The 226656-nt window shown below is 68.1% G+C and carries 212 protein-coding genes, 2 tRNA genes and 1 pseudogene (1 of these 215 only partly in view); 120 read left to right on the forward strand and 95 right to left on the reverse strand.

Translation table 11 applies throughout. The annotated features are described in order from the left end of the window. On the forward strand, nt 1-97 hold the 3' portion of the coding sequence (locus BLS34_RS13820; RefSeq protein ID WP_093151134.1) for a LysR family transcriptional regulator. It extends 830 nt beyond the left edge of the window; 97 of the gene's 927 nt are visible here — the last part of the coding sequence; the start codon falls outside the window, past its left edge; it ends in the stop codon at nt 95-97. A gap of 123 nt (nt 98-220) precedes the next feature. Here BLS34_RS13820 and trxA read toward each other — a convergent pair whose 3' ends face one another. Genes trxA through BLS34_RS13855 form a run of 7 tightly spaced genes read right to left on the reverse strand, consistent with a single transcriptional unit; the run spans nt 221 to nt 11401 of the window. Next, a complete protein-coding gene (gene trxA, locus BLS34_RS13825; RefSeq protein WP_028793525.1) occupies nt 221-541 on the reverse strand; it encodes a thioredoxin in 321 nt (106 codons plus the stop codon). Between the two features lie 55 nt (nt 542-596). Further along, nucleotides 597-4076, reverse strand: coding sequence for a double-strand break repair helicase AddA (gene addA / locus BLS34_RS13830; RefSeq protein WP_093151135.1), 3480 nt, complete (start codon nt 4074-4076; stop codon nt 597-599). After that, nucleotides 4073-7084, reverse strand: a complete 3012-nt coding sequence (gene addB, locus BLS34_RS13835) for a double-strand break repair protein AddB (protein WP_093151138.1) — start codon at nt 7082-7084, stop codon at nt 4073-4075. The genes addA and addB overlap by 4 nt, the downstream gene beginning before the upstream one ends. Before the next feature lie 32 nt (nt 7085-7116). Beyond that, nucleotides 7117-7881: a nucleotidyltransferase family protein gene (locus tag BLS34_RS13840; protein ID WP_028793527.1), complete on the reverse strand. Its 765-nt coding sequence runs from the start codon at nt 7879-7881 to the stop codon at nt 7117-7119. A 37-nt stretch (nt 7882-7918) separates the two neighbouring features. Next, nucleotides 7919-8968, reverse strand: a complete 1050-nt coding sequence (locus BLS34_RS13845) for an aminoglycoside phosphotransferase family protein (RefSeq protein WP_215906111.1) — start codon at nt 8966-8968, stop codon at nt 7919-7921. After that, nucleotides 8961-9452 carry a tRNA (adenosine(37)-N6)-threonylcarbamoyltransferase complex ATPase subunit type 1 TsaE gene (gene tsaE / locus BLS34_RS13850; protein ID WP_245701976.1) on the reverse strand — a complete coding sequence of 164 codons (492 nt, stop codon included), beginning with the start codon at nt 9450-9452 and terminating at the stop codon, nt 8961-8963. The genes BLS34_RS13845 and tsaE overlap by 8 nt, the downstream gene beginning before the upstream one ends. Further along, the gene (locus tag BLS34_RS13855; RefSeq protein ID WP_093151140.1) at nt 9449-11401 is read right to left on the reverse strand and encodes a sensor histidine kinase; all 1953 of its coding nucleotides are present in this window, start codon (nt 11399-11401) and stop codon (nt 9449-9451) included. Before BLS34_RS13855 ends, tsaE begins: the two co-directional genes overlap by 4 nt. A 247-nt stretch (nt 11402-11648) precedes the next feature. Between BLS34_RS13855 and BLS34_RS13860 the strand changes: the two genes are divergently transcribed. The 3 genes from BLS34_RS13860 to BLS34_RS13870 all read left to right on the forward strand — a co-directional run bounded on the left by BLS34_RS13860 (nt 11649) and on the right by BLS34_RS13870 (nt 17270). After that, nucleotides 11649-16268 carry a PAS-domain containing protein gene (locus tag BLS34_RS13860; RefSeq protein WP_093151143.1) on the forward strand — a complete coding sequence of 1540 codons (4620 nt, stop codon included), beginning with the start codon at nt 11649-11651 and terminating at the stop codon, nt 16266-16268. Between the two features lie 109 nt (nt 16269-16377). Continuing rightward, on the forward strand, nt 16378-16782 hold the full coding sequence (locus tag BLS34_RS13865) for a DUF6152 family protein (protein ID WP_215906112.1): 405 nt from the start codon (nt 16378-16380) through the stop codon (nt 16780-16782). Nucleotides 16783-16799: 17 nt separating this feature from the next. Next, entirely contained in the window at nt 16800-17270 is a 471-nt protein-coding gene (locus BLS34_RS13870; protein ID WP_093151146.1) for a hypothetical protein, read from the forward strand. 22 nt (nt 17271-17292) lie between these two features. Here the strand turns inward: BLS34_RS13870 and BLS34_RS13875 are convergent, their stop codons facing one another. Further along, complete coding sequence (locus tag BLS34_RS13875; RefSeq protein ID WP_093151148.1) at nt 17293-18033, reverse strand: spermine/spermidine synthase domain-containing protein; 741 nt, start codon at nt 18031-18033, stop codon at nt 17293-17295. Nucleotides 18034-18137: 104 nt separating this feature from the next. Here BLS34_RS13875 and BLS34_RS13880 point away from each other — a divergent pair, with 104 nt between their 5' ends. The 4 genes from BLS34_RS13880 to BLS34_RS13895 all read left to right on the forward strand — a co-directional run bounded on the left by BLS34_RS13880 (nt 18138) and on the right by BLS34_RS13895 (nt 22424). Then, on the forward strand, nt 18138-18713 hold the full coding sequence (locus BLS34_RS13880; RefSeq protein ID WP_051244151.1) for a histidine phosphatase family protein: 576 nt from the start codon (nt 18138-18140) through the stop codon (nt 18711-18713). Between the two features lie 123 nt (nt 18714-18836). Next, nucleotides 18837-19697, forward strand: coding sequence for a shikimate dehydrogenase (locus tag BLS34_RS13885; protein ID WP_093151151.1), 861 nt, complete (start codon nt 18837-18839; stop codon nt 19695-19697). A gap of 11 nt (nt 19698-19708) precedes the next feature. Continuing rightward, nucleotides 19709-21601 (forward strand): bifunctional sugar phosphate isomerase/epimerase/4-hydroxyphenylpyruvate dioxygenase family protein, encoded by a 1893-nt coding sequence (locus BLS34_RS13890; protein WP_093151154.1) that lies wholly within the window; start codon nt 19709-19711, stop codon nt 21599-21601. Between the two features lie 103 nt (nt 21602-21704). Next, nucleotides 21705-22424 (forward strand): GNAT family N-acetyltransferase, encoded by a 720-nt coding sequence (locus BLS34_RS13895; RefSeq protein ID WP_093151155.1) that lies wholly within the window; start codon nt 21705-21707, stop codon nt 22422-22424. Nucleotides 22425-22616: 192 nt separating this feature from the next. On the opposite strand, the gene BLS34_RS13900 is transcribed toward BLS34_RS13895, so the two are convergent. Beyond that, the gene (locus tag BLS34_RS13900; protein WP_028793537.1) at nt 22617-23183 is read right to left on the reverse strand and encodes a DUF1013 domain-containing protein; all 567 of its coding nucleotides are present in this window, start codon (nt 23181-23183) and stop codon (nt 22617-22619) included. Between the two features lie 141 nt (nt 23184-23324). Here BLS34_RS13900 and BLS34_RS13905 point away from each other — a divergent pair, with 141 nt between their 5' ends. From BLS34_RS13905 to BLS34_RS13920, 4 genes are all read left to right on the forward strand, one after another. After that, complete coding sequence (locus tag BLS34_RS13905; protein ID WP_038013746.1) at nt 23325-23510, forward strand: DUF1192 domain-containing protein; 186 nt, start codon at nt 23325-23327, stop codon at nt 23508-23510. Between the two features lie 302 nt (nt 23511-23812). Continuing rightward, a complete protein-coding gene (locus BLS34_RS13910) occupies nt 23813-25156 on the forward strand; it encodes an O-acetylhomoserine aminocarboxypropyltransferase (RefSeq protein ID WP_051244155.1) in 1344 nt (447 codons plus the stop codon). Beyond that, nucleotides 25153-25956 (forward strand): alpha/beta fold hydrolase, encoded by an 804-nt coding sequence (locus BLS34_RS13915; protein ID WP_093151156.1) that lies wholly within the window; start codon nt 25153-25155, stop codon nt 25954-25956. Before BLS34_RS13910 ends, BLS34_RS13915 begins: the two co-directional genes overlap by 4 nt. Continuing rightward, nucleotides 25953-26390, forward strand: a complete 438-nt coding sequence (locus tag BLS34_RS13920) for an acyl-CoA thioesterase (protein WP_093151159.1) — start codon at nt 25953-25955, stop codon at nt 26388-26390. Before BLS34_RS13915 ends, BLS34_RS13920 begins: the two co-directional genes overlap by 4 nt. Here BLS34_RS13920 and BLS34_RS13925 read toward each other — a convergent pair. The 7 genes from BLS34_RS13925 to BLS34_RS13955 form a co-directional block, all read right to left on the reverse strand. After that, nucleotides 26377-26808, reverse strand: coding sequence for a GFA family protein (locus tag BLS34_RS13925; RefSeq protein WP_093151161.1), 432 nt, complete (start codon nt 26806-26808; stop codon nt 26377-26379). The genes BLS34_RS13920 and BLS34_RS13925 overlap by 14 nt on opposite strands. 13 nt (nt 26809-26821) lie before the next feature. Then, nucleotides 26822-28813, reverse strand: coding sequence for a CocE/NonD family hydrolase (locus BLS34_RS13930; protein WP_093151164.1), 1992 nt, complete (start codon nt 28811-28813; stop codon nt 26822-26824). Nucleotides 28814-28855: 42 nt separating this feature from the next. Continuing rightward, the gene (gene argE / locus BLS34_RS13935) at nt 28856-30034 is read right to left on the reverse strand and encodes an acetylornithine deacetylase (protein ID WP_093151166.1); all 1179 of its coding nucleotides are present in this window, start codon (nt 30032-30034) and stop codon (nt 28856-28858) included. Between the two features lie 77 nt (nt 30035-30111). Continuing rightward, complete coding sequence (locus tag BLS34_RS13940; RefSeq protein WP_038013754.1) at nt 30112-31053, reverse strand: metal ABC transporter permease; 942 nt, start codon at nt 31051-31053, stop codon at nt 30112-30114. Beyond that, nucleotides 31053-32267 carry a metal ABC transporter permease gene (locus BLS34_RS13945; protein WP_028793545.1) on the reverse strand — a complete coding sequence of 405 codons (1215 nt, stop codon included), beginning with the start codon at nt 32265-32267 and terminating at the stop codon, nt 31053-31055. Before BLS34_RS13945 ends, BLS34_RS13940 begins: the two co-directional genes overlap by 1 nt. A gap of 196 nt (nt 32268-32463) precedes the next feature. Beyond that, a complete protein-coding gene (locus BLS34_RS13950) occupies nt 32464-33279 on the reverse strand; it encodes a metal ABC transporter ATP-binding protein (protein ID WP_093151169.1) in 816 nt (271 codons plus the stop codon). Nucleotides 33280-33295: 16 nt separating this feature from the next. Continuing rightward, nucleotides 33296-34258 carry a metal ABC transporter solute-binding protein, Zn/Mn family gene (locus BLS34_RS13955; protein ID WP_245701977.1) on the reverse strand — a complete coding sequence of 321 codons (963 nt, stop codon included), beginning with the start codon at nt 34256-34258 and terminating at the stop codon, nt 33296-33298. Between the two features lie 163 nt (nt 34259-34421). Here BLS34_RS13955 and mntR point away from each other — a divergent pair, with 163 nt between their 5' ends. Further along, nucleotides 34422-34859, forward strand: coding sequence for a manganese-binding transcriptional regulator MntR (gene mntR, locus BLS34_RS13960; protein WP_028793548.1), 438 nt, complete (start codon nt 34422-34424; stop codon nt 34857-34859). Nucleotides 34860-34928: 69 nt separating this feature from the next. After that, nucleotides 34929-36737: an ABC transporter transmembrane domain-containing protein gene (locus BLS34_RS13965; protein ID WP_093151173.1), complete on the forward strand. Its 1809-nt coding sequence runs from the start codon at nt 34929-34931 to the stop codon at nt 36735-36737. Nucleotides 36738-36820: 83 nt separating this feature from the next. On the opposite strand, the gene BLS34_RS13970 is transcribed toward BLS34_RS13965, so the two are convergent. The 5 genes from BLS34_RS13970 to BLS34_RS13990 form a co-directional block, all read right to left on the reverse strand. Continuing rightward, nucleotides 36821-38272 (reverse strand): TrkH family potassium uptake protein, encoded by a 1452-nt coding sequence (locus BLS34_RS13970; RefSeq protein WP_245701978.1) that lies wholly within the window; start codon nt 38270-38272, stop codon nt 36821-36823. Nucleotides 38273-38495: 223 nt separating this feature from the next. Then, nucleotides 38496-39128, reverse strand: a complete 633-nt coding sequence (folE, locus tag BLS34_RS13975) for a GTP cyclohydrolase I FolE (protein WP_038013759.1) — start codon at nt 39126-39128, stop codon at nt 38496-38498. A gap of 199 nt (nt 39129-39327) precedes the next feature. Continuing rightward, nucleotides 39328-39720, reverse strand: a complete 393-nt coding sequence (gene apaG, locus BLS34_RS13980) for a Co2+/Mg2+ efflux protein ApaG (protein WP_028793551.1) — start codon at nt 39718-39720, stop codon at nt 39328-39330. Nucleotides 39721-39805: 85 nt separating this feature from the next. Beyond that, nucleotides 39806-40438, reverse strand: coding sequence for an ATP-binding cassette domain-containing protein (locus tag BLS34_RS13985; RefSeq protein WP_215906113.1), 633 nt, complete (start codon nt 40436-40438; stop codon nt 39806-39808). Nucleotides 40439-40457: 19 nt separating this feature from the next. Next, nucleotides 40458-41678, reverse strand: coding sequence for a calcium-binding protein (locus tag BLS34_RS13990; RefSeq protein ID WP_093151176.1), 1221 nt, complete (start codon nt 41676-41678; stop codon nt 40458-40460). A gap of 148 nt (nt 41679-41826) precedes the next feature. Here BLS34_RS13990 and BLS34_RS13995 point away from each other — a divergent pair. The 7 genes from BLS34_RS13995 to BLS34_RS14025 all read left to right on the forward strand — a co-directional run bounded on the left by BLS34_RS13995 (nt 41827) and on the right by BLS34_RS14025 (nt 47809). Continuing rightward, a tRNA-Gly gene (locus tag BLS34_RS13995) sits at nt 41827-41901 on the forward strand. A gap of 168 nt (nt 41902-42069) precedes the next feature. Then, a complete protein-coding gene (locus BLS34_RS14000; protein WP_093151179.1) occupies nt 42070-43287 on the forward strand; it encodes an ABC transporter substrate-binding protein in 1218 nt (405 codons plus the stop codon). A 144-nt stretch (nt 43288-43431) separates the two neighbouring features. Continuing rightward, on the forward strand, nt 43432-45153 hold the full coding sequence (locus tag BLS34_RS14005; RefSeq protein WP_245701979.1) for an ABC transporter permease: 1722 nt from the start codon (nt 43432-43434) through the stop codon (nt 45151-45153). 213 nt (nt 45154-45366) lie between these two features. Then, nucleotides 45367-45936 (forward strand): DJ-1/PfpI family protein, encoded by a 570-nt coding sequence (locus BLS34_RS14010; protein ID WP_028793555.1) that lies wholly within the window; start codon nt 45367-45369, stop codon nt 45934-45936. Between the two features lie 127 nt (nt 45937-46063). Next, nucleotides 46064-46327, forward strand: coding sequence for a DUF1289 domain-containing protein (locus BLS34_RS14015; RefSeq protein ID WP_051244173.1), 264 nt, complete (start codon nt 46064-46066; stop codon nt 46325-46327). Between the two features lie 11 nt (nt 46328-46338). After that, complete coding sequence (bmt, locus tag BLS34_RS14020) at nt 46339-47385, forward strand: betaine--homocysteine S-methyltransferase (protein WP_093151183.1); 1047 nt, start codon at nt 46339-46341, stop codon at nt 47383-47385. A gap of 25 nt (nt 47386-47410) precedes the next feature. Then, complete coding sequence (locus BLS34_RS14025; protein WP_175474229.1) at nt 47411-47809, forward strand: RidA family protein; 399 nt, start codon at nt 47411-47413, stop codon at nt 47807-47809. Nucleotides 47810-47813: 4 nt separating this feature from the next. On the opposite strand, the gene BLS34_RS14030 is transcribed toward BLS34_RS14025, so the two are convergent. The 4 genes from BLS34_RS14030 to BLS34_RS14045 form a co-directional block, all read right to left on the reverse strand. Further along, nucleotides 47814-48398 (reverse strand): hypothetical protein, encoded by a 585-nt coding sequence (locus tag BLS34_RS14030; protein ID WP_093151185.1) that lies wholly within the window; start codon nt 48396-48398, stop codon nt 47814-47816. 143 nt (nt 48399-48541) lie between these two features. Continuing rightward, complete coding sequence (locus tag BLS34_RS14035) at nt 48542-49117, reverse strand: hypothetical protein (protein WP_093151186.1); 576 nt, start codon at nt 49115-49117, stop codon at nt 48542-48544. A 41-nt stretch (nt 49118-49158) separates the two neighbouring features. Beyond that, on the reverse strand, nt 49159-49836 hold the full coding sequence (locus BLS34_RS14040; protein ID WP_093151187.1) for a DUF2927 domain-containing protein: 678 nt from the start codon (nt 49834-49836) through the stop codon (nt 49159-49161). Then, nucleotides 49833-50474: a LysE family translocator gene (locus BLS34_RS14045; RefSeq protein WP_028793562.1), complete on the reverse strand. Its 642-nt coding sequence runs from the start codon at nt 50472-50474 to the stop codon at nt 49833-49835. The genes BLS34_RS14040 and BLS34_RS14045 overlap by 4 nt, the downstream gene beginning before the upstream one ends. Before the next feature lie 456 nt (nt 50475-50930). On the opposite strand from BLS34_RS14045, the gene speD reads away from it, so the two are divergent. Further along, nucleotides 50931-51437: an adenosylmethionine decarboxylase gene (speD, locus tag BLS34_RS14050; RefSeq protein WP_093151188.1), complete on the forward strand. Its 507-nt coding sequence runs from the start codon at nt 50931-50933 to the stop codon at nt 51435-51437. Beyond that, nucleotides 51434-52282 carry a polyamine aminopropyltransferase gene (gene speE / locus BLS34_RS14055; RefSeq protein WP_093151190.1) on the forward strand — a complete coding sequence of 283 codons (849 nt, stop codon included), beginning with the start codon at nt 51434-51436 and terminating at the stop codon, nt 52280-52282. The genes speD and speE overlap by 4 nt, the downstream gene beginning before the upstream one ends. Before the next feature lie 75 nt (nt 52283-52357). Here the strand turns inward: speE and BLS34_RS14060 are convergent, their stop codons facing one another. Then, nucleotides 52358-53464 carry a succinylglutamate desuccinylase/aspartoacylase family protein gene (locus BLS34_RS14060; RefSeq protein ID WP_175474230.1) on the reverse strand — a complete coding sequence of 369 codons (1107 nt, stop codon included), beginning with the start codon at nt 53462-53464 and terminating at the stop codon, nt 52358-52360. A gap of 174 nt (nt 53465-53638) precedes the next feature. Between BLS34_RS14060 and BLS34_RS14065 the strand changes: the two genes are divergently transcribed. Then, complete coding sequence (locus BLS34_RS14065) at nt 53639-55540, forward strand: glycosyltransferase (protein WP_175474231.1); 1902 nt, start codon at nt 53639-53641, stop codon at nt 55538-55540. A gap of 32 nt (nt 55541-55572) precedes the next feature. Then, nucleotides 55573-55965 (forward strand): VOC family protein, encoded by a 393-nt coding sequence (locus BLS34_RS14070; RefSeq protein WP_211228875.1) that lies wholly within the window; start codon nt 55573-55575, stop codon nt 55963-55965. Nucleotides 55966-55972: 7 nt separating this feature from the next. Here the strand turns inward: BLS34_RS14070 and BLS34_RS14075 are convergent, their stop codons facing one another. After that, nucleotides 55973-56896, reverse strand: coding sequence for a glycosyltransferase family 2 protein (locus BLS34_RS14075; RefSeq protein ID WP_245565571.1), 924 nt, complete (start codon nt 56894-56896; stop codon nt 55973-55975). Nucleotides 56897-57238: 342 nt separating this feature from the next. On the opposite strand from BLS34_RS14075, the gene rfbC reads away from it, so the two are divergent. The 8 genes from rfbC to BLS34_RS14115 all read left to right on the forward strand — a co-directional run bounded on the left by rfbC (nt 57239) and on the right by BLS34_RS14115 (nt 65463). Beyond that, a complete protein-coding gene (rfbC, locus tag BLS34_RS14080; protein ID WP_093151197.1) occupies nt 57239-57796 on the forward strand; it encodes a dTDP-4-dehydrorhamnose 3,5-epimerase in 558 nt (185 codons plus the stop codon). A 21-nt stretch (nt 57797-57817) separates the two neighbouring features. Further along, a complete protein-coding gene (rfbB, locus tag BLS34_RS14085; RefSeq protein WP_028793568.1) occupies nt 57818-58900 on the forward strand; it encodes a dTDP-glucose 4,6-dehydratase in 1083 nt (360 codons plus the stop codon). A 2-nt stretch (nt 58901-58902) separates the two neighbouring features. After that, nucleotides 58903-59808, forward strand: coding sequence for a dTDP-4-dehydrorhamnose reductase (gene rfbD / locus BLS34_RS14090; protein ID WP_038013768.1), 906 nt, complete (start codon nt 58903-58905; stop codon nt 59806-59808). Continuing rightward, on the forward strand, nt 59805-60686 hold the full coding sequence (rfbA, locus tag BLS34_RS14095; RefSeq protein ID WP_028793569.1) for a glucose-1-phosphate thymidylyltransferase RfbA: 882 nt from the start codon (nt 59805-59807) through the stop codon (nt 60684-60686). The genes rfbD and rfbA overlap by 4 nt, the downstream gene beginning before the upstream one ends. 30 nt (nt 60687-60716) lie before the next feature. Continuing rightward, nucleotides 60717-61994, forward strand: coding sequence for a M23 family metallopeptidase (locus tag BLS34_RS14100; protein WP_093151200.1), 1278 nt, complete (start codon nt 60717-60719; stop codon nt 61992-61994). A 332-nt stretch (nt 61995-62326) separates the two neighbouring features. After that, nucleotides 62327-63520, forward strand: a complete 1194-nt coding sequence (locus BLS34_RS14105; protein WP_342740030.1) for a circularly permuted type 2 ATP-grasp protein — start codon at nt 62327-62329, stop codon at nt 63518-63520. Between the two features lie 4 nt (nt 63521-63524). After that, complete coding sequence (locus tag BLS34_RS14110) at nt 63525-64478, forward strand: alpha-E domain-containing protein (protein WP_028793571.1); 954 nt, start codon at nt 63525-63527, stop codon at nt 64476-64478. Nucleotides 64479-64542: 64 nt separating this feature from the next. Next, nucleotides 64543-65463, forward strand: a complete 921-nt coding sequence (locus BLS34_RS14115; protein ID WP_028793572.1) for a transglutaminase family protein — start codon at nt 64543-64545, stop codon at nt 65461-65463. Between the two features lie 48 nt (nt 65464-65511). Here the strand turns inward: BLS34_RS14115 and BLS34_RS14120 are convergent, their stop codons facing one another. Next, nucleotides 65512-65703, reverse strand: coding sequence for a hypothetical protein (locus tag BLS34_RS14120; RefSeq protein ID WP_028793573.1), 192 nt, complete (start codon nt 65701-65703; stop codon nt 65512-65514). 127 nt (nt 65704-65830) lie between these two features. Here BLS34_RS14120 and BLS34_RS14125 point away from each other — a divergent pair, with 127 nt between their 5' ends. The 6 genes from BLS34_RS14125 to BLS34_RS14150 all read left to right on the forward strand — a co-directional run bounded on the left by BLS34_RS14125 (nt 65831) and on the right by BLS34_RS14150 (nt 72870). Then, on the forward strand, nt 65831-66715 hold the full coding sequence (locus tag BLS34_RS14125; protein WP_093151205.1) for a LysR family transcriptional regulator: 885 nt from the start codon (nt 65831-65833) through the stop codon (nt 66713-66715). A gap of 74 nt (nt 66716-66789) precedes the next feature. Beyond that, a complete protein-coding gene (locus BLS34_RS14130; RefSeq protein WP_093151207.1) occupies nt 66790-67971 on the forward strand; it encodes a YbfB/YjiJ family MFS transporter in 1182 nt (393 codons plus the stop codon). Between the two features lie 36 nt (nt 67972-68007). Beyond that, nucleotides 68008-69039, forward strand: a complete 1032-nt coding sequence (locus tag BLS34_RS14135) for a glycosyltransferase (protein ID WP_093151209.1) — start codon at nt 68008-68010, stop codon at nt 69037-69039. 78 nt (nt 69040-69117) lie between these two features. Then, nucleotides 69118-69885: a glycosyltransferase family 2 protein gene (locus BLS34_RS14140; RefSeq protein WP_093151211.1), complete on the forward strand. Its 768-nt coding sequence runs from the start codon at nt 69118-69120 to the stop codon at nt 69883-69885. Then, nucleotides 69885-71561, forward strand: coding sequence for an ArnT family glycosyltransferase (locus BLS34_RS14145; protein ID WP_169400829.1), 1677 nt, complete (start codon nt 69885-69887; stop codon nt 71559-71561). Before BLS34_RS14140 ends, BLS34_RS14145 begins: the two co-directional genes overlap by 1 nt. An 85-nt stretch (nt 71562-71646) precedes the next feature. Further along, nucleotides 71647-72870 carry a CoA transferase gene (locus BLS34_RS14150; RefSeq protein ID WP_093151214.1) on the forward strand — a complete coding sequence of 408 codons (1224 nt, stop codon included), beginning with the start codon at nt 71647-71649 and terminating at the stop codon, nt 72868-72870. Nucleotides 72871-72937: 67 nt separating this feature from the next. Here BLS34_RS14150 and BLS34_RS14155 read toward each other — a convergent pair whose 3' ends face one another. Continuing rightward, the gene (locus BLS34_RS14155; RefSeq protein WP_093151216.1) at nt 72938-74002 is read right to left on the reverse strand and encodes a DmpA family aminopeptidase; all 1065 of its coding nucleotides are present in this window, start codon (nt 74000-74002) and stop codon (nt 72938-72940) included. Nucleotides 74003-74123: 121 nt separating this feature from the next. On the opposite strand from BLS34_RS14155, the gene BLS34_RS14160 reads away from it, so the two are divergent. Further along, a complete protein-coding gene (locus BLS34_RS14160) occupies nt 74124-75191 on the forward strand; it encodes a zinc-binding metallopeptidase family protein (protein WP_093151219.1) in 1068 nt (355 codons plus the stop codon). Between the two features lie 35 nt (nt 75192-75226). On the opposite strand, the gene BLS34_RS14165 is transcribed toward BLS34_RS14160, so the two are convergent. Further along, a complete protein-coding gene (locus BLS34_RS14165) occupies nt 75227-75421 on the reverse strand; it encodes a hypothetical protein (protein WP_028793582.1) in 195 nt (64 codons plus the stop codon). A gap of 406 nt (nt 75422-75827) precedes the next feature. On the opposite strand from BLS34_RS14165, the gene BLS34_RS14170 reads away from it, so the two are divergent. From BLS34_RS14170 to BLS34_RS14185, 4 genes are all read left to right on the forward strand, one after another. Next, complete coding sequence (locus BLS34_RS14170) at nt 75828-77390, forward strand: acetolactate synthase large subunit (protein ID WP_245701980.1); 1563 nt, start codon at nt 75828-75830, stop codon at nt 77388-77390. A 249-nt stretch (nt 77391-77639) separates the two neighbouring features. Beyond that, entirely contained in the window at nt 77640-78776 is a 1137-nt protein-coding gene (locus BLS34_RS14175) for a hypothetical protein (RefSeq protein ID WP_028793584.1), read from the forward strand. Between the two features lie 125 nt (nt 78777-78901). Continuing rightward, complete coding sequence (locus tag BLS34_RS14180) at nt 78902-80272, forward strand: pyridoxal-phosphate dependent enzyme (protein ID WP_093151222.1); 1371 nt, start codon at nt 78902-78904, stop codon at nt 80270-80272. A gap of 15 nt (nt 80273-80287) precedes the next feature. After that, the gene (locus BLS34_RS14185; protein ID WP_093151224.1) at nt 80288-81466 is read left to right on the forward strand and encodes a cystathionine gamma-synthase; all 1179 of its coding nucleotides are present in this window, start codon (nt 80288-80290) and stop codon (nt 81464-81466) included. A 303-nt stretch (nt 81467-81769) separates the two neighbouring features. Here BLS34_RS14185 and BLS34_RS14190 read toward each other — a convergent pair whose 3' ends face one another. Continuing rightward, nucleotides 81770-84430 carry a methyl-accepting chemotaxis protein gene (locus tag BLS34_RS14190; protein WP_093151226.1) on the reverse strand — a complete coding sequence of 887 codons (2661 nt, stop codon included), beginning with the start codon at nt 84428-84430 and terminating at the stop codon, nt 81770-81772. A gap of 90 nt (nt 84431-84520) precedes the next feature. On the opposite strand from BLS34_RS14190, the gene BLS34_RS14195 reads away from it, so the two are divergent. Next, nucleotides 84521-85090 (forward strand): tetratricopeptide repeat protein, encoded by a 570-nt coding sequence (locus BLS34_RS14195; RefSeq protein WP_093151229.1) that lies wholly within the window; start codon nt 84521-84523, stop codon nt 85088-85090. A gap of 13 nt (nt 85091-85103) precedes the next feature. Here the strand turns inward: BLS34_RS14195 and BLS34_RS14200 are convergent, their stop codons facing one another. Then, nucleotides 85104-86222 carry a M48 family metallopeptidase gene (locus tag BLS34_RS14200; RefSeq protein ID WP_139189329.1) on the reverse strand — a complete coding sequence of 373 codons (1119 nt, stop codon included), beginning with the start codon at nt 86220-86222 and terminating at the stop codon, nt 85104-85106. Then, nucleotides 86203-87315 carry a DUF898 family protein gene (locus BLS34_RS14205; RefSeq protein ID WP_028793589.1) on the reverse strand — a complete coding sequence of 371 codons (1113 nt, stop codon included), beginning with the start codon at nt 87313-87315 and terminating at the stop codon, nt 86203-86205. The genes BLS34_RS14200 and BLS34_RS14205 overlap by 20 nt, the downstream gene beginning before the upstream one ends. 163 nt (nt 87316-87478) lie before the next feature. Here BLS34_RS14205 and BLS34_RS14210 point away from each other — a divergent pair, with 163 nt between their 5' ends. Both BLS34_RS14210 and BLS34_RS14215 read left to right on the forward strand, forming a co-directional pair. Further along, on the forward strand, nt 87479-88816 hold the full coding sequence (locus BLS34_RS14210; protein ID WP_093151237.1) for a dihydroorotase: 1338 nt from the start codon (nt 87479-87481) through the stop codon (nt 88814-88816). A gap of 2 nt (nt 88817-88818) precedes the next feature. Beyond that, on the forward strand, nt 88819-89298 hold the full coding sequence (locus BLS34_RS14215; RefSeq protein ID WP_038013780.1) for a GFA family protein: 480 nt from the start codon (nt 88819-88821) through the stop codon (nt 89296-89298). A gap of 7 nt (nt 89299-89305) precedes the next feature. Here BLS34_RS14215 and ccoS read toward each other — a convergent pair whose 3' ends face one another. The 8 genes from ccoS to ccoN are packed head-to-tail and all read right to left on the reverse strand — an operon-like array spanning nt 89306 to nt 97057. Further along, entirely contained in the window at nt 89306-89479 is a 174-nt protein-coding gene (ccoS, locus tag BLS34_RS14220) for a cbb3-type cytochrome oxidase assembly protein CcoS (protein ID WP_093151238.1), read from the reverse strand. Next, a complete protein-coding gene (locus BLS34_RS14225) occupies nt 89476-91767 on the reverse strand; it encodes a heavy metal translocating P-type ATPase (protein WP_093151241.1) in 2292 nt (763 codons plus the stop codon). The genes ccoS and BLS34_RS14225 overlap by 4 nt, the downstream gene beginning before the upstream one ends. Nucleotide 91768: 1 nt before the next feature. Beyond that, nucleotides 91769-92266 carry a FixH family protein gene (locus BLS34_RS14230; RefSeq protein ID WP_051244194.1) on the reverse strand — a complete coding sequence of 166 codons (498 nt, stop codon included), beginning with the start codon at nt 92264-92266 and terminating at the stop codon, nt 91769-91771. After that, on the reverse strand, nt 92263-93837 hold the full coding sequence (gene ccoG, locus BLS34_RS14235; protein WP_028793594.1) for a cytochrome c oxidase accessory protein CcoG: 1575 nt from the start codon (nt 93835-93837) through the stop codon (nt 92263-92265). The genes BLS34_RS14230 and ccoG overlap by 4 nt, the downstream gene beginning before the upstream one ends. 32 nt (nt 93838-93869) lie before the next feature. Beyond that, nucleotides 93870-94739 carry a cytochrome-c oxidase, cbb3-type subunit III gene (ccoP, locus tag BLS34_RS14240; RefSeq protein ID WP_093151243.1) on the reverse strand — a complete coding sequence of 290 codons (870 nt, stop codon included), beginning with the start codon at nt 94737-94739 and terminating at the stop codon, nt 93870-93872. 3 nt (nt 94740-94742) lie between these two features. Beyond that, nucleotides 94743-94892 (reverse strand): CcoQ/FixQ family Cbb3-type cytochrome c oxidase assembly chaperone, encoded by a 150-nt coding sequence (locus tag BLS34_RS14245; RefSeq protein ID WP_028793596.1) that lies wholly within the window; start codon nt 94890-94892, stop codon nt 94743-94745. A gap of 11 nt (nt 94893-94903) precedes the next feature. Beyond that, the gene (gene ccoO / locus BLS34_RS14250) at nt 94904-95635 is read right to left on the reverse strand and encodes a cytochrome-c oxidase, cbb3-type subunit II (RefSeq protein WP_093151245.1); all 732 of its coding nucleotides are present in this window, start codon (nt 95633-95635) and stop codon (nt 94904-94906) included. Nucleotides 95636-95647: 12 nt separating this feature from the next. Next, nucleotides 95648-97057: a cytochrome-c oxidase, cbb3-type subunit I gene (ccoN, locus tag BLS34_RS14255; RefSeq protein ID WP_245565621.1), complete on the reverse strand. Its 1410-nt coding sequence runs from the start codon at nt 97055-97057 to the stop codon at nt 95648-95650. A gap of 339 nt (nt 97058-97396) precedes the next feature. Here ccoN and BLS34_RS14260 point away from each other — a divergent pair, with 339 nt between their 5' ends. Next, entirely contained in the window at nt 97397-97936 is a 540-nt protein-coding gene (locus tag BLS34_RS14260) for a hemerythrin domain-containing protein (protein WP_051244196.1), read from the forward strand. Here BLS34_RS14260 and BLS34_RS14265 read toward each other — a convergent pair. Together BLS34_RS14265 and BLS34_RS25480 are read right to left on the reverse strand one after the other, a co-directional pair. Then, complete coding sequence (locus BLS34_RS14265; RefSeq protein WP_245565573.1) at nt 97928-98650, reverse strand: Crp/Fnr family transcriptional regulator; 723 nt, start codon at nt 98648-98650, stop codon at nt 97928-97930. The two genes, BLS34_RS14260 and BLS34_RS14265, sit on opposite strands and share 9 nt — an antisense overlap. Before the next feature lie 103 nt (nt 98651-98753). After that, a complete protein-coding gene (locus tag BLS34_RS25480; RefSeq protein ID WP_139189331.1) occupies nt 98754-98945 on the reverse strand; it encodes a hypothetical protein in 192 nt (63 codons plus the stop codon). Nucleotides 98946-99006: 61 nt separating this feature from the next. Here BLS34_RS25480 and BLS34_RS14270 point away from each other — a divergent pair, with 61 nt between their 5' ends. After that, complete coding sequence (locus tag BLS34_RS14270; RefSeq protein WP_093151250.1) at nt 99007-100431, forward strand: amidase; 1425 nt, start codon at nt 99007-99009, stop codon at nt 100429-100431. Nucleotides 100432-100549: 118 nt separating this feature from the next. Here BLS34_RS14270 and BLS34_RS14275 read toward each other — a convergent pair whose 3' ends face one another. From BLS34_RS14275 to BLS34_RS14290, 4 genes and pseudogenes are all read right to left on the reverse strand, one after another. Then, nucleotides 100550-101944, reverse strand: coding sequence for an NAD(P)(+) transhydrogenase (Re/Si-specific) subunit beta (locus BLS34_RS14275; protein WP_093151253.1), 1395 nt, complete (start codon nt 101942-101944; stop codon nt 100550-100552). A 16-nt stretch (nt 101945-101960) separates the two neighbouring features. Next, complete coding sequence (locus tag BLS34_RS14280; RefSeq protein ID WP_028793604.1) at nt 101961-102404, reverse strand: NAD(P) transhydrogenase subunit alpha part 2; 444 nt, start codon at nt 102402-102404, stop codon at nt 101961-101963. A 135-nt stretch (nt 102405-102539) separates the two neighbouring features. Further along, nucleotides 102540-103766, reverse strand: a pseudogene (locus BLS34_RS14285) (Re/Si-specific NAD(P)(+) transhydrogenase subunit alpha); the annotation flags it as partial. A 198-nt stretch (nt 103767-103964) separates the two neighbouring features. After that, a complete protein-coding gene (locus BLS34_RS14290; RefSeq protein WP_028793605.1) occupies nt 103965-104618 on the reverse strand; it encodes a hypothetical protein in 654 nt (217 codons plus the stop codon). A 93-nt stretch (nt 104619-104711) separates the two neighbouring features. Here BLS34_RS14290 and BLS34_RS14295 point away from each other — a divergent pair, with 93 nt between their 5' ends. Further along, nucleotides 104712-105902 carry a class I SAM-dependent rRNA methyltransferase gene (locus tag BLS34_RS14295; RefSeq protein WP_093151260.1) on the forward strand — a complete coding sequence of 397 codons (1191 nt, stop codon included), beginning with the start codon at nt 104712-104714 and terminating at the stop codon, nt 105900-105902. A gap of 74 nt (nt 105903-105976) precedes the next feature. Beyond that, nucleotides 105977-106633, forward strand: coding sequence for a glutathione S-transferase family protein (locus tag BLS34_RS14300; protein ID WP_093151263.1), 657 nt, complete (start codon nt 105977-105979; stop codon nt 106631-106633). Nucleotides 106634-106681: 48 nt separating this feature from the next. On the opposite strand, the gene BLS34_RS14305 is transcribed toward BLS34_RS14300, so the two are convergent. Further along, on the reverse strand, nt 106682-107386 hold the full coding sequence (locus tag BLS34_RS14305) for a PAS domain-containing protein (RefSeq protein ID WP_093151264.1): 705 nt from the start codon (nt 107384-107386) through the stop codon (nt 106682-106684). Nucleotides 107387-107442: 56 nt separating this feature from the next. Next, nucleotides 107443-108126: a PAS domain-containing protein gene (locus BLS34_RS14310; RefSeq protein ID WP_028793608.1), complete on the reverse strand. Its 684-nt coding sequence runs from the start codon at nt 108124-108126 to the stop codon at nt 107443-107445. Nucleotides 108127-108364: 238 nt separating this feature from the next. Here BLS34_RS14310 and BLS34_RS14315 point away from each other — a divergent pair, with 238 nt between their 5' ends. After that, nucleotides 108365-109183 (forward strand): DUF1206 domain-containing protein, encoded by an 819-nt coding sequence (locus BLS34_RS14315; RefSeq protein ID WP_038013787.1) that lies wholly within the window; start codon nt 108365-108367, stop codon nt 109181-109183. Between the two features lie 110 nt (nt 109184-109293). Here BLS34_RS14315 and BLS34_RS14320 read toward each other — a convergent pair. Next, nucleotides 109294-109370, reverse strand: a tRNA-Arg gene (locus tag BLS34_RS14320). 243 nt (nt 109371-109613) lie between these two features. Between BLS34_RS14320 and BLS34_RS14325 the strand changes: the two genes are divergently transcribed. Beyond that, entirely contained in the window at nt 109614-110045 is a 432-nt protein-coding gene (locus tag BLS34_RS14325; RefSeq protein ID WP_028793609.1) for a CBS domain-containing protein, read from the forward strand. Between the two features lie 78 nt (nt 110046-110123). On the opposite strand, the gene BLS34_RS14330 is transcribed toward BLS34_RS14325, so the two are convergent. The 4 genes from BLS34_RS14330 to BLS34_RS14345 form a co-directional block, all read right to left on the reverse strand. Next, entirely contained in the window at nt 110124-111338 is a 1215-nt protein-coding gene (locus BLS34_RS14330; protein WP_093151267.1) for a MalY/PatB family protein, read from the reverse strand. Between the two features lie 90 nt (nt 111339-111428). After that, entirely contained in the window at nt 111429-112085 is a 657-nt protein-coding gene (locus BLS34_RS14335; RefSeq protein WP_093151271.1) for a glutathione S-transferase family protein, read from the reverse strand. A 63-nt stretch (nt 112086-112148) separates the two neighbouring features. Then, complete coding sequence (locus tag BLS34_RS14340) at nt 112149-112838, reverse strand: HNH endonuclease family protein (RefSeq protein ID WP_215906114.1); 690 nt, start codon at nt 112836-112838, stop codon at nt 112149-112151. 2 nt (nt 112839-112840) lie between these two features. Next, nucleotides 112841-113788 (reverse strand): AEC family transporter, encoded by a 948-nt coding sequence (locus tag BLS34_RS14345; protein WP_175474233.1) that lies wholly within the window; start codon nt 113786-113788, stop codon nt 112841-112843. A gap of 70 nt (nt 113789-113858) precedes the next feature. Between BLS34_RS14345 and BLS34_RS14350 the strand changes: the two genes are divergently transcribed. From BLS34_RS14350 to BLS34_RS14385, 8 genes are all read left to right on the forward strand, one after another. Continuing rightward, complete coding sequence (locus BLS34_RS14350; protein ID WP_093151276.1) at nt 113859-114686, forward strand: DUF547 domain-containing protein; 828 nt, start codon at nt 113859-113861, stop codon at nt 114684-114686. A 125-nt stretch (nt 114687-114811) separates the two neighbouring features. Next, nucleotides 114812-115828 (forward strand): flagellar motor switch protein FliG, encoded by a 1017-nt coding sequence (gene fliG / locus BLS34_RS14355; protein ID WP_084618733.1) that lies wholly within the window; start codon nt 114812-114814, stop codon nt 115826-115828. A gap of 71 nt (nt 115829-115899) precedes the next feature. After that, nucleotides 115900-116253, forward strand: coding sequence for a TraR/DksA family transcriptional regulator (locus BLS34_RS14360; protein WP_028793615.1), 354 nt, complete (start codon nt 115900-115902; stop codon nt 116251-116253). Nucleotides 116254-116336: 83 nt separating this feature from the next. Next, nucleotides 116337-117380, forward strand: a complete 1044-nt coding sequence (locus BLS34_RS14365) for an aromatic ring-hydroxylating oxygenase subunit alpha (RefSeq protein ID WP_093151279.1) — start codon at nt 116337-116339, stop codon at nt 117378-117380. Between the two features lie 7 nt (nt 117381-117387). Then, nucleotides 117388-118674, forward strand: a complete 1287-nt coding sequence (locus BLS34_RS14370) for an adenylate/guanylate cyclase domain-containing protein (RefSeq protein WP_175474234.1) — start codon at nt 117388-117390, stop codon at nt 118672-118674. Further along, complete coding sequence (locus BLS34_RS14375) at nt 118668-119900, forward strand: MFS transporter (protein WP_038013793.1); 1233 nt, start codon at nt 118668-118670, stop codon at nt 119898-119900. Before BLS34_RS14370 ends, BLS34_RS14375 begins: the two co-directional genes overlap by 7 nt. A gap of 75 nt (nt 119901-119975) precedes the next feature. Next, the gene (locus BLS34_RS14380; RefSeq protein ID WP_028793617.1) at nt 119976-120269 is read left to right on the forward strand and encodes a DUF1330 domain-containing protein; all 294 of its coding nucleotides are present in this window, start codon (nt 119976-119978) and stop codon (nt 120267-120269) included. A gap of 27 nt (nt 120270-120296) precedes the next feature. Next, nucleotides 120297-121151, forward strand: coding sequence for a sulfotransferase family protein (locus BLS34_RS14385; RefSeq protein ID WP_093151282.1), 855 nt, complete (start codon nt 120297-120299; stop codon nt 121149-121151). Here BLS34_RS14385 and BLS34_RS14390 read toward each other — a convergent pair. The 3 genes from BLS34_RS14390 to BLS34_RS14400 form a co-directional block, all read right to left on the reverse strand. Then, nucleotides 121096-123354 (reverse strand): sensor histidine kinase, encoded by a 2259-nt coding sequence (locus tag BLS34_RS14390; protein ID WP_175474235.1) that lies wholly within the window; start codon nt 123352-123354, stop codon nt 121096-121098. The two genes, BLS34_RS14385 and BLS34_RS14390, sit on opposite strands and share 56 nt — an antisense overlap. A gap of 238 nt (nt 123355-123592) precedes the next feature. After that, nucleotides 123593-124582, reverse strand: a complete 990-nt coding sequence (locus BLS34_RS14395) for an MBL fold metallo-hydrolase (protein WP_093151285.1) — start codon at nt 124580-124582, stop codon at nt 123593-123595. A gap of 160 nt (nt 124583-124742) precedes the next feature. Next, on the reverse strand, nt 124743-125201 hold the full coding sequence (locus tag BLS34_RS14400) for a DUF302 domain-containing protein (RefSeq protein WP_093151287.1): 459 nt from the start codon (nt 125199-125201) through the stop codon (nt 124743-124745). Between the two features lie 173 nt (nt 125202-125374). Between BLS34_RS14400 and BLS34_RS14405 the strand changes: the two genes are divergently transcribed. Next, nucleotides 125375-126217, forward strand: coding sequence for a sulfite exporter TauE/SafE family protein (locus BLS34_RS14405; protein ID WP_038013798.1), 843 nt, complete (start codon nt 125375-125377; stop codon nt 126215-126217). Between the two features lie 62 nt (nt 126218-126279). Further along, a complete protein-coding gene (gene ltnD / locus BLS34_RS14410) occupies nt 126280-127209 on the forward strand; it encodes an L-threonate dehydrogenase (protein WP_093151289.1) in 930 nt (309 codons plus the stop codon). A 224-nt stretch (nt 127210-127433) separates the two neighbouring features. Here the strand turns inward: ltnD and BLS34_RS25485 are convergent, their stop codons facing one another. After that, nucleotides 127434-127640, reverse strand: coding sequence for a hypothetical protein (locus BLS34_RS25485; protein ID WP_139189333.1), 207 nt, complete (start codon nt 127638-127640; stop codon nt 127434-127436). Nucleotides 127641-127777: 137 nt separating this feature from the next. Between BLS34_RS25485 and BLS34_RS14415 the strand changes: the two genes are divergently transcribed. The 5 genes from BLS34_RS14415 to BLS34_RS14435 all read left to right on the forward strand — a co-directional run bounded on the left by BLS34_RS14415 (nt 127778) and on the right by BLS34_RS14435 (nt 134405). Beyond that, nucleotides 127778-128680: a GNAT family N-acetyltransferase gene (locus BLS34_RS14415; RefSeq protein WP_139189335.1), complete on the forward strand. Its 903-nt coding sequence runs from the start codon at nt 127778-127780 to the stop codon at nt 128678-128680. 150 nt (nt 128681-128830) lie between these two features. Then, nucleotides 128831-130939, forward strand: coding sequence for a catalase (locus BLS34_RS14420; protein WP_093151293.1), 2109 nt, complete (start codon nt 128831-128833; stop codon nt 130937-130939). Nucleotides 130940-131108: 169 nt separating this feature from the next. Continuing rightward, nucleotides 131109-131744, forward strand: a complete 636-nt coding sequence (locus tag BLS34_RS14425; RefSeq protein WP_028793624.1) for a TetR/AcrR family transcriptional regulator — start codon at nt 131109-131111, stop codon at nt 131742-131744. After that, nucleotides 131741-132724 (forward strand): VOC family protein, encoded by a 984-nt coding sequence (locus BLS34_RS26215; RefSeq protein WP_215906115.1) that lies wholly within the window; start codon nt 131741-131743, stop codon nt 132722-132724. The genes BLS34_RS14425 and BLS34_RS26215 overlap by 4 nt, the downstream gene beginning before the upstream one ends. Before the next feature lie 334 nt (nt 132725-133058). Continuing rightward, nucleotides 133059-134405 carry a globin-coupled sensor protein gene (locus BLS34_RS14435; protein ID WP_084618739.1) on the forward strand — a complete coding sequence of 449 codons (1347 nt, stop codon included), beginning with the start codon at nt 133059-133061 and terminating at the stop codon, nt 134403-134405. A 26-nt stretch (nt 134406-134431) separates the two neighbouring features. Here BLS34_RS14435 and BLS34_RS14440 read toward each other — a convergent pair whose 3' ends face one another. Next, nucleotides 134432-135205, reverse strand: coding sequence for an aldolase (locus tag BLS34_RS14440; RefSeq protein ID WP_245701982.1), 774 nt, complete (start codon nt 135203-135205; stop codon nt 134432-134434). Between the two features lie 12 nt (nt 135206-135217). Beyond that, complete coding sequence (locus BLS34_RS14445) at nt 135218-136039, reverse strand: phytanoyl-CoA dioxygenase family protein (protein WP_093151295.1); 822 nt, start codon at nt 136037-136039, stop codon at nt 135218-135220. Between the two features lie 180 nt (nt 136040-136219). On the opposite strand from BLS34_RS14445, the gene lepA reads away from it, so the two are divergent. Next, nucleotides 136220-138022, forward strand: a complete 1803-nt coding sequence (gene lepA / locus BLS34_RS14450) for a translation elongation factor 4 (protein ID WP_028793626.1) — start codon at nt 136220-136222, stop codon at nt 138020-138022. A gap of 156 nt (nt 138023-138178) precedes the next feature. On the opposite strand, the gene BLS34_RS14455 is transcribed toward lepA, so the two are convergent. Continuing rightward, entirely contained in the window at nt 138179-139813 is a 1635-nt protein-coding gene (locus BLS34_RS14455; RefSeq protein WP_093151298.1) for an ABC transporter permease, read from the reverse strand. 169 nt (nt 139814-139982) lie between these two features. On the opposite strand from BLS34_RS14455, the gene BLS34_RS14460 reads away from it, so the two are divergent. Continuing rightward, nucleotides 139983-141296 carry an NAD(P)/FAD-dependent oxidoreductase gene (locus BLS34_RS14460; RefSeq protein WP_245701983.1) on the forward strand — a complete coding sequence of 438 codons (1314 nt, stop codon included), beginning with the start codon at nt 139983-139985 and terminating at the stop codon, nt 141294-141296. A gap of 162 nt (nt 141297-141458) precedes the next feature. Here BLS34_RS14460 and BLS34_RS14465 read toward each other — a convergent pair whose 3' ends face one another. Next, entirely contained in the window at nt 141459-142109 is a 651-nt protein-coding gene (locus BLS34_RS14465; protein WP_028793629.1) for a hypothetical protein, read from the reverse strand. Nucleotides 142110-142232: 123 nt separating this feature from the next. Between BLS34_RS14465 and BLS34_RS14470 the strand changes: the two genes are divergently transcribed. Continuing rightward, nucleotides 142233-143804, forward strand: coding sequence for a gamma-glutamyltransferase (locus tag BLS34_RS14470; protein ID WP_175474237.1), 1572 nt, complete (start codon nt 142233-142235; stop codon nt 143802-143804). Nucleotides 143805-143841: 37 nt separating this feature from the next. Here the strand turns inward: BLS34_RS14470 and BLS34_RS14475 are convergent, their stop codons facing one another. Together BLS34_RS14475 and amrB are read right to left on the reverse strand one after the other, a co-directional pair. After that, nucleotides 143842-144423 (reverse strand): hypothetical protein, encoded by a 582-nt coding sequence (locus BLS34_RS14475; protein WP_139189337.1) that lies wholly within the window; start codon nt 144421-144423, stop codon nt 143842-143844. A gap of 17 nt (nt 144424-144440) precedes the next feature. After that, nucleotides 144441-145853 carry an AmmeMemoRadiSam system protein B gene (gene amrB / locus BLS34_RS14480; RefSeq protein ID WP_175474238.1) on the reverse strand — a complete coding sequence of 471 codons (1413 nt, stop codon included), beginning with the start codon at nt 145851-145853 and terminating at the stop codon, nt 144441-144443. A gap of 103 nt (nt 145854-145956) precedes the next feature. On the opposite strand from amrB, the gene amrS reads away from it, so the two are divergent. The 6 genes from amrS to BLS34_RS14510 all read left to right on the forward strand — a co-directional run bounded on the left by amrS (nt 145957) and on the right by BLS34_RS14510 (nt 151071). Beyond that, the gene (amrS, locus tag BLS34_RS14485; RefSeq protein WP_093151309.1) at nt 145957-147081 is read left to right on the forward strand and encodes an AmmeMemoRadiSam system radical SAM enzyme; all 1125 of its coding nucleotides are present in this window, start codon (nt 145957-145959) and stop codon (nt 147079-147081) included. A gap of 133 nt (nt 147082-147214) precedes the next feature. Then, nucleotides 147215-147931, forward strand: coding sequence for a corrinoid protein (locus BLS34_RS14490; protein WP_028793633.1), 717 nt, complete (start codon nt 147215-147217; stop codon nt 147929-147931). A 32-nt stretch (nt 147932-147963) separates the two neighbouring features. Beyond that, complete coding sequence (locus tag BLS34_RS14495) at nt 147964-148653, forward strand: DUF1638 domain-containing protein (protein ID WP_093151311.1); 690 nt, start codon at nt 147964-147966, stop codon at nt 148651-148653. A 7-nt stretch (nt 148654-148660) separates the two neighbouring features. After that, the gene (locus BLS34_RS14500) at nt 148661-148978 is read left to right on the forward strand and encodes a virulence factor (protein ID WP_093151313.1); all 318 of its coding nucleotides are present in this window, start codon (nt 148661-148663) and stop codon (nt 148976-148978) included. A 63-nt stretch (nt 148979-149041) separates the two neighbouring features. Then, nucleotides 149042-149767: a ribonuclease activity regulator RraA gene (locus BLS34_RS14505; protein ID WP_093151314.1), complete on the forward strand. Its 726-nt coding sequence runs from the start codon at nt 149042-149044 to the stop codon at nt 149765-149767. Beyond that, nucleotides 149767-151071 carry a glycerate kinase type-2 family protein gene (locus BLS34_RS14510; RefSeq protein WP_093151317.1) on the forward strand — a complete coding sequence of 435 codons (1305 nt, stop codon included), beginning with the start codon at nt 149767-149769 and terminating at the stop codon, nt 151069-151071. The genes BLS34_RS14505 and BLS34_RS14510 overlap by 1 nt, the downstream gene beginning before the upstream one ends. 4 nt (nt 151072-151075) lie before the next feature. Here the strand turns inward: BLS34_RS14510 and BLS34_RS14515 are convergent, their stop codons facing one another. The 3 genes from BLS34_RS14515 to BLS34_RS14525 all read right to left on the reverse strand — a co-directional run bounded on the left by BLS34_RS14515 (nt 151076) and on the right by BLS34_RS14525 (nt 153991). Further along, complete coding sequence (locus tag BLS34_RS14515) at nt 151076-151666, reverse strand: PAS domain-containing protein (protein WP_093151319.1); 591 nt, start codon at nt 151664-151666, stop codon at nt 151076-151078. A gap of 36 nt (nt 151667-151702) precedes the next feature. Beyond that, a complete protein-coding gene (locus tag BLS34_RS14520; RefSeq protein ID WP_028793638.1) occupies nt 151703-152890 on the reverse strand; it encodes a thiolase family protein in 1188 nt (395 codons plus the stop codon). A gap of 108 nt (nt 152891-152998) precedes the next feature. Further along, entirely contained in the window at nt 152999-153991 is a 993-nt protein-coding gene (locus tag BLS34_RS14525; RefSeq protein WP_093151322.1) for a DMT family transporter, read from the reverse strand. A gap of 143 nt (nt 153992-154134) precedes the next feature. Here BLS34_RS14525 and pyk point away from each other — a divergent pair, with 143 nt between their 5' ends. Then, on the forward strand, nt 154135-155550 hold the full coding sequence (gene pyk, locus BLS34_RS14530) for a pyruvate kinase (RefSeq protein WP_093151324.1): 1416 nt from the start codon (nt 154135-154137) through the stop codon (nt 155548-155550). A gap of 294 nt (nt 155551-155844) precedes the next feature. Here pyk and BLS34_RS14535 read toward each other — a convergent pair whose 3' ends face one another. After that, the gene (locus BLS34_RS14535) at nt 155845-156873 is read right to left on the reverse strand and encodes a class I SAM-dependent methyltransferase (protein ID WP_215906116.1); all 1029 of its coding nucleotides are present in this window, start codon (nt 156871-156873) and stop codon (nt 155845-155847) included. A gap of 285 nt (nt 156874-157158) precedes the next feature. Here BLS34_RS14535 and BLS34_RS14540 point away from each other — a divergent pair, with 285 nt between their 5' ends. Beyond that, nucleotides 157159-157902: a dienelactone hydrolase family protein gene (locus tag BLS34_RS14540; RefSeq protein WP_093151327.1), complete on the forward strand. Its 744-nt coding sequence runs from the start codon at nt 157159-157161 to the stop codon at nt 157900-157902. Nucleotides 157903-158066: 164 nt separating this feature from the next. Here BLS34_RS14540 and BLS34_RS14545 read toward each other — a convergent pair whose 3' ends face one another. Beyond that, complete coding sequence (locus BLS34_RS14545) at nt 158067-158399, reverse strand: hypothetical protein (RefSeq protein ID WP_051244219.1); 333 nt, start codon at nt 158397-158399, stop codon at nt 158067-158069. A 158-nt stretch (nt 158400-158557) separates the two neighbouring features. Here BLS34_RS14545 and BLS34_RS14550 point away from each other — a divergent pair, with 158 nt between their 5' ends. From BLS34_RS14550 to BLS34_RS14565, 4 genes are all read left to right on the forward strand, one after another. Continuing rightward, nucleotides 158558-158851, forward strand: coding sequence for a DUF1330 domain-containing protein (locus BLS34_RS14550; RefSeq protein ID WP_093151329.1), 294 nt, complete (start codon nt 158558-158560; stop codon nt 158849-158851). A 15-nt stretch (nt 158852-158866) separates the two neighbouring features. Beyond that, nucleotides 158867-160051, forward strand: a complete 1185-nt coding sequence (locus tag BLS34_RS14555) for a pyridoxal-phosphate-dependent aminotransferase family protein (protein ID WP_093151330.1) — start codon at nt 158867-158869, stop codon at nt 160049-160051. A gap of 292 nt (nt 160052-160343) precedes the next feature. Beyond that, nucleotides 160344-161456: a serine hydrolase domain-containing protein gene (locus BLS34_RS14560; protein WP_093151333.1), complete on the forward strand. Its 1113-nt coding sequence runs from the start codon at nt 160344-160346 to the stop codon at nt 161454-161456. 4 nt (nt 161457-161460) lie between these two features. Continuing rightward, nucleotides 161461-161928: a methyltransferase family protein gene (locus BLS34_RS14565; RefSeq protein ID WP_028793646.1), complete on the forward strand. Its 468-nt coding sequence runs from the start codon at nt 161461-161463 to the stop codon at nt 161926-161928. A 23-nt stretch (nt 161929-161951) separates the two neighbouring features. Here BLS34_RS14565 and BLS34_RS14570 read toward each other — a convergent pair whose 3' ends face one another. Continuing rightward, entirely contained in the window at nt 161952-163325 is a 1374-nt protein-coding gene (locus tag BLS34_RS14570; protein WP_028793647.1) for a glutamine synthetase family protein, read from the reverse strand. 89 nt (nt 163326-163414) lie between these two features. Between BLS34_RS14570 and BLS34_RS14575 the strand changes: the two genes are divergently transcribed. Together BLS34_RS14575 and BLS34_RS14580 are read left to right on the forward strand one after the other, a co-directional pair. Further along, the gene (locus BLS34_RS14575; protein WP_093151337.1) at nt 163415-164062 is read left to right on the forward strand and encodes an RraA family protein; all 648 of its coding nucleotides are present in this window, start codon (nt 163415-163417) and stop codon (nt 164060-164062) included. 99 nt (nt 164063-164161) lie between these two features. Continuing rightward, on the forward strand, nt 164162-164662 hold the full coding sequence (locus BLS34_RS14580) for a hypothetical protein (protein ID WP_093151339.1): 501 nt from the start codon (nt 164162-164164) through the stop codon (nt 164660-164662). A gap of 174 nt (nt 164663-164836) precedes the next feature. Here BLS34_RS14580 and blaOXA read toward each other — a convergent pair whose 3' ends face one another. Next, complete coding sequence (blaOXA, locus tag BLS34_RS14585; protein ID WP_093151342.1) at nt 164837-165664, reverse strand: class D beta-lactamase; 828 nt, start codon at nt 165662-165664, stop codon at nt 164837-164839. Nucleotides 165665-165871: 207 nt separating this feature from the next. Here blaOXA and BLS34_RS14590 point away from each other — a divergent pair, with 207 nt between their 5' ends. The 5 genes from BLS34_RS14590 (at nt 165872) to BLS34_RS14615 (ending at nt 170254) form a co-directional block, all read left to right on the forward strand. Further along, complete coding sequence (locus BLS34_RS14590) at nt 165872-166660, forward strand: short-chain dehydrogenase/reductase (protein ID WP_028793651.1); 789 nt, start codon at nt 165872-165874, stop codon at nt 166658-166660. A gap of 38 nt (nt 166661-166698) precedes the next feature. After that, entirely contained in the window at nt 166699-167931 is a 1233-nt protein-coding gene (locus BLS34_RS14595; RefSeq protein ID WP_028793652.1) for an aminotransferase-like domain-containing protein, read from the forward strand. A 56-nt stretch (nt 167932-167987) separates the two neighbouring features. Continuing rightward, nucleotides 167988-168908, forward strand: a complete 921-nt coding sequence (locus tag BLS34_RS14600; protein ID WP_028793653.1) for a homoserine O-succinyltransferase — start codon at nt 167988-167990, stop codon at nt 168906-168908. A gap of 51 nt (nt 168909-168959) precedes the next feature. Then, nucleotides 168960-169340 carry a nuclear transport factor 2 family protein gene (locus tag BLS34_RS14605; protein WP_093151344.1) on the forward strand — a complete coding sequence of 127 codons (381 nt, stop codon included), beginning with the start codon at nt 168960-168962 and terminating at the stop codon, nt 169338-169340. Nucleotides 169341-169717: 377 nt separating this feature from the next. Further along, a complete protein-coding gene (locus tag BLS34_RS14615; RefSeq protein WP_093151347.1) occupies nt 169718-170254 on the forward strand; it encodes a helix-turn-helix transcriptional regulator in 537 nt (178 codons plus the stop codon). A 5-nt stretch (nt 170255-170259) separates the two neighbouring features. Here BLS34_RS14615 and BLS34_RS14620 read toward each other — a convergent pair whose 3' ends face one another. From BLS34_RS14620 to BLS34_RS14640, 5 genes are all read right to left on the reverse strand, one after another. Continuing rightward, complete coding sequence (locus BLS34_RS14620; protein ID WP_215906117.1) at nt 170260-170907, reverse strand: TetR/AcrR family transcriptional regulator; 648 nt, start codon at nt 170905-170907, stop codon at nt 170260-170262. Nucleotides 170908-170917: 10 nt separating this feature from the next. Further along, complete coding sequence (locus tag BLS34_RS14625; RefSeq protein ID WP_093151354.1) at nt 170918-172222, reverse strand: NAD(P)/FAD-dependent oxidoreductase; 1305 nt, start codon at nt 172220-172222, stop codon at nt 170918-170920. A gap of 160 nt (nt 172223-172382) precedes the next feature. Further along, the gene (locus BLS34_RS14630) at nt 172383-174803 is read right to left on the reverse strand and encodes a GcvT family protein (protein ID WP_093151358.1); all 2421 of its coding nucleotides are present in this window, start codon (nt 174801-174803) and stop codon (nt 172383-172385) included. Between the two features lie 62 nt (nt 174804-174865). Further along, a complete protein-coding gene (gene glk, locus BLS34_RS14635; RefSeq protein ID WP_093151361.1) occupies nt 174866-175837 on the reverse strand; it encodes a glucokinase in 972 nt (323 codons plus the stop codon). Then, nucleotides 175834-176886 (reverse strand): alpha/beta hydrolase family protein, encoded by a 1053-nt coding sequence (locus BLS34_RS14640; protein ID WP_093151364.1) that lies wholly within the window; start codon nt 176884-176886, stop codon nt 175834-175836. Before BLS34_RS14640 ends, glk begins: the two co-directional genes overlap by 4 nt. A 360-nt stretch (nt 176887-177246) precedes the next feature. Between BLS34_RS14640 and BLS34_RS14645 the strand changes: the two genes are divergently transcribed. Together BLS34_RS14645 and BLS34_RS14650 are read left to right on the forward strand one after the other, a co-directional pair. Beyond that, nucleotides 177247-178788, forward strand: a complete 1542-nt coding sequence (locus BLS34_RS14645) for a DEAD/DEAH box helicase (RefSeq protein ID WP_093151365.1) — start codon at nt 177247-177249, stop codon at nt 178786-178788. 49 nt (nt 178789-178837) lie between these two features. Beyond that, nucleotides 178838-179047: a cold-shock protein gene (locus BLS34_RS14650; RefSeq protein ID WP_028793660.1), complete on the forward strand. Its 210-nt coding sequence runs from the start codon at nt 178838-178840 to the stop codon at nt 179045-179047. 98 nt (nt 179048-179145) lie between these two features. On the opposite strand, the gene pcaG is transcribed toward BLS34_RS14650, so the two are convergent. The 6 genes from pcaG to BLS34_RS14680 form a co-directional block, all read right to left on the reverse strand. Next, nucleotides 179146-179727 (reverse strand): protocatechuate 3,4-dioxygenase subunit alpha, encoded by a 582-nt coding sequence (gene pcaG, locus BLS34_RS14655; RefSeq protein ID WP_093151368.1) that lies wholly within the window; start codon nt 179725-179727, stop codon nt 179146-179148. Then, nucleotides 179724-180437, reverse strand: coding sequence for a protocatechuate 3,4-dioxygenase subunit beta (gene pcaH / locus BLS34_RS14660; RefSeq protein WP_028793662.1), 714 nt, complete (start codon nt 180435-180437; stop codon nt 179724-179726). Before pcaH ends, pcaG begins: the two co-directional genes overlap by 4 nt. Next, entirely contained in the window at nt 180430-181230 is an 801-nt protein-coding gene (gene pcaD, locus BLS34_RS14665) for a 3-oxoadipate enol-lactonase (RefSeq protein WP_093151370.1), read from the reverse strand. Before pcaD ends, pcaH begins: the two co-directional genes overlap by 8 nt. 180 nt (nt 181231-181410) lie before the next feature. Then, a complete protein-coding gene (locus BLS34_RS26500) occupies nt 181411-184083 on the reverse strand; it encodes a TRAP transporter large permease subunit (RefSeq protein WP_093151373.1) in 2673 nt (890 codons plus the stop codon). Between the two features lie 78 nt (nt 184084-184161). Next, nucleotides 184162-185190 carry a TRAP transporter small permease subunit gene (locus BLS34_RS14675; protein ID WP_215906118.1) on the reverse strand — a complete coding sequence of 343 codons (1029 nt, stop codon included), beginning with the start codon at nt 185188-185190 and terminating at the stop codon, nt 184162-184164. A 117-nt stretch (nt 185191-185307) separates the two neighbouring features. After that, complete coding sequence (locus BLS34_RS14680) at nt 185308-186405, reverse strand: TRAP transporter substrate-binding protein (RefSeq protein ID WP_028793666.1); 1098 nt, start codon at nt 186403-186405, stop codon at nt 185308-185310. An 884-nt stretch (nt 186406-187289) separates the two neighbouring features. Between BLS34_RS14680 and BLS34_RS14690 the strand changes: the two genes are divergently transcribed. The 4 genes from BLS34_RS14690 (at nt 187290) to BLS34_RS14705 (ending at nt 192463) form a co-directional block, all read left to right on the forward strand. Further along, a complete protein-coding gene (locus BLS34_RS14690) occupies nt 187290-188432 on the forward strand; it encodes a hypothetical protein (RefSeq protein ID WP_093151378.1) in 1143 nt (380 codons plus the stop codon). A gap of 119 nt (nt 188433-188551) precedes the next feature. Next, nucleotides 188552-190336 carry an aspartate--tRNA ligase gene (gene aspS / locus BLS34_RS14695; protein WP_175474239.1) on the forward strand — a complete coding sequence of 595 codons (1785 nt, stop codon included), beginning with the start codon at nt 188552-188554 and terminating at the stop codon, nt 190334-190336. Nucleotides 190337-190343: 7 nt separating this feature from the next. Then, nucleotides 190344-190766: a MarR family winged helix-turn-helix transcriptional regulator gene (locus tag BLS34_RS14700; RefSeq protein ID WP_093151380.1), complete on the forward strand. Its 423-nt coding sequence runs from the start codon at nt 190344-190346 to the stop codon at nt 190764-190766. Nucleotides 190767-190867: 101 nt separating this feature from the next. After that, complete coding sequence (locus BLS34_RS14705; protein ID WP_093151383.1) at nt 190868-192463, forward strand: lysine--tRNA ligase; 1596 nt, start codon at nt 190868-190870, stop codon at nt 192461-192463. Between the two features lie 171 nt (nt 192464-192634). On the opposite strand, the gene BLS34_RS14710 is transcribed toward BLS34_RS14705, so the two are convergent. From BLS34_RS14710 to BLS34_RS14720, 3 genes are read right to left on the reverse strand one after another with little or no spacing between them, the layout of a single operon-like run. Further along, entirely contained in the window at nt 192635-192955 is a 321-nt protein-coding gene (locus BLS34_RS14710; protein ID WP_028793671.1) for a hypothetical protein, read from the reverse strand. Then, nucleotides 192952-193632: a DUF1028 domain-containing protein gene (locus tag BLS34_RS14715; RefSeq protein WP_093151386.1), complete on the reverse strand. Its 681-nt coding sequence runs from the start codon at nt 193630-193632 to the stop codon at nt 192952-192954. Before BLS34_RS14715 ends, BLS34_RS14710 begins: the two co-directional genes overlap by 4 nt. A gap of 27 nt (nt 193633-193659) precedes the next feature. Then, entirely contained in the window at nt 193660-194517 is an 858-nt protein-coding gene (locus tag BLS34_RS14720) for a branched-chain amino acid aminotransferase (RefSeq protein WP_028793673.1), read from the reverse strand. Between the two features lie 140 nt (nt 194518-194657). Here BLS34_RS14720 and BLS34_RS14725 point away from each other — a divergent pair, with 140 nt between their 5' ends. The 3 genes from BLS34_RS14725 (at nt 194658) to BLS34_RS14735 (ending at nt 197859) form a co-directional block, all read left to right on the forward strand. Then, a complete protein-coding gene (locus BLS34_RS14725; RefSeq protein WP_093151389.1) occupies nt 194658-195731 on the forward strand; it encodes a quinone-dependent dihydroorotate dehydrogenase in 1074 nt (357 codons plus the stop codon). Between the two features lie 140 nt (nt 195732-195871). Then, nucleotides 195872-196957: an EAL domain-containing protein gene (locus BLS34_RS14730; protein ID WP_139189339.1), complete on the forward strand. Its 1086-nt coding sequence runs from the start codon at nt 195872-195874 to the stop codon at nt 196955-196957. 26 nt (nt 196958-196983) lie between these two features. Then, nucleotides 196984-197859, forward strand: a complete 876-nt coding sequence (locus BLS34_RS14735; protein WP_028793675.1) for a TIGR01459 family HAD-type hydrolase — start codon at nt 196984-196986, stop codon at nt 197857-197859. Between the two features lie 65 nt (nt 197860-197924). Here the strand turns inward: BLS34_RS14735 and BLS34_RS26675 are convergent, their stop codons facing one another. After that, nucleotides 197925-198380, reverse strand: a complete 456-nt coding sequence (locus tag BLS34_RS26675; RefSeq protein ID WP_084618743.1) for a ribbon-helix-helix domain-containing protein — start codon at nt 198378-198380, stop codon at nt 197925-197927. A 263-nt stretch (nt 198381-198643) separates the two neighbouring features. On the opposite strand from BLS34_RS26675, the gene BLS34_RS14745 reads away from it, so the two are divergent. From BLS34_RS14745 to upp, 3 genes are all read left to right on the forward strand, one after another. Further along, the gene (locus BLS34_RS14745; protein WP_038013820.1) at nt 198644-199156 is read left to right on the forward strand and encodes an Lrp/AsnC family transcriptional regulator; all 513 of its coding nucleotides are present in this window, start codon (nt 198644-198646) and stop codon (nt 199154-199156) included. 161 nt (nt 199157-199317) lie between these two features. Then, nucleotides 199318-199611 carry a 50S ribosomal protein L28 gene (rpmB, locus tag BLS34_RS14750; RefSeq protein WP_028793676.1) on the forward strand — a complete coding sequence of 98 codons (294 nt, stop codon included), beginning with the start codon at nt 199318-199320 and terminating at the stop codon, nt 199609-199611. 145 nt (nt 199612-199756) lie between these two features. Further along, nucleotides 199757-200410, forward strand: a complete 654-nt coding sequence (gene upp / locus BLS34_RS14755) for a uracil phosphoribosyltransferase (protein WP_028793677.1) — start codon at nt 199757-199759, stop codon at nt 200408-200410. 16 nt (nt 200411-200426) lie between these two features. Here the strand turns inward: upp and BLS34_RS14760 are convergent, their stop codons facing one another. The 3 genes from BLS34_RS14760 to BLS34_RS14770 form a co-directional block, all read right to left on the reverse strand. Further along, nucleotides 200427-201182, reverse strand: a complete 756-nt coding sequence (locus BLS34_RS14760; protein ID WP_028793678.1) for an SDR family NAD(P)-dependent oxidoreductase — start codon at nt 201180-201182, stop codon at nt 200427-200429. 17 nt (nt 201183-201199) lie between these two features. Further along, nucleotides 201200-201982: a DODA-type extradiol aromatic ring-opening family dioxygenase gene (locus tag BLS34_RS14765; RefSeq protein WP_028793679.1), complete on the reverse strand. Its 783-nt coding sequence runs from the start codon at nt 201980-201982 to the stop codon at nt 201200-201202. Nucleotides 201983-202059: 77 nt separating this feature from the next. Beyond that, nucleotides 202060-202491, reverse strand: coding sequence for a DoxX family protein (locus tag BLS34_RS14770; RefSeq protein ID WP_028793680.1), 432 nt, complete (start codon nt 202489-202491; stop codon nt 202060-202062). Between the two features lie 136 nt (nt 202492-202627). Between BLS34_RS14770 and BLS34_RS14775 the strand changes: the two genes are divergently transcribed. Then, complete coding sequence (locus BLS34_RS14775) at nt 202628-203551, forward strand: LysR family transcriptional regulator (RefSeq protein ID WP_093151391.1); 924 nt, start codon at nt 202628-202630, stop codon at nt 203549-203551. Nucleotides 203552-203589: 38 nt separating this feature from the next. Further along, nucleotides 203590-204378, forward strand: a complete 789-nt coding sequence (locus BLS34_RS14780) for a class II aldolase/adducin family protein (protein WP_093151394.1) — start codon at nt 203590-203592, stop codon at nt 204376-204378. Here BLS34_RS14780 and BLS34_RS14785 read toward each other — a convergent pair. Both BLS34_RS14785 and BLS34_RS14790 read right to left on the reverse strand, forming a co-directional pair. Continuing rightward, entirely contained in the window at nt 204375-204734 is a 360-nt protein-coding gene (locus tag BLS34_RS14785) for a TfoX/Sxy family protein (protein WP_093151397.1), read from the reverse strand. The genes BLS34_RS14780 and BLS34_RS14785 overlap by 4 nt on opposite strands. A gap of 3 nt (nt 204735-204737) precedes the next feature. Next, nucleotides 204738-205349, reverse strand: a complete 612-nt coding sequence (locus BLS34_RS14790) for a glutathione S-transferase family protein (protein ID WP_215906119.1) — start codon at nt 205347-205349, stop codon at nt 204738-204740. 92 nt (nt 205350-205441) lie between these two features. Here BLS34_RS14790 and BLS34_RS14795 point away from each other — a divergent pair, with 92 nt between their 5' ends. From BLS34_RS14795 to BLS34_RS14805, 3 genes are read left to right on the forward strand one after another with little or no spacing between them, the layout of a single operon-like run. Continuing rightward, a complete protein-coding gene (locus BLS34_RS14795) occupies nt 205442-205756 on the forward strand; it encodes an ArsR/SmtB family transcription factor (protein WP_093151399.1) in 315 nt (104 codons plus the stop codon). Next, nucleotides 205753-206241, forward strand: a complete 489-nt coding sequence (locus tag BLS34_RS14800; protein WP_175474241.1) for an SRPBCC family protein — start codon at nt 205753-205755, stop codon at nt 206239-206241. The genes BLS34_RS14795 and BLS34_RS14800 overlap by 4 nt, the downstream gene beginning before the upstream one ends. Then, complete coding sequence (locus BLS34_RS14805; protein WP_093151404.1) at nt 206238-206927, forward strand: DUF899 domain-containing protein; 690 nt, start codon at nt 206238-206240, stop codon at nt 206925-206927. Before BLS34_RS14800 ends, BLS34_RS14805 begins: the two co-directional genes overlap by 4 nt. 118 nt (nt 206928-207045) lie before the next feature. Here the strand turns inward: BLS34_RS14805 and BLS34_RS14810 are convergent, their stop codons facing one another. Further along, complete coding sequence (locus BLS34_RS14810; protein ID WP_038013828.1) at nt 207046-207654, reverse strand: YqgE/AlgH family protein; 609 nt, start codon at nt 207652-207654, stop codon at nt 207046-207048. A 116-nt stretch (nt 207655-207770) separates the two neighbouring features. On the opposite strand from BLS34_RS14810, the gene BLS34_RS14815 reads away from it, so the two are divergent. From BLS34_RS14815 to BLS34_RS14835, 5 genes are all read left to right on the forward strand, one after another. Next, nucleotides 207771-209912, forward strand: a complete 2142-nt coding sequence (locus tag BLS34_RS14815) for a protein-disulfide reductase DsbD family protein (RefSeq protein ID WP_093151407.1) — start codon at nt 207771-207773, stop codon at nt 209910-209912. 78 nt (nt 209913-209990) lie between these two features. Next, the gene (locus BLS34_RS14820; RefSeq protein WP_028793689.1) at nt 209991-210473 is read left to right on the forward strand and encodes a peroxiredoxin; all 483 of its coding nucleotides are present in this window, start codon (nt 209991-209993) and stop codon (nt 210471-210473) included. A gap of 264 nt (nt 210474-210737) precedes the next feature. Further along, the gene (locus tag BLS34_RS14825; RefSeq protein WP_093151409.1) at nt 210738-211895 is read left to right on the forward strand and encodes a M20 family metallopeptidase; all 1158 of its coding nucleotides are present in this window, start codon (nt 210738-210740) and stop codon (nt 211893-211895) included. Further along, on the forward strand, nt 211892-212335 hold the full coding sequence (gene hisI / locus BLS34_RS14830; protein ID WP_093151411.1) for a phosphoribosyl-AMP cyclohydrolase: 444 nt from the start codon (nt 211892-211894) through the stop codon (nt 212333-212335). The genes BLS34_RS14825 and hisI overlap by 4 nt, the downstream gene beginning before the upstream one ends. 2 nt (nt 212336-212337) lie before the next feature. Continuing rightward, nucleotides 212338-212889, forward strand: a complete 552-nt coding sequence (locus BLS34_RS14835) for a cytidine deaminase (protein WP_215906120.1) — start codon at nt 212338-212340, stop codon at nt 212887-212889. A 142-nt stretch (nt 212890-213031) separates the two neighbouring features. On the opposite strand, the gene BLS34_RS14840 is transcribed toward BLS34_RS14835, so the two are convergent. Continuing rightward, on the reverse strand, nt 213032-213487 hold the full coding sequence (locus BLS34_RS14840) for a GatB/YqeY domain-containing protein (RefSeq protein ID WP_028793693.1): 456 nt from the start codon (nt 213485-213487) through the stop codon (nt 213032-213034). A 378-nt stretch (nt 213488-213865) separates the two neighbouring features. Between BLS34_RS14840 and carA the strand changes: the two genes are divergently transcribed. The 3 genes from carA (at nt 213866) to greA (ending at nt 218871) form a co-directional block, all read left to right on the forward strand. After that, entirely contained in the window at nt 213866-215032 is a 1167-nt protein-coding gene (gene carA / locus BLS34_RS14845) for a glutamine-hydrolyzing carbamoyl-phosphate synthase small subunit (RefSeq protein ID WP_028793694.1), read from the forward strand. Beyond that, nucleotides 215032-218289 (forward strand): carbamoyl-phosphate synthase large subunit, encoded by a 3258-nt coding sequence (gene carB, locus BLS34_RS14850; RefSeq protein WP_028793695.1) that lies wholly within the window; start codon nt 215032-215034, stop codon nt 218287-218289. Before carA ends, carB begins: the two co-directional genes overlap by 1 nt. 108 nt (nt 218290-218397) lie before the next feature. After that, complete coding sequence (gene greA, locus BLS34_RS14855) at nt 218398-218871, forward strand: transcription elongation factor GreA (RefSeq protein WP_028793696.1); 474 nt, start codon at nt 218398-218400, stop codon at nt 218869-218871. 214 nt (nt 218872-219085) lie between these two features. Here greA and BLS34_RS14860 read toward each other — a convergent pair whose 3' ends face one another. Then, nucleotides 219086-219598 carry an Lrp/AsnC family transcriptional regulator gene (locus tag BLS34_RS14860; protein ID WP_028793697.1) on the reverse strand — a complete coding sequence of 171 codons (513 nt, stop codon included), beginning with the start codon at nt 219596-219598 and terminating at the stop codon, nt 219086-219088. Between the two features lie 129 nt (nt 219599-219727). Between BLS34_RS14860 and BLS34_RS14865 the strand changes: the two genes are divergently transcribed. The 5 genes from BLS34_RS14865 (at nt 219728) to BLS34_RS14885 (ending at nt 226086) form a co-directional block, all read left to right on the forward strand. Beyond that, nucleotides 219728-220726 carry a mitochondrial fission ELM1 family protein gene (locus BLS34_RS14865; protein ID WP_038013832.1) on the forward strand — a complete coding sequence of 333 codons (999 nt, stop codon included), beginning with the start codon at nt 219728-219730 and terminating at the stop codon, nt 220724-220726. A gap of 84 nt (nt 220727-220810) precedes the next feature. Further along, a complete protein-coding gene (locus tag BLS34_RS14870) occupies nt 220811-222736 on the forward strand; it encodes a hypothetical protein (protein ID WP_093151414.1) in 1926 nt (641 codons plus the stop codon). A 154-nt stretch (nt 222737-222890) separates the two neighbouring features. Then, the gene (gene trxB, locus BLS34_RS14875; RefSeq protein WP_093151418.1) at nt 222891-223862 is read left to right on the forward strand and encodes a thioredoxin-disulfide reductase; all 972 of its coding nucleotides are present in this window, start codon (nt 222891-222893) and stop codon (nt 223860-223862) included. Between the two features lie 73 nt (nt 223863-223935). Continuing rightward, nucleotides 223936-224826 (forward strand): LysR family transcriptional regulator, encoded by an 891-nt coding sequence (locus tag BLS34_RS14880; RefSeq protein ID WP_028793700.1) that lies wholly within the window; start codon nt 223936-223938, stop codon nt 224824-224826. A 411-nt stretch (nt 224827-225237) separates the two neighbouring features. Next, nucleotides 225238-226086 (forward strand): hypothetical protein, encoded by an 849-nt coding sequence (locus BLS34_RS14885; protein WP_093151421.1) that lies wholly within the window; start codon nt 225238-225240, stop codon nt 226084-226086. A gap of 268 nt (nt 226087-226354) precedes the next feature. Here the strand turns inward: BLS34_RS14885 and BLS34_RS14890 are convergent. Continuing rightward, nucleotides 226355-226656 (reverse strand): transposase (locus BLS34_RS14890; RefSeq protein ID WP_139189106.1); only part of this gene is annotated, 302 nt, incomplete at its 5' end.

Below are 226656 nucleotides of genomic sequence, written 5' to 3' on the forward strand. Positions count from 1 at the left end.
CGAGCCGTCACCGATCGTGACGGAGATCCTGGACCGCTTCGAGCGGTCGCTGGCTGCGTTCGAACGACGCCTCGACCTTCGTCTCGGGCTGGGTTGAGGGGGGATGGGTTTAGGGACGGACGGCGGGACGGCCAAACACGAACGGCCCCGCCGAAGCGGGGCCGTCCTGATAGGCAAACTGTGTCGCTCGTCGCTCGGATCAGGGCGCTCGGATCGAGGCTCAGATCGAGGATTCGATCCACTGCTTGAGCTGGGTCTCCGGCAGGGCGCCGATCTTCTGGGCGTGCACCTGGCCGTCCTTGAACACCATGAGGGTCGGAATGCCACGCACGCCATAGGCGGCCGGGGTCTTCGGATTGTCGTCAATGTTCAGTTTGACGACCTTCACCTGCTGGCCGAGCTCGTCGGAGATCTTCTCCAGGGACGGGCCGATCATCTTACAGGGGCCACACCACTCGGCCCAGAAGTCGACGACCACAGGGGTGTCGGATTTCAGGACGTCCTCGTCAAACGAGGCGTCGGAAACCGGGTTCGTCGTCATCGATTCATCCTTTCGCGGTTCCTCCGGCGGAGATTAGGAACGCCGCCGGTCATGGTCAAGGCAATGCGCCAAACCCTTGAAGCAACGGGTCCGGAATGGGCATCAGGGTCGGACCGTCGGTCCAAAGCAGCGCACATCGCACCGCCCGGCCGGGATATAGGGACGCCACCAGCGAGCGATATGTGGACATCTGGCGCATATATGTGTCGGCCACGGCATCAATTGAAGAGGGTGGCGGCCGATTGGTCTTGTAATCGACGATAAGCACCGCGTCCGGGCCGACGGCGAGCCGGTCGATTCGGCCGGAGACGATCTGCAGGCCCTCCGGCCCGGTGACCTGGCCGACGATCGGCACCTCGGCGCGGGAGCCGGGGGCGAAGACCGGCGCGAACTCGGGGTCGTCGAGCACCGCCAGCACCTCTGCCAGCCAGGACTCCACCTGGTCGGGACTCAGGGCGTGGACCGGGCGGGTCAGCAGGGCGCGGCCGGCTTCGTGGCGGCGGGTGGGCTCCATGTCGGGGAGAAGCTGGAGCAGACGGTGCAGCAGCACGCCGCGCTTGAACGGGTCGGTGCCGTCGCGCTGCAGCGGTGAGCGCACCGGCGGCTCGTCGGCGGCCGGGCGCGACGGGGCGAGCGGTCGCGGCGGGGTCGGTTCGCGCGGAGCGGCGGCGCCGGCCCAGCCGGGCAGCGACGCCGGAGCCGGGGCGGCCGTGCCGGCACGCGCGGCGGGGGCCGCCGCTTCCTGCGGCGTGGCCAGCACCAGCGTGCCGTCCTCGTCCTGCGCCGCGATGGCGGGCAGGCCGGCGCGGGCATGGCCGAACCAGCCCTTGTCCACGGGATCGCGCTTGCCCTTCCAGCCGCAGACGATCAGCCGGTCCTCGGCCCGGGTCATGGCGACGTAGAGCAGCCGGCGGTATTCCTGCTCCATCGCTTCGCGCGCCTTCGCCCGCGCACCGGCGGAGACGGCATCGGCGCTGGCGCTGGACGGCGCCCAGAGCGGCAGGTCGAGCCCGTCGCCATGCCAGACCACGGCATCGCGGAGCTGTGGCGGCCGCACCGTGTCGGGCAGGATGACGATCGGCGCCTGCAGGCCCTTGGCCCCGTGCACGGTCATCACCCGGACCTGGTCGACCTCGCCGCCCTCCAGCTCGCGCTTGACCTCCTGCTCGCCGGCGACGACCGCGTGCAGGAAGCTCTGCAGCGAGGGCGGGTTCTCGCGCTCGTCGTCCAGGGCCTGGGCCAGGAACTCGTCGATCGCGTCCTCGCAGTCGGGGCCGAGACGGGCGACCAGCCGCTCGCGGCCGCGCTCGGCCGACAGGATCTGCTGGTAGAACGCGTGCGGCGGCAGGTTCCGGGCCATCCCCGACCAGCGGGACAGCCGCCGGGCCGCCCGGGCGAAGACGTCCCGCTCCTCAGCCCGGCGCCACAGCTCGGCCCACAGGCGGCGCTCCTTGCGTCCCTGGGCGAGGTCGAGCAGGTCCTCCTCGCTCAGCCCCACCAGCGGGCTCTTCAGCACGGTGGCGAGCGTCAGGTCGTCGTCGGGCAGCAGCAGCGCCTCGCCCAGCGCGATCAGGTCGCGCACCGCCATCTGCTCGGTCAGCACCATGCGGTCGACGCCGGCCACCGGCACATCCGACGCCTTCAGCGCCCGCACCAGTTCCGCGACGAAGGCCCCGCGTCGGCGCACCAGCACCATGACGTCGCCGGGGCGGATCGGCCGGTTCTTGGCCTCCAGCGGCTCGCCCGCGGCAATCCAGCCGGCGATGCGGCCGGCGATGGTCTGGGCCAGCCGGGTGACCGGGGCGTCCATGGAGGCGCGGGTCAGCGGCGGCGACCAGGGATCGCCCGCCTCCTCGTCCTCCGGCTCGACCACCGGCCAGAGCTCCACGCGCCCGGCCTGACCGGTGCGGCTGGCCCGGTGGGCGATCTCCCGGGTGACGCCGGCGACGATCTCCGCCACGCCCTGGCGTGCGTCCTCGCGGGCGAAGACGGCGTCCACCGCGCTCAGCACGGCCGCGGTGGAGCGGAAGGAGACCTGCATCTGCACGTCGCGGAACGTCTGCTCGGCGGCGGTGACCCGTCCGGCGAAGTATTCGCGGGCTTCGGTGAACCCTGCGGGGTCGGCCCCCTGGAAGCTGTAGATCGACTGTTTGACGTCGCCCACGGCGAAGATGGTGCGCGGCCGGTCGGGCGCGCGTTCGGCCATCGCTCCAAGGCCAGCGAAGAACTCCTCGGCCAGGGCGCGCACGATCTCCCACTGCGCCGGGCTGGTGTCCTGGGCCTCGTCGATGAGAATGTGCTCCAGCCCCTCGTCCAGCTTGAACAGCACCCAGGCCGCCGTGCCGGGGGATGTCAGCAGGCGCCGGGCGCGCTCCACCAGATCCTCGAAATCGAGCAGGGCGCGGCGGGACTTGGCACGGCCATAGGCGTCGATGATGGCGGCGGACAGGCGGATCAGCGCGGCCGAGCGCAGGGCGGTATCCAGCGCTTTGCGCCGTTCCTCCACACCCAGGATGCGCTCCGCCTCCCGGGTCAGGTCATCGAGCAGGGTCGGCGCGCGTTCCTGCACGCCCTTGGTGGCGAGCCGGGCCTGGATCGCACCCTCCTGGGTCAGCAGGGCGCGCTTGTAGTCGTCCCAGGCATTGGCGCGGGCATCGGCATCCGGCAGGGCGAGCCAGGCGAACAGGGTGTCGGCGCGGTTGGTATCCGTCTTTCCCCCCGCCGCCAGGGCGCTCGCCGCCGCGTGCAGGACATCGCGGTCGAAGGCGGCGTCTTCGCTGGCCGCCCGACGCAGGATCCAGTCGGTGTCGGCCGGATCGGTGCCCAGGGTGGCATGCAGGCGGGCGGTGATGGCGCCGATCCCGGCGGCGGCCTCCAGCGACCGGGTCAACCGGGTGCGCTGGACCAGCATGGTCTTCAGCAGGTCGCGCACGGTCTGCTCGGCCGCCCGCTCGGTGACCACGGCGAGCGCGTCCGCCAGATCCCCGTCCGCCCCGCCGCGCGCCCGCTCCAGGACAGAGCGCTCGGCATCCTCCAGCAGGGTCGCCGCCGCCCGGTCGTCGGCCAGCCGGAAGTTCGGCGGCACGCCGGCCTCCAACGGGAAGCGGCCGAGCAGGGACTGGGCGAAGGCGTGGATGGTCTGGATCTTCAGCCCGCCCGGTGCGTCCAGCACCTCGGCGAACAGGCGGCGCGCCTTGGCCATGCGGTCCTGGCTCGCCACCCGGCCGTCCAGGGTCTCGAGTTCCTTCCCGAGGGCGTCGGCGTCGAGCACGGTCCATTTCGCCAGGGTGCGCGAAAGTCGGGTCGCCATCTCCGCCGCCGCCGCCTTGGTGAAGGTCAGGCACAGCAGGCGCTGCGGCTTCGTACCCGCCAGCAGCAGGTTCAGCAGCCGGTCGGTCAGCACCTTGGTCTTGCCCGACCCGGCGGAGGCCGCGACCCAGGCGGAGACGGACGGATCGGCTGCCTCGCGTTGGTTGCGGGTGGCTTCCTCGATGGCGTTTCCAGCGGGGGCGCTGAGAGGATCCAGAGTGCTCATCCCTCGCCCTCCTCGCCGGCCGACCAGTCGCCGGTGCGCGCCAGGTGGTCGTAGTCGTTGAAGCGCAGGCTGCGACGCGGGTCCGGGGCGGCGTGATAGGGGGTGCTCTCGTCGTCGAAGGCGGCGATCAGCGCCTCCAGCCCGGCACGGGCGGTCTCCACCAGCTCGGGCACGGTGGCATCCACCGCGTCGATCTTGCCCGGCGGGGTGCCGCCGCCGACCCGCCAGTATTCCAGAGAGGCCACGTCGGCCGCGGGCAGATCCTGCTCGGCAAAGCCGCCGGCCATCAGGATCATCGCCTCCAGGGGAAGCTGTGGTGCGCGGCCGGCCTTCAGATCGCTCAAGCTCGGGTTGGCGCCGGTCTTGTAGTCGATGAGGACGTAGGTGCCGTCGCCACGCCTGTCGATGCGGTCGGCGGTGCCGAACAGCGTGAACGGTCCGCCGGGTCCGGCCAGGGTGACGACGCCCTGGCGTTCGGTGGCGGAGTAGTCGAGCGATTTGCGCCGCTCGCGCTCGACCTCCACGAACCAGCGCGCCACCCGCTCGAAGCGCGGCCACCAGAAGGCCCAGACCCCCGGCCGGTCCATATGGGCGGCGAAACTGCGCTTGCCGTACTCGATCAGCATGTCGGCCGGGTTTGGCGGCAGGTCGCGCGGGTAGTCCCGGACGAAGGCGTCCAGCGCCTCGTGGATGGCGTTGCCGCGCTCGATGGCGCCGACCTCCATATCCAGCGGGTCGAGCTTGCGCAGGTCCAGGATGTAGCGGGCGTAGATCGAGTACGGATCGCGCAGCCAGGTGTCGATCCGGGTGACCGACAGCCTGCGCGGCCGCTGATCCAGGCGCGGACGCGGCTCCGGCGGCCGGCCGGGATCGGGGGCGGCGGGGGTGTCCAGCAAGGCATGCCAATGGCCGGGGGCCTTCCACGACGCCAGCTTCTCCTCGCTGTGCAGGGCGCGGGCGACGGTATCCAGCCGCAGCAGCCAGCGCGACGGGATGGTCGGGCTGCCGTCGACCCGTTGGGCGCGAGTGAGGAACACCTCGCTTCCGCCCATGGCCATGGCGACGTCATGGGCCGCCTTGCCAATGGCGAGGTCGATGGAGGGCAGGCCGAAATCCCGGCGCATCGGCCGGCTCATCCACGGGTCCGGCTTCGGCTCGGCCGGCCAGGTGCCTTCGTTCAGCCCGCCCAGGATCACCCGGTCGAAGGCCAGCAGCCGGGCCTCCAGCACGCCGAGGATGTGCAGACGCGGGTGGCTGCCGTAGCGCGGACGCACCACGCGGCCTTCCAGCAGGGCGTCGAACAGGCCAGGCCAGTCGCGGCCGCCGATCGGTTCCATGCCGGCGGCCCCGTCGGCGAACTCGTTGGACAGCCGGGCCAGGGCCTCGCCCGCCTCGCCGACCCACAGGCGCAGGCTGCCATGGGTGTCGTTGGAGGTGGCGAGCGTCTCGGCGGCGCGCAGATGGGCGTCCAGGATCTCCGGCACGGCGACGGTGGGCTGGGACAGGGCGGCTTCCAAGGGCGCCAGCGCATCGGTCAGCCGGTCGCAGAAGCCGAGAAGGGCGCCAAGCGGCTCGGGCTTGAGGCCGGAGGCTTCCGCCGCCCGGCGCAGCCCGGCGAGACCGGCGGCGGGGCGGGGGCCGCGCAGGATGTCCCGGTCCAGGCGCTCCACCAGCCGCTCGAACCGGTCCGGCGGCAGACCGGCGGCGCTCAGCGGATGCTTGAGCAGGGAGAGCAGGGCGACCGGCGCGCAGTCTACCGCGGCGCGGGCCAGCAGGCGCAGGAACACCGCCGGCGCGCTGTTGGACAGCGGGGCGCCGCCGGAATCGTTCACCTCCAGTCGGTCGCCGTCACCGTCCTGGATCCGCCAGCGGCGCAGCTCGACGGCGACCCGGCGGGCGAGCCGGCGGTCCGGGGTCACCAGGGCGGCGGTCTTGCCCGGCTGTTCCAGCACCTCGCGCATCAGCAGGGCGATGATCCCGGCTTCCTCGCGCGGTGAGGCGGCGTCGATCCGGGTGATGCCGTCGAAGGCGGCCGGCGTCGGCGCGTCGGCGGCGGTCGACAGGCCGCGCCAGGCCTCGGTCGTGGCCGCCGGGCGCAGGGTCTCGCGGATCAGCCGGTCGCGGCCGCCGGTCACCGACGGGGACCACTCGCGCACCTGATCCCGGTCGACGCCGAGGGTGCGCAGCAGGCTGTGCAACCCGTGCTGGGGATGGGTCGGGTCGTCGCCGATGGCGGCCCAGCTCGCCGCGTCGCCGTCCCGGTCCAGCCCCGGCAGCACGATGGCGCCGGCCGGCAGCGCCAGCACCGCGCGCATCAGTTCCGTCGTCGCCGGAATCGAGCCGGTGGAGCCGGCGACGATGACCGGCGTGCTCGGCGGATGGGCGCGCAGGGCGGCGGCCTCGGCCCGCATCAGGGCGTCGCGCCGGGCCATCGGGTCGATCGCCGCCAGTTCCTCCAGCCGGCCGGGCCAGATCTCGGTGACGATCTTCAGGAAGGCGATGGTCTTGTCCCAATGGGCGGCATAGGCGTCCGGCGCCAGATCCTTGAGCACGGCGAAATCCAGCCCGTGCATCTGCACCTCGTCGATCAGCCGGGCGAGGGCCGTCGCGAGGCGGTAGGCGTGTTCCGGGGTGTCCGGCGTCGCACTGTCGGGATCGGCACGCAGGAAGGCGGTGACCAGCCGCATCAGCTCCAGATGGCGCTGCAGGTCGGGGATCGCCGGCGGGATCTCCAGCGCGCCGGCGGCGCCGGCCTCCGAGCCCGCCTCCACGTCCAGCAGGTCCTCGTCCACGTCGGAGACGGTGGACAGCTTCGGCAGGAGCATCGGCCGTCCGTCGCCGAAGCGCAGGAAGGCGTCGGCGGCGGAGCGCACCGCGCGCCGGGTCGGCAGCAGCAGGCGCACGTCGGTCAGGGCGATCGGATCGCCTTCCACCCGCTCCCACACACCGGCGGCCAGCCGGTCGAGGAACGGCGTGCCGATGGGGATGGTGTAGACGCGGTCGGTCATCCGGCTCCGTCGTGGTTGGCCCTTGGCGGCGTCTAGAAGAAGGGCACGTCGGCGAGATGGCCGGCGGCGAAGCGCAGGTTGGCGCGCTCCAGGTCGGCCGGCGTCGAGATATGGTACCAGAGCCCGTCATGCAGCGCGCCGAAAAGCCGGCCCTGCTCTTCCGCCCTGTCGTACAGCACGCGCATGGAGAACGCTCCCACGGGCGCGTCGGCGAAGATGCGCGGATGGACGATGGACACGCCCATATAGGCGTAGGGAGCGACCCGCGCCTCGTCACGGCTGGAGATCCGGCCGATCTCGTCCATGGTGTAGTCGCCGTAGCCGTGCCAGCCGAGCACCCGGGCGAAGGGATAGAGCAGGAGCTGGATGTCCATCTTCTCCGAGTCCCAGGTATCGGCGAAGCGGTGCAGGGCGTTGCGCATGCCGTCGAGCCAGACGCTGTCGCCGTTGACCACGAAGAACGGTTCGTCGCCGAGATGGGGCAGGGCGTGTTTCACCCCGCCGCCGGTCTCCAGCACCGCGTCCTCGTGGATGACGGTGATCGACGGGTCGCGGCGGCGCTCGACATGGCGGGCGACGTGGTCCGACAGGTAGTGGGTGTTGACCACCACGCGCTGCACACCGGCGTTCTTCAGGTGCTCCAGCGTTCGGTCGAGGATCGCCACGCCGCCGACCGGGACCATGGGCTTGGGCATGTTGTCGGTGATCGGAGACAGACGGGTCCCGCGGCCGGCGCAGAGCACCATGGCGGTCTCGGGCAGCCAGTCGGGCCGGCGGCTCAGTCCGGGCAGCAGCATGCGTGTGTCCTCACCGGTCTTTCATCGTTTGATCAATTTATCGTTTGATTTCGGGGCTGATCGAGCTGGGCAGGCGCCTGTCCGGCTCGGGGATGCGGCGTACCGACGGCGGCATCTCCCGGTCCAGCCATGCCGCCACGCCGTCCAACCCGGCCCGGTCGACATCCGCCTCGATATGGGCCCAGCAGCGCGGGATATGGACCATGTAGCTGGTGCGGCCGAAGAAGCCCTGCTGGCGGCCGAACTGTCCCAGGATCTTGATCGCCCGCTGGGCGCCCAGTGCGTGATAGGCGCGCAGGAAAGCGTCCCAGTCCGCGACCTTCCGGCGCTCGCGATAACGCGCCAGCATCGCCGCCTCAAGCCCCGGCGCAAGGTCGCGGCGCGCGTCCTGAAGGAGCGAGACGAGGTCGTAGGCCGGGCTGCCGGACAGCGCGTCCTGGAAGTCGAGCAGGCCGCAGCGCGCCAGACCTTCCCGTCCTTCCAGGATCATCAGGTTGTCGACGTGGAAGTCGCGCAGCACCAGGGTGTCGGCGCCGTGGGTCATCACCGGCACGGCGTCGCGCCAGGCGCCGCGATAGGCCTCGGCCACGTCCTCGGACACGACGTCGCCCAGGGTCAGCGGGGCGTACCAGCGCAGCATCCGGTCGGCTTCCTCGACCAGCCGGCCGCCGTCATAGGGCGGGGCGGCGAAGCCGATCTGCGGCGCGCGCTCGTGCAGGTCCGCCAGCAGATCGACCGCGATGGCGTACAGCGCCTCCTCGCTCCAGTCCCGCTCGCCCGGATCGGCCAGGATGCGGGTGAAGGTGCGGTCGCCGAAATCCTCCAGCAGCAGCAGCCCGGCGGGCACGTCCTCGGCCAGGATCGCCGGGGCGGAATAGCCGAATCGGCGCAGCTGTCCGGCGATGTCCAGGAACGGCCGCACGTCCTCCAGGGCCGGCGGCGCGTCCATCAGCACGGCGCGGGCGCCGTCGCGCACCACGCGGTGATACACCCGGTAAGACGCGTCCTTGGCCAGCAGCGTGACCTCGGCCCCGTTCCAGCCTGCGTTTTCCAGGAATGTCTCGATCTCGGTCTTGCGGTCACTCACCCGGCAGGGTTCCCGTCTCGATGTCGCCAAGGCGGCCGGCCCAGCGCCCATGGGGCGTCAGATGCGCGATCCGCCGGTCGCTTCCATGGCATATTTCGAGCGCCAGTTCGAGCCGATCCGACGGGACGGCCGCGCCGAGCCGGTCCGGCCACTCGACCAGCACCACTGCCTCGGAAAACCCCTCCGCCAGTCCCAGCTCCTCGACCTCGCCCGGATCGCCGAGCCGGTACAGGTCGCAGTGCCAGACGGTGCCGCGCTCGCCCTCGTATGGCTGGACCAGGGTGAAGGTCGGGCTCGGCACCTCGGCCTGCGGGTCGTCGAGCCAGGCGCGCACGAAGGCGCGGGCGAGCGCGCTCTTGCCCGCCCCCAGCGGTCCGGTGAGCAGGATCGCCATGCCCGGCTCCGCCCGTCCGGCGAGCAGGGCGGCAAGGCGATGGGTGGCCTCCAGATCGTCCAGGGAGAGGGGCAGCGGCAGCGATGTCACTCGGTCTCGTCTCCGGCCTCGTCGGTCTCGCCTCTGCGGGGATGGCGCGGCACGGTGCAGATCACCTCCGTCCCTTCGCCCGGCGCGGAGGTCAGCGTGACGGCGCCGTCATGCAGCTCGATCAGCGACTTCACCAGGGCGAGGCCGAGCCCGGCCCCGCTGGAGCGGCCGCGGCGCTCGAACCGCTCGAACACCCGGGTCTGGTCGTCCAGGGCGATGCCCACGCCGGTATCCTTGACGATGAACGCCACCATCTCGCCGCGATCCTCCACCGACAGCATCACGTCGCCGCCCTCCGGGGTGAAGGCGATGGCGTTGGAGACCACGTTGTACAGCGCCTGGGTGAAGCGGCGCTCGTCGACCTCGATCGGCGCCAGGTCGGCGGGGCATTGCACCGATAGGCCGACGCCGCGCGCCCGCACCCGCTCGCGGGCCAGGTTCTCCACCGCGCTCGCCAGGTCGGCCGGCGCTATCGCCGTGCGCTCCAGCTCCAGATACCCGGCCTCGATGGAGGCGAGATCGAGGATGTCGTTGACCAGGCGGACCAGCCGGTTGGAGGAGCCGAGGATGGCGTTGGCATAGTCCTTCTGCCGCTCGTTCATCGGCCCGGCATATTCCTGCTCCAGCACCTCTGAGAAGCCGATGATGGCGTTCAGCGGCGTACGCAGCTCGTAGGAGACGTTGGCCAGGAACTCGCTCTTCAGCCGGTCGGCGGTCTCCAGTGCCTCGGTGCGTTCCTGCAGCGCGGTCTGCACCGCCAGAGTGTCGGTCACGTCGCGGAAGTTCAGCAGGGTGGCGCCGTCCGGCAGCGGCACGACCGCGAAGTCGAGGGCGAGGCCGTCGGTCAGGTGCACGGTGCCGCTGGTCGCCTCCCGTCCGGCCAGGTAGCTCATCCATTCCGCCTTGATGTCGGTCCAGGGCCGGTCGGTCGGGAATTTCGGGCGCATGGCCTGGAACACCACCTCCGCCGGCGGCTCCGGCTCGAGGAAGACCGGCTCCTCCTCCGTTCCCCGCAGCCCCCATTGGGTGCGGAAGGTCGGGTTCGACAGCTTCATGCGGCTGTCGACGCCGAACACCACGATGCCCTCGTAGAGATTGTCCAGGGTCTCCTGCTGCACGGCGGTTAGCGTGTTGTAAGAGCGCTCCAGGGTCAGCCGGTCGGTGACGTCCTCGAAGGTCATCAGCAGGCCGCCGAACGGATGCGGCGTGACCACCATGCGGATTGTGCTGTCGTCGGGCAGGAACAGCAGCTCCTCATGGGCGTCGATCAGGGTGGTGAACAGCCGGTTGAAGTCGTCGCGCCAGGCCCGGAAGTCGGACTGCTCCGGCAGCCGCCGGCTCTCCCGCGCCATGTCCAGCACCTCCGACAGGGTCGGGCCGACCTCCAGACGGGCCGGCTCGATCTCCCACATCAGGGCGAAGGCGGTATTGGCGAAAACCACGCGGCGGTCGGGGCCGAACACGGCGATGGCGCTGTTCAGCTTCTCCAGCACCTCCGCGTGGGCATCGACATGGCGCGCGAGGTCGGACTGGATCTGCTCCAGGCCGGTCACATCGCGGCCCATGCCGATCGTGCCGCCGCCGGCGCTGGCCGACAGCGCGGTCTCGAAGATCTCGAACAGCCGGCGGTCGCCGTCGATCACCAGGTTTCGGCTCTCGCTCTGGACGCGACCCGTCTCGCGGGCGCGGGTGGCCAGCCCGCTGCCGCGCTCCAGGTCGCTGGCCAGGGGCACGGCGGCAGCGTTGACGAAGCCGATCGCGCCGGTCGGGTCCCGTCGCCAGGCCGGGTTGGGAAGGGCCGCCAGGGTGGCGTCGGGCGCCAGCCGGCGAACCTGTTCAACCTCCGATTCGAGCTCGGATATCCGCAGGCGTCGCCGATGGGCCACCCAACCCAGGAGACCGGCAACCAGGCCCAGCAGCGCGATGGCGCCCCATGAAAGCGGGGTCATGGTCACGTACTCCCCTCCGGCGGCCGGGCGGATCCGGACCGCGCGCCGATGTACGGCGTTTTAATAGAATCCTTTTTCACATCCGAAGCCTAGCCGCCCGTGATCGGCAAGTCGACGCTCGCCGGAGCCGGTCCCACAATGTGCAACTGAGCGTAGCCGTGCTGCGGTGCCGTATGCTCTTCAATGGCGTATCTTTCGCCATGAGTTCAAAACGGGACGTGTGCCCGGAGCCCGATGGAGAATCGCGATGACGGTGGTCGAGGATGTCGATGCGGGGGGCGCCGACCGGGCGAACCCCGCCGATCCCCATGGCGCCATGGCCACCCGCGTTCTCGGTGAGCAGCTCCGGTTCTTCTTCGGTCAGACCCGCGACGCCGTGGCCGGCCATACGGTGGTCTCGATCGCCGCCTTTCTGCTGCTGCTGAACGAGCCGGTCGACCATGTTGTCCTGGCCTGCTGGCTCGTCGCCTCCCTGTCGGTCGCCGCGGTGCGGCTGACGATCTATCGCGGGTTCCCGCGCGACGCGCTGTCGGCGGATCAGGTGCGGCGGTGGCGTCGGCGGTTCGAGATCATTTCCGTTGCGTCCGGCGGGATGTTCGGGCTGCTGCCGGTCCTGTTCCTGGACCCGGGCGACGTAAGGGCGACCGCCTGGATCCTGCTGATCCTGTCGGGCATGGCGGGGGGCGCGCTGGGAACGCTGTCGGCCTATTCGAACGCCTTCCTTTACTACGTGCTGGCCATGACGGCGCCTCTGATCGTGCGGCTGCTGCAGTCCTGGCACATGACCGCCGGCATGGATGTGCTCGTCATCGCCGGCCTCTGCGTGGTCACGCCGATCTTCTTCCTGCGGTTTTCGCGGCGGTTCCAGCGGGCCCTGATCGATCAGATCACCGGCCGACTCGAAAATACCGACATGGCCGAACGCCTGACCCAGCAGGGCGCGGTGCTGAATTCGGTCATGCAGACCATTCCCAGCGCGATCGCCGTGATCGCGGCCGACGGCCGGGTCGTCTATCACAACGACCGGTTCCGCCGGATGTTCGACCTGCCGGACGCGCTGCTCGAAGGGAAGTTCGATCACCAAGGGTTCAACGATTTCCGCCATAGCCGGGGCGATTTCGACAATCTCGAGCCCGGCCCCATGCGGGAGCAGATCGAGAACTGGGAGCGGCTCGGCGAGCCCGGTCCGCCGTTCGGATACGAGCGCACCCTGTCGGACGGTCGGGTGCTGCGGGTCGACAACCGGCCGATGCCGGAAGGCGGCTGGGTGCGGTCCTGGACCGACGTCTCCGACGAGCGGGCCGCCCAGCGCGAGACCGAGCGCTGGACGACCCTACTGCAGCTCACCCTCGACAGCATCGACCAGGGACTGTCCTTCATCGACGCCAATGGCGACCAGGTACTCGCCAACCGGCGCTACTGCGAGCTGCTCGACCTGCCCGAGGAGTTCATCCGGCGCGTCGTGCCGCTGAGCGAGATGATCGAGCTGCTGGAGGCGCGGGGCGAGCTTGTCGGCCTGTCGCCCGAGCTCACCGCCCGGATCGACCGGTGGGAGAGCGGCGAGGATCCGTCGCCGCGCCTCGTCTACGAGCGCCGGCAGCCCAACGGCAACTGGCTGCTGATCGTGTCCAACCGTCTGCCCGACGGCGGCCATGTCCGCACCTTCACCGACATCACCAGCCGCAAGCTTGCGGAGATCTCGGCCGCCGAGCGCCGGGACCTGCTGGAGCATACGCTCGCCAGCATCGATCAGGGCGTCATCCTGCGCGATGCCGACGACAACATCCTGGTGTTCAACGACCGGCTGACGGAACTGCTGGGCGTGCCGCGCGCGTTCTACGAGCAGAACATCCCGTCGGTCGCCATGCTCGATCACCTGAACGCCGCGTCGGACGTCGAGATCGACCCCGAGTTGAACCGCCGGATCGACGACTGGGTCGAGCGGCGGCGGCGCGGGGAGGCGGTCGAGCGTCTGGAATACGACCGTCTCGGACCGAACGGCACCTGGATCCACGGGGTCTTCCAGTCGCTGCCGGACGGCCGTCAGATCCGCACCTTCAGCGACGTGACCGAGGCGCGGCGCTCGCAGCAGGCGCTGATCGAGAAGACGGAATTCCTGGAGGCCGTGCTGGCCGCCATGGAGCAGGGGGTGCTTGTCACCGACGCCCGGGGCCAGGTGACGCTCTGGAACGACCGGGCCTGCGAGATCCTGGATCTGCCCGCGGGCACGCTGGAGGCCGCGCCGACCACCGAGGAACTGCGCGCGGTGCGCCAGCGCCTTGGCGAATTCGACATGACCGACCCGAACGTCGCCGCCTTCGTGGAGAACTGGAACGCCTGGATCGCCGGTGACGCGGACGAGATCTTCATCCATGAGCGCGAGTTCCGGAACGGCAATTGGATGCTGGTCTATGGCCGCAAGCTGCGCGGCGGCGGGACGGTGCGCACCCTGACAGACATCACCGAGCGCAAGCGGGACGAGGCCGAGGCCGTCGCCGCGCGGGACGAGGCGGAGAGAACCCGCGAACGCCTGCGGGCCATCCTCCAGTCGATCCCGGTCGGCGTGCTGGTCTACGACCCCGGGATGCATGTCGAGTTCTGGAACGACGCGTATTGCAACTTCACCGGCGTTCCGCACGCGGCCCTGAGCCACCGGCCGCATTTCCTGGAGTATCTGCGCTACGTCTACGACGCCCATGACCGCCGCCGGCACATGAGCCTCGAGAAATTCGTCGACTATCGCCGGGCGGTCTACGAATCCGACGAGAAACACGTCACGGAGTTCCTGTTCGACAGCACCGGGCTGGATGTCCAGTACATCGTCGGGTCGCTGCCGGACGGCGGTCGGGTCAACGTGATCGTCGACATCTCCCAGCAGAAGCAGGCGGAACGCACCGCGCTCGAGGCGCGCGACGCGGCGGAGGATGCGACACGGGCGAAATCCGCCTTCCTGGCGGCGATGAGCCACGAGATCCGCACGCCGATGAACGGGGTGATCGGCATGGCCGAGGTGCTGGAACAGACCGCCCTGGACGACGAACAGCGCTCGATCATCGCGACCATCTGGGACTCCGGACAGGTGCTGCTCCGGCTGATCGACGACATCCTCGATTTCTCGAAGATCGAGGCCGGCCGCATGGAGCTGGAGTCGGAAATGGTCGACCTTCGGGCGATCTCGGAATCCGTGCTCGACACCCTGGCCCCGGCCGCCGATGCCAAAGATCTCGACCTCGTCCTGGAGATCGATACCTCGGCGCCGCCGGTCTTCGTTGGCGACCCCACGCGGGTGCGCCAGGTCCTGATGAATCTGGTCGGCAACGCGGTGAAGTTCACCGAGGCCGGGTCGGTGGCGATCTGCGCGTCGGCCCGGCCGGACGACGACCTCCCCTCCGGCCTGCGCCTGCGGATCGAGGTGAGCGATACCGGCGTCGGGATCGACCCGGACCGGGTGGAGCAGCTCTTCCAGCCGTTCCGTCAGGCGGAGATATCGACCACGCGGCGCTATGGCGGGACTGGGCTGGGGCTGTCCATATGCCGGCGGCTCGTCGGGATGATGCAGGGCAGGATCGGCGTGGACAGCACGCCCGGCGAGGGCTCGACCTTCTGGCTCGAGATCCCGGTGGAGCCGTCGATCCTGGCCGGCGGGTCGGAGGTCGACGCCATCGACCTGTCCGGCCTCCACGCCCTTCTGGTCGTCCGGCCGGGTCCGCTCGGCACGCAGGTCGCGGACCTGCTGACCGCCTGGGGCATGGCGGTGACGCAAACCAGCGACGATGCGGTGGCGGCCGACCGCCAGGACGTGACGATCGTCGACGGACGGCTGGGGACCGATCTGCTGCGCCGGCTGATCCCCACAGGCGCCTGGGGTGCCGAGACGGCAGGGTCGGAGGCGCGCGCGCTCTGGATCGCGAATGCCGGGGCACCGGATGCGGCGCCGCTTGCCGTTCCGCGGCCGGTGCGGCGTGACCCGCTGCTGCGGGCCGTCGCTGTCTGCCTCGGCCGCGCCAGCCCGGAGACCTCGGCGGCCGCGCCGGCCGCGCCGACCCCGCGGGAGCTGAGCGTGCCGAACGTCGAGGCGGCGGCGGCGGCCGGCCGGCTGATCCTGGTGGTGGAGGACAACGCCACCAACCGTCTGGTGGTGGAAAGCCAGCTCGCCATTCTGGGTCTCGCGGCGGAAACCGCGGTGGATGGCGCGGAGGCCCTGCGCAAATGGCACGAGAAGCCCTACGGCCTGGTGCTGACCGACTGCCACATGCCGAACATGGACGGCTATCAGCTCACCGCGGCGATCCGGGAGGCGGAGCGGTCGTCGGGTCGCCGCGTCCCGATCGTCGCCCTGACGGCGAACGCGCTGTTCGGCGAGGCCGAGCGCTGCCTGCGGGCCGGCATGGACGATTATCTGGCCAAGCCGGTCACCCTGGCCGTCATGGGCGAAACCCTCACGCGATGGCTCGACGGCACGGCGACCCCACGCGGTAGAACTCCCGCGCAGGGCGTCGCGGCCCCGGCCGAGCGGGCCGGGGAGGAGCCGATCGACTTCGCCCAGCTGCGCGAGATCCTCGGCAGCGCCGACCCGAGTTTCACCGCCTCCATGCTCGACCTGTTCGCCGAAAGCTTCAGGGAGTTGAACGCGGAGATGCGGTCGGCGATCGATGCCGGCGACCTTGCCCTGCTGCGGGGCACCAGCCATGCGGCCAAGGGGGCGGCGGCAAACGCCTGCGCGAACCGGCTCCGACGCGCCCTGGAGGCGCTGGAACGCGCGGCGGCGGCGCAGCAGGCCGACCGGATCGCTGCGCTGTTCGAGGAGGTCGAGGTCCGCAGTGCCGAGGTCTTCGACTATCTCGCCCACCTGAAGCGGCCGTACTGACCGGTTTGGCGTTTCTGCTCCGCCGGGCCCTGGTACCCCTGGGCATGACGGCGTCGGCCCCCATCTTGAGGGGAAGTATTGTTCCGTGCGCCGATCCGGGAGAGCCGAGATGATTCGACACCTGCGTGCCGCCACCCTGCCTTTCGCCACCCTGCCCCTCGCCGCCCTTGCCGCCCTGCTGCTGGCGCCGTTCCTGTTCTCTCAGGCCGTCGCCCATCACGGCTGGAGCTGGACCACCGGCGGCAACATCGAGCTGACCGGCATCATCCGCGAGTCCAAGCTCGGCAACCCCCACGGGGAGCTGAAGGTTGAGGCCGAGGGAGAGGTCTGGACCGTGGAGGTCGGCCAGCCCTGGCGCAACGAGCGGGCCGGCCTGAGCGACAGCGATTTCGCCGTCGGCAACGAGATCACCATCGTCGGCGAGCCCTCGGCCGATATGGCCCAGAAGCTGCTCAAGGCCGAGATGATCATTATCTCCGGCAAGGAGTACCCGCTCTATCCGAACCGTAGCTGACCGGGTCGGTCCCGTCGGTGGAAGGCCTGCTGACCGGGCTGGCGTCGAGCGACCTCGCGACCGCGCTGCGCTTCTCGCGATGGAGCTACGCGGCGGTGAATACCGGCCACGTCCTCGGCATCGCGCTGCTGGTCGGTGGGATCCTGCCGCTGGACCTGCGGATGCTCGGCCTGTGGCCACGGGTCGAGGCGGCCGCCCTGATCCGGGTTCTGATCCCGATGGCGACGGCGGGGCTGGTGCTGGCAGGTCTGTCGGGTGTGCTGCTCTTCGCCGTCCGGCCGCTCGACTACGCCGCCAATCCGGCCTTCCTCGCCAAGATCGGTCTGGTGTCGGTCGGCGCGGCCTCGGCGCTCTGCGCCCACTGGCTTTGGGGGCGTCGGCTTGAGCGGGCCTCGGCAAGCGCCAAGGCGCGGCTCGGCGCGGTGTCGATGCTGTGCTGGGTCGGAGCGCTGGTCGCCGGCCGGATGATCGCCTTCACCGGCGGGTGAGGCGGCAGCCAAGCCCCCCGGTTCAGCCGTCCGATTGGGCCACCGGTCCGGACGCGCGGGCGATGTAGACGGTCTGGGTGACCGTGTCGCCCAGATAGGGATTGTCGAAGATCACCGGCTCGGCCCGGGCCTCGGCGAAGACACCGGCGAGCCGGGCGGTGAAACCGGCGTCGGGCGGATCGTCGGACCACAGGCAGAACACCCCGCCCGGCTTCAGGTGCCGGCTCAGGGCGGCGAGGCCCTCGGCCGTGTAGAAACCGGCACTGCCCTGGTCGAGCAGGAAGTCCGGCGCGTGGTCGATATCGACCAGGATGGCGTCCATCTTGCGGCCCGGCTGCTCGGGGTCGAACCCTGCCTCCGAGGCGGCCAGCGCGAAGAAATCCCCCTGCCGCAGGCGGCAGCGGGCGTCGCCGGTCAGCACGGAGCCCAAGGGCAGCATCCCGTCGCGGTGCCAGTCGATCACCGCGTCCAGCATGTCGACCACGATCAGCGAGGCGACGTGGGCGTGCTCCAGCACCGTCGCCGCCGTGTAGCCGAGGCCGAGCCCGCCGACCACCACGTCCGGCGCCGCCGTGCGGCAATCGGCGAGGCCCAGCCGCGCCAGGGCGACCTCCGAGGCGGTGAAATGGCTCGACATCAGGAAGGCGTCGCCGAGCTTGATCTCCAGCACCTCCTGGCCGAGCCGCAGGTCGTGGCGGCGGCGCAGGCTCAGCGCGCCGATCGGCGTCACGCGGTAGTCCAGCTCTTCGAAGATCGGGTTCATACGGCTTCCTACCATGACGGCGCCGTCGGCGCGACGACTGGACCCGGCCGCGGCCGGCCCTAGGTTCGGTGACCGGGACCGGCGGCTATTCGAGAGAGGACATCATGACCCGCAGTGCGACCGCCCTGCTCACGATCTGTTTCCTGGCCGCGTTGGCGCTCCCCACCGTGGCGCGGGCCGGCGCCGAGGGCTGGGAGGCGATGCGCCGACCCGGGGCGATCGCCCTGATGCGCCACGCCTATGCGCCCGGAACCGGCGATCCGGACAACTTCACCCTTGGCGACTGCTCGACCCAGCGCACCCTGAACGACGAGGGTCGCGCCCAGGCCCGCCGGATCGGCGAGGCGTTCCGACGCAACGGGATCGAGGTGGACGCGGTGCTGACCAGCCAATGGTGCCGGTCGGCGGAGACGGCCGAGCTGCTCGGCCTGGGGACGCCGGAGCCGATGCCGTCGCTGAACTCGTTCTTCGATGCCCGGCAGCGCCGCGCGGAGCAGACCGAGGCGACCCTTGCCTTCCTGCGCAGCCGTCCGGAGGACCACCGCCTGGTCCTGGTCACCCATCAGGTGAACATCACCGCGCTCACCGGTCGCGGAACCGCGTCGGGCGAGTTCGTCGTCATCGACCTGACCCCAACTGGCGAGGTCGAGGTTCTCGGCGAGGTCCTGGTCGGCCGGTGAGCGTGGAACCGCGCCGCAGAGGTCCCGGCCTGCTGGGCGTGCGCGGCCGATACGGTCTTCTTGATGGGAGGCGTGCGATCCGACACTCTGCCCCGAACAAGAACGAGGATCGGGGAGAGGTCGATGACGGGGACGCTGGGGCGTGCGGTGCTGGTCGGATTGATCGGCCGGGGCACGGCGCTGTCGCGGACACCGAGGATGCACGAGGCCGAGGGCGCCCGCCAGGGACTGCGCTACGTCTATCACCGCATCGATCCGGCCGAGATGGCCGCGACCCCGACCTTTGAGGACATGCTGCGGGCGGCCGAGATCTGCGGCTATGCCGGGGTGAACGTCACCCATCCCTATAAGCAGGAGGCGGTGGCGTTCCTCGACGACATGACCGAGGAGGCCAGGGCGGTCGGCGCGGTGAACACCATCGTCCTGAAGGACGGACGGCGGATCGGCCACAACACCGACCTGTGGGGCTTCGCCGAGAGCTTCCGGCGGTCCATGGGCGGCGAGCGGAAGGATCGCGTGGTGCTGATCGGCGCCGGCGGCGCCGGCTCGGCGGTGGCCAACGCGTTGCTCGACTGCGGGGTCGGAACCCTGCTGGTCGCCGATACCAATCGGGGCGGGGCCGAAAAGCTGGTCGCCGCATTGGAAGGCCGCTTCGGCAGCGGCCGGGCTGCGGTGGCGCCAGGCGCGGAGGCCGTTGCCGGCGAGGTGGACGGCATCGTCAACGCCACGCCGGTCGGGATGGCCGACCACCCGGGCACCCCGCTGCCGGTCGCCCTGCTGGAGGCGCGGCATTGGGTGGTGGACATCATCTACTTCCCCATGGAGACCGAGTTCGTGCGCGCCGCCAAGGCGGCCGGCTGCCGGGTGGCCACCGGGGCCGGCATGGCGCTATTCCAGGCGGTGAAGGCGTTCGAGCTGTTCTGCGGCCTGCCGGCGGACCCGGACGCCATGCGCGTCACCTTCGACAGTTTCGGGCCGGGATAAGGAGAATTCGGGTGAAGACGTCTATCGCGACCGTCTCGATCAGCGGCGATTTCCAGGAGAAGCTGAGCTCCATCGCCGCCGCCGGCTATGACGGGCTGGAGATCTTCGAGAACGATTTCCTGGCCTATGACGGCGGCCCGAAGGAAGTCGGCCAGATGATCCGCGACGCCGGGCTGGAGATCACCCTGTTCCAGCCGTTCCGCGATTTCGAGGGCATGGCCGAACCGCACCGGGCGCGCGCCTTCGACCGGGCCGAACGGAAATTCGACGTGATGCAGGAGCTCGGCACCGACCTCATGCTGATCTGCTCCAACACCTCCCAGGCCGCACTCGGCGGCATCGACCGGGCGGCGGACGACCTGGCCGAGCTGGGCGAGCGGGCGGCCAAACGGGGCCTGCGCGTCGGATACGAGGCGCTGGCCTGGGGCCGGCACGTCAACGACCACCGCGATGCCTGGGAGATCGTGCGCCGGGTCGATCATCCGAGCGTCGGGCTGATCCTGGACAGCTTCCACACCCTGGCGCGCAAGACCGACGTGGACACCATCCGATCGATCCCGAAGGACAAGATCTTCATCGTCCAGCTCGCCGACGCACCGCTGATCGACATGGACCTGCTGTATTGGAGCCGGCATTTCCGCACCATGCCGGGGCAGGGCGACCTGGACGTGACCGGCTTCATGCGGGCGGTGGCCGCGACCGGCTATGACGGCGTGCTGTCGCTGGAGATCTTCAACGACCAGTTCCGCGGCGGCTCGCCCAAGTCGATCTCGATCGACGGCCGCCGCTCGCTGCTGAACCTGATGGACGCGGTCGCCCGCAGCGAGCCGGAAATCGCGCTCACGCCGCCGGCGATGCCCGCGCCGATCTCGGTGTCGGGGATCGAGTTCGTCGAGTTCACCGCCGACGAGCGCGAGGCGGGCGAGTTGACCGGCCTGTTCCGCAGCCTCGGCTTCTCCCGCGCCGGCCGCCATGTCGCCAAGGACGTGGAGGTCTGGCGCCAGGGCGGCATCAACCTGGTGATCAACACCGAGAAGGAGGGTTTCGCCCATTCCGCCTACCTGATGCATGGCACCTCGGTCTGCGATATCGGCCTGAAGGTGGAGGACGCCACGGCCACCGTGGCCCGCGCGCGCGCCCTGCTGGCCGACCTGTTCGAGCAGCCGACCGGGCCGGGTGAGCTGAAGATCCCGGCCATCCGCGGCGTCGGCGGCGGGGTGATGCATTTCATCGACGACAAGACCGAACTCTCCCGGGTCTGGGAGATCGAGTTCAAGCCGGTGGCCGACGACGCGGACGCCGCCGGGGCCGGCCTGACCCGCATCGACCATCTGGCCCAGACCATGAACTACGAGGAGATGCTGACCTGGACGCTGTTCTACACGGCGATCTTCGACACCGCGAAGATGCCCATGGTCGATGTGATCGACCCGGCCGGGGTGGTGCGCAGTCAGGCGATCGAGAGCCCGGACGCAGCATTGCGCCTCACCCTGAACGGGGCGGAGAACAAGCGGACCCTGGCCGGCCGTTTCGTGTCGGAGAGCTTCGGCTCCTCGGTGCAGCACATCGCTTTCCAGACCGAGGATCTCCTGGCCACCGCCGGGGCGCTGGTGGGCAACGGGTTCACCGCGCTGGAGATCCCGGCGAACTACTACGGCGACGTGGAGGCGCGGTTCGGGTTGGATCCGGCGTTTGTCGCCACCCTGCGCGCCCATAACATCCTCTACGACCGCGACGAGCACGGCGAATTCTTCCAGCTCTACAGCCGGCTCTATGGCGACGGCTTCTTCTTCGAGGTGGTCGAGCGCCGCGGCGGCTATCGCGGCTACGGCGCCGCCAATGCGCCGTTCCGGACCGCCGCCCAGCAGCGGCTCGTGCGCCCGAAGGGAATGCCCAGGGAATAGGAACGGCAGGCGGTTGGACCGTCGGGCGGTTCGGCGTTGGATCTACGCCGGCGTGGCGATCGGGCGCATGGAGAAGGTCCAAACCACCCGCCGGAGCGTCCCCATGACCACCCGCATCAACAACCTGGGTCAGCCGATCGGCTGGGCCGTTGCCGACTGGACGCCCTGTGAGCGCCCGCCGCGCACCCCCATGGAGGGCGGCACCGTACGGCTGGAACCGCTCGACCCGGCGAAGCATGGCGACGATCTGTGGGCGGCCTTCGCTGCCGACGAGAGCGGGCGGATGTGGACCTATCTGCCGGTCGGTCCCTACGCGGAGCGTGCCGCGTTCGATGCGGCGCTCGCCGCCAACGCCAAGAGCGCGGACCCGCTGTTCTTCACGGTGATCGATCTGGCATCCGGCAAGGCGGTGGGTTTCTGCACCTATCTGCGGATCGATCCGGGCAACGGGGTGATCGAGGTCGGCTTCATCACCTTCTCGCCGCTGATGCAGCGCAGCACGGGCTCCACCGAGGCGATGTATCTGATGATGGCCCGGGTGTTCGACGAGTTGGGATACCGGCGCTACGAGTGGAAATGCGACACCCTCAACGCGCCGTCGAAGGCGGCGGCGGCCCGGCTCGGCTTCACCTATGAGGGGCTGTTCCGCCAGGCGGTGATGTACAAGGGCCGCAACCGCGACACCGCCTGGTTCTCGATCCTCGACAGCGAATGGCCGGGCATCAGGGCAGGGTTCCAGGCCTGGCTGGAGCCGGCGAATTTCGATGGGGACGGCCGGCAGAAGCGCGCGCTGGCGTCGATGATCGCGGAGCGGCGGGGGTAATCAAAATAACCCCGTCATCCCGACGAATCCCCGGATCAAGTCCGGGATCTCCCGGGATGACGAACAATACCCTTTCATCATCGCGGACCCGATCCGGGCCTGAGCGCCGGCCAATCGGTCCTACCGACCAAAAAAATCCCGGGCAGCGCAAGCCGGCCCGGGATCCAAACCTCTTAACGGCGCGTGCCGCCGTTACGGCAGTTCGCTGATCGACTCGAGCTGCTGCTCCGGCGGGACCTTGGTGCCGCCGGCCTTCTCGATGGCGGCGTCGAGGTCGCGCTGGGTGCACAGGCCCAGGAACACCGGATGGCGCGCCTGGATGTTCTGCGAGTTCCAGTGGGTGCGCTCGCGGACCTTGTTGATCGTGTCCTTGGTGGTGCCGACCAGCTTGGCGATCTGCGAATCCTTCAGCTCCTCGTGGTGCTTCAGGAGCCAGGCGATGGCGTCCGGCTTGTCGCCGCGCTTGGCGACCGGCACGTATTTCGGGCCCTTGGTGCGCTCGACCGGCTTCGGCAACGTCGACTTGGCCATCATCAGACGGGTCTTCGGGTCCTTCTCACACCGTTCGATCTCGGTGCGCGTGAGCTGGCCGTTCAGCACCGGGTCGAATCCCTGGATCCCGGCGCTTACCTCGCCGTCGGCAATCGCCTGAACCTCCAGGGCGTGCAACTCGCAGAAGGCGGCGATCTGCTCGAAGGTCAGGGCGGTGTTGTCGATGAGCCAGACGGCGGTCGCCTTGGGCATCAGCGGCTGCGTCATGATAGTCTCTCCCTTGCCGTCGGGTTCTTCCCGCGTGAGCAGGCTGCATGGAATTGGTTGTTGCGGATTTGGGACGTTATATAGAGACCGCCGCGTGACAAGCAAACGCATTGTGACGCTGTTCGCTTAAAGGAGGTGGCAATGGTTGATCTGGAGGAGCTGGAGCCGGGTAAGCGTCCGAAGAAGCCTCGGGACCTGTCCACCTGGAATATTGAAGACTTGGAAGATTACATCCAGGCAATGCAGGCGGAGATTATTCGCGCTCAGGAAACGATCGACCGGAAAAAGGGTGTCGCCGACGCGGCCAACGCGCTGTTCAAATCGTGACCCGGATGTCGAATGCAGGACAACTTTGGGTGATGTGAGTTCCACCACATCATCGTGCTTGACGGACGGACCCCCCCTCGCTAGCGTCTGGGACGAACAAGTTGGGCAGGGAGCTCACAGCGTAGAAATCGGGCGGGGCCGCGCATGCGCGGCCCCGTAACCGTATCTGGATCCCGCGACACCCATTTCGGGACACTCGAGCAGGACGTCAACCGTCTCCTTCGGCTAGACTGCCTCGACACGGCAATCACCACTACCGACCATGTCGGATATGGAAAAATTCCAAATCGGGGACTAATGCGATGAGTTCCGACGGTAACGTTTTCGGATTCGACACGCTGAGCCTGCATGCCGGGCAGCAGCCGGACCCGACCACAGGCGCCCGCGCGGTGCCGATCTACCAGACAACCTCCTACGTCTTCAAAGACGTCGACCACGCCGCGTCGCTGTTCAACCTGGAGCGCGCCGGTCACATCTATTCGCGTATCTCCAACCCCACCGTGGCGGTGCTGGAGGAGCGGGTGGCGGCGCTGGAGGGCGGTGTCGGCGCGGTGGCGACGGCGAGCGGCCACGCGGCCCTGTTCCTGGCGATCAGCACCCTGATGGGCCAGGGCGGACATATCGTCTCCTCTTCCGCCCTGTACGGCGGCAGCCACAACCTGTTCAGCCACACCCTGCCGCGCTTCGGGATCGAGACCACCAAGGTCCATCCCCGCGACCTAGACGGCTTCCGCAAGGCGATCAGGCCGGAGACCCGGCTGATCTTCGGCGAGACCATCGGCAATCCGGGGCTGGAGGTGATGGACATCGCCGCGATGGCGCAGATCGCCCATGACGCGGGCGTGCCGCTGATGGTCGACAGCACCTTCGCCACGCCGCATCTGTGCCGGCCGATCGACCATGGCGCCGATCTGGTGATGCACTCGGCCACCAAATGGCTCGGCGGCCACGGCGTGGCCCTGGGTGGGGTGCTGGTCGACGGCGGCACCTTCGACTGGCAGGCGTCCGGCAAGTTCCCGACCCTGACCGAGCCCTATGCCGGCTATCACGGCCTGAACTTCGCCGAAGAATACGGGCCCCAGGCGCTGCTGATGCGCGCTCGGGCTGAGGGCCTGCGCGATTTCGGCGCCTGCCTGAGCCCGGCCAACGCCTTCCACATCCTGCAGGGCATCGAGACCCTGCCGCTGCGCATGGACCGGCACGTGGCCAATGCCCGTGCCGTCGTCGCCTTCCTGAAGGGGGCGGAGGAGGTCGAGTGGGTGGCCTATCCGGAGCTGGAGGATCATCCCGACCACGCGGTGGCGGCGAAACTGCTGCCCAAGGGGGCGGGCTCGATGATCGCCTTCGGCATCAAGGGCGGACGCGAGGCGGGACGGGTGTTCATCGAATCCCTGCGCCTGTGGTCGCATCTGGCCAATGTGGGCGACGCCAAGTCCCTGGTCCTGCATCCGGCCAGCACCACCCACCAGCAGCTCGACGCCGAGACCATGAAGGCCGCGGGCCTGAGCGAGGATCTGGTGCGTCTGTCGGTCGGCCTTGAGGATCCCAAGGACATCGTCGACGACCTGAAGCAGGCCCTGCGCGCGGCCGCCCGCGCCACCCAACCGAAAACCCCCGTCAAACTCGCTGGAGCCGCCGGCGCATGAAGCTGACTGTCGAGGGGATCGAGGCCTTCGCCGCCACCGGCGGACGCCCGTTCGATCCCGCACGCCCCGCCCTGGTCTTCGTCCATGGCGCCGGGATGGACCACACGGTCTGGACCCTGCAGACCCGCTACTTCGCCCATCACGGCTGGTCGGTGCTGGCCCTCGACCTGCCGGGCCATAGCGGCAGCGCCGGCCCGGCCCTGGAGGATGTGCCGGCGATGGCCGCCTGGGTGCGCAAGGCGGTATCGGCGGCGGGGGCGACGAAGTTCGCCGTCGCCGGTCATTCGCTGGGCGCGCTGATTGCGCTGGAGGCGGCATCCCGGGCGGGCGAGGACGCGCTGGCGCTGATGATGCTCGGGGCGGCGGCGGCGATGCCGGTGAACCCGGCCCTGCAGGGCGCCGCCGACAAGGGCGAGCACAGCGCCGTGGAGGCGATGATCGGCTGGGGTTTCGGTCGTCCGGCGCAGATCGGCGGCAACCGCGCGCCGGGCGCGTGGATGCCGGGGGCCGGGTTGCGGACGCTGGAGCGCGGCCTGAAGGGGCCGCTCGGCATCGACCTGAAGGCCTCCAACGGCTATGCGGGTGCCGTCGAGGCGGCCGGCAAGGTGGCCTGCCCGGTGCTGATCGTCGCCGGCGACGACGACCGCATGACCCCGCTGAAGGGGGCGAAGGCGCTGGCCGGTTCCTTTGCCGACGCCCGGCTCGCGGTGCTGCCGGCGACGGGTCATATGATGTCGATCGAGCGGCCGGACGAGACCCTCGACGCCCTGCGCGACTTTCTCAAAGGGATCGCGGCATGAGCGGCGAGCCGGAACTCAGCCGGGCCGACTACCGGCATTTCCTGGAGATCCCGACCCGCTGGATGGACAACGACGTCTACGGGCACGTGAACAATGTCGAGTACTACTCGTATTTCGACACGGTGGTGAACCAGTACCTGATCGAGAACGGCGGCCTCGACTATCTGAACGGCGAGACGGTCGGGTTCGTGGTGGAGACCCGCTGCGCCTACAAGCGGCCGATCGCCTTCCCCGACGTGGTGGAGGCCGGCATCCGCGTGGCGCGGATCGGCACCTCGTCGGTGACCTACGAGGTCGGGCTGTTCAAGAAGGGCCAGGAGGCGATCTGCGCGTTCGGGCATTTCGTGCATGTCTATGTCGACCGCGCCACCAACAAATCCGCCCCGATCCCGGAGCGGGCCCGCGCGGCGATGGAAGCGATCAAGGCGGGGTAGGCTCGGGCGCCGATCCGATTTCCAGATCCACCCAGGCATGCCGGTGGCCGGTATAGACCTGCTTTGCCGGCGCCGGAAATGCCGGGTCGGCGAAGGCCCCGACGGCAATGGCGACCATGCCCGGCTTGATCATTGGGTACCAGAACACGCTCGACCCGCAGGTCGGGCAAAAGTGAAAGGTGATGTCCTCGCCGCTGTCGCCGGTCCGGCGGTACGTGGTCGTGGCGCCGGCGGTGGCGACCGCGGCCTCGGGATAGAACGCGGCCACACCGAACGGACCGCCGGTGCGCTTCTGGCATTCCAGGCAGTGACAGAGCGCGACCAGCACCGGTTCGCCGGCACAGGCAACCGACAGCGACCCGCAGGCGCAGGATGCGGTGCGTGTCGCCGGGGCTGAAGCGGGTGCGTCCGAACTCATCGTCGTTTCGGCCTCACATCATGTCGCGCGGGATGGTCTGGGCGAAGGTCTTGTCGAAGATCCGCTCGCCGTTCTCGAAGGCCTCCACCCGGGCCTCGACCCTCCAGTCCTCCGCCGTGCAGGACAGGGCGCAGGTGCTGACTGTCTTCGCCTCCAGATCGTCGCGGCGGGTTATGCAGACGCGCTCGACCCGGCCGGCGGCGGATAGCGGGTCGCCGTCGCGGATCGACCAGACCTCGTCCCGGGTCTCGCCGGTCACCAGCCCATTCTCGGGATGGCGGGTCAGGCCGGTATCCTCTGAGATCCGGTACTCGGTCGCCCCTGTCGTCAGGTTGCGCCGGACTTCCCGCTCCGCATGGCCCGGTGCCAGGGCCTCATAGCGCGGCAGCGGATCCTCGGTCTCCGGTTCCGCCAGCTCGATCCGGTCGTGCGCGCCCAGCAGCGGCAGGGCGAGGCGCAGGGACGCCGGCTCCAGGGTCAGGGTCGCGTCATAGGGCGGCGGCAGGATCGTCGGCCAGTAGGCGGTCGACAGGGCAAGCCGCAGCCGGTGCCCCGGCGCCAGGCGATAGCCGCAGGCGTCCAGGGTCAGGGTGATCCCGGTCGCCTTGTCCGGCGTCAGCGGCTCCGGGTGCTCGTTGCCGCCGCGATGGGCGAGGTTCAGGACGCCGAAGGCGATCCGGGTCGCCGTGCCGTCGGGATGCAGATCCACCAGCCGGGCGCAGAGATTGGCCAGCGGCGCGTCGCTCGACAGGGTGACGGAGACCGCCGCCCGGCCAAGCAGCACGATCTCCTCTTCCAGCACCGCCGTATCGAACACCAGCGAGCCCATGTCGTCGCCGCGCTGGTCGCCGGCCATCTCGGCATCCGGCTTCAGCGTGAACCACTCGCCCGCGGCCGTGCCGGTGTCGAGGGGCGAGCGCAGGGTCAGCGCAGGCGCGTCGGCGGCGGGCGTGTCGCTCAGGCGGCCGTCGGCACCGATGCCGAGCACCCGTGTCTCGGGCGTGCTCCAGTCCTGCTTCGCCACCCAGAAGCCGGGATCGCGGTCGCGCCAGCGCGCCGGCTTCGGGTCGTCGAGGATGAAGGCCCGCATCTGCGGTACCGCCTCCGCGCCGTTCGGCTCGTCCCGCAGCCAGCGGTTCCACCAGCGGATCGCCTCGCCGTGGAAATCGGCGCGCGGCTTCGGCCAGGCAAAATGCGGATACTTGTGGATCCACGGCCCGACCAGCGCCTTGGCACTGTCCGGCATCCCCTCCACCGCCTTGAACGGGGTGGTGCGGTAGCCGTCGGCCCAACCGGCGATCATCAGGGCGGGGACCGGGAAGCCGGCGAAATCCTCGCCGATGGAGCCGTGCTTCCAGAACGCGTCGCGGCGCTGGTGCGCCAGCCACTCCTCCAGCATGAACGGCTCGCCCTCCAGCCGCTCCAGCCACATCGCCCGCCAGTCCTCGCCGACGATCTCCGGGTCGGGCGAACGGGACTGGTAGGCCAGCATGGTCGCCGCCCAGGAGAGCTGGGCCGACAGGTGGCAGCCGTCCTTGTAGTGGATGTCGTCGTTGTAGCGGTCGACCGAGGAGGCGATGGAGATCACCGCCTTCAGCGCCGGCGGCTTCAGCGCGGCCACCTGCAGGCAGTTGAAGCCGCCCCAGGAGATGCCCATCATCCCGACGCTGCCGTTCGACCAGCGCTGGGCGACGATCCAGTCGATCACCTCGCAGGCGTCGGAGAGCTCTCGCTCGGTGTATTCGCCGTCGATCACCCCTTCGGACTCCCCCGAGCCCCGGATATCGACGCGCACCCCTGCGATCCCGGCGGCGGCGAAGACCGGATAGGTGGACTCGTCGCGCGGTGCGGTGCCGTTGCGCTTGCGGTAGGGCAGGACTTCCAGAACAGCGGGGACCGGATCGGCCTCGGTCCCGTCGGGCAGCCAGATCCGGGCGGCCACGCGGGTGCCGTCCTTCAGGACGATCCACTCGTTCTCGTGAACCTCGAACGCGCGCTCCGTCATCGGGTCTCCCCTCTCACTCTGCGGTCTCAGTCGGCCGTCGTTTCAGTCGGCCGTTTGGGCCCACTCGATCAGGTCGACCATGAAGTCGACGCACTGCGCCATCTGGTCGATGGGAATGTATTCGTCGGCCTTGTGGGCGACGTCGATGCTGCCCGGGCCGAAGATCACCGCCGGCATCCCGGCCTGCTGGAACGCGCCGGCCTCGGTGCCGAAGGAGACGACGCTGGACTGGTTCAGCCCGGTGAGCTGGCGCACCAGGGTCTCGGCGGCGGAATGCTCGTCCGGCTGCAGCCCGATCACATCGACGACCTTCTGGTGCTCGAAGCCGCAATGGGGAGCGACCGCCTTCATCGCCGGCTCCAACTCGTGGCGGCAATAGGTACGGATCCGCTCCTCGTATACATCGGCATCGTCCGAGGGCAGCACCCGCATGCCCCAGGTGATGTCGCAGATTTCCGGGATGATGTTGTGGGCGGTGCCGCCCCCGATCACGCCGACGCTCATCGTGGTGTGCGGCGGGTCGAACTCGGTCTCCTCGTGCGGGCCGGCGGCGATCTCCTGGCCGAGATCGTCGATGAAGGCGATCATCCGGCTGGCGGCGATGATGGCGTTGGCGCCATTGCGCGGATCGCTGGAATGGCCCGGCACGCCGGTCACCCGGGTCTTGTAGATCCGCGTGCCCTTGTTGCCGCCGATCAGCTTCATCCCGGTCGGCTCGCCGACGATGACGGCGCGCGGCAGCGGCAGGTTGGCCACCACGTCGGCGATGATGTGCTGCACGCCGAAGCAGCCGACCTCCTCGTCGAAGGAGAAGGCGAAATGGATCGGCACCTTCAGGTCGGCGGCCGCCATCTCCGGGGCGAGCGACAGGGCGATGGCGATGAAGCCCTTCATGTCGCAGGCGCCGCGACCGTAGAGCCTGTCGCCCTTGCGGGTCAGGGTGAACGGGTCGGAGGTCCAGTCCTGGCCGTCGACCGGGACGACATCGGTATGACCGGAGAGCACGACGCCGCCCGTCTCCTGCGGGCCGATGGTGCACCACAGGTTCGCCTTGGCGCCGTCATGGTCGTAGGTCAGGCGCGCGGCGATGCCGAGATCCGCCAGATAGGCCTTCACGTCCTCGATCAGCGCCAGGTTGGAGTTCCGGGAAGTGGTGTCGAACGCGATCAGGCGTTCGGTCATGGCGATGGCGCGGTCTAGACGCTCGGACGAGGAAGGCATGCGGGGTCCTTGTGGTGAGTGGCCCCACAGATATACGCGATGCCGTCGTCAGGGCGACCCCTTTAAGCCTCCGGGCCTTACTGGGGCGCTGCGGCCTGCCCGGTGCGTCGGCGGCGCGGGCCGAGCAGGCAGGCGAGACCGAGCTGCACGCCGGAGACGGTGGCGATCATGCCGGCGGCGCTGACCGCGTAGGGCGAGCCGAACCAGAGCGGGCCGTAGCCGGCGAAAACATAGCCGGCGATGGCGGCGGTGGTGGCGAACAGCACGCTCCAGGCGACCTGCCGGCCGAGCCGGTCGGTCATCAGGCGGGCCGTCGCCGGCGGGCAGACGAACATGGCGATGACGATGATCGAGCCCACCGCGTCGAAGGCGGCGACGGCGGCGATCGCGGCCGCCACAACCAGGGCGAAGCCGACGGCGCCGGTGCGGATGCCGACTGCCTGGGCGAAACCGGGATCGAAGGTGGAGATCGCCAGCTCTTTCCAGAACGCCGCCATGAACCCGACGATCACCGCCAGCACGATGGCCAGCCGGAACAGCTGCGGCGGCAGGCCGGCGAGCGCGCCGATATCCAGCAGCGAGGACCAGCCGGTCGCGTCGAACCAGATCAGGCTCTCCAGGTTGCCGTACAGCGCATGCTCCACGTCGATATGCACGCCGCTGGTATCCGACTGCTCCAGCAGCAGCACGCCGGCGGCGAACAGGGTGGTGAAGACCACGCCCATGGCGGCTCCCGGCTCCACCTTACCCAGCCGCTTGATCAGCTCGATCAGGCCGACCGCGACCACGGCGGCGCCGGCGGCGCCGACCATCATCGGCCAGGCGGCGATGGTGCCGGTGACCAGGAAGGCGACGACGATGCCGGGCAGGGCGACATGGCTGATCGCGTCGCCGATCAGCGCCTGGCGGCGCAGCAGCAGGAAATTGCCCGGCAGCGCGCAGGCGATGGCGGCCAGCGTGCCGATGAGGATCGGAGCCAGGCTGAGCTGGAGGAATTCCACACCCCAATCCGCGTCCATCAGGTGGCCTCCGGCTTGGGCAGCAGGCTGTCCAGATGGGCGACCTGGTCGGGGGTCAGTACCTGGTCGATCGGGGTCAGGCCGTCATAGCGCTCCAGCACCGGATCGTCGGCCCGCAGGCGCCGGGCGGTGGCCCAGCGGGTCTCGTCGAGCTGGGCGCGGCCGGCGGCCCCGCGGCCGGTGCGCGTCATCACCCCGTCACCCCGCATCAGGCCGCGTCGGCGCAGGATGCGCAGGGTCAGCCGGTCGTAGATCGCCTCGCCCCGGGCCATGGCCAGCAGCCCCTGGCGCAGATGCACCCGATGCTGGAACCGCCGGTGCCGGATCGCCGATGCTAGCACGCCGCGGCGGGGCGAGAACGCGAGCGACAGCGCGAACAGGGCGAAGGCGACCAGCACGATGATCGGCCCGGTCGGCATGTCGCGCGCGGCGGCGGAAAGGGCGGCGCCGGTGAAGCCCGAGACGCCACCGATTCCGGCCGCGATCAGGATCAGCCGGTCGACCCGCTCGGTCCAGAACCGGGCGGCGACCGGTGGGATGATCAGCAGGGCGACGATCAGGATCAGACCGACCACCTTGAGACCGATGACCGTGACCACCAGGGCCAGGCCCATCATCGCCAGGTCGGTGCGGCGCACGTTGATGCCGAGCGTGGCGGCGTAGTCCGGGTCGAAAGCTACCAGGGTCATCGGCCGGCGCAGGATCGCCACCAGACCGACGGCCACCGCGCCGGCGGCGGCGATCAGCACCGCCTCGCCGATCAGCATGCCGGCGGTGGAGCCGAGCAGGAAGGTGTCGAGCCCGGCCTGCTTGCCGCCCTCCATGGTCTGGATCACGGTCAGCAGCACGATGCCGAGGCCGAAGAAGACGGACAGAATGGCGCCGATCGCGGCGTCCTCGCCCAGGCGGGTGCGGGCGGTGATCCACTCCACCCCCATCAGGCCGATTGCGGCCGAGGCGGCGGAGCCCAGGATCAGCCCCGGCAGCCAGCGCCCGTCGCCGCCGAGCAGCACCATCACGATGAAGGCGATGGCGACGCCGGGAAGGGTGGCGTGGGTGACGGCGTCGGATACCAGCGCGCGCTTGCGCAGGAACACGAAGGCTCCGGCCCCGCCGCCGGCGATGCCGAGCAGCCCGGCGCCGACGGCGACCAGGGCCGAGTTGTACCCGGCCTGCAGGGTCAGCGCGCGCAGGAAGAGCTCAAGGGTGGTCATCCGGCGCTCCTCCTCACGGCACCTCCACCTTCACACGCCCCGGCCCTGTGCCGGGGCCTTTGGGTGAGCGCGGAACAGGCCGTAGAGAGCACGCGGGAACGCCCGTGCGATCCAGGACGAGGGCCCCGGCGCGGGGCCGGGGAGGGATCAAAGGGGATGGGAGCGGCAACCATCGGCGTTTCCCGGCCTTCGCGCCTCAGCACGAACCCAGTCGCAGTTCGGCGATCTGGCTTTCGGCGAGGCGGCCGCCATAGGTCGCCTGCAGGGTCTCCGACGTGAACGCCTCGGCGATCGGACCTTCCGACTGCTTGCGCATGTTGATCAGCATCGCCCGGTCGAAATAGGCGGTCACCGTGGACAGGTCGTGATGCACGCAGACCACCGTCTTGCCCGCCGCCTTCAGCCCTTTCAGCACCGAGACGATGGCGTGCTCGGTGGCGGCGTCGACCCCGGCGAAGGGCTCGTCCAGCAGGTAGAGCTCGGCATCTTGGGCGAGCGCGCGGGCGAGGAAGACACGCTGCTGCTGGCCTCCGGAGAGCTGGCCGATCTGCCGGTCGGCGAAGTCCTGCATGCCGACCCGCTCCAGGCAGTCCATGGCGCGGGCGCGGTGCCGCGATCCGGCGAAACGGAACAGGCCGACCTCCCGGTACAGACCCATCATCACCACGTCGATCACCCGGGCCGGGAAGTCCCAGTCGACCGAGGCGCGCTGGGGTACATAGGCGACGTCGCGGCGAGCCTCCTTCAGCGGCTGGCCGTAGAACCGGACCTCGCCGGCGAGACGCGGGACGATGCCGAGCGCGCCCTTCAGGAAGGTCGACTTGCCGGCGCCGTTCGGGCCGACGATGGCGGTCATGCTGGCCGACGGGAAGCGGGCGTCCACGGAGAACACCGCGGGCTTCTCGCCATAGGCGACGGTGAGGCCGCGCACCTCCAGCGGGCAGTCGTCGCCGCCCGTCTCCACGGCGTATCCGCCGTCGCTTACCAGTTCGATATGGCTGTCCAGGCTCATCGCTTCCCTCGCTGCCCTAGGATCCGGTCACGAGCCGTCCCTGCATGCCCTGGGCCGGGGCGTCGCCGCCCAGTGCCCGGGTGATGCCGGTGACGTTGTGGTCGATCATGCCGATATAGGTGCCCTCGTAGGTGCCGGACGACCCCATGGCGTCGGAGAACAGCTCGCCGCCGATGCGCACCTTATGGCCGCGGGCGGCGGCGCCTTCGATCAAGGCCTGCACGTTGCGCGCCGAGACGGAGCTCTCCACGAAGACGGCGGTGATGCCGCGGGTGACCAGCGCGTCCACCAACTCCTCGATGCGGCGCAGCCCGGCCTCGGACTCGGTGGAGATCCCCTGGATCCCCATCACCTCGAAGTCGAAGGCGCGGCCGAAATAGCTGAAGGCGTCATGGGCGGTGACCAGCACGCGCTGCTCGGTCGGGACGGTGGCGAGGCGGGCGGCGGCATAGGCGTTTAGGGCATCCACCTCCGCCAGATGACGGTCGGCGCCGGCGGCATAGATCGCCGAGCCGTCCGGGTCGATTTCGCTCAGCGCGTCGCGCACGGCCAGCACCACCGGCCGCCACAGGGACGGGTCCATCCAGACATGCGGGTCGAAGCGGTTCTCGTAGTCGCTATGGGCGATCAGCCGGTCCCGGGGCACCGCTTCGCCCACGGCGAAGACCTGCTTGTGTCCGGCCAGATCCAGCAGGAACTCCTCGAGCTGCGCCTCCAGATACAGGCCGTGCCACAGCACCGCGTCGGCGCGCAGCATGGCGGCGATGTCGCTTCGGGTCTGGCGATACGCGTGGGGGTCGACGCCGGGTCCCATCAGCGCCCTGACGGCGACTCGCTCCCCACCGATCTGGCGGGCCGCGTCGGCGATCATCGAGGTCGTGGCCACCACCGTGACCGCCGGGGCCGCCGACGCGACCCGCGGCCAGGCGATACCGCCGGCCATCGCAAGAGCGAAGGCCGAAGCAGGCAGTCTTTTCAACAGGTTGCGCCGAGTGACCATGAGACGGGTAACGCTCCGATCCGACAGGGATTGCAGCAGTGTCCAAGAATAGTTGGGGTGCCTCCAAATGTTAGTCAAGCCTAAATTGCCAGCGGATCGTTCCCGTCGTACTGTCCGGTCCGGATTTGGCGCCGAGGATGGAATGGCGGACGAAGACAGCTTCCGGTCGATCGAGGACCATGCGCAGACCTTCAAGCGTCTGCGCGACGAGCATGCCCGCGAGGTCACCGAGGACTACGTGGAGATGATCGCCGACCTGATCGACCAGGACGGCGAGGCGCGGGCGGTGGCTCTGGCCGAGCGCTTCGGTGTGACCCCGGCGACGGTGAACAACACGGTCAAGCGGCTGGAGCGCGACGGCTACGTCACCAGCAAGCCGTACCGCGCGATCTTCCTGACCGATGACGGCCGGGCGCTGGCCGAGATGTGCAAGGAGCGCCACCGGCTGGTCTGCGACTTCCTCATGGCGATCGGCGTCGACCGCGACGTGGCCGAGGCCGATGCCGAGGGCATCGAGCACCATGTGAGCGAGGCGACCCTGTCGGTGTTCCGGGCCTTCGTGGAGAAGCAGGGCGACTAGTTTTGCTTTGATCGCCCGGGCCGACGCCCCATCTTGCGGGAACCCTCCGTCGAACCTGCAAGGTCACCCGTGAGCGACAGCACCGGCTCCAGCACTGCCCGCACATCCCATCCGGAGGACCGGCCGAAGGGCCGCGACCTCGCCGTACTGAAGCGGATCGTGGGCTTCGTCGCGCCGTATCGCGGCCGGGTGGCGCTGGCGGCGGTCGCCCTGGTTACCACCGCGGCGGCGATGCTGGCCGTGGGACAGGGGCTGCGCATTCTGGTCGATCGGGGCTTCGCCAGCGGCGATCCGGGGCAGCTCGATCAGGCGCTGGTGGCGCTGATCGGTCTCGCGGTGGTCCTGTCGATCGGCACCTATTCCCGCTTCTATCTGGTCTCCTGGCTGGGCGAGCGGATCGTCGCCGACCTGCGCAACGCGATCTTCCGCCGGGTGATCGCCCTGCATCCGGGCTTCTTCGAGGTCACCCGTACCGGCGAGGTACTGTCGCGGCTGACCACCGACACCACCCTGCTGCAGTCGATCATCGGCTCCAGCGCGTCGATGGCGCTGCGCAACCTGCTGGCCCTGATCGGCGGGCTGATCATGCTGTTCATCACCAATGCCAAGCTGGCCGGCCTGCTGATGCTGGTGGTGCCGGTGATCGTGGTGCCGATCCTGGTGATCGGACGGCGGGTGCGCCGGCTGGGGCGGGAGTCCCAGGACCGGGTCGCCGATATCGGCGCCTATGCCGATGAGAGCCTCGGCGCGATCCGTACCGTACAGGCCTTCACCCACGAAGCGGAGGACCGGCAGCGCTTCGGCCGCGAGGTGACCAACGCCTTCGCCACCGCCATCCGGCGCATCCACCTGCGTGGCCTGCTGTCCTCCACGGTGATCCTGCTGGTCTTCGCGTCGGTCGGCTTCGTGCTCTGGGTCGGCGGCAACGATGTCATGGCCGGCCGCATGTCGGCGGGCGAGCTGACCGCCTTCGTGTTCTACGGCGTCACCGTCGCCTTCTCGGTCGGCATCATCTCCGAGGTCTATGGCGAGCTGCTGCGCGCCGCCGGCGCGACCGAACGGCTGGTCGAGCTGCTGGAGGCGGAGCCGGAGATCCGGGCGCCCGAACACCCGGTCGCCCTGCCGTCGCCGGCGGAAGGACGGGTGGCGTTCGAGCATGTGGTGTTCCGTTATCCTTCGCGGCCTGAGACCTCCGCACTCAACGATTTCTCCCTCACGGTCTCCCCAGGGGAGACCGTGGCGCTGGTCGGCCCGTCCGGGGCCGGCAAGACGACGGTGTTCCAGCTTCTGCTGCGGTTCTACGACCCGGCCCAGGGGCGGGTGGTGATCGACGGCGTGGATGCCCGCACCGCCGAGCCGACGGATCTGCGCCGCCGCATCGCCCTGGTCTCCCAGGATCCGGTCGTGTTCGCCGCCAGCGCGATGGAGAACATCCGCTACGGCCGGCCCGACGCCACCGACGCCGAGGTGATCGCCGCCGCCCGCGACGCCGCCGCCCACGACTTCATCACCACCCTGCCGGATGGCTATGACAGCTTCCTGGGCGAGAAGGGCGTGCGCCTGTCCGGTGGCGAGCGCCAGCGCATCTCCATCGCCCGCGCCCTGCTGCGGGACCCGGCCATCCTGCTGCTGGACGAGGCGACCAGCGCGCTGGATGCCGAGAACGAGCGGCTCGTGCAGAACGCGCTCGACCGGCTGATGCAGGGCCGCACGACCCTGGTGATCGCCCACCGCCTGGCCACGGTGGTCGAGGCCGACCGGATCTGCGTGATCGAGACGGGACGGCTGGTCGCCGACGGCCCGCATGCGGAACTGATGCGCTCCAGCCCGCTCTACCGCCGGCTGGCGGAGCTGCAGTTCGGCTCCTCCTCCACCTAGAGCAGATCGTGCGGTGACGGGCCCCCTCCGCACCGCAGTGCAGGCTGACCTGTAGGCCCAGGGCCGGGAAGGGGTGGGGGAAGCTACTTCCGCCAGAAGGTCGGGGTGATCAGCACCAGCACGGTGAACAGCTCCAGCCGCCCCAGCAGCATGGCGAAGCACAGCAGCCATTTGGCCGCGTCGGGCAGCGGGTCGAAATTGCCCGCCGGGCCGATGATCGGACCGAGCCCCGGGCCGACGTTGCTGATCGCGGTGGCCGAGCCTGACATGGCGGTGATGAAGTCCAGCCCCATGGCCGCCAGCGCCATGGCGACCAGACCGAAGCACAGGATGTAGAGGAAGAAGAACCCCATCACCGCCTCGGAAACGGCTTCCGGAATGGGCTTGCGGTTGTAGTAGGGGATGAACACGCCGTGCGGCCGCAGCAGCCGGGCCAACTGGACCTTGGCGGTGGCGTAGAGCACCTGGAAGCGGAAGATCTTGATGCCGCAGGTCGTCGAGCCGGCGCAGCCGCCGACGAACATCAGGATCAGCATCATGGTCGTCACGAACCCGCCCCAGGCGCCGAAATCCGTCGTGGCGTAGCCGGTGCCGGTGATCACGGAGACCACATTGAAGGCGGCGTAGCGCAGGGCGTCTTGGCTGCCGAGGCCGATCTGCGTCAGGATCCAGAGCGTGACCAGCGCCACGCAGATCATCACGATGCTGAGGAACCAGCGCACCTGGCTGTCGCGCAGGATGCTGCGGGTGTCGCCGCGGGCGATCCGCAGATAGTGCACGAAGGGCAGGCTGCCGACGATCATGCCGACGGTGATGATCCAGTCGATCGCCGGGGTGTTGAAATAGCCGACCGACGCGTCCTTGGTCGAATACCCGCCGGTGGCGATGGTAGTCATCGCGTGGGCGACCGCGTCGAAGCCGTCCATCCCGGCGAGCCACAACGCCACCGCGCAGACGAAGGTGAGGCCGAGATACAGGCTGCCGATGCCGCCGGCCAACTGGGCCGCGCGGGGCAGCACCTTGTCCGGCGCGTCGAACGCCTCGGTCACGAAGAGCTGCATGCCGCCGACGCTCAGCATCGGCAGCACGGCCAGGGCCATGACGATGATACCGATGCCGCCGAGCCACTGAAGCAGGGCGCGCCAGAGCAGGATGCCCGGGGGCGCGGCATCGAGGTTGTCGATCACCGTCGCGCCGGTGGTTGTCACCCCGGACATCGACTCGAAGAACGCGTCGGCCGCCGACATGTCGAGTTCCGAAAAGGCGAAGGGCAGGGAGCCGAAGGCGGCGATGGAAACCCAGCTCATCGTGGTCAGCACGAAGGCCTGGCGCAGGCCGAGCTTCGCCCCCCGCACCGTGCGGGTGGCCAGCATCATGGACACGCCGATGAACAGGGTGATTCCGGCGGCGCCGAGGAACACCTGCCAGTCCGGGTGCTCCGTCGCCAGATCCACCGCAGCCGGCACGCACATGGCGACCGCCAGGAACGTCAGCAGCAAGCCGACGATGAAAAAGACCGGTCCAAAATCGATCACGCGGTTCCTGCCGGAAGGGTGGTCAGACCGGCGGGATGATCGGCCATCCCCGCCGGGCTGTCCACCGGGGCGGGAACCGACGGATCAGCCTAGCCCTCCGGCGCGCGCCATCGGGACAGCGGCATGATCGGAAGCTCGGGACGCGGCGCGTGCGGCAGCATGACGATGTATTCCAGCGCATGCCCGTCCGGGTCGTCGAAATGCACGCGGGTCGCCGGCCCGGTCAGGAGCTCTTGCCGATGAGCTGGTAGAATTCGCGCCGGCGGTCGGGATCTTCCTTGAAGCAGCCGAGCATCCGGGTGGTGACCATGCTCACACCGTGCTTGTGAACGCCGCGCGTGCTCATGCAGTGGTGTTCTGACTCGATCACCACCGCCACGCCGCGCGGCTCCAGCACCGTCTCGATCGCCTGGGCGATCTGGGCGGTCAGCCGCTCCTGGATCTGCATGCGCCTGGCATAGGCGTCGATCACCCGGGCGAGCTTGGAGATGCCGACGACACGGTCGTTCGGGAAGTAGGCCACATGGGCGGTGCCGATGATCGGCAGCATGTGGTGCTCGCAGAAGGATTCGAAGCGCACATCGCGCAGCAGCACGATCTCGTCGTACTCCTCCACCTCCTCGAAGGTCCGGGCCAGAATCTCGGCCGGATCGTAGAGGTAGCCGGAGAACAGCTCCTCGTAGGACTTCACCACCCGTTTCGGGGTGTCCTGAAGGCCTTCGCGGTCCGGGTTCTCGCCGACGAATTCGATCAGCGTGCGCACGGCGCGCTCCGCCTGCTCACGCGTCGGGCGGGGGTGGGCGGGCGTGACCGTTCCGGCCTCGCTGTCTGCGAGGGCTTGGTCATAGGGGGTCATGCGGGGGGTCCTTTGCTTCGGGAGGGGGTATCCCCTTGCCCCGCCTCACACGGCAGGACTTCGAGGACAGAGCCAGTAGCCGAATGTCGCCTTTCGACGCACGGTTCGAGAGTTATACGACGTAGCTTCCACTTGGATCAAAGCAACCTTCGGCCGCCCTGATAAAGCATGCGTGATCGATTGCGATCCCGGAGGCGGTTCAGTTGGGCCGGTGGGTGTCGTGCGGGCTGTCGAGGGAGAAGGCCGGAATCGCCACGTCGAACAGGGCGCCGTCCGCGTCCTCCATGGCGTAGCTGCCGACCATCAGTCCCGACGGGGTGGAGAGCGGACAGCCGCTGGTATACTCGAAATGCTCCCCCGGACCGAGCAGGGGCTGCTCGCCGACGACGCCCGGTCCCCGGACCTCCTGGGTATGGCCGGCGGCGTCGGTGATCCGCCAGTGCCGGGTCCGCAGCCGCACGGTCTCCCGCCCGGTATTCTCGATCCGCACCTGATAGGCCCAGACGTAGTGGTTATCCGACGGACTGGACTGTCCGTCGAGATAGACCGGGGTCACGGTCACCTGGATCTCGCGCGTGGTTTCGCTGTACATCGCCCGCCTCCTCTCGCAAGCGGCCTAAGGTGCCGTCATGCGGGGGCAAAACGCAACATCGCCGGTACAATCCGGGGCAGCGATGTCAGACGGCGGCCAGGTCTATGCGGGTTCCGCCCGCCGCGTCGGCATCGTCCGGATCGTGGGTGACCAGCAGGACCGGAAGGCCGCGGCGGGTCGCGTGGTCGAATACGAAGCGCCGGATGCGGTCGCGCAGGGCATGGTCCAGCCGGCTGAACGGCTCGTCGAGCAGCAGCGCGCGCGGGCGCGACAGCAGCGTGCGCATCAGCGCCACCCGGGTGCGCTGTCCGCCGGACAGGGTCGCCGGATCCCGGTCCTCGAAGCCGGCGAGTTCCGCCTCCTCCAGCGCCTCGCGGACCAGAGAGCGGCGCTCGGCCGCCGGCAGGCCGGGGGGCACACCGAACAGCAGGTTGTCGCGCACCGACAGGTGGGGAAACAGCAGGTCGTCCTGGAACAGCAGGCCGATGCCGCGGGCTTCCGGCGGCAGGTCCAGGATCGGCTCCTGGCCGATCCGCACCGTGCCGGAGGCGGTGAGCGCCGGGTCGAGCAGCCCGGCGATCAGCGACAGCAGGGAGGACTTGCCCGACCCGCTCGGTCCCATCACGGCGGTGACGTCGCCCGGGGAAACGGTGAGGGTGAGGGGGGCGAAGAGCGGCCGGCCGCCGATCGACAGCGACACGCCCTCCAGTCGGAGCACGCCGGCTTCCGCCCCCGGCTCAGCCAATCGTGAACCAGTCGCTGGTGATCGACGCCGCGGCGACCCCGGTCAGGGTGACGGTGGCGCCGCTCGACAGGGTGACGAGCGCGCCGCCGGAGGCGTCGGCGGTGGTGTAGGTCACGCTCGAGGCGATCGCCAGCTTGTCGCCGTCGGCGAAGGAGAAGTCGCTGATCGTGTCGGCGCCCGAGCCGACGACGAGGCCGAAGGTGTCGGCGCCCGAGCCGCCGGCCATCACGTCGTTGCCCAGATTGCCGGCCAGAAAATCCGCGCCGGCCCCGCCGGACAGGGTGTCGTTGCCCTGACCGCCGTACAGGCTGTCGGCATCGGCATTACCCCAGATCCCGTCGTCGGCGACGTTGCCGTACAGCACGTCGGCCCCGGCGCCGCCGCTCAGCACGTCGGCGTCCCGGCCGCCGAACGCGGTATCGGCACCGTTGTCGCCGTCGAGGGAGTCGGCGCCGACATTGCCGTAGAGCACGTCGTTGTCCTCGCCGCCATGGATCGAATCCCCGTCCTGGCCGCCGAACAGCACATCCGCGCCGCTGTTGCCGAAGAGCACGTCGATGCCGGTATTGCCGTAGAGGTAGTCGACACTGTCGCCGCCGTTCAGGGTGTCGGCGCCGGCATTGCCCATCAGGGTGTCGTTGCCGGCCCCGCCGCTGATCGTGTCGGCGCCGCGGCCGCCGAAGACCGAGTCGTTGGCCGCCCCGCCCAGCAGCAGATCGTCGCCGATATTGCCGTAGATGATGTCGTTGTCGGCGCCGCCGGACAGGCTGTCGTTGCCGTCGCCGCCCACCAGGGTGTCGAGCCCGTTGCCGCCGAGGATGACGTCGTCGCCGTTGCCCGCGCCCCCGGCCAGGCTGTCGTTGCCGTTGCCCCCGGTCAGCGTGTCGTCGTCCGGGCCGCCGGTGGCCGTGTCCGCGGCTTCCGACAGGGTGACGTTGGCCTTGAGCTGCGTACCGGTGAACTCGGCCGCGGTGAAGGAAACGCCGATCGTGCTGGTGACCGTGAGGGTCACCGTGCCGCTGGTATTGGACAGGACCGTCGCGGGAAGGGAAATCGCGTGGGCGGCGTTCGAGGTGATCGCGATCGTCGAATAGCCGACGACGTTGTTCAGCGTCGCGCTGACCAGAGTTCCGGAGGTGATGTTGAGGATGTCTGTACCGCTGCCGTCGGCGATGCCGCTCAGACCGCTAACCGAAGTATTCACCGTAGCCATGGCTTTCCCAGTTCTGTGAGATAACGGCTTTTTGCCGAGCCAATAGTCTTTCAGAACAACCGGTTATCATAGGTGTCTTGCATTGTCATCAATCGAGGTGAAGGTCCTTGCGCCGGATCGCGTCTTGGCGCATGTTCTGCGTCCCGGCGCGGGTGTAGTTCAGTGGTAGAACGACAGCTTCCCAAGCTGTATGTCGTGGGTTCGATTCCCATCACCCGCTCCATATGCCCCTCTCGGGCCGCCGGAACCTCCGTCATGGCCATGTGTTGCGCGGATGCAACGCTTCCGCTGAAACCGACCTGTTCCAGATGTGATCTGCGTCTGGACGCCCGCCGCGGTTAGGATCGCCGGGTCGTATGCCTCTTCGCTCGCCCTGTGACGGGAGCCGGTCATGATCCTCTGGCGCACTGCCTTCGTCCTGCTCCTGTTCGCGCTGGCCCTGCCGGCCGGCCGGGGCCAGTCGGCGGAAACCCGACCCTGGGACGAGATCGTCGCCGCGGCGGAGGGACAGACGGTCCACTTCAACGCCTGGGGCGGCGACGCGCGGATCAACGCCTATATCGTCTGGGCCGGCGAGCGCTTGAAGGCGCTCTACGGCATCGACCTGGTGCAGGTGAAGCTGTCCGATACCGGCGACGCGGTCAGCCGGGTCCTGGCGGAAAAGACCGCCGGGCGCGACAGCGGCGGGTCAATCGACCTGATCTGGATCAACGGCGAGAACTTCGCTGCGATGAAGGCCAACGGCCTGCTGCACGGGCCGTGGGTGGCGACGGCGCCGAACTTCGCGCTGGTGGACGTGGCCGGCAAGCCGACCACCGTGACCGATTTCTCGGTGCCGACCGACGGGCTGGAAGCGCCCTGGGGCATGGCCCAGTTCACGATGATGGTCGACACCGCTTATGTGGACGCTCCGCCCCGCACGGCGGCGGCCCTGCTGGACTGGGTCCAGGCCAATCCGGGCCGCTTCACCTATCCCCAGCCGCCGGATTTTCTCGGCACCACCTTCCTGAAACAGCTTCTGGCGATGCGGGTGGCGACGCCGGCGGTGCTGGCCGACCCTCTGGACGAGGCGGCGGCCCGCTCGGTGACGGCCCCCCTCTGGGCCTATCTGGACACCCTGCACCCGCATCTGTGGCGCGACGGCCGGTCCTTTCCCAAGGATGCCGGCGCCCTGCGGCGGTTGCTGGGCGACGGCGAGATCAGCTTCGCCTTCGACTTCAACCCGGCGCGGGCCAGTGCGGCGATCGAGGCGGGCGAACTGCCGGACACGGTGCGCACCTACGTCTTCGACGGCGGCACCATCGGCAACACGCATTTCCTCGCCGTCCCGTTCAACGCGGCGGCGAAGGAGGGTGCCATGGTGGTGGCGGATTTCCTGATGTCGGCGGAGGCACAGATCCGCAAGCAGGACCCGCGGGTCTGGGGCGATTTCACCGTGCTGGACGTGGCGGGCCTGCCGGCGGCCGACCGGAAGGCCTTTGCCGCCCTGCCGCTGGGAGTGGCCACCCTGTCGCCTGAGGAACTCGGCCCGGTGCTCCCCGAACCCCATCCGAGTTGGGTCGCCTGGCTGGAGGCGGAATGGGAGCGCCGCTACGTCGCGGGGCGGTAGGGGTGAACGTCGCCGAGTCTTCCATCCTTTTCAACACTCCCCGGCCTTTTGCCGGGGCAAGGCGTGCGGTCGCTTCGACTGCCGGGCGAAGGGTCCGGAACGCCCGTCTCAGCCCAACCGCTCGCCCCGGCACAGGGCCGGGGAGTGATCGAGGAGGCTGGCGATGAGAAAGGCTGTCCCCGGTTCCGGTTCCAGGCCCCGCCGATGATCCGCCTCGCGCCGGTCCTGGCCGTGCTGGTGATGATCGGGCCGGTGGCGGCCGGGCTGGTGGGGACCGTGCTGCCGGCGCTGGGATGGCTGCCGGTGCTCGGCGGCGATACCGTCTCCCTCGACACGTTCAGGGCGCTGCGCGCCGAACCCGGTCTGTGGACCAGTGCCTGGCTGTCCCTGTCCGTCGGCCTCGGGTCGACCGCCGCCGCCTTCTGCCTGACGGTGGGGTTCACCGCGGCGGCCCAGGACACCCGGATGTTCCGGGCCGCCTCCCGGCTGATCTCGCCGCTGCTGTCGGTGCCGCACGTGACCCTGGCGATCGGTCTGGCGTTCCTGATGGCGCCGAGCGGCTGGGCGGCGCGTCTGCTGTCGCCCTGGGCGACCGGCTGGGAGCGGCCGCCGGACCTGCTGATCGTCCAGGATCCGCACGGCCTGTCCCTCGCCCTCGGCCTGATGCTGAAGGAGACGCCGTTCCTGTTCGTCATGCTGCTGGCCGGCCTGGACAGCCTGCCGGCGCGGCGCATCCTGGCCACCACCCGGAGCCTCGGGTACCGGCCGATGACCGGCTGGCTGAAGGCGGTTCTGCCCCAGGTCTATCCCCGGCTGCGGCTGCCGATCTTCGCGGTGCTGGCCTTCGCCACGTCCACGGTCGACATGGCGATCCTGCTCGGCCCGACCACGCCGGCCCCCCTGGCAGTGCGGGTGGTGCAATGGATGGGCGATCCGGACCTGACCCGGCGCTTCGTCGGGTCGGCCGGGGCGGTGCTGCAGGCCGGGATCGCGTTGGCCGCGATCGCCCTATGGGTCGCCGCCGAACGGCTTGTCATCGTCCTCGGCCGGCCTTGGATCCGCGCCGGAGGTCGCGGACGGGGCGAGGGCGTGTGGCGGGCGCTGACCGTCACCGCGATGGGGGCGGCGGGTGCCATGGCCGCGCTGTCCCTGCTGTCCCTGGCCGTCTGGTCGGTGGCCGGGCCCTGGCGGTTTCCGGATGCCCTGCCGGCGGCCGTATCCGTGCAGGGCTGGATGCGGGGCGGCGCCGACCTGGTGTCGGCCGCCGGCGCGACGGTCACGGTCGCCCTGGCGGCCACCGCCCTCGCCCTCGCGCTCGTCGTTGCCTGCCTGGAGCGGGAGACCCGGCTCGGCGCCCGGCCGGGGCGGGCGGTGGACTGGCTGCTCTACACGCCGCTGATCGTCCCCCAGGTCGCCTTCCTGTTCGGGGTGCAGGTGCTGCTGATCCTCGGGCACCTGGATGGCGGCTGGCTCGCCGTGGTGTGGAGCCACCTGGTCTTCGTCCTGCCCTATGTCTTCCTGTCGCTGGCCGGGGCCTGGCGCCGGTTCGACGCCCGCTACATCGCCGTCGCGCGCAGCCTCGGCCGCAGCCCGACCGCCGTCCTGTTTTCGGTGACCCTGCCGATGCTGGCCCGGCCGGTTGCGACCGCGGCGGCGATCGGTGCGGCGGTCTCCGTCGCGCTGTATCTGCCCACCCTGTTCGCCGGAGCCGGGCGAATCGAGACACTCACGACCGAAGCGGTGGCGCGGGCCTCGTCCGGCGACCGCCGGGTTATTGCGACCTACGGGCTCCTGCAGATCGCCCTGCCGCTTGCCGGCTTTTCCTTGGCTGGCCTAGCGGCGCGGCGGTTTTCGCGACCGCGTTAACGAATCTGTTACTGCTGCGTCGCACAATGTCGCAGTAAGCCGCCCTTGAAAAATTCGCCGGGGGGCGCTAAGTGACGCGTTCAAGTTTCCACATCGTCAGCGCGCCATAGGCAGTCCGACCTTTTCGGGCGCCTGCGCGTCTTGTCTGCCGAGCGCCTCTGCTTGCACCGGTGCCGGGTGGGCTGACACGTTATCATCAAAGAGGAGGACCGCATGGCAGATAAGCCGCTCGCCGGACGTACCATTGCTATTATGCTCGCCAACGGATTTGACGAGATCGAGTTCACCGAGCCTCAGAAGAAGCTGATCGAAGCCGGCGCGACCACCAAGGTGGTGTCGCGCGCCAACGGCTTGGTCAACGGCTGGTATGAGGGCTCCTGGGGCCACTTCTTCCCCGTCGATGTCGATCTGACCGAAACGCTGGCGGTCGACTATGACGGTCTGGTTATTCCGGGTGGCATGCGCGCCGTCGACAAGATGGCCGAGGATCCCCACAGCCAGCGCGTTCTGAAGGCGTTCATGCGCGCGTCGATGCCGGTCGCCGTCGTCGGCGACGCCGGCAAGCTGCTGGCGCAGACCGAGACCGTGAAGGGCCGCACCGTGACGTCCAGCGACGAGGTCCGCGCTGAGCTCGAGGCTGCCGGCGCGAGCTGGGAAGAGACCAAGTTCGTGGTCGAAGGCGCCCTTGTCACCGCCAATGGCGTTGAGGGTGTGCGCGATGCGATGGATGCGTTCGTCGCCGTCGTCGCCGCCTACGAGAGCGAGGACGCGAAGGCCGCCTGATCCGGCGTTGCCCGAGCCCGCCCGCCGGATCTCCGGCGGCGCATAAACAGTCTGGAAGCGACGCCCGTGGATGCATCGGCGTCGCTTTCGTTTTTGCACCGCATCGAACAGCCGATAGAGTGCCGTCATGACCAGTGAAACGCCCCCGTCCGCCCCGCCGCGACCGGCCGCCACCATTCCCAGTCCCTGCGTCGGCGTCTGTTCGATCGATCGCGAGACCCGGTTCTGCCTGGGCTGCCACCGCTCGATGGAGGAGATCGCACACTGGTCGCGCTACGACGACGCCCGGCGCCTGGAGGTGATCGAGGCCCTGCGTCAGCGCCAGACCGAAGCCGGCGAGAACCGTCGCCGCCTGACCAAGCGCCGCCGCCTGGCGGGCTCCACCGAATAGGGGACACTCGAGTGTCGAACGCGTTGCTGGACCTGCTGGCCGAGCGTGGCCACCTGATCGCCGATGGGGCCATGGGCACCAACCTGTTCGCCCTGGGACTGGAGACCGGCAACTCGCCCGAGCTGTGGAACGTGGAGGCACCGGAGAAGGTCGCCGCCGTCCATCGCGGCTTTCTGGAGGCCGGCTCCGACATCGTGCTGACCAACAGTTTCGGCGGCACCGCCCACCGCCTGAAGCTGCACGGCGCCCAGGACCGGGTGAGGGAACTCAACGCCGCCGCCGCCCGGGTCTGCCGCACGGCGGTCGACCGCTGGAAAGCGGAGACCGGCAAGACCTGTCTGGTCGCCGGCTCCATGGGGCCGACCGGTGAGCTGTTCGAGCCGCTGGGCGCGCTGACGCCGGCGACCGGCGAAGCCGCCTTCGCCGCCCAGGCCGAGGGTCTGGCGGAAGGCGGGGCCGATATTCTCTGGATCGAGACGATCTCGGCCGCCGAGGAGATGGCGGCGGCCGTCGCCGGGGCCGCCCGGGTCGGCCTGCCCATCGTCGCCACCATGACCTTCGACACCAACGCGCGGACCATGATGGGTCTGACCCCGGCGGATTTCGCCGCCCTGGCCCCGACCCTTGCGGTCGTGCCGAGCGCCATCGGCGCCAATTGCGGCGTCGGGCCGGCGGAACTGGCGCAGACGATCCTCGGCCTGACCGAGGCCGATCCGCAGGCGGTCGTCGTCGCCAAGGGGAACTGCGGCATCCCGCAATATGTCGACGGCGCCATCGTCTATGACGGCACCCCGGAGGCCATGGGGGTCTATGCATGGATCGTGCGCGATGCCGGCGCCAGGATCGTCGGCGGCTGCTGCGGCTCCAAGCCGGAGCATGTGCGGGCCATCGCCGAGGCGCTCAAGGGCTACACGCCGGGCGAGCGGCCGAGCCTCGAGCGGATCACCGAGGAACTCGGGGCTCCCTGGTCCAAGGGCGGCCGCCTGTCGGACCATGCGCCGGACGGGATCGACGAGGAGGGCGGCCGCCGCCGCGGCCGCCGCCGGCGCGCCGGCTGAGGACACCGGATTTGGGGAGGGGAGAATGAGCGCACCGATCTTTCACTTGCTGGCGGGCGCGCCGGCTCCCGTCGCCCCCTACAGCCACGCGGTGGAGGTGGACGGCTGGGTGCTGGTCACCGGACAGCTTGCCACCGACCCGGACGACGATTCCACGCCGCTGCCCGAGGGTGTCGAGGCGCAGACCGTCAAGACCATGGAGAACCTGAAGCGGGTGCTCGCCGGGCTCGGCCTGGGCTTCGAGCATGTGGTGCAGGCCCGGGTCTTCATCGCCGAGTTCGAGCGCGACTACGCCGCCATGAACGCGGTCTATGCGACCTATTTCGCCGAGGACCGCCGCCCGGCCCGCACCTGTATCGGGGTGACAGGCCTGGCGCGCGGCGCGCTGGTGGAGATCGACGTCGTGGTCCGGCGGCCGGACTGACCGCTCAGCCGTCGTTGATGGTCAGCCCGGAGAGCACGTCGGCGATCGTGTCGTTCGCCACCGCGTCGTTCGGGTTGGCGCAGGCGAAGCCCCAGGCCGCCCGATTGCCGGCCTTGACGATCTCGGTCTTGCCCTGATCCCAGGCCCGGGTGAAGGCGAAGCACAGATCCGCTCCGCTGGAGAACCGGCGCACCGTGAACTGCCGGGCGCCCGAGAGCACGTCGAAGGGCTCGCTGAACTCCGGTTTGGCTGAGCGTGTCTGGGCGATCAGGTTGCCGATCTGCTCCGGGTCGGCCGGGCTGTGCAGCCGGTCGCCGCTGCTGATTTCCTCGTAGACCACGAGGGCGCGAGCCAGGCGGGTCTCCTTGGACTGGTACATGGCGGCGTGCTGGGTCGCCGGGGTGCCGCCCTGCTGCCGGGTGGTGTAGGTGGCCTGGGTATTGTCCACGATGGGATGGGTCAGGCGAACCTTGGTCTCGCCGCTGCCCACCTTAGCCCATTGGGCCTCGGCCGGGGAGGCGGACAGGGCCGCGCCGGCGATGACCGCCAGGGCGGCGGCGAAGGACAGACGTCTCAGGGTATCGAGCATACTTCCTCTCTCAAGAGTTCCATGACGGCGCCGTCGGTCGTCCGGCGCCGTTCGCATACCCGCCCCCAGGCTCCCCCCGGCCTTAACGCCTCGGGCCACGGCATGCAAGCCATGGCAGGAATGCCACGGTCCCGCGTAGCCGATCAGTCGCGGACAATGATGGCCTGGGCGACCCCCTCGATCCGCTCCCGGGTCACGGCGACGTCCGGCTCCTCGCACATGTAGCCGAGGATCTGCTCGGTGCCGGCGGAGGTGGTCTCGGAGGCGGATCCGCCCCAGGTCTGCGCCAGGGCGGCGCATTCCACCCTGTCCTCCAGCCGGAACCGCTGGACGTCCAGTGCCCCGCGCTCGGTCACGATCTGCAGCTTCTGGCCGAGATCGATGTCCGCGCTCTGCAGCACCCTCCACTTCAGGACCCGGTCGGTCGAGCGGGCGGAGCGGAAATGGTAGCCGGGCTGCAGCTCCAGATAGACCAGCATCGCCCGGTCCAGCCTGAACTTGTCGGTCTTGTAGCGGGCCACGTGGAAGGTGCTGCTGAAGCTGTCGTTCATGGCCCGCAGGAAGATGCCACCTCCCTTCGCGTCGGGCAGATCGATGACGATCTTCGACTCCTCGGCCTGAACGGATTGCCAGTCCAGACCGGCATCCTCCGCTGCGCCGGCCGGTCCGGCGGGCAGGGCCAGGAGACCGAGAAGGAAGGCGGCGAGAAGCGGTCTCATCGGAGTCTCTCCATCGGTTGCGGGGTCAATCGGTTACGGGGTCAATCGGCCCGCAGGCCGCCGGCCTGCGTGTCGGCGAAGGCTCGCAGATCGGGCAGCAGGCGCGCGACTTCGGCCAGCGCCGTCTCCCGCGACGTGCCCGCGGCGAGCCGCTCCGACATCAGGGCGCGGATCGCCATGATGTCCCAGCGGCTGAGCCGTTCCTGGGTGTGCAGCGGGCTCATCACCGAGGCGATCGCCGCGGAGTGGGACAGGAATCCCAGGCCATGCATCATCTCGTGGTCGATGCAGCGCACGACACGCTCGGGGGTCTCCTCCGCAATGCGGATACGGACCCGGATGATCTGGTCGCCGCCGTAGACCACCCGCGCGAAGCAGGAGGTGAGGTTGTCCTGCACCGGATAGGTCGTCCCGACCGGGTCCTGGGTGATCCGGATATCCCCGTCTTCGCCGACCCGGTCCGCGTCCCGACCGGCGATGGCGGCGATCACCGCCATCCGAGCTGCGACGGCTTCCTGGAAGGGTTCGGACCCCGTTGCCGACCAGACCAGCGGGCCTTCCCATCGCCTGACCACCGCGCGCTTGTCGCCCGCACCGTCCGCCCCGCTGCCGAAGGTCAGCTCGTCGAAGAACCGCACGAAGCGGTCGTCGCGAACCTCGGCCGACTGGCAGGCGCCCAGCAGGACCGTGGCCAGGAGCAGGGCGGCGGATGCCCTCACGCGCGCCTCACCGCCGCCGTCAGCACGCCGGCGCCGATCAGGCATCCCGCCCCGATCCGGTTGATCGCGGTCAACGCCCGGGGCGAGCGCAGCCGGTCGCGCGCCGCGCCGGCGGCCAGGACATAGAGGCTGTTGGTGAGAACCGACACACCCAGAAAGGTCGGCGCCAGCACCAGGAGCTGCGGCAGCACCGGGGCATGCGGGGTCATGAACTGCGGCAGGAAGGCGATGAAGAAGGCGATCAGCTTCGGATTCAGGGCGGTGACGATGAAGCCGTGGAGCGCCCGGCGGCGGCTCTTGGTCCGGTTGGCGGCGACGGCTTCGGCCTCGGCCGCGTCGACCGCCTGCGGGTCGACCGGCGCCCGCCACATCCTGATGCCGAGCCAGATCAGATAGGCGGCGCCGGCGAACTTCATCACCGTGAACACCAGGGCGGAGCTGGCCAGGATCGCGCCGAGGCCGACCGCGGAAACGGCGAGGGCGGCGAGATCGCCGGCCAGAACGCCGCCCACGGCGCCGAAGGCGGCGCGCCGACCGTCGCCCAGGGCATAGCCGACGAGCAACATCGTCGTCGGCCCGGGCAGCAGAAGAATCGCCAGCGAGGCGGTGACGAAGGCAAGCCACAGGTCGATGGGCATGGACGTCTCCCCAGCGAAATTATTCCCTGAAAGCTAGCCCCGAGCCATGCGCAGGGGTCAAGCCCGTCATGCCGTGAAAAACCATACGAATCCCCTTGACCCGCCAGCAATTACTCTCCATCTTCCGCCTCAGAAACGGCCGGGAAACGGCGGGGCCTGCGCTCCACGGATCCGGGCCTTTTCTTTTGGGGCGATGGTGGAGACCGGAGACCCAAGTGTTCAGCGTCAAGGGGCGTAGCCCCTACGGAGGTGAACTCGACGCACTGCCTGCACGATAATCGCCATGCCCTCGGCTGAGGGTGGGGTCCAAACCGGCGAAAACTCGTGATGCCCGCCCCCTGTGGGGTGGGTTTTCTTGTCTGCCCATTCCGCTCGTCCCGTAGGGCTCTTCGTGGTCCATGGGGGTGGAGGGTCTAAGGGTAGCTGGGTCAATCTTCTGGTTAGGAGGAGTGAGACATGGAACTCACCGCCAAATTGGGGATGGACTCGGCCACTCAGCCGAGCGAATTCCAGGACGAATCCGCCCGTCGTCACAGCGACGACAATGTTATCCGGCTTCCCTCCACGGGTTTCAGTAGTTCGGACGAACGTTTTGACCACTTCGTCAAACGTGATGGTCTGACCTTCGCCGGCACCCATCTGATCATCGACCTCTGGGGCGCGTCCCGGCTCGACGACATCGAGCATATCGAGACCGCGCTGAAGAAGTGCGTGACCGAGGCCGGTGCGACCCTGCTGCACATCCACCTGCACCACTTCTCGCCGAATGGCGGCGTGTCGGGCGTGGCCGTGCTGGCCGAGTCCCACATCTCCGTCCACACCTGGCCGGAATGCGACTACGCGGCGTTCGACGTGTTCATGTGCGGCGACGCGCAGCCGCACAAGGCGATCGACGTGCTCAAGGCGGCGTTCGAGCCCGAGCGGGTCAATGTCGGCGATCACCGGCGGGGCATGGTGGTATGACGGAATGGTTCACGGAGACGCTGCACCCCTGGCTGGCGCAGCGCCTCCGCATGGATCGCGTGCTCTATCGCGAGAAGACCGAGCACCAGGACCTGATCATCTTCGAGAACGAGAAGTTCGGTCGGGTGCTCACTCTCGACGGTGTCGTGCAGACCACCGAGGGCGATGAGTTCGTCTATCACGAGATGCTGACCCATGTGCCGCTGACGGCCCATGGCAACGCCAAGCGCGTGCTGATCATCGGCGGCGGCGACGGCGGCATGGCCCGCGAGGTGCTCAAGCACCCCGAGGTCGAGCATCTGACCATGGTCGAGATCGACCGGGCCGTCGTGGACATGAGCGTCGAGCACCTGCCGTCGCTCAGCGCCGGCGCGTTCGACGACCCGCGCTTCGACCTGGTGATCACCGACGGGGCCGCCTATGTGGCCGAGACCGGGGACCGGTTCGACGTGATCATCGTCGACAGCACCGACCCGATCGGTCCGGGCGAGGTCCTGTTCACCGCCGAGTTCTACGCCAACTGCAAGCGCTGCCTGACCGAGGGCGGCATCGTGGTGACGCAGAACGGCGTGCCGGCCCTGCAGGGCTCCGAGGTGACCAATTCCTGGAACCGTCTCGGCAAGAGCTTTGCCGATGTCTGGTTCTTCGTCGCGCCGGTGCCGACCTACCAGGGCGGCTTCATGGCCTTCGGCTGGGCGACCGACGACAAGGCCAAGCGCAAGACCGAGCTGTCGGTCCTGGAAGAGCGCTTCGCCAAGGCGGACATCACGACCCGCTACTATACCCCGGCGGTGCACCAGGGCAGCTTCGCCCTGCCGCGGTTCATCCTGGACCTGCTGAAGTAAGCGGACTTTATACGCCGACCCGAATTTCAATGCCCGCTCCGGTCCGTCCGGAGCGGGCATTTTCGTTTGGTGCGTTCAATCCGTCAGATGGCTGGACGTCACCGTGACCGGCCGGTTGCTGGCGATCTTCGCCACCGTGGCGCCGGTATGGGCGAAGCGCTGGATGCGGCGGGCATAGACGATGCCGTCGCTCTCGGCGAACAGCTCGGTGCGGCCTTCGGCCGGGTCGTCGGCGGTCGGGTCGATCAGGTCGGCGATCGGCTGGCCTTCCGTGACTTCGGCGCCGAGCTGGACCCGGAAGCTGATGATGCCCGGGGTCGGCGCCTGGACCCGCTCCATGCCTTCCACCGGGACGGCGCGCACGGGGGTCTTGGTGTCGATCTCCAGGTCCTCCCCGCCGGCGATGATCCCGTAGCGCTGCAGGGTGCGGTACAGCCGATCGGCATCCTCCTCGGCGAGCGCATCGCCCACATCGCCCGCGCCGCGCAGCTCCACCGTCGAGCACAGGCAGCCGGCGCACATCCCCGCGGCCCCCAACTCCTCGTCGAGCTGGCGCCACGGCGTGGTCAGCGCCTCGTCATAGGACATCGCCCCGGTCGGATTGGTGAGAAGGGTGACCTCGCTGCCCAGCAGGCGCGACAGGTCGCTCGCCTGGGGCCAGTGCATGGTGTCGAGGTAGAGATGGACGAGCCCTTCCTCCTCGCAGTGCAGGTCGAGCGCCAGGTCGGCGTCGCAGCCGAGCCGCATCAGGGTGATCCGCAGATAGTCGATCTCGGTCTCCGCCATGCTGGCCTGTTCGGCCAGGATGTCGGCGATCACCTCGCGGACCAGCACCACGTTCGACGCCGGATCCTCGGTCAACCGGCCGCGCACCGCATTGGCGACCTCGGCGGCGATGTCGGGGAAGCCGCGGTTGAAGTTCGAGCCGTCGACCTCGGCGAAGCGCCCGGACATGGTCCCGCGCATCACCTGCGACTGGCCGATCGGATTGGCGATGGGCACCAGCATGATGTGGCCGAGCAGCTCGTGCTCGGCCGCGTCGAGGCGCCGGATCAGGTGGTGCAGGGCGAGGGACCCCGCCAGTTCGCCGGCATGGGTCGCGGCCTGGATGTAGACCTTCGGCGTGGCGTCCGGATCGCCGTAGCTGTGGACGGTGAGATAGCGCTCGGTGCCCAGGCTCATGGGAGGAAGCGGAAAACGCGAAACGATGCGGGTCATTACGTCCTACGGATCGGCTCGTTCAAAGGTGTCGCATTGGCCCGTCCGACCGTCGGGCTGTCAAGCCCGAGGACGCTCGCAAGGTCCCTCCGGCGTGCTAGGGTGGGGCTCCGATTCTGCAGAGATCGATCGAGACCCGTGCCCGCAGCATCTCCCGTTGCCTCCATCCTCATCGTCGCCTACCAGTCCGGTCCGGATCTCGGACGGTGCCTGGAGGCGCTGGACCGCCAGACCCGGCGCGACTTCGAGGTGATCCTGGTCGACAACGCGTCGACGGACGGCGCGGTGGAGGCGATCCCCCACTACGACTGGCTGACCCTCGTCCGCGCGCCCGAGAATGTCGGCTTCGCCGCCGGCAACAACCTGGCGGCCCGGTCGGCACGGGGCCGCTATCTGGTCGCCCTCAACCCCGACGCCTTCGCCGAGCCGGGGTGGCTCGATGCGCTGATCGCCGCCGCCGAGCGCCATCCCGATGCCGCCAGCGTCGCCTCGGTCCAGCTCAGCCACGAGGATCCGGACCGGCTCGACGGGATGGGCGATCCCTATGCCCCCTGGGGAGCGGCCTGGCGTGGCGGCAAGGGCGGGCTGGCGGTTCCGGTCGCCGAGAGCGAAGTCTTCGGCCCCTGCGCGGCCGCCGCCCTGTACCGGCGCGACGCGTTCGAGGCGGTCGGCGGCTTCTGCGAGCGGTTCTTCTGCTACTACGAGGACGTGGATCTGGCCCTGCGGCTCAGACGGGCCGGGTGGCGGTCGGTGATCACGCCCTGGGCCATCGTGCGCCATGTAGGGTCGGGCTCGACCTCGTCGGATTTCGTGCTGCGCCACGCCACCCGGAACCGGGTCTGGACCTATCTGCGGGGGATGCCGGCGCTGGCGGGGCTGGTCTTCGCACCGGTCATGGCCGGTCTGGCGCTGGCCGGGGTGCTGGCGGGCGTTCTGCGCGGCGGTGCCGGCGCCCGGGCCAGGGCGCTGCTGGAGGCGGTCCGGGCCTTTCCCGAGACGATGCGGGAGCGCTCGGCGGTCTCGCAGACGGCGGAAGCGCGCGCGCTCGGCGCCATGACCTGGTCGCCGCTGCGCTTTCTGCGGCGCGGGGTCGATGCCCGGCCGATCGCGGACCTGCCGGACCGGCTTCCGCGGGACGACTGGGACAGTCCGGCGGTCGTCGCGGTGATCGTCAGCCATGAACCGGACACCCGGCTGGACGATGTTCTGGACGCCGCCCTGGCCCAATGCGCGCGGGTCGTGCTTGTGGACAACGCGAGTTCCGAGGAGGTGCGTCGGCATCTGCGCGCCCGGGCGAATGCCGCCTCGACGCTCACCCTGATCGAGAATGCCGAAAACCGGGGTCTGGCGGGGGCACAGAACCAGGGGCTGGAGATCGCCCGGTCGGCCGGGGCCGACTGGATCCTGCTGCTGGACGACGACAGCGTGCCGGCCCCGGACATGGTGGCCCGGCTGCTCGCCGGCTGGCGGTCGATGGCGGACCGGAAGCGGGTCGGCCTGTTGTCGCCGCGGCTCAGCGACGCCGAGGGCACGCTGAAGCCCTATCTGCTGTCCAGCGGCACCGGCTGGGACCTGCGGCGGGGCCGGATGGTGCCGGGGGCGGTGGTGCGCGACGGCGTCTTCGCCATCGCCTCGGGCAGCCTGATCCGCCGCGACGTGCTGGATGTGGTCGGGCCGATGGCCGGGCCGTTCTTCATCGACTACGTGGATATCGAGTTCAGCCTGCGCCTGCGCCGGGCCGGGTTCGAGATCGTCGGCATCGGCGACGCGGTGCTCACCCACCGGCTGGGGGAGTTCCACGAGACCGAGGTGCTGGGACGCAAGGTGGCGCTGAACACCCATTCCGCCTGGCGGCGCCGGCTGATCCACCGCAACCGGGTGCGGGTCTGGCGGCGGTTCGTCGCCGAGGCGCCCGCCTGGGTCGCCTGGGACGTGGCCGCGGCGCTGTACGATGTCTGGAAGGCCGTCGTCTACGAGACGGACAAGGCCGCGAAACTCCGGGCTATCTTCGGCGGGTTCATGGAGGGCTGGCGGGGATGAGCATCTCCGCGATCTAAAAGGGAGACAGGATGATGATTCGAGCGACACCCTTCCTGATGTTTCAAGGCCGATGCGAGGAAGCCCTGCGCTTCTATGTCCAGACCTTGCCGGAGACCGAGATCGCGTCGATCGAACGGTTCGGCGAGGGTGAGCCGGGCCCTGTGGGTACGGTGCGGTTCGCCCGCTTGCGGATCGGCGCTCAGGAGATCATCGCCAATGACAGCCCGCCGGTGCATGACTTCACCTTCACACCGTCCTTCTCCCTGTGGATCGAGTGCGATGAGGCGGCGGAGGTCGATCGGTTGGCGACGGCCCTCAGCGACGGCGGGCGACAGATGATGCCGGCCGATGACTACGGATTCTCCAGACGCTTCGCATTCGTGGAGGATCGGTTCGGCGTGTCGTTCCAGATCAACGCCGCCTGAGATCCGTTCAATCCCGCGGCTTGGGCCGGCTCCCGAGACCGCTGCTGAGCCGCTCTCCGATCCAGGCAAGGGTGATCGGCACCGCCCGGACGGCAAGCCGGGCGAAGATCGCGACGCTGATGATCCGCAGGATCAGATCCGGATACTGCGGCCGGAAATGCTTGCGGAAATACTTCGTGGCGCTGACCGACTTGTGCCATTCGATGGTGAAGGGCGAGACCCGGCTGGTGCCCTTCACATGGGTGACGGCGGCGTCGGGGACGTAGAGGATCTCGCGCCCGGACTTGGCCACCCGCATGCACAGGTCGACGTCCTCGACATGCAGGAAGTAGTCCTCGTCCATGCCGCCGAGCGCGTTATAGGTCTCCGTCGGGATCATCATGAACGCGCCGGAGATGCACTGGACGGCGGTGACCTTGTCGAGCGGTTCGGCTTCGTTGAGGTTCAACCGCTGGAAATGCGGGTGATTCGGCATCAGCCGGTCGAGCCGGAACAGCTCCACAAGGCAGGTCCAGGGCGTCATCAGGTTGCGCCGGCCGCCGCGCTGCTCGGTGCCGTCGGGATTCTCGACCCGCACGGTCGCCATGGCCGCCTGGGGCGCGTCGTCGAAGACGGCGAACACCCGGTTCACCACGCCCGGGCGCAGGACGCAGTCCGGGTTCAGCAGCAGTACATAGGCGGTCTTGGCGTAGCGCACCCCGAGATTGCAGCCGCGGGAAAATCCGACATTGCCCTGGCCCCGGATGACGATCAGCCGGTTGTCCTCGGCGGCGAGGGCATCGACCGCCGTCCTGGTGTCCGCGGAGTTGCCGTTGTCGACCAGAATGACCGATTGCACGCCGTCCTGCTGCAACGCGGCCTGGACGCTGTCCAGCAGAACCGCGCCGGTCCGATACGAGACGACGACCACCGTACAGGCGTGGGCGCGCACCGGCTCCCGAGGAGCCTCCATCGAAGGACAGGCGCTGACCGCCCTGGGGTGCAAGGGAACAACCCGCCGGTCAAAAGGTTCTGTCGTCAGGCTCATTAGGTCCCGATCGTTTATCCGACCAATAAATTCCGTCCGACCTCCTCTTATCAGGAGTTCGGTAGCATACAATCGTGTCAAAAGACTCCTATCGTGAACACTAGCATATTGCCGCGCTCCGGAGAAACGCGGCAGCCAGCGGAGTTGTAGACGTCACTTGCACCATGCTATCACCCGCCGCGGTTTCTCGCCCGCCCTCCAAACCAATTCAGGCCCGGGCCGGCTAGCGCATCCGGAGGATACGACGTGCAGGTAGAATCGCTGGCAATTTCGGACGTAAAGATCCTGACGCCGAAGCGGTTCGGCGACGCCCGCGGTTTCTTCTCCGAGACGTACAACAGGGCCACCCTGGCCGAGCACGGACTGGATCTGGAGTTCATCCAGGACAATCACTCCATGTCCCAGCCGGTGGGCGTGCTGCGCGGTCTGCACTTCCAGACGCCGCCCTTCGCCCAGGACAAGCTGGTGCGGGTGGTGAAGGGTCGGATCTTCGACGTGGCCGTCGATATCCGAAAGGGGTCGCCGACCTATGGCAAGTGGGTGGGGGCGGAGATCTCGGCGGAGGCCTGGAACCAGATTCTGGTGCCGGTCGGCTTCGCCCATGGATTCGTCACCCTGGAGCCGGATACCGAGGTGATCTACAAGGTTACGGCTCCCTATGCGCCGGACCATGACAAGGGGCTGGCCTGGGACGATCCGGATATCGGCATCGACTGGCCGCTGGGCGATGTGACGCCGACCCTGTCGGACAAGGACACCAAGCATCCCGGGCTGGCCGATCTGCCCGCCTATTTCGCGATCTGAAAATCGGCGTTGGAGACGGTCATGGCGACACCGAAAACGGTTCTGGTCACCGGCGGCGCCGGTTTCATCGGTTCGGCGGTGATCCGGCTGCTGATCGCCGAGACAGATGTCCGGGTGGTCAATGTCGACAAGCTGACCTACGCGGCCAGCGGCACCGCCCTGGCGGAGATCGAGGACAGCAACCGCTACGCCTTCGAACAGGTGGATATCACCGACTCGGCCGCGCTGAAGCGGGTATTCGAGACCCACGATCCCGACGCGGTGATGCATCTGGCGGCGGAATCCCATGTGGACCGCTCGATCGACGGGCCCGAGGCGTTCATCCAGACCAACATCATCGGCACGTTCCGTCTGCTGCAGGCCGCGCGCCAGCATTTCGGCGGCCTGGACGACGACCGCAAGGCGGCCTTCCGCTTCCACCACATCTCCACCGACGAGGTGTTCGGCTCGCTGGGTGACGAGGGCATGTTCACCGAGGAGACGGCCTACGACCCGCGCTCGCCATATTCGGCGTCGAAGGCGTCGTCGGATCATCTGGTGCGCGCCTGGGGCGAGACCTACGGGCTGCCGGTCGTCCTCTCGAACTGCTCGAACAACTACGGCCCGTTCCATTTCCCCGAGAAGCTGATCCCGCTGATGATCATCAAGGGCCTGCGCGGCGAAGAGCTGCCGGTCTACGGCGATGGTCAGAACGTGCGCGACTGGCTGTTCGTGGAAGATCACGCCCGCGCGCTGTGGACCGTGCTGTCCAAGGGGGCCGCCGGCGAGAGCTACAACATCGGCGGCCATAACGAGATGTCGAACCTGGCCGTGGTGCAGACGATCTGCGACCTGCTGGACCGGCATGCCCCGCCGCTTGCCGGCGGCAGGTCCCGGCGCGAGCTGATCACCTTCGTCACCGACCGGCCGGGCCACGACTTCCGCTACGCCATCGACGCCGCCAAGATCGAGCGCGACCTCGGCTGGACCCCGCGCGAGACCTTCGAGAGCGGCATCGAGAAGACGGTGACCTGGTATCTGGAGAACGCAGTCTGGTGGCAGCCGCTGCTGGACCGCAACGTGCTGGCCCGGGTCGGCACCGGAACCACCGGAAAGACGGGCTGAGCATGCGGGTTCTGGTTACCGGAGTGACCGGTCAGGTCGGCGGCGCGCTCGTCCGGCTGGCCGGCGGCAAGGCCGCCGAGGGGGTCGAGATCGTCGGCGTCGGCCGCGACCGTCTGGATCTGGCCCAGCCGGGGCGGATCGACGGCGCGCTTGATGCCGTGCGTCCGGATCTCGTGATCAATCCCGCCGCCTATACCGCCGTCGACAAGGCCGAGCAGGAGCCCGACCTGGCCTTCACCATCAACCGCGACGGCCCGGCCGCCCTGGCGGCGGCCTGTGCGGAGCGGCGCATCGGGTTGATCCACGTGTCCACCGACTACGTCTTCGACGGCGCAGGCACGCGGCCCTACCGCCCGGAGGATCCCGTGTCGCCGCTGGGCGTCTACGGCGTCTCCAAGGAGGCCGGCGAGACCGCGATCCGCCATGCGCTGGAGGATCACGTCATCCTGCGCACCGCCTGGGTCTATGCGGCCCGGGGCGGCAATTTCATGAACACCATGCTGCGGGTCGGCAAGGACCGCGACGAGTTGCGGGTGGTCGACGATCAGCACGGCACGCCGACGGGCGCGGTCGACATCGCCTCGGCCCTTCTGGCCCTGGTCCGCGCGCGCATGGACGGGGCGCCGGTCGCCGCCGGGACCTATCACTACACCGCCGACGGGGCGACCACCTGGCATGGTTTCGCCGAGGCGATCTTCGATCGGGCGGAGCCGCTCTGGGGACGCCGTCCGACGGTGCATGCCATCCCGACCTCGGAATACCCGACGCCGGCCCGGCGCCCGGCCTATTCGGTGCTCGACACCTCCGCGCTGATCGGCGCGCTGCCGACCCTGCCGCACCGATCCTGGCAGGCGGCCCTGGATGAAGTTTTCGCCGCCCGCATGGCGGCAGAGGAGACGGTTCGATGAAAGGGATCATTCTGGCGGGCGGGTCCGGCACCCGGCTCTACCCGTTGACCATGGTGGCCAGCAAGCAGCTGCTGCCGGTCTACGACAAGCCGATGATCTACTACCCGCTGACCACGCTGATGCTCGCCGGCATCCGCGAGATCCTGGTGATCACCACGCCGCAGGACCAGCCGGCCTTCCAGCACCTGATGGGCGACGGCACCAAGTGGGGCATCGAGATCACCTATGCCGTCCAGCCGGAGCCGAACGGCCTGGCCGAAGCGTTCATCATCGGTCGGGAGTTCGTCGGCAACGACCCGGTCGCCCTGGTTCTGGGCGACAACATCTTCTACGGCCACGGTCTGACCGAGATCCTGCAGCGCGCCCGCGCGGAGGCGTCGGAGCAGGGCGGAGCGACCGTCTTCGGCTATTACGTCAGCGATCCCGAGCGCTACGGCGTCGTCGATTTCGACGATGACGGCCGCGCCACCTCGATCGTCGAGAAGCCGGCCGATCCCGCCTCCAACTGGGCGGTCACGGGCCTGTATTTCTACGACAACAGCGTGCTGGACGTCGCCGCCTCCATCCAGCCGTCGCCGCGCGGCGAGCTCGAGATCACCGACGTCAACAAGGTGTATCTGGACAACGGAACCCTGCGGGTGGAGCGCATGGGCCGCGGCTATGCCTGGCTCGATACCGGCACCCATGCGAGCCTGCTGCAGGCCTCGGAGTTCGTGCGCACGGTGGAGGAACGCCAGGGCCTGAAGATCGCCTGTGTGGAGGAGATCGCCTACCACATGGACTATATCGACGCCGAACAGGTCCTGAAACTCGCCGCACCTCTGGCGAAGTCGGGGTATGGTGAATATCTGGAACGCATGGTTCGCGCGCGGCACTGACGCGGCGCGCGGGGATCCGGAGGCCGCCTTTTGATTTTTCGTGCCGCACTCGCCCTGATCTTCTGCGCCGCGCTTGCATCCTTCGCCTATGCCTTCTGGCTGGTGCTGTCGCCGGAAGGCCATAACTGGAGCGTCGACATCCCGGTCGAACGCCGTCTGCCGACGGACCAGGACCAGTCGGCCGCGCCGGCACCGGCGCCCGCCGCATCGGAACCCGCCGCGTCGCCGTCGAGCGAGTCTTCGTCGAGCGCTGCTTCACCACCGCGTCAGCCGGAATCGTCCGCCGCCGAGTCAACCGCCGCCGAGTCAACAGCCGCCCAGCCGTCCCCTGCCGTGCCGCCCGTCGAGGGCGAGCGGCCCATCACCCTGTCCCTGCCGATCGCCTGTCAGCCGGGGGTGGACTGCTGGGTGGTGAACTACGTGGACATCGACCCAGGCCCCGGGCGCGAGGATTATCGCTGCGGGGAAATGTCCTATGACGGCCACAAGGGGACCGATATCGGTCTCGCCAACGACAGCCGGATCGCCGAGGACATCCCCGTGCTCGCCGCCGCGGCCGGCAAGGTGATCGGCACCCGCGACGGCGAGGAGGACCTGGGCAGCGCGGGTATCGAGCAGGCCAAGGCGGCCGGCAAGGAATGCGGCAACGGCGTGCGCATCGACCATGGCAACGGCTGGGCGACCCAGTACTGCCACATGCGCAAGGGCAGCGTGATCGTGCGGCCGGGGCAGGAGGTCGCCGCCGGCGACGCGCTCGGCGCGGTCGGTCTTTCCGGCATGACCCAGTTTCCCCACATCCACCTGTCCGTGGTCCGTGGCGACGAGGTGGTCGATCCGTTCCGCGGCGTCGTCGAGGGGGGCGAGGCCTGCGGGCTCGGCCGGCAGCCGCTCTGGGATGACCAGGCCCTGGCCTCCCTGCATGCGCTGAGGGCGCCCACGCTCCTGGACACGGGGTTCTTCGACCGGGTGCCCGACAGCGACACGGCCGCGGCCGGCGACGCCGATCTGGACAGCCTCTCGCCCCGGGCCGGAGCCATCGTCGTGTGGTTCCGTGCGGTGGGCGTGGAGCCCGGGGATACCGCGGATATCTCGCTTTCGGCACCGGACGGCACGGTCGTCGCGAGCCAGACGGTCACCTTCGACAAGATCCAGGCGTCGATTTTTCGCGCCATCGGGCTACGTAATTCGGCAGAGCGTTTCCCCGACGGCCTGCCGCTTGGCGAATGGACCGGCGATGTCGTCCTCAGGCGTGACGGCCGGGTGACCGGCGAGCGCGCGGTCAAGGTAACGGTCGCGACCACCAACTGAAGCGTCACCGGCAGCCCGTTGCGCTGACCCTGACCGCTTGTTAATGCTATAAGAGAGTTTTCGTTAATGTACGGGAGGCGGCCATCCGCGCGCGGCATCGACTGCTTGAAGACTATGATCCCGACGGGTTCTTCTGCGAGTACCAGGGTGACGCCAAGCGTCAGCAGGACCTCACCGGCCTGCTGAAGAGGCTGAACGGTACGACGCCGAAGGAACTGACTCGTCTCTCCAAAGCGGTCGATCGCGAACTCTACAACCTCGGCATTACCTTCACGCTCTACCACGAAGGGTCGTCCGTCGATCGGGTCCTGCCCTTCGACCTCATTCCCCGGGTGCTGACGCCGGCCGACTGGGAGACGATCGAGAGCGGCTCGATCCAGCGGGTGCAGACCCTGAATCTGCTGCTGGCCGACATCTACGGCGATCAGAAGGCCATCAAGGACGGGATTCTGCCCGCCGATCTGGTCTTCAAGAACCCGAACTACCGGCCGGAGATGGTCGGCCTCAAGGTTCCGGAAAACTGCTACGTGAACGTCTGCGGCGTCGATGTGGTGCGCGGCGGCGACGGGCAGTTCGTGGTGCTGGAGGATAATGCCCGCAGCCCGTCCGGCGTGTCCTATGTGGTCGAGAATCGCCAGCTCATGCGGCGGACCATGCCGCATCTGTTCGAGGGCATGAACGTCCGGCCCGTGCTGGACTACGGTCTGCGCCTGCACCGCGCCCTGTGCGAGGCGGCCCCGGCGGGGGTCAGCGACCCGCAGGTGGTGCTGCTGTCCCCCGGACCGTTCAACTCCGCCTATTTCGAGCATGTCTTTCTGGCCCGCGAGATGGGCATCCCGCTGGTCACCGGCCAGGACATGGTGGTGGAGAACGACAAGCTCTACATGCGCACCACCGGCGGTCTGATGCCGGTGCACGTGATCTACCGCCGGATCAACGACGAGTTCCTCGATCCGGAGGTGTTCCGCGAGGACAGCATGCTCGGCGTGCCCGGGCTGATGCGGGCCTACGCCAAGGGCAACGTGACGATCGCCAACGCGGTCGGTACCGGCGTGGCCGACGACAAGGGCGTCTACGCCTATATCCCGCGGCTGATCAAATATTACCTGGACCAGGACGCCATCCTGCCGAACGTGCCGACCAACCTGTGCCGCGAGAAGGACGGGCTGCAGTACACGCTCGACAATCTCGACAAGCTGGTGACCAAGCCGGTGGGCGAGGCCGGCGGCTATGGGGTGGTCATCGGTCCGCGCGCCTCGCTGCGCGAGCTGGAGGCGACCCGCAAGGCGATCGAGAAGGATCCGGCGAACTACATCTCCCAGCCGATGGTCGAGCTGTCGGTGTCGCCGACCCTGATCGGCGGCCGGGTGGAGCCGCGCCATGTGGATCTGCGGCCGTTCTGCGTGACCGGCAAGTCGACCTGGGTGCTGCCGGGCGGCCTGACCCGCGTGGCGCTGAAGAAGGGCTCGCTGGTGGTGAACTCGTCCCAGGGCGGCGGGTCCAAAGACACCTGGGTTCTGGAGTAGGCCGATGCTGTCACGCTATGCAGAGAACGTGTACTGGCTCGGCCGCTATATCGAGCGCGCCGAGAACCTCGCCCGCCTGCTGGACACTCACGGCTCCTTCGCCCGCGATCCGCGCGCGACCGGCGACTGGGAAGCGGTGATCCGAATCAATGCCGACGAGGAGCTGTTCTTCAGCCGCAACAAGGAGGCGACGGCGGCGGCCGTCCTGTACTTCTATCTGATCGACCCGAAGAGCCCGACCTCGACCCTGAACTCGGTCGGCTATGCGCGAGAGAACGCCCGCACCGTCCGACATCTGATCTCCACCGAGCTGTGGGCGCACCTGAATACCTTCTACGGCGAGATGCATGAGCTGCGGCGCCGGGATATCGGCCTGGCGCGGCTGGCCAAGGTGGCGGCCTTCATCAAGACCAACTGCCAGACCCATACCGGTATCGCCGAAGGCACCCTGTACCGGGATCAGGCCTATCGCTTCTACCAGCTCGGCCGTCATGTGGAGCGCGCGGACCAGACCTCGCGCCTGCTCGACGTGAAGTACCGGCAGCTTCAGAGCGTGGAGGAGGATCCGGGCTCGCCGATCGACATCAGCCAGTGGAACGCCCTGCTGCGCTCCGCCGCCGGCTATCAGGCCTATCGCCGGACCCGCCCCGGCAGCATGAGCACCAGCGACGTGGCCCGCTTTCTGATGTCGGACAGCGAGTTCCCGCGCTCGATCTGCTTCTGCCTGTACCGCATCAAGTACGACCTCGCCTGTCTGGAGAGCGAGCATGGGCTCGAGCTCGGCGACGAGGTGCGGGAGACCCTCGGTCGGGTCATGGAGATCTCCGGTCAGACGCCGACCGACCGGATCGAGCCGGCCTGGCTGCACCAGTTCGCCGACGCCATCCAGGACGGACTGCTCGGGCTGAGCGGTGCCCTGGTATCCAGGTTCTTCGGGGTGGCCGAAGCGGCCGAATGACCGACAACGGTTTGTTCACGATTACCCGTTAACGTGACGGCCGTTCAATGTCGTGGCAGACCCCATGCAGGTCCTGAGCATCGTTCACCGCACGGAGTATGCGTACCGCGAGCCGGTGCGCTTCGGGGAGCATCGTCTGCTGTTCCGACCGCGCGACAGCCATGACATGCGTCTGGTCGACAGCCGGCTGAAGATCCTGCCGGCCTCCAGCGTGCGCTGGATGCACGACGTGTTCTCCAATTCCGTGGCGGTCGCCCGCTTCGACGATCCGGCCGAGCGGCTGCTGTTCGAGAGCGTGATCGTGGTCGAGCACTATGCCGCCCGCACGCCCGTCTTCGATATCGCCGAGCACGCGCAGTATCTGCCGTTCGCCTATGCGCTGGACGATCTGCAGGATCTCGGCCGGACCACCGTGCGCCACCATCCCGACGACGGGGCGATCGAGGCCTGGGCCCGGTCGTTCTTCACCGGCGACAGGACCGAGACGCTGGGGCTGCTGAGCCGGATGACGCAGAGCGTGCGCGCCGACTTCGCCTATCGCCCGCGCGAGGCGGAGGGGGTGCAGGCGCCGTCGGAGACCCTGGCGCGCAGGCGGGGAACCTGCCGCGACTTCGCCCTGCTGATGATGGAGGCGGTGCGGTCCCTCGGCCTCGCCGCCCGGTTCGTCACCGGCTACGTCTTCGATCCGGCGGTGGAAGCCGCCGGCGGCGTGGTGAACCCGATCCGCGGCAAACAGCCGATCCAGGGTGCGGGGGCGACCCATGCCTGGGTCCAGGTCTACCTGCCGGGCGCGGGTTGGGTGGAATACGACCCGACCAACGGCATCATCGGCGGCGAGAACCTGATCCGCGTCGGCGTCGCCCGCGATCCGAGTCAGGCCATCCCGCTTCAAGGCAGCTATTTCGGTCCGCCGGAAGCGTTCGTGAAAATGGATGTCTGCGTCGACGTGCTGCGCGGCAACGTGCTTGAACGCAGCGCGGCCTAATGCCGACCGCGATCAGAGCCAGGCGTCTGATCGTGGTCCGGGTCCGCTCTACTTCGTCTTCAGGACGAACTCCATGCCGCCGCGGTTGCCGACATAGATCCCCGGCCGGGTTCGTCTCAGGGAGAGGGTCAGGCCGGAGACCATCACATCGACCCGGTCGCCCTGCATCCGGATGACCCGGGCTTCCATCTTCTGGTCGGTATCCGTGCACTCGACCGTCACCGTGTCGTCCAGGCGCATGGCTGCGCTCCCTGCTGCGGAGGAGACGATCACGATAGCCGATTCGTATGACCGCCGTCCGTTTTTGGTAACACCGATTCTGATATAGTCGCGGCTCGTCGATCTTGTCTGGCGGTCGGAGCGCGGCATGGATGTTCAGGACCTGAAGGTTTTCGAGGCGGTGGCCCGTCACGGCGGCATGAAGCGGGCGGCCGAGGAACTGGCGACGGTGCAGTCCAATGTGACCGCCCGTATCCGCGCCCTGGAGGGCGACCTGGACGTGCGGCTGTTCGACCGGCACAGCCGGGGCGTGGCCCTGACCCCGGCGGGCGAGCGGCTGCTGCCCTACGCCCACCGCGCCGCCGTGCTGATGACCGATGCACGGCGGGCGGCGAAGGACGATGGGCATCCCTTCGGCTCCCTGGTGGTCGGCTCGTTGGAGACCACCGCCGCCCTGCATCTGTCGCGGCCGCTCGCCGCCTATGTGGCGGCGCATCGCGAGGTCGATCTCGTCCTGCGCACCGGCACCACGGCCGAACTGATCGAGCGGGTGCTGACCGGCGAACTGGAGGGCAGCTTCGTGTGCGGGCCCGTCGCCCATCCGGAGCTGGAGGTGCAGACGGTCTATCACGAGGAGTTGGTGCTGGTGGCCCCGCCCGGCCTCGGCGCCATCGAAGCCCTGTCGGCCCGGCGCGAGGTGCGGATCGTGGTGCTGCGGGCCGGCTGCTCCTACCGCCAGCGGCTGGAGGAGATCCTGGCAAGACGCGGCATCGTCGGCCTGCGGACGCTGGAGTTCGGCACCATCGAGGCCATCGTCGGCAGTGTCGCCGCCGGGCTCGGGGTGACCCTGATGCCGCGCGGCATCGTCGCCGCCGCGGAGGCGGAGGGACGGGTCGAGCTGCATCGCCTGCCACCGGAGGACGGGCTGGTCGAGACCCTGTTCATCCGCCGCCGGGACGGCCATGCCTCCAGCGCCCTGACCGCCCTGATCGCCACCGCGGCCGGACCTGCGCAGTCGGTTGCGGCCGAGTAGGTATCGCCAGAACAGATCGCCGCTATCGGATCAATTCGCTTCTCGTGACATCGGCGGACGCCTAGCGTGCGGGCATGAGCGAGACGATCACCCTGACCGAGACGCGCGAACGGATGCCCTGGCGGGCCGTGGCGGCCGGATGCGCCGCCATGCTGGTGGGCATCGGCCTGGCGCGCTTCGCCTATACGCCGCTGATCCCGGCGGTGGTGGACGCCGGATGGTTCGCCCCGGCGGCGGCCCTGTATCTCGGCGCGGCGAACCTGCTGGGCTATCTGGCGGGGGCGATGGCGGGCAACCGGCTGTCGGGCCGGTTCGGCGCGGTGCCGGTGCTGCGCTGGTCGATGGCCGCATCGGCCGTCTCCCTGCTGGTCTGTGCCGAGCCGCTTGGCTTCCTGTGGGTCTTCGTGTGGCGTCTGGTGGCCGGGATCGCAGGCGGTGCCCTCATGGTTGTGGCCGCCCCGACGGCGCTGGCCCGGGTCCCCCAGGGACGGCGCGGGCTCGCCGGCGGGCTGATCTTCACCGGCGTCGGCCTCGGCATCGCGGTCTCCGGGACCCTGGTACCGATGCTGCTGCAGGTCGGATTGGCGCAGACCTGGCTGGCGCTGGGCGGGCTCTGCTCGGTGCTGACCGTCCTGGTCTGGCGCTGGTGGCCGCAGAGCGGCGCCCCGCGCCGGGTCGGCGGCGCGCGGGTCGCCTCGGGCGGCGCGATGATCGCGCTGCTGGCGGTCTACGGCCTGATCGCCGCCGGGCTGGTGCCGCATATGGTGCTGCTGGTGGATTTCGTGGTGCGCGGGCTGGAGCGCTCCTTCGCTTTGGGAGCGGCGGTCTGGATCGCCCTGGGCATCGGCGCCGTCTGCGGGCCGACCCTGGCCGGGCGCCTGGCCGACCGGATCGGATTCGCCGCCGGGCTGCGCCTCTATCTCGTGGTCGTGGGGCTGGCGGTCGTGGCTCTGGCGGTCGGCGCCGGCGAGATCGGCCTGTTCGTCTCCGCCGTGGTCGGTGGTGCGTCGATCCCGGGCGTGGTGCCGCTGGTGCTCGGCCGGGTGCATGACCTGGTTGAGGACCCCTCCGCCCGGCTCGGCACTTGGGGGCGGGCGACCATGGCCTTCGCGGTCGGGCAGGCGGCCGGGGCCTACGGCTTCTCCGCCCTGTACGACCGGGTCGGCTCCTATCCGCTGATCTTCGCGCTGGCGGCCGGACTGATGGCGCTGGCCCTGGCGATCGACCTTGTGTGGGTGCGGCGCCCGACGCCATAGTGCGGCCCGACGCAAACATCCACGCGGACCGAGCCCGTGCGCATTCTCTCGATCCTCGCCGGTGCCGCCAATGGCGGGGCCGAGACCTTCTTCGTCACCCTGGCCAAGGCTCTGGCCGAGGCGGGAGAGGAGTCGCGCGCGGTGATCCGTCCGAATCCGCCGCGCCGGGCCGACTTGGAGGAGGGCGGCGTGCCGGTGTTCGAGGCGCCCTTCGGTTCCTGGCTCGACTTCCGAACGAAACCCGCCCTGCGCCGCGTGGTGGCCGAGTTCCGGCCCGAGGTGGTGCTGTCCTACATGAGCCGGGCCAGTTCGTTCATGCCCGACGGCGACCACGCCAAGGTCGCCCGCCTGGGCGGTTTCTATGACCTGAAGTATTTCCGCAACTGCGACCATCTGGCCTGCATCACCGAGGGCATCCGCCGCCATGTGATCCACCACGGCTGGCCGGCGGATCGCTGCAGCGTGATCGCCAATTTCGCCGAGCGCGACGACAGCCCGGCCGCCGACCGCGCCGCCCTGGGCGTGCCGGAGGGGGCGACCGTGGTCTTCACACCGTCGCGCCTGCACAAGGTGAAGGGCTTCGACGTACTCATGCAGGCGGCGGTCGATCTTCCCAATGTCCATCTCTGGATCGCCGGGAGCGGGCCGGAGGAGGCGGCGCTGAAGGCGCTGGCCGGCGAGCTCGGCATCGCCGACCGGGTCAATTTCCTTGGCTGGCGGCGCGACACCGGCGCGTTCTTCCGGAGCTGCGACATCGTCGCCTTCCCCTCGCGCCACGAGCCGTTCGGTACGGTGACCCTGGAGGCCTGGGCCTATGGCAAACCGCTGGTGACCACCGACGCGGACGGGCCGGCGGAGTTCGTGCGCGACGGCGAGGACGGGCTGGTTGTCCCCAAAGGCGAGGCCGCTCCCCTGCGCGACGCCCTGCGCCGGGTGATGGAGGAACCGGGGCTTGCCGACCGGCTTGTCGCCTCCGGCACGGCGCGGCACGCGGCGGACTTCACACAGGCCGCCTGCGTCGCCAATTACAGGGCGCTGTTCCAGCGACTTCGCGGCGTGGGTGCCTGAGGCGCGGGGGCTTCGTCATCGCCTTGTCCCGGCGAATCTGCTAGGAGAGGCGCCGTAACCTGTCCTTGCGCCCGGCCGATGTCCGATACCCAGCCAGCCAGTTCCTCCCTGCCCGCGCTCAGCGTCATCGTTCCCGTCTGTGACGAGGCGGGCGCTATCGCCGCGTTGCTGCAGGAGATCCTCGACAAGGTCGGTGCCGCCTATCGGGTGGAAGTGGTCGTCGTCGATGACGGCAGCCGCGATGGCACCGACGGCATCGTCGCCGATCTGGCCGCCAGGGATCTCCGCATCACCCTGATCCGCCACAAGGCGCGCTCCGGCAAGAGTGCCGCCCTGCGTACCGGCGCGATGGCCGCGACCTCGCTGTGGATGGCGACGATCGACGGCGACGGCGAGAACGACCCCGCCGACGTGGTCGCCATGGCAGCGCAGATCGACGCCACGAGCGTCGGCAGGGTCGGGCTCGTCGCCGGCATCCGGCGGCGGCGCACGGCCGGCATCCGGCGATTGATCGCCTCGCGCATCGGCAATGGGGTGCGTCGCTTCCTGCTGCGCGACGACTGCCCCGACACGGCCTGCGGGCTGAAGGTGCTGCCGCGCCCGCTGTTCCTGGCCTTCCCCTATTTCGACAGCCTGCACCGCTACATGCCGGCGCTGACCAGGCGCTACGGCTTTGAGACCGTGCATGTCTCCGTCGATGACCGGCCGCGCATGGCGGGGCGGTCGAAATACACCAATATCGGCCGCGCCCTGGTCGGGATCGTCGACCTGCTGGGCGTGGTCTGGCTCCTGCGCCGCACGACGGTCGGCGCCAACCCCGTTGCGAAAGCGGATCGCGCGCCATGATGCCCGATGTGCCCCAGGCACCGAATGCCCTGTCGCCTCGCCAATGGCTGCTGGTCCTGGTGATCGCGGTGGCGGCGCTGATGCCGGGGATCTTTCAGATCCCGGCGATGGACCGCGACGAGGCCCGCTACGCCCAGGCCTCGCGCCAGATGCTGGAAAGCGGCGACCTGGTCGATATCCGCTTCCAGGACGTGCCGCGCCATGTGAAGCCGGTTGGCACCTACTGGCTGCAGGCGGCCAGTGCACAGATCCTCGGCGGCGGACCGCAGGCGGGGATCTGGACCTACCGCATGCCGTCCCTGCTGGCCGCCATCGGCATCGTCGCCATGACGGCCTGGCTGGCTGCCCGGCTCGGCGGGGCGACGGCGGGTGTCGCGGCCGGCATCGTCATGGCGCTGGCGCTGATCACCGGCGTGGAGGCGCGCACGGCGAAGACCGATGCGCTGCTGGTTGCGGCCATCCTGGCGGCGCAGATCGCCCTGCACCGCATCGCCACCCACCCGGACCGACCCGACGGCTTCTTCGGCGGCGGGCTGCGGTCGCCGGCGGCGTTCTGGCTGTTCCACGGTATCGGGCTGCTGATCAAGGGACCGATCATCACCCTGGTCGTCGGCACGACCATCGCCGCCTGGTGCCTGTGGAACCGCGATCGGGAGCTGCTGCGGCGGCTGTACTGGCTGCCGGGTGTGGCGCTGACCCTCGCCGTGGTCGCGCCCTGGGTGGTCGCGATCACCCTGAAGGTCGGCCCCGGCTTCCTGCAGGAAGCCATCGGTCATGCCCTGCTCGGCAAGGTCGCCCGGGGCGACGATTCCCACGGCGCGCCGCCGGGCTATCACAGCCTGTTCTTCCTGCTGGTGTTCTGGCCCGGGACCGCGCTGGCCGCGGGCGGCGCGATGCTGGCCTGGACCCGCCGGATCTCGCCGGATATCCGGTTCCTGATCTGCTGGATCGTGCCGACCTTCGTGGTGTTCGAGGCGGTGGCGACCAAGCTGCCGCACTACACCTTCCCCGCCTATCCGGCGATGGCCGTGCTGGCCGGACTGTTCCTGGCCGGCGGGACCGGTCTGATCGCCGGGGGCAAGGGCCGGATCGCCCAGCGGGTGCTGGGGGCGATCGCCGTGCTGGTGAGCCTCGCGGTCGCCGCGGTTCCGGTCGCCGCCAAGATCCATCTGACGGGTACCGTCACGCCGGCGACCATCGCCGCCACCGGCGTGGGCCTCGTGGTCGTGGTCCTGATGATCCGGTTCCTGGCGGAGCTGTCGCTCGCGCGGCTGGTCCAGCTCGCCGTCGGCGTCTGCGTCTTCTATGGCCTGACCTTCGCGGTGGTGGCGCCGTCGCTCGACCGCCTGTGGATCGCCCGGTCGCTGCAGCCGGTGATCGCGCGGGCGGGGAGCTGCGAGACCGGGCCGCTGGTGACCGCCGGCTTTTCCGAGCCGAGCATGGTGTTCGTCCACGGCACCGATATCCGCCTCAGTGATGCGACCGGCGCACTGGACATCCTGGCCGCCAACCCGATCTGCGCCGTCGCCGTGGTCGAGCGCCGGCAGCGGGACGATTTCCTGGCCGGCGTGGATGCCCTCGGCCTCAAGGTCGAGGCGATGGGGGAGGTGAGCGGGCTGAACTATTCCCGCGGCAGGGAGATCGACATCACGGTCTACCGGGTCGTCACCCAGTAGGCGGACCGTTGAGGTAATGACAGTGCGGCCGGTCGTTCCGTAAGGTCGGCGCTGTCCAGTCCCGTCCCCGATCCGGAGAGCTTCCGTGTACGACCTTCTCGACCGCCTCAGCATCGTCGAGGCATCCGCCTTCGTCGCCGCCCCGCTCGCCGCCATGACCCTGGCGCAGCTCGGAGCCGAGGTGATCCGGGTCGACATGATCGGCGGCGGGCTCGACTACAACCGCTGGCCGCTGTCGAAGGAGACCGGGCGCAGCCTGTACTGGGCCGGTCTGAACAAGGGCAAGAAGTCTGTGGCGGTGAACCTGCGCGACCCGCGCGGCCGCGAGCTGGTGCAGACCCTGGCGACCCGCCCGGGCGACGACGCCGGCATCCTGCTGACCAACTTCGCCGGCCTGCCCTGGCTGTCCCAGGAGGTGCTGGAGGAGAAGCGGGCCGATGCCATCTCCGTCGCGGTGAAGGGCAGCCCGGACGGCTCCCCCGCCGTCGACTACACGATCAACTGCGCCGTCGGTTATCCGCATCTCACGGGGCCGGATACAACGCCGGTGAACAACGTGCTGCCGGCCTGGGATGTGGGCTGCGGCCTGCACGCGGCGCTGGCCATCGTCGCCTCGGTCGACCGGCGCAAGCGGACCGGCAGGGGCGGCCGGGCCGAGGTGGCGCTCAGCGACGTCGCCATGGCCATGGTCGGCAACATGGGCCAGATCGGCGAAGTGCAGCGCAACGGCGTCGACCGCGGCCCGATCGGCAACGACCTCTACGGTGCCTTCGGCCGCGATTTCGGCACGTCGGACGGCCGCCGGGTGATGATCTCCGCCATCACCGTCAAGCAGTGGAAGGGCTTGTGCCGGGTCGCCGGGATCGAGCAGACGGTCGCCGGGCTGGAGAGCGCCCTGGGCGCCGACTTCACCGACGAGGGCCAGCGCTTTGAATGGCGCAAGGTGCTGTTCGCGCTGATCGAGAAGTGGTCGGGCGCCCACACCCTGGACGCGGTCGGCGCCGCGCTGACCGAGGCCGGCGTGACCTGGGGGCCGTATCAGACGGTCGGACAGATGCTGGCCGACGACTGGCGCGCCTCGGAGAAGAACCCGCTGTTCCAGACGGTCACCCATCCGGAGGTGGGCGACGTGCTCACCCCCGGCTCGCCGATCGATTTCCGCAGCCTGGAGCGCCTCCCGGTCACCCCGGCGCCGGCGCTGGGCCAGCACACCGACCAGGTTCTGGCCGAGGCGCTCGGCCTCGACAGCGGCGCCATCGGCAAGCTGCACGACGACGGGATCGTGGCGGGGCCGGTGCAGGGGGCCTAACGGACGATCCTGACCGTCATCCCGAAACAAGTTCGGGATGACGGATGGTGCTGGCGGGGCTGGAGGATCAGAGCGCCAGCAGATCCGCGAACTCGTTCAGCGCCCGCCGGGTGCGGCCCTGCTTGCCCACGCGCGGCCGGGCGGCGAGGAGGGCTCTCAGGATCGCCTCCTCGCTCGCCTCGATGGTGGCGCGGAAGACCCGATCGATCGCATCCTCGTGCAGGACGCTGCGGGTCATGACCTTGGTGTTTTTCGGCGCGTGCGGAATCGGCTCGGCGGTGGAGACGGCGAGCGCGATATCGCCGCTGCCGGAGCCGAGATGGGAGCCGGTGCGCACGATGCCCGCTCCCGCCCGGGTGGCGACGCGGCGGAGCTGACGGGCGTCGAGCGGCGCGTCGGTGGCGATCAGGACGATGATCGAGCCCTTCTCCGCGTCCGCGGTTTCCGCCGCGATCCGTTCGGCGATGGCGGGCCCGACCGCCCGGCCGTCGATCCGCAGGTCCGCCAGCCGTCCCATGTTGCACAGGGTGAGCACGCCCAGCGTGTAGTCGCGCCTGCTGACCCGCACGACCCGCGACGCGCTGCCGATCCCGCCGGCCAGGCCGTAGCAGCTCATGCCCGTCCCCGCGCCCACGTTGCCCTGCTCGAACACCGTCGCCGCCGCGTCGAGGGCGGCGCGGACATGGCTCTCCTGCACGTGCAGGCCGCGGATGTCGTTCAGCCAGGCGCCGTCGTTGCATTCCATGACGACGGGGTTCACGGTGCCGGTCGTGTCGCCGATCTCGGGGGTGGTCTCCAGCATGTGTCGCACCAGCGCGGCCGCCGCGGTTCCGACCGACAGGGTGTTGGTCAGCACCACCGGCGTCTCCAGAGTGCCGAGCTCCTCCACCTGGACCAGGCCGATGCTCTTGCCGAAGCCGTTCAGCACATGGGCGGCGGCCGGCAGCTTGTCACGGAAGGGATTGCCGTCGTGGAACCGGACGGCGGTCACGCCCGTCTGGACCGCGCCGTCGGACAGCGTCACATGACCGACGGCGACGCCCGGCACGTCGGCGATGCTGTTGGCGGGACCGCTCGCCAGCTCGCCGATGCGGATGCCGAGGGAGCGGAGGGAGGTCGAATGCGGAGACATGCGGCGGCTTTCTTCGTGAGTAGGGCGGAACCGGCACGGCTCCGCCCCCATATATAACGGCCATAGGCATGATGTCCGCCCGCGCCGATGCGGAGGGCGGCCCGGATCAAGAAAGAAACCCATGAAACTCTTCGAGTGCCAGAACTGCGGCCATCTTCTGTATTTCGAGAACACCGCCTGCGTGCGGTGCGGCCACAGCCTGGGGTATCTGCCCGGACAGGCACAGCTCAGCGCCCTGCAGCCGGCGCCGGAGGCGGGGTTGTGGCAGGCGCTCGGCGACACCGACCACCTGTACCGGGCCTGCGCCAATGCCGAGCATGGCGCCTGCAACTGGATGGTACCGGCGGGGAACGGCGAGGCGTACTGCCGCGCCTGCCGGCTGAACCGGACCGTGCCGAACCTGGGCCATCCGGAGCGCCTGGAGCTCTGGCGGCCGCTGGAGGCGGCGAAGCGCCGGCTGATCTACAGCCTGCTGCGGCTCGGCCTGCCGGTGCAGAGCAAGGACGACGATCCGGACAAGGGTCTCGCCTTCGACTTCCTGGCGGCGGAGGATTCAGGCGAGCCGGTCACGACCGGCCACGCGAACGGGGTCGTCACCATCGATCTCGCCGAGGCCGATCCGGTCGCGCGCGAGCAGATGCGCACAGAGATGACCGAGACGTACCGCACGCTGCTGGGGCATTTCCGCCACGAGATCGGGCATTACTACTGGGCGGACCTGGTGGCCGGCACGCAATGGCAGGAGCCCTGCCGCGCCCTGTTCGGGGACGAGCGTGCCGATTACGGCGAGTCGCTTCAGCGGCACTACGAGAACGGCCCGCCGGCCGACTGGCCGAACCGGTTCATCAGCGCCTATGCCACGGCCCATCCCTGGGAGGATTTCGCCGAAAGCTGGGCGCATTACCTTCACATCGTCGACACGTTGGAGACGGCGAAGGCCTTCGGCATGACGATCCGCGCGCGCGCCGGCACCGACCCGATCCTGGCGATGGAGGTCGAGTTCGACCCGTATCGCACGGCGGATTTCGACGCTCTGGTGGGCGCGTGGGTGCCGCTGACGGCTGCGGTGAACAGCCTGAATGCCAGCATGGGCCAGCCGGACCTGTACCCGTTCGTGCTGGCAAACGATGTGATCGAGAAGCTGCGCTTCATCCACCGACTGGTCCGGGAGGACACCGCGGTCGGATAGGGCTCCAGTTGGATGGGGCCCGGTGGGAAGGAGCCTCAGAAGCCCGCGCTGGAATGGGAGCTGATCGTGCCACCTTCGCGCCAGGCGGCGGTTCCCTTGCAGCGCTTGCAGACGCGCTCGCCGGACCATTCGCTCAGGAATTCCTCCTGACACCGCAGACACGAGCGGGTCTGGGGCGGCGGGGCGACGGGGGCATCGAGCTGGTCGCTGGGGGCAGAAACGGAACTCATAGAGGGGTCCTCTCGTATTGAAGTCCTGCAAGAGTCGAACCGTCGGCTGCGAACGGGTTCGGCGGGTCTACGCGAGAAACTGACGGCAGACCGACCCGGCGCCGGTTGGCGTCAGGAGAAGGCAGTCTTCCGGATCGGCGATCCACGCGACCCGGAAATCAGATGTGCAGCCATCGTGATATGGGGAGAGATTAATAATTTACTATGCGACAATTTGGATGATCGAAAGTTTATTGCCCGACGGACCCGAAACAGGGTCGTCAAAGCTCTTGCCGGGGGGCAGGGAGGGTCGGGTTTCGGTGTCGCCCGAAACTGTTGTCGGGCACTGCGTCCGACCTCTTGCCCCGGTCGGTCTCGACGGCCATGATCGCCCCTCTTTATCGCCACCCGTCGAGGACGGAACTCAATGAACGGCCCCAAGATGAACGGCGCGGAATCGCTGGTCCGCACGCTGGTCGCATCCGGCGTGGAAGTCTGCTTCACCAACCCCGGCACCTCGGAGATGCATTTCGTCGCCGCCCTCGATCATGTGGAGGGCATGCGCTGCGTCCTCGGCCTGTTCGAAGGCGTGGTGACCGGCATGGCCGACGGGTATGCCCGCATGGCGGACAAGCCCGCCTCCACGCTGCTGCATCTGGGCCCGGGCCTCGGCAACGGCATCGCCAACCTGCACAACGCCAAGAAGGCGTTTACGCCGATCGTCAACATCGTCGGCGAGCATGCGACCTATCACATCAAGTATGACGCGCCGCTGACCTCCGATATCGAGGGCATCGCTCGTCCGGTCTCCGGCTGGGTGAAGACCTCGGGCTCAGCGAAGGACGTGGCGGCGGACGGTGCGGCGGCGGTTGCCGCCTCCATGGGCCCTCCGGGCCAGATCGCCACGCTGATCCTGCCGGCGAACACCGCCTGGGACGAGTCCGACGGCCCGGCAGCGCCGGTGGCGCCCGCCGCCCGACCGGGTCCGGATGCCAACGCGGTGAAGGCCGCGGCCGAGGCGCTGATGTCCGGCAAGGAAACGCTGATCCACATGACCGGCGACGCCCTGCGCGCCGACCTGCTGGAGATCGCCGGACGCATTCAGACCAAGACGGGTTGCCGGCTGTCCTGCATGACCTCCAACGGCCGCTGGCAGCGCGGTGCCGGCCGGGTCGCGATCGAACGCATCCAGTACCCGGTCGACATCGCCCTCAAGCAGCTTGAGAGCGTGAAGAACCTGGTCCTGCTCGGCACCAAGGTGCCGGTGGCGTTCTTCGCCTATCCGGACAAGCCGAGCGTGCTGATTCCGGACGGCTGCAACGTGGTCGAGCTGGCCGATATCGCGGATGACCATCGGGCGGTGCTGACGGCGCTCTGCGACGAGCTCGACGCCTGGGGCTGCGAGCCGAAGCTGCAGGAGGCGAAGAAGCCGGATCTGATCACCGGCGGCGCCATCACCCCGGATTCGGTGGCGGCCGCGCTCGGCCGCTTCATACCGGAGAACGCCATCATTGCCGATGAGAGCGTGACCTCGGGCCGCGGCTTCATGCCGTACACCCAGGGGTCGGCGCCGCATGACTGGCTGTCGCTCACGGGCGGCGCTATCGGCATCGGCATGCCCTATGCGACCGGTGCGGCGATCGCCTGTCCCGACCGCAAGGTGATCTGCACCGAGGGCGACGGGTCGGGCATGTACACGCTGCAGGCGCTCTGGACTCAGGCGCGCGAGGGCTGCGACGTGGTGAACGTGATCTTCGCCAACCGCTCCTACGCGATCCTGCGTCACGAGCTGACCAATGTCGGCGCGCTGAATCCGGGCCGCAAGGCGATCGACATGCTAACCCTCGACCGGCCGGCCCTGGATTGGGTGGCGCTGGCCAAGGGCATGGGCGTGGACGGCGTGCGGGTCGACGACGCCGACGGCTTCAACAAGGCGCTGGCCCGCGCGGTGGAAGAGCCGGGGCCGCACCTGATCGAAGCGGTGATGTAAAGAAGGCGGGCTCGGGCGGTCATCGCGGCGGCCCGGGCCCTTCCACACACCCCGGACGAGCCCCGGGGCTGCTCAGGGTGAGGTCGGATCGGGCCTCACCCTTTTCATTTCCGATGCCCAAAGAAACAACGCACTCCCCGGCCGTGTGCCGAGACCTGCGCTTCCGGGAGACCTGTTGCCGCCAAATCTGGCGAAATGCCCTCAACCACGCTTATAGTCCTGATCCTTGCGTTGAAGGATAATCGCCGGATGCTGGATTCCTCCAAACTCGTCGACAGCGACAAGCTCGCCGCCTCCTATCTGGCGAGCGAGTTGAATTCCGGATCGACCCGCGTCTTCAACGTCGACCGCCTGCACCGGGCGATCATGGCGGAGGGGGCGCCGCGGGATGAGCACCTGTTCCGCCATGTCGAACTGCACCGGATCATCTTCATCAAGCAGGCGCTGATCGACTCCGACTACCAGAAGGAGCGGCACAACCGGATCGGTACCAAGCTGTACTTCGCCTTCAACGAGGACAATGCCTTCGAGGGCGGCAAGTCGATCTTCGCCGGCGATCCGCAGTTCGACGACGCGATGGCGTTCCAGCTCGGCTTCGACCGCAGCCGCAAGATGGCCGACTACATCCGCGACCGCGACATCATCCAGATCCTGGACAGCCTGCCCTCCCTCGACCCGTTCCTGATGCGCGACCGGCTCGAGGCCGAGGGGCTGAGCCCGCATCCCGGCTATTTCGAGATCGAGGAGGAGGAGTGGCGGCAGATCCGCGAGCATGTCATGCGTCGCTTCCGCCCGATCGTCGAGTTCGCCTTCGGCGGTGCCGACGCCACTAAGACCCAGGCGCGGTTGCGCTCGCTGGTGCAGAAGATCTGGGAAGCCAAGGACATGGAGGGGCTGAAGCCGATCCTCGATGCCATGGAGCTCTCGACCGAGGAGGCGCCCAAGGCGCTGCATGCCTGGAAGGGCGTGATCTATTACGACTACCGCCTGTCCAAGCTGGAGGGCCGGGTCCGGGAACTGGCGACCTGGCTGACCCATTCGGCGACGCCGACGGACATGGTGCCCTCGGGCAACCGCAAGATCCTGGAGGAGATCCGCGACGGGGTGCGCCACAAGGTGCGCGACCGCTGGCAGCGGGCCCGCAGCCGGCTGCTGGAATACAACGACGCCTATACCGCCCTGTTCGTCGAAAAGCGCAGCCCCGGCCCGTTCATCGCCTTCCTCGGCCATGCCTCCGACGTGTTCAACGAGCTGGGCGACGAGCTGTCCCGGCTGGACCACGCCTCGGAGGTGCGCCGCTTCATCACCGACCGGCATTTCGGCGGCCGCCTGAAATACGACCCGCTGCACGACCTGCTGTCGCTGATCTACCGGATATTGGATTAGGTCAACCAGGCCGGCCCGGGCGCTGGTGATCCCCGGGAACGGTTCTCGCGCCCGGCAGGCGCTTTCGCCGGACCCCGGTCGCCCCCATATGGGCCGCGGAGAGAAACGCGGCTAGGGAGACCACAATGGCGCCCGCGACGTCGGTGCTGTCGATGATCGGCAACACCCCGATGCTGGAACTCACCCACCTGGACACCGGACCCTGCCGGCTGTTCGTCAAGCTGGAGAACCAGAACCCGGCCGGCTCGATCAAGGACCGGATCGGCCTGTCCATCGTCGAGGCGGCCGAACGCGACGGCTCCCTGAAGCCGGGTGGCACCATCGTCGAGGCGACCGCCGGCAATACTGGGCTCGGTCTCGCCCTGGTCGCCGCCCAGAAGGGCTACCGCCTGGTTCTGGTGATTCCCGACAAGATGAGCGCCGACAAGATCCGCCACCTGCGCGCGCTGGGGGCGGAGGTCCGGCTGACCCGCTCCGACGTCCCCAAGGGCCATCCGGAATACTACCAGGACATGGCGGAGCGGATCGTGAAGGAGACGCCGGGCGCCTTCTGGGCGAGCCAGTTCGACAATCCGGCCAATCCGGCGGCCCACGAGACCACCACCGGGCCGGAGATCTGGGCGCAGATGGACGGCCAGGTGGACGCGCTGGTCGCCGGGGTCGGGTCCGGCGGCACGATCTCCGGCGCCGGCCGGTTCCTGAAGGCAAAGAACCCGGCCCTGAAGGTCGTGGTGGCCGACCCGGAAGGCTCGGTCGTCGCCCCGGCGGTGGAGACCGGCGAGGTGAAATACGAGGGCGGCTCCTGGCTGGTGGAGGGGATCGGCGAGGATTTCATTCCGCCGAACCTGGACCTGTCCGTGATCGACGACGGCGTGGTGGTGAGCGACGCCGAGGCCTTCTCCGCGGTAAACGAGCTGCTGCGCAGCGAGGGCATCCTGGGCGGCAGCTCGACCGGCACCCTGCTGGCCGGCGCGCTGAAATGGTGCCGCCGCCAGACCGAGCCGAAGAACGTCGTCACCTTCGTTTGCGACACCGGCAACAAGTATCTGTCCAAGGCCTTCGACCGGACCTGGCTGGTGGAGCAGGGGCTGACGCCGCGGGAGGACAGCGGCGACCTGCGCGACCTGATCATGTACCGCGCCGACCAGGGCCGGGTGATTTCCGTCGGTCCCGAGGACACGGTGAACACCGCCTATAACCGCATGCGGGCCAACGAGGTCAGCCAGGTGCCGGTGATGCAGGACGGCCGCCCCGTCGGCATTCTCGATGAGGAGGACATCCTGCTGGCGGTCTTCGACAAGCCGGAGGTGTTTCGCGAGCCGGTGTCCAAGCACATGACCGGACAGCTCGACGTGATCGCGGTCGACCGGCCGATCATCGAGGTGCTCGACCTGTTCCGGCGCAACGAGGTCGCGATGGTGATGGACGGGGACAGCTTCCTCGGCATGATCACGAAGGTCGACCTGATCAACCATATCCGCCGATCTGTCGGCTGACGAACGGAGCATTTTATGACCGATCCCAAGACAGCCGGGCGTAACCGTCCGGGTTTCGCCACCCGCGCCATCCATGCGGGGCAGAGCCCGGACCCGACCACCGGCGCGATCATGACGCCGATCTATGCGACCTCGACCTATGTGCAGGAGAGCCCGGGCGTCCATAAGGGCTTCGAGTATTCGCGCAGCCAGAACCCGACCCGCTTCGCCCTGGAGGCCTGCATCGCCGATCTGGAGAACGGCGAGAAGGGCTTCGCCTTCGCCTCGGGACTGGCGACGATCGGTACCGTGCTGGAGCTGCTGAACAGCGGCGACCACGTCATCGCCATGGATGATCTGTATGGCGGCAGCTACCGGCTGTTCGAGAATGTGCGGCGGCGCTCGTCGGGTCTCGATTTCAGCTTCGTCGACCTGTCCGACCTCTCCGCCCTGGAGGCCGCGGTCACGGAGAAGACCAGGATGATCTGGGTGGAGACCCCGACCAACCCGCTGCTGAAGCTGGTCGACCTCGCCGCCATCGCCGAGTTCGCCAAGAAGCACGACCTGATCACGGTCTGCGACAACACCTTCTGCTCACCCTATGTCCAGCGCCCGCTCGATCACGGCATCGACATCGTCATGCACTCCACCACCAAGTACCTGAACGGCCATTCCGACGTGGTCGGCGGCGTCGCCGTGGTGGCCGAGGGGCGGGAGAACTTGCGCGACAAGCTCGGGTTCCTGCAGAACGCGGTGGGCTCGATCGCCAGCCCGTTCGACAGTTTCCTGGTGCTGCGCGCGCTGAAGACCCTGCCGGTGCGCATGGAGCGGCACTGCGACAACGCCGAGCGGATCGCCGCCTTCCTGGAAGCCCATCCCAAGATCGAGAAAGTCTATTACCCCGGCCTGGCCAGCCACCCGCAGCACGATCTCGCCAAGCGGCAGATGATCCGGTTCGGCGGCATGGTGACGGCGGTGCTGAAGGGCGGGCTGGACGACGCCAGGGCGTTCCTGGAGCGCTGCGAGCTGTTCGCCCTGGCGGAGAGCCTTGGCGGGGTGGAGAGCCTGATCGAGCACCCGGCGATCATGACCCATGCCAGCGTGCCCAGGGAGATCCGCGAGGCGCTGGGCATCTCCGACGGACTGGTCCGCCTGTCGGTCGGCATCGAGGACGGAGACGACCTGATCGCGGAGCTGGAGACCGCGCTGGGCTGACCTTTCGGCTCGGCCCGGCACTTCGAAACGTCCCATCCCGGATCGAGCCCGGGATGGGGCTGCTCAGGGCGAGGGCATCACTCTAACGTTTCTCCATCGTCATTCCGGCGTCATCCCGGCGTCATCCCGGACGGCTCCGGACTTGATCCGGGGGCGGGCCGGGACCTCGTTCGGGCGCTCCGGCCTGATCCCGGCCGGTCTCCGGGTCAAGCCCGGACATCGCCGGGATGACGGGGAAGGAAGAAAGAAAAAGGGCGGGATCTCTCCCGCCCTTCGTCGTTTGCGATGGAAGAGGCCTGCGCCTCAGTTCTGGCCGCCGCCTCGGACCTGGGTGAGGAAGTTCTCCACCTCGCGGTCGAGCACTGAGGAATCCTCCGCCAGCAGGGTGGCCGAGCTGAGCACCTCTTCCGCCTGATGGCCGGTGTCGTTGGCCACCGTCGACACCATCTCGATGGTGCGGGTCACGTCGTCGGTGCCGGTCGCCGCCTCCTGACTGGAGCGGGCGATCTCCTGGGTCGACGCACCCTGCTCCTCCACCGCGCCGGCGATGGCGGTCACGTGGCCGTCGATCTCGCGGATCGCCTCGGAGACCTCGCGGATGGCGGTGACCGCGGCGGCCACGCCATCCTGCACCGATTTGATCTGGATGGTGATCTCCTCGGTCGCCTTGCCGGTCTGGCTGGCCAGCGACTTCACCTCCGACGCCACAACCGCGAAGCCCTTGCCGGCCTCGCCGGCCCGCGCCGCCTCGATGGTGGCGTTCAGCGCCAGCAGGTTGGTCTGCTCGGCGATGTCCTGGATCAAGGTGACGACCGTGCCGATCCGGTTGGTCGACTGCTCCAGCGTCTCCACCGTGCGGTTGGTGGCGTCCGCCTGGTCCGCGGCCACGCGGGCGCGGGCCGAGCTTTCGCTGACCTTGTTGGAGATCTCGACGATCGAGGCCGAGAGCTCCTCCGCCGCGGCGGCGACGGTCTGCACGTTGGACGAGGTCTGCTGGGCGGCCCCGACGCCGGCGGTCGAGCGCTCGCGCACGTCGCCGGCCCCGGCGGCCATCTTCTTCGCCGTGTCGGCCATGCCGCGCGAGGCGGTGCCCAGACGATCGACGATGCCCTTCACCCGGCTCTCGAACGCGTCGGCCAGCTCGACCCGCTGGCGCTGACGCTCCTCCGACGCCCGGCGCTCCGACTCGATCTGGTCGGCCCGCAGCCGTTCGACCTCCTTGGCGCTGTCGCGGAACACCTGAACCGTCCCGGCCATGGTGCTGATCTCGTCGGAGCCGGAGGTGTCGACTTCGACGTCCAGTTCGCCGTCGGCCAGGCGGCGCATGACGCCCGCCAAGCTGGTCAGCCGCCTGACCACACCGCGCCAGACCACGATCAGCCCGATCAGGATCGCGGCCACGACACTGGCGGCCGCCAGGGCCAGGATCATCATCCGGCTCTCGTTGATGGTCTGCTTGGCGGCGTCGGCGGTCGCGTGCGCGCTCTCCGTCGCGGCGTCGACCATCTGGGCGACGGCCGTTCCGAAGGCGCCGGACACGTCCCGGGCCCGGGCCAGGGCGGCATCGGCATCGTTTTCGGCCATGAGCATCGCCTTGCGTCGCTCGAACACGCCGTCGTCGTCGTTGCCGAGTTCCAGGATGGCATTCAGGCTCGGAAGCAGGCCGCTCAGCCGCTCGATCCCGGACGCCTCCTTCTGGATATCCGTCAGCATGGTCAGGGCCATCGCGAACTCGAGGCTGATGCTGTCCAGGTGCCGCTCGGATTCGGCGCCGGCCGCGGCGTTCAGCGTGCCGATGATCAGGTTGGACGTGGCCGCGGCCTCCAGCATCAGCTGGAACTCGCGCACATCGTCCTGCACCAGGCCACCGATCAGCTTGCGCGAGCCGATGGCCAGATCGCGCCCGGCGAAGGCCATGTTGCGCTGTGCCTCGCCGACCAGCGGGTTGACCGACTTCTCGAACGCCTCGGCGATCGCCGGCAGGGCGGCGTCGAGTTCCTCGCGCTGCCGCTGGACCGCGTCGAACTGCTCCGGGGTCAGCTCGACCCAGTTGATCTCCTTGCGGCGGATCTCGAAGGCCGAGTCCTCGCCGGTGCCACGCGCGATCAGCTCCAGGGCGGCGTCGCGGAAGCGGTTGCCGTCCTCGGTATCCGGGGCACTGGTCACCGAGTATTGCATCTCGGTGGCGAGATCCTTGAACTTCGCCTCCTCGCGGGCGAGCAGTTCCAGGTCCACCGTGCTGGCGACCCGGGCCAGCATGCCGAGCATCTTCTGGCCGGTGCCCGCCAGGGTCAGGATGTCCTTGAGCGCCGTCATGTGGGTGCCGAGCAGCTCGCCCACCGTGGAGGTGGTCGCCTCGATCGCCTCTTCGCCGGTCTTCACCATCCGCTCGCTGGCTTCGGCGATCATCGGCTGTACGTCGTTCTGGAACTGGTTGTTCACCTCGGAGACGTTCTGAATGGCCTGGCCGAGCCTGGCCTTGGCATCGACCCGGCGCAGGACCGCGGAGTCGAGATCGGTCATCGCCTGGGACAGGGTGTCGGCGAGCTCCGTCAGGGCGGAGACGTCGGCGCCGGTGGTCTGCAGATCCTGCAGGCGCGCTGCCAGTTCCTGCTGTTTGGTGGCGAGCTCGTCGCGAATGGCCTGACGTTCCTCGTCGGTCTTGGCCGACACCAGGCTCGGCGCGGCGGCGGCAACGGCGGAGCTGCTGGCGGCGAGCTCGAGGCTGCTGGTCACCGCCGGCATCGCCTCGTCGGTGACGATGGTCAGGGTGCTCTCGACGTTGGAAAAGGCAAACCAGGCGACGCCGGCCGTCAGGACGGTCAGAAGGGTTGTCGCCGCGAACGCCGTGCCCAACCGGCCGGCGATGCCGAAGCCCCCGGTCTTGCCGGGCGCGCTCTGCTGCGACTCGTCGGTGCCGGAGGAATTTTCACTGTCGAGCTGTGCCGTTCCCGTAACGGACATAAATCAACTCCTAATGGGGTCTGAATGGCTGAATAACCGTAGGTTGGAAGAATTAATAAAGGATTACGAAGCAGGATGGGGAGCACAATAATGAATGGTATTTTACTGAAATTTAGACGGCTTTCTGTTGCTCTTGTGTTTCTTCTCGGCGCCGCCAACGCGTCACAGGCGGATCAGACCGATCCGCGCCTGGATGCGCTGTTCGAGAAGCTTAGGATTGCTGAAGTTTTCTCAATCGCGCATGCGACCGAGCAGCAGATCTGGATCATCTGGCACGAGGCGCCCGAGATTCCGGAAGTGGCGGAAATCATGGAAGATGGCCTGCAATCAATGCGGGAGTCCCGGCTCGGGGACGCGCTGGAGGCCTTTGACAAGGCGGTGCGGCGCGCGCCCACCTTTGCCGAAGCGTGGAACAAGCGGGCGACGATCAACTTCCTGCTCGGCGACTATCCCGCGTCGATCGCCGATGTCCGGCAGACCCTTGCGCTGGAGCCGCGACATTTTGGCGCGCTGTCCGGACTCGGCCTGATCAACCTCAAGCTCGACCGCAAGGCCGACGCCCTGGCGGCCTTCGAGGCGGCGCTGGAGATCCACCCCTTCCTGCCGGTCCGCTTCGAGATCGACGCCCTGCGCAAGGCGGTGGAGGGCGAGAAGATCTGAGCGGGGTGGCCGCTCACCGGCACATGCGCTTGACCGCGGCGAGCTGGGCCGCGTCGAGGCCCGGGCCGGTGCCGGTCTGCGCCTCGGCGAACAGGGCGGCCCGGTCGGCCGAGCCGGGATGGGTTTCGATCAGGGTCAGCAGTGCCCCGACCGTGCCGCCGATCTCGCGCTCATGCAGGCGCTCGAAGAAGGCCTGTCCACCGTCCGAGCGGATGTCGTTGTCGCGCATCAGGTCCAGGGCCGTATGGTCGGCCCGGTCCTCCTGGTCGCGGGTATAGCGCGCGTTGAGCAGCGCGCCGGTCAGGCTCGAGGCGATCGAGCCCGCCGCCTCCTGCCCGAACAGCAGGGCGAGGAGGAGGCTCACCCCCTCCCGGCGGATCCACCCGGTCATCGGATCGCGGTGCACGACATGGGAGATCTCGTGCGCCAGGACAGCGGCGATCTCCGAGCCGTCGCGGCTTGCCTCGATCAGCCCGCTGGTCAGGACCACCCGTCCTCCCGGCAGGGCGAAGGCGTTCACCACGTCCCAGTCGATCACCGTGAGCTGCGGTGTCGGGATTCCGGCCGCGCCGGCGAGCCGTCGGGACAGGGCGTCGAGCGCGGCGAGGCCCTCGGTGCCGTCGCAGCGCGGATGGGAGGCGGCGAGCTGCTCGATGGCCTGATCGGAGGAGGCCGCCCCGGTATCGGCCGGGAGCAGATGGGCGGCGACGCCGCTGAGGGGCGCCAGGGCGACGAGGGCGAGGACCAGGACCGCGACCGTGGCACCGATGGCGAGGGCCGCGCTGGGGCGGCGGGCGAGACCGAGGACCTGCTGTCCGGAGCGCCGCTCGTCGCCCGACGCCCGCGAGAGGATCGTGCGGGCATGGGCCGGCAGATCGGGTGTCAGGCGGGCGTCCTGGGCGTCGAGCATGGCGAAGACCATGTCCTCGCCGGCCGAGGCGGGCCGGTACACCTTGCTCCAGGGCCACAGCAGAGGGCATTGCGGCGCCGCGGCCAAGGCGTCCGCCGGCAGGATGCGCAGGCCCGTCTCCTCCACCAGAATCGCGACCCGATGGTCGGCCCCGGTCACGCCGTCGAGCAGCAGGGCATTGCCCACCGGACCGGCGCGGTTGTCAGGCGATGTCGAAGTCACCGGCCAGTCCCTCTCCGCCGAATGCACTGTCGTCGTCCCCGACCTGTCGCAGGCCGGCCGGGTCGGGCATGCCGTAGACGACCACCTTGTCGGCGAGGTAGCGGATCTTGCGCTCCCAGGTGAGGGGCGCGAGCAGTCCCAGGGAAATGCCGATCAGCAGCCAGTTGCCGAAGGTCAGCCAGGCCATGTCCGCCGCGCTTCCGCTGAACCGGATCCGGGTCGGGCCGACCGAGGACAGGTTGCAGATCAGCCGCCAGAAGGCGACGCGGTAGATCGAGAGCATGTACAGCACGACCCAGAAGACGGCGAGACCGAAGCCGATCATGGCGAGATAGAAGAACGTCTCGCTGCCGGAGATGGCGACGATCCCGATGAGCCAGAACCAGGCCACGAACCCTGCAATCGCCATCAGGGCCAGCCCGATCCAGATCCCGATCCAGGTCGGGAACAGGGCCCAGACCCCGCCCCGATAGCTTCCCTTCAACCCGCCGATATTCAGGGTGTTGAGGATGGTGTTGGCCCGGTAGAGGTCGACCACCGGCTTCAGGAGCCAGCCGGAGAAGACGATCATCGCCGCCGAGGCGGCCGCCACGATGAGGTAGCTCCCGACCGGATGCTCGATCCGGCCACGGATGCCGCGCCAGCGTGTGCGGGAGATCCGGTAGCGCCAGCTCAGAAAGCGGCCCATCTCGATGAGCATGAGCACGGCGATGAGGTAGACGAGGTCGACCGTCTCGACCGTTCCGGCATCCACGGTCGGCATCTCGCGCTGCAGGCCGAGCTCGATCAGCATGAAGATGATGCCCAGCGGCAGCAGGATCACCAGGAACACCCGCACGAATCCGAGGAAGATCTCCAGGCCGGTGCCGGTGTATTCGAGCGGCCGACCCGCGAACCGGATCCGCCGCCACAGGATCTGCCGCATGATCGTGATCGCCCAGAACCGGTAGAGGCCCAGCGTGAGGATCATCAGCGCGACGTTGATGACGTGCCGCCGGATCAGGGGCCACGAGCCGCCTTCGGTGTATTCCAGCGTGGAGACGGTGGCGGAACCCGGCGGCGGCGCGCCTCGGTCGTATTGGGGGACGGACAAAACGGTCCTCGGCCTCGGTTTGAAATTTCGCCGACTATCGCAGGTCGGGCGCGACGGCTCCACCGTAGCAATTCGCACGTCGGCACGAGATCCTGCGTCCCGAGACCGGTTGCCGCCCGCTGCGGCGCGGCTATGCTGGCGCCGGTCACGAATGGAGGCATGCATGGCGCGATACGATCTGGTGGTGCGGGGCGGCGAGGTGTTCACCCCGTCCGGACTGGAACGGGTGGATCTCGGGGTTACGGGCGGCAAGATCACCGCGATCGGCGATCTGGCGACGGCGGAGGCGGGCGAGGTGGTCGACGCGTCCGGCCTGACCGTGCTGCCCGGCGTGATCGACACCCAGGTGCATTTCCGCGAGCCCGGCCTGGAGCACAAGGAAGACATCCACCACGGCACCCGGGCCGCCGCCAAGGGCGGGGTCACCGCGATCTTCGAGATGCCGAACACCTCGCCGCTGACCCTCACGGAGGTCGAGCTGAACGACAAGCTCGCCCGCTCCAAGGGGCGCGCCTGGTGCGACCACGCCTATTTCGTCGGCGCGGCGGAAGAGAATTTCCACCTGCTGGAAGAGCTGGAGCTGGCGCCGGGCTGCGCCGGGGTGAAGGTTTTCATGGGCTCGTCCACCGGCTCGCTGCTGGTCGAGAAGGACGAGCTGCTGGCCAAGGTGCTGGCCGCCGGCCGCCGCCGGGTCGCCGTCCATGCCGAGGACGAGGACATGCTGCGCGAGCGTCAGCACATCGCCAAGGAGGCGGGCCACCCCCGCGCCCATCCGGTCTGGCGCTCGCCGGAATGCGCCCTGAAGGCGACCCAGCGGATCGTCCGTTTGGGCCGGGCCGCCGGCCGTCCGGTGCATGTGCTGCACATCACCTCGGCCGAGGAGATGGAATTCCTGGCCGAGAACAAGGACGTGGCCACGGTCGAGACCACCCTGAACCACCTGACCATGGCGGCGCCGGAATGCTACGAGCGGCTCGGCTCGCTGGCGCAGATGAACCCGCCCGTGCGCGAGCAGCATCACCAGGACGCTTTGTGGCGGGCGATCGCCGACGGCACGGTCGATGTCATCGGCTCCGACCACGCGCCGCACACCCTGGAGGAGAAGCAGCGTCCCTATCCGTCGAGCCCGTCCGGCATGCCCGGCGTGCAGACCCTGCTGCCGCTGCTGCTCGACCACATGAATGCCGGCCGGCTGACCCTGGCCCGGCTGGTCGACCTGACCTCGGCCGGTCCGCACCGGATCTACGGCATCGCCGGCAAGGGTCGCATCGCCAAGGGCTGGGATGCCGACCTGACCCTGGTCGACCTGAAGGCCAAACGCGAGATCACCAACAAGTGGATCGCCAGCAAGTGCGGCTGGACCCCGTTCGACGGCAAGACCGTCACCGGCTGGCCGATCGCCACCCTGGTGCGCGGCAACGTGGTGATGCGCGACGAGGAACTGGTCGGCGAGGCGGTGGGCGAGCCGGTGCGCTTCTGGTCCAGCCTGCAGAAGGGGTGAGCATGGCCGACGACACCTTTGCCGAGGGCGGCTGCACCTGCCGGTCGGTGCGCTACCGGCTCAAGCGCAAGCCGATGTTCGTGCATTGCTGCCACTGCACCTGGTGCCAGCGCGACAGCGGCACGGCCTTCGCGTTGAACGCTCTGATCGAGACGGCGGAGATGGAGGTGATCTCCGGCACGTTGGAGGCGGTGGACACCCCGACCGAGAGCGGTAAGGGGCAGATCTTCATGCGCTGCCCGACCTGCCTGGCGACCCTGTACAGCCATTATGCCGGGGCGGGGAAGTCGGTCGCCTTCGTGCGGGTCGGGACGCTGGACGAACCGGCCCGGGTGCCGCCGGACATCCACATCTTCACCCGCTCCAAACTGCCCTGGGTCGGACTGCCGGAGGGGGCGCTGGTGATGGAGGGGTTCTATGCCTACCGGGAGCACTGGCCCGAAGAGAGCTTTGCGCGGCTGAAGGCGGCCCGTCAGGGATAGGCCGACCCTATTCCCTCGGTCCGCCCGATTTCTTCGGCTTGTCCTCGTCCGGCAGCAGGATGCGCTCGGCCGCCCCGTCGAGATCCTCGAACTGGCCCGACCGCAGGGCCCACAGGAAGGCGACGAGGCCGATCAGGCCGAGTACCAGGGCGGCCGGGATCAGGATCGACAGGACGGTCATACGCGGGCTCCCAGCGCCGGGGTGAGGGGAGTCCTGATGTCGTCCCGGGCGGCGGATCCTGCAACCCCGGACCGGCGCTCCGGCAGGGCGAGACGCAGAGCGTTGGCCACCACGACGATCGAGGAGGCCGACATGGCGATCGCCGCGAAGAGCGGGGTCGCATAGCCGGCGATGGCCAGCGGAATGGCGATGGCGTTGTAGACGATGGCCAGTCCGAAATTCTCCAGAATCAGCCGCCGCGCCTTGCGGGCGACCGCGATGGCGGTCGGGATGGCGCCCATGTCCTCGCTCAGGAAGACGATGCCGGCGGCCGTGCGGCTGACATCGGAGGCGGCACTCGGCGCCATGGAGACGTCGGCGGCGGCCAGGGCCGGGGCGTCGTTCAGCCCGTCGCCGATCATGAGCACCCGATGGCCGTCGCCCTGCAACGCGTGGATCGCCGCGATCTTGCCGGCCGGCGTGGCGCGGGCGGTCCAGCTCTCCAGGTTGAGCCGGGCGGCGGTCTCGGCGACCTTGGCCTCGCCGTCGCCGGACAGCAGGGTCGGGGCCAGGCCGAGGCGGATCAGGGTCGCGACCGCGCCGTCCGCACCCGGACGCGGCCGGTCGAGCAGATCGAAGGCGGCGGCCAGCGCGCCGTCGCAGGACAGCGCCGGCGCGCCCCGCCGGTCGACGGAGAGCGCGGCGAAGGCCTCCGCGGACAGGGCCCAGTCAGGGCGGCCGAGGCGCCAGGTCCGGCCGTCGATGACGCCTTCGATGCCGTGGCCGGCATGTTCGGTCACGCGATCCGGGGCGATGGGGGTGGCAGGCGCGGCCGCCGCGATGGCCTGGGCCACCGGATGCCGGCTATGCCGGGCGAGGGCGGCGGCGACCGACAGGGTGCCGTCAGCAAGCTGCTCAAGCGCGCGCGGGTCCACGGTCGGGGTGGTCAGCGTGCCGGTCTTGTCCAGCACCACCCGGTCCACGGTGGCCAGCGTCTCCAGCGCCCCGCCGTCGCGCAGCAGGATGCGGTGCTTCAGCAGCCGTCCGGCAGCGACGACCTGCACGATCGGGGCGGCGAGGCCCAGGGCGCAAGGGCAGGTGATGATCAGCACGGCGATGGCGGTGGTCAGGGCGTGGTGCAGCCCGCCGCCGGCCGCCCACCAGCCGAGGAAGGTGGCCGCCGCGATCAGATGCACGGCAGGGGCGTAGACCGCGGCCATCCGGTCGGCCAGACGGCTCAGCGCCGGCCGCGCGGTCTCCGCCGCCTCCAGCATGGAGCGCATCTCGCCCAGGAAGGACGCGTGGCCGGCCCGCGTGGCGGTCAGTTTCAGCGGCCCGTCGACCACCATGGCGCCCGCCACGACCGTTTCGCCCGGAGCCAGCTCGACCGCGTCGCTTTCGCCGGTGACGACCGAGAGATCGACCCGCACGCCCCTTGAAACCACGGTGCCGTCCACCGGCACCCGGTCGCCGGAGGCGACCAGCACGGTCATGTCGGCCGCGACCTCGGAGACCGGGGTCCAGGCGGTGGTGCCGTCGGCGGCGACGACCACCGCCCCGCGCGGCGTCGTCCGGTCGAGGGTCTTCAGGGCCGCACCGGCGCGGGACCGCATCACGTAGTCGAGCGTGCGGCCGATCAGCAGGAAGAACAGCAGGGTGACCGAGGCGTCGAAATAGGCATGCGCTCCGCCGGTCAGGGTTTCGTGCAACGACAGACCCACCGCGAGGATCACGGCGAGCGAGATCGGCACGTCCATGTTGAGCCTGCCCGCCTTCAGGGCGTGCAGCGCCGGGGCGAAGAACGGCCGGCCGGCGACGGCGACAGCCGGAATGGCGATGGCGGCGGAGATCCAGTGGAACAGGTCGCGGGTCGCGTCGTCCGCTCCCGACCAGATGGAGACCGACAGCAGCATGACGTTGCCGGCGGCGAAGCCGGCGACCGCCAGGGCAATGAACAGGCGGCGCAAGACCGGGTCCGGCCCGCTCTCGGCCTCGTCCAGCAGTCCGGCCCGGTAGCCGGCATGGTCGAGGGCGGTGAAGACGGCGTCCGCGTCGACGGCGTCGCGCGGCCATTTCACCGTGACGAACCGCCCGGCGAGATTGACCCGCGCGTCGGTCACCCCGTCGACCGCGCCCACAGCCTTTTCGATGGCGGAGATGCAGGCGGCGCAATGGGCGTCCGGCACGGCGAGGCGTGTGGCGACCAGCCCGTCGCCCAGATCGTGGGATGCGTCCAGCAACTCACGCCGATCCGGCCGCTGGGCCTGGCCCGGCACCGAAAGCGAGGCGGAGGCGGCGCAGCAGGACATGTCACTTGCCTTCGCTCAGGGAGAACCGGGTCTCGTAGCGCCAGACCCGGCCACCGGCCAGCTTGAGGGCGACGTCGGCGACCCAGAGGCCGTCGGCGAGGGCGTCGGGCATGCTGACGGTGCCGCTCGGCGCGGCCGGGACGTCGATCAGCCGGTCCTCGGTGCGGGTGACCGGGCGACCGATCCGCACCGTCCCGCCGAGGATCGCAACACCCTGTCCGTCGGCGTCCGTGAGGGTCAGGGAGAGCTGGTCGTCGGCCTGCAAGAAGGCCAGCTCGTAGCCCAGGGCCTGCTGCACGCGGGCGGCGGCGACGCGTTCGTTGAAGCGCTGGCTCTCCACGTAGGAGTTGGCGACGACGAGGCCCGGCCATGTGCCGGCGGCCAGGGTCGCCATGGTCACGTTCACCGCGATGATCAGGCCGAAGAACGACAGCAGGATCAGGAAGACGTGGCGGCCGGTCAGTTTGAACGATCCGTCGGTCCGGGACGTGTCACTCATCGCGCTGCTCCATTGTCGAAGATCGCATCGTATTCCGCCCGCTCCGAACCCGCACTGTCGCGGACGCGGAAGCGGAACGGGGTCTGCTGGCCGTCGAGGCCCTCGGGATCGGCGATCACGAAGATCCGCTGGGCGCGCAGGCTGTCCGGGTCGATATCGAGGAAGATCGCCTGCCGCGGGTCGTCCTTCTCCAGCGGCATGATCATGGCCCCCTGGGGGAAGTCCTCGATGGTCAGCAGCACCGTCCGGCGCTCCGGCATCATGTTGAGGATCTTCACGGTGTATCCGTTTCGCACGGTGCCGTCCGACAGCCGCACGGAGACCGGGTTGCGGTCGTGCAGCACGTTGATCTCCAGCCGGTCGCGGGTGGTCAGCATGACCAGCATGCCGAGGCCGATCAGCGCCCAGATGGCGAAGTAGATCATCGTGCGCGGGCGCAGGATCGAGCGCAGGGTGGTGTGCTCGACCTCCGGCGCGATGCCGCCGTCGGCGGTGTGGACGCGCGCCGGGTCGACCGTACCGTCGGCGAGCTGCGCCAGCTTCATGTTGTGATTGTAGGACGCCAGCGTGGAGTAGGAGATCAGGCCCTTGGGCTGTCCGATCTTCTCCATCACCCCGTCGCAGGCGTCGATGCACAGCGCGCAGGTGATGCATTCGAGCTGCTGGCCGTCTCGGATGTCGATGCCCATCGGGCAGACCGCGACGCAGGCGTTGCAGTCGATGCAGTCGCCCACCGTGGCGCCGGCGGCCTGCTGAACCTTGCGGTGCCGCGAGCGCGGCTCGCCGCGCCAGACGTTGTAGGTCACGGTCAGCGAATGCTCGTCCAGCATCGCTGCCTGGATCCGCGGCCACGGGCACATATAGGTGCAGAGCTGCTCGCGCATCAGCCCGCCGAGCGAATAGGTCGTGAAGGTCAGCACGGCGATGGTGCCGTAGGCGACCGTCGGGGCGGTGCCGGTGAACACGTCCATGAAAAGGGTCGGCGCGTCGGCGAAATAGAAGATCCAGGCGCCGCCGGTCGCCACGGCGATCAACAGCCAGATCGTGTGCTTGCTGACCCGCTTGGCGGCCTTCGACGGGCTCATGGGCTCCTTGTCGAGGCGGATGCGCTTGTTGCGGTCGCCTTCGATGAACCGCTCGACCACCAGGAACAGGTCGACCCAGACGGTCTGCGGGCAGGTATAGCCGCACCAGGCGCGGCCGACCGAGGAGGTGACCAGGAACAGGCCGAGCGCCGCCATCAGCAGCAGGCCGGCCACATAGTAGAATTCCTGCGGCCAGATCTCGATCCAGAAGAAGTAGAAGCGGCGGTTGTACAGGTCGATCAGCACCGCCTGATCCGGAGCGAACTCGCCCCGGTCCCAGCGGATCCACGGGGTGATGTAGTAGATGCCCAGGGTGATCAGCATCACCAGCCACTTGAAGCGGCGGAAGGTGCCTTCCGCGCGCTTCGGGTGGATCTTCTTGCGTGGCGCATAGAGCGGCTGCTGCTGGTCGCGACGGTTGACCGGCTCGACATCGAATTGCTCGAGGCCGCTCCCTGCCGTGCCATTCTGGTCAACCGTCGTCATCGGAAGTCTCCGCCAGTCAGTTGTCGCGGCGCTTATTCGCCGCCGCCCAGACCGTGCACATACACGGCGAGCTGCTTCACCACCGCGTCACCCAGACGCTCACCCCAGGCCGGCATGACGCCGTGCTTCGGGTTGTTGATCTGGGACACGATCTCCTGCTGCGAGTCGCCGTACAGCCACAGCGCATCGGCCAGGTTCGGGGCCCCCAGGTCGGTATTGCCGAGCCCGTCCTCGCCGTGGCAGGCGGCGCAGTTCTCGGCATAGACCCGGGCACCCTCGTCCATCGCGCCCCGGTCGTGCTCCAGACCGGAGAGCGAGCGGACGTAGTGGGCAACCGCCAGGATCTCCTCGCGCTGGAGAAGCTGGTCGCGCCCGAAGGCCGGCATCTCGGACCACCGGGTGTCGCCGTCCGCCTCGTAGCGGACGCCATGGCGGATGGTCGCGGCGATCTGCTCGATCGACCCGCCCCACAGCCAGTCGTCGTCGTTCAGGTTCGGGTAGCCCGCGGCCCCCTGGGCGCCGGAGCCGTGGCACTGGGAGCAATAGACCTTGAAGGCCGAGGCGCCGCCGGCCGACGCGAAGCGCGCCAGTTCCGGGTTGGCCGGGATCTCGCCCACCTCCATGCCGCGGATCTGCTCCAGCATGTCAGCCCGGCCGGCTTCGACCGCGGCCATCTCCTCGTGCAGCTGGCCGCGGGTGGTCTCGCCGGAGATACCCTGGGTCGCCCCCTCGATCAGTGGGATCGCCGGATAGTACACGGCGTAGCCGATGGAGAAGACGATGGTGGCGTAGAACACGTAGACCCACCAGCGCGGCAGCGGATTGTTCAGCTCCTTGATGCCGTCCCACTCGTGACCGGTGGTCTCGACATTGGTGACGCTGTCGATCTCCTTCTCGCTCATGGCTCAGTCCTCCTTAAGCGGGATGGCGGCGGCGTCGTCGGCCGATTTGCGTCCACCCGGGCGGAATGTGTAGGCGATCACCCCGAGGAAGATGATCACCATGTAGAGCAGCCCCCAGCTGTCGGCGGCCTGTCTCAGGCTTTCGTACGTCATGGCAGGCCTCCTCAGCGGGCATTGGCTTCGGGGTCGAAGGTCGAGAAGTCGACCAGCGTCCCGAGCATCTGCAGGTAGGCGATCACGGCATCCATCTCCGTCAGGCGGTTCGGGTTTCCGTCAAAATCGCCGGTCTTGGCCTTCGGGTAGCGGGCCAGCAGCCCGTCCCAGTCGGCATCCGGGTTCGCCTGGTCGCGCATGTCGGCTAGGGCGTTCTCGATCATCTCGTCGTCATAGGGGACGCCGAGCATCCGGTTGGTCTTCAGGTGACCGGCGATGTTGGTGGCGTCGAGATCGGTGTCCGCCAGGAACGAGTAGGAGGGCATGATCGACTCCGGCACGACCGAGCGCGGCTCGATCAGGTGCTGGACGTGCCACTCGTTGGAGTAGCGGTCGCCGATGCGGGCCAGGTCCGGGCCGGTGCGCTTGGAGCCCCACTGGAACGGATGGTCGTACATGCTCTCCGCCGCCAGCGAGTAGTGGCCGTAGCGCTCCACCTCGTCTCGGAACGGCCGGATCATCTGGCTGTGACAGACGTAGCAGCCCTCGCGCTGGTAGATCTCGCGCCCCTTCAGTTCGAGCGGCGAGTAGGGACGCATCCCCTCCACCTTCTCGATGGTGTTTTGCAGGTAGAACAGGGGCGCGATCTCGACGATGCCGCCGATGGTGACCACGAGGAAGGAGAGGACCAACAGGAGGGTGGCGTTGGTCTCGACACTCTTGTGCCTATCAAGGATCGACATGGTTTCCTCCGATCAGGCGGGTTGTGCCGCAGCGGTGACGATGGGCTGCTCGTTGCGCTCGCGGCCCATGATCGTCATGGCCACGTTGTAGGCCATGACCAAACCACCAGCGAGGTAGAGAACCCCGGCGAAGGTCCGCGCCACGTAGAAGGGATGCATGGCGTCGACGGTCTCGGCGAAGGAGTAGACCAGGAAGCCTTCCGGATCGTACTCGCGCCACATCAGGCCCTGCATGATCCCGCTGACCCACATCACGCCGGCATAGGCGGCGATGCCGAGGGTGGCGAGCCAGAAGTGCCAGTTGACCATGCGCAGGGAGTACAGCTTCTCGCGGCCGTACAGACGCGGCACCAGGAAGTAGATCGCCCCGAAGGAGATCATGCCGACCCAGCCGAGCGCGCCGGAATGCACGTGACCGATGGTCCAGTCGGTGTAGTGGCTGAGCGCGTTCACGCTCTTCACCGACATCATCGGGCCTTCGAAGGTCGACATGCCGTAGAAGGCGAGCGCCATGACCATCATGCGGATGATCGGGTCGGTGCGGATCTTGTCCCAGGCCCCCGACAGGGTCATCAGGCCGTTGATCATGCCGCCCCAGGACGGCATCCACAGCATGATCGAGAACACCATGCCCAGGGTCTGCGCCCAGTCGGGCAGGGCGGTGTAGTGCAGGTGGTGCGGGCCGGCCCAGATGTAGAGGAAGATCAGCGACCAGAAGTGCACGATCGACAGCCGGTAGGAGTAGACCGGCCGCTCGGCCTGCTTCGGCACGAAGTAGTACATCATGCCCAGGAAGCCCGCGGTCAGGAAGAAGCCCACCGCGTTATGGCCGTACCACCACTGGGTCAGCGCGTCCTGCACGCCGGAGAACAGCGAGTAGCTCTTCGAGCCGGTCAGCGACACCGGGATCGCCAGCGCGTTCACCACATGCAGCATGGCCACCGTCACGATGAACGACAGGTAGAACCAGTTGGCCACGTAGATGTGCGGTTCCTTGCGCCTCAGGATGGTGCCGAGGAACACGATCAGATAGGCGACCCATACGATGGTCAGCCACAGATCGATGTACCACTCGGGCTCGGCGTATTCCTTCGACTGGCTGTTGCCCAGCAGGTAGCCGGTGGCGGCCAGGACGATGAAGAACTGGTAGCCCCAGAACACGAACCAGGCGAGGTCGCCGCCGAACAGGCGGGCGCGGCAGGTGCGCTGGACAACGTAGAAGCTCGTGCACAGCAACGCGTTGCCGCCGAAGGCGAAGACCACGGCCGAGGTATGCAGCGGGCGGACACGTCCGAAATTGAACCAGGGCTCGATGTTGAGGTCGGGCCAGGCGAGCTGGGAGGCGGCGACGACGCCGACAAGAAAGCCGACGATCCCCCAGAACACGGTGGCCAGCACGCCGAGGCGCACCGGTCCGTCCATGTAGCTGTCCGGGTCGGCAGCGGTGACGTCGCGTCCGATCAGCCAGAAGGCGACCAGCACCGCGACGATGAAGAATAGGTAGGCGTGGAACTCATAAACCGCGTCCTGCGCTCCCGCCGCCATGAACAAGGCGAGCAGTCCTGCGAAGGCCGCGAGGGAAAGTTCGATCGCTTTAGACATGATCCGGGTTCCCGCAGCGTGTGATTGACACGGCGCGGAAGGTGTCGTCTTCGGGATCGGGTTTCCTTGATCTCGATCAACGACCTGCTCCGCACCCCCGCGTAATCCTAACATTATTCAGGCTGCCGGTGTGCGGTCGCGGCGAACAGGATCTTGGCGATGCGGGGTGGCGAAAGGCTGCAATCTGGATCGGCCTGGGAAGGCGGCTCCCGGCCGGATGGCGGTATATCCAAGATTGGCGACGCCTGCCGGTCCTGCCTGGAGCAGGCGATCCGCAAGTTCGAGACAAACCACGGACGAATCCTGACGGCCTGCGAGGAACTCGAGGGCTTGGCCGACGGGCTGCCGGCGCTGCCGACCAACGGCAGCCATCTGCGGCTCGCGCGCCGCATGGGTGCGCTGCTGCGCGACGTCCATGCGGAGGAGGAACGCGAGATCCTGCCGGTCTTCGCCTCGGCGCTCGGGGAGGAGGCGGTCAGGGACAGCGTCGCTACCCTGACCGAGGAGCACCGGACCGACGAGGCCTTCGCCGACGAGGTGTGCGAGGTGCTGATGGAGTGGATTGCCGGAGAGCGGCATCACGATGCGGCCACGCTGGGCTACATGCTGCGCGGCCTGTTCGACAATCTGCGTCGGCACACCGCCCGCGAGCGCGACCAGCTCATCGGACCGGCCTGCCGTCGTCTCGCCTCAGGGTGAGCCGGTCGCGTCCTTGAGCGCCTCGCGGTCGGGCACGACGATGTGGCGGTTGCCCTCGATCTCGATCAGGCCTTCCTTGCGCAACGCGGTGAACTGGCGGCTGACGGTCTCGATGGTCAGCCCGAGATAGTCGGCGATCTCCGCGCGCGACAGGGGCAGCTCGAAGGTCACGCTGTCGCCCTCATGCTCCGGATCGATATGGTCGGAGATCAGGCCGAGGAAGCTGGCGACCTTCTCCTTGGCGGTCATCCGGCCGAGAACCAGCATCCATTGCCGCGCCTCGTCGAGCTCCTTGAGCACCTGGCGGAGCAGGCGGTTCTCCAGGCCCGGATTCTCCACCAGCATCGACTCGAGCACGTCCTTCGGGAAACTGCACAGCCGCACGTCGACCGCCACCTCCGCGCCGAAGTTGCTTTCGCTCATGAACGGGCGGCCCAGGAAGTCCGGCGCGAACTGCAGACCGACGATCTGCTGGCGGCCGTCCGGCATCAGCTTGGTGAGCTTCACCGCCCCGGACAGGATGTTCGAGTAGGTATGGACCTCGTCCTCCTCGTGGATCAGCTCGCTTTTCCGCGAGGCCACCCGCTTGGAGGTATGCTTGCTCAGCCGCTGCAGCTCGTCCCCGGAGAGCGCGCCGCAGATCCCCTTGTGCCGGGCCTCGCAGGCGCGGCAGACGATGGGGACGTCCGAGTTATGAATGTCCTTCCGTTCCACCACGGAACTCCTGGCTGCCGATCGGGACGTTGCTACACCCTGCTCGCTCGTGGGCATCCTATCAGACGTGACGGCTGGCGATACCCGGTGTGGCTATCGGACGCTAGAAGCCGAAGCGCCCCTTGAACGGATGTCCGGTTGCCAACGAGATCAGATGCGCGGCCGCGGCCAGGGCGACCACGATTCCCAGGATCTGCAGAAACGTCCACGGAACCGGCAAGGGTGGATCCAGGGTCTCGCGCGGCCGGCGCTGCATATGCCACGCTAGGCCGGCCAACGTCAGACTGACAGCCATGATTATCAGCGTTGTGGACAAGGGCATGGGGGGCAAACCCGCGTGACAGAGGAGAGTTGTGATGAATGACGTATCGGGTGGCGGCAAGGGCGTATCCTACGACCCGTCCACCTTCCAGCCGTTGACCTATGTGGAGGGCACGGGGGATTTCGCCAGCGGCAAGGACAGCCCGAGCGCCTATCTGGAGCGCTGCCTGGATGTGATCTCCGCGCGGGAAGGGACCGTCAAGGCCTGGGTCACTCTGAACGAGAGCGGCGCGAAGGAGCAGGCCGACGCCTCGACCAAGCGCTGGAAGGCGGGCGAGCCGCTGTCGCCGATCGACGGCATGCCGATCGGGGTCAAGGACCTATACATGACCAAGGACATGCCGACCCAGATGGGCTCGCCGCTCTATGCCGGGCGCATGACCGGCGAGGATTCCGCCCCGGTCCAGGCCCTGCGGCTGGCCGGTGCGGTCGTGCTCGGCAAGACGGTGACGACGGAGCTCGGCTTCTCCCATCCGGGGCCGACCACCAACCCGTTCGATCCGGAACGCACGCCGGGCGGCTCGTCCTCCGGCTCGGCTGCGGTGATCGGTGCCGGCATGGTGCCGGCGGCTCTGGGCAGCCAGGTGGTCGGCTCGATCATCCGCCCGGCCGGCTTCTGCGCCAACACAGCGATCAAGCCGACGCTGGGCGCCCTGCACCGGGGCGAGCGCCAGGGCATGAGCCACAGCCATCTCGGCGTCCATGCCGGTTCCATCGCCGACATGTGGGCGGTCGCCCATGCGATCTCCCATTTCGTCGGCGGCGATCCGGGCAGCCCGGGTCTGTTCGGCCCGCAGACCGCTCCCGTCGCGAGCAAGCCGCAGCGGCTGATCGTGGTGGAGAGTGAGGGCTGGTCGCAGACGGACGACGTCACCAAGACCGCCTTCGAGACCCTGATCGACCGGATCGCGGCGTCGGGCGTGGAGATCGTGCGCCGGGCCGGCCATGGCGATATCGACGCCTTCGAGACCGAGATCGCCGAGAGCCTGCTGCTGTGCCGCGACATCTGCGGCTGGGAGATGCTCTGGACCCTGCGCAACCTGGCGGAGAAGGACGTCACCAAGCTGAGCGACAGCATGCGGCAGCGCCTGTCCATGGCCTCGGAGATGTCGATCGACGATTACCGGGCGGCTCTGACCAAGCGCGAGGCGATGCGCGCCCGGTTCAAGGCGGTGGCGGCCAACGCCGATGCCATGATCACGCTGTCCTCGACCGGCCCGGCGCCGAAATTCGTGGAGTCGGCAACCCAGGAAGGCGAGCCGGGACTGATCCACACCACCGGCCTGCCGGCCTACAACGCCTGGACCTCGGCGATCGGCTGCCCCTGCGTGACCGTGCCGATGCTCTCGGTCGACGGCATGCCGGTCGGCGTCCAGGTCATCGGCCGCCACAACGAGGACTGGCGCACCGGCGCCATGGCCCGCTGGGTGCAGGACACGATGGAGCCGGTGGTGGTGTAAGGCTGGCTCTTCACCAAGCCCCCACCTTCGTCATCCCCAATCACATTCGGGATGACGAATAAAAAAGGCGCCGGAGGGTTTCCCCCGGCGCCTTTTGTTTTCGAGATGTGAGCGCTCGTCAGTCGAGCGACTGGACGATCTCCTCGCACATCTTCTTGGCGTCGCCGAACAGCATCATCGTGTTGTCGCGGAAGAACACCTCGTTCTCCACGCCGGCATAGCCGGACGCCATGGAGCGTTTCACGAACAGGACGGTCTTGGCATTCTCCACGTCCAGGATCGGCATGCCGTAGATCGGGCTCGCCGGGTCGGTCTTGGCCGCCGGGTTGGTGACGTCGTTGGCGCCGATCACGAAGGCCACGTCGGTCTGGGAGAAGTCGCGGTTGATCTCCTCCAGCTCCAGCACCTCGTCATAGGGCACGTTGGCCTCGGCCAGCAGCACGTTCATGTGCCCGGGCATGCGGCCCGCCACCGGGTGGATGGCGTAGCGCACCTTCACGCCCTTGGCCTTCAGCGTGTCGGCCATCTCGCGCAGCGCATGCTGCGCCTGGGCCACCGCCATGCCGTAGCCGGGGACGATGATGACCGAGGATGCGCCCTCCATGATGAAGGCCGCGTCCTCCGCGCTGCCCGACTTGACCGAGCGGTCGCCGCCCGGTCCGCCGGCCGCCGCCGCCTCGCTCTCGCCGCCGAAGCCGCCGAGAATGACGCTGATGAACGACCGGTTCATGCCCTTGCACATGATGTAGGACAGGATCGCGCCCGAGGAGCCGACCAGCGCGCCGGTGATGATCAGCAGGTGGTTGCCCAGCGTGAAGCCGATGCCGGCCGCCGCCCAACCCGAATAGGAGTTGAGCATCGACACCACCACCGGCATGTCGGCGCCGCCGATCGGCAGGATCAGCAGGAAGCCCAGCGCCAGGGCGACGATGAAGATCAGCCAGAAGGCGGTCGGATCCTGGGTGGCGCACAGCCAGACGATCAGCACCACCAGGGCGATGCCGAGCAGGGCGTTCAGCGGATGCTGGCCGCTGAACACCAAGGGGCGGCCGGTGACCAGCCCCTGCAGCTTGCCGAAGGCGATGATCGAGCCGGTGAAGGTGATCGCGCCGATCGCCAGACCGATCGCCATCTCGATCAGCGAACCGACCTTGATCGCGCCGATCTCGCCGATGCCGTAGGCGTCCGGCCGGTAGAAGGCGGCCGCCGCCACGAAACAGGCGGCGAGGCCGACCAGGCTGTGGAACGCCGCCACGAGCTGGGGCAGGGCGGTCATCTGGATCTTGCGGGCGATCACCGCGCCGATGGCGCCGCCGATCAGCAGGCCGAGGATGATGACCTCGTAGGACTGCACGACCGGCAGGGTGAGGGTGGTGCCGATGGCCAGGGCCATGCCGGCCATGCCGTAATAGTTGCCCGCCCGCGAGGTGGACGGATGCGACAGGCCGCGCAGCGCCATGATGAAGCAGACGCCGGAGACCAAGTATAGAAGCGAAGAGATGGTGCCACTCATGATACGGGTCCTTCCCTCACTTCTTCTTCTTGAACATGGCGAGCATGCGCTCGGTCACCAGGAAGCCGCCGGCGATGTTCACGCTGGCGAGCACCACGGCGAGGAAGCCCATGATCGATGAGAAGTTCATGCTGTCCGGCCCGGCCGCGATCAGCGCGCCGACGATGATCACCGACGAGATCGCGTTGGTGACCGCCATCAGCGGCGAGTGCAGGGCCGGGGTGACCCGCCACACCACGTAGTAGCCGACGAAGCAGGCCAGCACAAACACCGTCAGCCCGACCACGGTCGGGTCGAGCCCGCCGCCCTGGGCGACCGTGCCAACCGGGGCCGTCGCCGCGACGGTCTTGTCCAGTGCCGCGGTTCCGGCCTGGGTGGCCAGATCGGCGGCGTCAGAGGCAAGCTCGCGGGCCTCTTCGGCGAGGTCCTTGAGCTTGTCCGCGATAGAAGTGTCCGACATCAGGGTCCCTCCTTACGCCTTCGCGTCGCCGTTGGAGCCGTCCGGCTTCGGCGCCGTATCGGGCTTGGTTTCCGCCGTCTTGGTTTCGGCCGTCTTGGTTTCGGCCGTCTTGGCGTCTGCCGTCTTGGCCGCGGCCGCCTTCGGCTCGTCCTTCTTCGCCGCCGGCTTCTTGGCCGGCGCCTTTTTGGCCGCTGGTTTGGCTGCCGATTTCGGGGCCGCCGGCTCGTCCTTCAGCGCCTTGATGTTGTCGTTGGTGATCTCGCCGTCATTGGTGATGGTGGACGCCTTGATGATCTCATCCTCCTCGTTGATCTTGATCGACTTGCTCTCCTTGTCGATCAGCGGGGTGAGGAAGTTGAGCAGGTTCTTGGCGTAGAGCGCGCTGGCGTCGACCGCCACGCGGCTGGCCACGTTCAGGTGGCCCACCAGGGTCACGCCATGCGCTTCGACCACTTCGCCCGGCTTGGACAGCGGGCAGTTGCCGCCCTGCTCGACCGCCAGATCGACGATGACCGAGCCCGGCTTCATGGTCTTCACCATCTCCTCGGTGACCAGCACCGGGGCCGGACGGCCCGGGATCAGCGCCGTGGTGATGACGATGTCCTGCTTGGCGATGGTCTCGGCAATGAGTGCCGCCTGCTTCTTCTTGTACTCGTCGCTCATTTCCTTGGCGTAGCCGCCGGCGGTCTCGGCCTGCTTAAACTCGTCGTCCTCGACGGCGACGAAGGTTCCGCCCAGGCTCTCCACCTGTTCCTTGGCGGCCGGCCGGACGTCGGTGGCCGACACGATGGCGCCGAGGCGCCGGGCCGTGGCGATCGCCTGCAGACCGGCGACACCGGCCCCCATGACCAGGACACGGGCCGGCGGAACCGTGCCGGCGGCGGTCATCATCATCGGAAACGCGCGGCCGAACACGGCGGCGGCGTCCAGCACGGCCTTGTAGCCGGCCAGGTTCGACTGCGAGGACAGCACGTCCATGGACTGGGCCCGGGTGATCCGCGGCACCAGCTCCAGGGCGAAGGCGCGTACGCCCTGATTGGCGATGCCGTCGACGATCGCCTTGTCCTTGTGCGGCTCCATCAGGGAGATCAGCAGCGCGCCCTTCTTGAGCAGCGGAATCTCGTCCTGGGTCGGTTTTCGCACCTTCAGGACGACGTCGGCGTCGCCGATCGCCTCCTTGGCGGTCTTGACGATCTTGGCGCCCGCGGCGGAATAGGCGTCGTCGGTCACGGCAGCGGACAGACCCGCACCGGACTCGATCGCGACGTCCGCGCCGAGCTGAATATATTTCTTCACCGTGTCCGCAGAGGCTGCGACGCGTTTCTCGCCCTCTCGGCGTTCCTTGATGATGCCGATTTTCATCTTGGGTCCCCGCTGGATTCCCTTTTTCGTGGACGGGCTATGCCGGGAGGAGCGCCGAAAGCGCAAGCCGGACGCCAACCCCGTGCCCGCACGTAGTTAACTGCACCGGACTGTACCAGCGACAAGCGCGTGATGGGCAATGGGATAATTCTAAAAATCCGCCCAGGAGCCGGAATCGGCACGAAACCGGGATGGATTCTATCGGAACGTGGCGCGGCGGCGGTCGATCTCCAGCTTCCGCAGATCGGCGTCGCGCTGATCGCGCAGCCAGGCATAGGCCCGACGGCAGACCTCCGGAGGCGAGGTGGAGCTTGCGCCGGCCCGCGACGTGCCGGGCCGGGAGCAGTCCGCTTCGGCCTGATGCTGCAGCGCCGTCCAGCGTTTCAGGCGGTCGTCGAGCAGCGCCTCGTAAAAGGCGGCGCGGTCGGTCGCCGTTTCGAAGAAACCGCCCCGCAACGGTACGATGAGGCGGAACGGCACCTGGCTGCCGGCCGGCGCTCCGGCGGCCGGCGCCAGGTCGGCCATGGGGGAGAACGGGCGCCGGGCCTGCGCCGCGGTCAGGACATCGGGCAGGGGACGGGGGTGGAGGATCTCGGTCGTCGTCAGGTAGCCCGGCGCCTCGCAGGTCACCTCGACCGGGAAACCCAACCTGCGCGGGTCGATGCTCATCGGGGCGGGCTGCATGTCGCGTCGGCCGCTGCGCCCGACCGCCCGGCAGCGCGCATCGGCCGGGACCGCCTCGACGAGGGTGAGCTGCGGGGCCGGCGGTCCGCCCGTCTGCATGGTCGTCCGCGGCGACGTGCATCCAGTCAGGACGGCGATCAGGGCGAGAGCGGTCAGAGCGCGAATCATAGCTTATGGTACCGCGAGCCCGGTCTGTCGTGCCATAACCCGCACCCATTATTCGGTGCCGCCTCCGGTGCCCCGACCGTCGCGGAGAGTCCCATGTCCGACACGACCCCCACCATCCGGCTCAACAAGGGGGGCGGCGCGCGCCTGCTGCGCGGTCATCCCTGGGGCTTCTCCAACGAGATCGTGATGACGGCCGAGGCCAAGGCCCTGCCGCCGGGATCCGTGGTCACGGTGGAGACCCCTGGAGGCGACGCGGTCGGTTCGGCCCATATGAACCCGCACAGCCTGATCGCCCTGCGGATGCTGGACCGCGACCCGACGGTCGCGATCGACGCCGGCTGGATCGCCGGCCGGTTGGCGACGGCGCTGGCCTGGCGCGAGCGGATGTTCGACACGCCGTATTATCGCGTCGTCCATGCCGAGGCGGACGGCCTGCCCGGCCTGATCGTCGACCGCTACGGCGACGTGGTCGTCATTCAGGCGAACTCCGCCGGGATGGACCGGATGGTCCCGATGGTGGCCGAGGCCGTGCGTCAGGTCCTGTCGCCGGCGGCGGTCGTGCTGCGCAACGACAGTTCCGTCCGCAAGCTGGAGGGCTTGGGCGAGGAGGTGCGGCTGGTCGAAGGCACCGTGCCGGACCCGGTCCTGGTGGCCGAGGGCGGGGCCCTGTTCCCGCTCGACCCGATGGGCGGGCAGAAGACCGGCTGGTTCTACGACCACCGCGACAACCGCGCCTTCGTCGCCCGTCTGGCCGGCGGCGCCCGGGTGCTGGATCTCTATGCCCATACCGGCGGCTTCGGCATTCAGGCGGCGGTGGCCGGAGCGGCGTCGGTCGACCTGATCGACCGGGCCGGGCCGGCCCTGGCGCAGGCGGCCCAGGCGGCGGAGCTGAGCGGTGTGGCGGACCGCGTCACCACGCGCAAGGCCGATGCCTTCGCGGCCCTGGAGCACCTGGTGAAGACCGGCGAGCAATACGACATCGTGGTCTGCGATCCGCCGGCCTTCGCGCGGTCCAAGAAGGATGTCGGCCCGGCGGCCAAGGCCTATCGCAAGCTCGCCCGCATGACCGCGCAGATCACCGCGCCGGGCGGCGTGCTGCTGCTGGCCTCGTGTTCGCACCACATGGATCCGGTCTCCTTCGCCCAGCAGAACGCCCGGGGCCTCGGCGACGCGGAGCGCCAGGGACGGCTGCTGCGCTCGGCCGGTGCGGGGCCGGACCATCCGGTCCATGCACATCTGCCGGAGAGTGCCTATCTGAAGGCCATTGTCTTCGCGCTCGACTGAGCGGGCGCGCGGGTGTCTTCGCGCTCGACTGAGCGGGCGCGCGGGCGACCGGAAACGAACAGCGCGGGGATCGGATGGCCGACATCGTTCTCTATGGCCTGCCCCACTCGAATTTCGTGCGGGCCTGCGCCATGACCGCTCTGGAGAAGGGGGCGTCCTACGAGGCCGCTCTGACTGGGCTCCGCGACATGCGTTCGCGCGAGATGCAGGCGATCTCGCCCTTCGGCAAGGTGCCGGTGATGCGCCACGGCGACCTCGTGCTGTTCGAGAGCCTGGCGATCATGCGCTATATCGATCTCACCTTCGGCGAGCCCGAGGCCCTGCAACCGTCCGACCCGCTGGACCGGATCCGCCTGGATCAATGGTTCAACGCGGTGATGGGCACGGTCGATCGCCATATCGTGCGGGAATGGGCGCTGGAACAGGTCTTTCCCAGCGGTCCCGACCGGACGGTCGACGAAGCGCGGATCGCCCGGGCGCGCAAGGCGGCGGCGCGGGATATCGCAGTGCTGGAGCGGCAATACGCGGCCCAGGGCCATCTGGTCGGCGACCGCCTGTCGCTCGCCGATATCGTGCTGGTCTGCACGCTCGACGTGCTCACGCTGATCGACGGGGCCGGGACGCTGTTGGAGCCGGCACCCGCGCTGGCACGGGCGATGACGGCCTTGCGGCAGCGCGAGAGTTGGCAGCGGGCCTGTGCGCACAGCATCGTGCCCGACTGGTCGGTCTGATATCGGGGATCGACGCCTGGGATCAGGGCCTGGGATCGGTGCCCGGGATCAGCGCCCGGGGTGAGCGGCGGTTCCCGGCGGCCAGGAGAGCCAGCACCCGTTCTCGTAGGTGCTGCAGTGGAACAGGCTGCCGGCGTCGAATTCCATCAGCCGCAGCTCGCGGTCGCTGAGGGCGGTTCTCTCGTAGAACCGCAGCACGCCGAACAGCATGCAGACCGGCGCGTCCTCGGTGGCGCGCAGCGGCAGGAGCAGGCGCTGAAAGCCCACATACCGGTCGGCCGGCTTCGACAGGCTGCCGCGGTAATAGAACGGCAGGCCGACCTCCAGGCAGGTATCGAACATCTTGCTGCGGGCGTGATAGACGGCATTGGACAGCAGCTCGTCCATGAACCGGCCCCTCGGCTCGAAGCCGAATTCATCGGTCAGCCTGGTGCCGGCGATGATGCTCTGGTACCGGCCGTCGCGCCGTTCCTGCAGAAAGAACCAGGGCAGGACCTGCGTCGGCAGGGTCAGCATGTCGATCTGGGATCGCACGGGGATTCGGTCGGGAGCGGATGAGGCGGCGCAGAGCTCCAGCCAGTGGCTGAAAAGATCGGCGCACAGGCCGTCCGGAGCGATGCCCGCGGTCCTTATCTCACCGGGGTAGCCGGTTTCTGACAACGCCCCGCTCCATATTATAACAACCGATAGGAGAGACAGAGTCCCCGCGAGCAAGACGGTCGCGGGGGCGCGTGCTGCCGACCCGGATCGCATCTTTGTGCAGAAAGGTTAACGACTCGTTAACGGAAAACGGGTGGGCCGCCGTGCCCCTACGGGGCGTCCGACCAGTCAATCCACTGGTCCGCTCTGAAGATTCTCCGGAAAACCAAACCCTTGTCATCGGTGGGGTCGTGGGGGCCGGAGATAGGAGAGGTCGACGGGCCATCGGAGAGTTCCTGAGCAGAGAGAAATTCCATCACGCCACACACCAGATCGATTTCGGCACGGGCTGCGCTGCGCAAGGGAAGAAGGATCCTACGAAAGGCGATGTGCCCCCGGGACGGGGCGGCGAGAGTCGCGCCATAGTAGACGGGACAGCCCTGCTGTACACATAAATCAAACAGGGCCCGACGCGCCGGGTAGATCTCCGCGCGCATGAGCTCGTCGAGATACTTCCCCGTCGTCTCCGTGCCCATGTTGTCGACCAGGGTCGTCGCGGCCAGACGCACGAGATAGCGGTCCCCCCGCCGCTCGATCAGGAAGAAGTTGCCTCGGGTGGATTTCGGCAGCGTGAGCAGGTCGATCTGATCGCGTATCGGGATACCGAGCGCAGCCTCGCTGTTCCGGACGAGCGCCTGCCAATGCTCGAAGATATCGGCGCAGAGCCCGGCCGGGCCCGGGAGGGAGTGGCTGTCGGTGTGGTCAGAGGCCTGCATGCCACCCCTCGGGACGAACGCGATCTCTGCAGTATTCACGATCAGCGAGCGCCGTCCAATGCGGACGACCGAAGTCATCGAATGCGCCGGGCGGGTGCCGTGCAGGAATCATGACGGAGAACCAAATCGGATGAAAAATAACAATAAAAAAACCTAGAAGAGTAATTTCCAAGGATTTCCATAACGCCGCGGCCGGGATGCGCGGCGATGGCGTTGGGGCGATCGCGACGGGGCGAGCCGGCGCCGGACGCCTTTCGCAGGCAACCGCGGCCCGGTCTCGCGCGTTACTGCCCGAACAAGTGTCAAGGAGAGCCCTATGGACCGGGTCTACCGACTGGAGACTTTCGGCCGCATAGGCTTTGCGGCGCACGGCGTCGTCTATCTGCTGGTCGGTTGGTTCGCCATCCGCTCGGCGCTTGGCCTCGGCGTTCCCACGGACACCAAGGGCGCCCTGCACAGCCTGGTCGGAGGGCCGTTCGGCTGGGCGATGCTCGGTGCCATGGCGCTCGGGCTGCTGTTCTACGGGCTGTTCCGCTTGGTGGAGGCGATCCTGGACCTGAACGACATCGGTGACGACGCCCGCGGGATGGTGGTGCGGACCGGCCGGATCGTCGGCGCGGTCATCCATATCGGTCTGGCGATCTATGCCGCGGCCCTCGCGATCGGGTTGACCCTGTCGGGCGGAGACATGAACGGCTGGACCGCCTGGCTGATGCGGCAGCCCTACGGCCCGTGGATGGTGATGGCGATCGGCGCCGTCGTGTTCGGCGTCGCTCTTGCCCAGGCCAAGTCCGCCTGGACCGCCGACTTCATGGACGACCTCACGATCTCGGGTGAGACGCACGCGACGGCCGAGGCGGTCGGCCGCGCGGGCTATGCCGCCCGTGCCTTCGTGCTGACCCTGGTGGCGGTGTTTTTGGTGAGCGCCGGCTGGAACACCGATCCCAGTCAGGCTGGCGGCCTTGCCGAGGCGCTGCGGGAACTGCAGAAGCAGCCCTACGGTCCCTGGCTGCTGGGGATCGTGGCGGTCGGCCTGCTGATGTTCGGCCTGTCGAGCTTCGTGGAGGCGGTGCATCGCCGGATCACCGACGACAACGTGATCGACCGACTGCGCGCCCAGGCCACCGGCGGCTGACGCCCTGCGCTGCGGGCCGGGCGGTCGGTTGCTCCGGAAGGGGCCGGTCCGAGCGGCGGAAGGTCCCGTCGGTCGCGGTTTCAGCCGGGGACGGCGTCCGGGAGATGGAATGGTGTCCCCGACAGGATTCGAACCTGTGACCCCCAGATTAGGAATCTGGTGCTCTATCCAGCTGAGCTACGAGGACAGCCGGTGCTGTTCTACCGCAGGCCGGGCGACGGTGCCACCGTCGAGGCGCTTGCATGGGGCGGCAATCGGGCGGATCATGACGCCAAGGCCCGGCCAATTGGGCATTTGCGACGGGATCGGGCCGTTCTAGCTGCCTCGGAATGGGCGCGGCCGAGCCGTCGCCGAGCCGCCGACGATGACGCAGCGTCGTTCCGATGGGTCGCCAGACCGGCCCGCCCGCTTCGCCAAGCGGGAGGTAGAGATGATTGTTTCCGACATCCTGAAGACCAAGGGCAAGAACGTCGTGACCGTGGCGCCGGATACGCCCGTCGGGGTCGCGGTCGCCACCCTCGCGGAAAAGCGCATCGGCTGCATCGTCGTCACCACCGATGGCGGCGCGCTCGCCGGCATCCTGTCGGAGCGCGACGTGGTGCGCGTGCTGGCCCAGCAGGGCGGCGACGTGCTCGACGAGCCGGTCAGCGCCCTGATGACCGCCAAGGTCGTGACCTGCAGCCCGAGCCAGACCATCGCCGATGTGATGGAGATGATGACCCAGGGCCGCTTCCGGCACGTGCCTGTGCTGGAGGAGGGACGGCTCGCCGGCATGGTCTCGATCGGCGACGTGGTGAAGTTCCGCCTGGAGGAGACCGAGGAGGAGGTCCGTCAGCTATCGGCCTATGTGGCCGGCGGCTGAGCGCCGGCCCTTCTCGTCTTCTGCGTCGCCTCCTGCGCCCTCTTGGAAGGCAATTCGAGGGGGCGACTATGCGTCTTTTCAGGCGCGATGAGCCCGGACGGCGTCGCGGATCCGCACCAGCGCCTCGTCGAGCACGCTGCGCGGGCAGGCGAGGTTGATGCGCTCGAAGCCCGCGCCCTCGTCGCCGAAGATATAGCCTTCGTCGAAATAGACCCTGGCCCGGTTCAGCATCAGGTCCTCAAGCGCGTCCTTGTCCAGGCCGAGGGCGCGGCAGTCGAACCATTGCAGGTAGGTGCCCTGCGGCCGGATCGCGCGGATCTCCGGCACCTCCTGCCCGAAGAAGGCGATCAGCCGGTCTGCGTTGCCGGCGACATAGGCCATCACCGCGTCGAGCCACTCGCCGGCCCCGCGATAGGCGGCCATGGTGGCGGCGATGCCGAACGGGTTCATCCCCGGCAGGGTGTGCAGCGCGTAGGTCGCCGCGAACTGCTCCCGCAGGGCCGGGTTCGGGATGAAGATGTTCGAGGTGTGCAGGCCGGCCAGGTTGAAGGTCTTCGACGGCGCGGTGCAGACGATGGTGTTCTGGGCCGCGGTGTCGCCGAGGGTGGCGAAGGGCGTGAAGGTCTCGCCCGGGAACATCAGGTCGCCGTGGATCTCGTCGGCCACCACGATGACCCCGTGGCGGGCGCAGATCTCGGCGACTGCGCTCTGTTCCTCGGCGCTCCAGACCCGGCCGATCGGGTTGTGCGGCGAGCACAGGATCAGCAGCCTGGCCTTCGGGTCCTTGGCCTTCGCTTCCAGATCCTCCAGATCCATGCGGTAGGCGCCGTCCTCCAGGATCAGCGAGTTGGAGACCACCTCGCAGCCGTTGTTGGTCGTCACCCGGAAGAACGGGTAGTAGACCGGCCGCTGCACGATCACCTTGTCGCCGGGCTGGGTGAAGGCGCGCACCACCACGTTCAGGGTCGGCACCACGCCCGGCGCGGTGATCAGCCACTCGCCCTGGGCGTCCCAGCCCTGGCGGGTGCGGAACCAGGTGCAGACGGCCTCGACATAATCGTCGGTCTTGGCCGAGTAGCCGAAGATCCCGTGGGCGGCGAGGTCGCCCAGCGCCTTGGTCACCGCCGGCGGGCAGCGGAAATCCATGTCGGCCACCCACATCGGCAGCACCCGGTCGGCGCCGTTGTGCCCATAGGTCTTGTCCCAGGCCGCGAAACCGCCGTGGTTGTGATAGTCCCATTTGACCGAGTGGGTGTTCTCGCGGTCGATGATCTCGTCGAAGTCGAACGGCATGCGGCGGTATCCCTTGAGTGGGGCGGAACGTGGCGATAGAGGACCACAGTCGACCGCTGAACAGAATAGGCCAACGGCCTTCCGGACGCCCTATTGCTGCTTGCGGAGGGCATCCGCCGCGGCGAAATGGGCGAGTTGGTCGCCATGGGCCTTCACGAAGGCCGGCCGGCCGGTGGCTCGGGCGACATACGCGCGGCAGCCGGGATGTCCGGACAGCCCGTCGAATCGATCGACCATCCGCAGCACGTCGGCCATCAGGATGTCGGCGACGGAGAAGCCGCCGGACAGCCACTCCCGGTCCGCCAGCACCGCTTCCATGTGCTTGAGCCGGCCGGCCTGGAACGACTCGAGAAGCTGGCGTCCGGGCGTGTCCGTCGTGTCGCCGGTGAACCTGTACAGAACCCAGGGCAGGGCCGCCATCTCGACGGAATTCAGGGCGGCGAACAGCCATTGCACCACGTCGCTGCGCCGCCCGCGCTCGCCCGGCAGCAGCGCCTCGCTCAGTCCGCCCAGGTGGAGCAGGATGGCGCCGGTCTCGAAGATCGACAGATCGCCGTCGGTCAGCCACGGGACCTGGCCGAAGGGTTGGTGGGCGAAATGCTCCGTTCCCCGATCGTCGAAGGGCACGCTCTCCACCCGGTACGCCAGACCGGCCTCCTCCAGCGCCCAACGGATGCGCAGGTCGCGCACCAAGCCCCGCGGCGGCTCCGGCACCCAGTCGAAAGTGGTGAGGATCAGCTCGGTCATGTCCGGTTGTCCCTTGCCGTGGTCTCCTTTCCGCCGGGAGGCCGATTGTGGGACCGTGTCCCGTCATGGACCCGTCGGTCGACCCAGCAGTTTGCAGCCGGCGAGCACGGCGTCAATCCACCACCCCTCCAGCAGATCCTCCTGCAGTTCCCAGCGCTGCTTGGTGGCGCGCCAGCGGGCGGTATAGGGGCACCAGTACCCCCACTCCGGCGGCATCCAGGACAGCGGGTCGCCGTCGCCCTTCGATCGGTTGGCGCTCTTGTCGACGGCGATCAGCGTGTCCGGGTGGGACAGGTCGTTGGCATAGGCCTCGCGCCGGGCCGCATCCCAGCGATGAGCGCCGGACCGGTGCGCTTCCGACAGCGGAACCCGATGGTCGACGTCCAGGTCGCCCGGGTCGGTGAAGGTGGCGCCGGTGAACGGGTCGTACCAGCGGCCGGAGACGACCTTGCAGCCATCGGCGCTCATCGCCGGCGGGTCCAGGCTCTCGGCGACCAGCACCTCCTGGCGGGTGTCCCGGCAGTCGCCGTCGGCATCGCTCCAATGCCGGTAGAGGTCCCGCTCGAACGGTTCGTCGACGGGGTAGAACAGTTCGGACTGGCGCAGCCCCGCGACGGCGGCGACCAGGGCGGCGATCACCACCGCCCAGCGCGACCAGCGGCCGGTCCGGCGCCTCCAGAAGCCGGTGCGCTGGTGGTTCGCAGATTTGCGGGAGCGGGGGGTGGAGCGAGGTCCAGCGCGCCGGGGCGCCATGGTCAGACTCCGATCGGCGGGTAGAGGATCAGCAGGCCGGTCACGGTCAGCAGCGACAGGCCGGTGGCCGCCAGAATACCGGCCGAGGCGGCGGTGACCGAGATGCCGTAATGCTGGGCGAAGACATAGACGTTGGCGCCGACCGGACAGGCGGCGAAGATCACCGCGGCCTGGACCCAGAACGGATCGGCGCCGACCACATAGGCGAGGATCACGAAGGTGACCGCCGGGTGGATGAACAGCTTGAAGATCACCATCATGGCGGCCGGACCGACACTGCCGGCGACCCGGCGGTAGGCCAGCGTGGCGCCGAGCGCGAACAGGGCCGAGGGCGGGCCGGCCTGTCCGATGAAGCCGAAGCTCTTGTCGACCAGATCGGGCAGCGGCAGGCCGGCGATGCCCCACAGGATGCCGAGCAGGGTCGACATCAGGATCGGGTTCTTCAGCATGGCCCGCAGCGACTGGCGCACCGCCCGCCATCCGCCGCCCGGTCGGTCGCCGCTGCGGGCGATCTCCAGCATCATGGTGACGATGCTGAACAGCAGCACGTCCAGGGTGAACAGCAGGACGGCCGGGGTCGCGCCCTTCTCTCCGAACAGGCCGATCAGCAGGGGCAGAGCCAGGAGCACGCCGTTGGAGAAGCAGGATCCGAAACCCTGCATGGTCATCTCGGCGAACCGCTGGCGGAACAGCAGCCCGCCCAGCACGGCACCGGCGGTGAAGACCAGCACCTCGCTGTAGAAGAATCCGGCCACGAACGACCATTCGCCGATCGCGGTGACGTCGGTCGTCGCCATCAGCCGGAACAGCATCGGCGGCATGGCGAAGGTGAAGACGAAGACGTTCAGGCCGCGTACCCATTCCTCCGCCAGCACGCGGGTCTTGCCGGCGATGAAGCCGGCGAAGATCACGGCGAACAGAGGAACGACGGCATTGAGGATGGCATCCAAGCGTCGGCTCCCGGGAAGACGCGCCATGTAGCGATGGTCGTGGCGGCGCGTCAACGCGTAGACTGCGCCCATGCCGAGAGGAATGCCGCGCCGAGACCTGATTGCCGCTCTGGCGGTTCTGCCTGTCGCCGCCTGTGCTGGCGGGCCGGGACCGGAGATCTGGCACCGCCACGACCCGCTGTCGCCCCGGGTTGTCGATCACCGGGTCTGGCAGGTCATCCTCGACCGAAACACCCGCGACTGGCCCGACGGCATCACCCGGGTCGACTACACCCGGTTCTCGACCGCCGACCGGGAGCTGCTGGAAGCCTATGTCCGCGAGCAGTCGGCGCTGCCCGTGGCGTCGCTGTCGCGGCGCGAGCAGCTGGCGTTCTGGTTGAACCTGTATAATGCCCTGGTGGTGCGCTTGGTCCTGGATCACCTGATCGTGGGCAGCCCGGACGATATCCGGACCGGCGGCCTGTTCCCGCGTGGCCCCTGGGACGTGCCGCTGGTGCGGGTCGAGGGGCGGGATGTCTCGCTGGCCGGGATCCGCCGCGAGGTGCTGGCGCCGGTGTTCCACGACCCGCGCTGGCATTACGGGTTGTGCGACGGCACCCTGGGCGCGCCGAGCCTGCGCCGCCGCGCCTTTGCCGGTGCCGACGTGGACCGGCGCCTGGAGGACGCGGCCATCGAGTATGTCGCCCATCCGCGGGCGGTGGACCGGCCGGCGGACCGGCCCGGCATTGTCCGCCTGAACAGCCTCTGGCGGCGCCACATGGAGGATTTCGGCGGCACGCTCCAGGCCGTCTTCGCCAGCATCGATCTCTATGCCGAGGCGGAACTCCGCGCAGTGCTCGCGCGAAATCCGCAGGTTGTCTGGATGGACGACCGCCGGCTGAACGCTTTTCAAGTCTAGCGGGCGTTGGGCGTCGACATTGTAAGGTAATTTGATATATGTACCCGTCGCATGTAGGGATTTATTGTTCAGAAGCTGAGTGACCCCATATTCGGACGGAATCGGCGCCAGAGGCCGGAGAGATCATGCGCGTTCGTGAGGATTACCGCGGAATCAATGGGCCCGAGAAGGCTGCCATCCTGTTGATGTCCCTGGGCGAGCAGCAGGCCGCCGCGCTGTTCAGCCAGATGGACGACGAGGAGATCAAGGAGATCTCCCAGGTCATGGCCGGTCTCGGAACCGTTTCTTCGAATATCGTCGAAAGGTTGTTTGTCGAATTCGCCGAGCAGGTGTCCTCCACCGGCTCGCTGGTCGGCTCGCTCGACAGTACCGAGCGGCTCCTGACCAAGGTGCTCGGCGAGGACCGTGTCGCCGACATCATGGAGGAGATCCGCGGCCCGGCCGGTCGCACCATGTGGGACAAGCTCGCCAACGTGAACGAGAACGTTCTGGCGAACTACCTGAAGAACGAATACCCGCAGACCGTCGCCGTCATCCTGGCCAAGATCAGCCAGTTGCACGCCGCCAAGGTACTGGCGACCCTGCCCGAGAACTTCGCCATGGAAGTGGTCATGCGCATGCTGCGCATGGAAGCGGTCAACAAGGAGATCGAGCGCGACGTGGAGCGGGTGCTGCGCACCGAGTTCATGTCCAACCTGGCGCGCACCAACCGGCGCGACAGCCACGAGATGATGGCCGAGATCTTCAACAGCCTGGACCGCGCCACCGAGAGCCGGTTCCTGTCGGCCCTGGAAGAGCGCAACAAGGACAGCGCGGAGAAGATCCGCTCGCTGATGTTCACCTTCGAGGACCTCAACCGCCTCGACCCGGCCGGCGTGCAGACCCTGCTGCGCGCGGTCGACAAGGACAAGATGACCATTGCCCTGAAGGGGGCGTCGGAGGAGCTGCGCGACCTGTTTTTCTCCAACATGTCGGAACGCGCCGGCAAGCTGCTGCGCGAGGACATGCAGTCCATGGGGCCGATCCGGCTGAAGGACGTGGAGGATGCGCAGAACGCCATGGTGCAGTCGGCCAAGGACCTGGCCGACCGCGGCGAGATCGTGCTGGGCGGTTCGGGCGGCGACGACCAGCTGGTCTACTGAACGCCGCGGGACCTGGCCGGGAATCGTTAGGACAAATCGGCCATCCGGTGCATCATCCGGATATGACCCCCATGCAAGACCTCCAGTTCGATACGGACGACGACGAGGCTGTTCGTCGCGTGCTGACCGAACGCCGCGCCGAGATCGAAGCCCTGATGGCCGGGTCCAAGGAGGCGCGCGGGGCGGTGGAGCTCGATCAGAGCCGGGTCGGGCGGCTGTCCCGGATCGATGCGATCCAGGATCAGGCCATGGCCCTGGAGACCGATCGACGCCGGACGCTGGAGTTGCAGCGCATCGGCTCGGCCCTCAAACGCCTCGACGCCGGTGAGTACGGCAGTTGCGTGCGCTGCGGTGAGGAGATCGAACCCGCCCGCCTCGGCACCGACCCGGCCGCGACGCTCTGCATGGACTGCGCCGACAACTGATCCGCCGCCTGAACCGCCGCTGAACCACCGCTGCGGTCATCAACCGCGTTGCCTCGGGTCAACCTCGGTGGCAGTGTCCGGTCATGGCGATAGACGGAAACGATTTTCTCCGCGACATCTGGTACTTCGCGATGCCGTCGGCGGCGCTGAAGCCGGGTGAGATGCGCGACAAGACCCTGCTGGAAGAGCCGCTGGTCTTCGCGCGCACCAGCGAGGGCAAGGCGTTCGCCCTGCGCGACATCTGCCCGCATCGCGGCATCCCGCTCTCCGACGGCTGGTTCGACGGAAAAGAGCTGGAGTGCTGCTATCACGGCTGGCGCTTCGCACCGACCGGTCACTGCACCTGCATCCCCTCGCTGACCGAAGATCAGGAGATGGATGTGGACGCCATCCGCGTGCGTCCGTATCCGGTGGAGGAGCGCGGCGGCGGCATCTGGGTCTACATGTCCGCCGATCCGCGCGGCCGGGCCGAGCCGAAGATGGCCCCGCCCGACCTGCCCGAGGTCACGACGCTCGGCCCCGGCCTGACCGAGCGGATGATCTTCCCCAGCCATATCGACCACGCGGTGATCGGGCTGATGGACCCGGCGCACGGACCCTTCGTGCACCAGAGCTGGTGGTGGCGCTCCAAGCGCTCGATACACGAGAAGGCCAAGCGCTTCGGGCCGGCCGAGTACGGCTTCGCCATGCTGCGTCACCAGCCGTCGAGCAACTCCGCCGCCTACAAGCTGCTGGGCGGCACCCCGACCACGGAGATCCGATTCCGCCTTCCGGGCATCCGGATCGAGGATATCGAGGTCGGCGACAAGCGGGTCTGCAACCTGACCACAGTCACGCCGATCGACAGACAGACCACCGAGATCCACCACATGATGTACTGGAACGTCGGCTGGGCCGGGGCGCTGAAGCCGATCCTGCGGGTCTTCGCGCGCAAGTTCCTGGGCCAGGACCGCGACGTGGTGGTCAAGCAGCAGCGCGGGCTGAAATACGACCCCAACCTGATGCTCATCAACGACGCCGACATGCAGGCCAAGTGGTACTACCGCCTGAAGAAGGCCTATGGCGGCTGGACCGAGGGCGCGTTCGAGAACCCGGTGCGCGAGACCACCCTGCGTTGGCGGAGCTGACCGCGGCGTGAGCACGACGGCCGAGGTCCTGCGCGACCGCGAGGCGAAGGGGATCGCCCTCTTCATCGTGCTGGAGATCGTCGGGATCGTCGCCCTGGTCCTAGGCATCCTGGTGTTCGTGTCCCGCGCATCCCCGTTGGCGGTCCTGGCGATCTCCGTGCCGGGCCTTCTTGTCCTGACCGGCCTGCTGGTTCTCGTGCGCCGTCGAAAGTGGGTGACCGCCGCGGGTCTCGTCGCGATGGCCGTCTCGATCCTGGCGACCGGCCCGTTCGTCTTCCTGGAGTGGGAGGGAACCGGGACCTCCGCGGCCTATCTGGTGAAGACCGGCTATCCCATGGGGCTGGTCCTCCTGCTGGTCAGTGCGACCACCCTGCAGCCGCTCTATCCGGTGGTGGTGACGGTGCTGCTGGCCGTGTTCCGCGGGATTCTGATCTCGGTCGCCCTGGACGATCCCGCCACCGTGATGGCGACCCTGCCGACCTGGCAGGAACATGTGATGGGGCCGGCACTGCATCTCGGGCGGGTCGCCAACGAGACGGCGTTCCTGCTGGGCACCGGGGCGATCGTCGGCTTCTCGACCTGGATCGCCCGGCGTACGGTGATCTCCGCCGCGCGGCTGGAGCAGGCGGCCGGGCAACTCAGCCGCTACTTCTCGCCCGAGGTGGCCGAACGGGTGGCGACCGCTGATCCGGACTTCCTGCGGCCGGGCGGCAGCCTGCGCTTCGTGGCCGTGCTCGTCTCCGACATCGGCGGCTTCACCGCCCTGTCCGCCTCCATGGGTCCGGACGCGACGATGCGGTTTCTGGCCGACTACCAGAAGCGGATGACCGAGGTGATCTTCCGCAACGGCGGGTCGGTCGACAAGTTCATCGGCGACGGGATCCTGGCGACCTTCGGCGCCACCGGGGCGATGCCGGCGCCCTGCGCCCGGGCGGTGGCCACGGCCCAAGGCATGATGGACGCCCTGCAGGCCATCAATTCCGAGCGGCTGGCCGCCGGCGCCCCGCCGATCTCCCATCGCATCGGCGTCCATGCCGGCGAGGCCATGGTCGGCAATGTGGGCAGCGAGGACCGGCTGGAGTTCACGGTGATCGGCGATGTGGTCAACCTGGCCAACCGGATCGAGCAGGCCTGCAAGCAGACCGGCGACGCGGTTCTGCTGTCCGCAGCGGTGGTCGAGGCCTGCCCGGACGTTCCGGCCATGTCCCGCGGCCGGCCCGACCTTGCCGGCATCGACACGCCGCCCGAACTCTTCGCCCTGACGGGGCCGGCCCGGGGGATCGCTCCATGTTGATGTCCCTTCGCGGCCTCGCCCTCGACTGGCGGCTTCTGGCGTTCGGCTTCCTGATGTCGTTCTCGTCCAGCTTCGGTCAGACCTATTTCATCTCCCTGTTCTCGGCCGAGTTCCGCGCGGCCTTCGACCTGAGCCATGGCGGCTTCGGGACGCTCTACTCGGCGGCGACCCTGACGAGTGGGCTGCTGCTGCTCTGGGCCGGCGGCATGATCGACCGGGTGGATCTGCGGATCTTCGCCGCCATCGTGCTGGCCGGGATCGCCGCCGCCTCGGCCTTCGCCTCGGCCATGACCGGCCCCGTCACTCTCGTCATCGTGCTGTTCCTGCTACGGTTCTTCGGGCAGGGACTGGCGAGCCACACGGCTGTCACCTCGGTCGCCCGATACGCCGATGCGGGCGTGCGCGGCCGGTCGGTCAGCCTCGCCGCGCTCGGGTTTCCGGTGGGCGAGGCGGTCTGGCCGACGGTGGCGGTGGCCCTGATCGCCCTGATCGGCTGGCGCTGGACCTATGGCGGGGCGGGACTGCTGACGCTGGCGGTGTTCCTGCCGCTCGCCCTGCTTCTGCTGGCGACCCATGGGCGGCGCCACACCGATCTGATGGCGCGCACCGTTGACGAGGGGATGGAGGGCGCGCTGCGGCAATGGACCCGCGGCGAGGTCCTGCGCGATCCGACCTTCCTGTGGTCCCTGACCGCCGTCCTGGCGCCGTCCTTCATCGTCACCGGCATCCTGTTCCATCAGGTGTATCTGACGGAGTCGAAGGGGTGGGACCTCTCGATCTTCGCCACCGGCTATGTGGGATACGCCGTGTGTCAGATCGCCGTCGCCCTGGTGGCCGGCCCGGCGATCGACCGGATCGGCGCCCGGCGGGTGGCCCGGGTCTATCTGGCCCCGATGGTGTTCGGTCTGGTGCTGCTCGCCGCGTCGGATGCGGTCTGGGCCGGCCTGTTCTTCCTGGCCATGTGCGGCGCCACTTCGGGGGCGTCTTCCACCCTGCTCGGCACCCTCTGGGCCGAGATATACGGGGTCCGCCACCTGGGCGCGATCCGGGCTCTGGTGACCGCCTGTTCGGTGGTCTCCAGTGCCCTGTCGCCCGCCCTGATGGGCTGGGGATTGGATGCCGGTATCACCATGGAGGCGATCGCGCTGGCCTGCGCCGTCTATGTGGTGCTGGGAATCGGTGTTCTCTGGATCCTGTTCACCGGTCGCCGCCTGTCCGCGACCTGAGGCCTTCGATCGGGCATTGCCAAAGCGCGTGCCGACCCGTTCTCATCGCCCCTCACGTCTGTTTCGGAGGATGACATGGCGAAAGCCTACTGGATTTCCGCGTATCGCAAGATCAAGGACGCGGACAAGCTCGCCGCCTATGCCAAGCTGGCCGGTCCGGCGATCACCGCCGGCGGCGGGACGTTCCTGGCCCGCGGCATGCCGGCCAAGACCTACGAGGCGGGGCTGGCCGAGCGCACGGTGCTGATCGAGTTCCCGAGCGTCGAGGCCGCCGTCGCCACCCATGACAGCCCGGCCTACAAGGAGGCGCTGGACGCGCTGGGCGACGGTGCCGAGCGCGACATGCGGATCGTCGAAGGCGCCGAGTGAACCCGGCGGCGCCGGGTCCGTCATGCGATGGTCACCGCCATTGACGGACCCGGCCCGCTCGGCTATCCGCCCTTCGTGACGTCTGAAGCACCCATTCTGTTCATCGGCGGCCTTGGCGGCTCCGGGACCCGAGCGGTGGCCGGCACCATGATGGCGCTCGGCTACTACGCCGGCGGCTGCCTGAACGGCGCCAACGACAATCTGATCTTCACCGAGCTGTTCAAACGCCCCGACTGGATCCGCGGCAGCCCGACCCCGCAAGCCATCGACCGCCGCCTGGCGCTCTTCGAGCAGGTCATGCGCGAGGGCGTCGGCGCGATGTCGATGCTGCGCTGGCCGGCGCTGCGGCGGTTCCGGCGGCAGCAGGGGCGCGGTCTGGTGGGGACGCCGGGCGCCATCGGCTGGATGACCAAGGAGCCGAACTGCCACCTGTTCGTGGAACCCATCCTGGAGCGCTGGCCGGACGCGCTGTTCGTCTATGTCACCCGCCATCCGTTGGACATGGCCTACAGCGACAACAAGGGGCAGCTCGGCAACTGGAGCTGGCTCTTCGATCTCGATCCGGACGGGTTTGCCGCGCCGGAGGCGGCACAGCTCGAATACTGGATCCGCACCCAGCGGCGGCTCGACGGCCTGCTGGCGCGTCACGAGGGCCGGATCTATCCGCTGAATTTCGACGCCTTCGCGGCCGATCCGGTGCCCCATGTGGCAGCACTCGCAGGCCGACTGGGGCTGGCGCCGGACCCGGCGGCCCTGGCGGCGGCGACCCGCGAGGTGATCGTGCCCTCGACCGTCGGCCGGTGGCGCGAGCGCGATCTCTCGGTCTTCACTTTGGAACAGCTGGAGTTCTGCCGGCGGACCGGGTGGCCGGTCGATCCGTAGCCGGCTCGGCCGTCCCGGAGACCAGGGGGAGTTCGATCGTCACCCGCGTTCCGGTCTCCGCCGAGCTGTCCAGCGTGACCCGGCCGTCCATGCGCTCGGCCATGGTCTTCACGATCGCCAGGCCGAGCCCGGTGCCGTCGACGTCTTCGGAGTCCGTCCCGGCGTTCATCGGGTTCATCCCGCGATAGAACGGGTCGAAGACATGGGGCAGGTCGCGCGGCGAGATGCCCGGACCGTCATCGATGACGATGATCGCGGCCCGGTCGTCCCGGCGCGCCACCTCGAGCCAGACACGTCCCTCCGCGCGACCGTATTTCGACGCGTTGGTGAGCAGATTGATCAGGATCTGCTTCACGGCGCGGGTGTCGCCGCGGACCCTGTCCGTTGGGGCCAGCGTGTTCGTGACCACCAGGGCCTGGGTCCGGCGCGACAGGATCGGACGGACGATGGCCTGCACCTCCGCGACGACGGCGCTCACGTCCACCTCGTCCTCCGACAGCGTGCGGTCGCGGGAGCGGATCGAGGAGAATTCCAGGATGTCCTGGATCAGGTCCAGCAGGTGCCGGCCGGATCGGTTGATATCTCCGGCGTACTCCCTGAATTTGTCCTGGGAGAGCTGAATCTGGTCCGTGGTCATGAGTTCCGACAGGCCGATGATCGCGTTGAGCGGCGTGCGCAGCTCATGGCTCATGCGGGCCAGGAAGGCGTCGGCCGCCCGCGCCGAGGCCTCGGCCTTCTCCAGCGCGGCGGTCATCGCTTCGCTGCTGGCCCGGGCCTGGGTGTTGTCGAAGCCGACCACCAGCCGGCCGCCATCGGAGGTCGGGCGGTCGTGGATCCGGATCCAGCGGTCGCCGAACCGATAGTCGTGTGAGCCGGTCGCCGACCAGTAGCGCTGCAGCCGGTCGACCACGGCCATCTCCCTGGTCTCGGCGTCGAGGTCCGGATCGCCGCGCCGGATGATGTCGCGGGTCAGGTTCTCGATCGTCGTCTCGCGCAGGTGGATGGACTTGGGATCGAGCCGGAACGTCTGCATGAACGCCTGGTTCATGAACAGAACCGTGCCCATGTCGTCGAACAGGGCGATCAGTTCCTGGATGCCTTCAAGGGCGGCGCCGACCAGCATCGAGTTGACCCGGTTGCGCTCGATATCGGTGACATCCCGCGAGACGCCTTCATAGCCGAGGAACCGGCCCTGGCGATCGTAGCGCGGCGTGCCCGACACCATTACCAGGCGGTCGGTCGGGATCGCCTTCACCCGGTAGATGAAATCCTGATACGGCTCCCGGCGGGCCAGCGCCTTGCGGTACTGGTCCCATTTCTGCGTGGTGGTGTCTTCGGCGGAGACGTCTTCCCGGCGGAAGCCGATGCGCCGGCCCGCGGCGATGGACGGTCCGCCCCAGACCCGCAGGAACCGGTCTTCGGGATCGGTCTCGAAGTACCATTGGCCATGGCTGGCCGAGATCGCCAGCGACCGCGTCTCGGTTTCCGTTCGCCCGCCGTCCTCCATGAGGGAGCCCTCGGTCAGCAGCGACAGCCAGACCATGCGCCCGTCGGGATCGACATCCGGATGCCGTTCCAGGTGCACCGTCAGCGCCTCGCCCCAGGCCCTGACAATTCGGATCTCGCCGTCGAACGATTCCCGGTCCTTCAGGTGCCGGGCGAGGCGGGAGACGAGGTCTGGGTTGTGTTCCCGATATCCCAGCAGCTCGTCGCAGATCTGGCCCACCGCGTCCGCCCGCTGGAAGCCGGTGACCCGTTCGAAGGCCGGGTTGACCCACAGGATGCGCTGGTCGCGGTCGGTGATGATGAACGCGCGGCGCATATGGGCGAGGGCTCGTTCCTTGCGCCAGGTCCGCAGATCGACCGGCGGCAGGGTCGGCTCGGCCGGCGCCCCGCGGCCGATGCGCAGGAGATCGAGGGTGCGCCTGAGGTCGTCCTCCAATGCATGGGCGAGGGCTACGGAATGGAAGGTCGCGACAAGTGACGTCTGCCCGCCCTCGGTTCCGGCCGGGTCCAACGCGAACCGGCGCTGGTCGGGCGACAGCCCGCCGGGGTCGGTCGCCAGGGTGGCGGAGGAAACTGCCGGGAGATCCGAGACCAGGGCCAGCACGAGCTCAGGCTCCGGCTGGCCGTCGCGCGTCACGGCCAGGCCGGCGCTGCCCCTGATCAGATGGCGCAGGGACGGCAGCAGCCTGGGGTCCATGTCGAGGGGGGCGGTATCACCAGTGGCCTTCCTCGCGTGGCCGGACCCGTCAACGCTTCGGTCCGGATCACGGTCATCCTGCGTCATCGGTCAGTCATATCCTGACTTTGTTATTCAGAGCAGGAATCGTAAGGCTTAATGTTTCACTGAGACATTAAAATCTACGCCGAACACTCATGAGCCGGCCGAAATAATACGGCCGGCTCTACTATGACTGGCTGTGTCGGGGAGTTATCCCTCACTGCACGTCGAACTGATAACTCACCGGCGCATAGCGGAATCCGTCGCCCTGCGCTTCCACATAGCCAATATTGGGGAAGGGCATGTGGTAGCCGGAGAACGGAATCCGGTCGGCCGCGATCATGCCGAACACCTTCCGGCGTGCGGCCGCCGCGGCGTCCTTGTCCATGTCGAAGCGGACGTGCCAGTCCGGCTTCTGCAGCGAGACCACATAGTGGTTGGCGGTGTCGCCGGTGATCATGAGCCGCTGGCCCGCGCTCTCGGCATGGAAGGCGAGATGCCCAGGCGTATGGCCGAAGGCGCTGACCGCGGTGATGCCGGAAACCACATCCTGATTGTCGTCGATGAAGGTCATCTTCTCGGCGAAGGGCACCACGTTGGCCTGTACCAGCTTGCCGACCCGTTCGGTGGGGCCGCTCGCCTTCTCCTGGGGCGACCAGAAGTCGTACTCGACCCGGCCGGCGACGTAGCGGGCATTGGGGAAGGCCGGGGTGCCGTCCTCCATCAGCCCGCCGATATGGTCGGGGTGGAAATGGGTCAGGACGACGATGTCGATCTGTTCCGGCGTATAACCGGCGCCGGCGAGGAGCGCGCGGAGTTGACCCGCGTCGGGCCGGCGCCCGGCGCCGTTGCCGGTGTCGAACAGGATCAGCTCGGCTCCGGTGTTCACGATCACCGGCGAGAAGCCGATGGTCATCTTCTTCGGCGGCAGGAAGTTCTCGGCCGCGAGCGCCTCGACCGCCTGGGGCTCCTGGTCCGTGCCGAAGATCGGGTGCGGGCCGTCCAGGGCGATGAAGCCGTCATGGATCACCGTGACCTCGAACTCGCCGAGCTTGAAGCGGTGATGGGTCCGCTGGGTCGGGCCGAGCAGGGGCGCGCTGGCACCGGCCGGCGGGGCGGTCAACACGCCGGAGGCGGCGAATGCGGTGACGCCGGCGGCACCCAGAAGGGCGGCACGGCGGGTCAGGCGTGTCGGTGTGTCGGTCATCGGGCTACTCCCTATTGTCGTTGTATGCTTTGGGTGATCGGAGGGTTGATCGAGCCGAAAGATAGGTCGCCGCCGGCGGCCGACCAGCGATCCCGGCAGGGGCTTCGGAAAACAAGGCGCCGATGTAGCTGCCGTAGCTGAGGCGCACCGTATTCCATCGTCAGCCCGCCTCGCCGGCGGTCTTCAGGATCGTCGCCACATGGACGTCCAGTTCCCGGCCCATGGCGGTCAGGTCGTCGATCCCGTAGGCGCCGAAGACCTGGCTGGGCCGCCGGTAGGTCACCCGGGCGGTGCCGTCCTCGGTTTCGGTCACATAGAGCCGGATCGGCGCCTCGATTCCGGCCGCGGTGCTGGCCCGCAGCATCCGGCGGGCGTAATCCGGGCGAAAGAACAGGAAGACCCGGTTGCCGGGCACGGCCTCGTTGAAGGCGTTCCGGATGGCGCAGGTCGCACAGGAGATGCCGACGATGTTGAAGCCGTTGTCCCCGATCGCCTTCGGCAGCGCGTCGATATAGGCGGCGAACGGCCGGTGCGTGTCCACGGTGACGGTGCCGCCCGGCGTCTCGGCGACGGCCGGTGACGCGAGGGCAAGGAGCAGGACGAGCAGCAGGGCACGCATGACAGCCTCCGTAGCCGGGTCGTCCGGTCATACGGCACCGCGTGGCGGGGGCGAACACAACACTGCGTGAGGCGACGTGAAGCGCCGGTCCGGCTGGCTGCTACGTCTTGTGGTCTTTATTCGCCGTCTGTCCCGGTGTAGGGAACACCCGCCTTCCTGTCCGGAGTACCCTTATGCCTGAATTTGGCGGCGAACTCGCCAGCTACCTTCCGTCCATCCTCGTCCTGATTTTCACCGGTGCGGTCGCCGGCCTGCTTGCCGGTCTGCTCGGCGTCGGCGGCGGGATCGTCATCGTGCCGGTGCTGTTCAACATGTTCGACGTGCTCCACCTGCCGCCTGAATGGGCCATGCACGTGGCCGTGGCGACCTCCCTGGCGACGATCATCCCGACCTCGATCTTCTCGATGCGGGCGCATTGGAAAAAGGGGAACGTGGATGTCGATCTGCTGAAGGTCTGGGCGGTCTGGGCGTTCGTCGGCGCCACCATCGGCACCATCCTGGCCGGCCAGTTCAAGAGCTGGATGCTGACCGCGATCTTCGCCGTCGTCGCCTCCCTGGTGGCGATCAACATGGCGAGCCGCGACGGACTCAAGGTGGCCGATTCCCTGCCGGTCTCCAAAATCAAGAATGCGATCATGTCGTTCTTCATCGGCGGTTTCTCGGTGACCATGGGGATCGGGGGCGGGACCCTGTCCGTGCCGACCCTCTCGGCCTTCAACTTCCCGATCCATCGCGCCGTCGGTACCGCCGCCGCCCTCGGCCTGCCGATCGCCATTCCCGGCGTCATCGGCTTCGCCATCGCCGGCTGGGGCGTGGAGAACCGGCCGCCGCTGTCGATCGGCTTCATCAACATCATCGGTTTCCTGCTGATCTTCCCGCTGTCCTCGCTGATGGCGCCCTACGGCGCGGCCATCGCCCACAAGCTGAACCGGGTCTGGTTGCGGCGCGCGTTCGCCCTATTCTTGGGGGTGACGGCGGTGCGGATGTTCCTGCGGCTGTACGAAGTCTTCTCGTAAGGACACTATCCTGCCGGAAGGTGGGGCGCAGGGCGACGCGGATCCGCCAACGGGAGGAAAACATGACCGAGAGCATCAGCGCCGGGGTGATCGGCCTCGGCTCCATGGGAATGGGCGTAGCCCGCTCGCTGCGCCGGGCGGGGATCGAGACCTGGGGCTGCGACGTGGTGGATACCCGCCGCAGCGAGCTGGAGGAGATCGGCGGCCATTGGGCCACCAGTCCGTGGGAACTCGGCAAGAATGTCGATGTCGCCATCGTGCTGGTGGTGAACGCGGAACAGACGCGCAGCGTTCTCTTCGCCGACGCGGGCGCGGCGGAATCCATGGCGGCGGACTCCGTCCTCATCGCCAGCGCCACCGTGCCGGCGGCCGACGCGGTCGCCATCGGCCAGGATCTGGCCGACCGCGGCATCCACATGATCGACGGCCCCGTCTCGGGCGGTGCGGTCGGTGCCAATGCGGGCGAGCTGTCGATCATGGCGTCGGGGCCGGACATCGCCTTCGACCTGGCCCAGCCGGTGCTCGATGTCATCGCCAAGAAGGTCTACCGGCTGGGCACGGCCCACGGCATCGGTGCCTCGGTGAAGACCATCAACCAGCTCCTGGCCGGCGTGCATATCGCGGCGGCCTGCGAGGCGATGGCGCTGGGTGTGCGCGCCGGGGTCGACCCGCACACCCTGTACGAGGTGATCTCGAATTCGGCCGGTGCCTCCTGGATGTTCAACAACCGGGTCCCGCACATCCTCGACGGCGACTACGCGCCGAAGAGCGCGGTCGACATCTTCGTGAAGGATCTCGGCATCGTGCTGGAGACCGGCAAGCGGCATACCTTCCCGCTGCCGCTGACCGCCGCCGCCCATCAGCAGTTCCTTGCCGCCGCCGCCGCCGGCCTCGGACGCGAGGACGACAGCGCGGTGATCAAGGTGTTCCAGAAGCTCGCCGGGATCGAGCTGCCGGAGGGCCCGGAGGGCCCGGAGGGCAAGGACGGCTGATCCGCCGGTGCGTGTCGGCGGCCCAGGGGCGTGCCGGTTCGGATTTGGTTCTAGAATGGGGCCGGCAGCCGTCCCGGAGCTGCTGTCGACGAACCGCGCGGTCGCACCGAAATCGACGATCAGGACGATAACCGTCGCCGGCAGTTCCGGCCGCCGTATCAGCCCGGCGCTGCGCTCGCGGTTCCGGTATAGGACAGGATCACTCGACCCGCACCGCGCCGTCCTCACAGGAACAGGCAGCCGATGCCGTAGCAGTCGGCGCCGAAGACGTGAACCGTCAGCCCCCAGGCCGCCAGGTCCAGCAGGGCCATGAGCAGGGTGACCGGCAGGCCGACGAAGATCAGCACGTACAGGATTGCCCACCACGTGTAGTGCCGGCGCTGGACCTCGTGACCAAGGATGGTTACGGGCTTGTTCTTAATGCCTACCATGGACGCAAGAGTAGCCTCGGCGCGGCGGAGACGGAACCACTATGGCGGTAGTCCGAAGCAAAAGAAGGCCGGCTTCCCAGGCCGGATGGTCGGGCGGCGAGCGTGCCGGACTGGTGCTGACCTGGGATGGGGTCGACATGCGCCGCTGGATGGATCTGCACAGTGCGGTGCCGATGGCGCCGCTGGAGCAGGCCTGGATGTATGGCGACGCGATCGCCGCCGGCTCGCCCTACCGGCCGACCCGGGGCGTGGTGACGCGGGACGGCAAACCGGTGGCCATCGTCCAGGCGCTCGAATGGTCCTTCGTCCGGGCGGCCCGGCTGGCCAAGGTGGTGCGCGGGCCGCTGTTCCTGAAGGATGTGACCGAAGAGGAATGCGTGGCGGTCCACCGGCTGATCGCCGACCGCTGGCCGATGCCGAGGCTGAACTGGCTGTTCTTCACGCCGGAGATGATCGATGGGGATTTCTCCCGATCGGTCATGCGCAGCCTGAACCTGAAACAGACCGTCACCGGCTATTCCACGGCCTGGATCGATCTGACGGTGGGGGCCGACCGCCTGCGGGCCGGCCTGAACCAGAAATGGCGCAACCAGCTTCTCGCGGCGGAGGGCGAGAAGCTGCGGATCCGCGACGCCCATTCCGGTCAGGCGTTGAACTGGCTGCTTGCCCGCTACGATGCGGAGCGCAGGCGCAGGCGGTTCCGTGCGGCGAGCGGCGCCTTCGCCGCCGCCCTGGCGATCTGCGCGCCCCGCCCGCGCGACGTGCTGCTGCTCCAGGCCGAGCGCGGGTCCGAGCCGCTCGCTGGCGTGCTGTTCCTGCGCCACGGGTTCTCCGCCACCTATCAGGTCGCCTACACCAGCGAGGCCGGGCGTGCGGCCAACGCCAACCGTCTCCTGCTGTGGGAGGGCATGCGCCGGTTGGCCGCCGACGGGGTGCGCTGGCTCGACCTGGGCGGCGTCGACGCCGCCATGGAGGGCGTGAGCCGCTTCAAGCTCGGGACCGGGGCCGCGCCGGTCACGCTGGCGGGGACCTGGATGTAAGGGGTCCCGCAGAACCGGCTGTGTCACTGGTGTCAGTCGCGTCTGCGAAGGCTTGGAACTTCGCTTTTCTGGAATTGTTCAAAGGTAGGGCGCGCCATCCGGATCGCGCTCTCATCCGCGACCGATTCCAGAAACCGCGAGGGTATCCCCATGCAAGACGAGCCGTTGTATCGCCCGACCAGCGACAGCCAGATGTCCAATGAGCGGACCGAGCATCCGGCGGAACGGGGGCAGGGCGGGGAACTGCACCAGACCCCGCGCGGCGACACCCCCCGGATGACGACGGCCCAGGGCACGCCGGTCTCAGACGATCAGAACAGCCTGAAGGCCGGCGCTCGCGGGCCGACCCTGATGGAAGACCTGCACTTCCGCGAGAAGATGTTCCACTTCGACCACGAGCGCATTCCCGAGCGTGTGGTCCATGCCCGCGGCTACGGCGCCCACGGCTATCTGGAAGTCACCGACGCAATTCCCGAGCTGACGTCCGCCGGCCTGTTCCAGAAGGAAGGCAACCGGGTTCCGGCCTTCGTGCGCTTCTCCACCGTGGCCGGCAGCAAGGGCTCGCCGGATCTGGCGCGCGACGTGCGCGGCTTCGCGGTGAAGCTCTATACCGAGGACGGCAACTGGGACATCGTCGGCAACAACATCCCGGTGTTCTTCATCCAGGACGCCATGAAGTTTCCCGACCTGATTCATTCAGTGAAGCCGGAGCCGGATCGCGGCTTCCCCCAGGCGCAGTCGGCCCACGACAATTTCTGGGACTTCGTCTCGCTGATGCCGGAAGCCATGAACATGGTCATGTGGGTCATGTCGGACCGCGCGATCCCACGCTCCCTGCGCTTCATGGAGGGCTTCGGCGTCCACACCTTCCGGTTCGTCAACGCCGAGGGCGAGGGAACCTTCGTCAAGTTCCACTGGAAGCCGAAGCTGGGCATGCAGTCGGTGGTCTGGGACGAGGCGGTGACCCTCAACGGCGCCGATCCGGACTTCCACCGCCGCGACCTGTGGAACGCGATCCAGTCAGGCGACTTCCCGGAATGGGAACTGGGCGTGCAGGTGTTCGACGACGCCTTCGCCGACACGTTCGAGTTCGACGTGCTGGACGCGACCAAGCTGATCCCCGAGGAGCAGGTGCCGGTGCGGATCATCGGCCGGCTGGTGCTCGACCGGGTTGTCGACAACTTCTTCGCCGAGACCGAGCAGGTGGCGTTCTGTACCCAGAACATCGTCCCCGGCATCGACTTCACCGACGATCCGCTGCTCCAGGGCCGGAACTTCTCCTACCTGGACACCCAGACCAAGCGGCTGGGCGGGCCGAACTTCACCCATATCCCGATCAACGCACCGAAATGCCCGTTCCATCATTTCCAGCAGGACGGGCACATGGCGATGCACAACCCCAAGGGCCGGGCGAACTACGAGCCGAACTCCTGGAGCCAGGGAGGACCCCGTGCCGCCCCCAAACAGGGTTTCCAATCGATCGCCGAGCGGGTGCAGGGCGACAAGCGTCGGGTGCGCTCGGAGACCTTCGCCGACCATTACAGCCAGGCCCGGCAGTTCTACCGCAGCCAGACCGGGGTGGAGCAGGGTCACATCGCCAACGCCCTGGTCTTCGAACTGTCGAAGGTCGAGGTTCCCGGCATCCGCGAACGCGTGGTCTCCCACCTGCTGAACATCGACGACGGCCTGGCCCAGGACGTGGCCGAGGGGCTGGGACTCTGGACCATGCCCAAGGCGGCCGATCCGGCCCGGACGCCGATCGACCTGCCGGTCTCCGACAAGCTGTCGATCCTGAAGAACGGCCCGGACCGGTTCGAGGGGCGCAAGCTCGGTCTGCTGGTGACCGACGGCGCCGATGCCGATCTGGTCGGCGGGCTGATGGATGCGGTCGAAGAGGCCGGCGGCACGGTCGAGGTGGTCGCGCCGAAGGTCTATGGCGTGACGCTGTCCAACGGGAAGACCCTTGCGGCGCAGCAGAAGATCGATGGCGGGCCCTCCGTCCTCTACGACGCGGTGGCGATCATCGTCTCGGAGGACGGTGCCGCCGACCTGAAGGCGATGCACCCGGCCCGGGCCTTCGCCGCCGACGCCTACGCCCATGCCAAGTTCATGGCCCTCAGCGAGGCCGCCGGCGCACTGCTGGACGCGGCCGGCGTCACCGACCGGGACGACGGCATGACCGTACTGTCCGGCAAGGCGGAGGCGGCCGGTTTCATCAAGGCCTGCTGCAAGCTCCGCTACTGGGACCGGGTGAGCTGAGGACCCCGTAGCCTGCGATCTGACGGCCGGCTCCCTCCCGGCTCCCTCAAGCCGGCGGTGTCGCGGACATCGCCGGCTTTTTTTTGCCGAGTCGGCCGTGCTGTGAATTTCAGTGATTTACAACATACCGACTAGTTGGTATGTATTTTCTTCGACGAAGGAGAGTCCGATGCCGCGCCCCCCTGCCGGAACGCCGAATGCCCGTGACAAGCTGCTGGATGCCGCCCTGTCGGTGATCCGGGCCAAGGGATATTCGGCGACCAGCGTCGACGATCTCTGTGCGGCGGCCGGCGTGACCAAGGGGGCCTTCTTCCATCACTTCAGGAGCAAGGAGGCCCTGGCGGTGGTGGCGGCGGATCACTGGTCGGAGACGACCGGGGGTCTGTTCGCCTCGGCCGCCTACCACCGGCAGACCGACCCGCTGGATCGCGTACTCGGTTACGTCGATTTCCGCCGTTCGCTGATCGCCGGCGAGGTCTGCGAGTTCACCTGCCTGGTGGGTACCATGGTGCAGGAGGCCTACGACGCCCATCCGGACATCGCCGCCGCCTGCGGGCGCAGTATCTTCGGCCACGCCCGGACTCTGGAGGCGGACATCGCGGAAGCGATGGAGCGTCGGGGTATGGCCGGCGGCGGCTGGACCGCGGCCGGCCTCGCCCGTCACACCCAGGCAGTGCTTCAGGGCGCCTTCATTCTGGCCAAGGCCGGTGGCGGGCCCGACGCCGCGGTCGAGCAGATCGACCATCTCAAACGCTACATCACGCTTCTGTTCGAAGCCCGCCCCGGGGAGGGACTGCCGTCATGATCACGCCGATCGAAAGACCCGACGACCGCACGCTCGTCCTGGAGCGGGTGCTCGATGCGCCGCGCACCGCCGTGTGGCGGTGCTGGAGCGAGCCCGATCTGCTGATGCGCTGGCACTGCCCGAAGCCCTGGCAGGTGACCGCCGCCGAGATGGACCTGCGCCCGGGCGGCCGCTTCAACACGGTGATGGAGGGGCCGGATGGCGAGCGCATCGAGAACACCGGCTCGTTCCTGCAGGTCGAGCCCGGCCGTCATCTCACCTTCACCGATGCCTATAGCGAGGGATTCGTGCCGTCGGGCAGTCACTTCATGACCGGCTTCGTCACCCTGGAAGAGGCGGGGGAAGGTCGGACCCGGATGTCCTGGGGCGCGCGGCATCCCTCGGTGGAGACGACGCGGCAGCATCTTGAGATGGGTTTCGAGGCCGGCTGGAACGCCGCCACGGACCAGCTTGAGGAACTGGCGGCGTCGTTGCCCCGGCCGTTGGGCGCGGATCCGCTGTTCAGGGCGAAGGCGCGGACCTGTCTGTTCCTGCCGCATGGGGCCCTGGAGGCGGCGGAGTTCTATTGCGGGCTGCTGCCGGACAGCGGGATCGACCAGGTGTATCGCCCAGACCCGAACGGCCCGCCGCTGGTGGTGGAGTTCACCCTGGCCGGCACGCCCTATATGGCGATGAACGGCGCGCCGCCGTCGGCGCCCTCCCACGCGGTCTCGATCTCGATCCTGACCGAGGACCAGGGAGAGACCGATCGGCTTTGGCATGCGCTCTGCGCCGATGGCGGCGAGGGAGGCAAGTGCGGCTGGCTGCGCGACCGGTTCGGCCTGCACTGGCAGATCGTGCCCAAGGCGCTGCCGCGTCTCATGCATGCCGGCGACCCGCAGGCGGCGGGGCGGGTGAGCGCGGCCCTGATGGCCATGGGCAAGATCGACATTGCCGGTTTGGAGGCGGCCTTCGAAGCGAGCGGCAGTCAAACCGCCTGACCGCGGGCGCCAAGCCCACCAGGTTGCGTCATGCCGACCGGGAATACGGCTCCGCGCTTCCTATGCAGGCCTGCGGCGTAATGTCGCGGTTTCTGATGTCGGTTTATAGGGCGCCTGTTAGGAAAATTTTACGCGCCAGAGTTACTCCCGGTTCGGCGTCATGAAACCGTAACTATTAGTATTATAAAAGAGTTTTATGAAAATGAATCTCAATTCATGCACGAATGGTAGAAGCATTAAGATTTTATGCAATCTTAAGTAATTTTAATGTAATAATAACCATTCCCCCATACTTTTTACGTCGCGATTGAGGTTCTGGATCACGGGGAACACCATGACAAAAGATCTGCGCGCCCATGTTGACTTTATTGAACTTACAAAAAGTGAGCGTAATCTGCTGTCGGAGTTCTTTCCGGTGGTGGAAAAGCACCTGGATGGAATACTTGAGCGTTTCTATCAGAAGATGATGGGTATCCAGCATCTTTCGGCGATGTTCGGCTCGTCGGAACAGCAGAACCGTGCTGCCAGGGCTCAGGCCTCGCACTGGAAGCGGATGTTCACGGCCGGGGACGATCCGTCCTATTTCGACTCGGTCCAGCGCATCGGCGAAGTCCACAACAAGCTCGGCCTCGAGACCTCCTGGTATATCGACGGCTACACCCGCATCACCGCGGAACTGCACAAGCTCGCCATTCGCCATTCGCTGACCGGCTTCTCCATGAAGGCGGCCGCTCAGCGCGCCGAGGACCTGGTCGCCGCACTCGACAAGGTCATCCTGCTCGACATCAATCTGGTGATCGGGGTGTATCTGGACGCCAAGGAGCGGGATCACCACAAGCGGCTCTCTGACCTCTCCGTCCAGTTCGACGAGTCGATCGGAAAGCTCACCCATTCCCTGTCCACCGCGGCGGAAGCGATGGGCCAGACCGCGGCCGGGCTGACCGGCGAAGCCGATGCGACCCGCAACGCCTCGTCCATGGCGGTCTCGCGCGCCTCCGACATGAGCGTGAATGTCCAGACCATCTCCAGCGCCATGGAGGAGATGAGCGCGACCATCGCCGAGATCTCCCAGCAGGCGAACGGCGCGGTGAACGAGATGCGCGGAGCCGCCACTCTGGCGTCGAACGCGACGGAGACCGTGGGCGACCTCGCCACGGTCACAACGGAAATCTCCAACGTGCTGAGCCTGATCCGCGACATCGCCGACCAGACCAACCTGCTGGCGCTGAACGCGACCATCGAAGCGGCCCGGGCGGGCGATGCCGGCAAGGGCTTCGCGGTGGTCGCCGGCGAGGTTAAGAGCCTGGCCAAGCAGACCGGCGACGCGACCGTGGAGATCACCTCCCTGGTCGACCGCATCCAGCAGGCCTCCGGCCAGAGCTGCGAGATCGTCGCCTCGATCTCGGAGACCATCAGCCGCATGGAGGAGATGGCCCAGGCCATCGCCGGCGCGGTCGAGCAACAGAACGCCGCGACCGGGGAGATCACCCAGAACGTGGCCCAGGCGACCCAGGGCACCCAGGAGGTCACCCGCCTCGCCGAGGACGTTCAGGGGACGGCCGACCGCACGTCGGAAGCCGCCGGTTCGGTCACCACGGCGGCGGACGGCCTGATGGCCGACATCAAATCGCTGACGGAGCAGTCCTCCGCCTTCGTCGGCAAGATCAGCGCGATGAACTGATCAGGCTCAAGGCTGCGGGGCGCCCCTTACGCCCTGTAGCCCGGCTCCTCCCGATCCAACATCCGGCGCAGGGCGGTGAAGTGCCGATCGGCCACCGCTTTGCGCTCGGTCTCCATCTGACCCTTCACCCGGGCGCGGACATTGTCGCCGATCCGCCGCAGGGTGCCGCCCGTCGATTTGGCATGGACCTGGAACATGCAGGCGCGCTCCAGGTAGTACAGGTCGTTGAACGCGTCGGCCACGGTCGGCCCGCTCACCATCACCCCGTGGGACGCCAGCATCAGGATCGGCTTGCCGTCCATCTGGGCGGCCATCCGGTCGCCCTCCTCGGTCGCCAGGGCCAGCCCCTCGTAGTCGTCGTCATAGGCGATGCGGTCGTCGAACATCAGCGCGTTCTGCTCGACCATCTCCAGCCGTCCGCCTTCCAGCAGGGTCAGCGCCGTGGCGTAGGGCTGGTGGGTGTGCAACACCACCGCGGCGTTCGGGTGGTTGATGTGGATGCGCGAGTGGATGCAGAACGCCGTCGCCTCCACCGTCTCGCTGCCCTCGAGCACCGTGCCGTCCACGTCGCACAGCACCAGCGAGGAGGCGGTTATCTCCGACCAGTGCCATCCGAACGGATTGATCAGGAACTTGTCGCCCTTGATGCTGCCGTCCGGTTCCGGGACGGCGGCCGAGAAGTGGTTGTCCACGCCTTCGTTCATCCCCATCCGTGCGGCCCAGCGCAAGGCGCAGGCGAGGTCGACGCGAAGCTGTTGGACGGTGTCCGCATGGGATGCGGGCTTGCTCATCTCGTTCATCTCAGATCCTCCTCAACCGTGTCCGACCCGGAAATCGTTCAGGCCGCAGGCATCCGTGCCGCGCAGCAGCCAGAGCGGCCGGGTGGTGAAATCGACCAGGTTCCCCTTGGCCTGAAGCGCGCGGCCGATCTCGCGGTCGAAATGCGAGGTCGTCGGCATGTAGCGGCAGACATAGCCGGCGCGGCGCCTGTCCGACCGGTTCGGTTCGGAGCCGTGCACCAGATAGACGTCGTGCAGCGAGACCTGCCCGGCCTGCAGCACGAAGTCCACTGCCTCGGCCTCGTCGTACTCGTCGGGCGAGAGCACCTGGTTCAGGGCAAGCTCGTCGCTGTCGTCCTGGGCATGGGCGCGCAGGCGCTGCTGCTTGTGCGAGCCGGGGATGACCCGCAGGCAGCCGTTCTCCGGCGTGGCGTCGTCGAGCGCGATCCAGGCCGAGCAGGTGGCCAGCGGCCGGATCGGCCAGTACTCGCCGTCCTGGTGCCAGGGCACCCGCTTGCCGGTGCCCGGCGGCTTGCCGAACACGGTGGTGCCCCACAGCGCGATATCCGGACCGATGAGCTGCTCGACCATGTCGAGGATCTCGGGGATGCGGGCGTAGTCGAGCCAGACGCCGGCGCCCTTCAGCCCCTGTACGCCGCCCGCCGGGATGTGCGGGCAGATCATGTTGTCGGAGCCGACGCCCGGATTGGCGGCCTTCAGCGCCTCGAAATCGGCGCGCATCCGGTCCAGCACGGCCGGCGGCAGGCGCCAGTCCGGGATGACGTATCCCTGATCGTGATAGTGCGCGACCTCGGCATCGGACAGCCGATGCGAGGCGGATGCGTGGATATTCATGGCGGCGTTTCCTCTTTTTTCGCCATGCTAGGCCTGCAAACCGGCCGGGTGAAGAGGCTGACGATATCGTCGCCGCTCCGCCCCGCCGGCGTCGGCTCTTGCCGGACTGCCGGGGTGCGGTATTTTTCCTTTGGCGAGCACACTACCCAACCCCCAAGATTTCGGGCATAACCCCGCGCCATGACGAGTGATCTCTCCCATATCCGCAACTTCGCGATCATCGCCCACATCGACCACGGCAAATCGACCCTGGCCGATCGGCTGATTCAGATGTGCGGCGGTCTCACCGAGCGTGAGATGAAGCATCAGGTTCTCGACTCGATGGATATCGAGCGCGAACGTGGCATCACCATCAAGGCGCAGACGGTCCGGCTGATCTACGACGCCAAGGACGGCAGGCGCTACACCCTGAACCTGATCGATACGCCGGGTCACGTCGACTTCGCCTATGAGGTCAGCCGGTCGCTGGCGGCCTGCGAAGGCTCGATCCTGGTGGTCGATGCCGCCCAGGGGGTGGAGGCGCAGACGCTCGCCAACGTCTATCAGGCGATCGAGGTCGATCACGAGATCATCCCGGTCCTGAACAAGGTTGACCTGCCGGCGGCCGAGCCCGAGCGGGTGAAGCAGCAGATCGAGGACGTGATCGGCCTGGACGCCTCCAACGCGATCATGATCTCGGCCAAGACCGGCCTCGGCGTCGACGCGCTGCTGGAAGCCATCATCGAGCGCCTGCCCCCGCCCAAGGGCGACCGCGAGGCGCCGCTGAAGGCGATGCTGGTCGACAGCTGGTACGACAGCTATCTCGGCGTGACCTGCCTGGTGCGGGTCCATGACGGCGCGCTGAAGAAGGGCCAGAAGGTCAAGATGATGCAGGCGGAGGCCCTGCACATGGTCGAGCGGGTCGGCGTGCTGACGCCCAAGGGTCTCGCCGTCGACGAGCTCGGTCCGGGCGAGGTCGGCTTCATCAACGCCTCGATCAAGACCGTGGCCGACACCAATGTGGGCGACACGATCACCGAGGAGAAGCGGCCGACCGCCAAGGCGCTGCCGGGCTTCAAGCCGAGCGTGCCCGTGGTGTTCTGCGGCATGTATCCGGTCGATGCGGCCGATTTCGAGGATCTGCGCGACAGCCTGGAGAAGCTGCGGCTGAACGACGCCAGCTTCCAGTTCGAGGCCGAGACCTCGGCGGCGCTGGGCTTCGGCTTCCGCTGCGGGTTCCTCGGCCTGCTGCACCTGGAGATCATCCAGGAGCGCCTGGAGCGCGAGTTCGATCTCGACCTGATCACCACCGCGCCGAGCGTGATCTACAAGATCCACAAGACCGATCGCACGATGATCGAACTGCACAACCCGGCCGACATGCCGGAGGTGATGAAGATCGACCACATCGAGGAGCCGTGGATCAAGGCGACGATCTTCGTGCCGGACGAGTATCTCGGTCCGATCCTGGCCCTGTGCACCGAGCGGCGTGGCGAGCAGATCGAGCTGACCTATGCCGGCAACCGGGCGATGGTGGTCTACCGTCTGCCGCTGAACGAGGTGGTGTTCGACTTCTACGACCGTCTGAAGTCGATCAGTCGCGGCTATGCCAGCTTCGATTACCAGATGGACAGCTACTCCGAGAGCGACCTGGTGAAGCTGTCGATCATGGTGAACGCCGAGCCGGTGGACGCGCTGTCGATGATCGTGCACCGCTCCCAGGCGGACCCCCGCGGCCGGGCGATGTGCGCGCGGCTGAAGGAACTGATCCCCAGGCAGCTCTTCAAGATCGCCATCCAGGCGGCGATCGGCGGCAAGGTCATCGCCCGCGAGACCGTCAGCGCGATGCGCAAGGACGTGACAGCGAAGTGCTACGGCGGCGACATCACGCGCAAGAAGAAGCTTCTGGAGAAGCAGAAGGAAGGCAAGAAGAAGATGCGGCAGTTCGGCCAGGTCGAAATCCCGCAATCCGCCTTCATCGCCGCGTTGAAGATGGACGCCTGACGGGGGTCTGTCCCTTTTTCCGCTCTGTTCGTCTTCCCGGCCTCGTGCCGGGATCGAGACGTCGACGTGCCGGAGCTTCTCCGGTAAGGGCCGCAGCCGCTCCATCTCTGGGTCCCGGCGCGAGGCCGGGAAAACGGGATGGGGCAGGGGGAGGGGCTACCTCCGATGTCCCGCCCGCGACTTCGCGATCTGCCGGCTCAGCAGGATCACCGGCAGCAGCCCGACCGCGACGATGGTCAGCGCCGGGGTGGACGCCTGAGTCAGGCGCTCGTCGGCCGCCAGGTTGTGGGCCTGCACCGCCAGCGTGTCGAAATTGAACGGCCGCAGGATCATCGTCGCCGGCAGCTCCTTCATCACGTCCACGAACACGATCAGCCCGGCGGTGAGCAGGCTGCCGCGCAGCATCGGCAGGTGAACCCGCTTCAGCGTCGCCCGGGGCGGATGGCCGAGCACGCGGGCCGCCTGGTCCATGCTGGGGGTGATCTTGGTCAGCCCCGCCTCGGCGGTCTGCAGCGACACCGCCAGGAACCGCACCAGATAGGCGTAGATCAGGGCGACGATGGTCCCCGTGACCAGCAGGCCCGTGGACACGCCGAACAGGCTGCGCGCCGCGTCGTCCACGCTGCGGTCGACGATGGAGAACGGGATCAGGATGCCGATGGCGATCACCGAGCCCGGCACGGCGTAGCCCAGCGCGGCAAGGCGGGTCAGCACGTGGGTGGTGCGGTTCTTCGACAGCCGGTTGGCATAGGCCAGCAGCAGCGAGACCAGCACCGCCAGGATCGCGGTGATCCCGGCCAGGGTCACGCTGTTCAGGGTCAGGGCCAGGTAGCGTGCGCCGAACAGCTTGTGCCCGCCGATCGCGGTCATGTGCATCAGCAGGATGGTCGGCAGCACGAAGCCGACGAACACCGGCAGCGCGCAGGCCAGGATCGCGCCGGCCGCCTTGATCCCGGTGAGCCTGAAGCCGGGTAGCGCGCGGTGGGTGTTGGTCGTGTGGTCGAACCGCCGGCGGCCGCGCGACACCTGCTCCAGGGCGATGACCAGGACGACGAAGGCCAGCAGCCCGGTGGCGAGCTGGGCGGCGGCCACCCGGTCGCCGAACGAGAAGATCGCCCGGTAGATCCCGGTGGTGAACGTCTGCACGCCGAAATAGGAGACGGTCCCGTAATCGGCCAGCGTCTCCATCAGTGCCAGGGCCACGCCGGCGACGATCGCCGGGCGGGCCAGGGGCAGAGCGACCCGCAGAAAGGCCCGGGCCGGCGACTGGCCCAGGGTCCGGCTGACTTCCAACACGCAGACCGACTGCTCGAGGAAGGCGGCGCGGGACAGCAGGTAGACATAGGGGAACAGGGTCGCCGTCAGCATGACGATGGCGCCGCCGAGCGAGCGCACTTCGGGAAACCAGTATTCCCGCGGCCCGAGGTCGAAGGTCAGGCGCAGCAGCTCCTGCACCGGGCCGGCATGCTCCAGGAAATTGGTATAGGTATAGGCCAGCACATAGGCGGGCGCCGCCAGCGGCAGCACCAGCGCCCATTCCAGCATCCGGCGCCCGGGGAACCGGCACATGGTCACCAGCCAGGCCGTTCCCACGCCGATCACTCCGGTACCCACCGTCACGCCCAGGGCCAGCAGCGCGGTATTGGCGACGTAGGTCGGCAGCACCGTGTTGATCAGGTGCGTGATCAGATCGGTTTGCGCCAGACCGTGCAGGGCCACCGCCAGGATCGGCGTGGCCACCAGCGCGCAGATCACGGCGGGAGCGAGGAAGAAGCGATCGCGAAAAGGCATGCGGTTCCCGTGGCGCGCGGAACTGTCCTTAACCCCGAGAGCCATCGGGATACTTGCGAAGCGTTCGCAACAGACGGTGGCGCGTTATGGCAACGAGCCGTGAAAGTGTCAACTTCTCGCCGCTGTGAGGAGGGCTTACAGTCGGGCGAAACACTCACTGGAGATGGCGATGATGCCGACCGATATCTTTGCCGACGGGTTCCGGACCGACCCTTACTGGTGGGACGCGGCGCCGCCGGACGACGAGGGCGACGCCCCGCCGCCGGAGCAGGTGGACGTGGCCATCGTCGGCAGCGGTTATACCGGCATGTCGGCCGCGCTGGAGCTGGCGCGCAACGGCGTCAAGGTGGTGATCCTGGAGGCCGAGCGCTTCGGCGAGGGGGCCAGCACCCGCAGCGGCGGCATGATGTCCGGCGGGGTCAATGTCGGCAAAGGCGGCGATATCGAAAAGCAGTTCGGCCGCGAGCGGGTCGACGACATGCTGTCGGAGGCGCGCGACAGCTACGACCACGTGGAGGAGGTGATCCGGCGCGAGAACATCGACTGTTTCTACGCCCGCACCGGCCGGTTCGTCGGCGCCCACACCCCGGCCGCCTTCAAGGCGATGGCGGCCAAGGCCGAGGACCTGAACAAATACGCCAATGCCGGCGCCGCCCTGGTCGCGCGGGAGCGCCAGCGCCACCACGTCAACACCGAGTACTACCACGGCGGCATGACCGTCGACCGGGCCGGCGGGGTGCACCCGTCGCTGTACCACAAGGGCCTGCGCCGGGCCTGCCGCGCCGCCGGCGTCCATCTCTCGGCCCATACACGCGTGGAAGGCATCGACGGCCCGGCCGGCGACCTCACCGTGCGGACCTCGCGCGGGCCGGTGCGGGCCAGGGAGGTGGTGCTCGGCACCAACGGCTATACCGGCAAGGCGACCCCGTGGCACCGACGCCGGGTGATCCCGATCGCCAGCTACATCATCGCCACCGAGCCGCTGGGCAAGGAGCGGGTGAGCGAGCTGTTCCCGGACGGCCGGATGATCGCCGACACCAAGCGGGTGCTATACTACTTCCGGCCTTCGCCGGACGGCACGCGGGTGATCTTCGGCGGCCGGGCCAGCTTCCAGGCGCGCACCGCGCTGGAGACGGCGCCGGTGCTGTACCAGTACATGCTGGGGATCTTCCCGCAGCTCGAGGGCGTGAAGATCACCCATGCCTGGAACGGCAACGTCGCCTTCACCTTCGACCGGGTGCCGCATATGGGCGTCGAGAACGGGGTGCATTATGCCATGGGCTGCAACGGCAGCGGCGTGGTGATGATGAGCCATCTGGGCCACCGGGTGGCGCTGAAGATCCTCGGCAAGACCAACCGTCCGAGCGCCTTCGACGGCCTGCCGTTCGAGACCCGGCCGTTCTACAGCGGCGTGCCCTGGTTCCTGCCGACGGTGGGCGCCTGGTACAAGTTCCGCGACTGGATGGACCGCCGGGCGGCATAGGGCTCCGGCGCTACCCAATCCCCCCACCGTGAACTCCCCGGCCTTGTGCCGGGGCCCACAGTGGGGCGGCTTCAAGGTCGAAGACGGGCGCCAAGCGGCTGTGCGCCCGACGGGTGGGTCCCGGCACAGGGCCGGGAAGTGTGTGAGGAGGAGCCGGATCCCTTACTCCTTGATACTCCTCGTATCCGGTGCCCCCGGGTCGAACGGGTTCACCAGGGTTCGCTGGCGCTGCTGCTGGCCGGTGTACAGCTCCTCACGCTTGTCGGAGAGCTTCTTCGCCAGATACTGCAGGTCGCCCGGCAGCATCTCGAATTCCCGGTTCAGCATCTCCTGCCACAGGTCGTGGATCTTGCGGATCGCCTCCTCGCCCGGCTTCAGCGTGGCGATGTCCTTCTCCACCGACGCGATCCAGTCGAGGGAATCCTGCCGCGCGCCCTTGGCATCGCTGATCAGCGTGCGCAGTTTGGAGGCGATCTCGTCGGCCACCGTCGCGTCGTAGGTTCCGCACTCCGGCCACAGCGTATTCAGATAGGCGATGTCGGCGTCCGACAGGGCGTAGAGCGGCTTGCCGAAATATGTCAGCTCCAGGTTGCGCACGGACATGCCGCCCTGCAGCCGCGCCATGCGCTGCACCGGCGCGTTGCCGCCGGGGAGCTTCTTGCAGTCGGCATTTGCCGCGGCGGCTCCCCCACCGCCGGGAGCGGCAGGCGCTTGGGCCTGGACGGCGGCCGGCCCCGACAACAGCAAGCCGATCAGCAGGGGACATGAGACCCTTGCAAGGCGAAGGCTGGACAACAGATTCCCGACCGCCATACCGTATCCGCTCCTTTCGGTCCCGCCCGCCGTCTTACCATGTGCTGAGCGCCGCTTCGACGGTCAAGCGCCCCCATGACGGCGGATGCGACGGTGGACCCCGCACACAATCAGGAGGGCGGCATGCCCGCGATCTCGCTTCCCGAAACCTCACCCATCGAGACCTGGACCCAATCCAAGCCGCCCGTGCGCGGGACCAAGGGCGTGGTGGCGTCCCAGAACGTTCAGGCCTCCGAGGTCGGCGCCGCGGTGCTGGCGGCGGGCGGCAACGCGGCCGACGCGGCCGTCGCGACCGCGCTGGCGCTGACCGTGGCCGAGCCGTGGATGAGCGGCCTGGGCGGCGGCGGCTACGCGATCGTCTACGACGCCAAGTCGGGCACCACCCGCTGCATCGATTTCGGCATGCAGGCGGGCGGCAAGCTCGACCCGGCCGACTACCCCCTGGTGAGCGACGCCGAGGGCACGCCGGACATGTTCGGCTGGCCGGCCGTCTTGGAGGACCGCAACCTGCAGGGCTACCACTCCATCGCCCTGCCGGGCTCCTGCGCCGGCTACGCCACGCTGCTGTCGGAATTCGGCTCCTGGTCCTGGGCCGACGCGATCTCGCCGGCGGTGGCCATGGCCGAGCGCGGCCATCGGCTGACCTGGTGGACGACGCTGAACGTGGCCTCGGAGATCGCCTGGCTGCGGCAATACGAGACCTCGGCCTCGGTCTGGCTGCCGGACGGCGAGGCGCCGGTGATCTCGGATCACACCAACCGCGGCATGCCCATGGGCAACTTCGCCGACACGCTGAAGCGGCTGCGCGATGCCGGGCCGCAGGATTTCTACACCGGCGAGATCGCCAAGGCGCTGGTGGCCGACCTGCAGGCCGGCGGCTCGCGCATCACGGCCGAGGACCTCGCCGGCTACGAGGCCAAGGTGCTGGAGCCGATCAAGCGCACCCGGGGCGGCACCGAGTACAACCTGGCGCCGGGCTACACCGCCGGCCCGACCTTCGCCGGCGCCCTGTCCCGTCTGCCCGAGTTCAGCGGCCCGATCGACGCCGCCGCCTACAAGGCCCATGCCGAGGCGCTGATCGAGTCCTACAAGGTGCGCCTGTCGACCATGGGTCACGCCGGCGATGTGGGCGACCGGAGCTGCACCACCCACCTCTCGGTGCTCGACGCCGAGGGCAACATGGTGGTGATGACCACCACCCTGCTGTCGCGCTTCGGCTCGCGCGTGGTGCTGCCGAAGACCGGCGTGCTGATGAATAACGGCATCAACTGGTTCGACCCGCGCCCGGACCGCGCCAACTCCCTGGCGCCCGGCCAGAAGGCGCTGTCCAACATGTGCCCGATGCTGGCCACCCGCGACGGCAAGGCCGCCTTCGGCCTGGGCGCCTCGGGCGGGCGCAAGATCATGCCGGCGATCTTCCAGCTCACCTCGTTCATCAACGATTTCGGCATGGATCTGGAAGCCGCCTTCCTGCAGCCGCGCATCGACATCAGCCTGATGGAGAAGATCATCGCGGATGACCGCCTCGGGGCGGACGTGATCGCCGCCCTGGAGGGTGTCGTTCCGGTGGAACAGGCCAGCACCAGCGCCTTCCCCGGCTCCTGGGCGATCCCCTGCGGTGTGATGGTCACGCCACAAGGGCCGATGGCGGCGGCCCATGTCTTCGGCCCGCTGAACGCGGCGGTGCCGGCGTAACGCGACACTCCGGCGGTGCTGGACGGGGGCCCAGGCCTCAGTCCAGCGCCTCCACATAGGTCAGCACCATCAGGTGGTCGGCCCGCTCTCCGACATAGGACAGGGGCAGTGCCACCGTGTCCCATCGTGCCGTTCCGGGCGCAGACCCGGGTGCGGTTCCGGGCGTGGCGGGCGAGGTTCCGCCAAGGGCGACCCGGCCGCGTACCTCCACCGGCGCGCGGAACTGGAGCGCCCGGTCGTAGAGCCTGACACGGGGGGCCGCCTGCGCGCTCGACAGGGCGTCTTGGAGATACAGGCCGGTGAAATTGCCGCCCTCGACCGTCGAGGCGGCGGGACCGACCATGCGGTATCTGTAGCTGTGACCGCCGAACAGGGTGGGTTCGGTGTCCAGCACGATCAGGTTGTCCGCCCAGGGACGCAGTTCTAGGCCATCGAACCCTCGGAAGCTGGGCAGGCCGCGCCGCGTCGGGCGGCGGGCTTTCCAGAGGTCGATCAGCGCACGGATATTCCTGGCCGCGAAGTCGACCTCCGGGTTCCATCGCAGGCCGGGCGCCGGCGCGAGGCCGTAGGGAGCGGGCATTTCGATGGCGTGGCTCGATGCCTTCGGCGTTGCGGACACGCGACGTCTGCCTTCGGTCAGGCGGCGATTTCTCGGAAGGAGCCGCCGAAGCTCTCGGTGGTATAGCGCTGGATGGTCAGACTGTCCGACCAGTGTGCCATATCCAGCCCGGCCTTGTTCTTCAGCCGGCGCACGAAATCCTCGGCCTTCGGGATGACGGACCAGACGCTCGGCAGGAACAGGCCGCGATGGTCGCGCCCGTTCACCCGGTCGCTCAAGATCAGCCCGTCGATATCCGGCCGGGTCTGGCGCGCCAGATCGGCCTCGTCGCTGAAGCTCATGGGGCGCGGCGTCGACAGCACCGAGACGGAGACCTCCATCCGCTCCGCCTCCTCGGCCGTCAGCCGGGCGAAGCGCGGATCGGCGAAGGCGGCCTTGAACGCGTTGTCGGCCACATCGACGATCAGCGGGCGATGGGCGATGACCGAGCCGATGCAGCCGCGCAACTGGCCGTCCAGCATCAGGGTGACGAAGGCGGCGCGCTGGGCCGACAGGGCGGGCGACAGGCCGGCGCCGATCCCCACGCCCGGCGCGCGTCCGTGCTTCAGCCCGAAGGTCACGCCGAAACGGGCGGCCTCCACGAGCTGGCGGCGGTCCGCCTCGCCGATCCGGGCGGACTCGGCGTATTCCAGGCCGAAAGCGCCGTAGCCCACCACCCGATCCTTGCCGCTGGCGGTGTCGCCGGAATTGCGCACGTCCAGCGCCGTCGCCCGCAGATCGCGCCGACGCGCCTGATCCAGCACCCCGGCAAGCGCCCGGTGGCCGCAGGCGCCCTTGCCGTCGATCCGGTCGGGCCGCAGCAGTTCGATATTCGCCGCCGTCGCCGCGTCCAGCTTGCGCGCGGTGTCATAGTCGTGGAAGTGGGACAGGTCGGAGGAGACGACGATCAGCGTCTCCGGCCCGCCCCACAGCGCCTCCACCACCTGGGAGACCAGGGTTGCGGGTGCGTCGCCGACCAGCAGCGGCACGATGGCGGCGCGCGCGAACGCCCGCTGGATGAACGGGGCGTGGACCTCCAGGCTGTGCTCCCGGGCGAAGGCGGCGTCCTGTACCGTCACGCCGGGCAGGTGCAGGACGGCGCGCAGGGCCTCCCAGTCCACCGGCACGGTGCCGAGCGGCGTGGCCCAGGCATCGGCGCTGGTGGTGGCGATCCCCTGGAACGCGACCCGATGGGCCGGGCCGAGCAGGACGATGCGGGTGATCTCCTCGCCCCGGCCGCGGAGCCCGGCATAGGCGGTCCCGGCGATCTCCCCGGAGAACCGGTAGCCGGCATGCGGCGCGACCAGCACCTTCGGCTTCACCCCGCCATCCGGACGTGCGGCGGCCAGGCAGCGCTCCACCGTGTCGGCGAGCGCGTTGTGCCCGTCCGGATAGAACATGCCCGCGACTTCGGGGGCGCGGATTACCGCCGTATTCGCCAATTCTCTCATGGTTAATTCGTAGCACAGCAGGCCACGCGTCTCCAGATCGGCGGATGATGCGGTACCATCGAACTGGTAGGATGGGTCCCTGAGCTTAGGAGACTTCGCCGTCGTGGCCCACACCACTCCGACCCTGTCCGAAACCCGCCCGCCGGCGCTATCCGGCAAGGGGCCCATCGTCCCCACCCAACACTGGCGGAGGCTCGACGACGGCCGGGTTCAGTGCGAGATGTGCCCGCGCTTCTGCAAGCTGAAGGAAGGTGCGCGCGGTCTGTGTTTCGTGCGGGCGCGGCAGGGCGATGCCATCGTGCTGACCACCTACGGCCGCTCCAGCGGGTTCTGCGTCGATCCGATCGAGAAGAAGCCGCTCAACCACTTCCTGCCGGGCACGCCGGTACTGTCCTTCGGCACGGCGGGCTGCAACCTCGCCTGCAACTTCTGTCAGAACCACGACATCTCCAAGAGCCGGGAGATGGACGCCATGCAGGCCGAGGCGCAGCCGGAGGCGCTGGCCGCCACCGCCGAACGGCTGGGGTGCCGCTCGGTCGCCTTCACCTACAACGACCCGGTGATCTTTCACGAATACGCCGACGACGTGGCCCAGGCCTGCCACGCGCGCGGCATCAGGAACGTTGCCGTCACGGCGGGCTACGTCACCGAGCGGGCGCGCGACGATTTCTTCCGGCATATGGACGCCGCCAATGTGGACCTGAAGGCCTTCACCGAGCGGTTCTACCGCGACGTCACCAAGAGCGAGCTCGCCGTCGTCCTGGACACGCTGGAGTACCTGGTCAACGGGACCGACGTCTGGGTCGAGATCACCAATCTCCTCATCCCCGGCGAGAACGACAGCGAGGCGGAACTGGAGGCGATGACCCAGTGGGTGGTCGACCGGCTCGGCCCGGACGTGCCGATGCATTTCTCCGCCTTCCATCCCGACTACCGCATGCTGGACAAGCAGCGCACCCCGTTCGAGACCCTGGCCCTGGCCCGGCGCATCGCCCGCAAGAACGGGGTACGCCACGCCTATACCGGCAACGTCCACGACGTGAGCCGGCAGTCGAGCTACTGCCACACCTGCGGCGAGCGGGTCATCGAGCGCGACTGGTACGAACTCGGCGCCTGGAAACTGGACGCGGCCGGGGGCTGCACGTCCTGCGGCACCAGGCTGCCCGGCGTGTTCGACGGCCCGCCGGGGGTGTGGGGGCGTAAGCGGCTGCCGGTTTCGATCGGCTGACCCCGCCGCCTGTCGCCGATCCGACACGACCGGTCGCGGGGATGGCAGCGCCACCCGGCCATTCCATGTCTCTTGCTAGTCTGGAAGCCGACGGGATCGGCCTGCACAGTGCGAATGTTGGAGGCAGTTGGCCATGGCCGAAGATGATGGCGAGGATATCGTTCTCTCCGAGCTCGACGACGACGACCTCGTCCAGCAGATGCACGACGATCTCTATGACGGTCTGAAGGACGAGATCGAAGAGGGCGTCAACATCCTGCTCGGGCGCGGCTGGACCCCGTACGAGGTGCTGACCAAGGCGCTGGTGGAAGGGATGCGGATCGTCGGCATCGACTTCCGCGACGGCATCCTGTTCGTGCCGGAAGTGCTGATGGCCGCCAATGCCATGAAGGCGGGCATGTTCATCCTGCGGCCGCTGCTGATCGAGACCGGCGCGCCGCGCGTCGGCAAGATGGTGATCGGCACGGTCAAGGGCGACATCCACGACATCGGCAAGAACCTGGTCTCCATGATGATGGAGGGTGCCGGCTTCGAGGTGATCGATATCGGCATCAACAACCCGGTGGAGAACTACCTCGCGGCCATCGAGGAGCACCAGCCGGACATCCTCGGCATGTCGGCCCTGCTGACGACGACCATGCCCTACATGAAGGTCGTCATCGACACCCTGAAGGAGAAGGGCCTGCGCGACGACTACATCGTGCTGGTCGGCGGCGCGCCGCTGAACGAGGCCTTCGCCGAGAATGTCGGCGCCGACGCCTATTGCCGCGACGCGGCCGTTGCGGTCGAGACCGCCAAGCAGCTCATCGCCGAGCGTCGGCGCTCGAACTCCGAGGCCGCCGGACAGTAGCGGCGGACGACAGCCATGGGAGTGACACCGCCATGGAGGACCCGTCGATCGACGGCGTGACGCCGGAGCAGGCCGCCCCCCTCTGGCCGGAGGAGCAGCGGCCGCCCCGCCCGCAGGCGCTGTTCATCGCCTGCGGGGCGCTGGCCCGCGAGCTGGTCGACCTCAAGCGGATGACCGGTTGGGCCGAGCTGACCATCACCTGCCTGCCGGCCCACTGGCACAACACGCCGCAGAAGATCGCCCCGGCGGTGCTGCGCAAGATCCGCGCGGCCGGCACGAAATACGACCGGGTCTACGTGCTGTACGGCGATTGCGGCACCGGCGGCGAGCTCGACCGGATGCTGGCGGCCGAAGGGGTGGAGCGGATTCCCGGCCCGCACTGCTATCAGATGTTCGCCGGCACCGCCGCCTTCACCGAGATGGCGGATCGCGATCCGGGGCAGTTCTACCTGACCGACTATCTGGTCCGGCATTTCGACCGGCTGATCATCAAGGGGCTGGGTCTGGACCGATATCCGCAGCTTCTGCCGGATTATTTCGGCCACTACACCACCCTGGTCTATCTCGCCCAGACCGCCGATAGCCGGCTGCGCGACAAGGCGGTCAAGGCGGCCGAACGGCTCGGACTGGCTTTCGAGTACCGTCACGTGGGCTATGGCGAGATCGGCGATTTCGTTGCCGCGGCCGCCGGCCCAAACGTTCATCCGGTCGCAGCGCAGTAGGTCCGCCATGGCACACCTGGTCATCGTCTCCTGGCGCGACATCCCGGCCCAGGTCATCGTCGAGAAGGGCCGCGGCCGGCGGCGCGAGAGTGCCAAGGTCGAGTTGCCCAACCGCTTCATCGCCGCCATCGACGCCGCCGCCATGCGCGGCGGTGCCGAGGACTCCGACGCCTATCTGGAGGAATGGACCCGCTCCGAGCCGGTCGCTGTCCCCGACGAGGACATGGAAGGCACAGCCAACGCCAAGGCGGCGGAGCTGGAAGGCGCATATCCGGCGGAGCGGCTGCGCGACCTGATCGGCAATGGGGGCAAAGAGCCCGGCTGACCGATTGCGGCGGCCGGGCGGGCGCGGCAGACTGTGCGCCCCTTCCTCAGTGCGGATCCCCCGATGTCCTCCACCCCCGCCCCGTCGCAAGATACGCTCGACAAGCTGCGTGCCGTGGGCACGGCCACCGTCTCCATGCAGCTTCTCAAGCGCGGCCTGCGCCATGTCTCCGTCAACGGCGTGAAGCCGCTGCGACCGGATCAGGGCTGCGTGGTCGGCCCGGCCTACACCCTGCGCTTCCTGCCGCTGCGCGAGGACCTGTCCGATCCGGCGGTGCTCGGTGCGCCGGGTTACGGCCCGCGGGTGGCGATCGAGACCTGTCCCGAGGGCGCGATCCTGGTGGTCGAGGCGCGCGGCATCGCCACCACCGGCACCATCGGCGACATCCTGACCGCCCGCCTCGCCAAGCGCGGGGTCGCCGGGATGGTGGTCGACGGCGCGGTGCGCGACGGCGCCGGCGTGTCGGCGACCGGCTTCGACGTGTGGTGCCTGGGTGCGGCCCCGCCGGCCAGCATCACCCAGCTCTCCGGCGGCGACGTGGAGATCCCGGTGGCCTGCGGCGATGTCACCGTGTTTCCGGGCGACGTGATCGTCTGCGACGGCGACGGGGCGGTGGTGATCCCGGCCAAGCTCGCCGCCGAGGTGGCCGAGGATTCCGTCGAGCAGGACCGGTTCGAGCGCTGGGTCCAGGCCCGCGTTGAAGAGGGACGGGCGACCATCGGCCTCTACCCGCCGAACGCGGAGACCAAGGCCGAGTATGAGGCCTGGAAGACTTCCGGCGGCCAGTGATGAGCCTCGATCCGAACGACCTGCTGCGCCGGATGATGGACGCGGCGATCGCCGCCGCCGATCCGGCCCAGTGCCTGCCGCCGCACCTGCTGCCCCTGGCCCGCGCCGACCATAAGGGTCGCACGGTGGTGATCGGCGCCGGCAAGGCCGCCGCCTCCATGGCGTCGGCGGTGGAGAGCCTGTTCGCCGCCGAGGCGCCGGACTGCGGGCTGGAGGGTCTGGTGGTGACCCGCTACGGCCATGGCTGTGCGACCACGTGGATCGAGGTGGTGGAGGCGTCCCATCCGGTGCCCGACGTCGCCGGCCGCGACGCCGCCCGGCGCATTCTGGACCTGGTGTCCGGCCTGGGTTCCGAGGACCGGGTGATCGCGCTGATCTCCGGCGGTGGCTCGGCCCTGCTGACCCTGCCGATGGACGGGGTGAGCCTGGAGGACAAGCAGGCGGTGAACCGCGACCTGCTGAAAAGCGGGGCGACGATCCATGAGATGAACGCGGTGCGCAAGCACCTGTCGGCGATCAAGGGTGGGCGTCTCGCGGCCGCCGCGGCCCCGGCGGCGCTGCACGCCTTCCTCATCTCCGACGTGCCGGGCGACGACCCGGACGTGATCGCCTCGGGCCCGACCGTGGCCGATACCAGCACCCTGGCCGATGCCAAGGCGGTGCTGAGGAAATACGCGATCACCCCGCCGGAGAGCGTGGCCAAGGCGCTGGACGATGCGGCGAACGAAACGCCGAAGCCGGGCGACGCGGTGCTGGGCAAGGCGGAGACGGTGATGGCCGCCCGGCCGCAGGCCTCGCTGGAGGCGGCGGCGGAAATCGCGCGCGCCGCCGGCGTGACCCCGGTGATCCTGGGCGATGCCATCGAGGGCGAGTCCCGCGACGTGGCCACCGTCATGGCCGGTATCGCCGCCCAGGTCGCGCGTCACGGCCAGCCGGCGGCGGCCCCCTGCGTGCTGCTGTCCGGCGGTGAGACCACGGTGACGGTGCGCGGCGACGGGCGGGGCGGGCGCAATGCCGAGTTCCTCTGCGCCTTCGCGGTGACGCTGAAACGCCGGATGCCGGAGCTGGCCGACCGGATCGCGGCCTTGGCCTGCGACACGGACGGGATCGACGGCACCGAGGACAATGCCGGGGTGCTGTTCGTGCCGGGGGATCTGGAGCGGGCCGAGATGGCCGGCATCGACCTGGTCGGGCATCTGGAGAACAACGACGGCTACAGTGCCTTCGCCGCCCTCGACCGGCTGATCGTGACCGGGCCGACCCTGACCAACGTGAACGATTTCCGCGCGGTGCTGATCCTGTAGAGACCTACAGCACCCAGCGCCGGGCCTGGGGCAGGCGCTTGGTCTCGATGCCGGAGATCAGGTCGAACTCGATCAGCGAGATGACCTGCCCGTCCCCCTGCGCCGTGCGGAAGGGAACGGCGATCTGACGCACCGACTTGCAGATGCTGCTGCGTCCGACATAGGGCAGGGCACAGCCGATCATGCAGCCCTGGCGCAGGGTTTCCATGTAGAGGGTGTGGATGCGGTTGCCGGGGCCGTGACCGTCGATCTCCGAGGTCTTCAGGCCGGTATAGGAGCGCCGGGTGAAGATATCGACGCCGGTGCCGAGCAGCCGGTAGCGGAACTCGTCGCCGCCCAGGTGCTCAAGCACGATCAGGTAGGCCAGCAGTGCCGGGATTCTCGTCGGGTCGAAATCCGACCGGTCTGGCACACCGCCCGCAGCGTCGGCCAGGGACAGCCAATAGCGCCCGAACTGGCCGATATCGTCGTCGCCGAGATCCTCCGCAGAAATCGGGCCGGGCCACAAGGCGGGAACGCGCGACAGATCGGCGTCCTGAGGGTGCGGCGTTTCCGCGATTGCGGCCTCCTGAAATGGAAGGATCGGCTCGGGCATCGGGCGCCCGAGCCGATGGCGTCCTAGCCGGTGGCGTCAGAGCCGCTCAAGCAGAACGGCCATGCCCTGACCGGCACCCATACACATGGACAGGATAGCATAGCGCTGGCCGGTGTCCTCCAGATGCTGCATCGCCACCAGCGCCATCCGCACGCCGGTCGCTCCCGGCGGGTGGCCGATGGAGATGCCGCCGCCATAGAGGTTGGTGATATCGCGCGGCACGCCCAGCTCCTTCTCGGCATGCAGGTTCACCACCGCGAAGGCCTCGTTGATCTCGTAGTAGTCGATGTCGGAGGCTTTCAGCCCGCGCTTCTCCCACAGGGCGCGGATCGCCGGCACCGGGCCGCAGCCCATGATGCGCGGCGGCACGCCGACGATCGCCCAGTCGACCAGACGGACCCGAGGCCGAACGCCTTCGGCCTCCAGCGCCGCGCGGTCGCCGACCACCACCCAGGCGGCCCCGTCGGTCACGCCCGAGGAGTTGCCCGGCGTCACCTGTCCACCCTTGCGGAACACCGGCTTCAGGGCGCCGAGCTTCTCCACCGTGACCGAGGGGCGCGGAAACTCGTCCATCTCCATCAGCCGCGTGCCCTTGCGGCCCTCCGGCACCTCGATCGGGGCGATCTGCCGGGCCAGGAAGCCGCTCTCCATCGCGGCACCCGCGCGCTGCTGGGACATCACGCCCCAGGCGTCCATGTCCTCGCGCCGGTACTGGAAATCTTCCGTCAGGTTCTCCGCCGTCGCCCCCATGAGGCCATGGCCGAAGGGGTCTGAATAGGCCCACTCGACCGTATCCTCCAGGGACTGCTGGCCGCGCGTCACGCCCCAGCGCATGCCGGTCTGGGCGTAGGCGCCGCGCGAGAAGTTCTCGCCGCCGCCGGCGATGGCGATCGAGGAATGGCCCGACATGATCTGCTGGGCCGCGGTCAGGATCGCCTGGGTGCCGGATCCGCAGGCCCGGTTCACGCCCAGGGCGCAGCTGCTGTCGGGCATGCCGATGTTCAGCGCCGCGACCCGCCCGACATAGTAGCCGTCGGGATCGACCGGCAGCACGTTGCCCCAGACCGCGTGATCGATCCTCTCCGGGTTCAGGCCGGCCTCCTCGACGCAGGCCTTGGCCGCGTGGGTTGCCAGGGTCGACAGGGGAATGTCCTTCAGCGATTTGCCGAAGTCGCCGAACGGCGTGCGCTTGCCGCCGGCGATGACGATCTCTTGAGCGGGCATCTGGTCCTCCGTGATCCATATGTCGCGCACAGTGGCGCGGCGGCGGTCGGAGGACAAGCCGGGGAAACCGCCGCAACCTGGCCTGCCGGAACGCCAGGTCGCGGCCGGTCAGCGCTCCGTTGCGTCGTCCGGTTTCCGCAGGCCGAGCGCGGTGCGGATGTCGTCGTAGAACATCTCGCCCAGCACGAAGCCCGTGATCGCCAGGATGGCCAGGAGCTGCGGCACGGTGATGGTGTCGCCGAGGATGAAATAGGCCAGGAAGGCGGCGATCACCGGCTTCAGGAAGAACAGGTAATTGCCGCGTGCCGGGTCGGGCACGTTGCCGAGGCCCCACAGCCACAGGATGAAGCCGATGCAGGTGTTCCACACACCGAGCGTGATCAGCGCCGCCGCCTGGTCGCCCGGCCGGTCGAACAGGGTGGTCGGGTCGACCCAGATCCCCCACAGGAAACCGGCGACGAACCACATGGCGACCGCGCCCAGGGCGAAGGTGTAGGTGGTCATGCGGATGGCGCCGTACTGCTTGATCAGCGGGCGGACCAGCACGAGGTAGAAGGCGCCGACGATGGCGCAGCCGACGGCCAGCAGGATGCCGGGCAGCGAGCTCTCGCCACCGTCCAGCCGGTCGAGCACGCCGTCGGTCAGCAGGAACAGGCAGCCGAGGAAGGCGCCGATGCCGCTGACCAGCTTCGGCGCGGTGATCGTCGTCCCGTCGACGATCCGCAGGACGAAGACCACGAAGATCGGCATGGTGGTCACCATGGTCGCCACCTGCACCACGCTGGCGTAGTCCAGCGCCCAGTGGAACAGGAACTGGGCGAAGGCCATGCCGAAGACCGACAGGCCGACCACGGCGAGGAAGTTCTCGCGCAGCGGTGTGACCAGATCGCGGGTCTGCGCCCGGCTCAGCGAGACCAGCACCAGCGCCGCCCCGCCCAGCATGAAGCGCCAGACCGTGACTTCGGCGCCCTGGAGCTGGGTCAGCTTGACCACGAACTCGCTCGAGGCGTGGCCGCACACCCCGGCAAAGGCCGCGAGATAGGCGAGCAGGGCCAGGGGGCGCGCCGGGCCTGTCCCCGCCGCGCCGTTGTTCGAACTCATGATCGTCCTCCGGCTTATTCGTTGCCTAGCAGACTATTGGATGGGCAACGGTCTGGAAAGACCCGCGTTGATCGTCCTTTGGACCGATCGGTGCGTCCTCGTTATGCTTACGTTTGTCATCAATCCATGCGATGTCTTTGCCCATGAGACGCTTCCGAAGCACCAAGATCGTCGCAACGCTGGGACCCGCCAGTTCTGACGCCGATATGATCCGCCATCTGTTCGAGGCAGGGGTGGATGTCTTCCGCTTTAACTTCTCCCACGGCAGTCACGAGGACCACCAGAAGCGCTGCGACATCGTCCGCGCTCTGGAGGCCGAGTCCGGCCGGCCGATCGCCATCATGGCCGATCTGCAGGGACCGAAACTGCGCATCGGCACCTTTCCCGACGGCCCGATCGAGCTGAAGACCGGCGATAAATTCCGCCTGGAGCTGAAGGACGGTACCGGCACGCAGAAGCGGGTGACCCTGCCCCATCCGGAAATCTTCGCCGCCCTGGAGGCGGGCACCGACCTGCTGCTGGACGACGGCAAGGTGCGCCTGCGGGTGGTGAAATGCGACGACAAGTCGGCCGACACCGAGGTGATCACCGGCGGTCCGCTGTCCGACCGCAAGGGCGTGAACGTGCCCGGCGTCGTCGTGCCGCTCTCGGCGCTGACGCCGAAGGACCAGGACGACATGCGCTTCGCCCTGGACATGGGGGCGGACTGGATCGCCCTGTCCTTCGTGCAGCGTCCGGAGGACGTGGCGGAGGCGCGCAAGCTGATCGCCGGCCGGGCGTCGGTGCTGGTGAAGCTGGAGAAGCCGGCCGCCATCGAACAGCTCGACCAGATCGTCGAAATCTCGGATGCGGTGATGGTCGCGCGCGGCGATCTGGGCGTGGAGCTGCCGCCGGAGCAGGTGCCGCCGATCCAGAAGCGGATCGTCCGGCTGTGCCGGTCGCTCGGCAAGCCGGTGATCGTCGCCACCCAGATGCTGGACAGCATGGTCTACGCGCCGTCCCCGACCCGGGCCGAGGCCTCGGACGTGGCGACGGCCGTCTACGACAACGCGGATGCGGTGATGCTCTCGGCCGAGACGGCGGCGGGCAAATATCCGATCGAGGCCGTGACGATGATGAACCAGATCATCCGCACGGTGGAGAGCGACGACTTCTATCTCGCCGCCGCCCATGCCAATCAGCCGGTGCCCGACCGCACCGTGTCCGACGCGATGACCCTGGCGGCGCGCGAGGTGGCTGAAGCGATCGACGCGGGCTGCATCGTCACCTACACGACGTCGGGCTCGACCACCATCCGTGCCTCGCGCGAGCGGCCGACGGTGCCGATCCTGTGCATCACTTCCTCGATGAAGACCGCCCGGCGCCTGGCCATGGCCTGGGGTGTCCACGCGGTCGCCATCGCCCAGGAGGAGCGGTTCTCCGCCATCGTCCAGCGCGCCACAGAGGTGGCCAAGAGCGAGGGCTTCGCGGGGACCGGCGACAAGGTCGTGATCACCGCCGGCGTGCCCATGGGCAAGCCGGGGTCGACCAACGTGCTGCGGGTGGAACGGATACCCTAAGCCTTAGGTAGATCCCCAAACGTCATCCCGGCGAGCTCCGGGCCGGACCCGGAGGTCGGCCGGGACCCAGACTGTGCGGATGCCGGGTCCCGGTCGGCACTCGGATCTAGAGCCAAATCCGACCATATCGAATCATTTCATGATTCGATATGGTCGGTGAATTTGTCTCTAAAACAATGAGATAGAGCAGATTCACGCACGCCGACGCGATCACGAAGTGATCCCGTCACCGCACGATCTGCTCTAGTCCGGGCGCCACCGGGATGACGGGAAGAGGTGACGGGTTGGGTCGCCTCAGCCCGGCTTGCGGGCGGTCATCACCCGGGTCATGCCGGGGATGAGGTCGTCGTCGATCTCGATCTCGAACCCGGCCTTCTTCAGGTGCTTCTCCACGAAGCCCGGGGTCATGCCGACACCGTCCGGCGTGTAGACCATGTGCTGGAGCTGCCACAGCGCCGCCAGGGCCGGGCCCTTGCGGTCGTCGGTCACCATGAAGTCGTGGATCGCGATCAGCCCGCCCGGCTTCAGCACCCGGAACGCATCGGAGCACAGCTTGTCGATCGCCTCCTCCGGCACGCCGGAGAACAGATAGCTCATCAGCACGATGTCCTGGTCGTTCGGCCAGTTCGCGTTGGTGCCGTCGCCGGCGACGAAGTCGATCCGGTCCGACATCTCCTCCTCGGCGACGAAGGTCTTGCCGACCTCGATCACGTTGGGGAAGTCGAGCACCGTGGCGTGCAGTTTCGGGAAGCGCTTGCAGAACATGATGGAGAACGCGCCGGAGCCGCCGCCGACATCAAGCATCGAGCCGACATCCTCGGAGACCGCGCCTTCCTTGAGCAGGCGCTTGGCCATCACCGCGCCCGGGCCGAGCGAGCCGGAATGCTGCGAGCGGCTGAACAGCTCGGCATGGTGCCGGTCGGCCATCCAGGACGCGTAGTCCGGATACTCGATGTCGTCGGTGTCGCCGAGCAGAACCTTGTCCAGGTTCTCCATGAACGGATACATCTGGCGATCGATCTGGAAGCGCAGGTAATCGCCGAAATAGTTGGTGTTGTCGCGCACCAGATAGGCGTCGCTGGCCGGCGCGTTGGCGATCTTGCCGTCGTTGCGGGTGAGCAGGCCGACCGAGACCAGGGCCGTCACCAGCGTCTGCATGCGCTGCGCGGGCACCTTCGTCGCCGCCGCCAGATCCGTGATCGATTTCGGGCCGTCGGACAGTGCCCCGAACACGTCCACATGCAGGGCCGCGAACAGAGCCTTCGACGCCATGAACCCGAAGGCGAGCTCGGAAATGTCCTCGGCGGATTCGATCGGTTTCACGGGAGTATTCCTCCTGGGTCGTTGATGGGACGTTCGGATTTGCGCGTGTTGCAGCGCAGCAGAACCTTAACCGATGCGCGTCCCGGACCAAACCCCGAATGTAGTGAAACCGACATTTCGGCGGATTCACGTCGCTGGGAGAACAGTGTAAACCCCTTTGCGCGTTGGGATTTTGTCAATCTGCTGCTCGGTTCGGCTTGAGAAACGGCGGACGGGTCTCATTTGACTCTTCAGGCGAAACACCGACCTTGTTCCCACCGACCGCGTTACAGGGAGACCCAACCCATGCGACTTCTGGCCACTGCGGCGTTCGCCGCCCTGCTGCCGTTCTCCGCCCTCGCCGGCGAGTCTGTCGACTACACCGTGAACGACGAGAGCTTCACCGGTTATCGGGCCGAGGCCGCCGGCGAGTCGAAGGGGCTGGTGCTGATCATCCACGACTGGGACGGTCTGACCGCCTATGAGGAGAAGCGGGCGGAGATGCTGGCCGAACTGGGCTACGACGCCTTCGCCGTCGATCTCTACGGCAAGGGCAACCGGCCGGTGGAGACCGGGGCCAAGAAGGAAGAGACCGGCAAGCTCTACACCGACCGCGAGCGCATGCGCTCGCTGATCCTGGGCGGCCTCGCCGAGGCGCGCAAGGACCGCGACGGCAAGACGGTGGTGATGGGCTACTGCTTCGGCGGGGCGGCGGTGCTGGAGCTGGCGCGCTCGGGCAAGGCCGCGAACGTCGTCGGCTACGCGACCTTCCACGGCGGGCTCGCCACGCCGGACGGGCAGAGCTATCCGGCCGACACGTCGCCGATCCTGGTCGCCCATGGCGGCGCCGACACCGCGATCCCGATGAGCCAGGTCGCGGCCCTGTCGGAGGAACTGGAGAAGGCCGGCGTGATGTACGAGATCCAGGTCTATTCCGGCGCGCCGCACGCCTTCACGGTGTTCGACAGCGACCGCTACCGCGAAGTGGCGGACACCCAGTCCTGGGACGCCTTCCAGGATTTCCTGGCGGCGAACCTGCCGGCGGAGTAACGCCGCTGTCCTTTCCTCAGTCCTAGACGTCATCCCGGCGGGGACCGGACGTGATCCGGGACCCGGCCGGGACCCAGTCGCGCCGTCGGGGCTCGGTCCCGGGCAGCCCCCGGGTCGAGCCCGGGGCGCTCCCGGGATGATGTTCAGGGGCAGAGAAGCGGGTGCTACCCCTGCTTCGCCTTGATCCCCTCCCACACGGGACGGAAGTCGTAGGTCGGGTAGAACTCGGTGTCGAAGCCGCCCCACGCACTCTGTTCGATCGCCAGGTTGACCTCGCGCAGCCGGTGGCCGGGGACCTTGAGGGTCACCACCTGGCCGATGCCCATCATCACGTACCAGGACACCACCTCGATCCCCTCGGGCGGGAACTTCTTCCAGAATCCGGCGGCGTCGAGCCTGGCGTTGATCTCGGCCAGGTTCTTGTCCTTCTGGTGCTTCAGCATGACCGTGAGCAGGATCTCGCCCTCGCCGGCCGGCGCGCCAACCTCGGATGTCATCGCTCCCTCCACACCTGCTGTCGTCGGATTTCCCTTCCGCCACGATAGCATGCGCGGCTGGGCTACGGACAAATCCAGCTCATGGGTCTATGAGATTGTCTTGCGCGCGCGACGCCCGCGAATGCGCCAACATGAAACCCAGCGAGGAGGAACAGGATATGGCTTTCGGATACGTGATCGTGCAGGTCGACGTGAAGGATCAGGAGACCTTCGAGGCCTATCGCGCCCGGGTGCCGGCCACCATCGCGCAGTATGGCGGCGAGTATCTGGTCCGCGGCGGCAAATTCGAGAAGCTGGAAGGGGCGGAGCCCCTCGGCCGCATGGTCGCCCTGAAGTTCCCGAGCTACGAGCAGGCGAAGGCCTGGTACCACAGCGAGGAATACAAAGGCCCCAAGGAGCTGCGCCAGTCCTGCAGCGTGGCCAACGCGATCCTCGTGGAAGGCGTTGATTAACAGTGGAGTAGACGCATGTCCCGACAGCCCGGCCGTCAGTTCCTGAACATCCCCGGTCCGACCAACATTCCGGACCGGGTGCTTCAGGCGATGCACCGTCCCGCCCTGGATTTCATGACCCCGGAATTCTGGGACGTGCAGGTCGAGTGCAAGGAGAACCTCGCCAAGGTCCTGAAGACCGAGGGCGAGATCATGGTCTATGCCGCCTCGGGCCACGGCTCGTGGGAGGCGGCGATGACCAATACCTGCTCGCCGGGCGATACGATCCTGATGTGCGAGACCGGGCGGTTCTCCGAGTCCTGGGGCGAGATGGCCGAGGCCATGGGCCTCAAGGTGGTCACGCTGGCCAACGACTGGGACCGGGCGTTCGAGGCGGACCGGGTCGCCGAGGCCCTCGCCGAGGACAAGGACCACGCGATCAAGGCGGTCTGCGTCGTCCATAACGAGACCTCCACCGGCATCACCCACGACGTGGAAGGCATCGGCAAGGTCATCAAGGCGTCGGGGCATCCGGCGCTGTTCATGGTCGACACCATCTCCTCGCTCGCCTCCATGGATTTCCGCATGGACGAGTGGGGGGTGGATGTCGCCGTGGCCGGCTCCCAGAAGGGGCTGATGCTGCCGGTCGGCCTCGGAATCTCCGGGGTCAGCGCCAAGGCCATGGCGGCGAGCGAGACCGCCAAGCTGCCGCGCAAGTATTTCGACTGGGACGGCATCAAGGCACTGGAGAACGGCCGCCTGCGCTTCGCCGGCACCGCGCCCAGCCACCTGTTCTTCGCCATGCGCGAGGGGCTGAAGATGCTGCTGGAGGAGGGCCTGGACCACGTCTTCGCCCGCCACGCCCGGCTGGCCGAGGCGACCCGGCGGGCGGTCAAGGCCTGGGGCCGTGGCAACGGGCCGAGCCTGTTCGGCCGCGACGAGGCGGCGCTGTCGAACTCGGTTACGGCGATACGAATGCCCGACGGGTTCGATGCCGATGCGTTCCGCGGCAAGGTGCTGGCGGAGAGCAACGTGGCGCTGGGCGGCGGGCTGTCGCGGCTGTCGGGCAAGGTCATCCGCATCGGCCATTTGGGCGATCTGAACGAGCCGATGATCCTGGGCTGCCTCGCCACTGTGGAGATGCAGCTCAAGCGCCAGGGCATCCCCCATGGCGAGGGCGGCGTCGACGCGGCGGTGAAATATCTGGCGGAGACGCGGTAGGGGCGGAGCTTCTCTCCTCCCCACCACATTTCCACTCCCCGGATCTATTCCGGGGAGTGAGTGAGGGGGGCGAGCGCCTCCTGCTCCGTCTTTCCGGGCTTGCCCGGGATCGAGACGTCCGCGTGCTGGAGCACCGGAGCGTTGTCGATGGTGCCTCAGCACGCGTCGCTCTGGACCCCGGGTCGAGCCCGGGCAGACGGCGAGGGAGCGATGGGGTCGGGGCAAGATTCCATGGCTTGGCGCGGCGGCAAAGATCGCTAGCATCGCGGCCGAACCCATTGGGAGAGATCGCATGACCGACTACGTGCCGGGTGCCGGCGAGGACTGGGCCCGGATCGAGGCCGACGAGGTGGGGGCCGATGCGGCCGCCCTGCAGGAGGCGGTGAGCTTCGCCACCGATCACGAGTCGAAGATGAACCGCGACATCGCCAAGGCGCTGGAGGGCGGTCACTTCTCCGAGCCGCCGCCGCTGGGCGACATCATCGGCCCGACCGCGCCGCGCGGCCCGGCCGCCGGTCTCGTGCTCAAGGGCGGTAAGATCCTGGCCGAATGGGGCCCGACCGACCGCGCCGACATCACCTTCTCGGTCACCAAATCCTACCTCTCGATCATGGCCGGCCTGGCAGTCGATGACGGGCTGATCGGCGACGTGAACGACCCGGTCGGTGCGCTGGTCGACGACGGCGGTTTCGACGCCGCCCAGAACAAGTCCTGCACCTGGAAGCACTTCCTGCAGAACACCTCGGAATGGGAGGGCACCCTGTTCTCCAAGCCCGATCTGGTGGACCGCAACCGCGACCTGTCCCTGCCGCCGGGCACCCCGTCGAAGAAGGGCACCCACCGCGACCTCGCCGCGCCGGGCGGGTTCTGGGAATACAACGACGTGCGGGTGAACCGGCTGTCGCTGTCGCTGCTGCGGGTCCACAGGAAGCCGCTGCCGAAGGTGCTGAAGGCCCGGATCATGGATCCGATCGGCGCATCGGACACCTGGAGCTGGAACGGCTACATCAACTCCTGGGTCGAGGTCGACGGCCAGCCCATTCAGTCGGTCTCCGGCGGCGCCCATTGGGGCGGCGGCCTGTTCATCTCCGCCCGCGACCATGCCCGGCTCGGCCTTCTGATGCAGCGCCGGGGCATGTGGGGCGGTGTGCCGCTGCTCTCGCCGGATTGGATCGACGCCTGCACCACCCCGTGCGACCTCAACCCGAGCTACGGCTATCTGTGGTGGCTGAACGGCGACGGCCGACATGTGCAGAGCGCCCCGCGCAGCAGCTACTTCGCCATGGGCGTGGGCTCCAACGTGATCTGGATCGACCCGGAGCTCGACCTGGTCTGCGTGCTGCGCTGGATCGACAAGGCCTCGCTCGACGGCTTCGCCAAGCGGCTGATGAAGGCGTTGGGGTAACGCGATGGCGGCGCGGGGCGATCATCCTGGAGTCATCGCGCCGCCGCCGGTTCTGTATGGCGGTGCCCTGGCCGTGGGAGCGGCCCTCGACTGGCTGGTCCCGCTGCCTGTTCTGGAGCCTGGCGCCGGCTCGGTGCCGGGCATCGCCCTGATCGTCGCCGGGTTGCTCCTGGCCCTGTGGTGCGCGGGGTTGTTCTGGCGCGCCGGAACAGCGGTGCAGCCGCATCATCCGAGCACGGCGATCGTGACCTCCGGCCCGTATCGGTTCTCCCGCAACCCGATCTATGTGGCGCTGACGGCGGTGTCGGCCGGTATCGGCCTTTGGGTTAACAGCGCCTGGATGCTCGGTCTGCTGCTCCCAACCCTGGTGATCATGCAGATTGCCGTGATCGGCCGGGAGGAGGCCTATCTGGAAGCCAAATTCGGCGACGCGTACCGGGCCTATAAGGCCCGGGTGCGGCGGTGGCTCTAAGGCCCCTACCGTCGCCCCGGCTCTCAGATGATCTCGAAATACCGCGCCAGTTCCCAGTCGGTGACGTGCCGGCGGTATTCGCGTTCCTCCCACATCCGACTGGCGGAGAAGTGGTCGACGAAGCCGTCGCCGAACAGCTCGCGCGCTGCCATCGAGCGCTTCAGCCGAGCCGCCGCCTCGCCGAGCGAGCCGGGCAGGGCGGCCTTGGCCGGGAACTTCTTGGCATAGGCGTTGCCGGTCACGCCCTCTCCCGGCTCGATCCTGTTCTCGATGCCCCACAGGCCCGACCCGATCGCCGCCGCCATCGCCAGGTACGGGTTCGCGTCGGCCGCCGCCACCCGGTACTCCACCCGCTGCGACTTCGGTGAGCCCTCGATCACCCGCAGGGAGGTGGTGCGGTTGTCGGCCGCCCAGTTGGCATGGGTCGGCGCCCAGAAGCCGGGGATCAGCCGGGTGTAGGAGTTGATCGTCGACGCCGTCATCGACAGCAGTTCCGGCATCAGCGCCTGCTGTCCGCCGACGAACCAGCGCATGGTGTCGGACATGCTGTGGGCGCCGTTGGGGTCGTGGAAGACCGGGGCGCCGTCCTTGGTCGTCAACGAGGTGTGGATATGGCCGGACTGGCCGGGATAGTCCATCGACCATTTGGCCATGAAGCTGGCCATGATGTCGTGGCGCTGGAAGAACACCTTGGTGAAGGTCTTGAAGAGGGCTGCCCGGTCGGCGGCGACCAGGGCGTCGTCCACCTTGATCGCGGCCTCCATCACCCCCGGCCCGGTCTCGGTGTGCAGCCCCTCCACGGGCATGTCCATCAGTTCGCACATCTCCAGGAACATCAGATGCAGGTCGGCGTGCACCGACGAGCGGATGCCGGAATAGCCGAAGAAGCCGGGGGTCAGCGGCTTCAGGTTCCGGTAGCCCTTCTCGCGCACCGAATGGGGCGTCTCGTCGAACAGGAAGAACTCGTACTCCGCCGCCGCCTTGACGGCGAAGCCCATGGCGTCGGCCCGGTCCAGCACCCGGCGCAGGGTGCCGCGCGGACAGACCGCCTCCCACTTGCCGGCGAACTCGCCCAGGACCATGACCATGTCCGGCTCGAAGGCGACGTCGCGGGCGGTATCCGGCAGCAGGCGGACCTCGGCGTCGGGATAGCCGGTATGCCAGCCGGTCACGTCCACCGCCGGGTCCTCGTAGAGCTGGTCGTTGCTGTCCCAGCCGAGCACCACGTCGCAGAAGCCGAAGCCGCCCTTCAGCGCGCTGGCGAACTTGTCCCGCGCCATCCATTTCGCGCGGAAGATGCCGTCGATGTCGAATACGCCCACCTTGACGTGGGTCAGCGCCCGCTCGTCCACCAGCGCCAGCACGTCCTCTGCGGTTTTGACGTCGCTCGACTCCATGCGCCACACTCCTGTTCGCGTTGTTCGACGCGGCTACTCTAAAGACAACCAATGGCGGACTTAAAGCCGCCTGTGCGAGGGAGAGGAAGATGGCGGATCTCGCCGATCGGCTGCTCGGCTGTTACGCGAGCGCGGTGCACGACGTCCTGCGGGTCATGGGCCACGGCAACCAGGTGCTGCCGCCGACCATCCGGGCGCTCGATCCGACCAAGCGGGTGGCGGGCGAGATCTACACCATCTCCGGCCATATCGATCAGACCCTGAGCCGGCACGAGACCCTGCTGCGCTGGTCTCGGGTGCTCTCCAAGGTGCCGGGCGGCAAGGTGCTGGTCTGCCAACCGAACACCAAGGCGGTGGCGCTGATGGGCGAGCTGTCGGCCCAGGCGCTGACGGTGAAGGACACCCGCGGCTATGTGGTCGACGGCCATTGCCGGGACACCGACTTCATCCTCGACATGGGTTTCCCGGTGTTCTGCGAGCTCAACACCCCGGCCGATATCGTTGAGCGCTGGACCTACGACGCGCTAGGCGAGCCGGTCACAATCGGCACGGTGACCGTGCGCTCCGGCGACTGGCTGATCGGCGACCGGGACGGGGTGGTGATCATCCCGGGCGAGATCGCCGAGGAGGTGGTCGCCGAGACCGAGAAGGTGGTCTCCACCGAGGGCGACATGCGCAAGGCCATCCTCGACGGCATGGATCCGGAGGAGGCCTATCTGAAGTTCGGCAAGTTCTGATCGGGCCCCACGGTCTCTGGAGCGGTGGCGGGGTGTCGGGTACACTTCGCGGCAGAGTGACGGGGAGCAGCAGCAACCGGCAGGGAAGGATCTGACGGCATGCGCATGTGTCACATCCTGGCGGCGATGCTTTTCGGGGCGGTGCCGCTTCTGACGATCGGCCTGTCCGCCCGCGACGCGGCAGCCGACTTCCCATGGTTCGGCGGTCCGAAAGACAAGCTGTCGCTGTCCATCGCGGTGGAGGACAATGTCAGAGGCGGCTGCTGGGCGGACCGGGAGGGGACGGTCGACGATATCGCCCGCACCCTGACGCGCCACGGCATCGGGGTGGACGCGGAGGCACCGGTCAATCTGGTGATCTATGCCATCGGCCATCCCTCGGCGACGGGGCGGTACCGCAAGCGGCTGTCCTGTGTGGGCGTGCTGCAGGTGCGGGTGAACTCCCTCGACGTCTCCGAGGACCAGAGTTTCCAGATGACCAGCCTGTACGACCAGGAACGGCTGCTCGTCTCCCACCATGTGCTCGACCAGGCGATCGGAACCATGGCGGTGGAACTGGTGGACAACTTCTCCCGCCGCTATGCCGAAACACGGGAGTAGGGGACCGGTTCCTCCCACTCTCTCCTACGTCCGCTCCCTACTCCTCCTTCACTCCCCGGATTTAGTCCGGGGCCTACCAAAGGGGCCGCACGGTCCAATCCAGGTCACGCTGCACCGTCGGCCCCGGACTAAATCCGGGGAGTGAAAGAAGGGCGTATTCGCGGCGCCTCACCCTCACTCGGGCAGGCCCTCCGCCCGGTCGAAATACGCCGCGAACAGGCCGTCCCGCGTCTTCGGACCCGCCGGCTTCTCCGGCTTCTCGCTCTCCTGGATGAGCCGGGCGAACACCACCCTGCGGCCGTCGCGTTCGGCCCAGCCGACGAACCATCCGAAGGGCTGGCCCCACATCAGACTGCCGTTCTCCTCCCGCGGCAGGCCCGAGCCGGTCTTGCCATGGACGTGCCAGCCGCCCGGCCGGACGCCGTAGTCCAGGATCGAGACCGTGTTCTCCACCGCCGCCTCGGAGACCGGCAGCTCGCCGGCCAGCATGCGCTGCAGGAACGCCACCTGCTCCGCCGGGGAAATCGCCAGCGACGAGCTGAGCCAGGCCGAGGTCAGGCCGCTGCCCTCGCCCTTCTTGCCGGAGAGATCCCGGTTGCCGTAGCCGAACGCCTCCACATACGCCGCGAAGCGATCGGACCCAAGCCTGGCCGTGACCTGTTGCGAATACCAGACGACCGATTCCTTCATCCACCGTACCGGATCCGCCGGCTGCTTCCACGCTTCGCGCCAGTCCACATAGCCCTCGCGGAACGGCATCACCGGGTCGGTGGGCGAGGTCAGGATGCCCGCGTCGTATCCCATCAGGCTGATAGCGATCTTGAACGTCGAGGCGGGCGAGTAGCGTTGGTCGCAATCGCCCTCCCGTACCAGGGTCCGCGGAGCCTCCGCCGCCGGTCCGACCGCCTCCTCGATCAGGGTGCACACGATCCGGCTCTCGGCGGTTGCCGGCGTGGCGAGGATGGCCTGGGCTGCGATGAGAAAGAGCAGGAGGCGGCGCATGACGGGCCTGTCGATCGGTTGCGGAAGCGGTGCTCGGAGTAGGACGCTGCAAGAGGTCAGCATGACGGCGCCGGCTGCCGCAATACCGTCGCCTTGCGACCGGGTTCTGTTGGGCAATAAGCCCGTCTCCGATAGGTGCTTATCAGCGGCGCCGCGCTTTGCCATGCTTGCCGGCCAATCAACAAGCAATCCGATGGGGAGGCCTGCATGGACCTGGGCGTAAAGGGAAAGACCGCGCTGATCACCGGCGCGTCGAAGGGGATCGGCCGCGGCGTGGCCGAGAGCCTCGCCGCCGAAGGCTGTAACCTGCGCCTGGCCGCGCGCTCCGGCGACATGCTGGAGACCGCCGCCGCCGAGCTCCGCGACGCCTACGGGGTGACGGTCGCCGTCCATGCCTGCGACATCACCGCGCCCGGCGTGATAGACGAACTGGCCGCCGCCGGCATTCCGGACATCCTGGTGAACAATGCCGGCGCCATTCCGGCCGGCGACATCGAGGCCATGGTCGAGGAGCGTTGGCGCGACGCCTGGGAGCTCAAGGTCTTCGGCTACATCAATATGACCCGGACGTTCTTCGCCGCCATGAAGCAGCGCGGCCACGGCGTGATCTGCAACGTCACCGGTCTCGCCGCCGACAAGACCGACTTCAACTACGTCGCCGGCACCACCGGCAATGCCGGCCTGAACGCCTTTACCAAGGCGATCGGCGGGGTCAGCCTGGAATTCGGCGTGCGCGTGTTCGCCGTCAGCCCCGGTCCGGTCCAGACCGAGCGGCTGATCGGCCTGCTGAAGACCCGCGCGGTGCAGGATGGCGGCAGCGAGGACAACTGGCAGAGCTACATGTCCGGCATGCCGATGCAGCGCGCCGCGACGGTTCCCGAGGTGGCCGATACCGTCGCCTTCCTGGTCAGCGACCGGGCGACCTACTTCACCGGCCAGGTCGTCACCGTCGATGGCGGCCAGGGGTCGCGCGGCGGCAGCTTCACCAACAAATAATCAAGAACGGTCCTAACGAGACTCCCGGAGGAAACCCGATGCCTTTCGATTTCGCCCCGCTGCTGAACCCCAAGCTGCCCCCTGCCGCCGGAAAATTCGGCGGGTTCCCGAAGTACAATTTCGTCGGCGGCCACAATGACGGCAGCAGCATCCCGGTGCAGACCCTGGCCGATGCGGTCAGCCGCGCGCTGCTGCGCGAGGGCGATACGCTGGCGACCTACGGGATGCAGAGCGGACCGCAGGGCTACCGTCCCCTGCGCGAGGCGGTGGCGCAGATCCTGGAGCGCCGGGCCGGCATGAAGACCGATCCGGACGAGGTGCTGATCACCGGCGGTTCGCTGCAGGCCATGGACCTGGTGAACAACGCCCTGCTGGAGCCGGGCGACACGGTGATCATCGAGGAGGCCTGCTACGGCGGGGCGATGACCAAGCTGAAGAAGCTCGGCGTCGACTGGGTCGGGGTGCCGGTGGACGGTGACGGCATGCGCATGGACGCCCTGGCCGAGACCCTGGACAGCCTCAAGGCGGCCGGCAAGCGGGTGAAGTTCATCTACACCATCCCGACGGTGCAGAATCCGACCGGGACGGTCCTGTCGCTGCCGCGTCGCCACGAGATGCTGAAGCTGGCTGAGAAGCACGGCATCGCCATCTTCGAGGACGACTGCTACTGCGATCTGATCTTCGACGGTCCCTATGCGGACCAGCGGCCGCCGGCGATCCGCGCGCTCGACGACAGTGGCCGGGTCGTCTATTGCGGCTCGTTCTCCAAGTCGATCGCCCCCGCCCTGCGGGTCGGCTACGTGGTCGCCGACTGGCCGGTGCTGAGCCGCATCCTGGCGCAGAAGTCGGACGGCGGGACCGGGGCTGTTGAACAGCTCCTGCTGGCCGAGTTCGCCCAGGATTTCGACGCCCATGTGGGCAACCTGAACAAGGTGCTGAAGGGTAAGGCCGACGCCCTGGTCGAGGCGCTGGAGGCGGAGTTCGGTACGGCCGCCGAGTTCACCCGGCCGACCGGTGGTATCTTCCTGTGGGTCACCCTGCCCCAGGAGGTCGACACCACCCGTCTCGCCCAGGTGGCGGCTGCCGAGGGCGTTGCGGTAAACCCCGGTGCGGAGTGGTCGGCCGACCCGGAATCCGGTAAGCGTCGCATCCGCATCTGCTTCGCCCACCCGCCGGCGGAGACGATCAGGGAAGGAATGGCCCGGCTGGCCGAGATCTGCCACCGCGAATTCGGTGTCCCGGCACGCGGCCGAAATGTGGAACGGAGTTAGAAATTGACCCAATCGTCATCGACTGCGTCGGTCCTCGCTGAGAGCGGGGGCCGCTGATGCCGATCAAGATCCCCGACGATCTCCCCGCCCGCGCCCAGCTCGAGGCGGAGGGTGTGGCGGTGATGGACGAAGCCACCGCCATCCGCCAGGACATCCGCCCGATGCGGATCGGCCTGCTGAACCTGATGCCGAACAAGATCCGTACGGAGACCCAGTTCGCCCGCCTGCTTGGTGCGACGCCGCTGCAGGTCGAGCTGACGCTGGTGAAGATCACCAATCACGTCGCCCGCAACACCTCCAGCGACCACATCATCTCGTTCTACGAGAACTGGGAGGATATCCGGGACCAGCGATTCGACGGCTTCATCATTACCGGCGCGCCGATCGAGCAGCTCGAGTACGAGGAGGTCACCTACTGGGACGAGCTGCGCCGCATCTTCGATTGGACCCAGACCAATGTGCACGGTTGCCTGAACATCTGCTGGGGGGCGCAGGCCGCCGTCCACCATTTCCACGGCATGCCGAAATACGACCTGCCGAAGAAGGCCTTCGGTGTGTTTCGGCACCGGGCGCTGGACAGCACCTCGCGTTACCTGCGCGGCTTCTCCGACAACTTCGTCATCCCGGTGTCGCGCTGGACCGAGGTCCGGTCCGAGGACATCCCGGCCGATAGCGGGATGGAGGTGCTGGTGGAGTCGAAGGATACCGGGCTGTGCCTGCTCGACGACCCGAAATGCCGGTCGCTGCACATGTTCAACCACATCGAATACGACTCCCTGTCGCTCGGGGAGGAGTACTTCCGCGACGTGGAGAGCGGCAAGCCGATCGACGTGCCGCACGACTACTTCCCGAACAACGATCCGTCCCTGCCGCCGGAGAACCGGTGGCGCAGTCAGGCCTATCTGCTGTTCTGCAACTGGATCAACGAGATCTACCAGACCACGCCGTTCGACATGACCGATATCGGCCACCGCTGAAGGACGCGCGCTGACCGCCTTGCACTGACCCCAACCAGAGGAGACGGGCCCATGGCCGGAGTGATCACCATCGCGTTGCTGGACGAGATCCAGGACGGTTTCAACCGCCACGATGTCGACGGGATCCTGTCGCATTTCGTGGAGGAGTGCGTGTGGGTCATGGCCAGCGGTCCGACACCCCCGGAAGGGCGGGTCTGTCACGGCAAGGCGGAGATCGGCCAGGTGCTGAGCGAGCGCTACAAGCAGATCCCCGACATGCGCTGGGAGGACATCCGCCACTGGATCGTCGACGACAGCAAGGCGATCTCCGAATGGGTGGTCAAGGGCACCCCGGAGGGCGGCGAGCCGTTCGCCTATCTCGGCTGCGACCTCTGGGAGTTCGAGGGCGGCAAGGTGACCAAGAAGGACACCTACTGGAAGATCATCCGGTAGGGCGCCCCGCTCAAATCTTCCGCTGAGCCTTCCATGATCGCCGCAGGAGTTTCCTGCGGGAACGGGTCATGGCGTGTGCATGGTCGGCCGGTTTTGTCGCGACTGTTGACAAATGTCAACGTGTGCTGCATCTATGTTCGGTCGGATGACGAGGACGCGTCACCCCAACAAGGAGGTGGAGGCGGTCATCCGGCTGGCCGAGCGGCTGGGCTGGGTCTGCCGGGCTCAGGGCCACTGGGGGCGGCTCTATTGCCCGCGCAACGATCGGGACGGTTGCCAGATCGGTATCAGCGGCACGCCCAGAAACGCCGACGCTCACGCCCGCCAGTTCAGGCGTGCATTGATCCGGTGTCCGCATCGACATGAGGAGGCGCGCGATGAAGATGTATGAGTTCAGCGTGATCGCCTCTGGCCTGGACCCGCAGGCGGACGATTTCGAGGCGCGGTTCTATGACAACGGCTGCGACGATGCGCTGGTCTCGTTTCAGAACGGCCATGTCATCATCGATTTCACCCGTGCGGCCGAAACCTTCGACTGTGCGATCGCCTCGGCGGTGGAGGCTGTGGCGGCGACCGGCGCGCGGATCGTCCGGATCGAACCCGATCCGCTGGTCAGCCTCTCCGATATCGCCAAGCGCGCCAACATGACCAGGGCGGCGATTTCCAACTACCACCGGGGCCAGCGCGGCGCGGCCTTCCCGTCCCCGGCGGCGCGCATCACCTCGGACAGCCCGCTGTGGGAATGGGCCGACGTGGCGCGGTGGCTGGCGTCGGGGGGCAAGCTGTCACGGGCCACGGCGGTCGAGGCGGAACTGGTACGCCAGGCGAACCTGGCCGTGCAGCGGGGCGAGGTGCATATCGGCCCGATGCTGAAAGCGCGGTCGGAACAGTTCGAGCGCGACCTAGCGACGTAGCGGCGCTACCGCGCCGCCATCTCGTCCATCCAGGCGAGATACGGGTCCAGTTCCTCCGGAGACGGGTCCTGGCCGGTGAAGGCCTTCAGGTAATGCCCTGTCAGCACCTTGCGCTGCTCCAGGGTCTCGCCGAGATCCAGGGCGTAGTAGCCGATCTGCATGAAGTACAGCACGCGCGAGCGCACAAAGGCCTCACGCTCCACCCAGCCGTGCCGCCGGAACAGCTCTGCGATGGCGGCGACACGGGTCTCGTCCGCCCGGTCCAGCTCGGCCCGCACGGCGTCCGAGCGCCGCGCCCAGTCGCGCACCGCGAAGTCCAGGCGCGGATCGAACAGCCTTTCATCCACCCAGCAGCGGAAGATATGCGTCACCCCGTGGACGATCGAGGTCGAGGGCAGGGCCGCCTGCTCGACCACGGCGCGGGTGTTGGTGTCCTGCCAATGGGCCAGCAGCGCGTCCAGCAGCTGGTCGCGGTTGCGGAAATACCAGTAGAAGCTCGAGCGGGACACGCCCAGCCGGTCCGCCAGGGTCAGGACCTTCACGCTGTCCACCCCCTCGCCGATCAGGGTCTCCAGCGCGACCCGGATCCAGTCTTCCCGTGTGGCCTTGGTATGGGTAAGGCGGGCGTTCGGTGGCGGGCCGGCGTCATTCACGATGCATTCCTCATCCCAGGACCGAGAAGCTGCTCTCCTGGTTGATGCTGCGCTTGCGGGAATAGAAGCCGACATCGATATCGCGGCCGAGATAGGGCAGCCGGAAGGAGAGCGGGGCGGTGTCGTGATCGTGTCCGGCCGCGTCGTATTCGACAAGGGCCGCCATCATCTTTCCGGCCACCGGAGCGTTCTTGAACTGGTTGCCGCTGGTCCCGCAGGCCATGTAGTAGCCGCCGAGCGAGGTCTTGTCGTAGATCGGGATCCAGTCCTCGGTCACGTCGTAGAGATCGACCACGCCCTTCATCCGGCTGGGGATGCCGAGGCTCGGCAGGCGCTGGGCGTAGCGCAGGGCCTGGACCCGCCACTGTTCGGAGAACTCGCGGTCGTAGTCGGTGTCGTCCTCGACCCAGACATGGGCGTCGCAGGGCGGGTCCTCGCTGCCGATCAGGATGTTGTTGCCGTGCTCCGGGCGGCAGTAGACGGCGATGTCGCTGTCGGAGAGGACCATGCCGTCGCGCTCGAAATCGAGCCCGGCGGGGGCGGGGACATGCACCACCTCCTGACGCAGGGCGCGGGTGGAGATGGTCATCTCGTCGGTGACGCCGGCCAACGCGTTGATGCGGGCGGAGGCGGGGCCGGCGACGTTGATCACGACCGGGGCGTGGATCTCCGAGCCGTCGGCCAGCCGGACGCCAGCGGTCTTGCCTCCGTTTTTCAGGATCTCGGTGACGGTCGCGCCATAGAGGAACGCCGCACCCTTGGCCTTTGCCGCATCGGCGAGGTTCTGGGCGGCCAGGGCCGGGTCGGTGACATAGCCCGCCTTGGGCCAGAACACCGCCCCGCGCAGGTCGCCGCCGGTGGGATGGCCGAATTCCGGATCGCTGCCGGCCTTGGCCGGGTGGAACTGCGCCAGACTGGTGCCGGGCAGACGGGACCGGATCCGTTCCGGGCTCCACTCCTCGTAGGGCACGGCGAGCATATCGGCGTTCTCCATGTGGCGGGCCATGAAGTCGTTGCCCTCGGTCTTCATGACCAGCGCGCCGCATTCCTTGAAGCGGGCGAGGCCCTCCGTACCGGTTTCCAGGTAGTCGGCCCAGTCGCGCCAGTAGTGGTAGCCCTCCCAGGCGAAGGCGGTGCCGTCCAGGGTCGAGTAATAGGTGCGGATGATGGCGCAGGACCCGCTGGTCGACCCGTGGCCTGCCTGGGCGTTGCGGTCGACGGTGAGGGTCTTCCAGCCGTTCTTGGCGAGTTCGAAGGCGATCGCGGCCCCGATCACCCCGGCCCCGATGATGACGGCGTCTGCGGTTCTGGTCATGGGGGCGATCCTTTCATCGGTGCGGCGTTTGCGGGGTTCCGGCAAGCGGCATATCCGGCCCCCGGAACAGGTCCGGGGAGTGAGTGTAGTTGTTCAACCAGTTCGCACTCCCCGGACCTGTTCCGGGGCGACCCTTTCCGCGTGACGGGACCCATCGTGCTCATCCCCGCAGCCGGGCGCCGCTCGGGTCGTAGGGGCTGTCGGCGATGATCCGGGCCGGGCGCTTCTCCCCGACCACATGGACGTCCACCGCCGTCCCTTCGACCGCCACCTCGCTGTCCACCAGAGCCATTGCAAGGCTCATGCCCACCGAATGCCCGTAGCCGCCGGAGGTCACGAACCCGATCCGTTTACCGTCGATCCAGACCGGCTCGAAGCCGCGGGCGTCGGCACCGTCGGCATCCACCGCCAGGGTCACCAGCCGCTGTGCCGGCGTCCCCGCCTCTTTCTCCCGCAGCGCCGCTTCCCGGCCGACGAAACCGGACTTGTCGAAGGCGATCCAGCGGTCGAGGCCGGTCATGCCGGGGGTGTAGGCCTGGGTGAACTCGGTCGACCACACGCCGTAGCTCTTCTCCAGCCGCATGGCGTTGGCCGCATAGCCGCCGACCGGTGCCAGGCCCAGTCCCTGGCCGGCTGAAACCAGCGCGTCGCGCAGCATCCGGTGTTCCGGCGCCGGCACGTTGATCTCGTAGCCGAGCTCGCCCAGCACCGAGAGCCGGCCGACCCGGGCCCGGGTCAGGCCGATATCCATCTCGCGGCAGGCCATGAAGCGGAAGTCATCGGCGGCCACGCTGTCGTTCACCACCGCCCGCTGCATCAGTGCGCGGGCGTTCGGACCGGAGACCAGCCAGCCGGTCCAGGCGTCGGAAATGTCGCGGACGCTCACGTCCGCCGCGGTGTGGCTGTCGAACCAGCGCATGTGCCACTGGCGCAGGTAGTAGGAGCCCATCAGCCAGAAGGTCTCGCCGTCCCAGTTGAACACCGTGAGATCGCCCATCAGCCGGCCCGTGGGCGAGAGCATCGGCGCCAGACGGGCCCGGCCGACGGCGGGGAGGCGGCAGGCGAGCATCCGGTCCAGCCACTTTGCCGCCCCGGGCCCGCTCACCTCGTAGCGGGAATAGCCCGAGGTATCGAGCAGCCCCACCCCTTCGCGCACGGCGCGGGTTTCGGCGGCAACGATGTCGAAGGCGTTGGAACGCTTCAGGGTCGGCGTCTCCTCGAAACCCTTCGAGGGGGCGAAGAACAATGGCACCTCCAGCCCCCAGCTCACGCCGAAGCGGGCATTGGCGGCCACATGGGCGTCATGGCTGGGCGAGACCCGCAGCGGCCGGCCGGCGGGAAGCTGCTCGTTGGGATAGGCCATGACGAAGCGGCGCGAATAGAACTGGCCGGTGGTCTGGCGCAGGTATTCGCGGTTGGACGCCCATTTGCCGAAGCGGGCGATGTCCATGCCGAAGACGTCCGCTTCCGGCTCGCCGTGGATCATCCATTCGGCCAGGGATTTGCCGACACCGCCGCCCTGGCTGAACCCGGCCATCACCCCGCAGGCCAGCCAGTAGTTCGGCACCCCGGGCACCGGCCCGACCAGCGGATTGCCGTCCGGCGCGAAGGTGAAGGCGCCGTTGACCCATTTGCGGATGCCGGTGTCGTTCAGCAATGGATAGCGCTCGAACCCCTTGGCCAGTTCCGGGGCGATGCGGTCGATATCCTCCGGGATCAGCTCGATGCCGTAGTCCCAGGGCGCACCCTCTATGTTCCAATGCTTCGGCGTCAGCTCGTAGACCCCGACCAGCAACCCGCCGCGCTCCTGGCGCGAATAGGTGAAGCCCTCCAGGTCGGTGAGCATGCACATCTCGCGCTCCCGGCCTTCCAGCTCGGGGATCGGCTCGGTGACCAGGTAGTGGTGCTCCATGGGCGTGACCGGCAGGTCGACCCCGGCCATCAGCCCGACCTGCTTGGCCCAGAGCCCGGCGGCGTTGACCACGTGCTCGGCGATGATTGTGCCCTGCTCGGTCACCACGTCCCAGCCGCCTTCCGCCCGGGGCTTCAGCTCGATCACCCGGTTGCGCAGGATCACGTCGGCACCGCGCTTCTTCGCCGCCCCGGCATAGGCATGGGTGGTGCCGTAGGGGTCCAGGTGCCCCTCATGCGGGTCGTATAGGCCGCCGATCACATCGGACAGGTCGGCGATGGGATTGAGCTCGCGGATCTCCTCCGGCGTCAGCAGCCGGGCCTCTTCCACGCCCATGGTCTGGAAAACCGCCCAGGCGGATTTCAGCCATTCCCAGCGCTCCGGCTTGGACGCGATGCTGACCCCGCCGGTCATGTGCACGCCTACCGCCTGCCCGCTCTCCTCCTCGATCTCCTTGTAGAGCTTGATCGTGTAGGCCTGTAGCGCGGCGATGTTCGGATCGGCGTTCAGCGGGTGGAAGCCGGCCGCCGCATGCCAGGTGGAGCCGGCGGTCAGCTCCGCGCGCTCAATCAGGGCGATGTCGGTCCAGCCGAATTTGGTGAGGTGATACAGCACGCTGGCGCCGACCACGCCGCCGCCGATGATCACCGCGCGGTACTGGGATTTCATGGGCTCACCCTCCCGGACTGGTGGCGGACCGGGGAAGGCTAATCGCGCGTGCGGATCTGTGTCTAGACAGAAGTGTCCAGATCGTTCCTCAAAATTGCCTCCGCCGAGCGGCTCAGCCCGAGCAGGGCGGGCTCGCGATGGGTGATCAGGCGCACGGGGATCGGGTCGAGATAGCCCGCCAAACGGCCCTTGGCGGTGAAGCGGCGGCGGAAGCGTCCGCCGTCGAAAAGATCGCCGAGCTTCGGCACCATGCCGCCGGCGATGAACACCCCGCCGCTGGCTCCGGCTGTCAGGGCGAGGTCGCCGGCGACGGTGGCCAGGAAGTCGGTGAACAGCCCCAGGGCTTCCCGGCAGCCTGGGTCGGTCACCCCTTCGGCGACGATGGCGGCGGCGTCGAGCCGGCGGGCCGGCAAGTCCTCCACCGCACAGACCGCGTCGTGCAGGTCGGCGAGCCCGGCCCCGGAGAGGGCCCGTTCGGCGGAGACATGGCCGTGCAGGTTGCGCAGATAGCCGATCACCCGTTCCTCCAGGCCGTTCTGCGCCGGTAGGGTGGCGTGGCCGCCTTCGCCGGGAACGACCTTGAACCCGCCGTCGCCCGGCACGACGAGGCCGACGCCCAGGCCGGTGCCGGGACCGATCGCCACCATGGCGCCGGGACGGGCGGTCCGCTCCGCGCCGACCGTGCGGTAGTCGTCCGGTGTCAGATGCGGCAGGGCGTAGGCGACGGCGGCGAAGTCGTTGACCACCGCGAGCTGCTTCAGGCGGAAGCGGCTGCGCAGCGGGGCCACGGGAACCGTCCAGTCGCGGTTGGTGAACACCATGGTCTCGGCGTCCGACGGCCCTGCCACCGCGAAGATCGCCCGTTCGGGCTGGGTCTCCCGGCCGATCTTGGCGAGATAGGCGCCGACGGCGTCGTCCAGACTGGCGAAGCGGTCACCCTCCATCGACGATTCCTCGCGCGTGGTCTTCCCGTCGGTGAGAGCGAAGCGCAGGTTGGTGCCGCCGAGATCGGCGATGAGGATGGGGCCGGTCATACGGCTGCCTCCAGGGTTCTGCGGAAATGCGCCTCGGCGAAGGCCACGGCCTGGTCGTGGATCGCCCGCCGGTCGATACCGGGAGGATCGAGGCAGATCTCCGGCGCTTCTGCCCGTCCGAAATCCGTTGCCTCGTTCAGAAAGACATAGTGACCCACCGTCTCCCCCAACAATTCCACCGCGAAGGCGGGATTCTGCTGCCGCAGCCACAGGGCGCAGTCCTCATGCGGGGCCTCCAGGTCGGCTCTTCCGACCATGATCGAGACCGGAAGGCGGATGCCGGCGAGGCTGTCGGGGCGGAAACCGCGGACCGGCGGTGCCGGGGCAAAGGCGACGACGGCGCGCACCCGGGGGTCGGCATAGGAGCGTGACTGCCGCGCGAGCGAGGCGGGGAAGGGCGCGGACGTCCGGAGAAGGTCCTCGAACCGGTCGGAAAGATCGGGGAATTCCCGGGGGCCGCCCGGAGCGCCCGGCTGGGTCTGCGCCCAGTCCTGGAAGCGGGCCAGCTCGGTGACCGCTCCGGCCAGCGACAGGACGGTGCATCCGCCCAGGGAGAAGCCGGCGGCGACGGTGCGGTCCATGTCGAGCCGGTCGGCGAAAAGCGGGTCCTGCAGCAGCATGTCGAGGGCGACGGACAGGTCGCGTGGCCGCTCCCACCAGCACAGGAAGCCTTCCGCCCGGTACGGCTCGATCTCGGTATTGCCGTGATGGCAGACCCCCAGACAGACGTAGCCTGCGCCGGCGAGACGGGCGCCGAGCCAGGCCAGGCCCTCGGATCGGCCGCCGGTGCCGTGGGAGAGCAGCACAACGGGCCATCGCGCCCGGGCCGGCGACAGCGCCGCACCCTGCGCCACCGCCGGCGCTAGGAACAGGTCATGCGGGCCGGTTGTGGCGGGTGCCGGATCGGGCGTGTCGGCGGCGGCCGGATACCAAGCGGTCCAGGCGATCGGACGCGGATCCGTCCCGTCCCAGTCCGAGCGCGTCGGGTCCAGGAAAAGGCCGGATGCCGCGCCGACAACCGATCCGAAAGCAGTTCCCGCCTGGGTCATCCGCGGTCCCTCAACAAGTATCCGCCCCTGGGAGCCTGACGGGTATCCGCGCCGAATTTCAAGGCACTTTGCCGGCGTATCGGGGATCGAAAGGGCGGAAATGTGCGGGATTCACGAATTCTCTTGCAATCGCGACGGCAAGCCCCATTTTGCGGTGCAAGAGACGGTGCCAAGCGTGGACGTGACGGATACCCGCAGTGTTGGCACAGTCGGATGGACGCCCTTAGTTTTAAGCGGAAAGGCCATCACCTTGCTTCTTCGGTCTGAAGGGGCATCATTGGCTGGCTGTTCCGCGCATGCTTGCTTACAGGAATTGAATGCCGACCGGCATGGCCGGGCGGATAAAACGAAAGACTTATTTTGACAGACTTCAAGACCCTCGGCCTTGCCGAGACCGTTCTTCGGGCTGTTACGTCCGAGGGATACGACACTCCCACTCCGATCCAAGCCAAAGCCATCCCCCTGGTCCTCGAAGGCCGCGACGTTGTCGGTATCGCCCAGACGGGCACCGGCAAGACCGCCGCTTTCGTGCTGCCGCTGCTGAGCCGGCTCGCCGAGCTCGGCGGTACCGCGAAGCCGAAGGGCACGCGGGTGCTGGTGCTGTCCCCGACCCGCGAGCTGGCCGCCCAGATCCATGACGCCGTGCGGGCCTATGGCAAGAACGTGCGCCCGCGCTCGACCGTCGTGGTCGGCGGCGCCAAGCCGGGACCGCAGATCCGCGCCTGTGCGCAGGGTCTGGACTTCCTGGTGGCGACACCCGGCCGCTTGCTCGACCATATCGGGACCGGCGCGATCAAGCTGACCGATACGGCCGTCGTGGTGCTGGACGAGGCCGACCAGATGCTCGACCTCGGCTTCATGCCGGCGGTGCGCCGCATCCTGGCGATGACGCCGAAGACGCGCCAGACGGTGCTGTTCTCGGCCACCATGCCGAACCAGATCCGCGCTTTGGCCGACGATTTCCTCACCGATCCGGTCGAGATCGCCGTGACTCCGGCCTCGACCCCGATCGAGCGGATCCAGCAGAGCGTGGTGCAGGTGGCGCGTGCCGAGAAGCGCAACGCCCTGGCCAGGATCCTGGCCGACGAGGCCGTGCGCCGGGCCATCGTCTTCACCCGCACCAAGCGCGGCGCCGACCGTGTCGCCCGCCATCTGGCCTCCGCCGGGCTCGCCAGTGAGGCGATCCACGGCGATAAGAGCCAGGGCCAGCGCGAACGCGCGCTGGACGCCTTCAAGACCGGCAAGTCCAACATTCTGGTCGCCACCGACATCGCCGCGCGCGGCATCGACGTGGACGGCGTCACCCATGTGGTCAACTACGAGCTGCCCAACGTTCCCGAGAGCTATGTCCACCGCATCGGCCGCACCGCGCGGGCCGGCGCCGAGGGCGTGGCCGTGTCGCTGGTCGACGAGGAGGAGATGGAGCTGCTCGGCGATATCGAGCGGCTGATCGGCCGGTCGCTGATCACCGGCGAGGCGATCGATCGCGACGCGCCGAAGCCCAGGGCCGCCGGGTCGGGCAAGGCGAAGCGCAGCCGTCGCCGTGGCGGCGGGTCGCGCACGCAGCAGACGGCCGGCGGCGAAGGCCGACCGCAGCAGAGCCGCGGCGAAGGCCGCCCGCAGCAGAGCCATGGCGAGAGCCGCCCCAAGCAGGTCGGCGGCGCCCGTGCCCAGCAGAGCAACGGCGACGGTCGTCAGAAGCCGGCCGCAAAGAGCGACGGCCGACCGAAGCAGGCTCCGAAGAGCAATACGCGTCCGAATCAGCCCAATGGCGGCGATGCCCGGCCGAAGCGCTCGGGCGGCGAGGCGCTGGACGCCGGCGTCGCGCGGATCGCCGGCGGCACGCCCCGCGGCGGCAAGCAGCAAAAGGGATTCCGTTCTCCGGCGCCTGTGCGCGCCTGAGAGAGCGGACGGAATACCAGTAAACGTCAGTAATGAAAGGAGCGACGTTATGGCCACCGGTACGGTGAAATGGTTCAACACCACCAAGGGTTATGGGTTCATTCAGCCGGATGATGGCGGTGCGGACGTGTTCGTGCACATCAGCGCCGTTGAGCAGTCCGGCATGCACAGCTTGAACGAAGGTCAGAAGATCGAGTACGAGCTGCAGTCTGACCCGCGCCGCAACAAGGTCTTCGCCGGCAATCTGTCGGCCGCCTGAGCTCCCTGAGCCAAGGCACGCCCATCAGGAAGCCCCGCCGGGAAACCGGCGGGGCTTCTTTCTTGCCGTCATCCTGACGGGAACGGTTCGCTCGGCGCTCACACGTCGAAGAACACCGTCTCGTTGTCGCCCTGCATGTGGATGTCGAGCCGGTAGGTATTCCCGTCGCGGTCCGCGATGAGCGTATTGCGGCGGTCCGCCGGAACCGCGCTCAGCACCGGGTCGGCCGCGTTCGCGTCCGCCTCGTCGGAGAAGTAGATCCGCGTATAGACGTGGGTCAGCAGGCCGCGCATGAACACGATCACGTTCAGATGCGGCGCGTCGCCCTCGGCGGCGGCTCCCGGCTTGATGGTGTCGAAGACGAAGCGGCATTTCGGATCGGTCCCGGTGCCGGTGCGCCCGAAGCCGGTGAAACCCGCGTTGGAGCCGCGCGGGTCCGCCGGATGGGCATAGCGGCCCCGGGTGTCGGCCTGCCAGATCTCGATCATCGCGTCGGGGATCGGGGCGCCGTCGCCGTCGAGCACGCGGCCCTCCACCCGGATCCGCTCGCCCTCGACCTCTTCGCCGGCCATCGCGCCCTCGGCGATGGAGGTCTGTGGGTAGTTGTATTGCCGCGCGGTCAGGCCATAGGCGAAATACGGGCCGACGGTCTGCGACGGCGTCTGCTTCCACTGGCTCATCGGCCGGCCTCCATCGGCGTTTCCCTCGGCCCCCGCAGCACGATGTCGAACACATAGCCCAGCGCGAAGCCCTCCTCGGTGACGTCGAGGGAGAAGTCGCTGACCAGGCGGTTGCGGGCGCCCTCGGGCGTCCCCAGAAAGATCGGATCGAGAGCCAGCAGCGGGTCGCCGGGGAAATACATCTGGGTGACCAGTCGGCTGGCGAAAGCCGGGCCGAACAGGGAGAGGTGGATGTGGTTCGGCCGCCAGGCATTGGCGTGATTCGGCCAGGGATAGGCGCCCGGCTTGATCGTGTAGAACCTGTAGCGGCCCTCGGCATCGGTGACAGCCCGGCCGCCGCCGAAGAAGTTGGGATCGAGCGGGGCGTCGTGCCGGTCGTTCTCGTGCACGTAGCGGCCGGCGGCGTTCGCCTGCCAGATCTCGATCAGCGCGTTCGGCTGCGGCCGGCCGAGCTCGTCGAGCACCCGGCCGGTGACCACGATGCGCTCGCCCAGGGCCTCGCCGTTCTTCGCCCCGTTCTTCGTCAGGTCGTTGTCCAGCGGCGCCAGGGATTCGTGGCCGTAGACCGGGCCGGTCAGCTCCGACAGGGAGTGCCGGATCGGAACCAGCGGCTTGGTCGGCCCGCGCTTGACCGTCGATTTATAGTCGGGATGGATCAGCGGCGGATGGGCCGCCCAGTCCCGCGGTGTGATGCTGTTTCCGTCAGCCATGGTTGACCTCCTTCAGAAGGGTCTTCAGCTCGGACACGACCGCGTCGGGCGCCTCGATGCTGGGCAGGTGGCCGACATCGGGCAGCTCGACATAGCGTGCGGTCGGCAGCGAGGCGGCGAAGGCGGAGACCACCTGCGGCGTCGTCGCCCCGTCCTCGCCGCCGCAGATCACGACACAGGGGACGGCGATGCCGGCGGCCTTGGCGGTGTAGTCGGCGTCGCGCAGGGCGGCACAGGCGGCGGCGTAGCCGTCGGCCGGGGTGCGGGTCAGCATCTGCCGGTAGCCGACGAGATCGACCGCCCGGTCCCGGTGGAAGACCGGCGCGAACCAGCGCTGCAGGACAGTGTCCGCCATCGCCTCAAGCCCGTCGGTGCGCACCATGTCGATGCGCTGCTGCCAGAGATCGGCGGCACCGATCTTTGCCGCCGTGTCGCACATCATCAGCCCGGCGAAGGCCTCGGGCCGGGCGGCGTAGGCCGCCTGGGTGATCAGCCCGCCGATGGAGACACCGGCCATGACCGTACGCGTGACGCCCAGATGGTCCAGCACCCCAAGGGCGTCGGCGGCGTAGCGTTCGATGGTGATCGGGGCGCCGCCCAACGCCGAGAGGCCGTGGCCGCGCTTGTCCATGCGGATGCAGTGCCAGCGGTCGCAGAGGGCCTCGACCACCGCATCCCAGATGCGCAGGTCGGTGCCGAGCGAATTCGAGAACAGCAGGGCGGGTCCGTCGGTGGGCCCGTCCTGGCGGACATGCAGCACGCACCCGCCCACGTCGACGAAAGTCGATGCCATCAATCCTCCCCTTGGTGACGCGGTCTTTCGCCTATCCTGCCTCCAAGGGAGAGGGACGTCGAGTGCGCTGCCCGCCGACAGCAAAATGCCCCGGCCAGACCTGACCGGGGCATTGGCTTCGCGAGGCGAAGGTCGGCCGACCGGAAGCGGAGCGGGACCGGCCCGTCCGCTTCCGGGTGCTTAGAAGTTCAGCGAGATGTTGCGGTGCTCGGAGCTGCACGAGGCGACGTACAGGGCGACCTCGCGCGGCAGCCTCGCCTGCTGGCGCAGGCCGATCGTGTCGTCGATCGCGTCCTCATAGGCCTCCACCTGCGGCAGCAGGGCGTCGGACGCCTCAGCCCGCCAGGCGATGTCGGCCTCCAGTGCTGCGACGGCCTCGGCATGCTCGGCCAGTGCCTGGTCGGGATCCGGCTGCCTGGTGTTGGTGGTCCGCAGCTCGCGGCGGGCCTTCGACAGGGCCGAACGGATGTCGCCCGCTCCCTCGATGTCGCCGACCCGGCCTTCGACCGCCTGGATCTCTTCCATCGCCACTTCCGGATCCTTGGTGCGGATGGTGTCCGCCAGAGCCTTGATCTCGCTCTCGAGTGCGACGAGTTGGTCGGCGCCCCGCAGGACCCGCATGAAGGTCTGGATCGGCTCGTAGGCGTTGTCGACGACGCGGCGGTAGTTCAGATAGGCCCGCTTCTCCTCGGAGAGCAGCTTCTTGAATTCGCCGTGCACCTGATCCCAGTTGCTCGGCATCTCGGACATCAGGGTTTCTTTTTCTGCCGTCAGTTCCTCTGCCCGGTTTTGCAGCCGCTCGATGTCCTCGACTTCGTCCGGCGCCTGGCGCTGAAGCTGACCGGCCCGGCGCTGGGCGGCTTCCAACTCCTCGGCGTTGCGGCGCAGGGCCGCCTCGATCCGGCGCACCTCGGTGCGAACCGGATCGTAGGTTCCTGCAGCGGCGGCGATCGCCGCGCTGGTGGCACGCGCGTCGTCCAGGGCCTGGAAGGCGTTCTCGGCTCCGTTGACGGCCCGGGTCACTTCGCCCGCAACCGTCTTCGGAACGCCGGACAGATCCCAGCCCTTGGCGGTCTGGATGGCGGAGCGGATGGTATCGCCCTCTTCCTGGAACGCCTGGTACACGTACTCCTCGATACAGGCCTGCAGGCGGGGGTTCTGCGGCGGCGGCGCGGTCTCGCCGAGCAGCGAGAGACGCGACGGCAGATAGTTCACCAGCGGCGGGTTGGCGCCGACGATCAGCAGCGCGATGAGCTGCAGGGTGATGAACGGCACCACGCCCTTGTACATGTCCAGGGTCCGCACGGCCGCCGGAGCGACGCCGCGCAGGTAGAACAGGGCGAAGCCGAAGGGCGGGGTGAGGAACGAGGTCTGGATGTTCAGGCCGATCATCACGCCAAGCCAGACGGCGGTGATGTTGGCGGACGGGTCGGCAAGCAGGATCGGCGCCACGATCGGCACCACGACGACGGCGATCTCGATGAAGTCGAGGAAGAAGCCGAGGACGAAGATCACCGCCATGACGATGATGAACTGGGCCCAGAACCCGCCGGGCAGACCCAGCAGGAACTCCTTCACGAGCTCCTCGCCGCCGAAGCCGCGGAAGGCGGCGGTCAGCATGGCGGCGCCGAGCAGGATGATGAACACCAGCGAGGTTGTCTTCGCCGTCTCCATCATCACGCCTTGCAGCGTCTCGTTGGTCCGGTAGGTGCGGATCAGGCTCCAGACGACGCCGATCAGGAACACCACGGTGGCGATGACCGCCAGGGTGACGCCGAGCTGATCCGACGGGCCGTGGATCGCCCGGATGTTGACGTGCCAGACGCTGGTGATGATCAGGATGGCGACCACTGCGCCGCCGGCCAGGATCGCCGGCCAGTAGGTCCGCGCCTTGCCGTCGTAGAGGCGGTAGCCGGCCATGACCGTGGCGCCGACCGCGCCGATGGCGCCGGCCTGGTTCACCGTCGCGATGCCGGTGATGATCGAGCCCAGCACCACGAAGATCAGAGTCAGCGGCGGGACCAGGGCGAGGGTGACGCGCATCGCGAAGCGACGGTCATAGGACCCTTCGAACGGCACCGGCGGGGCGATGTCGCGGCGGATGAAGGCCACGACGAAGATGAACAGCATGTACAGGCCGACCAGGACGAGGCCCGGGACCAGCGCGCCCATGAACATGTCGCCGGCGCTGGTGGAGGACACGGCGAACTCGCTCGGCATGGCGAACTCGCCGGTCGCCGCCTTGTACAGGTTGGTGCGCAGGCTGCTGGCCTGGTCGACCGCGTTGGAGAGCTGGTCGGCCAGGATGATCAGCACGATGGACGGCGGAATGATCTGGCCCAGGGTGCCGGAGGCGGCGATCGTGCCGGTCGACAGCCAGTTGGCGTAGTTGTTGCGCATCATCGCCGGCAGGGAGATCAGGCCCATGGCCACGACGGTCGCGCCCAGGATGCCGGTCGTCGCCGCCAGCAGCGCGCCCACGAACACCACCGAGATGCCGAGACCGCCGCGGATCGGACCGAAGAGCTGCGCCATGGAGACCAGCAGGTCCTCGGCGATCTTCGAGCGCTGCAGCATGATCCCCATGAACACGAACAACGGGATCGCTATGAGCGTGTCGCGTTCAACCTCCCAGTAAATTCCTCGGAAGTTGGTGACGCCGGCGCTCAGCCAGTTTGTCGGCCCGCCCTGGGCGAAGAAGGCGTCCGGGTTTCCGGTCGCGAGCATGCCGGCGGCAGCGGCGAGCAGGATACTGATGATGGCCGATCCCGGCAGCGCGAAGGCGACCGGGAAGCCGGAGGCGAGAGCCCCGGCCATAAGCAGCACCAGAATGACGACGAAAAGGACTTCCATGACGCTTTGGCTTTCCTGAGTCCGGGGCGTTCCGTATCCGGGGTCGAGACCGCGGTCGGTCGATGAATTGGCGGTCGGTTAGGCGGCAGCGCTCGGCGCGATCTCGCGCGCGCCGGGCTCCTGGCGGTAATTGGCGATGCTCTCCAGCACGCAGCTGGTGAACTGGACGCACATGGTCACGGCGAAGATCGCGAGGAACCCGGCCATCCAGTACTTCACATACATGCCGAAGCCGGACTGCGAGACCTCGTAGGCGAGCAGCGGGCTGTTGATGATGCTCGACTGATTCCACATGCCGAGGATCATGATCGTCCAGCACAGGAGCAGCCCCAGGAAGATGGCGCCGATCGCATTGATCAGGCCCTTGGTCTTGTCGCTGAAGCCGGCATACAGCACATCCACGCGGACATGCCCGTCCTCGAACAGGGTGTAGGCACTGGCGAACAGGAACAGGGCGCCGTACCAGAAGCGCACCAGGTCGCCCTGGAAGGCCTGCTCGTAGGAGAACACGAAGCGGCTCAGAACGATGCCCAGCTCGGCCAGGACGACCAGCAGGGCAAGCCAGTGGAAACCGAGCGACCGGGACCGGGCGGCGATCACCAGCGCCACGATCAGCATCGGCGCGTGCACGAAGGGACCGCGGAAGCGGGATCGGCCGAGCTCGGTGCCGAGTTCGGCGCCCAGGAGCTGGTCGGCCAGCGCTTCGACCCGCAGGAAGGAGATCACAGCGTCGACCAGGCCGATCAGCAGCACGCTCCAGAAGGCGAAGCGCACGACGAAATTGGCGATGGCGGCCATCGCCATGGCATCGGCGCGCAGGTTGCGCGACGGCGACCGGGTCACGAACACGATCGCGAGGACGATGCTCAGCACGAAAAGCGCCGTCTGCAGCAGCGCCAGCACGAGCCCGGTGCCGGTCGGCCGGGGCTCGGCGATCAGCGCGAAGACGCCAGGCCATTCGAGCCAGAAGCACAGGAAATTGTTGATGACGTAGGCAAAGGCCATCGTGACGGATATCCAGCCGAAAGTGCGGATCACCGCGGTTCCGGGTCGGTATGCGTCTGCGCCCATGGCGTCCGCGTAGGCGCCGTCAGTTGCCGTGCTCATGTCTAACCCTTGAGAAGGACCGGTCCGATCAGACCGCGGGACGTTCCCGGCGGTCGAAACAGGGAGGCAGACGGAGCGCGTGCTCCGTCTGCCCCGGAAATGTCCGGCGTATCGACCTTAGAGGCCGAGCACCCGGTTGCGCTGAGAGTAGTAAGCGCCTTCGGACAGCTTCATCCAGGAGCCGACATCGGCGCGCGCGGCGGCGAAGCTCTCATGGATGCGGTTGGCCAGCTCGGAGTGGGCGCGGGCCTCTTCGTAGACCTCGGCCGAGGCGTCACCGAACGCGTCATAGACGTCGTCGTTGAACTCCTTCAGCTCGACGCCGTGCTCGTTGACGAGCTTGGCGAGGTAGCGGCCGTTGTTCGCGTTGTACTCGGACATCATGACCTGGCACTCCTCGTACGCGCAGGCCTGGATCAGCAGCTGATCCGACTTGTTCAGGCCTTCCCACCAGGTCTTGTTCATGCCGAGGGAGTCGAATCCGCCCGGCTCGTGCATGCCCGGATAGTAGTAGTACTTCGCGGCCTCGTAGAACTTCAGGAAGTAGTCGTTCCACGGACCGACCCACTCGGTGGCGTCGATGGCGCCGGAGACCAGGTTCTCGTAGATCTGGCCGCCCGGCAGGGACACCGGCGAGGCGCCCAGCTTGGCCATGACGTCGCCGCCGAGGCCCGGCATGCGGATCTTCAGCCCCTTGAAGTCCTCCGCCGAGTTGATCTCCTTGTTGAACCAGCCGCCCATCTGGACGCCGGTGTTACCGGAGGCCAGGCACTTCAGGCCGAATTCGCCGGCGAGCTCGTCCCAGAGCTCCTGGCCACCCATGAAGTGGATCCACGAACCCATTTCGTTCTCGGTCAGGCCGAACGGAACGGACGTGAAGTACGCCCAGCCCGGGTGCTTGCCTTTCCAGTAGTAGTCGGCCGCGTGGTAGCACTGCGCGTTGCCCGAGGCGACTTCGTCGAACACGTCGAACGCACCGACGCGCTCGCCGGCGGCGAAGTACTGAACCTGGAAGCGGCCGTCGGAGACGTCCTGGATGCGCTGTGCCAGACGCTGGGCACCGGTGCCCAGACCCGGGAAGTCGCGCGGCCAGGTCGAAACCATCACCATCTCGATGCGCTCTTGCGCGATCGCCGGCGCCGCAAGGGTGGTCGATGCAGCAGCACCGCCGACCGCAGCGATGCCTGCGTTCTTGATAAATTCACGACGTTTCATGGTTGTCTGCTCCCTGCTTAAGGTCGTTTCTGGGACGTATGGTCAATTGAAAGCGTTGCCCCACTTAAGCTTTCCGGGGGCGATCATACCTAGCGGCGATTTTTGGTAAAGCCCAAGTGTGCACTGCGCCATGACATGATCAATGTCCACGCGAGCCGCGTCCCCCGGCCTCGTGACTTCTTGTTGGATGCTCCTTAACACGAATGCCACAGACGTTGCGACAACGAGTTTGAGTGGCCGAGTGTGGCGGTTTGCGCCCTTTTACCCATGGCGGGAAATTGGGGTTCGGATCGGAAACCACCGATCTCGCATCGCGATGCGGCCGGGTGACGCAGATGTGCCGCCGTGGGTCGCGGAAAGCCGGTCTTTCGCAAGATTGAGTTGGTTTCACGCAGCTCTGCGCCGGGATTGAAATCCGTTGAGCTCACTCGGCTTAGGCGGCCGGGAATGGTGCGCTGCGGGAAATGTTGAGTTTCTCCTATGTTCTTTCGGAAAAATACGATAATAACTATTAAAGCGTGTATATAATGGGGCCATCCAAAATCAGGAGGCTAGCATGGCAGCACGCGCGGCGACCGACTCCACAAGGACCTCCGGCCATGCCGATGGCTTCGGATCGCGCATCACGCCTGCTGTTTCGGACACCCTGGACCCCGGCCCAACCGCCGCCGTGATCGTCATCGCCCGCGCCCGGCGGCGGCTAGTCGATGCGCTGATGGACGCGGGGCGCATCCGCTCGATCCGCTCTGCCCGCTCCGCCATCCCGGCACCCAGCGCGGAAAGCCCCCGTGCCCGCCGGTTCGAGGCCGCGGATTTCATCGGCCTGGCGCTGACCGTCGTCGCCGGCCGTTCCGGTCTGTCGGCAGCGGTCCACGGAGCGGCGGATGTCCCGTGGCGGGCCACGCGCCCTGTCGGCCCTGTTTCGCGCGCTCGCCGACCATGGGGCGACGCCGGCGGATGCGTCCCTGCGTTTCGACGCCCCGGCCGTGCGGGGGGAACTGGTGTGTCTCGGCCGTCTGGCAGTGCTCCCGGCATCGGGCGTCGCGGCGGTCGCGGCCACGGCACCGGAGGTCGCCGGCCTGCTCTGCGATTTCGCGACGCGGGCGACGGAGGGCGGTGCGGCCGGGCCTCCCGCATGTGCGAAACGATGGTCCGGCCCTGTGGCTTTCGGCGTTGCCGCTCTGGAGAGCCGGATCGAGGCGTCGACCGTGGGGCCGGAGGGCGACAACCTTCCCGATGCCGTCGTTCTCACGCGCCTGTTTCTGCGGCGGCTGCCGGTCGGTTCCGCGGCGGCAAGGCTTCCCTGTGCCGTGGGCCGGGAGGCTCGGCCGATTGGACCCGAGCCCCGGCCGACGGTGATCCCCATCTATCCGGCGGCCGACCGGGGGCTGTTCCGCTCGATCGCCCAGTGGCGGTTGACGGGCCTGCCGCCGTCACGGCGCTGCGCCTTCGATCGGACGCTGGGCCGCCCGCTCACCCGGTGGGGCAGGGACGCCGTGACGCTTGCCACCCTGTCGGTCGGGTCGCGGGACTGGTTGGCGCTGCGGGCGGAGGCGGGCTGTTCCGACCTGCGGCTGCGCGTGGTCGGTGGGACGGCGGTGGTGCTGATCGATCGCAGTCTGGGGGCCGTGCGCGACGCGGTTCGGCAGGCGATCTGGGCGCTGGCGCGGCAGGGACGGGCCGCCCTGTCGCCGCAGGCCTGTGCCGCGGTGATGGCGGCGGCGCTCGCCTTTCACGGAGCGACGGGCCAAACCCTGGTCTGCCGGCGGCTGGACGGATCGGTTCTGCTGATGGCGGTGGAGGTCGACTGGATCGATCCGTGGGGGACCCGGCGCTCGGACGCCGACGCGATCGACGCCATCGCCGACATGGCCCCGCTGGCCGCGATCCGTCTGCTCGACGCCGCACGGACCGCCCTGGCCGATCACCCGGCCTGCTGGAGGCTGGTCGAGGCCCGGGGGGCGGACGGCGCGCGGCAGCTCTCGGTCCGGCTCGCCGACGGCCTGCTGACGCCGCGCGAGGGATGATCCGTCCGGTCACGCATATCCCGGTGTCTTCGCGCGGTCCGCAGCGGCGTTTCTCTTGACCTTCCCGACGCTGCGTGCAACGTGGCGGCCGTTTCCCGCTACGCACTGTTGACGCCATCATGCACCGCTATCGCACCCACACCTGTTCCGACCTTCGCGACACCCATGTCGGCGAGACCGTCCGCCTGTCCGGCTGGATCCACCGCCGCCGCGACCATGGTCAGCTGGTGTTCCTGGATCTGCGCGATCACTACGGCATCACCCAGTGCGTCACCGATGTCGAGGACCCGGCCTTCCAGCAGGTTGAGAAGTACCGGCTGGAGAGCGTGGTGTGCATCACCGGCCGCGTGGTGAAGCGCAGCGACGAGACCATCAACACCAAGCTGCCGACCGGCCAGATCGAGGTCCGGATCGACGATTTCGAGGTGCTGTCCGCCGCCGACCAGGTGCCGCTGCAGGTCAACTCCGACGAGGATGCCGGCGAGGAGACGCGGCTGCGCTACCGCTATCTCGACCTGCGCCGCGAGCGGGTGCACAACAACATCATCCTGCGTTCCAAGGTGATCTCCTCCATCCGCCGCCGCATGGTCGAGCAGGGCTTCATGGAGTTCCAGACGCCGATCCTGACCGCATCTTCGCCGGAGGGTGCCCGCGACTTCCTGGTGCCGTCGCGTCTGCACCCGGGCAAGTTCTACGCGCTGCCCCAGGCGCCGCAGCAGTTCAAGCAGCTGATCATGGTGTCCGGCTTCGACCGGTACTTCCAGATCGCGCCCTGCTTCCGCGACGAGGACAGCCGCGCCGACCGCTCGCCGGGCGAGTTCTATCAGCTCGACCTGGAGATGAGCTTCGTCGAGCAGGAGGACGTGTTCGCCGCCGTCGAGCCGGTGCTGGCGGGCGTGTTCAAGGAATTCTCCGACTGGACCGTGCCGGATCCGTTCCCGCGCATCCCGTACCGCGAGGCGATGCTGAAATACGGCTCCGACAAGCCGGATCTGCGGATTCCGATCGAGATCGCCGATGTCAGCGAGATCTTCCGCGGCTCCGACTTCGCGATCTTCGCCAAGCTGGTCGAGGGCGGCGGCGTGATCCGCGCCATTCCGGGTCCCAAGTGCGGCAGCCGCGCGATCTGCGACCGCATGAACTCCTGGGCCCAGGGCCAGGGCGCGCCGGGTCTCGGCTACATGATCTTCGGCGACGGCGAGGCCCGCGGCCCGATCGCCAACCGCCTGCCGGCCGAGAAGATCGAGGCGCTGAAGGCGATCACCGGCATGGGCGACGGCGACGCCATCTTCTTCGCCGGCGGCAAGGAGCTGGAAGCGGCCAAGCTCGCCGGCCAGGCCCGCCTGAAGCTGGGCGCCGATCTCGACATCGTCGAGAAGGGCGTCTTCAAGCTGTGCTGGATCGTCGACTTCCCGATGTACGAGGCCGACGAGGGCACCGGCGTCATCGACTTCTCGCACAACCCGTTCTCCATGCCCCAGGGCGGTATGGAGGCGCTGGAGACGATGGATCCGCTGGATATCCTCGCGTTCCAGTACGACGTGGTCTGCAACGGCGTCGAGTTGTCCTCGGGCGCCATCCGGAACCATCGCCCGGAGATCATGTACAAGGCGTTCGAGATCGCCGGCTACGGCCCGGAGGTCGTGGACGACAAGTTCGCCGGCATGATCAACGCCTTCAAGTTCGGCGCCCCGCCGCATGGCGGCATCGCCCCGGGCATCGACCGTATCGTGATGATGCTGGCCGGCGAGCAGAACCTGCGCGAGGTCATCCTGTTCCCGATGAACCAGCGGGCGGAGGACCTGATGATGAACGCGCCGAGCGAGGTGCGTCCGGAACAGCTCCGCGACCTGCACATCAAGCTGGCCCTGCCGCCCAAGGCGGCGCCGAAGACCGAGGGCTAAGCCTCCGATGGCCGGCCGTTCCTACGTCCTGCAGGAGCAGATCGGCCACCTGCTGCGCCGGGCCCACCAGCGCGCCACCCAGATCTTCCTGGAGACCTTCGAACAGGCCGGCCTGACCCCGACCCAATGGGCGGCGCTGGCCATGCTGGCGGAGGAGGGGGCGGCCAGCCAGAACGCGCTCGGCCGCATGACGGCGATGGACCCGGCCACCATCCAGGGGGTGATCCGCCGGCTTGAAGAGCGCGGTCTGATCACCCGCGAGCCGGACCCCGACGACAAGCGCCGCACCAAGCTGCGGTTGTCGGAGCAGGGTCAGGAACTGGTGCGCGAGGTGACGGCGCTGGGCATGCGGGTGACCGAGCGGACGCTGGAGCCGCTCGATGCCGGGGACAGACGGAAGTTCCTGGAGATGCTGGCCAAGCTTTCCTGACCGGCTTCCCAAGCCGCGTCGTCCACCTCTTCATTGACCCCGGCCCGCGTGCGCCGTAGCTTCCGCGCGTTTTTTCACATCCTTCCGAAGGAGCCGATCCGATGTCCGCCGACCCGATGCGCACACTCGCCACGAACGCCCGCGCCTGGCCGTTCGAGGAGGCGCGCAAACTGGTCGAGCGGTACAAGGACGCGCCGCCGGAAAAGGGCTACGTCCTGTTCGAGACCGGCTACGGCCCGTCGGGCCTGCCGCATATCGGCACCTTCGGCGAGGTCGCCCGCACCACCATGGTGCGCCGCGCCTTCCAGATGATGAGCGACATCCCGACCAAGCTCGTCGCCTTCTCCGACGACATGGACGGGCTGCGCAAGGTGCCGACCAACATCCCCAATCAGGAGGCGATGGCGCCTTACCTGAACATGCCGCTTACCCGCGTCCCCGATCCGTTCGGCACCCACGAGAGCTTCGGCCACCACAACAACGCCCGGCTGCGCGGCTTCCTCGACAGTTTCGGCTTCCAGTACGAGTTCTACTCGGCGACCGAGTGCTACACCTCGGGTCGGTTCGACGAAGCACTGCTGCAGGTGCTGCGGAACTACGACGCGGTGACCAATGTGGTGCTGCCGACCCTCGGCCCCGAGCGGCGGGCGACCTATTCGCCGTTCCTGCCGGTCTGCCCGCGCACCGGCCATGTGCTGCAGGTGCCGATCGTCGACAAGGACGTCGAGGCCGGCACGGTCTCCTACGACGACCCGCAGACCGGCGAGCGGATGAGCGTCCCGGTCACCGGCGGCAACTGCAAGCTGCAGTGGAAGTGCGACTGGGCGATGCGCTGGTACGCGCTGGGCGTCGATTACGAGATGGCCGGCAAGGACCTGATCGACTCGGTCAAGCTGTCGTCCCAGATCACCAAGATCCTTGGCCGGCCCGCGCCGGAGGGGTTCAACTACGAGCTGTTCCTCGACGCCGACGGCCAGAAGATCTCCAAGTCCAAGGGCAACGGCCTGTCGGTCGAGGAGTGGCTGACCTACGGCCCGCCGGACAGCCTGGCGCTGTACATGTACCAGCAGCCGCGCCGGGCCAAGCGCCTGTATTTCGACGTGATCCCCAAGACCGTCGACGACTACCTGACGTTCCTGTCCAAGTTCCCCGACGAGGACACCGACAAGCGCATCGAAAACCCGGTCTGGCACATCCATAACGGCCAGCCGCCGGCGCCGGAGAGTTCCGGCCTGTCGTTCTCGCTGCTGCTGAACCTGGCCAGTGTGTGCCACGCCGAGGAGAAGAGCGTGGTCTGGGGCTATGTCAGCCGCTACGCGCCGGACGCCAGCCCGGAGGCCAACCCGCTGCTCGACACGCTGGTCGGCTACGCGGTGCGCTACTACCAGGACTTCGTGCGGCCGGCGAAGCAGTACCGCGCGCCGACCGAGGTGGAGCGGGCGGCGCTGGAGGACCTGAAGGCGGTGCTGGACGGCATGTCGGCCGACGCCTCGGCGGAGGACCTGCAGGCCGAGGTCTACGAGGTCGGCAAGCGCCATGCATTCGAGAACCTGCGCGACTGGTTCAAGGCGCTGTACGAGACGCTGCTTGGCCAGTCCCAGGGCCCGCGCTTCGGCTCGTTCATCGCGCTGTACGGCGTGGCGGAGACGGTGGCGCTGCTGGACAAGGCGCTCAAGGGCGAGGACATGGCGGCCTGAGGCTGCCGCCTTTTCCTTCTTTCTCTCAATACCGTCATCCCGGCAGAGCCCGGACTTGATCCGGGATCTGCCCGGGACCGTGGCACGGGCGGCTGGGTCCCGGCCTCGCCCCGGGTCAGGCCCGGGGACGATCCGGGATGACGAGAACGGCTAAGGGCCGACCGGGTGGCCTCACCAGCAGCGCGAGTCCTGCGTGCTCTGGCCCTGCGGGCAGAGGATCGGCTTGCTGCGGTCGATCTTGTTGTCGACCGCGCGCTTCTTGATGCCCTCGTCGATGCAGCGGGTCAGGCCGCGGCGTACCGCCTCGTTCTCCCAGGCCTCGGGCATGCGGCCCTTGTAGGCGAAGGTCGAGAGATAGCCGCAGACTTCCTCGTCGGACATCGCCGCGATCTCGTCCTGCGGCATCTGGCGGGCCTTCTCCAGTCCGCCACAGGCGGTCAGCGCGAGAAGCAGGGCGGCGACAGCGACGATGGGTGCGGGCGGGCGGATCATGCGTGGCCTTCCAGGCTGCGGGTGTCGGGGGCGGCGGCCGGATCGACGGCGCGCAGCAGATAGCCGTCCATGATCTCGCGCCAGCGCTCCCAGGTGCGGCGCAGGTCGGCGATCGGGGTCGGCGAGTTGTCGATCCGAAGATCGATGATCGGGAAGGTATAGCCCGGATCGCAGACGACAAGGGCGGCCGATTGCAGCGGGTCGAGCTCGCCGCCTTCGGCCTCGCCGCCCTCAAGCCCCTGGATCAGCCGGTCGGCCAGTTCCGCCATGGGATCGGTCTCGAACCCGGCGGCGATACCGGCCAGGACCGCCTCGCTCTTCACCCAGTTGCCGATCACGAACCCGTCGCCCAGCACCAGCCCGTCGGCCGGCCGGGCGCAGCTTTCGCCGGTGAACACGGCGGCCTCGCCGTCGGCGGTCAGCACGCCGAGCTGGCGCCAGGCGCTGTGCGGGGTGGAGGCGACGATGGCGGCCACCGCCTCCTCGGCGCTGCGGCCGCCGCGCAGCAGGTCGAGGCCGAGCGGACCCAGGCGTGGATCGGTGCGGGCCTGGGTCACCACCAGGCCGAGCCCCGGGGCGGCGTGCGGACAGCGCCCGCCGGCCCCGATGGAGGAGGTGGACAGCGCGGTGCCGAACTGCCCGGTGCGGCGGCAGAGGCCGCCAACGGTGAAGGTCATGGTGTTGCCTGCGGTCTCGCGTCGGGGTTACGCATCGCCATGGGCATAGGCCCAGTACAGCTCCCGCGCCTTGGCGGTGATCGGCCCCGGCTGCAGCGCCCGGTCGACGATCTTGGTGATCGACATGACCTTGCCGTGGTTGCCGCAGGAGAAGATCTCGTCGGCCTCCATCAGCTCGCCGGTGGTCACCACCCGCTCATGCACCTTGTAGCCGGCCTTGGTCAGCAGCTTGATCACGCGCTGGCGGGTGATGCCGTTCAGGAAGGTGCCGTTGGGGATCGGCGTGTGGACTTCGCCGTCCTTGGCAAAGAACAGGTTGGCGGTGGCCAGTTCGGCGACGTTGCCGATCGGGTCGAGCACCACGCAATTGTCGTATCCCGCCTCGTGGGCCAGCTTCAGGGCGCGGCCGGCATTGGCGTAGAGACAGGCGGCCTTGGCGTCGACCGGCGCGGCGGTCGGCATCGGCCGGACCTTCTCGGAGATGTTCACGCTGAAGCCGGTATCCTCCGGCAGCGGGCTCTCGTAGATCGTCAGCATGAAGCGGGTGGTGTCCGGATCCGGGTAGATCCAGCCGCCATCGGCCCAGAACATCGGCTTCAGGTAGAGCGCGGTGCTGCCGTCGAACTTGGACACGCCGTCCTTGATCAGCTCGACGATCTCCTGCGGCCGGATCTTCGGCTCCAGCAGCATGTTGCGGGCGCTGCGGCAGGCGCGCTCGCAGTGCTGGTCCACGTCCGGAATGGTGCCCTCGAACCACCGGGCGCCGTCGAACACCAGGCTGCCGAGCCAGGTCGACTGGGTCATCGGACCGAGAACCATGGGGTTGCCCTCGTGCCAGCTCTGATCCTGGTCCACGTAGGTAAAGGCCTTGGGAGGCGTGGCCATCGGAATGCTCCGTCGATGATGTGTTGTTTGGACCGACCTTAGCCCGCCCGATGCGGGCTTGCCAACGCGCCACCGTCACCCGCGCTGTTTCCCATTCGAATGCTTGTGAGGCGCCGGAGCACCGACTACCGTCTCGCGCCATGTCGATGTTCGATCTCGCCCTGCCGCTCCTGCGGCGTCTCGATCCGGAAACCGCCCACCGTGCCACCGTCCGCGCGCTGGCGGCCGGGATCGCGCCCGTGGACCGTTCCGCCCCGCCGCCGGGCCTGTCGCAGCGCCTGATGGGGTTGGATTTCCCGCACCCGGTCTGCCTCGCCGCCGGCTTCGACAAGAGTGCCGAATGCTGGCACGCCCTGCTGAACCTGGGCGTCGGCGCGGTCGAGGTCGGGACCATCACGCCGCGTCCCCAGGCGGGCAATCCGCGGCCGCGGCTGTTCCGGCTGCCGGAGGACGCGGCCGTGATCAACCGCAACGGCTTCAACAACGATGGTCTCGACGCCGCGGCGGGGCGTCTGGCGCGCCATGCCCGGCACGCCGGCATCCTCGGCGTCAATGTCGGCGCCAACAAGGACACGGCGGATCCGGTCGAGGACTATGATTACGGCGTCCGCATGCTGGCACCCCTGGCCGATTACCTGACGATCAACGTGTCCTCGCCGAACACACCGGGCCTGCGCGACCTGCAGGGCGAGGGGGCGCTGGGCCGGCTGCTGGACGCGGTGGTGGCGGCGCGGGCGACCGCCTGCGGGCCGAACGGACCGCCGGTGCTGCTGAAGATCGCCCCGGACCTGGCCGAGGGACAGTTGGAAGCCATCGTCGAGACGGCGGTGCGCGCCGGGGTGGCCGGGCTGATCATCTCCAACACCACCATTGCCCGTCCCGAGTCGCTGCGGTCGCCGTCGCGCGGGGAGACCGGCGGGCTGTCCGGCCGGCCGCTGTTCGCGCCGTCCACCAAGGTGCTGGCCCGCGCCCGCCTGCTGGCCGGGGACCGGCTGGTTCTGGTCGGCGTCGGCGGGGTGGAGAGCGGCGAGACGGCCTATGCCAAGATCCGGGCCGGCGCCTCGCTTGTGCAGCTTTACTCGGCCCTGGTGTATAACGGACCGGGGTTGTTCCGGCGGATCCGGGACGATCTCGCCGCCCGCATGGCGGCCGACGGCTATGCCGCCATCGGCGAGGCCGTCGGCGTCGACGCGGCCGAGTTGGCCGGCGGCTGAGGACAACGCGTGCGCATCGCCAGCCGAGGGAGCAGGTCATCATCGGTCACATCCTGATCGCCCTGGTCTATCTCGGAGCCGCCGGTGCCGCCGCCTGGGCGGCGGAGACGTACCTGCTCGCCTCCGGTCCGGTGGTCCTGGTGCTGCTGGCCGGGATCTTCATCTCCTGGCACATCGCCATCGCCGGACGGCTTGCCGCCGGACGGGCCGAGCGGCGCCTGCGCGAGGTGGTCCGCCGCGTCGCCGCCTTGCAGGAGGAGGCCGAGCTCGCCCGGGCCGAGGTCGAAACCCTGCGCGACCGCCTGGACGACCTGCCCGATGCCGAGCGCCTCTCCGGCGAGCTGAAGGTGCTGCAGGGTCTGCTGAAGCAGCTCGCCGGCCGCAAGGACAGCGCGGGCGGCGCGATATCGGCGCCGGGCAAGTCGGACACGGTCGTCGCCGTGCCCACCGGCGCGCGCGGCGGCCAGGTCGTCATGATGGAGAGCGAGGAGCTCCTGGCGGCGATCGAACAGGCGCTGCGCGACGAGGCGGTCGAGCTCTACCTGCAGCCGGTGGTCAGCCTGCCCCAGCGCAAGCGCCGATTCTACGAGTGCTTCTCGCGCATCATCTTGCCGAACGGCTCGGTCATCACCCCGGAGCAGTACATTCCCGTCGCCGAACAGGCCGGGCTGGTTGCGGCGATCGACAACCTGCTGCTGGTGCGCTGCGTGCAGCTCGTGCGCCGTGCCCGGCGCGATCACCTGGATGTCGGCTTCTTCTGCAACATCTCCAACGCCTCGCTGACCGATGTCGATTTCTTCCAGGACTTCATCACCTTCATGGCGGAGAACCGGCAGCTCGCCGAGACCCTGGTCTTCGAGTTCGACTACGCCAGCATTGCCGCCGGCGACTACATCACCCGGATGAACCTGCAGCGCCTGCGCGGCGTCGGCTACCGCTTCTCTCTCGATCAGGTGCACGACCTGGACCTCGACCTGGAGGAGCTGTCGGGTCAGGGCTTCCGCTACGTCAAGGTCAACGCCCATCTGCTGCACGAGATGGCCCGCGGCGACGATCCGGTGCTCGACATGCGCTCGTTCAAGGGCGCGCTCGACCGCTACGCGATGGACCTGATCGTGGAGAAGATCGAGAGCGAGGACATGCTGCTCGATCTGCTGGAACTGAAGGTGGATTTCGGGCAGGGATACCTCTTCGGCGAACCCCGTCCCCTCGTCGACAAGAAGTAGCGACCACCAAGCGAGAGAGTGTCCCGATGACCCAGAACGCGGCCGAGATCCTGGCCGACGGCGTGTCCGCCCTTGCCGACCGTTACGATGGCTGGATCTTCGACGTCTGGGGGACGATCTACGACGGCGGGGCCGTGTTCGCGGGCGCGCGCGACGTGCTGGAGAACCTGGCGGCGCGCGGTGTCCCGGTCGCCATCATGTCCAATTCGCCGCGCCAGACCGCGGTGGTGGAGGAGCGGCTGACCGGGCTCGGCATTCCGGGCGACTTGTACCGGGTGGTGATCACCTCGGGCGGCGAGGCGCGACGTTATCTGATCGACGGTCTGGACGCGTTCCACGCCGGGCTGGGATCGCGGGTCTACACCTTCGCCCCGGACCGCTTCGGCGACATCCTGCCGGGCACCCGGTTCACCCTGGTCGAGCGTCTGGAAGAGGCGGACTGGATCCTGAACGCCGGGCCGGCCGGAGAGTTCGACCAGGTCGAGACCTACGAGGACCGGCTGGCCGAGGCGGCCGAGCGCGGGCTGGGGATGATCTGCGCCAATCCCGACCTCGCGGTCTTCGACCAGGGCCGGCTGAAGATGCATGCGGGCTCCATGGCGGCCCGCTACGAGGCGCTGGGCGGCAGCGTGCACTACCACGGCAAGCCCCACGCGCCGGTGTTCCTGCGCGCCGCCGAGCTGCTCGGCGCGCCCGGCGGCCGGCTGATCATGGTCGGCGACAACCGGCATACGGATATCGCCGGCGCCGACGCCGCGGGCATGGCGTCGCTGCTGCTGGCCGACGGCATCCACCACGAACGCCTGCTGCGCGACGGCGAGCTCGACCGTGCGGGCGTCGAGGCGTTCCTGGCGGAGCCGGGCGCGATGCCGACCTATGTGGCGGCGCGGTTGACCTGGTAGGGGGAGGCCCAGCCTCGAGCCTCACGCCCTCGAGCCTCAGGTCCCCGGCCTCAGGTCCTGGGGACTCAGGTCTTGCCGGCGGCGCTTTTCTGTTCGGCGTGGAAGCGGTCCATGGTGGCCTCCAGCAGGCCGGGGAACGCGGCCTGAGGGGCTTGGCCGAGACTAGGCTGGGAGCGCTGCGGCATCTCCAGCAGCTCGGCGGCGTGACGGAAATAGGTCAGCAGGAAGACTCGCAGGGCCGAGGACATCGACGAATCGACCCGCCGGATCTCCACCGCCGTGCAGAGCTCGTCCAGACCGACCTCCTCCCGGCGGCAGATTTCGGTGAGCCCGTCCCACACCTGTTCTTCCAGACTGACGCTTGTCCGCCGGGAACCTAGGGTGACGTTTCTACGTTGCCGGTTCCGGCTCAACTCCTTCGTCACGTCCGCTGTCTCTTTCTGGTCTCGGGAAAGGCCGACGGGCAGGAAATACCGTCGGCAGGTCAAATGCATACGCCTTGTTTCTCCGCCGCGGCGCATACAAAAAAGCACACTACCGCATGCAAGTTGCACACGATTGCATGGTGCCACCGTGGGTGCAATACGGATTTTGAAATACGCGCCATAGGAGTTGTCCCGCCATTTGAGGGCGTCGCCCCTGACGTCAGGGCCGGCTGGCGCGCTTGCCGCCCGACGGAGATTCGCGTATTTTCACAACAACTTGAAATTCATCAAAAACTTGCTGAATTGTTGGTGTCGCGCGGCGACAGGACAAATCAAGTCATAACCAGTGAGAAACGCTGATGGCCGGTGACGTGGACGCTCAATTGGATAAGGTCGGGTGGCAGCTCCTGCGGGTCCTGCAGGAGGATGCACGCCTCTCCTATAGCGAGCTCGGCCGACGGGTCGGGCTGTCCTCTCCCGCCATCGCCGAACGCGTGCGCCGGATGGAGGATACCGGGGTCATCACCGGTTACCGTGCCATGGTGGACCCGTCCAAACTCGGCTATCCGACGATCGCCTTCGTCCATCTGAAGACCATCGGTGAGAATCACGGCCGCATCGCCACGGTGGCGCACACGCTGTCCGAGGTGCAGGAGTGCCACCACATCACCGGGCAGGACAGCTACATGATCAAGGTCATCGTCTCCTCGATGACCCATCTGGAGCATGTGATCGCCCAGCTGCGGACCTATGGCGAGACCACCACGTCCATCGTGCTGTCCTCGCCGGTGAAGTCGAAGATGGTCCTGGCGGGGCCGAGCGTGCGCACCGGACCGATGCTGCCGCCGATGGCCTACGAGGAAACCGCCTGAAACCGGGCCGGCAGGGCGTCTCGACGCTTGACGCCTCAGCCGGCCTCACGTATATCCCGCGCCTCGCGTCGCCTTTGTCCGGCGACGCCGCTGTTTTACGTGGGCCGATCGCCGCGGGATGCGTCCGGGCGGGGCCAGGAAAGAATGTCGAGGAACGTGTCATGGCCCGTCGCTGCGATCTTACTGGCAAGGGTGTGCTGACCGGCAACAACGTCAGCCACGCGAACAACCGCACCCGTCGCCGTTTTCTGCCGAACCTTCAGGACACCTCGCTGCTGTCCGACGCGCTGGGCGAGATGGTCCGCCTGCGCCTGTCGACCGGCGCCCTGCGCACCGTCGAGCACCGTGGCGGTCTGGACGCGTTCCTGAAGTCGGCCCGGGCGTCCGAGCTGTCGCTGGAGGCGCGCCGCCTGAAGAAGCGCATCCTCGCCGCCGAGGCGAAGGCTGCCGCCTGATCCTTTCTAGCTTAATCCATTCTGGGGTCTCCCAGTCGCGTACCGCGCCCGCCTGAAAAGGCGGGCGTTTTCGTGTGCGGTCGCCTATACCGGGCGCAAAAGTTATGCTGTCCCGTGATGCCTGCCCGAGCCGAGAGTCGATGCCATGAAGACCGATCCCGCCTTTCCGAACCTGTTCGTCGTCGATCACCCGCTGGTCCAGCACAAGCTGACCATCATGCGCGAGAAGGAGACGTCCACCTCGAAGTTCCGGGTGCTGCTGAAGGAGATCGCGCTGTTCCTCGGCTATGAGGTCACGCGCACCCTGGAGGCGACCACCCGCGAGATCGAGACCCCGGTGGCGACCATGCAGGCGCCGACCCTGGCCGAGCCGCGACTGGTGATGGTCGGCGTGCTGCGCGCCGGTCTCGGCATGGTGGACGGGCTGCGCGAGCTGATCCCGACCGCCTATGAGGGTCATGTCGGCCTCTACCGCGACCCCAAGACCCATGAGCCGGTGGAATACCTGGTCAAGCTGCCGGCGGCGGAGGAGCGGGTCTTCGTGCTGGTCGATCCGATGCTGGCGACCGGCAATTCCGCCAGCCATGCCGCCGACGTGCTGAACACGCACGGGGTGCCGGACAGCCGTATCCGCTTCATGGCGCTGGTCGCCGCTCCGGAGGGGGTACGCCGGTTCCACCAGGATCATCCGGACGTGCCGATCTATGTGGCCGCCCTGGACGAAAAGCTGAACGAGAAGGCCTATATCGTGCCGGGCCTGGGCGATGCCGGCGACCGCCTGTTCGGCACGACCGAGTAAGCCCCCCGGTCGCGACTCAGACCAGCCCGCCGTTCACGTGGATGAGCTGGCCGGTGACGTAGCCGGCCTCCGGCGACAGCAGGAAGACGATCACGGCGGCCACTTCGTCGGGGGTGCCGAGCCGGCCCATGGGGATCTGCGCCTCGACCTTGGTCGCCGCGTCGGGGGTGACGGCGCGGTTCGTGCCGGCATCCTTCTGAATGAACCCCGGGACCACGGCGTTCGCCGTCACTCCGTGCGCCGCCAGTTCGAAGGCGAGCGAGCGGACATGGGTCTCCAGCGCGGCCTTGGCGGCGGCGGTTCCGGGGAAGGTCATCACCCCGGGCCGGTAGACATGCGGGCCGAAGGCGGAGACCGCGACCACCCGGCCGCAGGGGCTGGCCTTCAGATGCGGGGCCGCCGCCTGGGCCATCAGGGCGAAGCCTCGGGCGATGGCGTCCACCGGCGTCTCAAGCTGCTCCAGGGTCGAGTCGAGAAGCGGCACGTTGCGCGCCCATCCGGCATTGGCGATCAGCACGTCGAGACCGCCGAACGCCTTCGCCGCCCGGCCGACCAGCGCGGCGGACAGATCGCGGTCGGCCAGATCGCCGAGCATGGTCTCCACGACCGATCCGGTGTCCCGAAGCTCCCCCGCCACGCTCTCCAGCCGGTCGGCATTGCCGCGGGTGTGCAGCAGCAATGCGGTGCTGGGACCGGCCAGCCGCCGGGCGGTGGCGGCGCCGATGCCGGAGGCGGCACCGGTGATCAGGACGCGGCGGGTGATCTCGGTCATCGGGCGGGTTCCTTTCGTCAGCCGAAGGCGTAGGCGTCCATGGCGAGGACGGTGAAGACGGTGCTGGCATGCAGGCGCCGGCCCGTGCCGGAGCCGCCGGCGCCGAGGGCGGCGAAGAGCGGCAGGAAGTGCTCCTCGGTCGGGTGGTTGCGCACGGCGTCGGGTGCGCGGTCGCGATAGTGCAGCAGGTCGTCGCTGCGGCCGTCTTCGATCGCGCCGGCCGTCCAGTCGACGAAGCGGGTCACCCAGTCGGGCGCGTCCAGCTCGGCCCAACCGCCGCGGCGCAGCTCGCCCAGGTTATGGGTGAAGGCGCCGGAGCCGAGGATCAGCACCCCGTCGTCGCGCAACGGCGCGAGGGCGGCACCGAGGCATCGGTGATGCTCCGGTCCGGCATCGGGGTCGACGGAGACGGCGACCACCGGGATGTCGGCGTCCGGATACATCAGGGTCAGCGGCACCCAGGTGCCGTGATCGAAGCCCCAGCCCTCGTCGCCCGTGGCGTCCAGCCCGGCATCGCGCAGCCGGCGCAGAATATCTGCGGCCAGAGCGGGATCGCCCGGTGCCGCATAGTCCATCTCGTACAGCGCCTTGGGGAAGCCGTAGAAGTCGTGGATCACCCGCGGCCGGGCGGACGTGTTCACCCGCACGCCGCGGGCTTCGTAATGGGCGCTGACAACGACGATGGCACGCGGCCGCGGCAGGTCCGCGCCGAGGCCGCGCAGGAAGTCGCGGGCCGGCACGTCGTCCAGCACGAGGGTCGGAGAGCCGTGGCTGACGAAGATCGCGGGAAGCGGTGTCATGGTTCTTTTCTCCTAAACAAAAGGGGCCCGGCCGTCGAGCAGCCGAGCCCCCATTCGGATGGCGGTACGGGGAGGGGTCAGGCGGCGGTCGAGCTAAGGATCGCCGGCCGCGGCAGCTTCACCGCATAGGCGCCGTCACCGAGCCCGGCCTGGACGAAGAGCAGTGCCAGCCACATGGCCGGATACTCCCAGCCTCCGCCCTCGGCGGTGAACAGCCAGCCGTTGCCGGTGTGCTGCAGCAGGGCGCCGATCATCACCGGGACCAGCAGCAGCGAGATCAGCCTGGTATAGGCGCCGGCGATCAGGGCGATGCCGCCGCCGGTCTCGGCCAGGATGACCAGGTAGGCGAAGAAGCCCGGGAAGCCGATGCTCTCGAAGTAGCCGACGGTGCCCGGAATGGTGAAGACGAAGACCTTCAGGCCGGCATGGGCGACGAAGGCGACGCCAAGGGTGACGCGCAGGAGCAGGGCGGCATAGGGCGCCGTGCGGGCGTCGATGGTGTCATACATGGTGTTCTCCATCTCTGATGTGGCGGCCCCGATCTTGGAGGCGGGCCCCCGCCGTGTTTCGTGAGACAGAGATACGATGGTTAATGCGGAAAATAATTGGTGCAGTTTGAAAATGATTGTCTCATCATAATTAACAATGGATCGGTTTGCCCTTCTCTCGACCTTCATCGCCGTCGCCGAGGCCGAGAGCTTCTCGGTGGCGGCCGACCGGCTCGACTTGTCCCGCGCCATGGCCAGCAAGCACGTTCAGGCGCTGGAGGACCGGCTCGGCGTGAAGCTGCTGGAGCGGACCACCCGGCGGGTGCGGCTGACCGATGCGGGCCGCCGCTACCTGGAGCGGGCCCGGCGCCTGCTGCACGATTTCGAGGTGGCGGAGACCGAGGCACGGGGCGAGCGGCTGGCGCCGGCCGGGCTGCTGCGGATCAACGGGCCGGTCTCCTTCTCCCGCACCCATCTGGCGGCGACGATCGCGCCGTTCCTGCGCCGCTATCCGGACCTGTCCGTGGACCTGACGGTGAACGACCGAGTGGTCGATCTGCTGGAGGAGGGATACGACGTGGCCGTGCGCATCGGCCGGCTGACCGACTCCACCCTGGTCGCCCGGCGGGTGGCGCCGGTCGGCCTGCATCTGGCCGCGTCGCCGGAATACCTGGCGCTGCGCGGCACGCCCCGGCACCCGTCCGACCTGATCGATCATGCCTGCCTCGGTTACGCCTATTCGGCGGAGGGGCCGTCCTGGCGCTTCGCCAACGCGGCGGGGGAGGAGGCGAGCATCCGCCCTCGTGGCCCCATGTCGGCCAATAACGGCGAGGTGCTGACCGAGGCGGCGATTGCCGGTGCCGGCATCGTGCTGCAGCCGGATTTCGTGCTCGGTCCGCATTTCGCCGGAGGCTCCCTGGTGCCGTTGCTGACCGACTGGCGGTCGCCGGAGATCGCGGTGCACGCGGTGCATCACCAGAGCCGGCACGTCTCGGCCAAGATCCGGGTGTTCATCGATTATCTGGCGGAGGTCTGGCGGGTGCCGCCCTGGCGGATCGACGGCGATCCGTCCCCTCGATAGACTGCGGGAAACCGAAAAATCGATCCGGGAGGCCCGCCATGTCCGTCACCGCCCTGTCCCCCGACCGCCGCCAAGGCGCCGTCTCCGAGGAGGAGTGGAAGCTGCGCGTCGACCTCGCCTGCAGCTACCGGCTGGTCGAGCATTTCGGCATGGCCGACTTGGTGTTTAACCACATCACGGCGAAGCTGCCGTACAAGGTTGACGGCAAGGAAGTGTTCCTGATCAACGGCTTCGGACGGCACTACACGGAGATCACCGCCTCGAACCTGTTGCGGGTCGATATCGACGGCACGCCCCTGGACGAGGACGATTACCCGGTGAACGGGCCGGGATACGTGATCCATTCCGCCATTCACGGCGCGCGGCCGGACGCGCGCTGCATCATCCACACCCACAGCCGGGCCGGCTGCGCGGTCGCGGCAACTCAGGAGGGGCTGATCCCGCTGGACCAGCAGTCACTGCAGTTCCACGACCGGATCGCCTATCACGAGCTGGAAGGCATGGCGACCGACCTGAACGAGCGCGAGCGGCTGGTCGCCGATCTGGGCGACAGGAACGCGATGATCCTGCGCAACCACGGCCTGCTGACCTGCGGCCGTTCGGTGCCCGAGGCGTTCCGGCGGATCTATTACCTGGAACGCGCCTGCCGGCTGCAGATGGAGGTGATGGCGTCGGGCATGAAACCCGCCCGCCCGCCGGCCCATGTGGCGGAGCACACAGCACAGCAGTGGGAGAAGGGCGCGGCCAATATCGGCACGGTCGATCCGATCGAATGGCCGGCCCTGGTGCGGATGATGGAGCGCAAGGACCCCAGCTTCGCAAACTAGATCTTGAGCGGCTGCGCTTTGGCAGGCAGCGCCCAGACGTAGTCCATCGCCAGGTCGATCCAGCCTTCCAGCGCCCGGGCGTCGCAGCTCTCCGGATCGACGAAGACGAAGCCCCGCATCGCCCGTGCGCCCCGCTCCGCCGGCCGGGCGCCGGGGCGGGACAGCGCCTTCGCGGTCCCCTCCGGGCCGACCCGGAACAGGAAGCGGCGCTCCCCGGTCTTCGACCGGTCGGCGCCGCCCAGCATGTTGCCGTGATGGAAGAAGCAGGTCGCGCCCATCATCGGCTTCTCGGAAATGCACGGAATACCGTCGAGCGCGGCGCGCAGGCGCTCGTTGAGCTCGGCATCGACGGCCATGGCTCAGCGCTTCCAGCTCGGTCGGGCGCGCATCGCGGTCTCCCAGCGTTTCACGTTGGGCACGCCCTCCGGCACGGGGTGGCCGAAGAAGTCGCAGATATGCAGGGCGGCCATGCCGGTGATGTCGGCGATCGAGAACCGGTCGTTGCACACGAAGGTGCGGCCGTCGGACAGTTCGGCGTCCAGCCAGGCCCATTTCTTGGCCATGAGCCGGACCTGGGTCTCCGCGTAGGCGGGCACCTGCTCGACCTTCTCGGCGAAGAACTCGTGGGTGTGCAGCCCGACCTGGGCGATCGGGCCGAGGATCTGCTGCTCCATGCGCCGGCTCCACATCTCCACCTGGGCGGATTCCACGGGTGTCGCCCCCATCAGCGACGGTTCGGGATGCGCTGCCTCGAAATAGCGGCAGATGGCCACGCTCTCGGCGATCAGCGTACCGTCGTCCAGTTCCAGGACCGGGATCTCGCCCAGGGAGTTTTTCTTCAGAAAGGCGGGGGTGCGGGTCTCCGCCGCCATCAGGTCGACCGGCTCGATCGGCACCTCGATCCCCTTCTCGACCAGGAACACGAGGGTACGCAACGCGTTGGGCGCCATCGGATGCGAGTACAGCATCATCGGAAGCCTCCATAAAAAGTGAACTGATCGGTTGACTATTATGGATCGATCGATATAGTCAACCAATAAGTTGACTTTAGAGGGCCGACCCGATGACCCAGCTCGACCAGACCTTCGCCGCTCTCGGCGATGGCACAAGGCGCGCAATCCTCGCCCGTCTGACCAGGGGCGAAGCCGCCCTGTCGGAGATCGCGGAACCCTTCGAGATGTCGCAGACGGCGGTGTCGAAACATGTCCGCGTGCTGTCGGAAGCCGGGCTGGTCCGCGTCAGCAAGCGCGGGCGCACCCGCTACTGCCGCCTGGAGGCGGCGCCGATGAAACAGGCGGCCGAATGGCTGGAGACGTACCAGACGTTCTGGGAAGGCCGGTTCGTCGCCCTCGCCCGGTACCTGGAGGAGAACCCATGAGCCTGCCGTTCCTGAAATCGCCCCATGGCAGCGATCCCGTCATCGTGGAGAGCACCTTCCGGGCGTCGCCGTCGCGGCTGTTCCGGGCCTGGACCGACCCGGCGGAGTTGAAGGCCTGGTTCGGCCAGGCGCCGCACAGCATGGCGGCGATCGAGACCGACGTGCGGGAGGGCGGGGCCTGGAAATTCACCATGCCACCGACCGAGGTGTCCCGCGACGCCCTGCGCGGCACCTATGTGACGGTGGAGCCGGACCGCAGGCTGGTCTTCACCTGGTGCCACGAGCGGGAATTCGCTGACGGTCGGGTCGAGGTCACGCCGGAGTCCGAGGTGACCGTAACCTTCGCGCCGGCCGAGGAGGGCACCTTCGTGCGCCTGACCCACGCGGCCATCCGGAGGGAGGACGCCCGCAAGGGGGTCGGCTCCGGCTGGTCGGCGAGCTTCGGCTCGATCCACGCCCTGCTTGAGAAGGAGGCCGTCCTATGACCCTGCACCGGATCGTCGACCGCGCCCAATGGCTGACCGAGCGTCGGTCGCTCCTGGCCGAGGAGAAGGCGCATATGCGGGCCGGCGACGCGCTGGCGGAGAAGCGGCGCGCGCTGCCCTGGGTGCGGATCGAGCGGGAGTATCTGTTCGACACCGTACGGGGCCGCGAGACCCTGGCCGACCTGTTCGCCGGCAAGGGACAGCTCGCCGTCTACCACTTCATGCTCGGCGCGGACTGGGAGCAGGGCTGCAAGAGCTGCTCGTTCTGGGCCGATAATTTCGACGGTGTGGACGTCCACCTCGTTGCCCGGGACACCCGGTTCCTGTGCACCTCCAACGCGCCGCTGGACCGGCTGCAGGCGTATCGCGCGCGGATGGGCTGGCGCTTCGACTGGGTGTCGGCCGTGGATGGGGCGTTCAGCCGCGATTTCGGCGTGACCTTCCCGGATATGCAGGCGGGGTCGGCCGGCGGCTACAACTACACCGACGCCGTGCCGAACGACGAGATGCCGGGGATCAGTATCTTCATCCGGCTGGAGGATGGCGGGGTCGCCCATGCCTATTCGACCTACGGCCGGGGCGTGGAGGCGATCAACGGCGCCTATCGTCTGCTCGACCTTACGCCGAAGGGCCGGGACGAGGGCGGTCGGGGCATGAGCTGGCTGCGGCGGCGCGACGAGTATTAGAGCGCGATCGGTTCAGATCGAAACGATCTGTACCGTGAATCGCTAGATAACCCATTACAGATAAAGCAAATTCCCACGAGCAGATGTTTCCATCCGATCGTGATTTTCTCTAGGCGCGTCAGGCGTGACCCGCATCGGTCGACAGCAGGGAGGCGCTGATGCCGAGCTTGGCCAGCGCCCGGTCCCACTTGTCGTCGAGCGCGGCACCGAACAGCAGGTCGGGGTCGCTCTCGACCGACAGCCAGGAGTTCTCCTGTAATTCGCCGTCCAGCTGGCCCGGTCCCCAGCCGGCGTAGCCGAGCGCCAGGATCGCCCTGCGCGGACCGGAGCCCAGCGCGATGTCGCGCAGGATATCGACCGTCGCGGTCAGTGCCAGACCGTCCTCGAGCGGCATGCTGTCGTCGCGGAGATAGTCGTCGCTGTGCAGCACGAAGCCGCGTCCGGTCTCCACGGGGCCGCCGAAATGGATCGTGGGATAGTGGCTGGCATCGACCGGTGCGCTCTCCAGCTCCAGTTCCTCCAGCAGGTCGGCGAACTTGATCGACCCGACGAGCCGGTTGATCACCAGCCCCATCGCACCCTGGTCGTTATGGGCGCACATATAGATCACGGTGCGGGTGAAACGGGGGTCGCGCATGGCCGGCATCGCGATCAGAAGCTGCCCGGTCAGATAGCCCTCGGCCTCGTCCTTCGTCTCGTCTGACTGGATGAAATCGTCCGGGTCCATTCCTGTCCTCCACTGCCCGCGCGACCATTGGTCCCGCGGTTGTGACGTTCCCCGTGGCCGTCGCCTACTATATTGGGGTCTCGCTGTGACTTCAAAGTGAGCCGGACGGGCCTGTGATGAAATTTCGTGCCAGCCAGTTGCTCATCCTCCTCGCCCTCCTGGCGTCGGCCGTGGGGTCGATCGCCGCCGGCCCGGCCGTGGCCCAGCCCGCCTCGCCCTGGGTGAGCACCGAGTTCGCCGATATTCGTCTGATCTCCGCGGTGGCCGGCACCGAAGGGCGGGAAGAGATCCCGCTGGGGCTGGAGTTCCGCCTGGCGGAAGGCTGGAAGGTCTACTGGCGCTCGGCCGGCGACGCCGGCTACCCGCCGCAGGTCACCTGGGACGGCTCCGACAATCTGGCGGGGACGGAGACCCTCTATCCGGTCCCGCACCGCTTCTCCCTCTTCGGCCTGGAGACCTTCGGCTACAAGGATCAGGTGGTCTATCCGATTGTCGCCCGGCTGGCGCGGTCCGGCGCACCGCTCGCCCTGACGGCCCAGGTCAACGCACTCGCCTGCAGCGAGATCTGCGTGCCGCTGGAGGCAACGCTGAGCCTCGACCTGCCGGCGGGCCCGGCGGAGCCCACGGCCTTCACCCAGTTGCTGAACCGCTGGACGGCGCAGGTGCCGCGCGACCTGCCGGGCGTGGGCCTGGACGTGGTGTCGGCCCGGGCCGCGGGCGATCCGCAGAGCCCGACCCTGGTGCTGACCGTCACTTCGGCCGAGCCGATCAACTCCCTGGATGTCTTCCCCGAAGGCCCCGAGGGGCTGTCCTACGGCCTGCCGGAGATCACCCTGTCCGACAGCGCCCGGGCGGCGACGGTCCGTGTGCCGGTCGGAACCCGGGGCGAGGCCCGGCTCGACGGGGCGGACCTGCGTCTGACCCTGGTGGATGGCGACCGTTTCGTGGAACGGCCGCTGACGGTGGCCGCCGGGGCGGCGCCGGCGGGGGCGGCCGATCTGTGGGCGGTGCTCGGTTTCGCGCTGCTGGGCGGGTTGATCCTCAACCTGATGCCCTGCGTGCTGCCGGTCCTGTCCTTGAAGCTGGTCTCGGTGCTGAACTACGGCGGGGCGGAGCGCGGGGCGATCCGGCGTGGCTTCCTGGCCTCGGCGGCGGGGATCGTCGCCTCGTTCGTGCTGCTCGCGGGCATCCTCGCCGGGCTGAAATCGGCGGGCGTGGCGGTCGGCTGGGGCATCCAGTTCCAGCAGCCCCTGTTCCTCGCCGCGATGGCGACCGTGGTCCTGCTGTTCGCGGCCAATCTCTGGGGCTGGTTCGAGGTCGCCCTGCCGCGCGCCCTGGCCGATTTCGGCGGACGGTTGCCGGCGGAGGGGGCGCACGGCAAGGGGCTGGTCGGCCATTTCCTGACCGGCGCCTTCGCCGCCCTGCTGGCTATGCCCTGTTCGGCGCCGTTCCTCGGCACGGCGGTCGGTTTCGCCCTGGCGCGCGGCCCGGCGGAGATCCTGACCGTCTTCGCGATCATGGGGATCGGCCTGGCACTCCCCTATCTGGCGGTCGCCGCCGTGCCGTCGATCGCCCGGGCCCTGCCGCGGCCGGGACGCTGGATGGTGACCTTCCGGCGGATCCTGGCCCTGGCGCTGCTGGCGACCGGCGTGTGGCTGCTGACCGTGCTGGCGGTGCAGATCGGCCGGACCGGCGTGCTGGCGGTGGCCGGGCTGTTCGTGGCCGGCGCCGTGGTGCTCGCCCTCCTGCACCGTTCCGGACGGGGCGGGGCGGGACTCACCGGGGCGGCTATCCTGGCCGGGGTTCTCGCCGTTGCCGGTGTGACCCACGCACCGGAGGGCGGCTCCGGACGTCCCGCCGGCACGCAACCGGATCGGACGATCGCCTGGGAAGCCTTCGACCGGGCCGAGATCGACCGGATGGTGGCCGAAGGGGCGGTGGTCTTCGTCGACGTGACCGCCGACTGGTGCATCACCTGCAAGGTCAACAAGCAGCTCGTGCTGGAGACCGACCCGACGGCAGGCCTGCTGTCGGGCGGCGGCGTGACGGCGATGCAGGCGGACTGGACCAATCCCGACCCGGCGATTTCCGACTATCTGGCCTCCTTCGGGCGCTACGGCATCCCGTTCAACGCGGTCTACGGCCCGGCGGCGCCCGAGGGGATCGCCCTGCCGGAACTGCTGTCGGCGGCGGCGGTGAAGGAGGCGATCGACCGGGCCGGCGGCGGCGCGCGAACCGCCGGCTTGGACTCGCGCTAGAACCGGCCTATTTAGGGAACCATCAGTTCCAATTGGACCGGCCACGACCGGTCCGGTTCCTCACAGGGAGAGACGGTGATGACCATCAAGGTTGGCGACAAGCTTCCGGACGTCGGGCTGCAGCACAAGACGGCCGACGGGATCGACACCCTGGACAACGCGGCGCTGTTCGCGGGCAAGAAGGTGGTGCTGTTCGCTGTGCCGGGCGCCTTCACCCCGACCTGCTCCGCCCAGCACGTGCCGAGCTTCGTGCAGAACATCGACGCGCTGAAGGCCAAGGGCGTGGACACGGTCGCCTGCGTCGCGGTGAACGATCCGTTCGTGATGGGCGTGTGGGCCAAGGACCAGGCGTCCGACGGCAAGGTCGTGATGCTGGCCGACGGCTCGGCCAAGTTCACCAAGGCCATCGGCCTGGAGCTCGACCTGACCGAGCGCGGCCTCGGCGTGCGCTCGCAGCGCTATGCGATGGTGGTCGAGGACGGCACGGTCTCCCAGCTCTTCGTCGAGGACGCGGGCGCCTACGACGTGTCCAGCGCCGAGAACGTGCTGAAGCATCTCTGATCCGTACCGGATCGCCGGACAGATCGCAGGACAGGGGGCGGCCTTCGGGTCGCCCCTTTTTCTTTTGGCTTCCCGCTGTTGTCGTCTTCCCGGCCCTGCGCCGGGATCCAGCCATCAGCCCGCCGGGACGCCGGGGGCCACTCTCCGCCCGTCTCACGCGCGCCGGACGGCAAAGGAATGAACGTCGTGGGCCGTTTGCGCATTGCCTTTGCGTCCCCGGTCCGGCAGATGTGGTCGCTTCGTTTCACCCGACCCGGAGCCCCCATGAGCACCGCCGCCACCCGCGATAACGAGCCCGCCATCGACCAGGAGGAGATCATCGACGGTATCCTCGACTGGGTGGAGATGGAGACGCCGACCTATGACGCCGCGCGGGTCAACAAGCTGGCCGACAAGATCCAGACCCAGTGGGAGGGCACCGGCTGCTCGGTCGAGCGTGTCCCGGGCAAGGACGGCTTTGGCGACCACCTGATCGTACGCACACCGGACTGGACCGAGGACGCGCCGAGCATCCTGGTGCTCAGCCACATGGACACCGTCCACCCGGTCGGCACCAAGGACGACAGCAACAAGATCCGCCGCGAGGGCGACAGCCTGTACGGTCCCGGCATCTACGACATGAAGGCCGGCGCCTTTCTGCCGTACTACGCCTACCGCCACCTGCGCCGCATGGGCGCCGGCACCGCCCTGCCGGTGAGCTTCCTGTTCGTCGCCGAGGAGGAGGTCGGCAGCCCGACCAGCCGCGCGGTGATCGAGGCCGAGGCGAAGAAGGCGAAATACGTGCTGGTCACCGAACCGGCCCGCGACGGCGGCAAGCTGGTCACCGCCCGCAAGGGCGTGGGCCGCTTCGAGATGACCATCACCGGCCGCCCGGCCCATTCCGGCGCCAAGCACGAGGACGGCCGCAGCGCGGTCAAGGAACTCGCCCACCACATCCTGGAGATCGAGGGCCTCACCGACTACGACCGCGGCGTGACCACCAATGTCGGCCTGGTCAGCGCCGGCACCGGCGTGAACGTGGTGCCGCGGGTGGCCACGGCCGAAATCGACCTGCGGGTGGTCAATGCCGCCGACGGCGAGGAGATCACCGCCAAGATCCTCGACCGCAAGCCGCGCGACCCGGACGTCACCATCGAGATCACCGGCGGCATGAACCGCCCGCCCTACGAGCTGAACGACGCCAACTGGAGCCTGTTCGAGCTGGCCAGGGAAGTCGTCGCCGAGAGCGGCTTGGTGCTGGAGAGCACGGCGCTGACCGGCGGCGGTTCGGACGGCAACTTCACCTCCGCCCTGGGCGTGCCGACCCTGGACGGCCTGGGCGCCGACGGGGAGGGGGCGCATACTCTGAACGAACAGGTCTACATCTCCTCGCTCGTGCCGCGGGCGAAGATGTGGGTCCGGCTGCTGGAAGGGCTGACATGACGGTCACTTTCGCCGACCGCGGCGACACGAAAGCCATCGAGGAAGGCAGCGCGCTCGCCCCGAAATTCGGGGCGGACGGGCTGATCCCGGCCGTCGCCGCCGATGCGGCGACCGGCTCGGTGCTGATGATGGCCTGGATGGACGCCACGGCCCTGTCCGCCACCATCGAGACCGGCGAGGCGCATTACTACTCGCGCTCGCGGGCGAAGATGTGGCGCAAGGGCGAGAGCAGCGGCCATGTGCAGCGGGTGCGAGAGGTCCGGCTCGACTGCGACCAGGACACGGTGCTGCTGCTGGTCGAGCAGGTCGGACCGGGCGCTTGCCATGTGGGCTACGAGAGCTGCTTCTACCGCCGGGTGGTGAAGACCGGCGACGGGGTGGCCCTGGAGGTCACCGGCGACAAGGCCTACGACCCGCACGCTGTCTACGGGGAGCCCTGACCGTGAGCCGCGTCGCGCTGGTGCTGCCGGCGGTGGACCGGCCCGACGCGACCACGCCGACCCCCCTCGGCCGGCTGACCGTGCCGGGCCGGGCGATCCCGGAAAAGACGGTCTGGGTGGATCCGGCGGAGATCGCCCGGCTGCGCGATGCCGCCCGGGACGTGGCGACGCGGGCCCACGCGCCGTATTCCCGCTTCCGGGTCGGCGCGGCGCTGATCATGGCCGACGATCCGCAGCGCCGGGCGATCACCGGCGCCAATGTGGAGAATGCCAGCTACGGCGGCACGATCTGCGCCGAACGCACGGCGCTGACCCAGGCGGCCTCCCTGGGATTACGCAAACTGGAGCTGCTGGTGGTGAGCTGCGTGGCGACCCTGGACGCGCCGGTGGCCGACCGTTCGCCCTGCGGCCTCTGCCGCCAGGTGATCCACGAGTTCGGGAACCGCGATCCGGAGACGCTGGTGGTGGTCGACGGTGGTGGCGCGGGCGCGCTGGGCGACGTGTTCGACCTCGACCGGCTGCTGCCCTACGGGTTCAGCCTGGGGCAATCCTGACCGCACACCCCCGTCATCCCGAACTTGTTTCGGGATGACGAGAGGAGGAGGGAGGAGGCGGAGGCACCACGGCGCCTCCCGCCATCCGGACGTTCCGTGCGGCGGAGCGGGAGCCCCGCCGCCGGTCAGACCGGGGTCCGGCTCACACCAGCTGCTGGCGCACGATGCCGGAGGCCTTGGAGAAGTCCATGCGGCCCGGATAGCGCTGCTTCAGCGTGGACATGATCTTGCCCATGTCCTTCAGATCGGCCGCCCCGATTTCCTTTATGGTGCTGTCGATCGTCGAGACCAGCTCATTGCCCTCCAACTGGGTGGGCATGAAGCGGCGGATCACGTCGATTTCCTCCTGCTCCTGGGTGGCGAGCTCGCAGCGCCCGCCTTCCTCGTAGAGCCGGATCGATTCCTGACGCTGCTTCACCATCGTGCTGAGCATGGCCAGGGTTTCCGCGTCGTCGATTCCGTCGAGATTGCCCTTCTCGCGCGCGGCGATGTCGCGGTCCTTCAGGGCCGCGAGGATCAGACGCACGGTAGAGACAGCCCGCTGATCCTTCGCGAGCATGGCATCCTTCAACGCACTCTTAAGCTGTTCGCGCAACATTCAGTTTCTCCCCAGAAACCGAGTGAGTCCGGCACTTTGGCCCAGAATCTGGCGGGGGCCGTGCCGGCCGTCGTCGCCCGTTCGCCGTAAGATCGGAGGCCGGGTCCCGCCGGCTGATCTGTACGGAAGCGGCGACAATATACGATCCGGTTTCATGTTGCAATGCCGAGATGATTTTCTAACCATTTGAAAAACAACGGACTTTTCCGTATGTTACGGCTTGACGTACCGTCGTTCCTCGCGTATCACCCGGCCAATTTACCGACTGGCCGCCTCCGTCCGACCGCCGTTTGGGCTCCCCAAAGCTTGGGGATATACTCCCGCGGCGCGACGGGTGACGACCGCCCTCTCGGTAACCGCCTGACCCGGAGACACCGCATGACCGATCCTGCCGCCATCCCTCACGACGCAACGGCGGTTCTGGTTCTGGCGGACGGGACGGCGATCTTCGGTCGCGGCTTCGGCGCCGCTGTCACCAAGGTCGGCGAGGTGGTCTTCAACACCTCGATGACCGGTTACCAGGAGATCCTGACCGACCCGTCTTATGCCGGCCAGATCATCACTTTCACGTTTCCCCATGTGGGCAACGTCGGCGCCAACGTCAATGACCACGAGACCGTGTCGCCCGCAGCCCTGGGATGCGTGCTGCGCGCCGATATCACGGACCCGTCGAACTACCGCGCCGAGCGCGGCCTCGACGACTGGCTGAAGTCGCACGACCTGCCCGGCATCGCCGGCGTCGACACGCGGCGGCTGACCCGGCGGATCCGCGACATCGGCGCCCCGCACGGCGCGCTCTGCGTCTCGCCGGACGGCAAATTCGACATCGAGGCGCTGAAGAAGCTGGCCGCCGACTGGCCGGGGCTGGAGGGTATGGACCTCGCCAAGCAGGTGTCCTGCACCCAGACCTACACCTGGGACACCACCCTGTGGGGGTTTGCCGATGACGGCCGCAGCGACGGCTACGGCACCATGACCGAGCCTAAGAAGCACGTGGTCGCCGTCGATTACGGCGCCAAGCGCAACATCCTGCGCAACCTGGCGGCCCAGGGCTGCCGGGTGACGGTGGTGCCGGCCAGCACCACCGCGGACGAGATCCTGGGCCACGGCCCGGACGGCATCTTCCTCGCCAACGGCCCGGGCGACCCGGCGGCGACCGGCATCTACGCGGTGCCGGAGCTGCGCAAGCTGATCGACAGCGGCAAGCCGATCTTCGGCATCTGCCTCGGCCACCAGATGCTGGCCCTGGCGCTGGGGGCCAAGACCGAGAAGATGCATATGGGCCACCGCGGCGCCAACCATCCGGTCAAGGATCTGGAGACCGGGAAGGTGGAGATCACCAGCCAGAACCACGGCTTCGTCGTCATGGAGGCCAGCCTGCCCGACGGCGTGACCGTCACCCACCGCTCGCTGTTCGACGGCTCGGTGGAAGGCATCAAGGTCGACGGCAAGCCGATCTTCAGCGTGCAGTACCATCCGGAAGCCTCGCCGGGCCCGATGGACAGCCATTACCTCTTCGCCCGGTTCCGGGAGCTCCTCGGCTAATGCCCAAACGTACAGACATCTCCTCCATCCTCATCATCGGCGCCGGGCCGATCGTCATCGGTCAGGCCTGCGAGTTCGATTACTCCGGGACCCAGGCGTGCAAGGCCCTGAAGGACGAGGGCTACCGGGTCATTCTGGTGAACTCGAACCCGGCGACGATCATGACCGATCCGGGCACGGCCGATGCCACCTATATCGAGCCGATCACCCCGGAGATGGTCGCCAAGGTCATCGAGCGCGAGCGTCCCGACGCCCTGCTGCCGACCATGGGCGGCCAGACCGCGCTGAACACCGCCCGCGCGCTGTCCCATGACGGCACGCTGGAGAAGTTCGGGGTCGAGCTGATCGGCGCCGACCTGAAGGCCATCGAGAAGGCGGAAGACCGCCAGCAGTTCCGCGAGGCGATGACCGCGATCGGTCTCGACACCCCGCGCTCGCGGCTGATCAACAACTTCGACGACGCCGACGAGGCGCTGGAGCATGTCGGACTGCCGGCGATCATCCGCCCGTCCTACACGCTCGGCGGCCAGGGCGGCGGCATCGCCTATAACCGCGAGGAATTCGAGCAGATCGTCCGCAACGGCATCCGCCTCTCGCCCTCCAACGAGGTGCTGATCGAGGAGAGCGTGCTGGGCTGGAAGGAGTTCGAGATGGAGGTGGTCCGCGACAAGGCGGACAACTGCATCATCATCTGCTCCATCGAGAACGTCGACCCGATGGGCGTCCATACCGGCGACAGCATCACCGTCGCCCCGGCGCTGACGCTGACCGACAAGGAATATCAGCGCATGCGCAACGCCTCCATCGCGGTGCTGCGCGAGATCGGGGTGGAGACCGGCGGCTCCAACGTGCAGTTCGCCATCGACCCGGCGACCGGCCGGCAGATCGTCATCGAGATGAACCCGCGGGTGTCGCGCTCCTCGGCGCTGGCCTCGAAGGCCACCGGCTTCCCGATCGCCAAGATCGCCGCCAAGCTGGCCGTCGGCTACACCCTGGACGAGCTGGACAACGACATCACCGGCAACACGCCGGCGAGCTTCGAGCCGACCATCGACTACGTGGTCACCAAGATCCCGCGCTTCACCTTCGAGAAGTTCCCCGGCGCCGATGCCCGGCTGACCACCTCGATGAAGTCGGTCGGCGAGGTCATGGCCATCGGCCGGACCTTCCACGAGAGCCTGCAGAAGGCCCTGCGCGGGCTGGAGACCGGCCTGGTCGGGCTCGACCCGGTGGAGCTCAAGGGTACCGAGGACGGCGAGGTCGACCGCCAGGCGATCACCGCGGAACTGTCGGAAGCCACGGCGGACCGGCTGCTGAAGGTGGCCCAGGCGCTGCGCGTCGGCCTGTCGGTCGAGGAGGTGCACCGCGCCTGCCACATAGACCCGTGGTTCCTGGAGCGCATGGCCGAGATCATCGCCGCCGAGAAGCGGCTGGAAGCCGACGGCCTGCCCTCGGACGTCGCCGGCTGGCAGAAGATCAAGTCCATGGGCTTCTCCGACGCGAGGCTCGGCCAGATCACCGACCATGACGAGGAGGTGGTCTCCGCCCGGCGCCGCGGCCTCGGCGTGCGCCCGGTGTTCAAGCGGATCGACACCTGCGCCGCCGAGATCCCGTCCTCCACGCCCTACATGTACTCGACCTACGAGATCGGCATCGGCGGCGGTGCCCCGGAGAACGAGGCGGAGCCGACCGACGCGAAGAAGATCATCATCCTGGGCGGCGGTCCGAACCGGATCGGCCAGGGCATCGAGTTCGACTATTGCTGCGTCCACGCGGCCTATGCCCTGTCGGATGCCGGGTTCGAGACCATCATGGTCAACTGCAACCCGGAGACCGTCTCCACCGACTACGACACCTCCGACCGGCTGTATTTCGAGCCGCTGACCGCCGAGGACGTGATCGAGCTGGTCAACGGCGAGCAGGCCAACGGCCAGGTCATGGGCTGCATCGTGCAGTTCGGCGGCCAGACCCCGCTGAAGCTGGCCGCGGCGCTGGAGAAGGCGCAGATCCCGATCCTCGGCACCTCGCCGGACGCGATCGATCTGGCCGAGGACCGCGACCGGTTCCAGAAGCTGCTGCAGCGCCTGGAGCTGATGCAGCCGGCCAACGGCACCGCGACCTCCACCGAGCAGGCGGAGAAGATCGCCGAGCAGATCGGCTATCCGGTGGTCATCCGCCCGTCCTACGTGCTGGGTGGCCGGGCGATGGAGATCGTGCACGAGCCCGAGGGCCTGCGCCGCTACATGCGCAATGCGGTCGTGGTGTCCGGCAAGAACCCGGTGCTGATCGACAGCTTCCTGCGCAACGCCACCGAGATCGACGTGGATGCGGTCGCCGACGGCACCGACGTCTTCATCGCCGGGGTGATGGAGCATATCGAGGAGGCGGGCATCCATTCGGGCGACAGCGCCTGCTCGCTGCCGCCGGTCTCGCTGGACCGGGTGGTGATCGACGAGGTCAAGCGCCAGGCGGTGATGCTGGCCAAGGGCCTGAACGTGGTCGGCCTGATGAACATCCAGTTCGCGGTGCGCGACGGCGAGGTGTTCATCCTGGAGGTCAACCCGCGCGCCTCGCGCACGGTGCCCTTCGTCGCCAAGGCCACCGGCGTGCCGATCGCCAAGATCGCCAGCCGGGTGATGGCGGGGGAGAAGCTGAGCGCCTTCACCCTGCCGACCAGGGATCCCGAGCATGTGGCGGTGAAGGAGGCGGTGTTCCCCTTCGCCCGCTTCCCCGGTACCGACATCATCCTCGGCCCGGAGATGAAGTCGACCGGCGAGGTCATGGGCATCGACAAGAGCTTCGCGCGCGCCTTCGCCAAGTCGCAGCTCGCCGCCGGCACGGTGCTGCCGGACGGCGGTGTCGTCTTCATTTCGGTGAAGGATGCCGACAAGGCGGCGATCGTTCAGATCTCCAAGGCGCTCGACGACCTCGGCTTCAGTATCATGGCCACCACGGGCACCGCCGATGTACTGAAAGACGCGGGCATCGACAGTCACCGGGTAAAGAAAGTGCTCGAGGGACGGCCGCACATTGTCGATAACATGCTCTCGGGCCATGTCGACTTGGTGATAAATACCACCGAGGGTGCACAGGCCATTCGGGACAGTTTCAGCTTGCGTCACACCGCCCTAACGCACAACATTCCCTACTATACGACTGTTGAGGGGGCGCGTGCCGCTGTCCGGGCCATCGCAGCAATGCGGGACGGACACCTTGAAGTGACCCCGCTTCAGACCTACCTCACCGGATCGTTCTGACTGTCCCGGGGGGCGGGTCTGGCAACCGGTCGTGGTTTCCGATCCAGAGTGAGCCCCGCGTGGCGTCCGGAACGGGTGGTAGGATAGGTTTGAGCAGGCGACGAGCCCATGGAAAAGGTGCCGATGACCGCAGAGGGGCATGCCCGTCTGACGGATGAACTGAAGAACTTGAAGTCCGTGGAGCGACCGGCGGTGATCAAGGCGATCGCCGAGGCGCGGGAACACGGCGATCTCTCCGAGAACGCCGAGTACCACGCCGCGCGCGAGCGCCAGAGCTTCATAGAGGGGCGGGTCGCCGAGCTGGAGGACGTCATCAGCCGCTGCGAGGTCATCGACCCGAAGAAGCTGAAGGGCGAGACCGTGACCTTCGGCGTGACCGTCGAGGTCGCGGACGAGGAGACGGACGAGGAGACCGCCTACACGATCGTCGGGCCCTACGAGGCGGACATCGCGCGCGGCTTCATCTCGACCTCCTCGCCGATCGCCCGGGCCCTGATCGGCAAGCGCGTGGGCGATTCCGTCGAGGTCTCGACCCCGAAGGGCTCGAAGAGCCTGGAGATTTTGTCGATCGCGATTCAATAGCGGTCGGGCATATGCCTAACGCGATGCCCCGGGTTTCGGTCCGGGGCATTGTGCGTTTTTGCGGCTGTTTGCGTTTTCACGTCCCCTAGCCGCTTCCCCCCAATCACCTCACCCTCGTCATCCCGAACTCGTTTCGGGACCGGTGGGCGTTGGGAACAGGCGAGGTCCCGGAACGAGTTCGGGATGACAGCAGGGGAAGGTGGAGAGGAGCGGATTACCCCTCCTCGACCTCATCCTCGTCGTCGTCCTCCGGCGCCTCGTCGATCGGCACGCCGGGGAGGCGCTTGCGGGTGCGGATCACCAGCGCGGTCTTCACGTTGGAGACCAGCGGCGCCGGGGTCAGCTTGGAGGTCAGGAAACGCTGGAAGGCGTCCCAGTCCTTGGCGACGATCTTCAGCAGGAAGTCCGCCTCGCCCATCAGCATGTGGCACTCGCGCACTTCCGGCCACTGGCCGACCATCTGCTCGAAGCGGGCAAGGTCCGCCTCGGCCTGGCTGGTCAGCCCCACATGGGCGTAGATCGTGACCGTGAAACCGAGGTGTTCAGGCGCCACCTCGGCATGGTATCCCCGGATGAAACCCGCTTCCTCCAGCGCCCGCACCCGTCGCAGACAGGGCGGCGCCGAGATGCCGGCGCGGTTGGCCAGCTCGACGTTGGTCATCCGGCCATTGTCCTGAAGGTCGCGCAGAATACGGCGGTCGATGCGATCAAGTTTCACACGTCGCATATGGGCTCCGGGGGAACGATTGAAATGTCTGACAGTCAGCGTAGAAACGATGGCGTGCGTATATCCGATTCGAATAGGGCAAGCAAGATCATTGCGTAAATCTGTCATTTTCTTTCGATATCTGGCGACATGAGCGTCGGTGCCGACACGCAGACGTTGTGCTGGATCCTGACCGACGGGACGGTCGGCATGCGCATCCAGTGCCTCGGCCTCGCCGACGCGGCCGGCCTGACGCCGGTGATCAAGCGGATCCATCCGAGCTGGCTGCTGCGCGCCCTGCCGGTGGCCGGGACGCTGCCGGGGGTGGCGGCGACGGCGGGCGGCGACCCGATCGCCGAGCCGTGGCCCGACGTGGTGATCTCCTGCGGCCGGCGCACGGCGGGGGCGGCCCTGGCGGTTCGGCGTCGGGCCGGCGGGCGGCCGTTCCTGGCGCATATCCAGGATCCGCGGATCGATCCCCGGCACTTCGACATGCTGATCGTGCCCGAGCACGACCCGGCGCGCGGCGATAACGTCGTCACCACCCTGGGCGCGCTCAATCCGCAGGCGCCGGAGAAACTGGCCGAGGCGGCCAAGCCCTGGCTGACCGAGGTGGCCGACCTGCCGCGCCCGCTGATCGCGGTGAATGTCGGCGGCTCGAACAAGCGCTACGAGTTCTCGGCCGACGCGGTGGCCCGGTTCGTCGCCGAGCTGCGCGGGCTCTCGCAGAGCAGCGGCGGCTCGCTGCTGGTCGCCTGTTCGCGGCGGACCGACGAGGCGACCCGCAAGGCGCTGACCCAGGGCCTGGCCGACCTCCCCGGCGTGGTGTGGACCGGCCGGGGCGAGAACCCCTATCTGGCTTTCCTGCACCTGTGCGATGCCCTGGTGGTGACCTCCGACTCGGTCAACATGGCGTCGGAAGCCTGCGCCACCGGCAAGCCGGTGCATGTGGCCACCATAGAGCCCGAGACCGGCCGCCTGGCGGCGTTCCATGAGCGGCTGCGGGCCGACGGCTATACCCGGCCCTTCGCCGGCCATCTGGAGAGCTGGACCTACGAGCCCCTGCGCGAAACCTCCCGGGTCGGTGCTATCCTGGCGGAGCGCCTGGCCGCGCGGATGGCCGATCGGCCGGAGCAATCGCTGCGATAGAGTGCGGCGCATTGCTCCGCCCTGGCCGTTCGGCTATGTCGTCAGGCATTGGGGGCACCCTGCAAACAGCGACGGCGTGGAGCCATGGCGCTCAAGATCGATACCTTCTCCAACCAGGTCGGCGGCTTCAGTTTCTTCAAGGCGGTCGGCCACCCGCTCACCGCCGAGAAGATCGCGGCCCTGCTGGCGGACATCAAGGGCAGGGGACCGGTCGCGCTCTACGATCCCCTGGGCCACCTCGAGACCTTCGCCGAACTGCACGACGTCAGCGCGCTGACGATCGACACGGTCTATGTGCAGGCGGTCGAACGGCTCGACACCAAGGTGATGGGCTACACGCCCGAACCTGTGGCGGAGATCGGCGCCAGCACCGCGCCGACCCTGCTGATCCCGGCCTTCGACAGCGCCCGGCTGGTCGACCATATCCGCCATCTGCTGCCGCCGGGCATGCGGGTCGTCACCCTGGACGACGCGCGGCTGCCCGACGCCATGCTGTCGAATACCCGCAAGTATCTCGACCCGCTGAACTTCGCCATCAACCACGGTTTCCTGCGCGACGGTGGCGGGCGGCACACGCGTCTGGTGACGGCGAACTACTGGAGCGGCTACGGCGCCAAGGGCATGCGGCTGTGGCTGCGCCTGTTCGACGCCGACGGCAAGGTGCTCGCCACCTGGGAGCAGGACCTGCCCGACGGGCCGGCCGGGATCATTCTCGACAGTGCGGAGATCCGCGCCCGCTTCGGCCTGGGCGAGTTCGCCGGCACCCTGTTCATCCATGCGCTCGGCGCGCGCGGCCACGACGTGGTGAAATACGCCGTCGACACCTATGGCGACGCGCCGGAAGAGCTGTCCTGCACCCATGACGCCAACGCCTGGCCGGCCGACTACTACGCCGGTCTGCCGGCGGCCAATCCGGGCGAGCGGATCGTGTTGTGGCTGCAGAACGCCCATCCGAACGCCGCACCCGCCGGATCCATGGCGCTGAACCTGATGGGCAACGACGACAGCCGCGCCATCGACCGGCCGGTCCCCGGCTTCGGCACCATCTCCGTCGATCCGGCCGCGCTGTTCCCGGACGCGGTCTGGCCGGCCCAGTTCGAGCTGCGCGCCGGCAAGCACGTGGTGCGGCCGCGCTACGAGATCGTCGCCGGCAACCGCCGCAACCGGATCGCCCATGTGAACGTGGAGCGCACCGACCTGACGGGCGACCCGTCGATCCCCGGCGCCATGAAGCATCTGGGCAAGGCCTATATCCTTCCGGCCCCGGTCCTGCCGGTGGACCGCTACCGCACCTTCGCCCTGCCGACCCCGATGACCCGGGGACAGCAGAAGCAGCCGATCGCCGCCCTGCTGATCGATGCCGACGGCACCGAGGTTGCCCGGCGGTCCCTCGGCGTGCTCGACCGGTCCGACAGCGTGGCGCTGGAGGCGGTCGAGCTGATGGGCGGCGCCGCCCTGCCGTCCGGCTACGGCCACCTGGAATTCATCTACGACTTCTCCCAGGGCGGAGAGGACGCGGCCGACGGCTGGCTGCACGGGCTGTTCCGCTACGAGGATACCGAGAGCGGTCACGCCGCCGACACCAGCTTCGGCGCCCATGTCTTCAACACGGTCATGACCTACAAGAACGAGCCGCAGAGCTATGGCGGCCCGCCGCCCGGCCTGTCGACGCGGCTGTTCCTGCGCCTGGGCAACGGCATGGCGGGCGGTGGCGTGGACTCGATGTGCCACCTGATCTACGCCGCCTCCAACCCCTGGCACCCGACGTCGGAGACCGTGCTGGTCCTGACCGGCGCCGACGGGGCGGAGATCGCCCGCGCCTCCATGGCGATTCCCTGCGGCGGCTCGCGGCTGTGGCGGGCGAGCGAGATGTTCTCCGCCAAGGATCTGCAGGCGGCGGGCGACGGCGGCTACGTGCTGATCCGCGACACGACCTGCCGGCTGTTCGGCTATCACGGGCTGATCCGCGACGGGGTGTCCTTCTCGCTGGATCACATGTTCGGCTTCTGAGGCGCGGAGTCGCGCGCCCGGACCGGACGGAGGTGCGGTCGCCGGGGCGTGCCGCGCTGGCTGGAACGGCCGGTCCCGGCGAATTGACCGCCGCGCCGGTTGAGACCGAGGCCCCGCCCGCCTATCTTGCCTGCATCGAGACAAGGAGGATGGCATGGCCGAGCATCGGGTGAAGGTTCTGATCGTTGGCGCGGGTGCCGCGGGACTGACCGCAGGCATCTATACCGCGCGCGCGAACCTGTCGCCGATGCTGCTCGCCGGGTTGCAGCCGGGCGGCCAGATGACCATCACCTCCGAAGTGGAGAACTATCCGGGCTTCGCCGACGTCATCCAGGGTCCCTGGCTGATGGAGCAGATGCAGAAGCAGGCCGAGCATGTCGGCACCAAGATCGCCTATGACATCGTCACCTCGGTCGATTTCTCCACCCGCCCGCTGCGCTGCATGACCGACCAGGGCGACACCTATCTGGCCGACAGCGTCATCATCGCCACCGGCGCCCAGGCGCGCTGGCTCGGCCTGCCGAGCGAGCAGCATTTCAACGGCCGCGGCGTGTCGGCCTGTGCCACCTGCGACGGCTTCTTCTACCGCGATAAGGACGTGGTCGTGGTCGGCGGCGGCAATACCGCCGTGGAGGAGGCGCTGTACCTCGCCAATATCTGCCGGACGGTGACCCTGGTGCACCGCCGCGACAGCCTGCGTGCGGAGAAGATCATGCAGGACCGCCTGTTCCGCCACCCGAAGGTCACGATGGTCTGGGACAGCGTGGTCGACGAGGTGCTCGGCGGCGCCGGCCCGATGGACGGCGTCGAGGCGGTGCGGATCAAGAACGTGAAGACCGCCGAGACCACCGACATCGCCGCGCACGGCCTGTTCGTCGCCATCGGCCACGATCCGGCGACCAAACCCTTCCAGGGCGCGCTGCCGCTGGACGAGGAGGGCTACCTGATCACCGAAGCCGGTTCGACCCGGACGTCGATTCCCGGCGTGTTCGCCGCCGGCGACTGCGTCGACAAGGTCTACCGCCAGGCGGTCACCGCGGCCGGCATGGGCTGCATGGCGGCGCTGGAATCGGAGAAATATGTGGCCGCGCTTGAAGATGCGGCCCATGCGGCCGCCGCCGAATAGGCCCCTTCGCGTTCCTTCTTCGCGCCGGATCGTGTAGACAGGAACGGGAATCAGGTCGAAGCGTGGTCGGGCGATGGACTGGGACAAGCTCAGGGTATTTCATGCCGTCGCCGAAGCGGGCAGCTTCACGCATGCGGGCGAGACCCTGAATCTCAGCCAGTCGGCGGTCAGCCGCCAGATCAGCGCGCTGGAGGAAAGCCTCAAGCTGCCGCTGTTCCACCGCCACGCCCGCGGCCTGATCCTGACTGAGCAGGGCGAGGTGTTGTACCAGACCGCCCGCGACGTCTTCGCCAAGCTGGCCACCACCGAGGCCCTGCTGTCCGAAGGCAAGGACAGCCCCAAGGGGCCGCTGCGGCTGACCACGACGGTGGCGCTCGGCTCCAACTGGCTGGCGCCGCGTCTGGCCGGGTTCCTGGAGCTGTATCCGGAGATCGGCCTGACCGTGATCCTGAACGACAGCGAGCTCGACCTGTCGATGCGCCAGGCCGACGTGGCGATCCGTCTGACCCCGCCGCGCCAGCCCGATCTGATCCAGCGCCATCTGAAGACCATCAAGTTCCATCTCTACGCTTCGCCGGAGTATCTCACCAAGCACGGCCTGCCGAAGACGCCGGCCGATCTGGCCGCCCACCGGCTGGTGATCTACGGCGAGACCGCCCATCCGCCGTTTCCGAACGTCAACTGGCTGCTGGACACCGCCGTCGGGCATCGCGGCCGGCATGTGAATGTGGTCCGGCTGAACAATTATTTTGCAATGTACCGTGCAGTGCAAACCGGTCTCGGCATTGCAGCATTGCCCGATTACATGGCCCGCGAAGATGTGGGGCTGATCCGCGTCATCCCCGATCTTGAGGGACCGCAGGTGCCGACTTACTTCGTCTATCCCGAGGAACTGAGGCACTCCAAGCGCATCATGGTGCTGCGAGATTTCCTCATCCAGGAAGTTGCCAAGTCGCAATTCTGAAAAATTCGCAAACCAAGCTATGCAAAAACCGCATAGCGGAAGTGACCATTTTGATGTGGTCGCCGAGGCGGCGAATGCCTATTTCATGGTCATCGCGATGTTGCGTTGCAGCATCGCCTCCGAGCCCCCCGCTCGGAGCGGGGTCCTTCGGGATCCCACGTCTCCCAGACGTGAAGCCTCCCTGTTCAACTTGCCGGGAAACCCAGTTTCCCGGCAATTTTTTTATGTGCGGCCCGCTCTCTGGTCCGTCTCTGGTCCGTTTTTCGGTCCGTTGTTTCCTATGCAAACTTCCAAAATCTCTAAAGTATGAACCTGTGTCAGGTCGTGGGCCGGCAGTGGAAATTCCACCTTTTAATGCGTTCCGGCTGAATGCTAGTCGTCGTCGGGTCAACCTCCAATCAAGGAAGTCCGATGTTCAATTTGCTGATGAACGGTCATGGATGGGAGCCAAGTAGGAGTTCAATATCCTTAGACAGGCTCTTTGAACATACGGACGACGGGTTGCGACGGCAGTTCCGGTCTGGAGAAGGGCAACCTGATTTGGAAGCCCTGCAGCGTCTGCCCTGCCTATTCATGGCTGAGGGGCGCAAAGACCAGATCGCAAGGGTCGGTTCGATTACGCGTCCAAGGGTGTCTGGGCGGGAGATTGTGTTCGACGTGCACTTCGACCCCGGGGTTCCACCCTTGCTTAACCGAACGATCTTCGAACATCGAGTCGCCTTTGATATGGCGAATGAGTTCGAGTTCAACCGGAACCATTGGGCTGTCAAGGACGTCGACCTTTTTCGGGAGCTCTTCCGGTTTGCCCCGCCGCGCCGGCAACTGCCTAAGGTCTTCACGATCAGGGATCATCCGCTCATCGAAGATGATCTCGTGTCGGTCATGATGCCATTCGACGCGGGGTTCACGCCCGTGTTCAAGGCGATCAGAGATGCAGTCGATGAAGCCGACCTGCGCTGTCTTCGCGTAGACGACCTCTGGGAGGCCGACGCCATCATCGACGATGTGGTGTCTTTGATCGACCGGTCGCGGGTGGTTATTTGCGACTGCACCGGTCGGAATGCCAATGTGTTCTATGAGGCTGGCATCGCCCACACCCTTGGCCGGCCAGTGGTTCTGCTGACCCAGCGGTCGGAGGACATTCCCTTCGACCTACGGCATATCCGATACATCGAATACCTGAAGAACGAGGAAGGGCTAAAGGATATGGCTGCTGCCCTATCTGATCGTCTGAAAACGATTAAGGACCGTGAGGTCTAGTTCGAAGCGGTAACCAGGTGTTGATGGGCAGGCCAACTTGAACGGGGCGGCCCCCGCCGGCGGAGTTGAGGCGGCGTCCGTTTGGCCAGAGGGCTGATATCTAATTCTGAGCCGCCTGTATGCTTCTCCAGGGCCCCAGGAGCGGCCATATAGCATTGGTTAGGAGAAGACCATGCTGCCGATGCATCAGGGCTGTGTGTGGCTGCCACAGAATCACCCAGGGGTATTGGCGCTATTATGAGCGATGGCGTACTAGAGCGTTTTCGGATCACTCATGATCGTACCCTGTAGCGGTGAAGTAGTTTCTGGCCTCTTCCGGCGTGACGGCATCGATGGCCTGAGCGATTGCGTCCCAGAGGTCTTGTAGGGTTCGGGCGGCGGCCTTTTTGAGTAGCGCCTTGATCTTGGAGAAGGCCAATTCGATCGGGTTGAAGTCTGGGCTGTAGGGCGGCAGGAAGCGGAGCTCGGCGCCGGCCCGCTCAATCGCGTCGCGGACTGCGGCGGGCTTGTGAGCCGGAAGGTTATCCATCACGACGATGTCGCCTGACCGCAGTGTCGGTACCAAGACCT

It is taken from the genome of Thalassobaculum litoreum DSM 18839 (assembly GCF_900102465.1).
GTDB classification, from domain to species: domain Bacteria; phylum Pseudomonadota; class Alphaproteobacteria; order Thalassobaculales; family Thalassobaculaceae; genus Thalassobaculum; species Thalassobaculum litoreum.

Excerpts from the sequence above, each read along its gene's own strand:
- trxA (WP_028793525.1), bottom strand. The coding sequence starts at position 541 with ATGACGACGAACCCGGTTTCCGACGCCTCGTTTGACGAGGACGTCCTG.
- addA (WP_093151135.1), bottom strand. The coding sequence starts at position 4,076 with ATGAGCACTCTGGATCCTCTCAGCGCCCCCGCTGGAAACGCCATCGAG.
- addB (WP_093151138.1), bottom strand. The coding sequence starts at position 7,084 with ATGACCGACCGCGTCTACACCATCCCCATCGGCACGCCGTTCCTCGAC.
- BLS34_RS13840 (WP_028793527.1), bottom strand. The coding sequence starts at position 7,881 with ATGCTGCTGCCCGGACTGAGCCGCCGGCCCGACTGGCTGCCCGAGACC.
- BLS34_RS13855 (WP_093151140.1), bottom strand. The coding sequence starts at position 11,401 with ATGACCCCGCTTTCATGGGGCGCCATCGCGCTGCTGGGCCTGGTTGCC.
- BLS34_RS13860 (WP_093151143.1), top strand. The coding sequence starts at position 11,649 with ATGACGGTGGTCGAGGATGTCGATGCGGGGGGCGCCGACCGGGCGAAC.
- BLS34_RS13865 (WP_215906112.1), top strand. The coding sequence starts at position 16,378 with ATGATTCGACACCTGCGTGCCGCCACCCTGCCTTTCGCCACCCTGCCC.
- BLS34_RS13875 (WP_093151148.1), bottom strand. The coding sequence starts at position 18,033 with ATGAACCCGATCTTCGAAGAGCTGGACTACCGCGTGACGCCGATCGGC.
- BLS34_RS13880 (WP_051244151.1), top strand. The coding sequence starts at position 18,138 with ATGACCCGCAGTGCGACCGCCCTGCTCACGATCTGTTTCCTGGCCGCG.
- BLS34_RS13885 (WP_093151151.1), top strand. The coding sequence starts at position 18,837 with ATGACGGGGACGCTGGGGCGTGCGGTGCTGGTCGGATTGATCGGCCGG.
- BLS34_RS13895 (WP_093151155.1), top strand. The coding sequence starts at position 21,705 with ATGACCACCCGCATCAACAACCTGGGTCAGCCGATCGGCTGGGCCGTT.
- BLS34_RS13900 (WP_028793537.1), bottom strand. The coding sequence starts at position 23,183 with ATGACGCAGCCGCTGATGCCCAAGGCGACCGCCGTCTGGCTCATCGAC.
- BLS34_RS13905 (WP_038013746.1), top strand. The coding sequence starts at position 23,325 with ATGGTTGATCTGGAGGAGCTGGAGCCGGGTAAGCGTCCGAAGAAGCCT.
- BLS34_RS13910 (WP_051244155.1), top strand. The coding sequence starts at position 23,813 with ATGAGTTCCGACGGTAACGTTTTCGGATTCGACACGCTGAGCCTGCAT.
- BLS34_RS13915 (WP_093151156.1), top strand. The coding sequence starts at position 25,153 with ATGAAGCTGACTGTCGAGGGGATCGAGGCCTTCGCCGCCACCGGCGGA.
- BLS34_RS13920 (WP_093151159.1), top strand. The coding sequence starts at position 25,953 with ATGAGCGGCGAGCCGGAACTCAGCCGGGCCGACTACCGGCATTTCCTG.
- BLS34_RS13925 (WP_093151161.1), bottom strand. The coding sequence starts at position 26,808 with ATGAGTTCGGACGCACCCGCTTCAGCCCCGGCGACACGCACCGCATCC.
- BLS34_RS13930 (WP_093151164.1), bottom strand. The coding sequence starts at position 28,813 with ATGACGGAGCGCGCGTTCGAGGTTCACGAGAACGAGTGGATCGTCCTG.
- argE (WP_093151166.1), bottom strand. The coding sequence starts at position 30,034 with ATGCCTTCCTCGTCCGAGCGTCTAGACCGCGCCATCGCCATGACCGAA.
- BLS34_RS13940 (WP_038013754.1), bottom strand. The coding sequence starts at position 31,053 with ATGGACGCGGATTGGGGTGTGGAATTCCTCCAGCTCAGCCTGGCTCCG.
- BLS34_RS13945 (WP_028793545.1), bottom strand. The coding sequence starts at position 32,267 with ATGACCACCCTTGAGCTCTTCCTGCGCGCGCTGACCCTGCAGGCCGGG.
- BLS34_RS13950 (WP_093151169.1), bottom strand. The coding sequence starts at position 33,279 with ATGAGCCTGGACAGCCATATCGAACTGGTAAGCGACGGCGGATACGCC.
- mntR (WP_028793548.1), top strand. The coding sequence starts at position 34,422 with ATGGCGGACGAAGACAGCTTCCGGTCGATCGAGGACCATGCGCAGACC.
- folE (WP_038013759.1), bottom strand. The coding sequence starts at position 39,128 with ATGACCCCCTATGACCAAGCCCTCGCAGACAGCGAGGCCGGAACGGTC.
- apaG (WP_028793551.1), bottom strand. The coding sequence starts at position 39,720 with ATGTACAGCGAAACCACGCGCGAGATCCAGGTGACCGTGACCCCGGTC.
- BLS34_RS13990 (WP_093151176.1), bottom strand. The coding sequence starts at position 41,678 with ATGGCTACGGTGAATACTTCGGTTAGCGGTCTGAGCGGCATCGCCGAC.
- BLS34_RS14000 (WP_093151179.1), top strand. The coding sequence starts at position 42,070 with ATGATCCTCTGGCGCACTGCCTTCGTCCTGCTCCTGTTCGCGCTGGCC.
- BLS34_RS14010 (WP_028793555.1), top strand. The coding sequence starts at position 45,367 with ATGGCAGATAAGCCGCTCGCCGGACGTACCATTGCTATTATGCTCGCC.
- BLS34_RS14015 (WP_051244173.1), top strand. The coding sequence starts at position 46,064 with ATGACCAGTGAAACGCCCCCGTCCGCCCCGCCGCGACCGGCCGCCACC.
- BLS34_RS14025 (WP_175474229.1), top strand. The coding sequence starts at position 47,411 with ATGAGCGCACCGATCTTTCACTTGCTGGCGGGCGCGCCGGCTCCCGTC.
- BLS34_RS14030 (WP_093151185.1), bottom strand. The coding sequence starts at position 48,398 with ATGCTCGATACCCTGAGACGTCTGTCCTTCGCCGCCGCCCTGGCGGTC.
- BLS34_RS14035 (WP_093151186.1), bottom strand. The coding sequence starts at position 49,117 with ATGAGACCGCTTCTCGCCGCCTTCCTTCTCGGTCTCCTGGCCCTGCCC.
- BLS34_RS14045 (WP_028793562.1), bottom strand. The coding sequence starts at position 50,474 with ATGCCCATCGACCTGTGGCTTGCCTTCGTCACCGCCTCGCTGGCGATT.
- speD (WP_093151188.1), top strand. The coding sequence starts at position 50,931 with ATGGAACTCACCGCCAAATTGGGGATGGACTCGGCCACTCAGCCGAGC.
- speE (WP_093151190.1), top strand. The coding sequence starts at position 51,434 with ATGACGGAATGGTTCACGGAGACGCTGCACCCCTGGCTGGCGCAGCGC.
- BLS34_RS14060 (WP_175474230.1), bottom strand. The coding sequence starts at position 53,464 with ATGAGCCTGGGCACCGAGCGCTATCTCACCGTCCACAGCTACGGCGAT.
- BLS34_RS14070 (WP_211228875.1), top strand. The coding sequence starts at position 55,573 with ATGATTCGAGCGACACCCTTCCTGATGTTTCAAGGCCGATGCGAGGAA.
- rfbB (WP_028793568.1), top strand. The coding sequence starts at position 57,818 with ATGGCGACACCGAAAACGGTTCTGGTCACCGGCGGCGCCGGTTTCATC.
- rfbD (WP_038013768.1), top strand. The coding sequence starts at position 58,903 with ATGCGGGTTCTGGTTACCGGAGTGACCGGTCAGGTCGGCGGCGCGCTC.
- rfbA (WP_028793569.1), top strand. The coding sequence starts at position 59,805 with ATGAAAGGGATCATTCTGGCGGGCGGGTCCGGCACCCGGCTCTACCCG.
- BLS34_RS14110 (WP_028793571.1), top strand. The coding sequence starts at position 63,525 with ATGCTGTCACGCTATGCAGAGAACGTGTACTGGCTCGGCCGCTATATC.
- BLS34_RS14115 (WP_028793572.1), top strand. The coding sequence starts at position 64,543 with ATGCAGGTCCTGAGCATCGTTCACCGCACGGAGTATGCGTACCGCGAG.
- BLS34_RS14120 (WP_028793573.1), bottom strand. The coding sequence starts at position 65,703 with ATGCGCCTGGACGACACGGTGACGGTCGAGTGCACGGATACCGACCAG.
- BLS34_RS14125 (WP_093151205.1), top strand. The coding sequence starts at position 65,831 with ATGGATGTTCAGGACCTGAAGGTTTTCGAGGCGGTGGCCCGTCACGGC.
- BLS34_RS14130 (WP_093151207.1), top strand. The coding sequence starts at position 66,790 with ATGAGCGAGACGATCACCCTGACCGAGACGCGCGAACGGATGCCCTGG.
- BLS34_RS14140 (WP_093151211.1), top strand. The coding sequence starts at position 69,118 with ATGTCCGATACCCAGCCAGCCAGTTCCTCCCTGCCCGCGCTCAGCGTC.
- BLS34_RS14145 (WP_169400829.1), top strand. The coding sequence starts at position 69,885 with ATGCCCGATGTGCCCCAGGCACCGAATGCCCTGTCGCCTCGCCAATGG.
- BLS34_RS14155 (WP_093151216.1), bottom strand. The coding sequence starts at position 74,002 with ATGTCTCCGCATTCGACCTCCCTCCGCTCCCTCGGCATCCGCATCGGC.
- BLS34_RS14160 (WP_093151219.1), top strand. The coding sequence starts at position 74,124 with ATGAAACTCTTCGAGTGCCAGAACTGCGGCCATCTTCTGTATTTCGAG.
- BLS34_RS14165 (WP_028793582.1), bottom strand. The coding sequence starts at position 75,421 with ATGAGTTCCGTTTCTGCCCCCAGCGACCAGCTCGATGCCCCCGTCGCC.
- BLS34_RS14170 (WP_245701980.1), top strand. The coding sequence starts at position 75,828 with ATGAACGGCCCCAAGATGAACGGCGCGGAATCGCTGGTCCGCACGCTG.
- BLS34_RS14175 (WP_028793584.1), top strand. The coding sequence starts at position 77,640 with ATGCTGGATTCCTCCAAACTCGTCGACAGCGACAAGCTCGCCGCCTCC.
- BLS34_RS14180 (WP_093151222.1), top strand. The coding sequence starts at position 78,902 with ATGGCGCCCGCGACGTCGGTGCTGTCGATGATCGGCAACACCCCGATG.
- BLS34_RS14185 (WP_093151224.1), top strand. The coding sequence starts at position 80,288 with ATGACCGATCCCAAGACAGCCGGGCGTAACCGTCCGGGTTTCGCCACC.
- BLS34_RS14190 (WP_093151226.1), bottom strand. The coding sequence starts at position 84,430 with ATGTCCGTTACGGGAACGGCACAGCTCGACAGTGAAAATTCCTCCGGC.
- BLS34_RS14195 (WP_093151229.1), top strand. The coding sequence starts at position 84,521 with ATGAATGGTATTTTACTGAAATTTAGACGGCTTTCTGTTGCTCTTGTG.
- BLS34_RS14210 (WP_093151237.1), top strand. The coding sequence starts at position 87,479 with ATGGCGCGATACGATCTGGTGGTGCGGGGCGGCGAGGTGTTCACCCCG.
- BLS34_RS14215 (WP_038013780.1), top strand. The coding sequence starts at position 88,819 with ATGGCCGACGACACCTTTGCCGAGGGCGGCTGCACCTGCCGGTCGGTG.
- ccoS (WP_093151238.1), bottom strand. The coding sequence starts at position 89,479 with ATGACCGTCCTGTCGATCCTGATCCCGGCCGCCCTGGTACTCGGCCTG.
- BLS34_RS14225 (WP_093151241.1), bottom strand. The coding sequence starts at position 91,767 with ATGTCCTGCTGCGCCGCCTCCGCCTCGCTTTCGGTGCCGGGCCAGGCC.
- BLS34_RS14230 (WP_051244194.1), bottom strand. The coding sequence starts at position 92,266 with ATGAGTGACACGTCCCGGACCGACGGATCGTTCAAACTGACCGGCCGC.
- ccoG (WP_028793594.1), bottom strand. The coding sequence starts at position 93,837 with ATGACGACGGTTGACCAGAATGGCACGGCAGGGAGCGGCCTCGAGCAA.
- ccoP (WP_093151243.1), bottom strand. The coding sequence starts at position 94,739 with ATGAGCGAGAAGGAGATCGACAGCGTCACCAATGTCGAGACCACCGGT.
- BLS34_RS14245 (WP_028793596.1), bottom strand. The coding sequence starts at position 94,892 with ATGACGTACGAAAGCCTGAGACAGGCCGCCGACAGCTGGGGGCTGCTC.
- ccoO (WP_093151245.1), bottom strand. The coding sequence starts at position 95,635 with ATGTCGATCCTTGATAGGCACAAGAGTGTCGAGACCAACGCCACCCTC.
- ccoN (WP_245565621.1), bottom strand. The coding sequence starts at position 97,057 with ATGGACGGACCGGTGCGCCTCGGCGTGCTGGCCACCGTGTTCTGGGGG.
- BLS34_RS14260 (WP_051244196.1), top strand. The coding sequence starts at position 97,397 with ATGCGGGGTGGCGAAAGGCTGCAATCTGGATCGGCCTGGGAAGGCGGC.
- BLS34_RS25480 (WP_139189331.1), bottom strand. The coding sequence starts at position 98,945 with ATGGCTGTCAGTCTGACGTTGGCCGGCCTAGCGTGGCATATGCAGCGC.
- BLS34_RS14270 (WP_093151250.1), top strand. The coding sequence starts at position 99,007 with ATGAATGACGTATCGGGTGGCGGCAAGGGCGTATCCTACGACCCGTCC.
- BLS34_RS14275 (WP_093151253.1), bottom strand. The coding sequence starts at position 101,944 with ATGAGTGGCACCATCTCTTCGCTTCTATACTTGGTCTCCGGCGTCTGC.
- BLS34_RS14280 (WP_028793604.1), bottom strand. The coding sequence starts at position 102,404 with ATGTCGGACACTTCTATCGCGGACAAGCTCAAGGACCTCGCCGAAGAG.
- BLS34_RS14290 (WP_028793605.1), bottom strand. The coding sequence starts at position 104,618 with ATGATTCGCGCTCTGACCGCTCTCGCCCTGATCGCCGTCCTGACTGGA.
- BLS34_RS14295 (WP_093151260.1), top strand. The coding sequence starts at position 104,712 with ATGTCCGACACGACCCCCACCATCCGGCTCAACAAGGGGGGCGGCGCG.
- BLS34_RS14300 (WP_093151263.1), top strand. The coding sequence starts at position 105,977 with ATGGCCGACATCGTTCTCTATGGCCTGCCCCACTCGAATTTCGTGCGG.
- BLS34_RS14305 (WP_093151264.1), bottom strand. The coding sequence starts at position 107,386 with ATGCGATCCGGGTCGGCAGCACGCGCCCCCGCGACCGTCTTGCTCGCG.
- BLS34_RS14310 (WP_028793608.1), bottom strand. The coding sequence starts at position 108,126 with ATGACTTCGGTCGTCCGCATTGGACGGCGCTCGCTGATCGTGAATACT.
- BLS34_RS14315 (WP_038013787.1), top strand. The coding sequence starts at position 108,365 with ATGGACCGGGTCTACCGACTGGAGACTTTCGGCCGCATAGGCTTTGCG.
- BLS34_RS14325 (WP_028793609.1), top strand. The coding sequence starts at position 109,614 with ATGATTGTTTCCGACATCCTGAAGACCAAGGGCAAGAACGTCGTGACC.
- BLS34_RS14330 (WP_093151267.1), bottom strand. The coding sequence starts at position 111,338 with ATGCCGTTCGACTTCGACGAGATCATCGACCGCGAGAACACCCACTCG.
- BLS34_RS14335 (WP_093151271.1), bottom strand. The coding sequence starts at position 112,085 with ATGACCGAGCTGATCCTCACCACTTTCGACTGGGTGCCGGAGCCGCCG.
- BLS34_RS14340 (WP_215906114.1), bottom strand. The coding sequence starts at position 112,838 with ATGGCGCCCCGGCGCGCTGGACCTCGCTCCACCCCCCGCTCCCGCAAA.
- BLS34_RS14350 (WP_093151276.1), top strand. The coding sequence starts at position 113,859 with ATGCCGAGAGGAATGCCGCGCCGAGACCTGATTGCCGCTCTGGCGGTT.
- fliG (WP_084618733.1), top strand. The coding sequence starts at position 114,812 with ATGCGCGTTCGTGAGGATTACCGCGGAATCAATGGGCCCGAGAAGGCT.
- BLS34_RS14360 (WP_028793615.1), top strand. The coding sequence starts at position 115,900 with ATGCAAGACCTCCAGTTCGATACGGACGACGACGAGGCTGTTCGTCGC.
- BLS34_RS14365 (WP_093151279.1), top strand. The coding sequence starts at position 116,337 with ATGGCGATAGACGGAAACGATTTTCTCCGCGACATCTGGTACTTCGCG.
- BLS34_RS14375 (WP_038013793.1), top strand. The coding sequence starts at position 118,668 with ATGTTGATGTCCCTTCGCGGCCTCGCCCTCGACTGGCGGCTTCTGGCG.
- BLS34_RS14380 (WP_028793617.1), top strand. The coding sequence starts at position 119,976 with ATGGCGAAAGCCTACTGGATTTCCGCGTATCGCAAGATCAAGGACGCG.
- BLS34_RS14385 (WP_093151282.1), top strand. The coding sequence starts at position 120,297 with ATGGTCACCGCCATTGACGGACCCGGCCCGCTCGGCTATCCGCCCTTC.
- BLS34_RS14390 (WP_175474235.1), bottom strand. The coding sequence starts at position 123,354 with ATGGACCCCAGGCTGCTGCCGTCCCTGCGCCATCTGATCAGGGGCAGC.
- BLS34_RS14395 (WP_093151285.1), bottom strand. The coding sequence starts at position 124,582 with ATGACCGACACACCGACACGCCTGACCCGCCGTGCCGCCCTTCTGGGT.
- BLS34_RS14400 (WP_093151287.1), bottom strand. The coding sequence starts at position 125,201 with ATGCGTGCCCTGCTGCTCGTCCTGCTCCTTGCCCTCGCGTCACCGGCC.
- BLS34_RS14405 (WP_038013798.1), top strand. The coding sequence starts at position 125,375 with ATGCCTGAATTTGGCGGCGAACTCGCCAGCTACCTTCCGTCCATCCTC.
- ltnD (WP_093151289.1), top strand. The coding sequence starts at position 126,280 with ATGACCGAGAGCATCAGCGCCGGGGTGATCGGCCTCGGCTCCATGGGA.
- BLS34_RS25485 (WP_139189333.1), bottom strand. The coding sequence starts at position 127,640 with ATGGTAGGCATTAAGAACAAGCCCGTAACCATCCTTGGTCACGAGGTC.
- BLS34_RS14415 (WP_139189335.1), top strand. The coding sequence starts at position 127,778 with ATGCGCCGCTGGATGGATCTGCACAGTGCGGTGCCGATGGCGCCGCTG.
- BLS34_RS14420 (WP_093151293.1), top strand. The coding sequence starts at position 128,831 with ATGCAAGACGAGCCGTTGTATCGCCCGACCAGCGACAGCCAGATGTCC.
- BLS34_RS14425 (WP_028793624.1), top strand. The coding sequence starts at position 131,109 with ATGCCGCGCCCCCCTGCCGGAACGCCGAATGCCCGTGACAAGCTGCTG.
- BLS34_RS26215 (WP_215906115.1), top strand. The coding sequence starts at position 131,741 with ATGATCACGCCGATCGAAAGACCCGACGACCGCACGCTCGTCCTGGAG.
- BLS34_RS14435 (WP_084618739.1), top strand. The coding sequence starts at position 133,059 with ATGACAAAAGATCTGCGCGCCCATGTTGACTTTATTGAACTTACAAAA.
- BLS34_RS14440 (WP_245701982.1), bottom strand. The coding sequence starts at position 135,205 with ATGAACGAGATGAGCAAGCCCGCATCCCATGCGGACACCGTCCAACAG.
- BLS34_RS14445 (WP_093151295.1), bottom strand. The coding sequence starts at position 136,039 with ATGAATATCCACGCATCCGCCTCGCATCGGCTGTCCGATGCCGAGGTC.
- lepA (WP_028793626.1), top strand. The coding sequence starts at position 136,220 with ATGACGAGTGATCTCTCCCATATCCGCAACTTCGCGATCATCGCCCAC.
- BLS34_RS14455 (WP_093151298.1), bottom strand. The coding sequence starts at position 139,813 with ATGCCTTTTCGCGATCGCTTCTTCCTCGCTCCCGCCGTGATCTGCGCG.
- BLS34_RS14460 (WP_245701983.1), top strand. The coding sequence starts at position 139,983 with ATGATGCCGACCGATATCTTTGCCGACGGGTTCCGGACCGACCCTTAC.
- BLS34_RS14465 (WP_028793629.1), bottom strand. The coding sequence starts at position 142,109 with ATGGCGGTCGGGAATCTGTTGTCCAGCCTTCGCCTTGCAAGGGTCTCA.
- BLS34_RS14470 (WP_175474237.1), top strand. The coding sequence starts at position 142,233 with ATGCCCGCGATCTCGCTTCCCGAAACCTCACCCATCGAGACCTGGACC.
- amrB (WP_175474238.1), bottom strand. The coding sequence starts at position 145,853 with ATGAGAGAATTGGCGAATACGGCGGTAATCCGCGCCCCCGAAGTCGCG.
- BLS34_RS14490 (WP_028793633.1), top strand. The coding sequence starts at position 147,215 with ATGGCCGAAGATGATGGCGAGGATATCGTTCTCTCCGAGCTCGACGAC.
- BLS34_RS14495 (WP_093151311.1), top strand. The coding sequence starts at position 147,964 with ATGGAGGACCCGTCGATCGACGGCGTGACGCCGGAGCAGGCCGCCCCC.
- BLS34_RS14500 (WP_093151313.1), top strand. The coding sequence starts at position 148,661 with ATGGCACACCTGGTCATCGTCTCCTGGCGCGACATCCCGGCCCAGGTC.
- BLS34_RS14505 (WP_093151314.1), top strand. The coding sequence starts at position 149,042 with ATGTCCTCCACCCCCGCCCCGTCGCAAGATACGCTCGACAAGCTGCGT.
- BLS34_RS14510 (WP_093151317.1), top strand. The coding sequence starts at position 149,767 with ATGAGCCTCGATCCGAACGACCTGCTGCGCCGGATGATGGACGCGGCG.
- BLS34_RS14515 (WP_093151319.1), bottom strand. The coding sequence starts at position 151,666 with ATGCCCGAGCCGATCCTTCCATTTCAGGAGGCCGCAATCGCGGAAACG.
- BLS34_RS14520 (WP_028793638.1), bottom strand. The coding sequence starts at position 152,890 with ATGCCCGCTCAAGAGATCGTCATCGCCGGCGGCAAGCGCACGCCGTTC.
- BLS34_RS14525 (WP_093151322.1), bottom strand. The coding sequence starts at position 153,991 with ATGAGTTCGAACAACGGCGCGGCGGGGACAGGCCCGGCGCGCCCCCTG.
- pyk (WP_093151324.1), top strand. The coding sequence starts at position 154,135 with ATGAGACGCTTCCGAAGCACCAAGATCGTCGCAACGCTGGGACCCGCC.
- BLS34_RS14540 (WP_093151327.1), top strand. The coding sequence starts at position 157,159 with ATGCGACTTCTGGCCACTGCGGCGTTCGCCGCCCTGCTGCCGTTCTCC.
- BLS34_RS14545 (WP_051244219.1), bottom strand. The coding sequence starts at position 158,399 with ATGACATCCGAGGTTGGCGCGCCGGCCGGCGAGGGCGAGATCCTGCTC.
- BLS34_RS14550 (WP_093151329.1), top strand. The coding sequence starts at position 158,558 with ATGGCTTTCGGATACGTGATCGTGCAGGTCGACGTGAAGGATCAGGAG.
- BLS34_RS14555 (WP_093151330.1), top strand. The coding sequence starts at position 158,867 with ATGTCCCGACAGCCCGGCCGTCAGTTCCTGAACATCCCCGGTCCGACC.
- BLS34_RS14560 (WP_093151333.1), top strand. The coding sequence starts at position 160,344 with ATGACCGACTACGTGCCGGGTGCCGGCGAGGACTGGGCCCGGATCGAG.
- BLS34_RS14565 (WP_028793646.1), top strand. The coding sequence starts at position 161,461 with ATGGCGGCGCGGGGCGATCATCCTGGAGTCATCGCGCCGCCGCCGGTT.
- BLS34_RS14570 (WP_028793647.1), bottom strand. The coding sequence starts at position 163,325 with ATGGAGTCGAGCGACGTCAAAACCGCAGAGGACGTGCTGGCGCTGGTG.
- BLS34_RS14575 (WP_093151337.1), top strand. The coding sequence starts at position 163,415 with ATGGCGGATCTCGCCGATCGGCTGCTCGGCTGTTACGCGAGCGCGGTG.
- BLS34_RS14580 (WP_093151339.1), top strand. The coding sequence starts at position 164,162 with ATGCGCATGTGTCACATCCTGGCGGCGATGCTTTTCGGGGCGGTGCCG.
- blaOXA (WP_093151342.1), bottom strand. The coding sequence starts at position 165,664 with ATGCGCCGCCTCCTGCTCTTTCTCATCGCAGCCCAGGCCATCCTCGCC.
- BLS34_RS14590 (WP_028793651.1), top strand. The coding sequence starts at position 165,872 with ATGGACCTGGGCGTAAAGGGAAAGACCGCGCTGATCACCGGCGCGTCG.
- BLS34_RS14595 (WP_028793652.1), top strand. The coding sequence starts at position 166,699 with ATGCCTTTCGATTTCGCCCCGCTGCTGAACCCCAAGCTGCCCCCTGCC.
- BLS34_RS14600 (WP_028793653.1), top strand. The coding sequence starts at position 167,988 with ATGCCGATCAAGATCCCCGACGATCTCCCCGCCCGCGCCCAGCTCGAG.
- BLS34_RS14605 (WP_093151344.1), top strand. The coding sequence starts at position 168,960 with ATGGCCGGAGTGATCACCATCGCGTTGCTGGACGAGATCCAGGACGGT.
- BLS34_RS14615 (WP_093151347.1), top strand. The coding sequence starts at position 169,718 with ATGAAGATGTATGAGTTCAGCGTGATCGCCTCTGGCCTGGACCCGCAG.
- BLS34_RS14625 (WP_093151354.1), bottom strand. The coding sequence starts at position 172,222 with ATGACCAGAACCGCAGACGCCGTCATCATCGGGGCCGGGGTGATCGGG.
- BLS34_RS14630 (WP_093151358.1), bottom strand. The coding sequence starts at position 174,803 with ATGAAATCCCAGTACCGCGCGGTGATCATCGGCGGCGGCGTGGTCGGC.
- glk (WP_093151361.1), bottom strand. The coding sequence starts at position 175,837 with ATGACCGGCCCCATCCTCATCGCCGATCTCGGCGGCACCAACCTGCGC.
- BLS34_RS14640 (WP_093151364.1), bottom strand. The coding sequence starts at position 176,886 with ATGACCCAGGCGGGAACTGCTTTCGGATCGGTTGTCGGCGCGGCATCC.
- BLS34_RS14650 (WP_028793660.1), top strand. The coding sequence starts at position 178,838 with ATGGCCACCGGTACGGTGAAATGGTTCAACACCACCAAGGGTTATGGG.
- pcaG (WP_093151368.1), bottom strand. The coding sequence starts at position 179,727 with ATGAGCCAGTGGAAGCAGACGCCGTCGCAGACCGTCGGCCCGTATTTC.
- pcaH (WP_028793662.1), bottom strand. The coding sequence starts at position 180,437 with ATGGCTGACGGAAACAGCATCACACCGCGGGACTGGGCGGCCCATCCG.
- pcaD (WP_093151370.1), bottom strand. The coding sequence starts at position 181,230 with ATGGCATCGACTTTCGTCGACGTGGGCGGGTGCGTGCTGCATGTCCGC.
- BLS34_RS26500 (WP_093151373.1), bottom strand. The coding sequence starts at position 184,083 with ATGGAAGTCCTTTTCGTCGTCATTCTGGTGCTGCTTATGGCCGGGGCT.
- BLS34_RS14675 (WP_215906118.1), bottom strand. The coding sequence starts at position 185,190 with ATGAGCACGGCAACTGACGGCGCCTACGCGGACGCCATGGGCGCAGAC.
- BLS34_RS14680 (WP_028793666.1), bottom strand. The coding sequence starts at position 186,405 with ATGAAACGTCGTGAATTTATCAAGAACGCAGGCATCGCTGCGGTCGGC.
- BLS34_RS14690 (WP_093151378.1), top strand. The coding sequence starts at position 187,290 with ATGTCCCGTGGCGGGCCACGCGCCCTGTCGGCCCTGTTTCGCGCGCTC.
- aspS (WP_175474239.1), top strand. The coding sequence starts at position 188,552 with ATGCACCGCTATCGCACCCACACCTGTTCCGACCTTCGCGACACCCAT.
- BLS34_RS14700 (WP_093151380.1), top strand. The coding sequence starts at position 190,344 with ATGGCCGGCCGTTCCTACGTCCTGCAGGAGCAGATCGGCCACCTGCTG.
- BLS34_RS14705 (WP_093151383.1), top strand. The coding sequence starts at position 190,868 with ATGTCCGCCGACCCGATGCGCACACTCGCCACGAACGCCCGCGCCTGG.
- BLS34_RS14710 (WP_028793671.1), bottom strand. The coding sequence starts at position 192,955 with ATGATCCGCCCGCCCGCACCCATCGTCGCTGTCGCCGCCCTGCTTCTC.
- BLS34_RS14715 (WP_093151386.1), bottom strand. The coding sequence starts at position 193,632 with ATGACCTTCACCGTTGGCGGCCTCTGCCGCCGCACCGGGCAGTTCGGC.
- BLS34_RS14720 (WP_028793673.1), bottom strand. The coding sequence starts at position 194,517 with ATGGCCACGCCTCCCAAGGCCTTTACCTACGTGGACCAGGATCAGAGC.
- BLS34_RS14725 (WP_093151389.1), top strand. The coding sequence starts at position 194,658 with ATGTCGATGTTCGATCTCGCCCTGCCGCTCCTGCGGCGTCTCGATCCG.
- BLS34_RS14735 (WP_028793675.1), top strand. The coding sequence starts at position 196,984 with ATGACCCAGAACGCGGCCGAGATCCTGGCCGACGGCGTGTCCGCCCTT.
- BLS34_RS26675 (WP_084618743.1), bottom strand. The coding sequence starts at position 198,380 with ATGCGCCGCGGCGGAGAAACAAGGCGTATGCATTTGACCTGCCGACGG.
- BLS34_RS14745 (WP_038013820.1), top strand. The coding sequence starts at position 198,644 with ATGGCCGGTGACGTGGACGCTCAATTGGATAAGGTCGGGTGGCAGCTC.
- rpmB (WP_028793676.1), top strand. The coding sequence starts at position 199,318 with ATGGCCCGTCGCTGCGATCTTACTGGCAAGGGTGTGCTGACCGGCAAC.
- upp (WP_028793677.1), top strand. The coding sequence starts at position 199,757 with ATGAAGACCGATCCCGCCTTTCCGAACCTGTTCGTCGTCGATCACCCG.
- BLS34_RS14760 (WP_028793678.1), bottom strand. The coding sequence starts at position 201,182 with ATGACCGAGATCACCCGCCGCGTCCTGATCACCGGTGCCGCCTCCGGC.
- BLS34_RS14765 (WP_028793679.1), bottom strand. The coding sequence starts at position 201,982 with ATGACACCGCTTCCCGCGATCTTCGTCAGCCACGGCTCTCCGACCCTC.
- BLS34_RS14770 (WP_028793680.1), bottom strand. The coding sequence starts at position 202,491 with ATGTATGACACCATCGACGCCCGCACGGCGCCCTATGCCGCCCTGCTC.
- BLS34_RS14775 (WP_093151391.1), top strand. The coding sequence starts at position 202,628 with ATGGATCGGTTTGCCCTTCTCTCGACCTTCATCGCCGTCGCCGAGGCC.
- BLS34_RS14780 (WP_093151394.1), top strand. The coding sequence starts at position 203,590 with ATGTCCGTCACCGCCCTGTCCCCCGACCGCCGCCAAGGCGCCGTCTCC.
- BLS34_RS14785 (WP_093151397.1), bottom strand. The coding sequence starts at position 204,734 with ATGGCCGTCGATGCCGAGCTCAACGAGCGCCTGCGCGCCGCGCTCGAC.
- BLS34_RS14790 (WP_215906119.1), bottom strand. The coding sequence starts at position 205,349 with ATGATGCTGTACTCGCATCCGATGGCGCCCAACGCGTTGCGTACCCTC.
- BLS34_RS14795 (WP_093151399.1), top strand. The coding sequence starts at position 205,442 with ATGACCCAGCTCGACCAGACCTTCGCCGCTCTCGGCGATGGCACAAGG.
- BLS34_RS14800 (WP_175474241.1), top strand. The coding sequence starts at position 205,753 with ATGAGCCTGCCGTTCCTGAAATCGCCCCATGGCAGCGATCCCGTCATC.
- BLS34_RS14805 (WP_093151404.1), top strand. The coding sequence starts at position 206,238 with ATGACCCTGCACCGGATCGTCGACCGCGCCCAATGGCTGACCGAGCGT.
- BLS34_RS14810 (WP_038013828.1), bottom strand. The coding sequence starts at position 207,654 with ATGGACCCGGACGATTTCATCCAGTCAGACGAGACGAAGGACGAGGCC.
- BLS34_RS14815 (WP_093151407.1), top strand. The coding sequence starts at position 207,771 with ATGAAATTTCGTGCCAGCCAGTTGCTCATCCTCCTCGCCCTCCTGGCG.
- BLS34_RS14820 (WP_028793689.1), top strand. The coding sequence starts at position 209,991 with ATGACCATCAAGGTTGGCGACAAGCTTCCGGACGTCGGGCTGCAGCAC.
- BLS34_RS14825 (WP_093151409.1), top strand. The coding sequence starts at position 210,738 with ATGAGCACCGCCGCCACCCGCGATAACGAGCCCGCCATCGACCAGGAG.
- hisI (WP_093151411.1), top strand. The coding sequence starts at position 211,892 with ATGACGGTCACTTTCGCCGACCGCGGCGACACGAAAGCCATCGAGGAA.
- BLS34_RS14840 (WP_028793693.1), bottom strand. The coding sequence starts at position 213,487 with ATGTTGCGCGAACAGCTTAAGAGTGCGTTGAAGGATGCCATGCTCGCG.
- carA (WP_028793694.1), top strand. The coding sequence starts at position 213,866 with ATGACCGATCCTGCCGCCATCCCTCACGACGCAACGGCGGTTCTGGTT.
- carB (WP_028793695.1), top strand. The coding sequence starts at position 215,032 with ATGCCCAAACGTACAGACATCTCCTCCATCCTCATCATCGGCGCCGGG.
- greA (WP_028793696.1), top strand. The coding sequence starts at position 218,398 with ATGGAAAAGGTGCCGATGACCGCAGAGGGGCATGCCCGTCTGACGGAT.
- BLS34_RS14860 (WP_028793697.1), bottom strand. The coding sequence starts at position 219,598 with ATGCGACGTGTGAAACTTGATCGCATCGACCGCCGTATTCTGCGCGAC.
- BLS34_RS14865 (WP_038013832.1), top strand. The coding sequence starts at position 219,728 with ATGAGCGTCGGTGCCGACACGCAGACGTTGTGCTGGATCCTGACCGAC.
- BLS34_RS14870 (WP_093151414.1), top strand. The coding sequence starts at position 220,811 with ATGGCGCTCAAGATCGATACCTTCTCCAACCAGGTCGGCGGCTTCAGT.
- trxB (WP_093151418.1), top strand. The coding sequence starts at position 222,891 with ATGGCCGAGCATCGGGTGAAGGTTCTGATCGTTGGCGCGGGTGCCGCG.
- BLS34_RS14880 (WP_028793700.1), top strand. The coding sequence starts at position 223,936 with ATGGACTGGGACAAGCTCAGGGTATTTCATGCCGTCGCCGAAGCGGGC.
- BLS34_RS14885 (WP_093151421.1), top strand. The coding sequence starts at position 225,238 with ATGTTCAATTTGCTGATGAACGGTCATGGATGGGAGCCAAGTAGGAGT.